At 52.2% G+C, this 230,686-nt stretch carries 210 protein-coding genes, 6 pseudogenes and 3 riboswitches (1 of these 219 cut by a window edge); of the genes and pseudogenes, 54 read left to right on the forward strand and 162 right to left on the reverse strand.

Annotated features, from left to right (window positions below; genetic code table 11):
* Nucleotides 1-92 precede the first annotated feature (92 nt).
* Complete coding sequence (locus ACL02P_RS06415) at nucleotides 93-611, forward strand: hypothetical protein (RefSeq protein ID WP_157273283.1); 519 nt, start codon at nucleotides 93-95, stop codon at nucleotides 609-611.
* A gap of 15 nt (nucleotides 612-626) precedes the next feature.
* Nucleotides 627-1,205, forward strand: coding sequence for a hypothetical protein (locus ACL02P_RS06420; protein ID WP_412836976.1), 579 nt, complete (start codon nucleotides 627-629; stop codon nucleotides 1,203-1,205).
* 118 nt (nucleotides 1,206-1,323) lie between these two features.
* Here ACL02P_RS06420 and ACL02P_RS06425 read toward each other — a convergent pair whose 3' ends face one another.
* The gene (locus ACL02P_RS06425) at nucleotides 1,324-2,517 is read right to left on the reverse strand and encodes a transposase (RefSeq protein WP_412836977.1); all 1,194 of its coding nucleotides are present in this window, start codon (nucleotides 2,515-2,517) and stop codon (nucleotides 1,324-1,326) included.
* Nucleotides 2,518-3,049: 532 nt separating this feature from the next.
* Here ACL02P_RS06425 and ACL02P_RS06430 point away from each other — a divergent pair.
* Nucleotides 3,050-3,430 (forward strand): annotated as a pseudogene (locus ACL02P_RS06430) (tyrosine-type recombinase/integrase); the annotation flags it as partial.
* A gap of 210 nt (nucleotides 3,431-3,640) precedes the next feature.
* Here the strand turns inward: ACL02P_RS06430 and ACL02P_RS06435 are convergent.
* Together ACL02P_RS06435 and ACL02P_RS06440 are read right to left on the reverse strand one after the other, a co-directional pair.
* Nucleotides 3,641-4,168, reverse strand: coding sequence for a GrpB family protein (locus ACL02P_RS06435; RefSeq protein ID WP_412836978.1), 528 nt, complete (start codon nucleotides 4,166-4,168; stop codon nucleotides 3,641-3,643).
* A 74-nt stretch (nucleotides 4,169-4,242) separates the two neighbouring features.
* Nucleotides 4,243-4,707: an NUDIX hydrolase gene (locus ACL02P_RS06440; protein WP_009223322.1), complete on the reverse strand. Its 465-nt coding sequence runs from the start codon at nucleotides 4,705-4,707 to the stop codon at nucleotides 4,243-4,245.
* 220 nt (nucleotides 4,708-4,927) lie between these two features.
* Here ACL02P_RS06440 and ACL02P_RS06445 point away from each other — a divergent pair, with 220 nt between their 5' ends.
* Nucleotides 4,928-5,035, forward strand: coding sequence for a hypothetical protein (locus ACL02P_RS06445; RefSeq protein WP_412837324.1), 108 nt, complete (start codon nucleotides 4,928-4,930; stop codon nucleotides 5,033-5,035).
* Here ACL02P_RS06445 and ACL02P_RS06450 read toward each other — a convergent pair.
* From ACL02P_RS06450 to ACL02P_RS06475, 6 genes and pseudogenes are all read right to left on the reverse strand, one after another.
* A complete protein-coding gene (locus tag ACL02P_RS06450; RefSeq protein ID WP_412836979.1) occupies nucleotides 5,013-5,771 on the reverse strand; it encodes a hypothetical protein in 759 nt (252 codons plus the stop codon). The two genes, ACL02P_RS06445 and ACL02P_RS06450, sit on opposite strands and share 23 nt — an antisense overlap.
* Entirely contained in the window at nucleotides 5,683-5,979 is a 297-nt protein-coding gene (locus ACL02P_RS06455) for an NAD(P)-binding domain-containing protein (protein WP_412836980.1), read from the reverse strand. The genes ACL02P_RS06450 and ACL02P_RS06455 overlap by 89 nt, the downstream gene beginning before the upstream one ends.
* Before the next feature lie 2 nt (nucleotides 5,980-5,981).
* Nucleotides 5,982-9,497, reverse strand: a complete 3,516-nt coding sequence (locus tag ACL02P_RS06460) for a glycoside hydrolase family 2 TIM barrel-domain containing protein (protein WP_412836981.1) — start codon at nucleotides 9,495-9,497, stop codon at nucleotides 5,982-5,984.
* A 33-nt stretch (nucleotides 9,498-9,530) separates the two neighbouring features.
* Nucleotides 9,531-10,976: pseudogene (locus ACL02P_RS06465) on the reverse strand (alpha-glucuronidase); the annotation flags it as partial.
* The gene (locus ACL02P_RS06470; RefSeq protein WP_412836982.1) at nucleotides 10,967-11,710 is read right to left on the reverse strand and encodes a hypothetical protein; all 744 of its coding nucleotides are present in this window, start codon (nucleotides 11,708-11,710) and stop codon (nucleotides 10,967-10,969) included. The gene ACL02P_RS06470 and the pseudogene ACL02P_RS06465, both read right to left, overlap by 10 nt.
* 162 nt (nucleotides 11,711-11,872) lie before the next feature.
* Nucleotides 11,873-12,184: a hypothetical protein gene (locus ACL02P_RS06475; protein WP_009223317.1), complete on the reverse strand. Its 312-nt coding sequence runs from the start codon at nucleotides 12,182-12,184 to the stop codon at nucleotides 11,873-11,875.
* Between the two features lie 204 nt (nucleotides 12,185-12,388).
* On the opposite strand from ACL02P_RS06475, the pseudogene ACL02P_RS06480 reads away from it, so the two are divergent.
* A pseudogene (locus ACL02P_RS06480) lies at nucleotides 12,389-12,574 on the forward strand (EcsC family protein); the annotation flags it as partial.
* A 37-nt stretch (nucleotides 12,575-12,611) separates the two neighbouring features.
* Here ACL02P_RS06480 and ACL02P_RS06485 read toward each other — a convergent pair.
* The 8 genes from ACL02P_RS06485 to ACL02P_RS06520 all read right to left on the reverse strand — a co-directional run bounded on the left by ACL02P_RS06485 (nucleotide 12,612) and on the right by ACL02P_RS06520 (nucleotide 23,516).
* Nucleotides 12,612-13,592 carry an aldo/keto reductase gene (locus tag ACL02P_RS06485; RefSeq protein WP_009223316.1) on the reverse strand — a complete coding sequence of 327 codons (981 nt, stop codon included), beginning with the start codon at nucleotides 13,590-13,592 and terminating at the stop codon, nucleotides 12,612-12,614.
* A gap of 103 nt (nucleotides 13,593-13,695) precedes the next feature.
* The gene (locus ACL02P_RS06490) at nucleotides 13,696-15,390 is read right to left on the reverse strand and encodes a M3 family oligoendopeptidase (protein WP_412836983.1); all 1,695 of its coding nucleotides are present in this window, start codon (nucleotides 15,388-15,390) and stop codon (nucleotides 13,696-13,698) included.
* A 400-nt stretch (nucleotides 15,391-15,790) separates the two neighbouring features.
* Nucleotides 15,791-16,081 carry a hypothetical protein gene (locus ACL02P_RS06495; RefSeq protein WP_412836984.1) on the reverse strand — a complete coding sequence of 97 codons (291 nt, stop codon included), beginning with the start codon at nucleotides 16,079-16,081 and terminating at the stop codon, nucleotides 15,791-15,793.
* A gap of 154 nt (nucleotides 16,082-16,235) precedes the next feature.
* Entirely contained in the window at nucleotides 16,236-17,321 is a 1,086-nt protein-coding gene (locus ACL02P_RS06500; RefSeq protein ID WP_339302141.1) for an ABC transporter substrate-binding protein, read from the reverse strand.
* 16 nt (nucleotides 17,322-17,337) lie between these two features.
* The gene (locus tag ACL02P_RS06505) at nucleotides 17,338-18,099 is read right to left on the reverse strand and encodes an ABC transporter ATP-binding protein (RefSeq protein ID WP_339302140.1); all 762 of its coding nucleotides are present in this window, start codon (nucleotides 18,097-18,099) and stop codon (nucleotides 17,338-17,340) included.
* A 3-nt stretch (nucleotides 18,100-18,102) separates the two neighbouring features.
* Complete coding sequence (locus ACL02P_RS06510; RefSeq protein WP_339302139.1) at nucleotides 18,103-19,194, reverse strand: iron ABC transporter permease; 1,092 nt, start codon at nucleotides 19,192-19,194, stop codon at nucleotides 18,103-18,105.
* A 129-nt stretch (nucleotides 19,195-19,323) separates the two neighbouring features.
* Nucleotides 19,324-20,802: an Lsa family ABC-F type ribosomal protection protein gene (locus ACL02P_RS06515; RefSeq protein WP_323076551.1), complete on the reverse strand. Its 1,479-nt coding sequence runs from the start codon at nucleotides 20,800-20,802 to the stop codon at nucleotides 19,324-19,326.
* 314 nt (nucleotides 20,803-21,116) lie between these two features.
* Nucleotides 21,117-23,516, reverse strand: coding sequence for a polyprenyl synthetase family protein (locus ACL02P_RS06520; protein ID WP_009223309.1), 2,400 nt, complete (start codon nucleotides 23,514-23,516; stop codon nucleotides 21,117-21,119).
* A gap of 149 nt (nucleotides 23,517-23,665) precedes the next feature.
* Between ACL02P_RS06520 and ACL02P_RS06525 the strand changes: the two genes are divergently transcribed.
* From ACL02P_RS06525 to ACL02P_RS06550, 6 genes are all read left to right on the forward strand, one after another.
* Entirely contained in the window at nucleotides 23,666-24,559 is an 894-nt protein-coding gene (locus ACL02P_RS06525) for a serine/threonine protein kinase (protein WP_412836985.1), read from the forward strand.
* A 31-nt stretch (nucleotides 24,560-24,590) separates the two neighbouring features.
* Complete coding sequence (locus ACL02P_RS06530; protein ID WP_412836986.1) at nucleotides 24,591-24,803, forward strand: hypothetical protein; 213 nt, start codon at nucleotides 24,591-24,593, stop codon at nucleotides 24,801-24,803.
* 142 nt (nucleotides 24,804-24,945) lie between these two features.
* Complete coding sequence (sleB, locus tag ACL02P_RS06535) at nucleotides 24,946-25,596, forward strand: spore cortex-lytic enzyme (RefSeq protein WP_036643830.1); 651 nt, start codon at nucleotides 24,946-24,948, stop codon at nucleotides 25,594-25,596.
* 169 nt (nucleotides 25,597-25,765) lie between these two features.
* Nucleotides 25,766-27,130, forward strand: a complete 1,365-nt coding sequence (locus ACL02P_RS06540) for an ISNCY family transposase (RefSeq protein ID WP_019007868.1) — start codon at nucleotides 25,766-25,768, stop codon at nucleotides 27,128-27,130.
* A 226-nt stretch (nucleotides 27,131-27,356) separates the two neighbouring features.
* The gene (locus tag ACL02P_RS06545) at nucleotides 27,357-28,823 is read left to right on the forward strand and encodes a 4-hydroxyphenylacetate 3-hydroxylase family protein (RefSeq protein ID WP_323076549.1); all 1,467 of its coding nucleotides are present in this window, start codon (nucleotides 27,357-27,359) and stop codon (nucleotides 28,821-28,823) included.
* Nucleotides 28,824-28,908: 85 nt separating this feature from the next.
* Nucleotides 28,909-29,301: a hypothetical protein gene (locus ACL02P_RS06550; RefSeq protein ID WP_036643827.1), complete on the forward strand. Its 393-nt coding sequence runs from the start codon at nucleotides 28,909-28,911 to the stop codon at nucleotides 29,299-29,301.
* A 129-nt stretch (nucleotides 29,302-29,430) separates the two neighbouring features.
* On the opposite strand, the gene ACL02P_RS06555 is transcribed toward ACL02P_RS06550, so the two are convergent.
* From ACL02P_RS06555 to ACL02P_RS06585, 7 genes are all read right to left on the reverse strand, one after another.
* Complete coding sequence (locus tag ACL02P_RS06555) at nucleotides 29,431-30,732, reverse strand: Nramp family divalent metal transporter (protein WP_412836987.1); 1,302 nt, start codon at nucleotides 30,730-30,732, stop codon at nucleotides 29,431-29,433.
* Nucleotides 30,733-30,922: 190 nt separating this feature from the next.
* Entirely contained in the window at nucleotides 30,923-32,527 is a 1,605-nt protein-coding gene (locus ACL02P_RS06560) for a DUF3502 domain-containing protein (RefSeq protein WP_009223303.1), read from the reverse strand.
* A gap of 39 nt (nucleotides 32,528-32,566) precedes the next feature.
* Nucleotides 32,567-33,478: a carbohydrate ABC transporter permease gene (locus ACL02P_RS06565; RefSeq protein ID WP_412836988.1), complete on the reverse strand. Its 912-nt coding sequence runs from the start codon at nucleotides 33,476-33,478 to the stop codon at nucleotides 32,567-32,569.
* A 12-nt stretch (nucleotides 33,479-33,490) separates the two neighbouring features.
* Nucleotides 33,491-34,414, reverse strand: a complete 924-nt coding sequence (locus ACL02P_RS06570; RefSeq protein WP_036644015.1) for an ABC transporter permease — start codon at nucleotides 34,412-34,414, stop codon at nucleotides 33,491-33,493.
* A 64-nt stretch (nucleotides 34,415-34,478) separates the two neighbouring features.
* On the reverse strand, nucleotides 34,479-37,277 hold the full coding sequence (locus ACL02P_RS06575; protein WP_412836989.1) for a beta-galactosidase: 2,799 nt from the start codon (nucleotides 37,275-37,277) through the stop codon (nucleotides 34,479-34,481).
* 326 nt (nucleotides 37,278-37,603) lie between these two features.
* Entirely contained in the window at nucleotides 37,604-38,650 is a 1,047-nt protein-coding gene (locus tag ACL02P_RS06580; protein ID WP_260071763.1) for a LacI family DNA-binding transcriptional regulator, read from the reverse strand.
* Nucleotides 38,651-38,807: 157 nt separating this feature from the next.
* Entirely contained in the window at nucleotides 38,808-38,972 is a 165-nt protein-coding gene (locus tag ACL02P_RS06585; RefSeq protein WP_198136140.1) for a hypothetical protein, read from the reverse strand.
* Nucleotides 38,973-39,353: 381 nt separating this feature from the next.
* Between ACL02P_RS06585 and ACL02P_RS06590 the strand changes: the two genes are divergently transcribed.
* The gene (locus ACL02P_RS06590; RefSeq protein WP_412836990.1) at nucleotides 39,354-41,408 is read left to right on the forward strand and encodes a GxGYxYP domain-containing protein; all 2,055 of its coding nucleotides are present in this window, start codon (nucleotides 39,354-39,356) and stop codon (nucleotides 41,406-41,408) included.
* A 70-nt stretch (nucleotides 41,409-41,478) separates the two neighbouring features.
* Here the strand turns inward: ACL02P_RS06590 and ACL02P_RS06595 are convergent, their stop codons facing one another.
* The 5 genes from ACL02P_RS06595 to bioB all read right to left on the reverse strand — a co-directional run bounded on the left by ACL02P_RS06595 (nucleotide 41,479) and on the right by bioB (nucleotide 47,044).
* Nucleotides 41,479-43,416 (reverse strand): ABC transporter permease, encoded by a 1,938-nt coding sequence (locus ACL02P_RS06595; RefSeq protein WP_412836991.1) that lies wholly within the window; start codon nucleotides 43,414-43,416, stop codon nucleotides 41,479-41,481.
* On the reverse strand, nucleotides 43,413-44,168 hold the full coding sequence (locus tag ACL02P_RS06600; protein ID WP_028537661.1) for an ABC transporter ATP-binding protein: 756 nt from the start codon (nucleotides 44,166-44,168) through the stop codon (nucleotides 43,413-43,415). The genes ACL02P_RS06595 and ACL02P_RS06600 overlap by 4 nt, the downstream gene beginning before the upstream one ends.
* Before the next feature lie 98 nt (nucleotides 44,169-44,266).
* Entirely contained in the window at nucleotides 44,267-45,274 is a 1,008-nt protein-coding gene (locus ACL02P_RS06605) for a sensor histidine kinase (RefSeq protein WP_412836992.1), read from the reverse strand.
* Nucleotides 45,271-45,963, reverse strand: coding sequence for a response regulator transcription factor (locus tag ACL02P_RS06610; RefSeq protein ID WP_036644006.1), 693 nt, complete (start codon nucleotides 45,961-45,963; stop codon nucleotides 45,271-45,273). The genes ACL02P_RS06605 and ACL02P_RS06610 overlap by 4 nt, the downstream gene beginning before the upstream one ends.
* A 76-nt stretch (nucleotides 45,964-46,039) precedes the next feature.
* Entirely contained in the window at nucleotides 46,040-47,044 is a 1,005-nt protein-coding gene (bioB, locus tag ACL02P_RS06615; RefSeq protein ID WP_412836993.1) for a biotin synthase BioB, read from the reverse strand.
* Between the two features lie 192 nt (nucleotides 47,045-47,236).
* Between bioB and ACL02P_RS06620 the strand changes: the two genes are divergently transcribed.
* Together ACL02P_RS06620 and ACL02P_RS06625 are read left to right on the forward strand one after the other, a co-directional pair.
* Nucleotides 47,237-48,427 (forward strand): M14 family metallopeptidase, encoded by a 1,191-nt coding sequence (locus tag ACL02P_RS06620; RefSeq protein ID WP_412836994.1) that lies wholly within the window; start codon nucleotides 47,237-47,239, stop codon nucleotides 48,425-48,427.
* Between the two features lie 129 nt (nucleotides 48,428-48,556).
* Nucleotides 48,557-49,732: a hypothetical protein gene (locus tag ACL02P_RS06625; RefSeq protein WP_009223290.1), complete on the forward strand. Its 1,176-nt coding sequence runs from the start codon at nucleotides 48,557-48,559 to the stop codon at nucleotides 49,730-49,732.
* Between the two features lie 231 nt (nucleotides 49,733-49,963).
* Here the strand turns inward: ACL02P_RS06625 and ACL02P_RS06630 are convergent, their stop codons facing one another.
* Nucleotides 49,964-51,208, reverse strand: coding sequence for an IS110 family transposase (locus ACL02P_RS06630; RefSeq protein ID WP_016312179.1), 1,245 nt, complete (start codon nucleotides 51,206-51,208; stop codon nucleotides 49,964-49,966).
* A 405-nt stretch (nucleotides 51,209-51,613) separates the two neighbouring features.
* On the opposite strand from ACL02P_RS06630, the gene ACL02P_RS06635 reads away from it, so the two are divergent.
* Together ACL02P_RS06635 and ACL02P_RS06640 are read left to right on the forward strand one after the other, a co-directional pair.
* The gene (locus ACL02P_RS06635) at nucleotides 51,614-52,516 is read left to right on the forward strand and encodes an aldo/keto reductase (protein WP_009223289.1); all 903 of its coding nucleotides are present in this window, start codon (nucleotides 51,614-51,616) and stop codon (nucleotides 52,514-52,516) included.
* Nucleotides 52,517-52,731: 215 nt separating this feature from the next.
* Entirely contained in the window at nucleotides 52,732-53,238 is a 507-nt protein-coding gene (locus ACL02P_RS06640; protein WP_009223288.1) for a DUF3231 family protein, read from the forward strand.
* Nucleotides 53,239-53,306: 68 nt separating this feature from the next.
* Here ACL02P_RS06640 and ACL02P_RS06645 read toward each other — a convergent pair whose 3' ends face one another.
* From ACL02P_RS06645 to ACL02P_RS06715, 15 genes are all read right to left on the reverse strand, one after another.
* On the reverse strand, nucleotides 53,307-53,720 hold the full coding sequence (locus tag ACL02P_RS06645) for a hemerythrin domain-containing protein (RefSeq protein ID WP_028539483.1): 414 nt from the start codon (nucleotides 53,718-53,720) through the stop codon (nucleotides 53,307-53,309).
* Between the two features lie 38 nt (nucleotides 53,721-53,758).
* Nucleotides 53,759-55,261, reverse strand: coding sequence for an MFS transporter (locus ACL02P_RS06650; protein ID WP_036700671.1), 1,503 nt, complete (start codon nucleotides 55,259-55,261; stop codon nucleotides 53,759-53,761).
* A 193-nt stretch (nucleotides 55,262-55,454) separates the two neighbouring features.
* A complete protein-coding gene (locus ACL02P_RS06655; RefSeq protein ID WP_028539481.1) occupies nucleotides 55,455-55,973 on the reverse strand; it encodes a hemerythrin domain-containing protein in 519 nt (172 codons plus the stop codon).
* Nucleotides 55,974-55,987: 14 nt separating this feature from the next.
* Complete coding sequence (locus tag ACL02P_RS06660) at nucleotides 55,988-56,638, reverse strand: response regulator (protein ID WP_412837325.1); 651 nt, start codon at nucleotides 56,636-56,638, stop codon at nucleotides 55,988-55,990.
* Between the two features lie 44 nt (nucleotides 56,639-56,682).
* A complete protein-coding gene (locus ACL02P_RS06665) occupies nucleotides 56,683-57,744 on the reverse strand; it encodes an ATP-binding protein (protein WP_009223283.1) in 1,062 nt (353 codons plus the stop codon).
* Nucleotides 57,741-58,199: a GAF domain-containing protein gene (locus ACL02P_RS06670; protein ID WP_009223282.1), complete on the reverse strand. Its 459-nt coding sequence runs from the start codon at nucleotides 58,197-58,199 to the stop codon at nucleotides 57,741-57,743. The genes ACL02P_RS06665 and ACL02P_RS06670 overlap by 4 nt, the downstream gene beginning before the upstream one ends.
* Nucleotides 58,200-58,225: 26 nt before the next feature.
* The gene (gene narI, locus ACL02P_RS06675; protein ID WP_412836995.1) at nucleotides 58,226-58,924 is read right to left on the reverse strand and encodes a respiratory nitrate reductase subunit gamma; all 699 of its coding nucleotides are present in this window, start codon (nucleotides 58,922-58,924) and stop codon (nucleotides 58,226-58,228) included.
* Nucleotides 58,911-59,486 (reverse strand): nitrate reductase molybdenum cofactor assembly chaperone, encoded by a 576-nt coding sequence (narJ, locus tag ACL02P_RS06680; RefSeq protein WP_009223280.1) that lies wholly within the window; start codon nucleotides 59,484-59,486, stop codon nucleotides 58,911-58,913. The genes narI and narJ overlap by 14 nt, the downstream gene beginning before the upstream one ends.
* Nucleotides 59,479-61,026 carry a nitrate reductase subunit beta gene (gene narH, locus ACL02P_RS06685; RefSeq protein ID WP_085170708.1) on the reverse strand — a complete coding sequence of 516 codons (1,548 nt, stop codon included), beginning with the start codon at nucleotides 61,024-61,026 and terminating at the stop codon, nucleotides 59,479-59,481. The genes narJ and narH overlap by 8 nt, the downstream gene beginning before the upstream one ends.
* Entirely contained in the window at nucleotides 61,016-64,693 is a 3,678-nt protein-coding gene (locus ACL02P_RS06690) for a nitrate reductase subunit alpha (protein WP_260069988.1), read from the reverse strand. The genes narH and ACL02P_RS06690 overlap by 11 nt, the downstream gene beginning before the upstream one ends.
* Nucleotides 64,694-64,888: 195 nt before the next feature.
* On the reverse strand, nucleotides 64,889-65,365 hold the full coding sequence (locus ACL02P_RS06695) for a GNAT family N-acetyltransferase (protein ID WP_260069987.1): 477 nt from the start codon (nucleotides 65,363-65,365) through the stop codon (nucleotides 64,889-64,891).
* An 18-nt stretch (nucleotides 65,366-65,383) separates the two neighbouring features.
* On the reverse strand, nucleotides 65,384-65,782 hold the full coding sequence (locus ACL02P_RS06700) for an NUDIX hydrolase (RefSeq protein ID WP_260069986.1): 399 nt from the start codon (nucleotides 65,780-65,782) through the stop codon (nucleotides 65,384-65,386).
* Nucleotides 65,783-65,807: 25 nt separating this feature from the next.
* Nucleotides 65,808-66,296, reverse strand: a complete 489-nt coding sequence (locus tag ACL02P_RS06705; protein WP_009223275.1) for a DMT family transporter — start codon at nucleotides 66,294-66,296, stop codon at nucleotides 65,808-65,810.
* 14 nt (nucleotides 66,297-66,310) lie between these two features.
* A complete protein-coding gene (locus ACL02P_RS06710) occupies nucleotides 66,311-67,009 on the reverse strand; it encodes a Crp/Fnr family transcriptional regulator (RefSeq protein ID WP_260069985.1) in 699 nt (232 codons plus the stop codon).
* Nucleotides 67,010-67,050: 41 nt separating this feature from the next.
* Nucleotides 67,051-67,476 carry a DMT family transporter gene (locus ACL02P_RS06715; protein WP_260069984.1) on the reverse strand — a complete coding sequence of 142 codons (426 nt, stop codon included), beginning with the start codon at nucleotides 67,474-67,476 and terminating at the stop codon, nucleotides 67,051-67,053.
* Nucleotides 67,477-67,626: 150 nt separating this feature from the next.
* Between ACL02P_RS06715 and ACL02P_RS06720 the strand changes: the two genes are divergently transcribed.
* Entirely contained in the window at nucleotides 67,627-68,187 is a 561-nt protein-coding gene (locus ACL02P_RS06720) for a GNAT family N-acetyltransferase (RefSeq protein WP_009223272.1), read from the forward strand.
* Between the two features lie 239 nt (nucleotides 68,188-68,426).
* On the opposite strand, the gene ACL02P_RS06725 is transcribed toward ACL02P_RS06720, so the two are convergent.
* The gene (locus ACL02P_RS06725; protein ID WP_009223271.1) at nucleotides 68,427-68,864 is read right to left on the reverse strand and encodes a MarR family winged helix-turn-helix transcriptional regulator; all 438 of its coding nucleotides are present in this window, start codon (nucleotides 68,862-68,864) and stop codon (nucleotides 68,427-68,429) included.
* A gap of 147 nt (nucleotides 68,865-69,011) precedes the next feature.
* On the opposite strand from ACL02P_RS06725, the gene ACL02P_RS06730 reads away from it, so the two are divergent.
* A complete protein-coding gene (locus ACL02P_RS06730) occupies nucleotides 69,012-70,502 on the forward strand; it encodes an MFS transporter (RefSeq protein ID WP_009223270.1) in 1,491 nt (496 codons plus the stop codon).
* A gap of 542 nt (nucleotides 70,503-71,044) precedes the next feature.
* Here the strand turns inward: ACL02P_RS06730 and ACL02P_RS06735 are convergent.
* The 18 genes from ACL02P_RS06735 to pxpB all read right to left on the reverse strand — a co-directional run bounded on the left by ACL02P_RS06735 (nucleotide 71,045) and on the right by pxpB (nucleotide 88,929).
* Entirely contained in the window at nucleotides 71,045-71,293 is a 249-nt protein-coding gene (locus tag ACL02P_RS06735) for a hypothetical protein (RefSeq protein WP_036643821.1), read from the reverse strand.
* 14 nt (nucleotides 71,294-71,307) lie between these two features.
* Complete coding sequence (locus ACL02P_RS06740) at nucleotides 71,308-71,781, reverse strand: hypothetical protein (protein ID WP_009223269.1); 474 nt, start codon at nucleotides 71,779-71,781, stop codon at nucleotides 71,308-71,310.
* Nucleotides 71,782-72,899: 1,118 nt separating this feature from the next.
* Nucleotides 72,900-73,190: a hypothetical protein gene (locus tag ACL02P_RS06745; RefSeq protein WP_260069981.1), complete on the reverse strand. Its 291-nt coding sequence runs from the start codon at nucleotides 73,188-73,190 to the stop codon at nucleotides 72,900-72,902.
* A 60-nt stretch (nucleotides 73,191-73,250) separates the two neighbouring features.
* Nucleotides 73,251-73,877: an NTP transferase domain-containing protein gene (locus tag ACL02P_RS06750; RefSeq protein WP_260069980.1), complete on the reverse strand. Its 627-nt coding sequence runs from the start codon at nucleotides 73,875-73,877 to the stop codon at nucleotides 73,251-73,253.
* On the reverse strand, nucleotides 73,870-75,057 hold the full coding sequence (locus ACL02P_RS06755) for an XdhC family protein (RefSeq protein WP_412836996.1): 1,188 nt from the start codon (nucleotides 75,055-75,057) through the stop codon (nucleotides 73,870-73,872). The genes ACL02P_RS06750 and ACL02P_RS06755 overlap by 8 nt, the downstream gene beginning before the upstream one ends.
* Nucleotides 75,058-75,104: 47 nt before the next feature.
* A complete protein-coding gene (locus ACL02P_RS06760) occupies nucleotides 75,105-77,420 on the reverse strand; it encodes a xanthine dehydrogenase family protein molybdopterin-binding subunit (RefSeq protein ID WP_339302133.1) in 2,316 nt (771 codons plus the stop codon).
* The gene (locus ACL02P_RS06765; protein ID WP_009223263.1) at nucleotides 77,417-77,914 is read right to left on the reverse strand and encodes a (2Fe-2S)-binding protein; all 498 of its coding nucleotides are present in this window, start codon (nucleotides 77,912-77,914) and stop codon (nucleotides 77,417-77,419) included. The genes ACL02P_RS06760 and ACL02P_RS06765 overlap by 4 nt, the downstream gene beginning before the upstream one ends.
* A 30-nt stretch (nucleotides 77,915-77,944) precedes the next feature.
* Nucleotides 77,945-78,904, reverse strand: a complete 960-nt coding sequence (locus ACL02P_RS06770) for a 4,5-dihydroxyphthalate decarboxylase (RefSeq protein ID WP_412836997.1) — start codon at nucleotides 78,902-78,904, stop codon at nucleotides 77,945-77,947.
* A 21-nt stretch (nucleotides 78,905-78,925) separates the two neighbouring features.
* On the reverse strand, nucleotides 78,926-79,774 hold the full coding sequence (locus ACL02P_RS06775) for an FAD binding domain-containing protein (protein ID WP_412836998.1): 849 nt from the start codon (nucleotides 79,772-79,774) through the stop codon (nucleotides 78,926-78,928).
* A gap of 34 nt (nucleotides 79,775-79,808) precedes the next feature.
* Complete coding sequence (locus tag ACL02P_RS06780) at nucleotides 79,809-80,120, reverse strand: 2Fe-2S iron-sulfur cluster-binding protein (protein ID WP_036643815.1); 312 nt, start codon at nucleotides 80,118-80,120, stop codon at nucleotides 79,809-79,811.
* Between the two features lie 63 nt (nucleotides 80,121-80,183).
* Nucleotides 80,184-81,884, reverse strand: a complete 1,701-nt coding sequence (locus ACL02P_RS06785) for an FAD-binding protein (protein ID WP_412836999.1) — start codon at nucleotides 81,882-81,884, stop codon at nucleotides 80,184-80,186.
* A gap of 23 nt (nucleotides 81,885-81,907) precedes the next feature.
* Nucleotides 81,908-82,690: a LamB/YcsF family protein gene (locus ACL02P_RS06790; RefSeq protein ID WP_260069977.1), complete on the reverse strand. Its 783-nt coding sequence runs from the start codon at nucleotides 82,688-82,690 to the stop codon at nucleotides 81,908-81,910.
* Between the two features lie 131 nt (nucleotides 82,691-82,821).
* Nucleotides 82,822-84,249 carry a UbiD family decarboxylase gene (locus ACL02P_RS06795; protein WP_009223257.1) on the reverse strand — a complete coding sequence of 476 codons (1,428 nt, stop codon included), beginning with the start codon at nucleotides 84,247-84,249 and terminating at the stop codon, nucleotides 82,822-82,824.
* A 98-nt stretch (nucleotides 84,250-84,347) separates the two neighbouring features.
* Nucleotides 84,348-85,388, reverse strand: coding sequence for an ABC transporter substrate-binding protein (locus ACL02P_RS06800; RefSeq protein WP_412837000.1), 1,041 nt, complete (start codon nucleotides 85,386-85,388; stop codon nucleotides 84,348-84,350).
* A 91-nt stretch (nucleotides 85,389-85,479) separates the two neighbouring features.
* Entirely contained in the window at nucleotides 85,480-86,286 is an 807-nt protein-coding gene (locus tag ACL02P_RS06805) for an ABC transporter permease (RefSeq protein ID WP_157273279.1), read from the reverse strand.
* Between the two features lie 19 nt (nucleotides 86,287-86,305).
* Nucleotides 86,306-87,085 carry an ABC transporter ATP-binding protein gene (locus ACL02P_RS06810; protein ID WP_009223254.1) on the reverse strand — a complete coding sequence of 260 codons (780 nt, stop codon included), beginning with the start codon at nucleotides 87,083-87,085 and terminating at the stop codon, nucleotides 86,306-86,308.
* 66 nt (nucleotides 87,086-87,151) lie between these two features.
* Complete coding sequence (locus ACL02P_RS06815; protein WP_260069976.1) at nucleotides 87,152-88,171, reverse strand: biotin-dependent carboxyltransferase family protein; 1,020 nt, start codon at nucleotides 88,169-88,171, stop codon at nucleotides 87,152-87,154.
* Nucleotides 88,168-88,929 (reverse strand): 5-oxoprolinase subunit PxpB, encoded by a 762-nt coding sequence (gene pxpB / locus ACL02P_RS06820; protein ID WP_009223252.1) that lies wholly within the window; start codon nucleotides 88,927-88,929, stop codon nucleotides 88,168-88,170. Before pxpB ends, ACL02P_RS06815 begins: the two co-directional genes overlap by 4 nt.
* A 308-nt stretch (nucleotides 88,930-89,237) precedes the next feature.
* On the opposite strand from pxpB, the gene ACL02P_RS06825 reads away from it, so the two are divergent.
* Nucleotides 89,238-90,029 (forward strand): IclR family transcriptional regulator, encoded by a 792-nt coding sequence (locus tag ACL02P_RS06825; RefSeq protein ID WP_412837001.1) that lies wholly within the window; start codon nucleotides 89,238-89,240, stop codon nucleotides 90,027-90,029.
* Nucleotides 90,030-90,096: 67 nt separating this feature from the next.
* Here ACL02P_RS06825 and ACL02P_RS06830 read toward each other — a convergent pair whose 3' ends face one another.
* From ACL02P_RS06830 to ACL02P_RS06860, 7 genes are all read right to left on the reverse strand, one after another.
* Nucleotides 90,097-91,149 (reverse strand): UDP-N-acetylmuramate dehydrogenase, encoded by a 1,053-nt coding sequence (locus ACL02P_RS06830; RefSeq protein WP_009223250.1) that lies wholly within the window; start codon nucleotides 91,147-91,149, stop codon nucleotides 90,097-90,099.
* 162 nt (nucleotides 91,150-91,311) lie between these two features.
* Nucleotides 91,312-92,034 carry a YebC/PmpR family DNA-binding transcriptional regulator gene (locus ACL02P_RS06835; protein WP_009223249.1) on the reverse strand — a complete coding sequence of 241 codons (723 nt, stop codon included), beginning with the start codon at nucleotides 92,032-92,034 and terminating at the stop codon, nucleotides 91,312-91,314.
* 153 nt (nucleotides 92,035-92,187) lie between these two features.
* Complete coding sequence (locus ACL02P_RS06840) at nucleotides 92,188-92,604, reverse strand: VOC family protein (RefSeq protein ID WP_260069974.1); 417 nt, start codon at nucleotides 92,602-92,604, stop codon at nucleotides 92,188-92,190.
* A 71-nt stretch (nucleotides 92,605-92,675) separates the two neighbouring features.
* Nucleotides 92,676-94,232, reverse strand: a complete 1,557-nt coding sequence (locus ACL02P_RS06845; RefSeq protein WP_009223247.1) for an ABC-F family ATP-binding cassette domain-containing protein — start codon at nucleotides 94,230-94,232, stop codon at nucleotides 92,676-92,678.
* Between the two features lie 174 nt (nucleotides 94,233-94,406).
* Nucleotides 94,407-95,396, reverse strand: a complete 990-nt coding sequence (gene mgrA, locus ACL02P_RS06850) for an L-glyceraldehyde 3-phosphate reductase (RefSeq protein WP_412837002.1) — start codon at nucleotides 95,394-95,396, stop codon at nucleotides 94,407-94,409.
* A gap of 81 nt (nucleotides 95,397-95,477) precedes the next feature.
* The gene (locus tag ACL02P_RS06855) at nucleotides 95,478-96,332 is read right to left on the reverse strand and encodes an AraC family ligand binding domain-containing protein (RefSeq protein ID WP_412837003.1); all 855 of its coding nucleotides are present in this window, start codon (nucleotides 96,330-96,332) and stop codon (nucleotides 95,478-95,480) included.
* A gap of 569 nt (nucleotides 96,333-96,901) precedes the next feature.
* Nucleotides 96,902-97,171: a hypothetical protein gene (locus ACL02P_RS06860; RefSeq protein WP_050769665.1), complete on the reverse strand. Its 270-nt coding sequence runs from the start codon at nucleotides 97,169-97,171 to the stop codon at nucleotides 96,902-96,904.
* 188 nt (nucleotides 97,172-97,359) lie between these two features.
* On the opposite strand from ACL02P_RS06860, the gene ACL02P_RS06865 reads away from it, so the two are divergent.
* Nucleotides 97,360-98,589, forward strand: a complete 1,230-nt coding sequence (locus ACL02P_RS06865; RefSeq protein WP_260069970.1) for an aminopeptidase — start codon at nucleotides 97,360-97,362, stop codon at nucleotides 98,587-98,589.
* A gap of 91 nt (nucleotides 98,590-98,680) precedes the next feature.
* On the opposite strand, the gene ACL02P_RS06870 is transcribed toward ACL02P_RS06865, so the two are convergent.
* The 12 genes from ACL02P_RS06870 to ACL02P_RS06925 all read right to left on the reverse strand — a co-directional run bounded on the left by ACL02P_RS06870 (nucleotide 98,681) and on the right by ACL02P_RS06925 (nucleotide 112,917).
* Nucleotides 98,681-99,445, reverse strand: a complete 765-nt coding sequence (locus ACL02P_RS06870) for a MerR family transcriptional regulator (protein WP_412837004.1) — start codon at nucleotides 99,443-99,445, stop codon at nucleotides 98,681-98,683.
* 73 nt (nucleotides 99,446-99,518) lie between these two features.
* Nucleotides 99,519-100,592 carry a Gfo/Idh/MocA family protein gene (locus tag ACL02P_RS06875; protein WP_009223241.1) on the reverse strand — a complete coding sequence of 358 codons (1,074 nt, stop codon included), beginning with the start codon at nucleotides 100,590-100,592 and terminating at the stop codon, nucleotides 99,519-99,521.
* Nucleotides 100,593-100,621: 29 nt separating this feature from the next.
* On the reverse strand, nucleotides 100,622-101,725 hold the full coding sequence (locus ACL02P_RS06880) for a Gfo/Idh/MocA family protein (RefSeq protein ID WP_412837005.1): 1,104 nt from the start codon (nucleotides 101,723-101,725) through the stop codon (nucleotides 100,622-100,624).
* Between the two features lie 21 nt (nucleotides 101,726-101,746).
* A complete protein-coding gene (locus ACL02P_RS06885; protein ID WP_412837006.1) occupies nucleotides 101,747-103,366 on the reverse strand; it encodes a response regulator in 1,620 nt (539 codons plus the stop codon).
* 65 nt (nucleotides 103,367-103,431) lie between these two features.
* Entirely contained in the window at nucleotides 103,432-105,234 is a 1,803-nt protein-coding gene (locus ACL02P_RS06890) for a sensor histidine kinase (protein WP_036643810.1), read from the reverse strand.
* Between the two features lie 96 nt (nucleotides 105,235-105,330).
* Nucleotides 105,331-106,173, reverse strand: coding sequence for a carbohydrate ABC transporter permease (locus ACL02P_RS06895; RefSeq protein ID WP_009223237.1), 843 nt, complete (start codon nucleotides 106,171-106,173; stop codon nucleotides 105,331-105,333).
* On the reverse strand, nucleotides 106,170-107,132 hold the full coding sequence (locus ACL02P_RS06900) for a carbohydrate ABC transporter permease (RefSeq protein WP_009223236.1): 963 nt from the start codon (nucleotides 107,130-107,132) through the stop codon (nucleotides 106,170-106,172). Before ACL02P_RS06900 ends, ACL02P_RS06895 begins: the two co-directional genes overlap by 4 nt.
* Nucleotides 107,133-107,245: 113 nt before the next feature.
* The gene (locus tag ACL02P_RS06905) at nucleotides 107,246-109,321 is read right to left on the reverse strand and encodes an alpha-glucuronidase family glycosyl hydrolase (protein ID WP_412837007.1); all 2,076 of its coding nucleotides are present in this window, start codon (nucleotides 109,319-109,321) and stop codon (nucleotides 107,246-107,248) included.
* A 14-nt stretch (nucleotides 109,322-109,335) separates the two neighbouring features.
* Nucleotides 109,336-110,112, reverse strand: coding sequence for a Nif3-like dinuclear metal center hexameric protein (locus tag ACL02P_RS06910; protein ID WP_412837008.1), 777 nt, complete (start codon nucleotides 110,110-110,112; stop codon nucleotides 109,336-109,338).
* A gap of 75 nt (nucleotides 110,113-110,187) precedes the next feature.
* Nucleotides 110,188-111,504, reverse strand: coding sequence for an ABC transporter substrate-binding protein (locus ACL02P_RS06915; protein ID WP_260069965.1), 1,317 nt, complete (start codon nucleotides 111,502-111,504; stop codon nucleotides 110,188-110,190).
* A gap of 144 nt (nucleotides 111,505-111,648) precedes the next feature.
* Nucleotides 111,649-112,590, reverse strand: a complete 942-nt coding sequence (gene glsA, locus ACL02P_RS06920) for a glutaminase A (RefSeq protein ID WP_009223232.1) — start codon at nucleotides 112,588-112,590, stop codon at nucleotides 111,649-111,651.
* Between the two features lie 36 nt (nucleotides 112,591-112,626).
* On the reverse strand, nucleotides 112,627-112,917 hold the full coding sequence (locus tag ACL02P_RS06925) for an alpha/beta-type small acid-soluble spore protein (RefSeq protein ID WP_412837009.1): 291 nt from the start codon (nucleotides 112,915-112,917) through the stop codon (nucleotides 112,627-112,629).
* Nucleotides 112,918-113,063: 146 nt separating this feature from the next.
* Here ACL02P_RS06925 and ACL02P_RS06930 point away from each other — a divergent pair, with 146 nt between their 5' ends.
* The gene (locus ACL02P_RS06930; RefSeq protein ID WP_009223230.1) at nucleotides 113,064-113,936 is read left to right on the forward strand and encodes a YitT family protein; all 873 of its coding nucleotides are present in this window, start codon (nucleotides 113,064-113,066) and stop codon (nucleotides 113,934-113,936) included.
* Nucleotides 113,937-113,939: 3 nt separating this feature from the next.
* Here the strand turns inward: ACL02P_RS06930 and ACL02P_RS06935 are convergent, their stop codons facing one another.
* Complete coding sequence (locus ACL02P_RS06935; RefSeq protein WP_260069964.1) at nucleotides 113,940-114,986, reverse strand: ABC transporter substrate-binding protein; 1,047 nt, start codon at nucleotides 114,984-114,986, stop codon at nucleotides 113,940-113,942.
* A 198-nt stretch (nucleotides 114,987-115,184) separates the two neighbouring features.
* Here ACL02P_RS06935 and ACL02P_RS06940 point away from each other — a divergent pair, with 198 nt between their 5' ends.
* Both ACL02P_RS06940 and ACL02P_RS06945 read left to right on the forward strand, forming a co-directional pair.
* Complete coding sequence (locus ACL02P_RS06940) at nucleotides 115,185-116,165, forward strand: FecCD family ABC transporter permease (RefSeq protein ID WP_009223228.1); 981 nt, start codon at nucleotides 115,185-115,187, stop codon at nucleotides 116,163-116,165.
* Nucleotides 116,165-117,214: a FecCD family ABC transporter permease gene (locus ACL02P_RS06945; protein WP_009223227.1), complete on the forward strand. Its 1,050-nt coding sequence runs from the start codon at nucleotides 116,165-116,167 to the stop codon at nucleotides 117,212-117,214. The genes ACL02P_RS06940 and ACL02P_RS06945 overlap by 1 nt, the downstream gene beginning before the upstream one ends.
* A 402-nt stretch (nucleotides 117,215-117,616) precedes the next feature.
* Here ACL02P_RS06945 and ACL02P_RS06950 read toward each other — a convergent pair whose 3' ends face one another.
* The 11 genes and pseudogenes from ACL02P_RS06950 to ACL02P_RS07000 form a co-directional block, all read right to left on the reverse strand.
* Complete coding sequence (locus ACL02P_RS06950; RefSeq protein ID WP_009223226.1) at nucleotides 117,617-118,402, reverse strand: ABC transporter permease; 786 nt, start codon at nucleotides 118,400-118,402, stop codon at nucleotides 117,617-117,619.
* Between the two features lie 7 nt (nucleotides 118,403-118,409).
* Nucleotides 118,410-119,213 carry an ABC transporter permease gene (locus ACL02P_RS06955; RefSeq protein ID WP_412837010.1) on the reverse strand — a complete coding sequence of 268 codons (804 nt, stop codon included), beginning with the start codon at nucleotides 119,211-119,213 and terminating at the stop codon, nucleotides 118,410-118,412.
* Nucleotides 119,206-120,264: an ATP-binding cassette domain-containing protein gene (locus ACL02P_RS06960; RefSeq protein WP_260069961.1), complete on the reverse strand. Its 1,059-nt coding sequence runs from the start codon at nucleotides 120,262-120,264 to the stop codon at nucleotides 119,206-119,208. Before ACL02P_RS06960 ends, ACL02P_RS06955 begins: the two co-directional genes overlap by 8 nt.
* A gap of 447 nt (nucleotides 120,265-120,711) precedes the next feature.
* Complete coding sequence (locus ACL02P_RS06965) at nucleotides 120,712-121,236, reverse strand: alpha/beta hydrolase (RefSeq protein ID WP_412837326.1); 525 nt, start codon at nucleotides 121,234-121,236, stop codon at nucleotides 120,712-120,714.
* Nucleotides 121,237-121,272: 36 nt separating this feature from the next.
* On the reverse strand, nucleotides 121,273-121,533 hold the full coding sequence (locus ACL02P_RS06970; protein WP_412837011.1) for a hypothetical protein: 261 nt from the start codon (nucleotides 121,531-121,533) through the stop codon (nucleotides 121,273-121,275).
* A 19-nt stretch (nucleotides 121,534-121,552) separates the two neighbouring features.
* A pseudogene (locus ACL02P_RS06975) lies at nucleotides 121,553-122,587 on the reverse strand (FecCD family ABC transporter permease).
* The gene (locus ACL02P_RS06980) at nucleotides 122,580-123,587 is read right to left on the reverse strand and encodes a FecCD family ABC transporter permease (protein ID WP_009223221.1); all 1,008 of its coding nucleotides are present in this window, start codon (nucleotides 123,585-123,587) and stop codon (nucleotides 122,580-122,582) included. Before ACL02P_RS06980 ends, ACL02P_RS06975 begins: the two are co-directional and overlap by 8 nt.
* A 3-nt stretch (nucleotides 123,588-123,590) precedes the next feature.
* On the reverse strand, nucleotides 123,591-124,613 hold the full coding sequence (locus ACL02P_RS06985) for an ABC transporter substrate-binding protein (protein WP_412837012.1): 1,023 nt from the start codon (nucleotides 124,611-124,613) through the stop codon (nucleotides 123,591-123,593).
* A gap of 107 nt (nucleotides 124,614-124,720) precedes the next feature.
* Entirely contained in the window at nucleotides 124,721-126,364 is a 1,644-nt protein-coding gene (locus ACL02P_RS06990; RefSeq protein ID WP_260069957.1) for a helix-turn-helix domain-containing protein, read from the reverse strand.
* Between the two features lie 54 nt (nucleotides 126,365-126,418).
* Entirely contained in the window at nucleotides 126,419-127,414 is a 996-nt protein-coding gene (locus ACL02P_RS06995; protein ID WP_260069956.1) for a glycerophosphodiester phosphodiesterase family protein, read from the reverse strand.
* 32 nt (nucleotides 127,415-127,446) lie between these two features.
* Entirely contained in the window at nucleotides 127,447-128,133 is a 687-nt protein-coding gene (locus tag ACL02P_RS07000; protein ID WP_009223217.1) for an FHA domain-containing protein, read from the reverse strand.
* Nucleotides 128,134-128,352: 219 nt separating this feature from the next.
* Between ACL02P_RS07000 and ACL02P_RS07005 the strand changes: the two genes are divergently transcribed.
* Complete coding sequence (locus ACL02P_RS07005; protein WP_412837013.1) at nucleotides 128,353-129,699, forward strand: ISLre2-like element ISTco1 family transposase; 1,347 nt, start codon at nucleotides 128,353-128,355, stop codon at nucleotides 129,697-129,699.
* Nucleotides 129,700-129,935: 236 nt separating this feature from the next.
* Nucleotides 129,936-133,271, forward strand: coding sequence for an SNF2 helicase associated domain-containing protein (locus tag ACL02P_RS07010; protein WP_412837014.1), 3,336 nt, complete (start codon nucleotides 129,936-129,938; stop codon nucleotides 133,269-133,271).
* A gap of 65 nt (nucleotides 133,272-133,336) precedes the next feature.
* Here the strand turns inward: ACL02P_RS07010 and ACL02P_RS07015 are convergent, their stop codons facing one another.
* Together ACL02P_RS07015 and ACL02P_RS07020 are read right to left on the reverse strand one after the other, a co-directional pair.
* Complete coding sequence (locus ACL02P_RS07015) at nucleotides 133,337-133,723, reverse strand: discoidin domain-containing protein (protein ID WP_397376579.1); 387 nt, start codon at nucleotides 133,721-133,723, stop codon at nucleotides 133,337-133,339.
* Between the two features lie 36 nt (nucleotides 133,724-133,759).
* Nucleotides 133,760-135,007, reverse strand: a pseudogene (locus ACL02P_RS07020) (glycosyl hydrolase family 8); the annotation flags it as partial.
* 214 nt (nucleotides 135,008-135,221) lie between these two features.
* Between ACL02P_RS07020 and ACL02P_RS07025 the strand changes: the two are divergent.
* On the forward strand, nucleotides 135,222-135,398 hold the full coding sequence (locus tag ACL02P_RS07025) for a hypothetical protein (RefSeq protein WP_198136138.1): 177 nt from the start codon (nucleotides 135,222-135,224) through the stop codon (nucleotides 135,396-135,398).
* Between the two features lie 152 nt (nucleotides 135,399-135,550).
* Nucleotides 135,551-136,408 carry an SDR family oxidoreductase gene (locus tag ACL02P_RS07030; protein ID WP_412837015.1) on the forward strand — a complete coding sequence of 286 codons (858 nt, stop codon included), beginning with the start codon at nucleotides 135,551-135,553 and terminating at the stop codon, nucleotides 136,406-136,408.
* Between the two features lie 8 nt (nucleotides 136,409-136,416).
* On the opposite strand, the gene ACL02P_RS07035 is transcribed toward ACL02P_RS07030, so the two are convergent.
* On the reverse strand, nucleotides 136,417-137,697 hold the full coding sequence (locus tag ACL02P_RS07035) for an MFS transporter (RefSeq protein WP_412837016.1): 1,281 nt from the start codon (nucleotides 137,695-137,697) through the stop codon (nucleotides 136,417-136,419).
* A gap of 26 nt (nucleotides 137,698-137,723) precedes the next feature.
* Nucleotides 137,724-138,182 (reverse strand): MarR family winged helix-turn-helix transcriptional regulator, encoded by a 459-nt coding sequence (locus ACL02P_RS07040; RefSeq protein ID WP_028538840.1) that lies wholly within the window; start codon nucleotides 138,180-138,182, stop codon nucleotides 137,724-137,726.
* A gap of 163 nt (nucleotides 138,183-138,345) precedes the next feature.
* On the opposite strand from ACL02P_RS07040, the gene ACL02P_RS07045 reads away from it, so the two are divergent.
* Nucleotides 138,346-139,122, forward strand: a complete 777-nt coding sequence (locus ACL02P_RS07045; RefSeq protein ID WP_412837017.1) for a YheC/YheD family protein — start codon at nucleotides 138,346-138,348, stop codon at nucleotides 139,120-139,122.
* Between the two features lie 63 nt (nucleotides 139,123-139,185).
* On the opposite strand, the gene ACL02P_RS07050 is transcribed toward ACL02P_RS07045, so the two are convergent.
* From ACL02P_RS07050 to ACL02P_RS07080, 7 genes are all read right to left on the reverse strand, one after another.
* On the reverse strand, nucleotides 139,186-140,259 hold the full coding sequence (locus ACL02P_RS07050) for a glycosyltransferase family 4 protein (RefSeq protein ID WP_412837018.1): 1,074 nt from the start codon (nucleotides 140,257-140,259) through the stop codon (nucleotides 139,186-139,188).
* Between the two features lie 82 nt (nucleotides 140,260-140,341).
* Nucleotides 140,342-140,758 carry a PaaI family thioesterase gene (locus ACL02P_RS07055; RefSeq protein WP_085279025.1) on the reverse strand — a complete coding sequence of 139 codons (417 nt, stop codon included), beginning with the start codon at nucleotides 140,756-140,758 and terminating at the stop codon, nucleotides 140,342-140,344.
* A gap of 74 nt (nucleotides 140,759-140,832) precedes the next feature.
* On the reverse strand, nucleotides 140,833-142,527 hold the full coding sequence (locus tag ACL02P_RS07060) for a long-chain-fatty-acid--CoA ligase (RefSeq protein ID WP_412837019.1): 1,695 nt from the start codon (nucleotides 142,525-142,527) through the stop codon (nucleotides 140,833-140,835).
* Between the two features lie 26 nt (nucleotides 142,528-142,553).
* Nucleotides 142,554-144,338: an acyl-CoA dehydrogenase family protein gene (locus ACL02P_RS07065; RefSeq protein ID WP_412837020.1), complete on the reverse strand. Its 1,785-nt coding sequence runs from the start codon at nucleotides 144,336-144,338 to the stop codon at nucleotides 142,554-142,556.
* A 27-nt stretch (nucleotides 144,339-144,365) separates the two neighbouring features.
* Nucleotides 144,366-145,547, reverse strand: coding sequence for an acetyl-CoA C-acyltransferase (locus ACL02P_RS07070; RefSeq protein WP_412837021.1), 1,182 nt, complete (start codon nucleotides 145,545-145,547; stop codon nucleotides 144,366-144,368).
* Nucleotides 145,548-145,569: 22 nt separating this feature from the next.
* Nucleotides 145,570-147,966, reverse strand: a complete 2,397-nt coding sequence (locus ACL02P_RS07075) for a 3-hydroxyacyl-CoA dehydrogenase/enoyl-CoA hydratase family protein (protein ID WP_412837022.1) — start codon at nucleotides 147,964-147,966, stop codon at nucleotides 145,570-145,572.
* 28 nt (nucleotides 147,967-147,994) lie between these two features.
* The gene (locus ACL02P_RS07080) at nucleotides 147,995-150,181 is read right to left on the reverse strand and encodes a (Fe-S)-binding protein (protein ID WP_412837023.1); all 2,187 of its coding nucleotides are present in this window, start codon (nucleotides 150,179-150,181) and stop codon (nucleotides 147,995-147,997) included.
* 362 nt (nucleotides 150,182-150,543) lie between these two features.
* On the opposite strand from ACL02P_RS07080, the gene ACL02P_RS07085 reads away from it, so the two are divergent.
* Nucleotides 150,544-151,128 (forward strand): TetR/AcrR family transcriptional regulator, encoded by a 585-nt coding sequence (locus ACL02P_RS07085; RefSeq protein WP_009223202.1) that lies wholly within the window; start codon nucleotides 150,544-150,546, stop codon nucleotides 151,126-151,128.
* Nucleotides 151,129-151,385: 257 nt separating this feature from the next.
* Here the strand turns inward: ACL02P_RS07085 and ACL02P_RS07090 are convergent, their stop codons facing one another.
* Nucleotides 151,386-152,507 carry an IS4 family transposase gene (locus tag ACL02P_RS07090; RefSeq protein WP_412836828.1) on the reverse strand — a complete coding sequence of 374 codons (1,122 nt, stop codon included), beginning with the start codon at nucleotides 152,505-152,507 and terminating at the stop codon, nucleotides 151,386-151,388.
* Nucleotides 152,508-152,934: 427 nt separating this feature from the next.
* Here ACL02P_RS07090 and ACL02P_RS07095 point away from each other — a divergent pair, with 427 nt between their 5' ends.
* A complete protein-coding gene (locus ACL02P_RS07095) occupies nucleotides 152,935-153,702 on the forward strand; it encodes an electron transfer flavoprotein subunit beta/FixA family protein (RefSeq protein ID WP_009223201.1) in 768 nt (255 codons plus the stop codon).
* Nucleotides 153,703-153,721: 19 nt separating this feature from the next.
* The gene (locus ACL02P_RS07100) at nucleotides 153,722-154,714 is read left to right on the forward strand and encodes an electron transfer flavoprotein subunit alpha/FixB family protein (RefSeq protein WP_323076510.1); all 993 of its coding nucleotides are present in this window, start codon (nucleotides 153,722-153,724) and stop codon (nucleotides 154,712-154,714) included.
* Between the two features lie 51 nt (nucleotides 154,715-154,765).
* Here the strand turns inward: ACL02P_RS07100 and ACL02P_RS07105 are convergent, their stop codons facing one another.
* Complete coding sequence (locus ACL02P_RS07105) at nucleotides 154,766-154,948, reverse strand: hypothetical protein (RefSeq protein ID WP_260069946.1); 183 nt, start codon at nucleotides 154,946-154,948, stop codon at nucleotides 154,766-154,768.
* 154 nt (nucleotides 154,949-155,102) lie between these two features.
* Between ACL02P_RS07105 and ACL02P_RS07110 the strand changes: the two genes are divergently transcribed.
* Nucleotides 155,103-156,905, forward strand: a complete 1,803-nt coding sequence (locus ACL02P_RS07110; RefSeq protein WP_412837024.1) for an ABC transporter substrate-binding protein — start codon at nucleotides 155,103-155,105, stop codon at nucleotides 156,903-156,905.
* Nucleotides 156,906-156,910: 5 nt separating this feature from the next.
* Here the strand turns inward: ACL02P_RS07110 and ACL02P_RS07115 are convergent, their stop codons facing one another.
* From ACL02P_RS07115 to ACL02P_RS07125, 3 genes are read right to left on the reverse strand one after another with little or no spacing between them, the layout of a single operon-like run.
* Nucleotides 156,911-157,276 (reverse strand): nitroreductase family protein, encoded by a 366-nt coding sequence (locus tag ACL02P_RS07115; protein ID WP_412837327.1) that lies wholly within the window; start codon nucleotides 157,274-157,276, stop codon nucleotides 156,911-156,913.
* Nucleotides 157,277-157,312: 36 nt separating this feature from the next.
* The gene (locus ACL02P_RS07120; protein WP_009223196.1) at nucleotides 157,313-157,630 is read right to left on the reverse strand and encodes a DMT family transporter; all 318 of its coding nucleotides are present in this window, start codon (nucleotides 157,628-157,630) and stop codon (nucleotides 157,313-157,315) included.
* Nucleotides 157,631-157,633: 3 nt separating this feature from the next.
* Nucleotides 157,634-157,975: a DMT family transporter gene (locus tag ACL02P_RS07125; RefSeq protein ID WP_009223195.1), complete on the reverse strand. Its 342-nt coding sequence runs from the start codon at nucleotides 157,973-157,975 to the stop codon at nucleotides 157,634-157,636.
* Between the two features lie 58 nt (nucleotides 157,976-158,033).
* A riboswitch (guanidine-I (ykkC/yxkD leader) is annotated at nucleotides 158,034-158,143 on the reverse strand.
* 180 nt (nucleotides 158,144-158,323) lie between these two features.
* Between ACL02P_RS07125 and namA the strand changes: the two genes are divergently transcribed.
* The 3 genes from namA to ACL02P_RS07140 all read left to right on the forward strand — a co-directional run bounded on the left by namA (nucleotide 158,324) and on the right by ACL02P_RS07140 (nucleotide 161,014).
* Nucleotides 158,324-159,334, forward strand: coding sequence for an NADPH dehydrogenase NamA (gene namA, locus ACL02P_RS07130; RefSeq protein ID WP_009223194.1), 1,011 nt, complete (start codon nucleotides 158,324-158,326; stop codon nucleotides 159,332-159,334).
* Nucleotides 159,335-159,500: 166 nt separating this feature from the next.
* The gene (locus ACL02P_RS07135) at nucleotides 159,501-160,181 is read left to right on the forward strand and encodes a futalosine hydrolase (RefSeq protein ID WP_260069942.1); all 681 of its coding nucleotides are present in this window, start codon (nucleotides 159,501-159,503) and stop codon (nucleotides 160,179-160,181) included.
* Entirely contained in the window at nucleotides 160,178-161,014 is an 837-nt protein-coding gene (locus tag ACL02P_RS07140; RefSeq protein ID WP_009223192.1) for a 1,4-dihydroxy-6-naphthoate synthase, read from the forward strand. Before ACL02P_RS07135 ends, ACL02P_RS07140 begins: the two co-directional genes overlap by 4 nt.
* Nucleotides 161,015-161,086: 72 nt before the next feature.
* Here the strand turns inward: ACL02P_RS07140 and ACL02P_RS07145 are convergent, their stop codons facing one another.
* The 3 genes from ACL02P_RS07145 to ACL02P_RS07155 form a co-directional block, all read right to left on the reverse strand.
* Nucleotides 161,087-161,971, reverse strand: a complete 885-nt coding sequence (locus ACL02P_RS07145) for a radical SAM/SPASM domain-containing protein (protein WP_009223191.1) — start codon at nucleotides 161,969-161,971, stop codon at nucleotides 161,087-161,089.
* Between the two features lie 56 nt (nucleotides 161,972-162,027).
* A complete protein-coding gene (fosB, locus tag ACL02P_RS07150; protein ID WP_009223190.1) occupies nucleotides 162,028-162,444 on the reverse strand; it encodes a metallothiol transferase FosB in 417 nt (138 codons plus the stop codon).
* Between the two features lie 88 nt (nucleotides 162,445-162,532).
* Nucleotides 162,533-163,264 (reverse strand): DUF4183 domain-containing protein, encoded by a 732-nt coding sequence (locus tag ACL02P_RS07155; protein ID WP_323076508.1) that lies wholly within the window; start codon nucleotides 163,262-163,264, stop codon nucleotides 162,533-162,535.
* A 213-nt stretch (nucleotides 163,265-163,477) separates the two neighbouring features.
* Here ACL02P_RS07155 and ACL02P_RS07160 point away from each other — a divergent pair, with 213 nt between their 5' ends.
* From ACL02P_RS07160 to ACL02P_RS07175, 4 genes are all read left to right on the forward strand, one after another.
* A complete protein-coding gene (locus tag ACL02P_RS07160) occupies nucleotides 163,478-163,891 on the forward strand; it encodes a DUF4183 domain-containing protein (protein WP_260069941.1) in 414 nt (137 codons plus the stop codon).
* Nucleotides 163,892-163,940: 49 nt separating this feature from the next.
* Nucleotides 163,941-164,002, forward strand: a riboswitch (Fluoride riboswitch).
* 42 nt (nucleotides 164,003-164,044) lie between these two features.
* Nucleotides 164,045-164,434 carry a fluoride efflux transporter CrcB gene (crcB, locus tag ACL02P_RS07165; RefSeq protein ID WP_412837025.1) on the forward strand — a complete coding sequence of 130 codons (390 nt, stop codon included), beginning with the start codon at nucleotides 164,045-164,047 and terminating at the stop codon, nucleotides 164,432-164,434.
* Entirely contained in the window at nucleotides 164,431-164,802 is a 372-nt protein-coding gene (gene crcB, locus ACL02P_RS07170; RefSeq protein ID WP_412837026.1) for a fluoride efflux transporter CrcB, read from the forward strand. Before crcB (ACL02P_RS07165) ends, crcB (ACL02P_RS07170) begins: the two co-directional genes overlap by 4 nt.
* 103 nt (nucleotides 164,803-164,905) lie before the next feature.
* The gene (locus ACL02P_RS07175) at nucleotides 164,906-166,009 is read left to right on the forward strand and encodes a hypothetical protein (protein ID WP_009223185.1); all 1,104 of its coding nucleotides are present in this window, start codon (nucleotides 164,906-164,908) and stop codon (nucleotides 166,007-166,009) included.
* Nucleotides 166,010-166,142: 133 nt separating this feature from the next.
* Here ACL02P_RS07175 and rpoD read toward each other — a convergent pair.
* Together rpoD and ACL02P_RS07185 are read right to left on the reverse strand one after the other, a co-directional pair.
* A pseudogene (gene rpoD / locus ACL02P_RS07180) lies at nucleotides 166,143-167,030 on the reverse strand (RNA polymerase sigma factor RpoD); the annotation flags it as partial.
* Between the two features lie 266 nt (nucleotides 167,031-167,296).
* On the reverse strand, nucleotides 167,297-167,935 hold the full coding sequence (locus ACL02P_RS07185) for a DsbA family oxidoreductase (protein WP_009223183.1): 639 nt from the start codon (nucleotides 167,933-167,935) through the stop codon (nucleotides 167,297-167,299).
* 200 nt (nucleotides 167,936-168,135) lie between these two features.
* Between ACL02P_RS07185 and ACL02P_RS07190 the strand changes: the two genes are divergently transcribed.
* Nucleotides 168,136-168,822 (forward strand): metal-dependent hydrolase, encoded by a 687-nt coding sequence (locus ACL02P_RS07190; RefSeq protein WP_260069939.1) that lies wholly within the window; start codon nucleotides 168,136-168,138, stop codon nucleotides 168,820-168,822.
* Nucleotides 168,823-168,875: 53 nt separating this feature from the next.
* Here ACL02P_RS07190 and ACL02P_RS07195 read toward each other — a convergent pair whose 3' ends face one another.
* The 6 genes from ACL02P_RS07195 to ACL02P_RS07220 form a co-directional block, all read right to left on the reverse strand.
* The gene (locus ACL02P_RS07195) at nucleotides 168,876-170,114 is read right to left on the reverse strand and encodes an MFS transporter (RefSeq protein ID WP_412837027.1); all 1,239 of its coding nucleotides are present in this window, start codon (nucleotides 170,112-170,114) and stop codon (nucleotides 168,876-168,878) included.
* Between the two features lie 64 nt (nucleotides 170,115-170,178).
* Complete coding sequence (locus tag ACL02P_RS07200) at nucleotides 170,179-170,787, reverse strand: TVP38/TMEM64 family protein (RefSeq protein WP_009223180.1); 609 nt, start codon at nucleotides 170,785-170,787, stop codon at nucleotides 170,179-170,181.
* A gap of 30 nt (nucleotides 170,788-170,817) precedes the next feature.
* Nucleotides 170,818-171,333 (reverse strand): N-acetyltransferase family protein, encoded by a 516-nt coding sequence (locus tag ACL02P_RS07205; protein ID WP_412837028.1) that lies wholly within the window; start codon nucleotides 171,331-171,333, stop codon nucleotides 170,818-170,820.
* Between the two features lie 10 nt (nucleotides 171,334-171,343).
* On the reverse strand, nucleotides 171,344-171,472 hold the full coding sequence (locus ACL02P_RS07210; RefSeq protein ID WP_323076504.1) for a hypothetical protein: 129 nt from the start codon (nucleotides 171,470-171,472) through the stop codon (nucleotides 171,344-171,346).
* Between the two features lie 11 nt (nucleotides 171,473-171,483).
* Nucleotides 171,484-171,786 (reverse strand): antibiotic biosynthesis monooxygenase family protein, encoded by a 303-nt coding sequence (locus tag ACL02P_RS07215; protein ID WP_009223178.1) that lies wholly within the window; start codon nucleotides 171,784-171,786, stop codon nucleotides 171,484-171,486.
* Complete coding sequence (locus tag ACL02P_RS07220; protein ID WP_412837029.1) at nucleotides 171,776-172,726, reverse strand: NAD(P)/FAD-dependent oxidoreductase; 951 nt, start codon at nucleotides 172,724-172,726, stop codon at nucleotides 171,776-171,778. The genes ACL02P_RS07215 and ACL02P_RS07220 overlap by 11 nt, the downstream gene beginning before the upstream one ends.
* A gap of 95 nt (nucleotides 172,727-172,821) precedes the next feature.
* Between ACL02P_RS07220 and ACL02P_RS07225 the strand changes: the two genes are divergently transcribed.
* Entirely contained in the window at nucleotides 172,822-173,196 is a 375-nt protein-coding gene (locus tag ACL02P_RS07225; RefSeq protein ID WP_009223176.1) for a DUF2512 family protein, read from the forward strand.
* A gap of 74 nt (nucleotides 173,197-173,270) precedes the next feature.
* On the opposite strand, the gene ACL02P_RS07230 is transcribed toward ACL02P_RS07225, so the two are convergent.
* The 25 genes from ACL02P_RS07230 to metE all read right to left on the reverse strand — a co-directional run bounded on the left by ACL02P_RS07230 (nucleotide 173,271) and on the right by metE (nucleotide 199,636).
* A complete protein-coding gene (locus tag ACL02P_RS07230) occupies nucleotides 173,271-174,068 on the reverse strand; it encodes an ABC transporter ATP-binding protein (RefSeq protein ID WP_009223175.1) in 798 nt (265 codons plus the stop codon).
* On the reverse strand, nucleotides 174,068-174,982 hold the full coding sequence (locus ACL02P_RS07235; RefSeq protein WP_009223174.1) for an ABC transporter permease: 915 nt from the start codon (nucleotides 174,980-174,982) through the stop codon (nucleotides 174,068-174,070). Before ACL02P_RS07235 ends, ACL02P_RS07230 begins: the two co-directional genes overlap by 1 nt.
* A gap of 38 nt (nucleotides 174,983-175,020) precedes the next feature.
* A complete protein-coding gene (locus ACL02P_RS07240; RefSeq protein WP_412837030.1) occupies nucleotides 175,021-176,100 on the reverse strand; it encodes an ABC transporter substrate-binding protein in 1,080 nt (359 codons plus the stop codon).
* A gap of 280 nt (nucleotides 176,101-176,380) precedes the next feature.
* On the reverse strand, nucleotides 176,381-176,887 hold the full coding sequence (locus ACL02P_RS07245) for a metallophosphoesterase family protein (RefSeq protein ID WP_009223172.1): 507 nt from the start codon (nucleotides 176,885-176,887) through the stop codon (nucleotides 176,381-176,383).
* A 5-nt stretch (nucleotides 176,888-176,892) separates the two neighbouring features.
* Nucleotides 176,893-177,834, reverse strand: coding sequence for a haloacid dehalogenase-like hydrolase (locus ACL02P_RS07250; protein ID WP_412837031.1), 942 nt, complete (start codon nucleotides 177,832-177,834; stop codon nucleotides 176,893-176,895).
* Between the two features lie 94 nt (nucleotides 177,835-177,928).
* Nucleotides 177,929-179,626, reverse strand: coding sequence for a glycoside hydrolase family 13 protein (locus ACL02P_RS07255; RefSeq protein ID WP_412837032.1), 1,698 nt, complete (start codon nucleotides 179,624-179,626; stop codon nucleotides 177,929-177,931).
* Between the two features lie 103 nt (nucleotides 179,627-179,729).
* Nucleotides 179,730-180,659 carry a hypothetical protein gene (locus tag ACL02P_RS07260; protein ID WP_009223169.1) on the reverse strand — a complete coding sequence of 310 codons (930 nt, stop codon included), beginning with the start codon at nucleotides 180,657-180,659 and terminating at the stop codon, nucleotides 179,730-179,732.
* Between the two features lie 91 nt (nucleotides 180,660-180,750).
* Entirely contained in the window at nucleotides 180,751-181,683 is a 933-nt protein-coding gene (locus ACL02P_RS07265) for a Gfo/Idh/MocA family protein (protein WP_412837033.1), read from the reverse strand.
* A 153-nt stretch (nucleotides 181,684-181,836) separates the two neighbouring features.
* Nucleotides 181,837-182,064, reverse strand: coding sequence for a hypothetical protein (locus tag ACL02P_RS07270; RefSeq protein ID WP_009223167.1), 228 nt, complete (start codon nucleotides 182,062-182,064; stop codon nucleotides 181,837-181,839).
* Entirely contained in the window at nucleotides 182,061-183,089 is a 1,029-nt protein-coding gene (locus ACL02P_RS07275) for a TIR domain-containing protein (RefSeq protein ID WP_412837034.1), read from the reverse strand. The genes ACL02P_RS07270 and ACL02P_RS07275 overlap by 4 nt, the downstream gene beginning before the upstream one ends.
* Nucleotides 183,090-183,125: 36 nt before the next feature.
* On the reverse strand, nucleotides 183,126-184,391 hold the full coding sequence (locus ACL02P_RS07280) for an MFS transporter (RefSeq protein WP_323076493.1): 1,266 nt from the start codon (nucleotides 184,389-184,391) through the stop codon (nucleotides 183,126-183,128).
* Nucleotides 184,392-184,529: 138 nt separating this feature from the next.
* A complete protein-coding gene (locus ACL02P_RS07285; protein ID WP_339302110.1) occupies nucleotides 184,530-185,279 on the reverse strand; it encodes a glucose 1-dehydrogenase in 750 nt (249 codons plus the stop codon).
* 10 nt (nucleotides 185,280-185,289) lie between these two features.
* Nucleotides 185,290-186,180 carry an NAD-dependent epimerase/dehydratase family protein gene (locus ACL02P_RS07290; RefSeq protein ID WP_009223156.1) on the reverse strand — a complete coding sequence of 297 codons (891 nt, stop codon included), beginning with the start codon at nucleotides 186,178-186,180 and terminating at the stop codon, nucleotides 185,290-185,292.
* 48 nt (nucleotides 186,181-186,228) lie between these two features.
* Nucleotides 186,229-186,627 carry a hypothetical protein gene (locus ACL02P_RS07295; protein WP_009223155.1) on the reverse strand — a complete coding sequence of 133 codons (399 nt, stop codon included), beginning with the start codon at nucleotides 186,625-186,627 and terminating at the stop codon, nucleotides 186,229-186,231.
* A 322-nt stretch (nucleotides 186,628-186,949) separates the two neighbouring features.
* A complete protein-coding gene (locus ACL02P_RS07300) occupies nucleotides 186,950-187,537 on the reverse strand; it encodes a nucleotidyltransferase family protein (protein ID WP_412837035.1) in 588 nt (195 codons plus the stop codon).
* Nucleotides 187,537-188,781, reverse strand: coding sequence for an MFS transporter (locus ACL02P_RS07305; RefSeq protein ID WP_412837036.1), 1,245 nt, complete (start codon nucleotides 188,779-188,781; stop codon nucleotides 187,537-187,539). The genes ACL02P_RS07300 and ACL02P_RS07305 overlap by 1 nt, the downstream gene beginning before the upstream one ends.
* 377 nt (nucleotides 188,782-189,158) lie before the next feature.
* Entirely contained in the window at nucleotides 189,159-189,650 is a 492-nt protein-coding gene (locus ACL02P_RS07310) for a sigma-70 family RNA polymerase sigma factor (RefSeq protein WP_009223152.1), read from the reverse strand.
* Between the two features lie 191 nt (nucleotides 189,651-189,841).
* Entirely contained in the window at nucleotides 189,842-190,933 is a 1,092-nt protein-coding gene (locus ACL02P_RS07315) for a sensor histidine kinase (protein WP_009223151.1), read from the reverse strand.
* Nucleotides 190,923-191,627, reverse strand: coding sequence for a response regulator transcription factor (locus ACL02P_RS07320; RefSeq protein ID WP_009223150.1), 705 nt, complete (start codon nucleotides 191,625-191,627; stop codon nucleotides 190,923-190,925). The genes ACL02P_RS07315 and ACL02P_RS07320 overlap by 11 nt, the downstream gene beginning before the upstream one ends.
* Nucleotides 191,628-191,732: 105 nt before the next feature.
* Nucleotides 191,733-192,767, reverse strand: coding sequence for a sensor histidine kinase (locus ACL02P_RS07325; RefSeq protein ID WP_232282199.1), 1,035 nt, complete (start codon nucleotides 192,765-192,767; stop codon nucleotides 191,733-191,735).
* A 26-nt stretch (nucleotides 192,768-192,793) separates the two neighbouring features.
* Nucleotides 192,794-193,474 (reverse strand): response regulator transcription factor, encoded by a 681-nt coding sequence (locus ACL02P_RS07330; RefSeq protein WP_009223148.1) that lies wholly within the window; start codon nucleotides 193,472-193,474, stop codon nucleotides 192,794-192,796.
* The gene (locus ACL02P_RS07335) at nucleotides 193,467-195,299 is read right to left on the reverse strand and encodes an ABC transporter ATP-binding protein (protein ID WP_009223147.1); all 1,833 of its coding nucleotides are present in this window, start codon (nucleotides 195,297-195,299) and stop codon (nucleotides 193,467-193,469) included. Before ACL02P_RS07335 ends, ACL02P_RS07330 begins: the two co-directional genes overlap by 8 nt.
* Nucleotides 195,300-195,412: 113 nt before the next feature.
* The gene (locus ACL02P_RS07340) at nucleotides 195,413-196,126 is read right to left on the reverse strand and encodes an MgtC/SapB family protein (RefSeq protein ID WP_009223146.1); all 714 of its coding nucleotides are present in this window, start codon (nucleotides 196,124-196,126) and stop codon (nucleotides 195,413-195,415) included.
* 436 nt (nucleotides 196,127-196,562) lie between these two features.
* On the reverse strand, nucleotides 196,563-197,189 hold the full coding sequence (locus ACL02P_RS07345; protein WP_009223145.1) for an FMN-dependent NADH-azoreductase: 627 nt from the start codon (nucleotides 197,187-197,189) through the stop codon (nucleotides 196,563-196,565).
* A gap of 140 nt (nucleotides 197,190-197,329) precedes the next feature.
* Nucleotides 197,330-199,636, reverse strand: a complete 2,307-nt coding sequence (gene metE / locus ACL02P_RS07350) for a 5-methyltetrahydropteroyltriglutamate--homocysteine S-methyltransferase (RefSeq protein WP_412837037.1) — start codon at nucleotides 199,634-199,636, stop codon at nucleotides 197,330-197,332.
* Nucleotides 199,637-199,778: 142 nt separating this feature from the next.
* Nucleotides 199,779-199,977, reverse strand: a riboswitch (cobalamin riboswitch).
* Nucleotides 199,978-200,196: 219 nt separating this feature from the next.
* Here metE and ACL02P_RS07355 point away from each other — a divergent pair.
* From ACL02P_RS07355 to ACL02P_RS07370, 4 genes are read left to right on the forward strand one after another with little or no spacing between them, the layout of a single operon-like run.
* Nucleotides 200,197-201,195, forward strand: coding sequence for a multicopper oxidase domain-containing protein (locus ACL02P_RS07355; protein ID WP_412837038.1), 999 nt, complete (start codon nucleotides 200,197-200,199; stop codon nucleotides 201,193-201,195).
* Nucleotides 201,196-201,239: 44 nt separating this feature from the next.
* A complete protein-coding gene (locus ACL02P_RS07360) occupies nucleotides 201,240-201,800 on the forward strand; it encodes a DUF2249 domain-containing protein (protein ID WP_260069924.1) in 561 nt (186 codons plus the stop codon).
* 13 nt (nucleotides 201,801-201,813) lie between these two features.
* The gene (locus ACL02P_RS07365) at nucleotides 201,814-203,055 is read left to right on the forward strand and encodes a hypothetical protein (RefSeq protein WP_339302105.1); all 1,242 of its coding nucleotides are present in this window, start codon (nucleotides 201,814-201,816) and stop codon (nucleotides 203,053-203,055) included.
* A 27-nt stretch (nucleotides 203,056-203,082) separates the two neighbouring features.
* On the forward strand, nucleotides 203,083-203,382 hold the full coding sequence (locus ACL02P_RS07370; protein ID WP_036643790.1) for a metal-sulfur cluster assembly factor: 300 nt from the start codon (nucleotides 203,083-203,085) through the stop codon (nucleotides 203,380-203,382).
* A 112-nt stretch (nucleotides 203,383-203,494) separates the two neighbouring features.
* On the opposite strand, the gene ACL02P_RS07375 is transcribed toward ACL02P_RS07370, so the two are convergent.
* From ACL02P_RS07375 to hrpB, 7 genes are all read right to left on the reverse strand, one after another.
* Nucleotides 203,495-203,881 carry a cupredoxin domain-containing protein gene (locus tag ACL02P_RS07375; RefSeq protein WP_260069922.1) on the reverse strand — a complete coding sequence of 129 codons (387 nt, stop codon included), beginning with the start codon at nucleotides 203,879-203,881 and terminating at the stop codon, nucleotides 203,495-203,497.
* Nucleotides 203,882-203,992: 111 nt separating this feature from the next.
* Nucleotides 203,993-204,640 carry a response regulator gene (locus ACL02P_RS07380; protein ID WP_260069921.1) on the reverse strand — a complete coding sequence of 216 codons (648 nt, stop codon included), beginning with the start codon at nucleotides 204,638-204,640 and terminating at the stop codon, nucleotides 203,993-203,995.
* Nucleotides 204,612-205,475, reverse strand: a complete 864-nt coding sequence (locus tag ACL02P_RS07385; protein WP_009223137.1) for a sensor histidine kinase — start codon at nucleotides 205,473-205,475, stop codon at nucleotides 204,612-204,614. Before ACL02P_RS07385 ends, ACL02P_RS07380 begins: the two co-directional genes overlap by 29 nt.
* A 166-nt stretch (nucleotides 205,476-205,641) precedes the next feature.
* Nucleotides 205,642-207,105 (reverse strand): N-acetylglucosamine-specific PTS transporter subunit IIBC, encoded by a 1,464-nt coding sequence (gene nagE, locus ACL02P_RS07390; protein WP_260069919.1) that lies wholly within the window; start codon nucleotides 207,103-207,105, stop codon nucleotides 205,642-205,644.
* Between the two features lie 32 nt (nucleotides 207,106-207,137).
* Nucleotides 207,138-207,635 (reverse strand): PTS glucose transporter subunit IIA, encoded by a 498-nt coding sequence (locus tag ACL02P_RS07395; RefSeq protein ID WP_009223135.1) that lies wholly within the window; start codon nucleotides 207,633-207,635, stop codon nucleotides 207,138-207,140.
* A 288-nt stretch (nucleotides 207,636-207,923) separates the two neighbouring features.
* Nucleotides 207,924-210,014, reverse strand: a complete 2,091-nt coding sequence (locus tag ACL02P_RS07400) for a glycosyl hydrolase family 18 protein (protein WP_412837039.1) — start codon at nucleotides 210,012-210,014, stop codon at nucleotides 207,924-207,926.
* 639 nt (nucleotides 210,015-210,653) lie between these two features.
* A complete protein-coding gene (gene hrpB, locus ACL02P_RS07405; RefSeq protein ID WP_412837040.1) occupies nucleotides 210,654-213,377 on the reverse strand; it encodes an ATP-dependent helicase HrpB in 2,724 nt (907 codons plus the stop codon).
* A gap of 79 nt (nucleotides 213,378-213,456) precedes the next feature.
* On the opposite strand from hrpB, the gene ACL02P_RS07410 reads away from it, so the two are divergent.
* Both ACL02P_RS07410 and gluQRS read left to right on the forward strand, forming a co-directional pair.
* Nucleotides 213,457-214,815 (forward strand): hemolysin family protein, encoded by a 1,359-nt coding sequence (locus ACL02P_RS07410; RefSeq protein ID WP_009223131.1) that lies wholly within the window; start codon nucleotides 213,457-213,459, stop codon nucleotides 214,813-214,815.
* A 99-nt stretch (nucleotides 214,816-214,914) separates the two neighbouring features.
* The gene (gluQRS, locus tag ACL02P_RS07415; RefSeq protein ID WP_009223130.1) at nucleotides 214,915-215,886 is read left to right on the forward strand and encodes a tRNA glutamyl-Q(34) synthetase GluQRS; all 972 of its coding nucleotides are present in this window, start codon (nucleotides 214,915-214,917) and stop codon (nucleotides 215,884-215,886) included.
* 4 nt (nucleotides 215,887-215,890) lie between these two features.
* On the opposite strand, the gene ACL02P_RS07420 is transcribed toward gluQRS, so the two are convergent.
* The 3 genes from ACL02P_RS07420 to ACL02P_RS07430 all read right to left on the reverse strand — a co-directional run bounded on the left by ACL02P_RS07420 (nucleotide 215,891) and on the right by ACL02P_RS07430 (nucleotide 218,196).
* Nucleotides 215,891-216,262: a DnaJ family domain-containing protein gene (locus tag ACL02P_RS07420; RefSeq protein ID WP_323076483.1), complete on the reverse strand. Its 372-nt coding sequence runs from the start codon at nucleotides 216,260-216,262 to the stop codon at nucleotides 215,891-215,893.
* A 162-nt stretch (nucleotides 216,263-216,424) separates the two neighbouring features.
* Nucleotides 216,425-217,234 carry an SDR family oxidoreductase gene (locus tag ACL02P_RS07425; protein ID WP_009223128.1) on the reverse strand — a complete coding sequence of 270 codons (810 nt, stop codon included), beginning with the start codon at nucleotides 217,232-217,234 and terminating at the stop codon, nucleotides 216,425-216,427.
* Nucleotides 217,235-217,377: 143 nt separating this feature from the next.
* Nucleotides 217,378-218,196 (reverse strand): hypothetical protein, encoded by an 819-nt coding sequence (locus tag ACL02P_RS07430; protein WP_036643785.1) that lies wholly within the window; start codon nucleotides 218,194-218,196, stop codon nucleotides 217,378-217,380.
* 272 nt (nucleotides 218,197-218,468) lie between these two features.
* Between ACL02P_RS07430 and ACL02P_RS07435 the strand changes: the two genes are divergently transcribed.
* Nucleotides 218,469-219,659 (forward strand): transposase, encoded by a 1,191-nt coding sequence (locus ACL02P_RS07435; protein ID WP_412837041.1) that lies wholly within the window; start codon nucleotides 218,469-218,471, stop codon nucleotides 219,657-219,659.
* A 340-nt stretch (nucleotides 219,660-219,999) separates the two neighbouring features.
* Complete coding sequence (locus ACL02P_RS07440) at nucleotides 220,000-220,239, forward strand: hypothetical protein (RefSeq protein WP_009223126.1); 240 nt, start codon at nucleotides 220,000-220,002, stop codon at nucleotides 220,237-220,239.
* Nucleotides 220,240-220,365: 126 nt separating this feature from the next.
* Here ACL02P_RS07440 and ACL02P_RS07445 read toward each other — a convergent pair whose 3' ends face one another.
* Complete coding sequence (locus ACL02P_RS07445; protein WP_036643950.1) at nucleotides 220,366-221,577, reverse strand: MFS transporter; 1,212 nt, start codon at nucleotides 221,575-221,577, stop codon at nucleotides 220,366-220,368.
* Between the two features lie 237 nt (nucleotides 221,578-221,814).
* On the opposite strand from ACL02P_RS07445, the gene ACL02P_RS07450 reads away from it, so the two are divergent.
* Nucleotides 221,815-222,600, forward strand: a complete 786-nt coding sequence (locus ACL02P_RS07450; RefSeq protein ID WP_412837042.1) for an alpha/beta hydrolase — start codon at nucleotides 221,815-221,817, stop codon at nucleotides 222,598-222,600.
* Nucleotides 222,601-222,956: 356 nt separating this feature from the next.
* On the opposite strand, the gene ACL02P_RS07455 is transcribed toward ACL02P_RS07450, so the two are convergent.
* Nucleotides 222,957-223,721 (reverse strand): HAD family hydrolase, encoded by a 765-nt coding sequence (locus tag ACL02P_RS07455; RefSeq protein WP_412837043.1) that lies wholly within the window; start codon nucleotides 223,719-223,721, stop codon nucleotides 222,957-222,959.
* Nucleotides 223,722-223,765: 44 nt separating this feature from the next.
* On the reverse strand, nucleotides 223,766-224,242 hold the full coding sequence (locus ACL02P_RS07460; RefSeq protein ID WP_412837044.1) for a DUF3939 domain-containing protein: 477 nt from the start codon (nucleotides 224,240-224,242) through the stop codon (nucleotides 223,766-223,768).
* 220 nt (nucleotides 224,243-224,462) lie between these two features.
* Here ACL02P_RS07460 and ACL02P_RS07465 point away from each other — a divergent pair, with 220 nt between their 5' ends.
* The 4 genes from ACL02P_RS07465 (at nucleotide 224,463) to ACL02P_RS07480 (ending at nucleotide 229,442) form a co-directional block, all read left to right on the forward strand.
* Nucleotides 224,463-225,455 carry a YpdA family putative bacillithiol disulfide reductase gene (locus ACL02P_RS07465; RefSeq protein ID WP_009223121.1) on the forward strand — a complete coding sequence of 331 codons (993 nt, stop codon included), beginning with the start codon at nucleotides 224,463-224,465 and terminating at the stop codon, nucleotides 225,453-225,455.
* 30 nt (nucleotides 225,456-225,485) lie between these two features.
* Complete coding sequence (locus ACL02P_RS07470) at nucleotides 225,486-225,938, forward strand: DUF441 domain-containing protein (RefSeq protein WP_009223120.1); 453 nt, start codon at nucleotides 225,486-225,488, stop codon at nucleotides 225,936-225,938.
* 237 nt (nucleotides 225,939-226,175) lie between these two features.
* Nucleotides 226,176-227,552, forward strand: a complete 1,377-nt coding sequence (locus tag ACL02P_RS07475; RefSeq protein ID WP_412836856.1) for an IS110 family transposase — start codon at nucleotides 226,176-226,178, stop codon at nucleotides 227,550-227,552.
* Between the two features lie 441 nt (nucleotides 227,553-227,993).
* Complete coding sequence (locus tag ACL02P_RS07480; RefSeq protein WP_009223158.1) at nucleotides 227,994-229,442, forward strand: IS5 family transposase; 1,449 nt, start codon at nucleotides 227,994-227,996, stop codon at nucleotides 229,440-229,442.
* A 366-nt stretch (nucleotides 229,443-229,808) separates the two neighbouring features.
* Here ACL02P_RS07480 and ACL02P_RS07485 read toward each other — a convergent pair whose 3' ends face one another.
* Together ACL02P_RS07485 and ACL02P_RS07490 are read right to left on the reverse strand one after the other, a co-directional pair.
* A complete protein-coding gene (locus tag ACL02P_RS07485; RefSeq protein WP_036643780.1) occupies nucleotides 229,809-230,471 on the reverse strand; it encodes a type I restriction-modification enzyme R subunit C-terminal domain-containing protein in 663 nt (220 codons plus the stop codon).
* Between the two features lie 186 nt (nucleotides 230,472-230,657).
* On the reverse strand, nucleotides 230,658-230,686 hold the 3' end of the coding sequence (locus ACL02P_RS07490; RefSeq protein WP_009223118.1) for an EamA family transporter. The gene runs 385 nt beyond the window's last position; only the last 29 of its 414 coding nucleotides appear in the window; the start codon falls outside the window, past its right edge; the stop codon is at nucleotides 230,658-230,660.

The raw sequence follows: 230,686 nt of genomic DNA on the forward strand, positions 1-230,686 counted from the left end.
AACCAGAATGGTTTGTCTATATTATTTGACTAATATAGCAATATATGGTATAAAAAGAGTAAAATATAAAAATTAAAAGTGGAGGAAATAGAATGGTGAAAAAAGTCGCTGGGTTACTTCTTGTTTTTTTGTTTTTAGTTCCAATTCATACTTTTGCGTTTAATCTCAATGAAAATACAGCGCAGGTTGAAGTTCCAGAAGACTTTGCATCACTTCCTGAAAGTATTACTGTCGAAGGTAATTATGTGTGTGCTGATGATACTGTGGATAATGTTGATGGGCAGTTCAAGCCACTTACAACTTGTTCTGGAGATGGAGGATATGCTCGTTTAGATTCAGTCTTTGGTGCGGGTGGGGCAGTCAGATGGGAGATAAATCCTCGTTTTTCCACAGCACATGTTTTTACAGGCTCTTTGACAATATCAAGATATCAAAATGGTGTTCCTGTATTTTACGATTCTATACGGATATCTTGCAGCGGCGTATTTGGTGAAGCGTGCGGCGATTACGTGGAATTGGGTTTACCAAGTGGCACTTATAGTGTTAGCATAAGTGGGACGGCAAGAGATGCTTCGGGGCTCTTTAGTGGATCGTGCCACCCTGTACTATAGGGATCAGTTTTTAACATGTCTATTTCTCGAAAATATCAACAATTGCAAATAAGTAACATATCCCCTATGGATATGAATTTTCTATTATACATCGAAAACATTTATGAGTGCTACTTTGGGAGAAAAGAGATTTTTCCAGGCAGATACTTAATTTTAGATCAACAAGAGTTGCTTGAACCAGAAAGTTTTATCGTTGCTTTAAAGGCTTGTTGGAATACGATTGTGAAGGAGTATGAACAGCAACAATTCATGGACAATCCTCTAGACACGCTTCATTTTAGAGATGACTATGCAAGTCTGTTTAGAAATGATTCCGTCTTCCACACAGCTGAAAGGGTATGGAACGCATTTACGTTGTGGTGGTGGCCTGATTACGGTATTAAAGCCTACATGGAGAAATTTACGGACCAATATATGCCAGAAGTTACAGAGCAGATTTATAGAGGGCTTTACGAGAAGAATATTCCAATTGCTAAAGGTAATTCCCTTTATATAATGTTACTATTCAAACAACCAATTCAAATCATCCCCAAGAGTTCAAACAAACTATTTTTCTCAACTATTGATAGGTTCTTATATGAGTGTTTTGCATAATTCCGTTTCAGAGAAGAAGCGATAGCATATTCACTGTCGTTAAGGGGTAATTTTCGAAAATGGTATTATATGGATGAAGAAAAGGGCAGACTTGCAGAATTTTAGAACAGCTCGTTTTTTAAGCGGCAGCCCGTTTTGAATGATGAGAAACGGCGAGCGCAGATGCAAGCAGAACAATGGCATTCAAATACTGGTGAGTTGTGACTTTCTGAATGCCCCGGACATGTGCGGCGTCTGCCGTCAAATAGGTTTTCAATCGGGAGTTGCAGCGTTCTACGCTGGTTCGTTCATTGTAAAGTTCCTTCCAACGCTTTGTATCCCGATGAGGGATGCTGTATCGCCGGAGATCATCCTTCGCATTTATTTTGACGACCATTCCATAGTTTGAAGACGAGCAGGCAGCCATGCCAAGCGGACAGTCGACTTTACCCGTGGCATGCGGGCAGCGAAATTTATGCATATCGCCGTCAACTCCCCAGTATGTCATCGCATAACCCATGGAACAGCACGGTGTTCCGTTCGAGGTCATGCCAGCAGGCGGTTCCTTCTCCCCCCGCAGATTAAGGGGAATGATGGCTTGTGCCTTGACGTTGCGGGCGGCCTCATAAACTTTCATTTGGTCGTAGCCCGCATCGAGTATGAAAAATCGTGTGCTCGTCCTGGACGCTGTTTTCTCGATCAGGCCCGGCGCCATTTCTCCATCATTGACATGCGCCGGCGTTACTTCCAAGGCGATCGGCAATTCACTTTTCGTATCGACCGCCAGATGAATTTTGTAACCAAACCATGTGATTTTATTGCCGAAGGAATCAATTTTTGCGCCCCAGTTCGCATTACCCGTTTGCTCGCTTTTGCGTTTGGGCTGCTTTTTCTCGTAAGCGCGGAGAGCGGCGCTGTCTATGGCGACGTTACTGCCTTCTATGATACCTTCCTGCTGACAGCGTGTGACCAAATCCTCAAAAAGCCGTTTTGCCAAGTCCTTTCTCGTCAGTTCTGAGAAAACTCGGCTTAATGTGGATATGGAAGGAGCTTCTCGATCCAGCGGAAGACCACACTGATAACGAAACCGGAGATCCGTATCCAAACGCTTATGCAACCCTGAAAAGGTACTTATTCCTTCAAGCGGCGCAGCCAAGAGTGCTCGTAGAATACCTTGTCTGCAGTATCCCTCAGCGCCTCGGGGTGAACGGCTTCTCAGTTCCTTGGCATACGGTCTCAGATCGAGAGAACTGAAGAAGATCGGCAATCTCTCCTTGGGTTGAATTTTTAAAAGTTCTTCGAAGGAAAACAGACATTCTTGGAGAATATACAAAGTGACTTCCTCCATCCTTGAGGTTTTTGGGTTTAGTCACTTGAAAACTTCTCCAAGTTGGGGTGAAGTCCCTTTTTTATGTCCGAAAATCCTTACGGCTCAAGGCCTCAGATTACTGCAAAACGCTCATATAAAAAGGATGAAATTGTCAGAGATATAGTTGATTTACTAAAGTAGATTCAGAAAATAGCCCTGTCAATCTTAACTGGTTGGTGGGGCTATTAAAATGCTCAAATATTCACTTTGGAATAACAGCAAAAGCAAACTGTAAAGAATCCGAAGCCTCGTCAGAAGCGAAAGAAGGCTCATTAAATATACTTGAGGGGGCTGTAATGATACGCGCAAAAGTTCGCTGCAGAAAATTTAATATTACGTAAAATAATAATTTGACGAATAAATAGATATGGATTATTCTAAAAACAGGAGGTGCGCGTTCAACATGGATAAAACCACGAAAGCTCATTATATGAGCCGAATTGATGAGAAATTAACGGATTTGCCTTGGTACGTGACCGAGTTCATCGATACGCGCAAACGCAAACTGTCATATTTTAGCGAACAAGCGAAGTTAGATCTGGAAAATTATATCAAAATTCGCGAAGCGCGGTATAAGCCGGAAAAATCAGAAACATATTTATTTATGGGTGCGCCGGTCGGACGTAAAGGCAAAAACCGGCGATTAACGCCAAGATCGATTGAGAAACTGATTGAGAAGTACGCAACGGCTTTTGGCAAACCCGCCTTGACCGTCCATGCATTACGCCATTCCTTCGCAACGCGTTATCACCAGGAGAATAACGACGTGCCGCGACTGAAAAATCAATTAGGCCATGCATCGATTCAAACCACGATGATTTACACGCACTTAACGGATGAAGAGATGCGTAAAGCCGTAAATAATATGGACAAGTAGGACCATAAGGAAACAAGACCGTTGGAAACAGTCAAAACAGTTCCTGCGGTCTTTTTTGTATGACTTTTTCACAAAACCCGTATTTTGTACATATGTATATAAGTTAAATAAAAGCCCTTTCCTTGTTAGGTTAAATCCGCTTCAATAACTTGGCGAGGAATCAAAACTCTCTGCAAGATTAGAGATTTAGAAGTCTCTCTCTCCTTTTAGTTACTGCTGCGTGTTGTTGAATTCTTCATTCGCTTGAGCAAGTATTTTTTGAATAAACGGTGCCTTGCACAACGTATATGATTGCCGGTCAGGACAGATCTCCGCCATTTCACGTTTTAAGTTCAAGTATTTAACGGCAACGTCGGGATACTTGACTAGATAGTCCCGGAAGAAAATAATGTTCTTCCATTCCTCACTTTCATATTCGTACACATGTAGATGATGTGTGCCGTTCCCCCATTCGCCCCTTCGAAAGAACATACGATTGGGGAAATCCTCTTTTGGTACGTATTCAAAGCCGATTTGGTTAAGTAGTGCGATCGCACAATCATCGATAATGGAAAGATGATCTACCGCCACCGCAATATCTATAATCGGCTTAGCCGCCATGCCAGGAATTGAAGTGCTACCTACATGTTCAATTCGCTTCACCTTATCACCGAGCAAAGCCAGAATGCGATTACGATCTTTCTCAAATTCCTGTGCCCAAAGGTCACTATAGTTACTGAGTGTGACTTTGTTTGTCATGAATATCACCTCTGTAAAAATAGGAATTACACGCGATAAGTGAGAAACTTACGGATGCCTATTTTATGGAATGATTACACATTATTTGACCGGTTTCTTCTCTTTAGCTCATTTACAACTGGCATTACGGGAGGACTAATTTCGGCAGGTATATCTTCAATATCAAAAAATCGGTATTCTCTGCTTTCATTATCAATGTTTATTTCTCCATAAAATTTATTGCTAGAGTAAACAATATCGACGATATATACTTCATCTCCATTAGGGTAAATATAGTGCAACTCTTTTCCTGAGAAAACACCAAAAATACTCAATTCTTCTACACTTAAACCGGTCTCCTCAAACAGTTCTCTTCGAACCGAATATTCAGTATTTTCACCTAGGTCAACAGCTCCGCCTGGAAAACACCAGCAACCATTATCACTTCTTCTTAGCATTAGAACTTGATTTAACTGATTAAATAAAATAATACTTGCACCGCATAATAGTAACGGTTCATGTCCAATTAATTTTCTCATTTTCTTAACGTACTCGGTCATTTTAAATCCCCTCTCCCCTCCGCTCTCATCAAAGAGATCGGTTGTAAAAATGAGATCATATTACAAGCCTAAGCCCAAGAAAATGAAGTCCTAGATCCATTGATTAGTAATGATACTATATAATAGAATTTGGATTACTTCAATGGAAAGGAAAGTGTTTAGATAATGATTAAATGATTATCGGGAATTCGACGAGGCTGATATTAAGCGAATCAAAACCATCCAAATTTATATAGAGCTTGGGTTGTCGACGAAGGAGATTCTTGAAATTTTGAAGTGCCATGATACTTATGTTGCTTACGATATCAATGAGTCCCGAAACCTATGACGATAAGCATGCGGAGATCGTCCATCAAATTCAAACGTTGGCTACGGTTCAACAGAAACTGGAACAACGTATTGATCAAATGAGAGCCCAGAAAAGGATGATGAGTATGGCGATCAGTTCTTCGGAGCAACTCCACTAACCTTGAAAGTCCATCGGTTCCGTAACCTTCCGCGACACTGCGGTTGATCAATTCTTGAATCGGTGTCATGAGCTCCGTACTAATGCCCTGTTCTTGGGACGCTTCAATTAAATTAACAAATCCCAGCTTATTGATATAAAGGCTGGATACGTTCGTTCGATGATCTCCCTCATCTACCGCCTGTGCCAGCCGGGGCAGCGATGTCGACATGGCTTGAAGCCAAGGAATCACAAGCTCCGTGAACGCCTCCGACTTGATCTGTTCCGAACGGGTCATGGCCGTGGCATGGAAGAAACCTGCGAACATTCCGTACATCGAGCTTAGCAGTGCCAAATCATAGAGAGGCGCCAAGCCCGGGTCTTCGCCAAGATATTTCACAGCTGCTAGCCCCTTGAGCGTTGGTTCGCAGGTTTGGAGAGCCTTTTCAGATCCACTATACAGCACAAGTGCTCCAGGAGTGCCGATCATCTGTGGGACAGCCATGATTCCGCCGTCCAGATCCAGATATTCAGCGCCCTGGTTGGCTACCCAAGCGGCGGTTTGTCGAGCTTGAGCCGGAGTGCCGTTGGTGAGATTTACGATCACTCGACCGGCCAATATATCGCCTTGTACGATTCCATATGGTCGTCGGATGACCTTCCTTCAGGAACGTTTGGGCAAGAGCTGAACCCATCATACCTAAGCCGATGACACTCACTGGCGGTTGGTTCGCTTTCGTTGTATTCCAATCCTTACTGACTTTCATCTCACTTTGCTCCTTTTCTTTCATTCGAATTTCTCGTCGCCTATATCCCCCAATAACCATTTTTACTTCACAAACTGAAACCAACTGAAATCAAAATTGCTGCCCGGCAAAAAGATAAACGTTACATCCTGAACGCCCGTCACGCGATTTAATGGGAATTCCTTGACCTCGTACCCGTCGGTTTGTGTAAATTCGATCAACTGCCGGTTTTCTTTGCCATTTGCTGTGAACTGCACATGGATCGTATTTTTATCGATGAGTGAATGACCGCAGATCAACAGCTTTGATGCGCCCTCTCCCTCGAAATCCAGCTGCTTCATTTCCAGTGATACATTATTTCCGATCCCTTCTACGTTGTTCCCTTCGATTCGGAAGCTGTCCCCATAGATATGATCACAATCCGCAGCCGCATTCCGTAGCAAAGCCCGATTTTGGCGTGTGAATGAGAACCCTTTGAGATGAATCTTCTGCTTCAGCACAAAGCAAATTGAAGTAATGCCGCGAAGGCGCTTATTCAAACGAAATGTTGCTTCCTGATACACGTTCCACCGCGTTTCCTTCTGGTAAATGACTTCTGCAATCTGTTCGCTGCCCTCTTCCCCAGGCATCCCCTCCCAGATTTGAATCAGGTAAGGCTCGCTGGTCAACGCAAAGATCGGCAGCGTGATTTCATCCGACCCCTGAAGCCCAAAATCAAGATTCCGGAAGCCGATCCGAGATTCCCCATCTCTGCTGGTAGCCACGCCTCTTTCATTGCCGTTTCCGATCTCCCCGAAGCTGTAATCGTACAGTCCCGCCGAGATAAAGCTATACGGATCTTTCTGCGCCTCGCCCAGCCCTGTTGCTTGAAACTCCAACTCGGAGATCAGCTTAATTTTGTCCGTACCGTTGCGGCTCGTACAACGCACACGGAAGCGCCCGTCCCCCAAAGCACGGAGTCTAGCCCGATGCCCATCCGCCTCGATTTGAGCAAGGTTAGATGGTATGCCCGCATCATTAACCACGCTCCATTCCACTTCCGTGTAGGAGGTATTCGCTGGGTAAAGCTTGGCTTCCAGTTGGATTTCAGGATGCTCGGCAGTCAGCTGTTGTCCGGATAACGAAAGAATCTCTATTTTTCGCACCGGAATTTCGTCCGAGGTTCCCATCACAATTGGCATCTCACGGTTTCCAAATTGGGCAGAAACACCTGTGAGTCCCTGATCTACCGACCGAGATTCAAGAGTAATGCTCTGACTCTCCATCCCTTTCGAGCTGACTTTCACGACAATCGTGCCTGGTGTTGTGTTTGCTGCCACGATGGCCATCGCTTTTCCGCTGAACAATCTCCGACTCGTGCCTTTGTAAGGATCATAGTCCGTGCTGTCTCCGTTATCCAATCCAATTAACCGCCCGGCTCCCGCGACTTCAACGGTTACTCGATTGTTCGCATTTCTCACGGGATTTGCATCTTCATCTTCCATTGAGATTTCAATGAACGCCAGGTCGGTTCCGTTGGCCAGTAGGAATGATTTATCGGATTTGAGCTTGATGCGTGCAGCATCTTTAAAGGACCTTTGTACATCCGTCGCTATTATTTCGCCCTGGTCATCGTAAGCGACCGCTTTAATTTCACCGGGCTGATAAGGGATTTTCCAGGTGGGGACAAGCTCAAGGCCATGCTGATGATCGATCGTAAAGCTTCCTTGAGAGATCCCGTTACAAAACAACTCGACTTTCGGTGCATTGGAGCAGGCACGGACATCAATCAATTGACCCGGATTAAAATCCCAGTACGGAAAGAGATGAACCATCGGCCGCTCCCTGTAGTTCGTCCATGCCGATTGATAAATGTAATAAGAATCTTTAGGAAAAGTCGCGGTATCCAGCTGACCGAAATAGGCGTTTTTCGTATGATAAGGGGTGGGTTCCCCGATATAATCAAACCCTGCCCACAGAAATTGTCCCAGAGAGAAAGGCGTGTCCCGTTCAGCCAAGATGCAAGCCTCCGCTGATTTTGCCCCCCAGCTGGTTGGGCTGTTACCTAATGCAGAGCATTGTTCATCGTCATCAGCCAGAATCGACTGCTCCAACGGGAAGTGATAAATCCCCCGGCTTTGCACCACCGAAGACGTCTCACTGCCATAAATGATCCAGTCCGGATGTTCGGCGTGATGGCGTTCATAGTATTTCTCCGCATAATTGTATCCGGCAACTTTCACGATATCCGCGCATTTCTGGGCATTTTCCCAAGGCATGTAGTTCGAGCCAATAGTCACCTTCCCGTTATGTTTAGGGTCGTGCCGATGCACTTCTTCCATCAGCATCCGGGTGATTTCTTGCCCTCTTTCATCCGCATGCGTGTCATAGATTTCATTCCCAATGCTCCACATCAGCAGGCTGGGGTGATTTCGGTCACGTCTGACCCAGCTCTCTACATCCCGTTGGGCCCATTCCTTAAAAAAACGGGAGTAGTCATACATCGTTTTCGATCGTTCCCACATGTCAAACGCTTCTGATACGACAAACAGTCCCATCTCAGCCGCAAGCTCCATCAACTCTGGGGCAGGCATATTGTGAGCGGTCCGGACAGCATTCACTCCCATCTCCTTCAACAGACGAAATCTGCGACGTAGCGCCTCTTTATTAAAGGCACTCCCCAATGCCCCAAGATCATGGTGCTCACAGACACCATTCAGCTTCATGGGAACTCCATTGATGAAGAGGCCCTTGTCTGGATCCATCTTCACTTCACGGAAACCAACGGATTGGGTCACCCTTTCAATAACTAAACGCTCTTCCTTCCCTGCGTTCTCCCCGGACGTTAGTAGGGACAGCTCCGTAACGAGCGTATACAACTGAGGTTCATTTGGGCTCCAAAGCCGAGGAGAAGTCAGCCTCAGGGTTTGAACGTTTTGCATCCCAGGATCAACTGCAGGAACTAGCGTTGCTGAAGATGTTTGTACGACATCCCCCTTGTGAAACAGACTGTGGGTGAGCACAAACTCTTGATGTCGGTCTGGATCGAGTCGCAGCTCCGTCTCGATTTCCATACGCCATTCCTGCTCTTCACGGCGGGTAGAAACATAGATCCCGTCCGTTACGATATAAGCGCTGCGGCTTCGGGTCTTCAGCCAAACACTACGGTAGATCCCCGCACCGGAGTACCACCTGCTGTTGGGACTTAAATGAACGATTTTAACCAATATTTCGTTTTCCCCAGGCACAAGCGCTTCAGTAATCTCATGTTCAAACGAGGAATAACCGTATTTCCATTCCCCGATCCGCTTCCCGTTCACATAGAGCGTCGAATCCATATACACGCCGTCAAAAGCGAGCGCAACCTCCTGTTCTTCCGTATTGCCGGAATAAACAAAGGTTTTACGGTACCAACCGATGCTGTTCTCATAAAGGTTAAGCGTGTTATAGATCAGCCAATCATGGGGCAAATCCACGGGTACAAAGGTGAGCCCCTGCAGCTCCGAACGATTAAGAGTCTCTTGAACCTCGGTTGCCATCGCCGCTTGTTGGACCGCGGAAGGATCCAGACTACTTTTGGCAAAAGTCCATCCATCATTAAATAGAATTTTTGAGTTCATCCCGTCTGCTCTCTTTCCCATTTATTCATGAAACTAATAAATCGCTCGCCCCTGCTCATCCGGAATTCCGGATTTACGATAAAAATACGTATTAATCTGATCCCGCCACTCCCGGGCATGTTCCGCTTGTTCTAGAAGACGACTTCGTCCGTTCTCAAACGCCTCTTCATCCATCTGCCCTTCCAGCGTCAACCATGCATCAAGGAAGTTTTGCGCCTGCTCAGCACCGGCGAAATGGGTGTCATAGATATGCTGAATCACCGTTTTGCCGGAATGCAGCTTGTGAGTATAAGGGACATGGTGAAAAAATAAAAGCAGTTCATCCGGGCACGTGTCCAGCGATTCATAGCGGCTCACATTCGGCTCATGATATTGGGCGGTATAGCCCGTGCCCGACTTCACGGTGCAGTCCACGCCAATGCCGTTCCGATCTGCAAAATGATACGTCCCCCACCTGGAGTATTCATATCCATCTACATTAGGTCCGTAATGGTGATTGGGGTTCACCATCCATCCTACACCAAGCGGGGCTGTATATTGTTCATAGGTTTGCCACGAGTTCATCAAGATGTTTAGTATGACTTCCGTCATTTTAAACCCGTTGCCAAACGTTAAAGCAATCCATTCTCGAGCGATCTGCTCTGCGGACAGGCTGGGATCCCAAATCAATCGCCCATACCCGTATAAATTGGCCTGAGCCAATACATGCCCTGTCCAATTCCAATCTTCGCCGATATTGGAAACCGCCGCCACACCACCTAACTTCCGTCCATAAAGCGAACCGGATACGATTTTGGCGACTTCGGAGCCTTCCCCTTGGGCATACGTATCAAACGCAAAGACTTCCTTCCATTGCGGAACCAAATAACAGACATGTCTGGCTTGACCCGTATATTCCTGGGTAATTTGCAGCTCCAGCATCTGGTTAGTATCCGGCATGGCACCAAACAGCGGCGATACCGGCTCTCGAACCTGAAAGTCCATCGGACCGTTTTTGATCTGCAAAATCACGTTGTCCTCAAACTGTCCGTCCAGCGGCTTAAAATGGTCATAAGCTGCTTTGGCCCGGTCGGTTGTACGGTCTCGCCAATCCTGGAAGCAGTTATAGACGAAGCAGCGCCAAATGACCAGGCCGCCATACGGCTTCAGCGCTTCGGCCAGCATATTGGCTCCGTCGACGTGATTCCGGCCATAGGTGAACGGACCAGGGCGGGACTCAGAATCGGCTTTGACCAGAAAACCACCGAAATCGGGAATGACCTCGTAAATGTCATCGGCTGCCTTTTTCCACCATGCGATCACGTCCTCGTCTAGCGGGTCGGCGGTTGGCAGATGTCCCACTACGATCGGACTGGCGAAGTTGATGCTGAGAAAGGTGGTGATCCCATATTTCCGAAAGATGTCCGCAATTCTCGCCACCTCGGCTAACATTGGCTGCTTGATTAACCATGATTCACGCTCATGCACATTCACATTGTTTCCCGCTCATTCAGCTTGTTATCCGGCTCTTCATACAGCAGATTCCCGCTGTCATCCACAACGATCTTCGATGCGTCTTCCGGGCTCTGCTGGGCATCGAAGAACTGTTTAAAAAGTCCGTCGTTTAACGAGATTTGCAAGATGCCGATGGAACGAGTGTAGCTGTTATTGTACATCTTGTGAAAATAACGGATCGCGGGCAGCACGTTTGGCGAATCCGACTTCTCGTATGCCCAAAGCCCCTTGTTAGGAGCAAGCCGCTGGACGTCTGCAGCCTGCGGTGAATCCGTAAATCTGGCGATATCCTGAACTTCAGGGGATAGAATCGGAAGATCTGGATTCGCTTTATACATGGTGATTTCGTCGATAAGCTGATTGGAAATGTAGGCAAAGGAAAAGGTGGGACTGATCTCCCGCTTGTACCTGTACGCCTCCGCCCAATCGGTTGCGCTGAATCCTCCCAAATACTCCGTCAGGCTGGTGTTGTTTTGAAAAAGAGCATACATCGCTTCGATTTTCGTCAGATCAACCTCCAAATTTCGGTATGCCTGCTCTAACATCTGTGATTTGCCGCTTTTCAAGTGATCCAGCTGATTATTGTACATTTGTCTATAAAAGATCAATCCAAATACGGCAAACGGAATACAGATCAGCAGGATATAGCCGATAAACAATTTGTGGACCAGGCGCAGGTTGCGCAGGCGTGCTGTAATCGGTTGCAAAATAGAGTTCATGAACTTCTCACCTTCGGCTTCCAATTTCATTATAAAAGTGCCTGAATTATACCGATACTTTCGATTTCTTATGTTTGACTCCTCATTTTTAAGGGCTCTTGTTTTTGGGCTATAAAAACAAAATAACCCGTGCACGCACGGGTTATAAATCATCACATTATCTCAAAGTAAAGTCACCTTTTGAAAAGTGTTATCCTTCATCGTTCTTACGACTCGAATATTCTTGATATTCGTGGGATGCCCGAGAACGGTTTTAAACACCCAATAGGGTTGTAAAGTTTCGATTTCGACTTCTTCCCCAAGCTCTGTTTTAATGAGTTGGATAAAGTCTCCCATATTTGGAGCTTGTCCGACTTCTTTAAAGAAGGAGATCTGCCGGAAGGTTCGCTCCCCAGATAATGAGGTGATTTCTAGGGTTGTGGAATATTTATCCTTTGACGTGATTTCATTGTCTTGTCCCTTGTGCTCTGCCATTTTACTTAATTCCCTCTCCACAAAATATTTATTATATGAATTATATCGACAGAGGGAAAAAATAAATTATCTCTTTCTTTCATTTCTTAAGATTTGTTCACACTTTTTTTATCTCTATTTTGATGTCACCGGCAAGATGCCTCCTGCAAAAGGAGAAAGGATAAGCCCGGCAGCCAAAACAGATGAGCAAATCTGGCAAACGCTCAAGAAGCGAACAAACTGTTTCGCCTTTATCAAAAAATCGCGGTTGCCGAAGGCGCAGGAACCGGAGCTGGCGGTCTTGTGTTGAATGCGGTGGATTTTCCGGCATTCATTGCGATTAAAATGAAGTTTCTGTTCGAATTGGCCCATGTCTACGGGTATGACACGAAGGTGTTTTCCGAACGCGTATCGCTTGCGTAAACTAAATGATCAGACGAGTTAACCCTCACTCCGCCCCTACCACTGGATGCGGTACGTATGGTTCTTCAAGATAGGCCATTTCCTCCGCGCTGAGTTTGACCGATAACGCCCCAACTGCATCTTCCAGATGCGATAGTTTTGTAGCGCCCACGATGGGTGCTGCGACCTGTTCCTTCTGCAACAGCCAAGCCAGCGCGATATGTACGCGAGGAACACCGCGTTTCTCCGCCACTTCTGCCACACGCTCGATAATAAAACGATCCGCCGCTGCGGTGGGATCGTACTTGGATTTTTGAATCGCATCGGTTTCCGAGCGATGGGTGGTGACCGATGCATCGCGAATCAAGCGGCCGGAAGCGAGCGGGCTATAAGGCGTTACGGCGATGTTTTGGTCTTTGCAGAGCGGCAGCATCTCCCTCTCCTCTTCCCGATAAATCAAGTTGTAGTGGTTTTGCATGGAAACAAACCGGGTCCATCCGTTCTTCTCAGCGACATACTGGGCCTTCTGGAATTGCCAGGCGTACATTGCAGAAGCACCTATATACCGGGCTTTCCCCGCTTTCACCACGTCGTGCAGCGCCTCCATCGTTTCCTCGATAGGCGTGTTGTAATCCCAACGATGGATGATATAAAGGTCCACGTAATCGGTCCCCAGCCGCTTCAGGCTCTTGTCAATTTCGCTCAATATCGCTTTCCGCGATAATCCGGCTCCGTTGGGACCGGGATGCATGCGTCCCCACACCTTGGTTGCAAGCACGATTTCGTCCCGGTTCGCGATCTCTTTAAGAATTCGTCCCGTGATCGCTTCGCTGGTCCCGGCTGCATAGACGTTGGCTGTATCAAAGAAGTTGATGCCCAGCTCAAGCGCTCTTTGAATGATTGGGCGGGCCTTATCCTCATTCAGCACCCAGGAATGCCATCCTGGTACCACTTCGCCAAAGCTCATGCAGCCGAGGCAAATTCGCGAGACGTCCAATCCGGTATTCCCTAGCTTCACATAATCCATCGTTCATTCCTCCATGCGATGAAGTCTGATCCTCTTTATTATCTCTCAAAGAAAAAGACGTCCGCAATTCAAATCTCTTGCAAACGTCTAATTCGGATGCGCTTTAGAGTACGGTGTCGTCCACCCCGTCCAGCCACGCTTCGATGCTTCCGATCACCGAAGTGACGCAGCCGTCTTCAAACGGTGAAATCAAGCCGGACGTTTGGACCAGCTCCGTGAAGGATTGGCTGCCGCCTTGCTGGCATAAGCGCAAGTAGTCGGCCCACGCCGCTTCGCGGTCTTCATGCATCTTCTTCCAGAACTGAAACGCGCAAATCTGTGCCAAGGTATAATCGATATAATAAAACGGCGAATTGAAGATATGCCCCTGTTTGTGCCAGTACCCGCCCCGTTCCAAATAGGCGTTATCCGCATAGTTCCGGTAAGGCACATACTTGCGTTCAATCTCCCGCCAAGCTTGCTTGCGTTCCGCCGGCGTCGCCTCCGGATGCTCATAGACGTAATGCTGGAATTCATCCACCGCCACGCCGTAAGGAATGAAGATGACTGCACTAGCTAAGTGATCAAAGCGGTATTTATCGGCCTGTTCTTCAAAGAACAAATCCATCCAAGGCCAGGTGAAAAATTCCATGCTCATCGAATGAATTTCACAGGCTTCCAGCGTCGGGAATTGATACTCCGGCACCTCGTAGCCCCGGCTTTCATACATTTGAAATGCATGCCCTGCTTCATGTGTCAGCACATCGATATCGCCGGACGTCCCGTTGAAATTTGAGAAAATAAACGGCGCCTTGTAATCGCTGATAAAGGTACAGTACCCGCCAGCCTGTTTACCTTGTTTGGACACGAGATCCATCAATCCATTTTCCGTCATGAAGGTGAAGAATTCATTCGTTTCCCGAGACAGCTCGCGATACATCTTCGCCCCGTTCTTCACAACCCAGTCGGGATCGCCTTTCGGCACCGCGTTTCCGGATTTGAAAGCAAAGCTCTCATCATAGTACAGCAGCTGGTCCACGCCGATCCGCTGCTTTTGCCGCTCCTTCAGCTTCGTGGTCACAGGCACAATATGCTTGAGAACCTGGCTTCGGAAGTTCGCTACCTTCTCGGCATCGTAATCCGTCCGCGACAGGCGGGCATAACCGAGCTCCACGAAGTTGCGGAATCCAAGCTTCTTGGCGATCTTGGTCCGCACTTGGACCAACTCGTCATAGATCCGGTCAAGCTCATCTTCATGCTCGGCCAAAAAACCGTACGCCGCTTCGGCCGCACGCTTGCGAACCCCCCGATCCGTCGATTGCTGGAACGGTATGAGCTGGGACAAGTTGCGTTCCTCGCCTTCAAACGGAATTTTTGCGGAGGCGATCAGCTTGGCGTATTCCGTGGTCAGTTTGTTTTCCCGCTGCAGATCCTCGATGACGTCCGGGCTAAACGTCTTTAACGACAGCTCGGCAAGCCGGAACAGCTGATGTCCCCATTTTTTCTCCAGCTGGCCGCGGAATTTCGAATGAACTAAAACCCGGTAGTAGTCTGTAATCGATTCCTGCACAACCGGGCCCACTTCATCATAGAAGTCCTGTTCCGCTTTATAAAACTCGTCGTTTGTATTGATCGTATGCCGGACGCTGGCGATCTCCTGCATTGTATCGAAGCCGCTTCTAAGTTGATTGATTTCCCGCATGATCCGGTCTTGCTCTTCATAAGAAACCGCACTTGTAAATGCCTGAAGAAGCTCCTTAAATCTCTGTTGGAAAGCTTGGACATCGGGCCGTTCATATCGGTATTCGCTAAATTTCATGGCATACACCTGCCTTTTCAAAGATTAGATAAATTTGGAATTAGAAAGAATACGAACATTATACTAAATCCTCTTTCGGGATCGCAATCACGACACGGTTTGCGAAAATAATGGATCAACGATTCTACGCGCTCGGAGGTTTTACCTTGGTCCACCAAGCATGGAGCCACTGTATTTTTCGTATGCTTTCTCAAAAATTCGTAATGGTGATTTCCGCTAACGATGATGTATCCTCCGTGCTTCCGGCTTTTGCGGACAACCATCAGATGCATGCAATCCTGCGCGGCCTTTCGAAGCGACTTGATTCGCTGGGTAAGTTGAACAGAGATGCCGGGTCTAAGCTTGTTAAGAGGGATATATTGCACCGTAAATCTCATGGAGCCACCCCTTTCCGATGAACTTAACTATATGTATATGCCTCATCTGCCCAGCTTGCATCCTTAGCCTGAAAAAAGCGGTTTGAGACTGATGACGCTCCCCTATTCTCCCTTCGAGGGATTCCACCGCCCTCCTCGATTCCTTTCAAAATAGCCGGGAAGCACCCAATAGCTTTCTTTGTCGTCATCATATAGGGGTCATTGAATCTTGGGTTGTACAGCGTCATATCAGTGTAGATCCAATCCAGGAGTTCTTTTATCATTGGCCTAAAAACTTCTGCATCGCTTTCTGGATCGAAATGTTGCTCGCCCAACCGATCGCTCGATTCGTTATGAAAACAATGCATGTCAAACAAGCTGCCAAAGCTGCCCAGTTAGATAACGTCGAGGCGTAGAAAGCTACAATAATTAACAAAAAACAAGGCAATCCGCTTTTGCGGTTTGCCTTGTTTTTTTATATCCCACCGTTTATTTAAACAAATCCGGATACATTTCTTTCGCCAACTGCTCCATCCCATCAATCGTGTTGTAGCCATAGCCAAACATATAGTTGTAGTCGACCGCGTAGATCTGTTTGTTCTTGATCGCCTTCATGCTGGATAATTTCGGATTGTTATAAAGCGCTTCTTTGAGCGTGTTGGGATCCGATCCGTCATAGGTTCTCCAATCCGGGACGATCAGGACGTCCGGGTCGGCCCCGATCAGCGATTCCACACTTACCTCGTCGCTGGTATTATTTTCGAAGACATTCTTAAGCTTCACCATATGGAACGCATCGTTAAAGAAGGTTTCAGCATGGGCGGCATAGACGCTGACTTCATTTGGATCGCTCATAAATAATAAAGCGAAGGTTTTTTCTTCGGTAATGCCCGCCAGTTTGGAGCTAATGACTTCTTGTCTTGCTTTTAATTCTTGAATAAATTCATTTGCCTTATCCTGCACATTAAAGATTTTCCCTAAATTCTCGATATCCTTGTAGACTGATTCATAGGTTCCTCCGGTAATCGAAGACTCTAAAACATAAGTTTTAATGCCCATATCATTTAATACGTCAACGGTGCCGACACCCCAATCGGCGTTCTCAAATAAACCGCCGCGCCCAAAGACCAGATCCGGATCCGTTCCAAGGGTAACTTCCTTCCCAACGTATCCATCGCTCAAAATGTTCAGTTTGTTGTATTCCTCTTCCACCGATGGATCCGGTGCACCGAAGTTTGCTCCGACCCCAACAATTTTATCGCCTAACCCTAAATGCAACAGCAATTCAGCGGCTGGTCTTGTATTCGCCATGATCCGTTCAGGCGCTTTGTCGAAGACTTGCTCTTTCTCTTCCCACACCGTACCGCCTTCCGCTTTCGCGTAGTTAACGATCGTTACGGGATACTGGCTGGTAGCTGCTTCTTGATTTTGAGCTTGGTTTTGAGTTTGATTTTCAGTTTGATTTTGCGCTGACGCCGAGCCGCTGCTTGTGCTTGTGCTCGTGTTTGCCCCTCCGCAAGCCGTTAATGTCAGCAGGAATGTTAAACTTAAGGCAAGCCATATTTTCTTCTTCATCCTTCGTTCTCCCCTTCTAAATTCCATATGCGAAGCTTAATCCGTTCGTAATCGGATTGATATATGTCTGGCATTTGATGTGATAAAGTGACTCGATAACTTCCGGTGTCAGAACTTCTTCCGGTCTTCCGTGTGCATAAACCTCGCCGTCCTTGATCGCATATAGGTAATCGCAATAATGGGCGGCCATTTCCAAGTCGTGAAGCGCTGCCAACACACCGATCTGCAGCGACTTCACACAGGTTAAGATCTCTAGCTGATAACGAATATCCAAGTGATTCGTAGGTTCATCCAAAATCATGAACTTGGGCTGTTGGGCAATGGTTCTCGCTAAAATAACCCTCTGCTTCTCGCCCCCGGACAAAGACAAATAACTGCGGTTTTTGTATTCGAGCAGATTCGTTCTTCTTAAGGCTTCCTCTACGATTTCATAATCCTCTTGCTTATCGGACTCCAGCAATTTTTTGTGGGGTGTCCGGCCCAACATCACCATTTGTTGCACCGTTAGATCAAAATGCATCTCATTAAATTGACCGACCACGCCTAATTGTTGCGACACCTTTTTTTCTGAAGTCTTTAATACATCCATATCATTCAGAAAAACGGTGCCGTTCTGCGGGACCAAGCTCTTGTAGATGCTTTTTAGCAACGTCGATTTTCCGCATCCATTGGGGCCGATCAGTCCAACAAACTGCTTGTTTTTGACGTGGATCGAAACATTTTTGACGATTTCTCTTTTTCCGATCTTGATCTCCAAGTGTTTCGCGGTCAATTCCATGCTTTAACCTCCGAAATTGTAGCCTTTTTTCACGATCATATAGATAAATAAGGGCGACCCAATCACCGAAGTAATGATCCCGATGGGTAATTCGACGTTATGGATGAGCGTTCTGGACAAAATGTCCGACCAGATCAGGAACAGTCCGCCTAGAAGCAGGGTTCCAGGCATCAATCGCTTGTGGTCTGCGCCAAATAGACCTCGGGCGATATGCGGGATGATCAGACCTACGAATCCGATCATCCCAGCGTAAGCCACCATCGTACCGGTAATTAGCGCGGTCAAGACCATGTACAATTTGCGAAAAATGCTTAAGTTAATCCCCAGGGTAATCGCGGATTCATCGCCTAACAGCATCGTGTTCAGCACGCGATGTTGAAATAGAAACAGCCCGCACCCTAGAATCACAATCACCGCCAGGATCGGTGTTTTGTCCCAACTGGAGGAAGCCAAACTGCCCATCGCCCAGAAGGTCACGGATTTAATTCCCTCTGCATCGTTGGCGAAATAGATGATCAAGCTGGAGAAGGAGCTGCACAAAGCGCCGAGGACAACCCCGGATAACACGAGCTTCACCGATGTTGCTTTGCCTCCAATGCTGGATAGAATCAGCACGGCGATCGACGCGATCATCGCGCCAACAAAGGCACCAAAAGCTACGCCGAACTGGGACAATAGCGCACCGCTTCCGAACCCGATCAGTATGGCGAAGGTGGCTCCAAGCGAAGCGCCGGACGAGATGCCAAGTATGTATGGATCCGCGAGCGGGTTTTGCACCACGGCCTGCATGACGGCTCCGCACAATGCGAGTCCCATGCCGATAAGAAGAGCAAAGATGACACGAGGCATCCTAACTTGCAGAATAATGTTCAGGTAGGATTGGTTATCGATATGCTCCAGCGACCCCCATCGACCGTGTGACAAGAAGTTCAGCATAATGGTTATCGCTTGTTTAAATGGAATATGGACTTGACCAATGGATACGGAATAAACCGCGGATACCCCAATCAGTACGATTAATAGGAGGATTAAGAGGTAATAGAGACTCCCCATTTTTTGATTCGCGGCTGTAGTATTCAGAATTTCACCTCCCATAAAACGATGATCATGATAATGAGAATCATTATCATAGATATGATAATAAGACATTGTTCATAAAATTACAATCCGAAATTTGAAAATTTTTTAAATAAAAAAACCGCGATGAACGCGGTTGAAAGTATGTTATAGTTGTACCTGTTTGGTCGCAATCCGCTCGCAAAACTCGCGATCATGCTCAACAAACAATATCGTAGGCTCATAGGTTAGCAGCAAATCTTCGATCTGCATACGCGAGATCACGTCAATGAAATTCAGCGGTTCGTCCCATACCAGCAAATGCGCTTTTTCGCAGAGGCTTTTCGCGATAAGCACCTTTTTCTTCTGGCCCCCGCTGTAATCCGCGATATCCTTCTCAAACTGCAATCTGGAGAAATCCAATTTCCGCAAAATCGCTTTAAACAAACTTTCATCAATGTCATGCTCTCTGGCAAAATCGGTTAAATTCCCATGCAGCCAAGAGGTTTGCTGAGACACATAAGAGATTTTCAATTGGCTCCCTTGACGTACCGTGCCGGTATAGCGGATATCCTCCCCGCAAAGCAGCTTCAGAATGCTTGACTTTCCCGAGCCGTTACGGCCCATCAGCACGATCCGGTCGCCTAGTTCGATCGTAAAGCTGATATCGCGGCACACCTGCTTCTCGCCGTAGTGGATCGAAACGCGGTCAAATTCGGCAAGCTGCGTTTTATGGTAAGGCAGCTGGGCGATTTTTAAGCTTTCTGAGGCTTCAATGTTCTTGAGCAGCTTCGACTTTTCCTCGATCGCGTTCTGTTGTCGTTGCTCGATCGATTTGGAGCGCTGCATCATCTTGGCCGCTTTATGACCGATGTAGCCCTTATCCACTTTGGAGCCGGAATTTCGTGTGCCGTTTTTCGTACTTTCCACCTTATGCGACCAGTTGCTCGTCCGCTTCGCCGCTTCCGACAGGCGTTTAATGTCTTTCTGCAGCCTTTCGTTTTCGGCTAACTCATAGTTGTCCTGGCGCCTTTTATTTTCCCACCAATCGGAGAAATTGCCCTTCTGAATCTCAATGTTTGTCTTGTTGATGGACAGGATGTGATCCACGCAGCGATCCAAAAAGGCGCGATCATGAGAAACCAGGATAAACCCGTTCTTGCGGTTTAAATAATCACCCACGAGCTCTCTGGCTTCCATGTCCAAATGGTTCGTTGGTTCATCGATCAGCAGGAAGTGATTCTCTTTCAGAAATAAGGCGGCAAGCATTACCTTGGTCTGCTCCCCGTTCGACAAAGACTCGAAAGGACGGTACAGCACATCATCGGACACCTGCAGTAAAGAAAGCTCACGCATGAGCTCCCACAACTCATAGACCGGAACAATTTCCTCTACAACATCCAGCGTATTCTTCTCCGGATGCTTGACCTCAAACGGGAAGTAATCGAAGCTGACATCCGCGGAAATTTGTCCGCTGTATTCGTATTTGCCGAGCAGCAAATTCAGGAAGGTCGTCTTCCCCCGTCCGTTCCGGCCGGTAAAGCCCAGCCTCCAATCGGTATCGATGCGAAAGCTCACATCCTCGAAAATGTTATCGTAACTGCCTTCATAGGCAAACGTTAGATGGTTCACATGAATTAATGACATGAACAACATCCCTCCTGCATAAAAAAATGGGCTGCAAGAAAGATACCTTTCCTGCAGCCCAAAAATATACAACAAATCCAACCCTGCCGGCGGGGATGGATTTAGAATATATACGATTGGAGTGAAAGGATGAAGTATCTTTCTTGCATAAGAAATAAACCATGCGATTCAAGCTCGCATTACGGTTCCATCTTCTTAGCAAGAAATATCCATCCGTTTCAGCTCCCTCATTTAAGATAGTCGTATTCTAACATACTGCTGACATGAGTGCAAGGCACACCACAGCAATTCAAATCGATCTTAGGATGACATGCTCAAGTTTCCCGGTTAATGATGTAGTGCAGTAAGTGTTTAAGAAAAACCGGAGGTTTCGGGAGCTCCATGAGCGCTTCCATCGCCAGGCAATAATGCTCCCACATCGCTTTGTTTGCCTCAGCCGTCCCCAGTACAGTCACATAGGTGGAACTGCCGTTTTCAATGTCCTTCCCCGTTGGTTTGCCGAGTAAACGCGGATCCCCTTCCCCATCCAGCAGATCGTCTTTGATTTGAAAAGCGATGCCAGTGTGATAAGCAAAATTCTTCAGAACGGCGATTTCCGTCTCGTTAGCCCGAGCCAAAATCGCCGGTGCTACCAAACAGGCTTCAAACGCAATTCCCGTCTTGTAGAAGCAAATCCGGTCGAGCTCCTCTACGGTTAACACCTTGCCTTTGGCGTTTAAGTCCATCGCTTGCCCCATGCAGATCTCCCCGGCCTTCCGGGATAAGTATTGCAGCAGCGCCAGCACGGACTCGTTGTCGAAGCCTTTCAAAGATGCCTGCTCTTCCACCGCCTTCTGGATCAGGAAAATTCCCGTAAGCTCGGCAATGGCGCTGTTATGCACTTCATGCAGCGTTGGCTTGCCACGGCGGGATGGAGAATTGTCTTGAGACGGTAAGTCATCAAAGATCAGAGAGGCGGTATGCATGTATTCGAGCGCCCGGAACAAAGGGGATAACGCAGCCGGATCCAGTCCGTATACCTGCACGCCCATCACCCATGCTAAGATCGGGCGGAGCCGCTTCCCGCTGCCTTCCAGACTGTAATTGGCCGTATCCACCAGGAGGGGATCTTCCGTAATCAAAGACGATGCTGTGCTTGTAATTGGCAATATCGCATCTACATGCTTTCGAGCGGTTTGGACAAGCTCAACAAATGCTTCTTGCTCTTGCCGATTCGCTCGCAACGCCATTAGCAACTGGTCCCGCAGCCATTTGTCGTAGAAATCTACATCCGCCGCACGACGAACCAGAAGCTGAATCAGATCCTCCAGCTCCGGATGACCGATCGAAAAAATCGCCAAGACTTCATGAAACCGCTCTACTCCAACCCGTCTTTGATATCGTTTGAGTCCATTGATGGCACGCGCTAAAATGATTTCACGGGTTTGGGGCTCCGAACGGTAGACATGGTGGATCAAATGCGAAATGACCGCCCAATACAATTCAAACGGATTGATCAAATCCGGTCGTTCATGCCGGTAGGTCAAATAATACGTATAAGGCGTGACCGCTCCTGCATCAAGGTCTGCGGCCATGTCCGCAAAGTCGTCAGCCAGCTGATTGTAGAGGCCGTAATAGAATACACGCTGGTCAAACCCCTCATCCTGGGGAGCAGAAATCACGGAACGAACGATCAGCCGCGACGAGGCGGATTTTAAAATAATGGGCAGGTATAACTCTTCATTGGTATAATGCGCATCATGTAATGTTTTGCAGCGATCGGCGTCCTGGGATTCAAAAAAGATATACGATTGCTCGAAAAATACGTCCTGCGTACCCGGATTCTGATAACCGCGGATAAATTCATACGCTTCCCGAAGCTCAGTATGGATATATCGAACCAGCTCTTGATGGCGGCCGCTCCACTCCCCAAGCTCGGGTACAATACCCGTTCGGATCGTCAAGCGAATCATACGGGAATATTGTTCCTGCTCTTCGGCATTTAAGGCTCCGGAATCCAGCAGGTCATCAATAAACGGGTAGGTCAGCCCGTAATAATATCCCAGTTTGATTGCCTCTCCGAGCCGGCGGGAACGCTCCGCAGAGCCTTTGTGGCCCTCCATTTCGTCCATGACGTGCATCACGACGCCCAAGATGATTTTGATGAGCTTGCGCTCGGCTTCCTCGGCATTCATTTCTGGCGGGAGATGGGACCTAACGCCCTTTAACCGCTCCATCACCCAAATCACCGCTTCCTCCACGCCCTCTCGCTGAGCCCAGCGATAGACGGAAGCTAAGCTGATCATCTCTTCCATGATTCCCGTTCCGACCGTTGCTTCATCCGGTGAGACGAGAGACTTCTTCAAACCGCCTGCCATGCGTTGGATCTTGGCACGGGTTCGGGGATCGGACAAATCCTGACCGAGATCCCGCAGATACATATAGGAAACGCTCCGCTCCAAATAATCGTCCAGCTTCCCTGCACGGGCCAGCCATGCGAGAAACCGGGAACCCTCCGATGAATCGGGCGGTTTGGCGCCGCGTCGCCAGATCGGGAGCAATTTCTGACGTGGAAGGTGCTTTTTTTTCCACCATATGAAATCATCGAGCAGTCTGGACACGTAGCTCTTCGAGCGGAGCTGTTCCTGCAACAAGTCCAAGTAACGTGCGGCTTTGCTTTCGGCCCGTTGATACCACCTATCCGCTTGTTCCGTGTTCGCCTTCATTATCGTCATCGTTGCATCCCTCGGCTTATTTTTGTCTTCTTCCAAGACCATTATCTTTTATAATAGTATAAACGACAGAACGTCAAAAACGTGCAATAGTCTGTATCCAACCTAGACTTAGGTCTAGGAATGATTTTATGGAAGGAGGGGACGCGGGCATGCGATTTCCAGCTTATATTCGGGAGTTTGTCGCAGCATGGCGGGATTACCGAGCAGATCCGAACACGCTGATCGGACAGCGTTATCTGATCCAGGACGTGATCGGCGAAGGCAGCTACGGAATCACCTATCTCGCCCTCGATCAGCTGGAGCATCGGCCGGTTGTCTTGAAGCAAGCCAGGCCCAGCAAAGGCGCATTGTCCGGGCAGCTGTTGGAGCAAGAAGCACGGATCCTGCAATCCTTAAATCACCCGCGGCTCCCCGTTTTTAAAGAATGGATTACGAATAAACGTCATTCCTTTTTGGTGATGTCCTTGGTGGAAGGATCAACGCTGGAGGATTTGATTTTTGAGCAAGGACAACGCTTTGGCGAAGCAGATAGTGCCCAAATCACCCTGCAGCTGCTGGAGCTGATCGGGTACATCCATCAGCAGGGATTCGTTCATCTTGATTTGCGAATGCCTAACATCCTGCTGCAGGAGGGACAACTCAGCCTAATCGATTTTGGGTTGGCCCGCGCGATGGGTGAACCACCGTTGTCACTGCTGGAAGTTAAGTCATTTCGTGGGTCCATCGGGTCAAGTCCATATGTGACTCGTTTACAGAGCCCGGCGGAGCCGCAATCGGATCTGGTGGATGTCGGCCATTTTATGCTGTTCTTGCTCTACTCTGCCTTTGAATCCTCTCGCTCCGCCACAAACTCTAAGGATCTAAGCTGGCAGGAAGAGCTGCCCCTCTCCCACTCCCTGATCGAAATCATTGAGCGGCTGCTCCAACTGCGCCAGCCCTTTGCGGACGCTTTAGAAGCTGCTAAGGCCATGCGCGTCTTTTTGTCCCAGGCGGCGGAACGTCCGTTTTCTTTTATGTCCAACAACGAATACAATAGAATGTAAGGATTTCATATCAGAAAGGTAGGGACATGACATGCTGAGAAGATTTCTGAATAAATTACTTCATTCCGCTACGCATAGCCATCGAAGGCATTACGTCAGCTCGGCTAGACATTACGGTAAGCGCTACAGCAGCAGCCACGGGTACACTCGGCCGATGATGGGACGCTCCTCCTCCGACTACAAGCACCGCCACGGCTACATGGGATCCGGTTATTACAAATCGAGAAGACATAGCTCCAGTTAGCCGGAAACCTGTCTCCCCCTCAACCTTTGAGGGGGATTTTTTTCTCACCCCTTCCCTGACTTCCCGCTGAATGCCAAAAGTTGTAGGTTGTCCCGCTCTACAGTCTTCCCTACAATGTTGTAGGGAAAGGAGGTCACCCAAAATGAACAAATTCCGAGGATTCCTTTTACTCTTTGTGATCGTGCTCTCGGTAGGCCTGTTGGGCGGAGCAGCGCCAACGCAGGCAGCCTCCGGGACGCTGAAGCTGGGCTCCACGAGCGGGGATGTCTGGGATCTTCAATACCGACTGAAGGCGCTGGGCATCTTCAATGAACAACTTACCGGATATTACGGGACAAAAACGCAACAAGCCGTGCGTACGTTCCAGTCGCGTTACGGGCTTCAGGTTGACGGTGTGGCTGGCCCCCAGACTTGGGCGGCGCTGAGAAAATATTCGCTAAATCAAAGCGAAATGGATCTGTTGGCCCGAGTGATTTATAGTGAAGCTCGAGGTGAGCCGTATACCGGACAAGTGGCGGTGGGTGCCGTCGTCATGAATCGGATTCAATCGTCTTTATTCCCTGATACAATCAACGGTGTCGTGTTTCAACCGGGCGCCTTTACTGCGGTCGATGACGGACAAATTTGGCTTACACCGGACCGCACGGCTTATCTAGCTGCACTGGATGCGGTCAGAGGTTGGGATCCGTCCTACGGTTCGCTTTATTATTTCAATCCAAAAACAGCGACAAGCAAATGGATTTGGTCGCGTCCGCAGAAGCTTCAAATCGGCAACCACATCTTCACTAGTTAGTTTCCCCTGAAAAAGTCAGGGTGTTTTGAGCATAATTAAAAGGAATTCAGCACCTCAAAATGGAAATTGTTATTGACGAGATAACAAAGTTCCACACCCCGAGGGAAGAATTCCTTTGCTATAGGAGTTCAACAGAAGCCCTCGGGAATCCTTCCAAGAGGTGAAGAAAATGTTGAAACTTCGAGACGAGCAATTGACCATCTGGGATGCCATTCTCCCGGAATCTGTTAGAAAGTTGCCGGTCGAGCTTGCAATCATAGATCAATTACTGGACGACGACCGTTTTCTTCAACCGTTTACTGAGTTGCACCCGAAAGGCAAGAAAAGCGGCCGTCCTACGCTTGCAATTGAAAAGTACATCCGTCTTATGGTCCTGAAGCATAAATACAATTTGGGCTACGAGTCACTCGTGAAGGAAGTCGGTGACAGCATCACATGGCGAATGTTCTGCCGGTTTGCCATCGACGAACCGATGCCCGACCCGTCTACGCTCATCTATGCCCGCAAACGCTACGGCGACAAGATCGTCGAAGACATCAATGCCGCACTCGTAAAGCAGTGTGAGGAAAAAGCCGTTCTGAAAACCCGCAAATTGCGCACGGATACGACGGTTGTGGAATCCGACATCCATCACCCGACAGACGCTACGCTGTTGCAAGATGGCGTAAAAGTCATCACTCGAACGATTCAGAAAATCCGGAAAGTCGCCTCCCACACTGTTCAAGGCTTTGAAGATCGTACGGCAGAAATCAAGGAAAAGATTCTGTCCATCGCGAAAGTTCTACGTCGCCGCACCCGTGAATCTTGGGAAGAAGTTGACCGGATCACTGGGAGCGTAATCGAAGTAGCCGAGAACGTTGTGAACAAGGCGCAAGCCGTTATCGAGAAACTGCAAGACAAGGGCAAAGCTGCTCTTCGACAAAGTAAAACCAAACTGACCGAGGCGGTCACGCTAACCGGCAAGTTGTTGGAACAAGCCAAACAGGTCGTTTCCGGCAATCGAATCATCGCAGATCGGATCGTCAGTTTCTTTGACCCGGAAGCAAGACCGATTAAGAAAGGTAAGCTGGCCAAAGGAACTGAGTTCGGCTACAAGGTGCGAATCGACGAGACGGAAAGCGGCTTTGTGACCGGCTACGCTGTCTACGAGGGGAACCCCTCGGATGATGAACTGCTCGTTCCCGCTGTACAGGCGCATATCAAGCAATTCGGCAAAGCGCCGCAAGCTGTAGCGACCGACCGCGGTTTCTCAAGCAAGAAGAACGAAACGGCCATTACCGAACTTGGTGTGAAGCGAGCTAGCTTGCCGCGAAAGGGCAAAAAAGGCATTGCCCGATCCGAGTACGAAAACGAATTATGGTTCAAAGACTTGCAGCGTTACCGTGCAGCTGGAGAAGCGAAGATTAGTCTTCTCAAGCGGAAGTACGGTTTGAACCGCAGCAGGTATCGGGGCTTTGTCGGCTCAAAATGCTGGGTCGGCTTCGGGATTCTGACCCACAACCTGCAAAGAGCGGCAAAAATGCTCCAAAACTAACATGGAAACCGATCATTAGGGAAAGTTCCCCCTCACAACCCAGCCAGCAACCCGAAACTATTTTTGAAAATCGACTTTTTCAGGAGCAACTAGTTAATGAATCAGAGCTGAAACAGGGTCTTGCGAATTTCGCAAGATCCTGTTCTTTTAAGAAGCACATTCCTAAATGCCCCTGCACTATATATAAAAACTGCACTTATTACAAGTAAAGGGGACAAAGAAGACGATGCCCATTAAAAACGGAAAACAGTACATCGAACGGATCAACCGCAAGCGCATCCGGTTATGGTACAACGGCGAACGCGTTAACGTTCCGTTATCCGAGCACCCTGCCTTTCGAGGTCTGATCCGGACGCAGGCCGCGATGTACGATAAGCAATGCGAGGATGACCTGCGGGACGTCATGACGTATGTGTCACCGACCACCGAGGAGCGCGTTGGCCTTTCATTTTTGCCGCCGACCACTCCCGAAGAGTTAGTTCGCAGAAGGAGGATGTCCGAGATTTGGGCCGGTTTGCATCATGGATTTCTCGGCCGTTCCCCCGACTATATGAACACCGCGTTGATGTCGTTTTATACCGCTGCCTCCATGATGGAGGCTGTCGCGCCGGAGTATGGACAGAATCTGCGTACGTATTACGAGTATTGTCGGGAAAATGACATCACGTTATCCCATGCCTTTGTTCAGCCGATGATCAGCAAAATGTCCGGACCGGTTGATCATGATGAATCCCTGGCCGCCAAGGTGGTAGAGATCCTTCCTGAGGGTCTTGTCGTAAGCGGTGCTTTTCTGATGGCGACCCAGGGACCCACCTGCGAGGAAATCCTCGTCCTCCCCACGCCTTCCTTTATGTTGGGAGACGGGAAGGTGAATCCCAGCGCATTCGCTTTTGCGGTACCAAATGATTTGGAGGGAATGACCTTTATTTGCCGAGAGAGCCACGCGTTTGATTCAAGTTATGATCACCCCCTCTCCAGCCGGTTTGAGGAAATGGACACGATGGTGATCTTTGATCGGGTTCTCGTTCCGCGGGATCGGGTATTTTTCTTCGGCGAAGAGGATTTGTGCGATCGGTTGTTTCATGAAGGGCACTTCCATGCATACGCCGGTCACCAGATCCTCACGCGGTACATTGCGAAGACTGAATTTTTCCTAGGGCTGCTGCAAGCGTTGGCCATGGAGCAGAATGCGGATGGCGAGCCCTCGTTCCTTCATTCAATCGCCAAAATCATGGCAATGCTGGAGAACCTGAAAGCATTGCGTATGGCGGCCGAGACCGGCGGAACCTTCACCGCATCCGGTTACTATGTTCCAGCGCTGGCACCGCTGACCGCCGCGGGTATCCAGTTTCCCGATCTGCATGAGGAAGCGCTGAAGATGATCCGTACGATTAGCGCCAGCCAACTGATCATGAACCCGTTTGGGGCAGACTTCAATTCGGAAAACCAAGCTTACCTCGATACCTATTTGCAGGGAATATCCAGTCTGGCAAAAGATCGCATCGCCCTCTTCAGGCTGGCCTGGGAGCTGGGCGGCAGCGCGTTTGGCGGCAGACAAAACCAGTTTGAACGCTTCTTCTTTGGGAATGGGAAGACGATCGCAAGCCGCATGTATGGCTGCTACGAAAGCCTGGAGCAATACAAGTCGCGAATTTACCAGTTTCTTGGCCTGAGTGAGAAGCACGAAAAATAAAACAATTTCCATGGCATTCGCCCAACCGCCCTCTCCGCATTTGCATATGATGATTGTGCCTATACATTGAAGGGAGCGATCACATATGGGATTTTTTCCATCGCCGGGACCCGGCGGAGGATTTCCGGGAGGGCCTGGCGTACCTGGTGGTCCAGGATTTCCAGGTGGTTTTCCAGGGGGAGGTCCTGGAGGATTCCCAGGTACTCCGGGAGGAGCACCGGGAGGCGTTCAGCCGCCAACCTCTCCACCACCACAATTTGTACCGCAAATGCAAGTCGGCACGTTTGCCATCGATCCGGGCGGAATTAGACGTTGCTTGTTCCGCAACACCTACGTTTGGCTGAACAATGGGGAGCAATTCTGGTTCTTCCCGGTATTCGTCGGGCGGAATTCGATTGCCGGATTCCGGTGGTTTGGTTTCTTCTGGGGATACTTCGGCATCGATTTGAATCGGATTCGCTCATTCACGTGCTTCTAAAGCAGACAGCGAAGGAGATAGCCCACAAACGGCTCTCTTTCGCTTTTGCTTTTCCCTAGCTTGTCCACTTGAAAAAAGGACCTCCATCCCGCACCAACGCGGAAATGGAAGTCCTCATTGTTACGTACCTCACCAGAGCATTTGAACGACCAGGAACAGGTTCAAGCTAACGACCAAAGCGGAGATCATCCACCCCAGCGTTGTGGTCACCCGATGATTCACGAGGCCGCCCATAATTTTGCGGTTCGAGGTGAACAAGATCAAAGGAATCAAGGCAAAGGCAATCCCAAACGACAACACCACTTGGCTCATGACCAGGGCATTCGTCGGGTTCACGCCCGACACGATGATCGCCAGCGGCGGAATGGTGGTAATCGCCCGCCGCACGTACAGGTTAATTCGTTTGTTGATGAACCCCTGCATCACCACATCCCCGGCCATCGTACCCACCGAAGAACTCGAGAGGCCGGCAATCAGCAGTCCCAGTCCGAAAGAAATGGCGGTGAACGGTCCGGCGATCGTTCCGAATTGTTGGAAGGCGACGTCCAGATCTTCAACCACTAGACCATTTTTGAAGAGCAGCCCTGCGGAGACAACGACCATCGCCATATTCACGGCCCCGGCAATCAACATCGCCAACACGATATCGATGAATTCCAGTTTAAAAATTTTCTTCTTCTCGGCCTCATTGCGTCCCACAATCCGGTTTTGTGTTAACGAGGAGTGCAGATAAATCGCGTGAGGCATTACGGTGGCCCCTAAGATACCCGCAGCCAGCAAGACGCTGTCCACTCCGTCAAAGCGAGGAGTCACTAAGCCTGCGCCAACGGCAGCAAAATCCGGATTCGCCGCAATCACTTGAAAGGCAAAGGCCAAAACAACGATCAGCACCATCGCGGCGATTCCCGCCTCCAGTGCGCGATATCCCCGACGCTGCAGCTCCAAGATCGCAAAGGAGCCAATCGCGGTGATCACGGCAGCGGGCAGCATCGGAATGCCAAATAGCAGATAGAGCCCTAACGCCGCCCCGATAAATTCGGCCAGATCCGTAGCGATAATGACCAACTCGCTCTGAATCCACAGGAAGATCGACACGCCCTTCGGAAATCGATCGTGAGCAACCTCGGGCAAATTCTTGCCAGTGGCGATCCCTAGTTTCGCCGATAACGACTGAATCAGCACCGCCATCAAATTCGAAGCGAAAATCACCCATAACAATAGATACCCGTACTTCGATCCTGCGGTGATGTTCGTTGCAAAATTACCGGGATCGATATAAGCAACCGCAGCGATAAACGCAGGTCCAAGAAACGGAAGAAGCCGTTTCAGACCTTTCGTTCTGCCGTCCAATGCGGCATGTACGGACGTTTTATGATCCAATCCATTGGATGTGACTGGAGTCGTTTGTTGCGCAATACTTTGTTCCATCATGAGAATCCCTCCCTTGCGCTTGCGCCCACTAAAGTTGTCTATATCCATTAAAGTTTCCTCAGTGCAACTTTATAGTTTTAGTATATGCCTCATTTTGAAAAATGTAAATCCATTTTCTTGCGAACTTGCAATCTCTCACAAAAAAACAGACCCGCGATTCGCGGGTCCGTTCTGTTTTTCCGTATAACGATTATTCACCGATCTGAACTTTATAAGCGTCCAACTGCTTTTGCAGCTCGGCCAACACTTTATCGTATCCGGCCTGCTTCAGCTTGTTGCGGAACTCTTCAACCGCCTTCGCCGGGTCTCCGGCTTTCCCCATCACGATGGCCGGACCAAGCTCTCCGGTTACCTGCGAGATCGCGGTCAATTCAGCTTCTACCGGCGTTTTATCAAATACGAAGCGACCGTATACATATGGCTTCTTGATCTTATCGTATTCCGCATACAACGTCTCTTCGATCTGATCCCAGGTCGTTTCGCTGGGAATTTCAAACTTGTCGACACGGCCGCCCCAGAAATCGGAATAAAAGCCGTCTCTTGCGTCATCATAACCTTCAGGACGTGCACGTTTGCCATCTTTGATCACGTATTGTACGCCTTCGATCCCATAGTTGATCAGATGATAAATCTCTTCATTATTGCGAATCAGATCATAGGCCATCAGCGCGCGTTCCGGGTTTTTGCTGTGCGCCCCTACAGATGTACCGCCATGAGTAATCGACAGCTCCATAAGGTTGGTGCCGCGCGTCCGGGAGAATGGGAACATTTGCAGCTCCGAACCAGGTTGTGCTTTATCCATTTCGACGCGAAGTCCAGAGAACGTCTGTGTATGATGCTGATCAAGCCCCGACAAGCCGGCTTTCAGCGCATCGCGGTTGTTGTTCTTGTTATTCAGGGCGTCTTCACGCCAGAAGCCTTGATCCGCCCATCTTTTCATCATCGTGGCATAATCCAAGAACACGTCCTCGAAGATTGGACTTACAGCAGTAAATCGCTCTTCATAGGATTTAGCCGTAAATACGGGCAAGAAACCGGTCGAAATTGGAAGCTCCAGCTCATCCGTATACGATTGAACAAATCCACCCCAGGTTTGCGTGCCTGACGCTGCGTCCCACGGAATCACATCCGGTTTGTTGTCCTTAATGTACTGCAAGTATTTCTCGATGCCCTCCCAATCCTTGATCGGTTCGGTAATCCCGGCCTCCTTCGCCCAATCGCCGCGGTAGAAGAAACCGTGATTGACCCACTGCGTGTAATCGTTCTCCGGAATCAGGACGATTTTGCCGTTGTATTTACTTTCTTCCCAATCCTCTTCCGGGATTGATTTCCACGTTTCCGGCGCGTATTTCGGCAGGAGTTCATCCAGATTCATGAAGGCGCCGCGCTGCGCATTCCCCCAGGTGTCGAGCCAGTCGGTTCCGATCGTAATCAGATCAATCGGTTCCCCAGAGGCTAACGCCAGATTGTATTTGGTCTGCCAATCCGCCCATTCGATCCATTTCCATTCCAGCTCGGCGTTGATTTTTTCCTTCATGATTTTGTTGACTTCTGCAAGCACCTTTTCGAACTGACCGTTCTTTGGCTTATCCCCCAAAACGAGATAACTGATCTTCACGAACTTGGATGTGTCGATTCCCGTGTCCGTCTCTTGACCGGTGTTCACCGAATTCACCCCATTGTTTGCCGCATCGCTGCCCGCCCCTTTGTTGTTTGAGCCGCCGCCGCAGGACGCCAGCAGCAACACCAGCAGGCTCACCATGACCCAAATTGACGCCTTCTTCCATCGAACCATTCACACAAACCTCCTTCATCTATTTGAAATTGTGAAGCCTTAGCCTTTGACAGCGCCAACCGTGATGCCTTTGATAAAATAGCGCTGCACAAACGGATAAAATAAAATCACCGGGCCCGTCGCCACGATAGCCGTCGCCATCTTCATCGATTCGAGCGGCACATCGCGCAGCTCCACGTTCGAAGCCGCGGCCGAATTTCGGATGAAGTCCGCGCTGGTGATGACGTTATACAGGAACAGCTGCAGCGGGCGGTACTTCATGTCCGGCGATAAGAACAACATGGAGTTGTACCATTCATTCCAATACCCCAGGGCGATAAACAAGCCGATCGTGGCCAAGACTGGTGTAGTCATAGGTAAGATTAGGCGGATAAAGATGGTGAAATCTCCGGCCCCGTCGATTTTGGCAGATTCCGTGATCGCGTGGGGAATGGAGCGAACGAAGCTTTTCATCATGATGATCAGGAATGGACTAAGCAGACCGGGCAGCAAGACGGCCAAGTAGTTATCCTTCAGGCCCAAATACTGTGTCACCAGCAGGTAAAACGGAACCAGCCCGCCACTGAACAAGGTCGTAAAGTAGATAAAGAAAGAGATGCGATTCCGGTAAGTAAAATCGGGCCGTTGCAGCGCATACCCCGTCATCGCCACCAAGAACAAACCCAGTGCGGTACCGCAGATTGTAATGCCGATGGTCACGAGATAGGAGCCAATGATGAGATCCGGATTTTCGAAGACGATTTTGTAAGCGAAGGTGCTGAATTCCCGGGGCCAGAAATTGAAGCCAAACCGTTTAATCGCCGCTTCCGACGTAAAGGATGTGCCAAGGACCAGCAGGAAGGGCAGCAAACAGCATAAGGCGAAGAAGCCGATAAACAGGTAGCCGACGATTTTGACGATAATGCCGCCTAGATCTGTGCGGATGCTTCGCGTTTCATGAGCGTCATCCATGCCTTGTACCTCCTAAAATAATGAGTTGTCGGGCGAAACCTTCTTGACCAGCCAGTTGGCGGTGATAACCACCACAAATCCAAAGACGGATTGATAGAGGCTGACGGCGCTCCCGATCGAGAAGTTGAAGTTGGTCATGAGGGCGCGGAACACATACGTTTCGATGATATCCGTCGTCGCGTACAGCGCGGTGTTGTTAGCTCCCACCAGGTTGAAGAATAAGCCGAAGTTCCCGCGCAATATCCCGCCAAGCGAAAACAGGAGCAAAATGATAAAGGTGGGCTTCAGCCAAGGGAGCACAATATAACGAATGCGCTGGAATGCGCCGGCCCCGTCGATTTCCGCCGCTTCGACAATTTCGTTATCCAGGCCCATAATGGCGGCGAAATATACGATCGATCCATACCCTGTCGATTGCCATAAGTACGTCAACACGATGATAAACGGCCAGATCGTGGCGTTCGAATACGTCTTCACCGGATCGAATCCCAGCGAAGTCAGGATGCTGTTGAGCAGACCGTAGTCGTAGCTCAGCACGTTGTAAGCGATCAGACCAATCAGGACCGCCGAAATAAAGTGCGGCAGGAACATCAAGGTTTGGGTTAGCTTTTTAAACCATTTGAGACGAAGTTCGTTCAGGAACACCGCAACGGTAATTTGCAAGACGTTCCCCAGCAGGATGAAGGCCAGATTATAAACCACCGTGTTAAAAGTCAGCCGCCACAAATCCCCCGTCATCACAAGGAATCGAAAGTTATCGAACCCCACGAACGGACTCTTAAAAATACCATCCGTGTAGTTGTACTTGATAAAAGCCAGATACAAGCCGGGCATCGGCAAATACGCGAAAATGATAAAGAAGATGATAGCCGGCAGACACATCAGCAACAGCGTTTTGTTGTTCCAAAACCGTTTGAACCACCCCTGCTGGCGCATCCGGTGAAGCTGCGGCCGCTGGCGTACCTTTGTTGGCGTCGTGATTTCCATAGGCCTCTCCCTTCTATACGGAAATAAACTCAAGCTTCTCTAAGCTGCCTGCAGCCTGTTCATCCACTGCCTCGAGAAAAATAGACAGCTGCGCTTGCCCCGCCTGAAACCATGGACCCGGCAAATAAAACGAGTCCGCGCTGCCGCCAGTCATCATCGGCCTTCCCGCACCTCCTGGCAGCCACAGCCTGCCGACGATCCGCTCCTCCATAAACACCGTAAGCTTTAATCCCGAGCCAGCGGCACGGACCCTCCAACCTTTGCCTTGTGCAGCGTTCGGAATTGGAGCGAATAACCATCCTGCCTCACCTGAGGTCAACGTCAGCGGCAATTCAAGCGGAATTGCAGCAACTTCATGCTCCGCTGCAGCCTTCAAATGAGCTTCCTCCGCCGCCTTGATCGTATACGCCGATGCTTCAACCCCTTCATAGACCAGCACTTGTCCGGCGCTTTGCCCCATCGTTCGTTCCAGGTAGACCTCAAGCTGCAGCTCCTGTCCTGGGGTGACATACGGCTTCAAATCGATAAAGGGGTCCAGCGGATGGATGGGACCGGCATCGATTCCGTTCACCCAAAGCCGCGCATGCCCTTGAAGGTTCCGAAAATGCAGCGTCCACGAATCCCCGCCAGCCCCAGGGATAAACGTTCTGCGGAAAAGATGCTGGGATAGATGATCCGCAGACAGCCAGCTTCCGAAGCTAACAACCGGCCATAATGCTTCGTCGATCTCTGTAAGAGTGCCTTGCCGCGAACGGTCGACCTTCGGATGCACGCGCCAGTTCGAGGTAATGTTGTGTACGGCGGTGATGGCCGTAATCCCTTTGATCCCTTTCAGGGAAGGCAAGCGAAGCGCTGGGAGCCGGATGTCATCGAAATTGCTGTGGCCCCAAATCTCCACACGCGCCTGAAGCTTCTTCACATCCGATCCGTTCACCGGAACAAACACGCTGGCTCCGCCGGGAGTAAAAGTGCCGAGGTACGCTCCTTCAGCATACAGCGAAACAACATCACTCGCTTGACGCACCAGAAATCCATGCAGCCGATGTTCAGCGGCGACCAGATTTGTCTCCGCCTCATACCAGGCGTATCCCCGGTAAACGCCGAGCCGTTCCAAAAATTCTGCCTCCGCCCCCTTCGTCTGTACCGTCGCAGCCTGGATTGGCGCCTTCCATCCCTCCCTCCCAACAAACCGCCAATCGGGTGCAGGCGTAGGGTCGGGGACATTCGAGACCGGTTGATCTGCGGTTAAGGTCACGGTCCCATCCAGGTGAATCGTTTCGGTCCGAAGCGCGTTGAGAAGGCTTGTGACAATAACCGTAAAGCGTCGCCCCTCCTTTAGTTCAAACCGACAAAACGCCGTCTCTGCTCCAGACAGTTGCAAGATAAACTGGCCTTCGCGATGGATGACCTGCATCCCCTCGGTAATCGGATCATGGGCAACTTCGACGGCTAAGGCAATCTCCCCGTTGTCCCCCTCCTTGTGAAACGCGAGAACCACTCCGTCCATCTGTTGTTCCACCATGTAAAGCTCCGCCGTAGAGGAAACAAGCTGTCCTGAAATTCCCCAGTTCGTTAGCGGCACTTTTGCCGGCAGCGCCAAGGATCTTGAAGCAGCTAAGGTCCATGTCCCGGTAGATGAAGCATGGCTGGCTTCCTCATTATGCAGGTGGATTTGCTTGAAGCGATCCTCACCGTTGGTCACAAAAATCAGCTCTCCACCGCCTTTCAAACGCAGCGCATACGGGCCAAACACTCCCTCCTTCTCGCCCGCAACAGACCATTTGCTCCCGGAATTCGGCTCAGATTCCGCAATCGCGCGGCCATAGGCACGAATGAACCTGGCGAGAAGCTTTGCTTCCTGCACTTCTTCACGGAGATGGCCTTCCGGCGAAATCATGCCTCCGAAATCATAATCCGAGGTCAAGTAAGCCAGCGGCCTTCCCCAGTTATTGATCGCATTGGTGAAGCCGAAATTGGTGCCAGACGCCTGCAGATAAGGACCCAGCAGCTTGGCTCCAGCTGACAGCAATCTGCGCAGCAGGTAATGGCTCCGGTTCGTCTCGGTAACGAGCAGCGGAAGTCCCTGCCTGTGAAGCACCTCCCGATAATGCAGCACCTTGCGCTCGAAATCGGGATCCCGGTCATCCGGATAGAAGTTGCAGGTCGGCACGATACCTTCCGTTAACCCGGACGCCTGCACCAGGCCGCCTTGGCCGGCACAAGCGATCAGCGGGACGGATAAGCCATGCGTTGCAGCCATGTCTCGCAGCGCAGCCATATATCCTGCCGGGTTGGAGCAGTCATAGAAGTCCAGTTCATTTTCAAGCTGAACGAAGATGACGCTGCCCCCACGCGTGACTTCATGACGATGAAGGATCGGCAGGATCTGCGCATACCACCGGGCCACATGCTGCAAGAACGCAGGGTCATTATCTCTAATCCGCAGAGCCGGCTCTTTGGCGTACAAATAGGCAGGCAAGCCGCCGCCGTCCCATTCAGAGCAAATATATGGTCCCGGGCGGGCGATCACCCATAATCCCGCTTCACTGGCGAGTCGCAGAAACGTATCTGCATCCCGCATCCCGGTAAAATCCCAGGTTCCTTCCTGGAGCTCATGAAAATTCCACGGGAAGTAGACATCGATGCAGTTGTAGCCTGCTTCTCTCACCTGCTGGAGCCGTTCCTGCCATAACTCGGGGGGAATCCGGAAATAAAAGAGCGAAGCACAAAGCAGAATCACGCTCTCCCCATGGATGTTGACAGCCTGGCCAGACAGACTTACAACGGATTCGGACTCGATACGCGTACTCATAGCGACCACTCCTAACGTCTGTATTATTAAACTTTAATGAATCCCATTTCATGAAACCCGTTACATTATGGTCAATAAAATTAGAGTGAAACGGGTTTCACTTTGGAGCGAACGAAATGTTCAGTTGTTGTGCCAAGTGTTGTTCAGATGAATGCTTCTCTTCGGAGTTGATGAAAGAAGTAAAATTTCGTTGTGTTTGTGGAGGGTGAAATAAAGAAGAATTTACCTGCGAGTAAAATGTAAGGGCTTTCTTGCAGTTATTCTAGCCCAGCCAGATTTAAGTTGTCAATCCCTTTTTGCCGGAAGCGGGTCCGAAGCTCCTAACGCTAGTTAAGAGCCGCAGTAGACTCGCGAATAACCAGCTCCGGCTTCAGCAAGGTCGTTTTGTTCACCTTCGACTTTGTGATCATTTGGTGCAGCACTTCCCCCGCAGTTCGGCCGAGCTCATGAGCATGCAGTGAAATGGTCGTCAGCTCCGGAATGCTATAGGAGGCAAACGGAGTATCATCATATCCGATAATCGAGAGGTCTTCGGGGACGCGCAGCCCAGCTTTGACGGCCGCCTTTAACACGCCGATCGCAACTAAATCGTTCAGACAAAAGATCGCCGTCGGGCGCTTAGGCAGCTCCAACAATTGATTCATAAACGTCATGCCGCTGGCGACGGAAAAACCTCCATGCAGCACCCACTCCTTGCGCACTTCAAGGCCCGCCTGAACCATCTTCTTCGTAAAAGCGTTCGTCCGCTGCTGCGTGTTGGACATCTGACGGAATCCGCCCACAATCGCGATGTCGCGGTGCCCGAGCTCAATCAAATGCTGGGCCGCCAGCTCCGCTCCATACCGTTCGTCTACGGCCACTCGATTCAGGCCCGATTTAGGGAGTCGACCGTTGACAAGTAGAACGGGCAGCCTTTTGCCGATCTCGGCTACCTCCTCAATCAGTTGCATGTCAGGTTTGGCCAAATCAACCCGCCCCCCCATCATGACGATCCCGTCCACCTGCTTCTCTGCGAGCGCATTCAAATATTGCGATTCCCGGACATATTGCTCCGCGCTGTCCACACTGGCTGAGACCGTGTCGCACAGAAAGTAAGTATACCCCTGCTTGCGCGCTTCCAGATCAAACCCGGACAACACTTCTGGAAAAAACGGATTTGTAATATCCGGGAGAATAATGCCGATCATCCCCGTTTCCTTCTTCGACAAGCTTCGAGCCAGCGCATTGGGTTGAAACTGGTATTTGTTGATCAGCTCGTTGATGCGTTCCCGGGTCTCCTTTTTCACAGGTGCGGTATTGTTAAGGACGCGTGAGACGGTAGCAACGGATACATTAGCTTCTTTGGCGATATCGTAGACTGTAATCGGTTTCATAATTTCACCTGCCCCAAAATTAGTAGCCCAGATTACCCCCAGTATATCAATATTTCCAGCATTTGAGAATAGAACAAGCAGATACCGCCGCTCCCCGCCCAGATCCTCTTTTCCATGACAAAACAGGCCCCCTCCTTTTAAAGAAAGCCTGTTTCCTTTAGGATCGCGTTTGATCTTGCTCCGGATTTCTCTCTTCGGACTCGAAGGAGGTCACATCCGTTTGCTCCGGCATAAAGCCGGTCCGGAGATGCGGGCTCGTATCTTCGTAGATCGTGCGCGGATCCCCATCCGTTTCGATGTTTTCGTGCTTTTGGTTTGGCATACTCATATCCCCTTTTCGCTGAATAGCGTCTCCTGCAGCTACAATTTTCATGCAATTTCGATCAAACAGAGAGACGATCGATCTGAAGTTAGGCTATCTATAGGATATATTTGCTATATTTAACGGTCGACGCTTTTGTTTTGCAAATTTGACTCTAGGTTTACAGTTACCCCTATAGAACGAAGTCGAGACATCGGTTAATAAATATGTTTCAATCGATCCCTGTGAAGTTTTGTCGAAGCTATTGAAATATACAATAGAATATATTAAATATAGCTTGTAAACCTTTCCAATCACATCCATAACCATCAGGAGGTGGTATATCGAACGATCGAATCGGACAAGTCTTTCGCAACTTATTCTAAGAAGAGAGGTGTCGAAATGATGTTGCGCAAATGGATCACGCTCGGTTTAGCACTAGTATGTACGTTAACCATGCCGTTAGGAGCCTCCGCAGACAGCTCGATTTCAGCGGAACTAAACAAGAAGAGCGGCATCGTTTGGCCGAAGAATCAGGAGCTCCCTACCTTCGCCAAAGCCAAGCGCTTGGATGTGGCTCAAGTGTACGACAAGCCAGGGGACATCGAGCTTCTGCTGACAACACTTCAAGGGATCGTCAACCGCAAGGAACCCCGAATTTACGTGCAGCAAAATGAGAAAGATCCTTGGTTAAACGATATTAAGGTGCCTTATCGGATTCACGAAAATCCACTGGACATCGTCAAGGCGTATGCCCGGGAGGTCAAAGGCGTAATCGTCTATGATCCGGCCGTGCCTGATTCGATTAATGTGGCGACGACGCTTGCCGGTTTGAAGGACGCTGTCGTAGCAAGCCCCGAACTGGCCCAAGAACTAACTGCGGCGCCTTATCGCTTGCGTGTCGTTGAGGACCTGCAAGGGAAGTTCAAAGATCGGATGGAGGCTTACACTTGGCAATACGAGCATTTATGGAGTCAAACGACAAAACGGATGCTGGTCGGTCTCAGTCCGAATACGTCCATCCCGCTCCCTCCGGATAATTTCGCATCATTCAAGACAATTCTTACGGAACCGGAGCAAATCCGTGATGCCAGCAACCGGAGAACGTATGAACTGGATTTGACCGAGTTCCTAGGCGGAGAGGCTGTCTACCTGCGGTTCCAGGATGCTTACACCCAGGACGGCTGGGGTCCTGCCGTTCATGAGATCAGCGTATCGGCAGACGGTGAGGAGATCCTTCGCTTTGAAACCGGCACGCCGGAAGAGGAACCGTATTTGTACGACCGGCACGGTTCCAAATTTTTGCCGGGTGCGGACCACCGGTTTGCCGACAACGGCAACTATTTCGTCTACGAATTTATTCCACCAGCGGGAACCCAGCATTTAACCGTTAGCGTCGAAATGTGGAATCAATTTAAAGTTTCCGCCAGCAAAGTGAAGCCGCTCTCCTCTGAAACGAAGGAGCCGTTCGGCTACCTCCGCGATTACGCGGTAGCCAACAAAGCGATGGTGTTCTGGCTTTCCAGCGGAGTACCTGAACAAAGGGCGTTGTTCGAACGGATTTTAGCGGATGTAGAACCAGGAACACCGTATTTGGGTTGGTTTGATAATGATGTGGAAGGCGAAATCGCTGGGGTTGACCTGACCTCTAGTTATGGTGTTTACGTCCTGCCTTCCGACTGGTTCCATAATATGACGGTCATGGCGGGGACGAAAGCGAAGCCGGCCAAGCCGAACAAGCCGGTAACTCCGAAGTTGAACAACAAGATCTACGTGACCTTCACGTTTGGTGAAGGCGATAACCTGCAGTACGATCAAAATCATATGCGCAATCTTTGGGAGGATCCTGCCCGCGGTCAAGTGCCGATGAACTGGTCAGCCAGCCCACTGCTCGTTGATGCAGCCCCTGCAATCCTAGACTATTACCAGTCCACTGCTACGGAGAACGACCTGCTGGTAGCCGGACCTTCCGGAGCCGGTTATTTCAGTCCGCAGGTTTGGCCGGAAGAGAGTTTTGCCCAGTTCATGAAGGATTCCTACCCGTATTTGAAGAAATCCGGCATGTCGTATCCTTTTGTCATCAACCGGCAAGACTCGCGAGACGTTCCACTCTCTGGCTCCAAAGCGGAAGCTTATGTGAAACAATTGAAAGTACCAGGTCTGTTCCTTGGCGGCGGCAGCGACAATTACGTTGAGATCGTCAACGGCAATTTACCCGTTTCATATTTCAAAGGCACGGCCACCGTCAGAGATGGAATTAACATTTTGAATGATGCGAAGGCTGCCTGGGACGGGAACTCGCCCATGTTCGTTTCTGTAGGGGTCAATGCTTGGAGCATGAGACCCTCGGACGTAGTAGCGATCACGGAAGCGTTGGGACCGGAATTTGAAGTTGTGTTAGCCGATACCTATTTTGCATTGATTCGGGAAGCTTACGGTCTTCCAAAGAAACTTTAACCACATAAAACAAGGCGGGAATCCTCCAATGAGGAGTTCCTGCCTTGTTTTTGCTTAAGTGCTCCCTGTATTATAACGATTCCTTGATAACTCGTTTATAGTAAAGAATCGACAACAGCCCAAAAATCGAATACAGCGCGGTATAAATCAGCATGACCAAGATCATCGGGGTCCATAGCTCCGTCCCGAACAAGAACCAGCCGGAGCGAACCGCAAAATAACTATGCGACAAACCTACAACCAACGGGATACCAAAGTTAAACAACTGCTTGTATTGAATGCCCTGGAGCAGGTTGCCCGGCGTGAATCCCAGCTTGCGTAAGATGGTGTAACTTGGCTTCTCTTCTTCCCCTTCGCCCATTTGCTTGAAATACAGGATACAGCCTGAAGTGATCAGGAAGGTTAATCCCAGGAAACCAACGATAAACATGATCAACCCCATGTTGCTTCTTTGTTCCATAATGATTCTGATTTGCGACAACGCGCCTGGTTTCTTGTCGAAGCCCAACTCGTGATAGATCCGGTCCGCTTGTTGCTTCGAGTCGGGATTCGCAATATCGATCCCATAATAGACCCGGTAGGAACTCTGAAGTTCCCGATTTATATCCTGCATCAGTTGCTCGAAGTCGGCATGATCAAGGATGACCGACGGCAAACCCGAGGAAAAATGGATCGATACAATCGCATCCTTCATCGTATCGATCACGGTCACTGGAATGGACTGCGAGTTCCCCTTTATCGTCATATCCCCTTTGGACCGCAAGCCCATGAACTGCTCCAACAAATTGCTTGAACCAGCCAACAGCGCTTCTTTGGGACCCAAATCCATCCCAGCAACCTCTTGTTCATCCACAACAGCCAGTGTCGTCAGTTGGCTATTCTGCCCGCTTAGCGCAGATCCAATGAGGTTGGAGAGGTCAGCTTCGGCGATCACCACTTGGCGCTGAGTCTCTCGCGTCTCGATTCCGGCAGACTTTAATGCCTGCTCGAAAGCGTCCACGTCCTTGGAATCTAACAGAGTGAAATGATGGGGTACGGTTTGCTGAGCGGTTTTTTCCGTTGAGTAATAAGAAATGTAGCTTAGCGACAACAAACCGATGGCCAAAGCCGACACCGTCGTGATGATGGTCAGCAGCAATGCGTTAGATTTCATGCGGAACATGATCGAGGAGAGGGACAGCACCTCATTTAACGAGAGATATCCCCCTTTCGCCTTACGAACCAGATTGAAAATAAAACTAACCGAACCTTTATAGAACAGGTACGTGCCGACGATCACCGAACCTAGGATCCGAATCATGGCGAGGAAGAGCTCCCGCATTTCCGTGTAGTCGCCGCTGAACAGATCCGCCGAAATCCGGTAACCATAAAGGATCAGCCCGATTCCCAGAATGCCGATGACAATTTCGGATAAGGGCATTTTACGATACACATTCTCCGTAGTGGATGTCGCTCGGAACAGCGACAAAATGCTTTGTCGTTTGATGAACGTGTAGTTCATCAGCATAATTAGCAGGTAGATCGCCGCAAAGACCTCGACGGTCTGTATCAGCGCCTGCGAGGAGAAGCGCAGCGTTGCCGCAGCCTCAAGTCCAATGATTTGGAACAAGATCATCAGCAGCAGCCGGGAGCAGGAAAATCCAACGAAGATGCCGATCAGCATAGAGCCGAAATACAGAATCAGGTTTTCGCTGCTGAGAATACGAAAGATCTTCCCTTTCGTTAACCCGATTAATTGAAAGAGACCAATCTCCTTACTTCGCCGCCTAATAAAGATGGTATTAGCATACAGCAAAAAGATGGTCACAATTACGATGAGCAGCACCGATGCGGCTTTTAATCCGGCGGCCCCTTTTACGGACCCCTTTATTTCGTCCAAAGCCGGGTCATATTGCAAGGTGACAAATGCGAAGTAAAGCGCCACGCTGAAAATTAAGGCGAACACGTACAAGTAGTAGTTTTTTAGATTTTTCTTGAGATTGCGGTAAATCAGATGGGTCAGACTCATTCCTGCACCCCGCCCAATACGCCCTGCGCTTTGATGATGTCGTTGAAGAACGACTGTCGCGACTCGTCGCCTTTATTCAGCTGCGAATAAATTTGTCCATCCTTGATAAACACGACGCGACTGGTGTAGCTTGCCGCCACCGGATCATGGGTGACCATAATAATCGTTGCCGCGATTTTCCGGTTGAGCTCGCTCAGCTTATTTAGCAAATCGGAAGCTGATTTCGAATCCAGTGCGCCCGTCGGCTCATCGGCAAAAATAATGCTCGGATCGTGGATAAACGCCCGTGCGGCGGAAGTCCGCTGCTTTTGTCCCCCCGATATTTCATTGGGATACTTGTCTTTAATTTCGTAAATGCCAAGCTCGGTGGCGATCTCCTGAAACTTCAGGTCCGCCTCCTTGCGGGAGACGTTCTTGATCGAGAGCGGCAGCAGCACGTTTTCTTTGACCGTTAACGTATCCAGCAAATTGTATTCCTGAAAAATAAAGCCGAGATGGGATTTGCGGAATTCGGCCAACTCCTTCTCCTTCAGCCCCGTGAACTCTTTGCCTTCAATTTTTATGCTGCCGAGACTGACTTTATCGATCGAAGAAAGCACGTTTAATAAGGTCGTCTTGCCGGAGCCGGACGCCCCCATAATGCTAACGAACTCACCCTTCTCTACATTCAGGTCAATCCCTTTCAACACTTCCTGGCGATTAAATTTGTTGCCATAACTTTTATGAATTTTGCTGGCTTCAAGTATAGCCATGATTAATCACTCCTTTATCCTGCCCTTATCTTACCTTACCCGGGAGGGACAATTCCTGCGATTTCCCGAACAAAACAAATGGGCATGTGACAATGTTGTCACATGCCCAGCATATGAACGTATGCATTACTTCTTGGGAAAAACAACGTAAAAGCGGTGCCCCCTCCGGGCTTCGAGTCGACCTTGATCCGGATTGACAGGGAATCCGCCGCTTTTTTCACCAAGTATAATCCCATGCCGGTAGCCGCATGATCCTCGTGGTTCCGCGTAGAGGTAAATCCTTTCTCGAAGATACGCGGCAGGTCCTTGGCATCGATCCCCCGCCCTTCGTCGCGGACGCTGAGCCAGGCCTGTCCTTCCGGCGAAATCCCTGATTCCACGCAGATATCGGAGGCTTCGCTATATTTCACCGCATTGGTTAGCAGCTGCCGAAGGATAAACGCCAGCCATTTTGCATCCGACAGCACCTCTTGGACAGGCAGATTGACGTCAAAGCCGATGCCTTTTTGCAAACACCACGCTCTTAGCTCCCGGATCTCTTGAACCAGCAGCGGCTCCAGCTTCACCTGTTCGATGTAGAGATCGTTCTCGATAAACGGAATCCGCTTCTGGTGCAGCTGGCGGTCCAGCAGCAGGTGGATGCGCAGCCACTCCAGGTGCAGCTGCTCTTTGAGCGGCTCGTCGCCCATCCGATCGATCATCAGCCGCATGGCGGTGAGCGGTGTTTTCACCTCATGAATCCAGGCCATTAGCTCGTCCTTCTCCTCTTCCAGCTGGGCGACGAGCTGCGATGTTTCCTTGCGGAACTTGTCCGTTTGCTCGCTTAACCGGTCCATGACGATTCCCTCCAGCGGGCTTTCCGGCGCAGCGATCACGCTCAAATCGTACGTGTCATCCCAGGCGGCCAGGCTTTGATAAAACCGGCTTTCCTTCGGATACCGAATCAGTAGAAATGCCCCAAATCCCAATATCGATAAGAAAACGATATACAGCATCGGCATAAACGGAATCGTCCGGTCGATGGCGGCGACGAAGAGGAGCAAGAGCTGCAGGCCGAAGACGAGCAAGATCCAGCTGAGGCGCTCACGCAAATATTTTCCGATCATAACACCTGAACCTCTTCGGTTGCCATATATCCTTGACCTACCTTTGTCTCGATATAAGCGTCCAGCCCGAGGTTCTCCAGCTTCTTGCGCAGCCGATTTACGTTGACCGTCAAAGTATTGTCGCTGACGAAATGCTCGTTATCCCATAAACTGCGGATCAGCTCCTCGCGGCTGACAATGCGATTCTTCTGCTCCACCAGCAGCTTGAGGATGAGCATCTCGTTTTTCGTTAACTCGATCGTCCCCTGCTCTGCCGTGACGGTGTTGCGCCCATATTCGATAGTCGCTCCGCGCCACGTCCGCAGCTCAACGCGTTCGGTATTATAATTGTAGACCCGGCGAAGCGTCGCCTGGATTTTAGCGATCAGCACTTCGAAATGGAACGGCTTCTGAACAAAATCATCCGCCCCTAGCTGCATAGACATCACCATATCGGCGGGATGGTCGCGGGAAGATAAGAAAATGATCGGCACGTTGGAACGGGCACGGATTTGTCGGCACCAATGAAACCCATCAAATTTGGGCAGCTGGATATCAATCAGAACCAGGTCCGGACGAACCGCCGTAAGCTCCTCCAGCACATTGCCGAAATCCCGAACGCCATGCACTCCATAAGACCATTGCTGCAGTCGTTCGCGGATTTCCTGAAATAAGGATGGATCGTCTTCGATTAACATGATTTGAAACAAGCAAATCACCACGTTATTAGGATTCTTTCCTTCATCCAGTTTACCGGATAACGTGACGTGGCGCTATCTTTCTATTTTATGAAACCGCAGTTTCTTCAATCTCAAAGCCTAGATCCTCAATCATTTGGTGATCCAAGGTGACATCCTGCCCCTTCGTCGTCATGTAGTCGCCTACAAAGATCGAATTGGCCGCATACAAGGATAGCGGTTGCAGCGTACGGAGACTGATCTCACGGCCGCCCGCCACGCGGATTTCCTTCGTTGGACAAATGAAACGGAACAACGCTAATACCTTCAGTGCTTTAAGCGCCGGTACCCGCTCCGAACGTTCGAGCGGTGTCCCCGGGATCGCATTCAGGAAGTTGATCGGAATCGAATCGGCATCCAATTCGCGCAATGCCAAGGCCATCTCCACGATTTCCTCATCGGATTCACCCATGCCGATAATCACGCCGGAACATGGAGACATACCATGCGCTCGTGCCGTTTTCACTGTTACCACGCGTTGATCGTAGGTATGAGTGGTAGTGATCGACGGATAGTTCGCCCGGCTCGTATTCAAATTGTGGTTGTAGCGGTGAACTCCGGCTTCACGGAGCTTCTCCGCCTGCTCCTCCCTGAGAATGCCGAGGCAAGCGCAAATTTTCAGCGGCATCGTTGCGCGGATTTCAGCAACTGCTTCCGCAACCTGCTCAAGTTCTTTATCGGTAGGCCCTCTGCCTGATGCCACGATGCAATAGGTCCCCGCTTTGCGCTGCAACGCTTCACGCGCTCCAGCGACCAACGTCTCCTTGTTAAGCAGCGGATATTTTGAAATGGGAGCCGTCGAGATCAAGGATTGCGAGCAGTACCCGCAATCTTCGGGGCAAAGCCCGCTTTTGGCATTGATGATCATGTTGAGCTTCACTTTATTGCCATAGTAATGCCGTCTCACTCGATAAGCCGCATCCATCAACGGCAGCAATTGATCTTGGCTGGCATGTAGTACAGACAACCCCTCTTCTAATGTTAGAACTTCACCACATAGAGCTTTTTTGGCGAAGGTGTCCCAGCTCTGTCCTTCCGTCTTGCCTTGGTTCATTCCTCATCCCAGCTTTCTATGTTTAAATGTTTTATTGTTAACCTTAACTTTGTTTTAGGTTAACAATATGACTTTATAAAGTCTACAGGAAAGCTTACTGATTGTGAAGCAGGAATCCTTTATTTTTTGCATGGAGCGTGCTTTCTCCTACATAGGGTGTTATAGGGCAAAAATGTGCAGGAGGGATAGGTTATGCGGGTACAAGTGCGTTCAGGGGATACGTTATGGTATTACAGTCAAATTTTCCAACTGCCGCTGCAGTTGATTGTGGATTCCAATCCAGGGATACAAGCGGAGAGCTTAAATGTGGGTCAGACCATCCATATCCCTGGTTTTGTCACCAGTGAATATAAGGTGAAAGCCGGGGATTCCATCTGGAAGCTGTCCAGAGACCGCGGGGTTCCTCTGGATGTGATTCTGCTGCTGAATCAATCGGTGAATCCAAACCATCTCACGATTGGCCAGCGGTTGCAGCTTCCGCTGCGGGTTACCTGGTTCGTAGTCGACATCCGTAAACCCTATGATTACGCCGCCTTGCGGGACGATTTAAACCGGTTGATGGACATTTATCCGTTTATCGCCTATCGGAATATCGGCAATTCGGTCATGAACAAACCGATCCCCGAACTGCGCATCGGCAAAGGCAGCAAACAAGTGCATGTTAACGGAGCTTTTCATGCAAATGAATGGATCACGACGCCGGTGTTGATCAAATTCCTGAACCAATATCTGCTTGCGCTAACGAATAACAGCACCATTCGCGGTCTGCACATGTGGCCTTATTACGAAGGAGCCACCCTCTCCATGGTGCCGATGGTGAACCCGGACGGCGTAGACCTGGTGATCCATGGATTGCCTGCCGAGGAACCTTACCGCAGCAATGTGCTGTCCTACAACGGCGGCAACACCGATTTTCAGGGATGGAAGGCCAATATCAATGGCGTAGATTTGAACGATCAGTTCCCGGCGTTATGGGAACGTGAGGTTGCCAGGAACCCAGTGGAGCGCGGTCCACGGGATTATCCAGGCACCGCCCCGCTGACCGAACCTGAAGCGATCGCCATGGCCAACCTGGTTCGGCAGAGCGATTTTGATCATGTCCTGGCCTTCCATACCCAAGGGGAGGAGATCTATTGGGGCTTTGAAAACCGCGAACCGGCGTATGCTGAGACGATCGTAAACGAGTTCGCCCGGGTCAGTGGCTACAAGCCGGTCCGGAACGTGGAAAGCTATGCCGGATTTAAGGATTGGTTCATCTATGAATTCCGGCGTCCCGGATTTACGATCGAACTCGGAACCGGCGTAAATCCGCTGCCGTTATCCCAATTCGACGAAATTTACGAGGAGAGCTTGGGGATCTTGCTGGCGAGCTTGTATATGTAAACGAAGATTATAATGTGTGCGTGCGGGACTTTCCTAATAAAGGAGCGTCCCGCGTTTTTTATCGCTAATGACCTATCTTTTAGATTCCGATATACGTTAAAGAAGATATTTCCAGAAAGGTAGGTTGTTATGAAAAAGATCTGTTCAATTCCTGTTTTTTTAGTTATTTTAGCATTCCTTAGTCAAGGAACCGTACACAGTCAATCTCCCGCAACCTTCGACTTGGAGGTCGACTCTTCTCCATTTCAAACTACTCCTTCCGACTTGCGCAAGCACCCTGCGGAGCTATTATTTCGTTGGGGAGCAAATCAGCATATTATTGATGGCTTTCCAGATGGAACTGTTAAGCCGGATCAGCTTGCAAGTGAAGCTGAATTTTTGAAAATGATGTTTCGGGGGTTTGGCCTTGCGATGCCGAGTGCTTCCTATAACGACGATTGGATGGACGGAGTATATCAGATGGCAAAAGTGTATCGATATCCGGCTGCAGGCGTCATTGATCCGAGTGCAAGAAAATCGCCAATTACACAAGGACAAGCCATTCAAATCATTGTTGCTGCACAAGGGCTTAATTTCCAGGAGTCGGACGCCTTCGCCTATGCTCTTTCTCGCAGTTGGCTTCCAGGACAGCCGACATCATTGTCTCAGTTCGATAAGGATCGCAAGCTGACAAGAACGGAAGCGCTTGAATTGTTACGTCATTTAACCGTCAACGGAATGATGAAGCTCGAAATGAGACCAGTTGAATTTTCTTCAAGAGAGGCACTCTCCGCAGAAGATTCTAGTGAAGTGAAATCGTTCCCTTCTTTTAGCTTGGTTAATCTACCGGCGGATGGGCTTACGGTTAAGATTGGTGATGACGTATTACGGCTAGGAGATACACGAACAAAGCTTGAGAAAACATTAGGGCAAACTAGCGAATCCGGGATCATGAATAAACAGATCTATCCCTTACTAACAGTTCATTTTAATGAAGAGAACAAAATGGATTATTGGTCCGTAGATCAATGGAACGTAGAAAGCACGGATGAATCCATCACCACAAGCTTGGGGATCAAGTTAGGCGTCAGCAATCTCTTCGACGTACTCGAAGCCTACGGTACAACGGGATATGCAGGACAAGGGATAGCCGACTATTTTTATATGCTCCAGGATGATGGTACATTTCAGGCTGTCCAAGCAAATTATATCTATGACCACAGGAATGAATGGAATAAGTTCTATCATCTAGCTTTCTTGATTGATCGCGATACATTAATGGTTACCCAGATGCTTGCAGGATGGCTTCCCTATTCCATGTATTGATAAATCAAATTTGTGAAGAAACGGGCATTTTTCATATAATAGAATAACCACGATAGTTGATAAGTCCAGCGGTATGATGTCAAGCTGTTGATTTAATCGAATTGGAAATTTCCCGTGCCTGTTGAGCGCGGAGTCACGAAAAAAGGGCGCATCAAACCAAACCCAGCCAAAAACCATGTCAGATACCAGATTTTTACTGGGAATTCGTGAAGGACTAAGGCAAAGGAGGCGTTAATCCTTGGCGCTATTCACCTTCCTTCGAGGCGTGTAGAGTTGGCCGCTGCGTAGCAGCACATCGACCAAACGCACGAGTTTTCTTGCCGTTAAGACGAGGGCGCGTTTGTGTTGATTCTTGGGCACTTCGTGATACTTCTTCCGGTAATATTCACCGAATTCTTCATCGCGCATCCTAACCGAGTTGGCAGCTTCAACGAGGTAGTAGCGCAGGAATCGGTTGCCGGATTTGATGCGGGCGGTGTCCTCCGCCTCGAAGACGCCGGACTGGTGCCTGCGCCACGTCAGACCCGCGTACTTGGCGACGGCGGCTTGATCCTTGAACCGTTCAATATCGCCGAGTTCGCCGAGCAGACCGGCTGCGTAGACTTTGCCGATGCCGGGCACTGACAGCAAGCACTGAGCGCCTTGAATGCCGTCGAGGACCCGCTCGATCGCTTTGTCGAGATCCTTGAGCTGCTTCTGGATGCTGCGGATGGATTCGATGGAGGTGCCGAGCACCAGGTCAATCGAATCCTCCACGACCTTGGACAGCCGATAGGAGGCGCGGGCAGCTTGCTGAATGCAGCGGGCGACCCGCTCGGGATCGGGGAAACGATTGCGTCCCTTGTCCCGCAGATAGTCGGCCAGATCGGCCACGTCCATCTCGGCGATGTCATCGAGGCTGAACTTCTCGGAGAGCATCTCCATGAGCGCATGGCCAAACACGGAGCTGTCGACCTCGGTTGTAAACGCATTGCACTTGTAGAACAGGTTCTGCAAGAAGTACTGCTTCTCGCGAGCCAAGTTATGGACCAAGTGGAAACGCATGCGCGTGAGGCGTTGAAGGGCGACATACTGCTCCTGCATGACGATGGTGGTCGTCAGGCGGCCGAAGCGCAGGCGATCCGCAATGACCCAGGCGTCGAGCCGGTCGGTCTTGTCCATATCCGCATAGGCTTCTCTGAACTTGCTGATGAGCTTGGGGTTCAAGGTGAACACCTTGGCCTTGCGCTCTCGAAGCGCTGGATCCTGATGCAGGTACATGGCAGGGTGCCAGCTGTAGACGGAAGTGGCTTCCAAGCCGATGTGAATCTCGGTGACGGCCAACTTGTTCGCTGCAGCGACGATTTGGTCACGCAAGTGCGAGGCGCCATTCAAATTGTTTTTGACGGTGAGTGTCTCAAGCTTGTCACCGTCAGCGTTCATGAAACACGCTTCGAGCTCTTGCGAGCTCACGTCAATACCGACAAAAAGCTTCAAGTGAAATTCCTCCTTTCGCTAGGGATTCAGGGAATGGACGCTCCGGGATGCCTCCGGCGCACGCGCAGATCTATCACCCTCGCGTATGAGGACACACTTCGGGCCATGAGCTGCCCCGGATCTGCTAAAACCGGGCATGGGATGCCGAAGGGAACAGCCAGCGGGTAAGAAGCTCAGACGCGTACCGGAGAAACAGACTTAAGGAGTAGACGATGCTACTGGAGGCAGAAGGATTTCCCCGAATGGACCCTACGTTCCATTGTCCAGAGGCATACCGGAAAGTCCAGTCCCTGATAGAATTTTCAAAGAACAAGCTGAAAATTTGGAGGCTGTTTTCCATCCCCCGGGGGGATGGAAATGAACCTAAAAGAGCTTTTTAAAGATACTATACGAGGAGTCTAGAAAATGAAAATGAACCGTTTAGGCAACTCCGAGCTGATTGTCAGTGAAATCGGGCTGGGATGCATGTCGCTAGGGACGGAAGAATCCAAAGCGATTGGCCTGATTCACGAGGCGTTGGACCGGGGCGTCAATTTTCTCGACACAGCTGATTTGTACGATGCCGGAACCAATGAAGAAATCGTCGGCAAGGCGATTAAGGGGCGCCGGGATCGCGTCATTCTGGCAACCAAAGTCGGAAATCGGCGGATTCCTGGACAAGACGGCTGGGTCTGGGATGCATCGAAATCGTATATCCTCTCGGCAGTGAAAGATAGCCTGCGCCGGCTCGGCACGGATTATATCGATTTGTACCAACTGCACGGCGGAACGATCGAGGATCCCATCGATGACACGATCGAAGCGTTTGAACAACTGAAGCGGGAAGGCGTCATCCGCGAGTATGGGATATCTTCCATTCGTCCGAATGTCATCCGGGAATATGTCTCTCGCTCGTCCATCGTCAGCGTCATGAATCAGTACAGTATCGTAGACCGGCGCGGCGAAGAAGAAGTGTTCCCCCTGCTGCAAGAGCATCAGATCAGCGTAATAGCTCGAGGGCCATTAGCCAGCGGTGCGCTGGCAGCGAACCGCGAACCCGCTAAAGGTGTGCTGGATTACGAGCTGGATGAACTCCGTGAACTGCGCCGCAAACTACAGGACCTGGAGACGCCGGAGCGCAACCTTACTCAGTTGGCTATCCGCTATTCCCTCGCCCATCCTGCGGTTGCCGTGGTCATTCCGGGAGCCAGCTCACGCGAGCAGCTGCTGCAAAATCTTGCTGCTGCAGAAGTTCCCGAATTAAGTACGAAAGAAGTTGAACTGATTCGCAGTTTAAGTAAAGCGAATCAATATACGTTGCACCGTTAATCTCAAAATAAGAGCAGGCCCTATAAGTGAACAGCATCCTCGCTAACTCGAGTTTAGTGACGGGAAGCCCTTCACCAAAGGGTCTGTTTTTTATGCGGCTTCTAATCATTTGTCACGGTTCCTTACTAGCCCCATAGTTTCGGCTTCATACAACACGACTTAAGGAGACATACTACTTGCGGTAAGCAAAATGACGAAGCAAAGGAGATTTCTTCATGGGTGTGTTAGACGGGAATCCGAAGCATGAGCCAATGCACTACGGCGAAATTTTCACGATATGGGAAAGTTCGATGGCAGCAAAAATGATGTTATCCTGCTACCAGCTGTTCACGTACCATGCGGGTGACAAAGATCTGAAAGAGATTCTAAAGGACCTGATGGATCAGGCTAAACTGGAGATTAAAGAACTGGACAAGCTGTTGACGGACAATGGGATCACCCCCTCCCCCATGTTGCCGGAACGACCGGAAACGAAGCTTGAGGATATTCCACCAGGAGCCAGATTTGCCGATGCAGAAATCGCCGCGAAAATCGCCATGGATACTGCAGCTTCTTTGGCCGGTTGCAGCGGAGCCATGGGGTTATCGATCCGAGAGGATATCGGCGCGTTGTTTGCAAAATACCACGCCACCAAAACCGCATTGGGGCTTAGAATCTTACGGATGAGCAAGGAAAAGGGCTGGCTGGTTCCTCCGCCTCTGCAACTCAAAAAACCAGAGTAATTCGTGTTTACAAGTCATGAAAAAAGCGATTAAACAGACCCGCTGCTTAATCGCTTTTTCCTATTTCATTAAAACAATAACCTTTCTTCTTCCCTGCTGTGGAGTTCATTAATCTCCAGCAAAGCATAAAGCTTGTGCAAAATAGCCTCGCTCCAACCAGAGGTCTCTCGCTGTTGGTGAATGCTGCGAACGACGATTCGCATCAGTTCATGATCGCGTTTTAATTGCACGACCGCCTCCTGGAGGTCTGGATTCTTCTCAGTTACTTCTTGATAGAAGCCGTCTTCTTCTGCATCCGCATGACTTAGAATCCGCGACTCCCAGTATCCCAACAATTCATTCGTTGCCTGCTCTGCCAACTCCAGATCTCCGCTGGCGTAGAAACCCGCAACTTCCTCCGTTTTCGACTTCGCCCCTGCCAAGCCGCCGTCATGAATGGCCTGATGAGCATGGAGTTGCCGCAGCGATGGACCAACCGGCATTGGACTCTCCCCCTATTCTCTGATGTAATCTGGATTCGTTACTTCTCCGCCTTTCCCTTTGGAAGCTCAGAGAACGTTCCGACATAGCGGATATCCTCACCGGTTTCGTCTTTAACCGTGCTGATATTTAGCCACTGTAAGTAGATCTCACCGTTTTTGCGCTTATTCCAAATCTCCCCCTGCCACATGCCAGTTTCTTTAATGCTCTTCCACATGCGGTCATAGAAATCCGGGGCTTGTCGATTCGCTCGCAGAATATTCGGCTTCTTCCCTAATGCTTCCTCTTCACTAAACCCGGTTACGGCAGTAAACGCCGGATTCACAGCCACAATGGTACCTTTCGGGTCAGTGACCAGAATCCCTTGCGCTGTATTGTTGAAGACTTCCGAAGACAAACTCAGCTTATCGGAATAAATCATCCAGAGTACGAGAATCAAGCTGGCTAAAGCGACCTGCGACAGCAGCATAAAACCGATGGAATACTGACCGGTTACCGAATGGATATAGGACAATAACAGCGGCGGGAAGAATCCGCCCAGGCCGCCCATCATGGACACGATCCCGTTGACGATCCCGGCCTGCTTATTGAAATATTGTGGAACCAACTTAAAGATGACACCATTTCCTGCACCGGCAACAATTGCGATTACCAGACAACCGATGGTGTACAAAGTGAATGTTGGTGAGAACGCCAGCACGATAGCCGCAAGCGTAAACCCGGAAAAGATGACGATCAACAGCATCAAAGCATTAAACCGATCCGCCAGCCAGCCGCCAACCGGACGCATAAAGGTCGCCAAAGCGATAAATCCGGCGGTACGCATCCCTGCATCCACCTTGGTAAGTTCAAAGTTCGTCACCAGGAAATTGGGCAAATAGACGGTAAACGCAACGAACGAACCAAACGTAATAAAGTACAACAGCGAGAACAACCAAAGCTTTTCATTCTTATAAACGCCTTTGATTTGTTCCATCATAGCCGTTTTCACCTTCGGCTCTTTACGGTCACCAAAGAAAAGATTTAGCGCTGCAAAAACAAGCAGAAGGATCAAGTACAGCTTGACCGTCGCCGACCAACCGATTTGCGTCGCGATGACCGGTGCGGAGAACGAAGTCACGGCCGTCCCGAGATTCCCGAGACCGTACACGCCGTTGACCAGACCATGACGCTCCTTCGGATAATATTTCGGCAGCGAAGTGACGCCTACGGAGAAGACGGCGCCGCCGATGCCGAGGAACAGCCCGCCGATGATCAAATCGACGTAAGAGTTCGCCTCACTAATGTAGAACACTGGAAACAACAGCAAAATGAAACTAATTAGAAAAACCAACCTTGCCCCGAAAATATTCGCGTAATACCCCAGCGGAATACGTAAAACGGAACCCAATACGACAGGAATAGCTGTTATGATCGCGACCTTATCGGCTGGGATCTGAATGTCCTCTCCCATAAAGGATACGAGGGACGAGATAATGACCCATACGGCAAAACCGACGATCAAATTGAGTGTTTGTAGCGGTAACTGAACTTTTTTTATCAAATCGATCACCTTTTCCAAAATGACTTCTGAATGACCATCGATTTCCCCACTCGTATTGTAGCTGATCCGCTTTGGGGGCCTGTATAGGGTTTTCCCCCGTTTGCCCAGGGAAACTCCCTATCCGCCCGGTTTGGTCACAAAAATGCCCATAACCATTGGATAATGATTATGGGCTGTACATTTTATTGGAAAACTATTCAACAATTAACGTGTAAAGTTCCTGATTCAACTGCTCTTGTTCCGCCGATCTCATGACCTGCCTGGTCATTGGAAATAAGACGGTTTCTTCCTTCACGAAATGCACCGTCAAAATTTCAAACGCTTCCCCTGCGTCTCGGCACAAAGCCTTCATTTCCTCCAGCGAATGCTCACTGTTGGCATGGTGAAGAAAATGATCGATATAAGCGAAGATCTCTTCATGCTCTTGTTCGATAGACACGAGAGGCCCTTGGTCATACCCAATATGTTGACCTAATCTCGGAAAAAAGTACGTTTCTTCTTTATGAAAATGCTTGCGCAAAGGCGCTTTAAACTCATGTAACAGCTCCTGAAGAAGCGCGAACTGCTGCGTCGCCTGATCCCCGGAGTAGCGGTCGTTTTGAAAGTCCAGTACAATCGCATGCCATTCGTTCATCAAACTAGCCAAATAACGGTGCTCGTTCTCTAGAATACGCATGGCGGGCGTTTCATTTAACAGTGTTCCTCGTTCCATGTCATAGGCCTCCATTAGAAATCCAGCAGCTTCTTCTTAATTGCGTATTCCACCAGCTCAGGTCTTGATTTCAAATTCAGCTTCTCCATAATTTTGGCTTTATGGGCCTCTACCGTTTTGACGGAGATGTGCAGCATTTCAGCGATTTCTTTATTTCCGTAGCCTTTGGCGACCAGCGGCAGAATCTCAACCTCACGGGTAGACGACAGCTGGTAAGGGTTGTTCTCATCGGCTTGCTGATCTTGGCTAACGAATTCTCGGACAAGGGAGGAGGCGAGCTTCGGATGGATATAAACCCCTCCTTGATGCACCATGCGAATGGCTGAGACGAGTTGCTCATCTGGCGAATTTTTTAAGACATACCCTCTGGCGCCTTTCTTAAGCACATGAAATAAATATTCCTCGTCATCGTGCATCGTGAGGATAATAATATTCGTTTCGGGAAAATCCTCATGGATTTTGGCCGTCGCGATCAAGCCGCTTTCGCCTGGAGGCATGCTGAGATCCATCAACAGGATGTCAGGCCGGTGTTTGGCTACCATTTTGTATGCTTCGATCCCGTCTGCGGCCGTCGCCACGACCTCCATATCCTCTTGAAAATTAATAATCATCGCAAAACCGCTTCGGACGACCGCATGATCATCCGCGATTACTACTTTCACGATCCATACCTCCCTATCCAAGCAAAATCCTTACGTTTGCAGCACCATTACGGGGTAACGGCAGCCAACGGAATCCGTAAATGAACGGTCGTTCCTTTCCCCCGCTGCGAAGTCACGGTGATTTCTCCGCCTACCAGCTCTGCCCGTTCTTTCATTCCATAAATGCCAAGTCCGGTTCCCTTCGGATCGTTTGCATTCACGTTAAATCCGCATCCCTGATCGGAAACGACAAGCTCCAGCGTATGCTCGGAAGCAAATAGACGGACGTCAATCTCGTCTACGTTGGCATATTTCAGCGCGTTCAGCACGGATTCCTGACATACCCGGTAGACGACCGTCTCAACCTCACTGTTAAAACGCTGACCGCCTAGCTCTGCCACAAAACGCACGACGACCCCGTAGTTCTTCTCAATCCATTTGAAATGCGAACGAAAAGCCGCATCCAGACCAAGATCGTCCAAGGAGGCTGGACGCAGCTCCACCGATAGATTGCGAATTTGCTCCAACAATCGGGTGAGCGAAGCCTCCGTTTGTTGGATTTTCTGCAAGGCTTCCTCTTGCACATTCAAATATTTCAACACCCGAAGATCCACCAGCGAGCTGATCAACTCTTGAGCGACACTATCGTGCAACTCGCGGGAGATCCGCTTGCGTTCATCCTCCTGAGCTTTAATAATGCTCTTCATCATAGTATTGCGGTTCAGCATTTGCTGCGTCATGATGGGATTCGTCAGATCGCGCAAGATCAGCACCCGAACCCCCGACTCTTGGTCCACCGTCTGAAAACTGGCCGAAAACGGGACGACGCCTTTCGTCTTGGTCTCCAAATAGAGCTGGAAGGAGCTAAAATCCTTCTTGGTGTTGGAAAGATAGCAATTGATACAGGACATCGGTTCATCTTCACTAGTATATCCACGGCACGAGAAGCAAAAAGCGTTGTGCTCGGTGTCTGCTGATTCCTCCAGCACCCGGCGATCCAGCAGCTTCTCGGCCTGAGGATTCATCGCCATAATCCGATGCTGTGCATCAAAGAAAATGATTGCATCGGAGCTTTGCTCATACTGCTTCTGCAGAAGCTCGATGGGTACGTTCAAGGATAACGGATTCATGGGATCAGCTCCTTGATCTCAAAATCCCCAAACTGGCCTTGCAGCCATTCATACAGCTGGAGCAAATCTTCCTGGGACATCCGCTGCTCTCCCCGGTAGCCCGCCAAGAGAACGCCTTCCACCCGATCCGCCAAATATAACGGGAGTGCAGCCAAGCTGGTTAATCGCTCCGAGAGCAAGATCGGAAAATTGTACAGCTCTTGCGGCTGAAGCACTTCGTCTACACGGGGAACCAGCATGGGGCTGCCGGTTTTGAACACGATGCCGGCAACCCCCTTACCCGACTGGAGAACGATCCGTTTGTAGCGGTTATTCAAATTGCCTGAAGCGTATTTCCAGGTAAGTACAAAGTCGTTGATCGCCGACTCCGCAAAGGCCAGCGACACAAAATCATACCCCATTTGCTCTCTTAATTGATCGATCATCACCTGATAGCAACCGGAGGTTGGTTTCATGAACTCGTCTCCCTAATCTCAAATCCTTAACGTCCCGCAGAATGCGAGCGATTCTTCCTATAAAGGATATAGCTTCTCCGGGCATAATTCAAGGGTATGCTCCACACATGAACGAGCCGGGTAAACGGCCACAAGGCAAAGATCAGGAACCCTGCCAAAATGTGGATTTGGAACGTGATCGGCACCTCTGCCATATAGCTGGCTTCCGGACGGAGGATCAGCAGGTTACGGAACCAAATGGATATCGTCTCCCGATAGTCAAAGTCCGGCTGTACGTTATTCGTCACCAGCGTAGAGTACATCCCCATAAAAATGATGAACAGCAGCAATCCATTGACGATCATATCCGACGCGGAGCTAAGCCGGCGCACATTTTTCATCGTCAACCGACGCATCGTCAGAATCAGCATTCCGGCAAATGTCACCACGCCAAAAAATCCACCGCCATACATCGCCCCGATATGATACAAATGTTCGTTGACGCCAATCGCGTTCATCCATTCCTTCGGAATACCTAGCCCGGCCACATGACCCAGAATGACCGGGATAATGCCGATATGAAACAGGAGGCTGCCGAGCATTAGCCGTTTTTTCTCGATGAACTCACTGGATTTGGCTGTCCAGTTAAACTGGTCGTAGCGGTAACGGAAGATATGTCCCACCACGAACGTGACCACGCATAGATAGGGAAAAATCACCCATAGAAATTGCTCAAACAGGCTCATGGACTTTCACCTCCTGCGACAAACACAGCTTAAACGTTTCCCGAAGGGCTTTGATTAATGGATAATAAGGGTTCCCCTTCGACTCCAGTGACTTCATTAATTGGTAAGTGCCGTCCTCCAAAATCGAGATTACCGTCTGCATCGCCATTAAGCCATGCGGATGATGGAGCCAATCGGCCGCATACAAAAACTCCAGCATCAGCGGCAGAAAATCCGGCAGCTCCCGGTCCACCATCTCCATGCCAAACATCTCGTAAACCAATTTAAGCGAGGTCAGCAGTTGTCCGCGGTCTTTAGAATCTTCATATTTGAAATACGTCATATACAGCGTTGACGACTTCTCAAAATCAAATGTATCGACGTAAAGCTCCTCGATCTCTTCCATGCTTCGTGCAAGCATCTGTTCCCGGTATTTCGACACCGGCTCCATGACGGAAGCAGGGAAAGCCTCTTCCCCACCTTCCTGAATGGAAGCGAACGTCTCCTTGTCGGGGTAAACGAGCTGCCCGGCAAAAAAGCCGAACAACTCGCGATGTGCATCCAGTTTCACCAGATCAATCACGCCAGATCCCCCCATAGAAGTTTTGTTCATACAGATCCCGTCCACTCTTGCCGGTGCTCGCCGGAATCGGAGTGGCAGGACCGCAGCCGTCACAATCCATGCCAAATCCGGCGGTGCCTTGGGCCCGGTACGGGTCCATGTACCCCTCCTTATGCGAGGTTGGAATGACGAACCGATCCTCATATTTCGCGATCGCCAGCAAACGGTACATTTCTTCAACCTGTTGTGCGGTCAGCCCCACGCGATCCAATCGTTTCTCGTCAAACGGCTGCTTGGAGAATTGTGCGCGTTGGTATTGGCGCATCATTGCCATCCGTTGCAGAGCGATTTTTACCGTTTCCGTGTCCCCAGCCGTCAGCAGATTCGCCAGGTATTGAATCGGCGTTCTCATTTCCTCAATTGCCGGGAAGATGAGATCCGGGTTCTGAATCGAATCCTTGCCTTCAAAATGGCTCATGATCGGGCTGAGCGGCGGTACGTACCACACCATTGGCAGCGTCCGGTATTCTGGATGCAGCGGGAAGGCCAGTTTATATTCGATGGCCAGCTTGTAGACCGGCGAATTTTGCGCCGCTTCGATCCATTCCTCAGAAAGTCCATCTTTGCGGGCTTGCTCGATGATTTTCGGATCATTTGGATCAAGGAACAGGCTTAGCTGAGCTTCGTACAAATCCTTCTCATCTAGGGTAGATGCCGCTTCTTGCACGCGATCCGCATCATACAACAGCACGCCGAGATAACGGATACGTCCGGTGCAGGTTTCGGAGCACACGGTTGGAAGTCCTGCTTCGATTCTTGGGAAGCAGAATGTGCATTTTTCCGCTTTGTTGGTTTTCCAGTTAAAGTAAACCTTCTTGTATGGGCAACCCGTCATGCAATAACGCCAGCCGCGGCAAGCTTCCTGGTCGACGAGGACGATGCCGTCCTCATCGCGTTTATAAATTGCGCCGGATGGACAGGAAGCCACGCAGCTTGGATTTAAGCAATGCTCGCATAGACGAGGCAAGTACATCATAAACGACTGTTCGAAGTTAAACTTGATGTCCTCTTCGATCTTCTCGATGTTTGGGTCCTTTGGTCCGGTGATATGGCCGCCGGCCAGATCGTCTTCCCAGTTCGGTCCCCAATCCAGGTCCATCGTGTCGCCGGTGACGGCGGATTTCGGACGGGCCACAGGCTGGTGCTTCTTCTCGCCCGAATTCGTCAGCTTCTCGTAATCATATGTCCAAGGCTCGTAGTAGTCTTTCATTTCCGGCATATCCGGGTTATAGAAAATTTTACCGAGCGCGATCTTGGACAGCTTGCTGCCGGATTTCAGCTCCAGCTTCCCGTTACGCAGCGTCCAGCCGCCTTTGTAATGCTCTTGGTCTTCCCACCGCTTCGGATAACCGATCCCCGGCTTCGTTTCAACGTTGTTAAACCACATATATTCGGCGCCTTCCCGGTTCGTCCAGGTGCTCTTACAGGTCACGCTGCAGGTATGACAGCCGATGCATTTGTCCAGGTTCATCACCATGGCGATTTGCGCTTTAATCTTCAAGCCAGTCAACCTCCTTCAGTTTGCGCACGGCAACGTACACATCACGCTGGTTGCCGATAGGTCCGTAATAGTTGAAACCATAGCTAAGCTGGGCATAGCCCCCAACGAGCTGCGTTGGCTTCAAATGGATTCGCGTCGGCGCATTATGGCTGCCGCCTCGCTCACCCGTAATTTCCGAACCAGGAACATTAATGTGTTTGTCTTGGGCGTGGTACATAAACATCGTACCCTTGGGCATCCGGTGGCTGACTACGGCTCTAGCCGTAACAACGCCATTGCGGTTATAGACCTCCAGCCAATCGTTATCGTTAATCTGATGCGCTTCGGCATCCTCATTGTTGATCCACACGGTAGGCCCGCCGCGGAACAGGGTCAGCATGTGCAGGTTATCCTGATAGGTGCTATGGATGTTCCATTTCCCGTGCGGTGTTAAGTAGCGCAGGACAAGTGCATCCTTGCCGCCCTCAACCTGTTTGTCCCGTGGACCAAACACCATCGGCGGAAGCGTTGGTTTGTAAACCGGCAGCGCCTCACCGAATTGCAGGAAGATCTGATGATCCAGATAAAAATGCTGGCGTCCCGTTAACGTCCGGAACGGCACCAACCGTTCAATATTCGTTGTAAACGGCGAATACCGGCGTCCTGATTTGTTCGAACCGCTGAATACCGGCGTCGGGATGACCTCGCGAGGCTGTGCGGTAATGTTCGCAAAGGTGATGCGTTCCGCCGCACGATCTGCAGAGATATCCTTCAACTCCACGCCGGTATCCTGTTCAGCCGATTCCCAAGCTCTCTGCGAAACTTTGCCGTTTGTTGCCGAGGACAGGTGCAGCACTGCATTGGCCGCTTGTCTTGCGGTACGCAGCTTCGGACGACCGTTTTTGATCGTATCATCGGTGTAAGCGCCGTTGATCTTTTTCAGTTCCTCGTATTCTTCCTTCACGGAGAAGCTGACCCCGTGCGCGCCCACCTTGCCAGATTCCAGGTTAGGTCCCAGCGTGATGTACTTGTCGTAGATCTTCGTGTAATCGCGCTCAACCACGCTAAAGCTAGGCATCGTTTTGCCAAGTACCGGTTTGACTTCACCGCGCTTCCAATCCTTCACTTCCCCATAAGGCTGGGAAATTTCAGCCATTGAGTCGTGACCCAGCGGAGAGGAAACTACGTCTTTGTATACGCCCGGCATATGTTCCTTCGCCATCTCAGACAAGACGCTGGCCAGCGACCGGTAAATATCCCAGTCCGTCCGCGATTCCCACAGCGGATCGATCGCCGGGTTAAACGGATGCACGAACGGGTGCATGTCGGTTGAGGACAGGTCGACCTTCTCATACCAAGTTGCGGCAGGCAGGACGATATCGGCATACATCGGGGTCGCTGTCATCCGGAAATCCAGTGCCACTAGCAGATCCAGCTTGCCTTCCACTTCATCACGCCAAACGATTTCCTCCGGCTTCTCCTCTTCGTTCGGACTGGATAACAACCCATTATGCGTGCCGAGCAGATGTTTCATGAAGAACTCTTGCCCTTTCGCCGAACTGGAGATCAGGTTCGACCGCCAGACAAACAGCGTACGCGGGAAGTTCTCCGGCGCATCCGGGTCTTCCACCGCAAACTTCGTTTCGCCTGACACCACTTGCTCATAAGCATGCTTGATGATGTCCGTATTATCGGTTTTGCCTTGAGCCGCCGCTTCTTCGGCGAACGATAGGCTGTTCTTATTAAACTGCGGGTACGATGGCAGCCAGCCCAGTCGGGCAGCCAGCACATTGTAGTCCGCTGGATGACGGTACGGAATCTCCCCGCCGGTTGGCGATTTCAGCGATTCCGCGCTCATCTCCTCGTATTTCCATTGGTCTGTAGCAAAATAGAAGAACGAGGTCGCGTTTTGCAGCCGCGGCGGTGCCTGCCAATCGCGGGCAAACGCGATTGTCGACCACCCTTCAATCGGCCGGCATTTCTCTTGCCCGACATAGTGGGCCCAGCCGCCGCCGTTCACGCCTTGGGATGCCGTCAACACAACCAGGTTCAGAATGGAGCGATAGATCGTATCGCTGTTGAACCAGTGGTTAATCCCGGCGCCCATGATGATCATCGAACGGCCGCCAGTATCCAGCGCGTTCTGCGCGAACTCGCGTGCGATTTGCACTACCAGCGATGCCTTCACACCGGTAATGCGCTCTTGCCATGCAGGCGTATAGTGCGATTCCGCATCATCGTACCCTTTGGCGGTATGGGTGCTGCCAGGGCGGTTCACGCCATATTGACTAAGCATCAAATCAAAGACAGTCGCAGCCAATCGGGTGCTGCCGTCTGCCAAAGTGACCGTTTTGGCCGGAATCGACCGAGTAAACGTGCCGTTGCCTGCCGCATCGAAGTAAGGGAAGACGATTTCTGTCCATTCTCCGCCGTGCGGTTCGACTGACAGCGCCGGTTCGATCCGGGTGCCGTCTTCCCGCTCCAGAATCAGATTCCACTTCACGTCCTTCTCCCAACGTTGGCCCATCGTTCCGTTCGGAACGATCAACTCTCCAGCCGCCTCGTCATAAATGACCGGCTTCCATTCGGCATGCTCCGTCGCCTGCCCCAGATCGCTGGCCCGCAGGAAACGTCCGGCCTTATATCCACCTTCATGCGGATCCAACAAAATGAGGAACGGCATGTCCGTGTATTGTTTGGCATAATTCAAGAACATCGGTTCTTGGCGCTTCACATAGAACTCGTCAAGGATGACATGGGTCATCGCTTGGGCAACCGCAGCGTCTGTACCCGGATGCGGCGCGAGCCAGTTATCGGCAAATTTGACGTTCTCCGCATGGTCCGGCGCTACGGACACCACCTTGGTTCCTTTGTAACGAACTTCGGTCATAAAGTGGGCATCCGGGGTCCGCGTGAGCGGCACATTGGAGCCCCACATGATCAAATATCCGGCGTTATACCAGTCGGATGATTCCGGTACATCGGTTTGCTCGCCCCAGATTTGCGGCGAAGCCGGCGGCAGGTCAGCGTACCAGTCGTAGAAGCTAAGCATTTCGCCGCCCAGCAATGAAATGAACCGCGCGCCCGATGCATAGCTGATCATCGACATCGCTGGAATCGGTGTAAATCCAGCAATCCGGTCAGGCCCATATTTTTTAATGGTATAAAGGATTTGTGCTGAAATCAGCTGGGACGCTTCTTCCCAGGTCACGCGCACATGTCCGCCTTTCCCGCGAGCTTGCTTATAGGATCTTGCAGCTTCCGGATTCTCCACGATGCTCGCCCAGGCTTGCACGGGATTCCCTTGAGACTTGGTCATCGCCTCGCGCCATAAGCGCAGCAGCTTCCCGCGCATATAAGGGTATTTCACCCGCAACGGGCTGTACTCGTACCACGAGAACGAGGCGCCCCGTGGGCAGCCGCGCGGTTCAAACTCGGGCATATCCGGTCCGCAGGACGGGTAATCAATCTGTTGATTTTCCCAGGTAATGATGCCGTTCTTCACGAACACCTTCCAGCTGCAAGAGCCGGTGCAGTTCACCCCGTGCGTCGTGCGCACAACTTTATCATGCGACCAGCGGCCGCGGTACATATTTTCCCATTCCCGGCTTTTCTCTTCGATCTTGGTCCATTTCCCCGAGATCGTTTCCGGCTTCTTAAAAAAGCTAAGTCCTGATCTTCGTTTCACGGAAGTGTTCACTCCTTCATCGCCCAAATGAATGCCTTTGATGGGGAATCAATGGTATTCGAGCTTCTGACTCCATTATGAAACGAATTTCACTTGCTTTCCCATCAGGGAAATCCCTCGGCTTGTCGGTGAACGCCCTATAACGACAAAAAAACGCCCAAATGGCGTTTTTTGAAGAACAAATTTCGGTATTCGTTAGGAATGAAGATCCATCATGTACCAGGCGTCACAGGCAAAATGCTCGGAGCCGGCTAGCGGAACTTCCAGCTTCCGGAAGCCATGCTTGCGGTAAAAACGGTTCGCCGCCTCCATCGTCTGCAGCGTTTCCAGATAACATTGCTTATAATGACGCTTGGCAAAGTCTAAGCAGGTCGCCAGCAACTGGGCTGCGATCCCGGTCCCGCGGATTTCTTGCCGCAAATACATTTTCTGCAGCTCGCACACCTCGCTGGAATCAGCAAACGGGGCAATCCCGGCCCCTCCGAGCACCCGGCCATCCTGCTCTACAACCCAGTAAGCTCTTCCCTCCGGCTCATAATAGCGGGAGAGCGCGCTAAGGCTCTCGTCTATCCACGCCAGCCCTTCCCGGTTCCCGCCGAACTCGATCAGGCAATCGCGGATCACGGCTTCAATCGCCGCATTGTCCTCCGCTTGCAAAGGTCTAATGATCATCTGGCGTCCTTCCTTCCGCTACAACAGATTCATCTCATGGAGCTTGCCGAAGATCATCCGACTGACCAGCGATGTCCGAACGCGCTCCTCATAGCTAAGCCAAGCCATTTCCTCGATCTCGGAAGCGGGTTGAGGCTCGCCTTCGACCTCCGCAAAGTAACAGGTCATCCGTACAAGTATCCCTTCCGGCTTGCCGTCAGCTTGCGCTTCAAACGTTGCAAAGTAGTTGATCGTCTCCGGCTTTACGGTCACGGATAACTCCTCTTGAATCTCTCGTTGCAAAGTTTCGTGATCGGACTCGCCTGGTTCTCTTTTGCCGCCTGGTATATAAAACAGCTCTTTCCCCTTCGAACGGACATTTAACATGCGACCATTCCGCAGGTGAATCCAGGCGATTTTATCGATGTTTCCCTCCATATTTTGACGCCCCCTAACTCCAAGCTTAATTCAAAGCTTCTCTCTTGCGAACGGAGCTTTCCTTCTCGCTCTCACTTCCCCCGCCCAGCTTAAACACGAAGATCCCGCCGACAATCACTAACACACCGATCAGTTGATTCAACGTAAACGGCATCTTCTGTAAGCCGAGCCAGCCTAGCGAATCAAACAACAAGGCAAACCCCAACTCCGAAGTCATAACGATGGCTACAGCATACGTTGGCCCCAACAGTTTGACGCCCTGTACCATGCAAGTCACGACGCCAACCCCAATCAAGCCGCTGAACCAAAACCATAGCGGCATCCCGGGTAATGACGTAAACATTCCTTTTCCTTCAACGATCAGGCCAATGACAAAGGAGGCGGCAAACCCCAGACCTAACACCAGCGTCGTCGTCGTCCAATTGCCAGTCTGTTCATTCACCTTCGTATTAAACACGTTTTGCATCCCCACCAACGCTCCGGCAGTCAATGCGAACAATATCCCTAACAGCACGTCTCTCCGTCCCCCTATTCGTAAATATTCCGGCTTGCCAGTTTGTGAAGCCCTTCCCGATCCTTCACCGTGATGCCCTCGCGGCTTCGCTCGATCAAACCTAGCGCCGCGAATTTCTGCAGCACCCGGTTCAAATGGCGATAGCTGGAACCGATCAAATTAGCCGCATCGGCCAAATCGGCGGTGCCGAGTTTCCCCTGAAACCGCGCATCCGCTTCGTCGAAAGATACAGACAAGAGATAACTCGCCAGGCGGATCTCCACCGGATACAGCAGATTAAAGCTCATCGAGCTGGATTTCATATAAAACTTCTTGGTGATTATGTCCAGTAAAAAATGCAACAGCGGCGAATGATCCGCACCGTATTTCCGCAGCCAACGGTACTCTACCCCGATCATGTGAACCGGGGACACAGCCTCAACGGTATTGATGATATCCCCGTCCCGAATGTATTCGACATCCCCAATGACCTCCAGCGGATTTTTAAAGGAAATGACCAGCGTACGGCCTTCCGGAGAGGTGTTATAAATTTTGATCTTCCCCCGAACCAGCACGTACATGGTATGCGATGGCTCGCCTTGCGTGCAAATCAGCTCTCCTTGGTCAAACCCGTGAAGCGTCAGATAAGGCAGCAACGCTTTGGGAAATACCTTCTGAAGTCCATACGATTCGATATAGTCATTTAGCAGGTCCGGGTCTGCCACTTCTTTCATATCCGTTCTCCTCCTTGAGGCTTGGGCCATTCACTCATCCGTTAAAATTTGAGAATAATCACTCCCGCAATCATCAAGCCGATTCCGATAAACTGCGGCAGCCGCATTTTTTGCTTCGGCACACCAAACCAACCTAGGCTATCAATCAGAAAGGTGATGCACAACTGGGCAATCAAAACCGCTGAGATCGTCAAAGTGACTCCAACCTGCTGGATCGCTGTGACGTTGCTAAAAATAATAATCGCCGCCCAGGCCCCGCCGCTGATATACAACGGCTTCACCTTCCGCAAGTCGGGAAGCCCCCCGTCACGGAGCATCAGCCAAATCAGCAAGGCCGCGACAAAGCCGGTACACTGAGTCAACGCCGCCGCCGGCCATGTGCCGATCTCGCCGCTGATTCTTGTATTCGCCACCCCTTGCAAGGTGATGAACGCCCCGGCCAAAAACGCAAACAACAAACCCCTCATCGTCTCTCTCCTCATTCTCGTTTTTCGCGATCCTTTATTTCAATACCTAATTAAAGGATATCTTCTGCCGTTTGGAAAGGACATATGTCCTGAATGCCGGAAGGATGGTTAAAATAGAAGGAAACCGGAGTCCAAAATGGAGGGCCCAAGATGCAATGGACATTCACAACCTTGAACAAATGGGATGACGCTTGGTGGGACAAACTGGAACCTATCTATCGCGAAGCATTTCCGCACGGTGCCAAGCCAACAAAAGTGCTTCGGAGCATGCTGGATCGCGGGATCGCCAGCTTGCACGCGGGGCTGTTAGACGGCGAAGCGGTGGCGATGGGCGTCACCGGCCTCAGCGGCAAGCAGGGCCGCAAGCGCTTGATCCTCGATTATATGGCCGTGCGTCAAGATGTAAGAGGTCAAGGATTTGGCCGCCAGTTCTTCGCGGATATCCGCGACTATGCCGTGCAGGAACACCACGCCGAGGCGATCATCATTGAGGCGGAAGCGGAGGACACGGAAACGAACCGGGAGCGCCTCCGTTTCTGGATCCATTGCGGATTTATTGCCACACCTTACGTCCACCAATATATCTGGGTTCCCGAGCCGTATCGGGCGCTGTATCTCCCGCTAAATGATCAATTCACTGTAACCGATGACGGTCGATCGCTGTTTCAGGACATTACTTCGTTCCATCATCGTTCATTTCGCGGGCAGTAATGGGAGTTCTTATCGAGCAATGGAATGGTGCAACTAACAGTAAAAACTACTGTTAATTTTCAACCAACCGCCTTAATTGTTCTAATTAGCTGGAAAAAGTACCGTTATTTTCGATAAAATCCGCTGTTTTCGAGCAGATCAGCCAAATTAAAGGTAGGATTTACTGTTAATTCCCCTCGGTGGCGTAAATCGCGAAAAATAACAGTACGATTTACTGTTAATCTTCATCATCGGCTGATTCACACATTCTCATCGCTATTCAGCTTGCTCTCGTAAATTTTCGTAAGTAAGGTCTCGAGTTGATTGGTTTCCTCCTCGCTTAACACAGCCGTCAATCGGCGGTTAAAATCCGCTAAAATTTGCCGAAGCGTGGGCTCGAAGGCTCTTCCCTTTTCCGTCGGATACCACAAGATCGATCGCCGATCGTGTTCGTTCACCCGCCGTTCTATGTAACCGGCCTCCTCCAGTTGTTTGACGGAGCGGGTCGTGGTCGCCTTGTCGAACTTGACCAGGTTCGTCAGCTGGTCCTGATTTAACCCGGGCGTCGCTAAGATCGCCAATAAATAGCTGTGGTTCCCGCCTCCGCCAATCCCATATGGCTTCAACAATGCGGTGACTTCCTTTTGGTTGATCCGTTGCAGATAGGAGATCAGTTTGCCAACGGAAGGGTAATTCATATCCCTGCACCTCTTTTGCGATTCTCATTTATGCAAATTTTAACTGAAATCAGTTGCGTTCGCAACTAAATTGGAGTACACTAGGATTGCTTAAAATAGTTGCGTTCGCAACAAAAAAGGCTGGAGAAGAGAGAGGTGTGAAACGATATGGATATGACGACTCAACGTTCTGACCTTCGCACAACTTCCTATCAGGATGATCCGGACATTCAACGAAAACGTTGGTTGATCCTGATTGTATTAAATTTATTTACATTTATGTCGACGCTGGACGGAAGCATCGTCAATATTGCCCTGCCAGTGATCTCTAAAGAATTGCATCTTACCGTTGCCCAAGCAGAATGGATCGTTTCCGCATATTTGATGATGACCTGCGCAGCTATTCTTTTCTTCGGCAAACTGGGAGACATCGTTGGTAAAATTAAGGTGTTCAAATGGGGCATGGTGATTTTTACTGTGGGCTCTCTGCTGTGCGGCTTCAGCCATAACCTGCCGCTGCTCGTTGGCTCACGGCTGCTGCAAGCGCTTGGCGCCTCGCTTACCATGGCCAACAGTCAGGGAATTGTCACCGACATCTTCCCGGCCGGAGAACGAGGCAAAGCGCTTGGGTTCACCGGGACCTTCGTCTCGCTGGGAAGCATCACGGGCCCGAGCCTTGGAGGTGTGATCGTGTCGGCCTTAGGCTGGGAATATATTTTCTGGGTGAATGTCCCTGTCGGCCTCATCGCGATTGTCATCGGCTGGAAGCTGCTCCCGGCGGACCGAACCAAGCTGAAGGTGAAAATCGATAAAGCGGGCAGCACGCTGTTCCCCATCTTTATTCTGGCATTGTTCAGCGGCTTACTGTTTGGTCAGCAGCTTGGCTATCAGGATATCCGCATTGTGAGTGCGCTCGTCCTGGCGGTCGCCGTGTTCCTCGTGTTTCTGTGGATCGAGACACGCAGCGAAGCGCCGATGCTTCAACTGACGTTATTCCGCAATCCGTTGTTCAGCTTAAGCATTCTGTCGGGATTCCTGGTGTTTGTCGCCAACTTCTGCTTTAATATCATCGCCCCATTTTATACGCAAAGCATCTTAAACCTCTCGCCTTCGCATGCCGGGTTTCTGATGATGCTGTTCCCGATCGTCATGGTCATCGTCGCGCCGCTCAGCGGTGCATTGTCCGATAAGATCGGCTCCGAGTTGCTGACGTTCGTCGGGTTGATCGTGATGGTGATCGCGCAAATCGGGCTAGCCCGTTTGCACGACAGCAGCTCTATCGCCCAGGTGGGGGTATGGATTGCGATGCTTGGCCTCGGCAACGGTTTGTTCCAGTCCCCCAACAACTCGCTCATCATGTCGAAGGTTCCGAAAACCCAGCTGGGCATCGCCGGCAGCATCAACTCACTCGTACGCAATATGGGTATGGTTGTCGGCATCACCGTCGCGACCACGACTTTATTCAGCGTCATGAGCAGTCGGGCGGGCCGCCGGGTCACCGGATTGGTGCCGGATCGTCCCGATCTGTTTCTATCCGGCATGCATGTGGTGTTCATGACGTCCGCTACCATCTGTTTCGTCGTCGCCATTTTGACCGGCTGGCGGTTTTGGTCAGCAAAACGAGCGCAAGGGCGAGAACGGGTGCGTTCTACGTACTAACAGGAAATCTAATCAACCAGTCACTGATTCTCTTCAGACGACTGGTTGTCTAATCTTGAAAAGTATTACGTTTCTCTTTACTTCGCGATCAAATATCGTATTGAGTTATTAGCCCTAGCTCGTCAACATAAGTAATCGTTGATTGCAAGGTAGTTAATTGAACTCGAATCCTACAATACTTATTGTCTTTTTTCCAAGCAAGAATAACTTCCTCATTGGATGAGTCAAGCACCTTCCCGGATCCATCCCACGTGCCAAAACTAGGTTCGATATCCAGATAAGTCAGCGGGGCAAAGCTTCGATCACCGGACGAAGGAAAAGCATTTCAGTGACTTAGAAGTGGAAAATCCCTCAATGAGAAGGTGCCGGTTTACACCGCAGGTGATGAAAGACTCCGTAGGGAATAGAGGAGGGAATGATGCGCGCCGAAGGGATTTAGGTTTTCGCCTACCTCCGAAGGATGGGACGCGTCATGGCCCCGAAGGGAGATACAAATTTTAAGAGAGTAAAACAAAAGCGCCCACATGAGTGAGCGCTTGTGACTATAGTTTAATCTTCTCGAATGACTGATTTCTCTTTTCTCTTTCCTTGAGGATCCATTCCGGCAGATCAAATGCGATCTCACCGCTTTTTGATTTTCGGATAAACTCCGACATTGCAGCTCGTGTTGCAGGCGTGTCAGGAGCGTTGGGGATAGTTTGCGGTCCGCCTAAATCACCAAGATCGCTTCGTTTAATTTTAATTTGACTAGAAGCAAGCAGCTTGTTGTACGGCCGTCTATTCCTCATCATGTTTATCACGTCCTTTAGTAATAGTATAACTCAATAATGGCTTTCATGATACCACCGTTTATGCCCATCATGCCTTGCGGTAAAAGAAAAGCACAAAAATGTTTATGATAATAAGACTGTAATTTTGTTTTTGGCGTCAGCGCTAAGAATCCATCGAAACCAAGTCGGTCGCTCTCCAGGGAAGCGAATGCCAATAAAAGCTTCATCACATTCAAATAAAAGCGCGGCGGGTTCGCATTGTACCGAGTAGGAAAGGCAGAATCCAGGAGCACTACATAAATGTGATCCTCACGAATCTCAAAAGAGATACCACCAATGATACTGCCATTATGGTCATCCACGAGTTTATAGACCTTCCTTTTTGAACTATGCAGTTCTTTTCGCCAATCAAACGTCCATTTCATTCGTCTCGTGTCGCTTAATGTAGCTGGTTCAATTCTCGCTTTACGAAAAGAACCATCACTACATTCTAACCACCAATCTGCCATACATAAACCTCCTTCCATTACAGTATAAAGGAGACGCCACATTGACGTCTCCTATTTGAGTAGCTATACTATAACCAGCATTTCGCTTATCCAAGTTTGGAAAGCAGAGATGCATAAACGGATATACTTGATCCAGATCGGAGAGAAGACTGTAGGTTCGTCAGTTGGGTAGCTGATTGAGCAATCTTCTTTTCTTCTCTGGATATCTCAGAGTAAATAATACTCATAATCATCCAATCCTTTCTGGCTATTAACAAAGCTTCGCTCCTTTCCAATCCAAAGTCTGTTCAAATTTTAAGAGGGCTCTCTGATAAGGAAGCCCTCTTTTTGATTTATATGGTTTCCTTGATGATCAAATACAACGTTACTTATTGATTCCCCGAATTGATATCAACAACCACTTTGCTTAAGGTCAAGACGGGCACATCAGAATCCGGAGTTAGGAAATCCCGTTGTTCCATCGGAAACCTATAAGCCGATCCGTAACTTCACTGCTCTGACAACTTTGAGTCAGGCCGCTGTAGTTTATAGCGCTTTCATCCTTTTCAGGAACATATGAGGTATATATTTTTCCGTTCGTGTCGATGAAGACAGCCACATCGACTTCACTAAATAATGACAAGTTAGTTGTCAGTCGAGATTCATTAATGACGTCATTGACACTTCGTTCAATCAGGGGATTACTAAAAATTCGACTTGATAGGAATGCCAAAATGCACAGCGGTATGAGGATTTAGCGGGATAAAAACGGTGAGCAGCTTGCTTTTAAACGACAATCCCCCAAACCAAATCCAGATACGCTGTTTCATGCTCAATTCACCTCTCTTTCCGAAACGCCTACCATAAGCGTACTATAATAAATGTATGTGTAATCCCACAGTAGCCCCCCTCCACCTCAGTTTTCAGCGTATGTACTTAACGGCTGTTCTTATATTGCCATAAAAAATACCCCTTAGAATTCATCGGAATAACCAGGGATTTTCCAATGTCTATTCTAAGGGGTGCACTTCATTAGATGATCCTGAAGGTGTTTTTAATTGTCTCACATTGCGGGGTCAGTCCCGTGAGAAAAACACCCTTATGGATCTTTTGCTTTTATAAAGAGGGATGGTACTATATTAGTCCTTCCACTCGAGTCCGTTCAGGATGCGATATTTCAATAAGGCAAGCAGGAAATCATCATAAAAATCTTTACGAACGATGATCCGGTATTGGCGCTCCTGATCCTGATTCAAGTAGAACAAGACATCCGTGTATACGTCATTATCCTCGAACTTTTTCTGCACTTCCCGCATGTTCGAGAACAGCGGTTCGTTCTGCAGGAAAGTCAACTCGAATTCTACGTCCTCTTCATTTACCGTTTCACGAATGCGGACTTGCTCCGGATCAAAGTGATAGATCAGCGGCATGTCCTGTCCCCCTCACGCAATAGATTGATGATCTAAGCGTATCGTGTCGCAGCAGCGAAGTCAAATTTTAGAAAAAGCTGACTCTCGGTATCTCGCATATTCCTCCGGTGTGTCGATATCGCGGGGGGCATTTCCCGAAATCTTCACCTCAACGATTTGCTCTCTGTATTGCTGCAGCAGCTCTTTGGCCCCAACGTCACCGTCCAGCTTAGTCAACTCAGGGAACAACGGCGCTGCAAACAATACGGGATGCGCCGGTCGATCATCATAACGCGCTTGCACAATCTCGGCTCCGGTTTGGATGAACACTTCCGTCACTTGCCGTATCGCATCCGGTGAGATCTCCGGCTGATCGCCCAAGATGATTTGAATCGCTGCAGGTGCATAACGCGCCTCTAGCTGCCGGACTCCAGCCGCCAGCGAGGCGCCAAGCCCCCGATTGGCCTGCGAGGTTGTCAGCCATTCCACCGGCACACTCTCCGTATCTTCTTGGCGAAGCGGTCCGCCTTCCGCGGTAATTACCGCCATCTGAACATTTCCTGCCACCAACACCTGGTGTATCGTTTGTTGCAGCAGATTTCCGCGCGGTGCTGGCAGCAGCAGCTTCGGCTCGCCCATACGCCTGGAAGCGCCGCCCGCGAGGATTAACGCCCATACATCTCCTGACCCAGCTCTGCGCTTAGACACGGCAGGACTCCGGAAAGGCAGGTTCGTCAAGAAATGATGGACTCGAAGTCGAAGCGTTCAATGAAGCGTCAGTTCCTCCCCCGCGGATGGCCCCTTTCCGATCACGCAGAAACCCGCCGGAGCGTCCATTTTTGATTGCGGTAATTTCTGCCAAGATACTCATCGCAATCTCTTCAGGGGTTTCCGCGCCAATGTCCAGCCCTACTGGCGAATAGAGTTTATCCAGCAGCGCAGGTTCGATCGCGCGTTCCGGCTCGCCAGGGTTCCGAATTGGCTCCAGAATCTTCTCCAACCGGTAGCGGGAGCCGACCAGGCCGACATATTGGACCTCCGGCGTGAGCATCTTGTGGACCGCCTCCCGGTCCAGCTCCAGGTTATGCGACATGACGACGACGTATTTGCCGCGGACATCGACCTGCTCAAACGCGAAGCGCGGGATAATCTGCAGCTCGTCCGCTGCAGGAAACCGCTCCCGCGTCGCTTTCCCCGTCGCATGGTACGCGACGGTCACCCGCCACTGCAGCCGGCGCGCCAGGCTGCAGAGCAAGCGCGCATCGTCGCCAACGCCGACGATGACCAGCTCCGGGCGCGGTGCGACCCGCTCCAGCAGCAGCTCCAGCTGCGCGCTGCCCTCGGTGCGTCGCACCAGCCCGGCCCGCCGGCCCGCGCCCAGCAGGCCGGCGGCTTCGGCCGCGCCGGCGAGCGTGCGGCGCGCGCCGGGCGGCACGGCGGCGGGATCGGAGGAACCGATCACCGTCGCCGCCACATACGGCTCGCGCGTCTCCACGCGCTGCCGCAGATCGCCGATGATCCGGTCCGCCGCGTCCGGCGCACAGACCGGATCAAACGGCTCGAGCCACACCGTGATCGCCCCGTTGCACCCGAGGCCGGTCCCCCACACCTCATCTTCCCCAATGCGGAAGTCGTATAGCAGCTTGCGCGGCTCCAAGGTGCGAAGCACCTCCTGGGCATGCTCGCGCAAGTCTTCCTCAATGCAGCCGCCGCTCAGAATGCCCGTCACCTCGCCATCCGCATGGATGAGGCAGCGGGCGCCTTCCCGGCGGTAGGCGGAGCCGTCCACATCCACAATCGTGGCAACAACGCAAGCCCGGCGCTCCGCCAGGCAGGCGTCCAATGCAAGAATGAGCTCCTCCATGTTCATGTCATCTCCCGTCTTCAATCTCGGGTCCGTCTATCTCAATCCTGGAACGGAACCCCCACCCTTTATTACGATTGCAGCGATTTCCACACGCGTTCTGCCGACAGCGGCAGCACATAACCGCGCCGTCCCGTTGCATTGGCGATCGCATTGGCAATGGCGCCCGGAACCGGATCCAGCGCCACTTCGCCCAGTGACTTCGCCCCAAACGGGCCGTGCGGATCGGCTTCCTGCACGAAATGAACCTGAACATCAGGCATATCTTTAGCTCCCGGCATGCGGTAGTCCATCATCGAAGGGTTCATGACTTTGCCTTCCTGTACGATCAAATCCTCCATCGTGACCCAGCCGATGCCTTGGGCGACGGCGCCCAGCACCTGACCTTTCGCCATCGTCTCGTGGATGATCGTGCCCGAATCGTGCACAGCCCAATACCCGACAACCTTCGTCCGGCCGGTGTCCGGATCCACCTCAACCTCGGCGACATGCGCCGCAAACGGATAGTTTGGCGAAGGATGTCCGAAATAACTGGCGTCCGGCAGCTCGGTATCCGGCACATAGGTTTCCTTAACAGTGAACTCCTCGCCAGCATGACGCGCCCGGAACCAATCAACGACATCGCTAAGCGAATACGTTTTTCCCTCGTGCTTCACGACGCCCGCCTCATATACCGCTCCTTCGCCAAGAGCCTGAACGGCCAATTGCTGAATTTCGCGGACCAGCGATTCCGCCGCCTTTTGCACCGCATTGCCGCCCATCACCGTACTGCGGGAAGCCAACGTACCGATGCCAAACGGATACCGCCCGGTATCCCCGGATCTGACCAAAATCCCGTCTTCCGGAATCCCGAGCACGTGGCTGGCGATGCGGGCGTAAGTCATTGACATCCCTTGACCTAACTCGATTTCGCCGGTTTCCACTTCAACGAATCCGCCTGGTTTGACGCGAATGACTGCCGTTGAGCCGTCAAACCGAGGATCGATCGCGCGGAAGCCCGAGACGTGGTTAGCCACCGCAAGGCCAAGGCCCCGGTAAGGCGGCAGTTCGTTTCTCCGCTCCCAACCGGACAGCTCCTTCACCTTCTCGATGCACGCTTCCAAATTACACGTATCGAGACGATATCCATGCAGCGTCGTGTCGCCGGCGTGGACGATATTTTTGAGACGCAGCTCGGCCGGATCCATTCCCAGCTCCAGCGCAATTTCGTCAATCACGCTTTCCACCGCGAATAGCATCTCCGCATTGCCGAACCCGCGCATACACGTCGTTGGACTATTGTTGGTGTACACCAGGTATCCCGTCGACTTCACATTGTGGAAATGATAGATGTTGTCCGGCCGGGTGCAGGCGGTGGCGATGACGTTGGGACTCCAATAGACGCGAGCACCCGCATCGGCATATACCGTCAGCTCTTTGTACACGAATTTCCCTTCCGCATCTGCCCCGATCTCAATGTCAAAGGTCAGCGGAACACGCGGATGGGCCGTAATCATATCTTCATACCGATCCAAAATGATCTTCACGTGCCGTCCCGTCGCCATTGCCAAGGCCGCCGCGATCACATGAACCTTCAGGACGTATTTAGCGCCAAAAGAACCCCCAATCGGCGGCACGATCATCCGCACCTTGTCTTCTGGCAAGCCAAAACCGGCAGCATACGCTTCCCGCGCCCGGTACGGAATGTGGGAAGGCGCCCAAATGGTGATGCCCTCCTCCTCCGACCAGTGTGCAATCGCCCCAACCGGCTCCAAATGTCCCTGATATATTCGGTTCGAAACGTAACGCCCGCCTTTCACGACGGCCGCCTTCCGCTTCCCTGCTTCCACATCGCCGCGCGCGACATCCACCTTCATCGGACGGTTCAGCTCCACGTCCTCGTGAATCTGCGGCGCTCCAGGAGCCATCGCCGCTTCGGGGTCAAACACGCCTTCCAAAGGCTCTAGCTCCACCTCGATCAGGGCCAATGCTTGCTCGGCTGCTTCTTTCGTCTCGGCTGCAACCGCAGCGATTTCATCGCCGATGAAGAGCACGCGATCGCGGGCGAGAATGTTCCAGTCTTTGAATTTGGTAGGCCCGTATTTATGGTTAGGCACGTCATCTGCCGTGATAACAGCATGAACGCCTTCCACTTGACGGGCTTTGTCCACGTTAATCCGTTTGATCCGCGCATGCGCCAGCGGGCTGCGGTAAATCGCGCCAACCAACTGCCCGGGAAAATTCATATCGTGCAGGTAACGGGTTTGCCCCTCCAGCTTGGACTTCAGATCCAACGGCTTTTGCTTTAACGTCGGATGGCCTTGCCGAGCTGATGGGTTCGGGTCAGCCGGGTTCATGACCTTGGCGTCTTGTGATTTGCTAGGTTGCTGCAGGCTGTTCTTCGTCATCGCACGGCTCCTTTCGAGGCCAGGACGTGCTCCGCCGCTTCAATGATGCCGCGATAGCCGGTACACCGGCACAGGTTGTTCTTCAGCGCCGCACCGATGTCACCGCCGAACAAGTCTGGATTTTGCAGCCAAGCCCAAGTCGACATCATCATCCCCGGGGTGCAAAAACCGCATTGTACGCCGCCGTACTCCTGCATCGCCTGCTCTAGCTCCCGGAATTCGGGATGCCGGGCTAAGCCTTCGATCGTTTCAACCGTTTGCCCTTGGGCGGAAGCCACCGGCACCAAGCAAGAAACGACCGGCTGGCCGTCCAGCAACACGGTGCAAGCCCCGCATTCGCCGGTGCGGCAGCCGATTTTTGTCCCCGTCAGGCCTTGTCCTTCACGGATCACGTCCGCCAGCGAAGCGGTCGGCTCTCCGTTCCAGGTCACGTCCTCGCCGTTAATGGTTAACGTCAAACTAGAGTTAGGGTTATGGTTATGTCCGCCGTTCATGAGGCAGCACCTTCTTCCTTTTGCAAATGCTTATGTGTCTTGGACGGAGGAATGGAACACTTCCTGCGGCGTGAAGCTGCGATCCAGCAAGCCGTCCTCCTGAAGATAGGAAATAAACGTCTCGATCTGCGGCCAGTTCGCAGCAACGCCATAAGGCCACATATCCCCGTTCATCAGCTTGGCCGATTGTTCAGCCGATTCCCAGACAAACGGATTGGAGGTTGCGTTGCGAATCGTCTCCAGCAGCTCGGTGATCCCTTCATCTTTGATCTCCCGCATCAGCTCGTACAACTGCTTCGGCAGTTCCGGAAATTGCTGAACGGTCTCCGCCTTCAGCGAAACCAAGTGCATAATCGGGAAAATCCCCGTACGCTGGTAATACTTCCGCTCGACGTTCCAGACGTCCGGGATTAACCGGCGCAGCACGCCGCCTTCGCCCGAAGCGGGGAACAACTTGGCCGGCGGGCGCCGAGCCGTCATGATCGCATCCACTTTGCCTTCAGCCAGCGCTTCAAAAATATCGCCTTCCACCAGCTTTGCCGGCGTCCCCACCGGCACCCGCTCTGGACGGAACGTATACCATTCCATCTCATCGGTGGCGATCCCCCATTCATGCCGGAACATGCCCCGGACCCATACGGCCGCCGTCATTTGAAACTCGGGAAATCCGAACCGCTTGCCTTTGAGTTCAGAAGGGTGAGTATACGGACTGTCCGAGCGGACATAAATCGCATTATGCCGGAATGACCGGGACAGAAATACCGGTATTGCCGTTAACCGCGTATCTCCTCCGCCTTTGGCAATCAGGTAGGAGGCCAACGAAAGCTCGGATACGTCATACGACGCCTGCGAAATTTGTTTAACAAAAATCTCCTCGATCGACTCCCGCTGCACGTCGAGCGCAAAGCCCGGCAGCGGTTTGGCGCCGCTGAGCAACTTTAAGGTGCGATCGCTCTCTGACATCGCGATCTTTAAGGTTGTCCCTGCCATGGTGATGCTCCTTTCCCCTCGTTACAGGCCGTTTGCGAGCAAAGCGTTCGCGGCCCGCTTGATATAAGTCCCGACTAAGGCGCGGCGATACTCCGCGCTGGCGCGCACATCCGTGATCGGCGAGCTATGCTGAACGTATAACGCGCTGAGCTCGTCCAGCTTAGCGGCAGTAAGTTCCCCGCTCCAGCGCTGCTCTTCCTCCGCGCTCAGCGTGAAAGGCTTGGGCGCGGCCGCACCAATCGCGGCAGTCCCCCACTCGATCTCGCTGCCCTTGCCTTGCAACAGCAAGGCGACGGAGACGATCGAGATGTCGGTGGCCGCGCGCTGATCGTGCCGCAGAAACACCTGCGGCACCTCGAGCACCCGGGCCGGGATGAACAGCGACGCGATCAGCTCGCGTTCGCGAAGCTGGGTCGCCTTCGGCCCGGTGATGAAGTCCGCGATCGGCACGCAGCGGGTGCCGTCCGCCCCGGCAAGCCGGACTTCCGCTCGGTAAGCGACGAGCGGAACGACCATATCGGCTGCCGGGGAGGCGTTCGCCACATTGCCGCCAAGCGATGCGCGGTTTTGGATCTGCCAGCCGCCGACGATACGGGCGGCTTGTTGCAGCGCGGGCACGACGCGAAACGTGTCGCTGCCCCAAATTTCGGCGGCCGTCACCGCGGCGCCGATTTCGAGACCCGCCTCGGTTCGGCGGGTCGCTTGCAGCTCCGGCACGCGCCGGATGTCGAGCCAGTCGGTATGCTCCGACTCGTACGATTTGCGCTGCGCGTTCACGAACAAATCGGTTCCCCCGCACACGATGCCGGGGTTCCGCTCCCGAAGCAACTCAAGCGCTTCGTCTAAACTGCGGGGCTGTAACCAGGCCATAATTGCCCCTCCTTCATGTGAATAATGGTCATGTCTACTCCAGCGCTGTCGCCAAATCCTTGATCCACGGACGGCCGGTCAGCGGTTCGATCTTAACCTCACTGCCTGGAACGGCACGGATGCTGCACAAGTAGCCAGGTTTGCCGTCCACAAACGCCGAGCATTCTTTGCAGGCGTTGGCGGAACGGCAGGAATACCGTACCGAAAAGGACGGGTCTACATGCTCCCGAATCCAAAAGATCGCATCCAGCAGGCTCATCCCGTCCCGGAACGGAACTTCGTATTTCTCCAAGGAAGCGCCGCTTTCCGCATCACCGCGAACTACGTTTAAAGTCACTGTTGCCATTGTTCCTTTTTCTCCCTTCATTCGGAACCGTCTTGCCGGCTCGCTTGATCTCATCCGTCTCCGTTAGCTGCCCGCCGGCAGCGGAACCTCGGATACACCCCATTCCCCTGCCTCATTCAAGACATAGCTGTAGCTGGACGGTTGGCTGAGCGTTTCATCGTAGTCCAACCGCACATGTGCGCCGCGCGTCTCCTTGCGTTCCAGTGCGCCCAGCACAATCGCTTCGCTGACCTTCAGCATGTTGGCGGCTTCCAGCTTCTCGAACAGGGACAGCGCAAACTTGCCCGGCTTCGCCAGCGAGATGCTGTCCAGCTCGCTGCGCAGTGCCTGCAGCTCCGTCAACGCTTCCTTCAAGCCGCTTTCCGTACGAAGCGGTCCGGCTCCCTTCCACATCACCTTCTGCAGCTTGCGTTTAAACGCTTGGAGCGATGCGGTATCCCGTTCAACCGGGACAGGGTGCCAATATTGCGTGAGCCGCTCCATCTCCCGCTCAAACGCTTGACGTACAGCAGCTTCATCCAGCGCATCGCTTTTCTCCCGTGCCGCGGTTTCGCCGGCGATACGGCCGGTGACCAGCGCTTCAGTGATGGCATTGCCAGATAAGCGGTTAGCGCCATGCATGCCATAAATCAGCTCGCCCGATGCCAGCAGCCCTGGCACCCGCGTGCGCATCGCTTCGTCCACGCGTACGCCGCCAAGCATAAAGTGCGCCATCGGCGCCACTTCCACCATATCTTTGGTCAAATCAACGCCTTGATTCCGCAAAATATCGATGACCGGACCAAACGCTTCCTTCAGCTTGTCCTCCGGCACCATCGTGAAGTCAAGATACGCCCCGCCGTGCGGCGTGCCGCGGCCAGCCTCCACCTCGCGGAAAATCGCCAGCGTCGTTTGGTCACGCGCAGCCGTGTATTTTCCGGCAACTTCCCCGTTGTATTTATCCATAAATTCTTCTTTTAAACCGTTCAGCAGACGGCCGCCCAGCTTATAGCGGAACGGATCCCACATGATCGGATCGATGCCAACGAGCGGCGGAAACAGGTGGGCGATCGGGAAGAACTGCACCATTTCCATATCGCGCACCTCGGCGCCCGCCTCGGCCGCCAGTACGAATCCGTCGCCGGTCATGTTCGCCGACGCACTGTTACGCTCAAAGACCTCCGTTAATCCGCCCGTGGCCAAAATGACCGATGAAGCGGCGATACTAATCGGACGGTACTCCTCCATCTCAAAGCCGATTGCACCAACGGCCCGCCCATTTTCGACGACAACTTTCGTGATCATCACGTTTTTGAGCCGCTGGATCTTCTCGTCCTTCCATATCGCCTTCTTTAAACCGGCTGCCGTAGCACCGCCCGTATTCAAAATGTCCACGTAGACGCAGCGGGCTTTGGAATGCCCCGGAGCAAACGCCTGCGAACGCTTGCCATCCGGCGTTCGGGCCCACTTAACGCCATAACCTTCCACTTCGAGGATTACTTCAGGTCCCCGTTCAACAACGGCGCGGACGATGTTCGGATCGGCCAAGCCCCGGCTTCCCTTCATCGTGTCCTCAAAATGAATTTCCGTGCTATCCTCTTCCGCTTCGCCCAAAGCCACGGCCACGGTCATCTGCGCCAAAATCGTCGCTCCGCCCCGGCTGATTAAGCTCTTGTCGGTCAAAATCACGCGGGCGCCTTCATCGGCCGCCGCTCGGGCCGCCATCAACCCGGCGGCGCCGGAGCCGACAACCAACACATCCGTCTGCAAATGCAATGGTTCCATCCTGTTGTCCCCTCCTTCTGCGCTTACGCTTGTTGCCCCAGCGTGATCCCTACCGATTGAACCGTAATCCCTGCGGCGGTTAATGAACTGCGGATTTTACCAGCGAATTCGACCGCATGAATGCCGTCACCATGAATACAAATCGTATCCGCTTGGATGTCCACATCGACGTTCTGCTGCGACATCACTTTGCCTTCGGCAACCATCCGAATGACCTGTTTCACCGATTGCTCCTCATCCGTAATCAGAGCGTCCGGCAAACGGCGCGAGGTGAGCGAACCGTCGGATTGGTAAGTCCGGTCGGAGAATACTTCGCTCGCTGTGCGCAACCCGGCTTTTTTCCCGGCTTTGATCAACTCGCTGCCAGCAAGACCAAACAGAATCAACTCCGGATCTACCTTATATACTGCTTCGGCGATCGCCTCCGCCAAACCGGCGTTCCGTGCCGCCATGTTATACAAGGAACCATGGGCTTTGACATGCTGCAGCTTGGCCCCTTGCGCGCGTACAAATCCCCACAGCGCACCAATCTGATACACCACGATGTCATAAGCCTCTTGCGGAGACAGGTCCATATCGCGACGGCCAAATCCAACCAAATCCTGCAGCCCAGGATGTGCTCCTAAAGCCACTCCATGATCCAATGCCAGCTTCACGGTCTGGCGCATCGTCGCCGGGTCGCCGGCATGGAAACCGCAAGCGATGTTCGCGGAGGTGACGAATTTCAACACCTCGTTGTCTCTGCCCAGCTTATAAGCGCCAAAGCTCTCGCCCATATCACAGTTCAAATCCACTACGTTATTCATGCTGATGCTCCTCTCGCAATTCATTAATAGGATTAATTCATGACATTAACTATGAAACACGCCAGCCTCAAACGGCAGAATGAACAACGGAAGCCAATTCCTCCGTTTTCTGCCGGTTGAGGCTACATGCTTTAGATTTGCCAGTTGTTTTTCTCTTCTGCGGACAGTTTGCGCAGCGAAGCCAGATCGGCCAGTTCCACCTGCTCCTTCGGAACCACGGCCCGTTTCGGAAAGACCACAGGCGGCGCAGGTTTGGTGGCGTCTACAATCACGGCGCTGGACATACGCGGCGTATTCTTGCCTTCGGCGTTGTACTCCCAGTTCGTCGGAAGCAAACCGCCGGGACCGTTCCAACGCGGGATGACCAGCAAATCGCGCTCCGCATCAAACCGCGTGCCAATCGCCCAAGCGACCTCTTCCCCGTTAAACACGTCGATGTCCTCGTCCACGACGACGATATGACGCAAATTCTCCGGCTCGGTGTTAAGCGCTGCAAAAGCCGCTTTTTTTACGTCCGCATCCTTTTCCTTCTGAATCGACAAATAACAGTTCATCCGGGCGTAGAAAGGAACGTTTACCGTCTTGAGACCCGGTACGATTTTCTTCACTGTATGATAAATGCTGCCGGAACGCGGCACTCCGCCCACAACCAAATGCTCTCGACCGGAAGCGACGATATCTTGGAAGATCGCATGATTCCGGTATGTAATGCGTTTGATGCGGATCGTAGGTACCGAACCTCCGCCGAGATAATGGCCCGGCCATTCGCCGAACGGCCCCTCGCTGTGATCGTTATCCGGCAAAATCTCGCCTTCCAGAATGATCTCGGCATGCGCCGGGACGAGCAGATCGGACGTGTCCGCTTGCACCAGCTCCAAGGGTTCGCCCATTAACGCGCCAGCCGCTTCATATTCGCCACCGATCCCTTGAACCCGGGAAACCGCTCCCATGATAAAGCCGGGATGGTGACCTAGTGCGATCGCAATCGGAGCCGGCTTGCCTTGTTTTTTGTACTTTTTATAAATCAATCCGCCGTGGTGCGCACCAAGGAACCACACGCCCATGTCGCGTTCGTTGAAGATTTGGTGACGATAGATCCCAGCATTAATCAGCCCGGAATCCGGGTCGCGGATAATCATCACACCTGCCGACAAGTATGGCCCGCCATCCATCTCGTTGTGCACGGGAATCGGCAGCTTGGACAGGTCAACGTCTGCTTCTTCAATCACGTTTTCCTTCACTTTGGCAGCAGTGCGGTCTACGACCACCGGTTCAATCGGTTGCTGCAATTTCTCGCCATATACCCGTGGAATGTCCTGGACCTCACATCCCAAGTAGAGGGCGACGCGCTCGTACGAGGTCAACAGGTTGGAAATGCACGCCATTTGCGCGCCCTTCACCTTGTTGAACAACAAGGCAGGGTATTCGCCTTTCTCCGCCAATGCCGCAGCATAGGCGGTAATGCCAAAACGCGGATCAACCTCCGTGTCGACAAGCTTGACGCTATTCACATCAAATTGCGTTAATTGCCCGAGATAGGTTCTTAAATCTTTGGCCATGAGCAGATCGCCTTCTTTCTGTATTATCGTCGGTCGTGAAATAAATCGGGCGAAAACACACGGTCATCCACGCGTTTTTCACCCGATCTTTATATGTCTTAAGGAAGTAACGAGAGGTCAACCGTATCTTCAAACGGGATTTCTTTATCGATGACGCCTGCCTCGATTTGTGTCCTCGTGACATTCTTCGCGCCTTCCTCAGTTACCTTAAGTCCTGCCGGCACTTTCGCCAGCTGATTTTTAACTGCCGTCTCCATGACGGCGGCTGGAATTTGGTCGAACTCTTGCAGCATTGCATCTACTGCGGAGGCCGGATCCTTCTGCACGCGCTCATTCACTTCATTGCTGACTTGAAGGAACCGCTTCATCGCATCCTGATTTTTCTCAACCCAATCCGTTTTCGCCATGACGGTAATTCCGGCAAAATCATACGGCGGATCGTACAGCACCCGGTAGTTCCCGGTAGCTAACATTTGCGAAATCGTAGGCTCGGACACCATACCGCCAGCAGCTTTGCCGCTTTCGATTGCGGCCAGCATCGTAGCGCCGCTGCCGCCATTGATGATTTGTACATCTTTGTCCGGGTCGATATTGGCCGCTTTCAAGCCTTCACGCAGCCCTGTGTCGGACAAGCTGCCTACCTTGGTTACAGCCAGCGTCGTTCCCTTCAAATCTTCCAGCTTCTGATACGGAGCATCATTCTTCACGACCAACGAATAACCAACGCCATTGTAAATTTCGCCGTAAGCTTTCACGCCAAGGCCGTTCTTTTGTTGTCTTAATACATGCTCATAAGAACCCAATACGATGTCCAAGCTACCGCCAACCAAGGCTTGTACCATGTCCGCGCCGGACGTGAAGCTTTGCTTCTCGATCGTAATTCCGGCTTTCTCGTAAGAGCCATCATTAATCCCAATTTGCGCGATAATCGGCGTCATGCCGCCGCCCACCAGACCTACGCGAATCTTGACGTTTTCCGTTTGAGTTGCATTGCTGTCTCCTTCGTTGGTTCCTGTTGCCGCATTGCCGGCGCCTCCGTTATTACCTGCAGGAGCCGCATTGTTGTTGTTTCCGCAGGCGCTGACCAAAGCCATCGTCAAAACGAGCAGCGTTGCCAGAAGCATTTTTGTTTTTTTCATGTGATTCCCCTCCTTGAATAATTGCTTTCTTTCTAAATTTATGGTTGCTCCACGTTTATTTCATGGGATGAAATAATTTGGAGTTCAGCCCTTAACGGTATTTCAGCAACCGCCGTTCGACCTGAACGATAATTTGTTCCAAAACAACGGCGATAATCATGATGAGGACAAGGCCTGTAAAAATACCTGTCGTATCCAGCATGTTGGACGAATACGTGATGTAATATCCAAGCCCTCGGTTGGAGCCAACCAACTCGGCGATCACGGACCCGATCAAAGCCATGCCGATATTCAGCCGCAAGCTGGTTAGAATCCAAACCGTAATCGATGGAAGCACGACCCAGCGAAGCTTATGCGTCCATTTCGCCTTAAACGTGCTCATCATATCCATCAAGTCTTTGTCGATGTTGCGTACACCTTCATAAGCATTGTAAAAAGCTACGAAAATAACCATCGCTACAACCATCAGAATCTTCGAGGTCATCCCGATCCCAAACCAAACGATAAAGAGCGGTGCCAGTGATACCCGGGGCAAGCTGTACAATGCCATGATGTACGGATACACCCATTTTTGAAAAATCCCACTGAACGCGAGCAGAATCCCCAGCAATGTACCTCCAAGCATCCCGATAATGAGACCTACGATGGATTCCTGCAGCGTAATGCTCATGTGGAACCATAGATCCCCGCTTGCGGTCATGTCGATAATCCGCTTAATAATCAGGGACGGCTTGCTCAGCCAAAAAGAATTAAACGCCGTACCCGATAGCAGCTCCCATAATCCGATAATGACGATAAATACGACCAATCTGCCAATCCATACGGTGGTGCTGCGATTCCCGCGTCCAGCCTTAGGGGAAGGAGAGCTTGCCGATGGTGCCGATGTTTTTGTTGCCATATTGATGATTCCTCCTCTCCTATTCCCCGTCAGACATTTGGGCCCAAATTTCTTTCTGCAGCTCCTTGAACTGGGGATCAAATCGGATGTCGTAAAATGGGCGCGGCCGCTGCAAGTTCACTTTAAACTCCGCTTTGATTCGTCCCGGCCGGGAGGTCATCACGATCACCCGGTCAGAAAGTGCAATCGCCTCTTCGATATCGTGGGTGATAAAGAGCACGCTTTTGCCGACATTTTCCCATAGCTGCAGGAATTCTTCCCCAATCTTCACCCGGGTTTGCGCATCGAGCGGTCCAAACGGCTCGTCCATCAAATAAATTTCGGGGTCGTAAGCGAAGGTCCGCGCCAGGGCTACCCGCTTGCGCATCCCGCCCGATAGCTCCTTCGGATGGTAACTGCTGAAGCCATCAAGTCCAACCATTTTCAACAACCGGTTCGCTTCTTCCAGTTGCTTGTCTTTCACGAGCCCTTTGATTTCTAAAGGTAGACGCACATTGTCGATGACGCTTTTCCACGGGAGCAACGCATCGTTTTGAAACACCATTCCGACCTGGCTTGGCACGCCCTGGATTTCCTGACCATCCAAAAAGGCATGGCCGCCGGCCGGCTTCAGTAACCCGGACACCACCTTCAGCAAGGTCGATTTTCCACAGCCGCTCGGACCTACAACAGATACGAACTCGCCGTCTTCCACCTTGAGCTGAACGTTCTCCAAGGCAACGGTGCGTTGGCCCTTGGATTCGTATTCAACGCGCAAATCCCGAATTTCGAGTTTTGGATGGCTTTTGTTCTCCATCATTCATTCCTCCATACTGAATTTTCCATTCCTGCCGGTCTGATTATGCATGCCGGTCCAAGTCCCTGATCAGAATTTGCGCCCCGAAACCTCCAGCTGATTTAGACCCTCTCGCAGCGTTTGGATTGAGAGTTCCCGCTCGATCATTTGCTGCTGTGCCTCTTCCAAAGTGATCTTCCGGAATCGCACCCGAGCCCCTAAGCTGGCCTGTGCTAGCAGCGGCAAATCTACACTCGCGACTTGCGCAATTTTAGGATATCCTCCGGTTGTTTGGCGATCCGCCATCAAAATGATTGGGTTCCCGTCAGGTGGTACCTGCACAGTTCCCACCGTCACGGCCGAGGAGATCATCTCTTTCGATTGCTCCAGCTTTAACTCCCGGCCTTTGAAACGGTAACCCATCCGGTCGGACTGCGGCAAAACCGCAAATTCCTCTTGCCATAAATCGTGACGGCTGGATTCTTGGAACAATTCGTATTCTTCTCCAGGAATCAGCTGCACGGTTGGATTTGCAGCATATTTCGGAAGCATCTGCGGAAAGACCGCCCATCGGCTGACCGCACCGCTATCCTTGCTCGCCTCTCTGGCGAGTAAACCAAGAAAATGGGAGCCAAGCGGACTGATTTCCCCCAGCGTCAACCGGTCGCCGGCTGCAAGCGCCCGGCCTTCATAACCGCCGATGCCTGCCCGCAAATAGGTCGAACGGCTGTTCATCTGAACCGGAACATCGATGCCGCCCCCCACCGCCAGGTATGCGCGGCAGCCTAGCTTAGCCGGACCGAAGGTCAGCGTACTTCCCTTAGGCGCCAGAACGGTTCTCCATAACGGAACGGGTACACCGTTCAGCTTAGGGGATAAATCACCTCCACAAAGCGAGATCAGCGTCGTTTGCTCGAAGTGGATTACGGGACCCAGCAGCGTAATTTCGAGCCCGGCCTCACCTTCCGCATTCCCAACCAGTAAGTTCGCAATGCGTAGGGCGAATGCATCCATGGCACCGCCAACGATCACACCATACTTCTGGACACCAAACCTTCCCAAATCCTGAACCGTGGTCAACAATCCGGGCTTTTCGATCAAGAGACTCATCGCTCCAACTCCTCCCATGCTTCAAATTGTTCACGGGTGATCGAGTAAAAGCGGACGATATCTCCCGCCTGCAGTAAGGTTGGCGGCATTTGCTGAGGCTTAAATAATTCGATTGGAGTTTTACCGATTAACTGCCAGCCGCCAGGAGTGTCTATCGGATAAACTCCCGTCTGATCTCCGGCAATCCCAACGGTTCCGGCCGGAATGGACAAGCGAGGTGTTTCCCGGCGCGGGGTGGCAATGAGTTTGGACATTCCTCCCAAATACGCGAAGCCAGGAGCAAAACCAAGCATATAAACCAGATAATCCGCGGATGTATGAATGTTGATCACATCTTGAGGTGTTAGTCCATTGCGGAAGGCTACCGTTTCTAGATCCGGGCCCCACTCTCCTCCATAGCAAACGGGAATTTCAATGATTCTGGCTGGTGATGCATTAACGTCTCGCAGTGTGTGAAGCAACTCGGTCACAAGCTCTTCAGCTAACTGGTATGGGGTCAGTGTGCGAGCCTGGTCCTCCTGCTTCTCAGCTTCTTCCAAGAGCTTCATAACGTCATAATATATGGTTACCGACGTAAAAGCCGGAACGGTCTCGATCATCCAAGGAAAAGGGTGATGCTCCAAATGTTCCGCCAACTGCCTTACCTTTACATGTGTACTTTTTTGAATTGAATCACCAAACGTCACAATCAACGCCGAATCTCCGAGTGGAGTGATGACGGGAAACTCAGCAGGTGACGGAGAAAAAGTCATGTCCATCCTCCCATCCGAATTTCGGACTCTCTATACCGATTTACGAATTTTTTTGCATAAGATCATTTTGTTAGTTAATTCTAGAAAAATCAAGATTTTTTCCGTTAAAGCGTTAATGACATAACAAGTTTTTAATACTGTTCCGAAATTCGGATCACATCATCCGAAAATCGAATGCCAATATATACGATCATTATAGTCGGGATTGGGTAAAAATCAAGCATTATTTTCCGTTAGCGTTTTTGGTTTTCAACAATCTTCCATTCGTTGTATACTAATACAGAATGAACTAGAGGCCATGCAGGAGGCATAACGTGCAAAAGAATACAAAACACAAGAACAAAACCGTGGTCAGGTCCATGGATCTGCTTCAGTTATTCCTGACCCACCCCAAGCTGAATATCAGTGAAATGGCCAAGTTATCAGGAATCCCTAAAACTTCAGTGCTGCGCATGATCGGATCATTGGAAGAAATGGGATTTTTAAAAAAAGATGCGGAAGGCTCTTATTCGCTAGGTCTACTCTTTCTTCAGTACGGCAATTTGGTAGCTGAGCGGTTAGACATTCGCCATATCGCCTTGCCGGTCATGCAGCAGTTACGCGATGAAATTCAGAATGCCATTCATCTCGTGCTGCGCGACGGGAACGAAAGCATTTATATCGAGAAGCTGGATACGGATCACCCCGTACGGCTATTCACCAAAATCGGACGGAAAGCCCCGCTGTATGCCGGCGCTTCATCCCGCATTATTTTAGCTTTTATGCCTGAGGCAGAACGCGAGGAGTATCTAGAGGCCACGGAACTGCATCCGATTGCCTCCGGCACGATCACCGACAAAGCGCAACTGCGTCAGATCCTGGAGCGTTCCCGTCAGGAAGGCTACAGCTTTAGCCGTTCTGAATTGGAGAACTACACGGCAGAGTTAAGCGCTCCAATCTTTGATCATACCGGGCAAATTATCGCAGCACTCAGCGCTGCAGGTTTGGAGGTCCAGTTTGAGGAAGAACGCATTCCTGAACTGGTCAAGGAAGTACAGCAAGCAGCCAACGAAATTTCTCGCAAATTAGGTTGTACCCAGCCCATACCGGTTGCGGTGAGCCAATAATTCATATTTGAAAAAGAACAAGCCCGTCCCGGCGACTGCCGGAGACGGGCTTTGAAGTAATGAACGTTTATTCATGTTGGAGTAAAGTGGCCTGACCTTCAATGATCACGACCTCCGGTTCAGGAACAAAACCATAATGCCGATCAAAGGCGTCCTGTACATGACGAATTAATTCAATGACATCCGCCGCGGTCGCCCCACCCACATTTTGAATCACATTGCCGTGAACGGGCGAAATCCGGGCATTGCCGCGCTGAACCCCTTTTAAGTTGAGACGGTCCGCTAGTGCACCAATCGGCTCGCCAACGGAATAGTTATTTTTGAACACCGATCCGCAGGAAGGATACGAGAAATGCATCTTCCCTACGCGGTCCTGAATGATTTTTCGCATCGGAGTTAGCTTAGGGTCTTTTTCCCCTGTCCCTTCCTTCGCCTCCAGCCATGTGATGAAGTGCGAAGCAAACTCCGGTAATCGATGAGATGGCAGTTTTCCTTCCTGAAGCGCAGCCAGCTCCGGGATCGACGTCAAAGCGGTAGCCTGAGTGGTTGAACTGAGCTTAAACTCAGCGCCAACGATGAACCAGCGGGTTCGATTGCGTTGGAACACCGATTGTTTATACCCAAATTCGCACGCCTCGCGGCTGATGGTTTGAATGGTGCCGGGCTGCCTACAATCGATATAATGAACATTGACCAACGTATCGCTGATATGACGGTCAAAATATTTGGCATTCATATAAATCCCACCGCCCACCGTTCCCGGCAGCAAAAAGGTAAAATCAAAATCAGCAATCCCCAATCCATATCCGATCACGGCCAACATCGACATCGGCACCCCAGCCGAGACGTAAAGCCGATCGCCCTCGAGCTTCACCTCAACCATTTCCCGAGTTGTCAGAAACAATGCATCGGGATCCGGCTGATCGGGAAACAGCAAATTGGATCCTCCGCCAAAAAAGATCGGTGATATGCCGCGGCGATACGCCAATTCCAGCAACTCTTGCAACTGCTCTACTGAATGAGGCGTTCCCACAAACCGGGCCTCTCCCCCGATTTCATAAGTCGAATAACGGGACAACGCCTGCTGCGTTCGCAGTCCAGCCAAATTCCAGCTTGTCATACAAAGCCCCTTCCTACCTGCTTCCTAAACAGTAATGTATATTATGTCGTTGGGCGATTTCAGTGTTAATAAATCGTTTCGTGTTTGACGAAAGACAACCAAAAACGGGCTGAAAGAAGAGTCCTTCTTATCAGCCCGTTGTTCATCGCCTCGTCCGAGGGCTTAATCCGAAAATTCCACATTGTGATAAACCTGCTGCACGTCCTCCAGATCCTCCAGCGCGTCGATCAACTTCTCGAACTGCGCTTCCACTTCCTTGCTCGGCAAAGTGACATAGTTTTGAGGCAGCATCGTCAGTTCCGCTACCGTAAACTCCGTAACCCCGGAGTTCTTGAGCGCTTCTTGAACGGCATGGAATTGATCGGGTTCGGCATATACGATCACCGACTCGTCCTCTTCGATGATATCCCGCACCTCAAGATCGGCTTCCATCAAGATTTCAAACACTTCATCAATCGATTTGCCTTCCATCCCGATGACGGCTGTTTCGTCAAACATATAAGAAACCGATCCGCTTACGCCCATGTTTCCGCCGTTCTTGTTAAATGCGGAGCGTACTTCTGGTGCAGTACGGTTTACGTTATTCGTTAATGTATCTACAATGACCATCGCGCCGTTAGGGCCAAAGCCTTCATAACGCAACTCTTGATATACTTCATCCGTAGCGCCCTTCGCCTTATCGAGAGCCCGGTCAATGATCGCTTTCGGTACATTGTACGTTTTCGCCCGTTCAAGAACGACCTTCAAAGCGCGGTTCGATTCCGGATCCGGCTCGCCTTTCTTGGCGGCAACATAAATCTCAACGCCGAACTTCGCGTAGATTCGACTAGTGTTCGCGTCTTTCGAAGCCTTTTTCTCTTTAATATTATTCCATTTGCGGCCCATACTCTTCCCACTTTCTTAATAATCTACCCAACTATTATAACCAACAACTTAGTTGGCGGCAATGAATGCTGTACGCTTAAATGGCTGTGGATGAACCCGCAAGATTGCAAAAATGCCCTATGTGATTCACATAGGGCATTGGATGATACTTCTTTATTCCGATGGCACAGCGCTTGAATCCATAAATACGATTTCCCAGAGATGGCTGTCAGGATCCTGGAAGCTCCAGGTATACATAAAACCATGGTCAACCGGATCGCTGTAAGGCTTCCCGCCCGAGGCGAGCGCTTTGTTCACGATTTCGTCCACTTGGTCACGGCTCTCGGCCGACAAGGCGACGATAACCTCCGATTGGCCCGTGGTATCCGGAATTTCTTTCTTCGTAAACGATTTGAAGTACTCCTCCGTCAGCAGCATGGCGAAAATATTCGGTCCAATCACCAAACAAGCCGCCTTCTCATCGGAAAATTGCGGGTTAAACTCAAAGCCAATAGATTGAAAGAAATTCATCGATCTCTGCAAATCTTTTACGGGAAGGTTTACAAAAATATTACTCAAGCTTACGGCCATCGGATCACCTCGATTTCAAATTTAAACCAATTATACCTGAGGCAACCCTAAATTGCTAGATTACGACTAAATTAGATCATCTTGGTCGTCCAAGATTCACAGTTCCACGTCTCCGTGACAACGTCGCGGTAAAATTCCGGTTCGTGGGAGATTAACAGAATACTGCCTTTGTAGGCTTTAAGCGCACGCTTCAACTCATCCTTGGCATCGACGTCCAAATGGTTTGTTGGTTCGTCGAGCACGAGCAAGTTCGTTTCTCGGTTAATTAGCTTGCACAGGCGTACCTTCGCTTTCTCGCCCCCGCTCAAGACGGCGATTTTGCTTTCGATATGCTTCGTCGTCAGGCCGCATTTCGCTAGAGCAGCACGAACCTCAAACTGCGTAAACGACGGGAACTCGTTCCAGATTTCCTCGATGCACGTATTGTAATTGGCATCCTTCATCTCCTGCTCAAAGTAGCCGATTTCCAGAAGGTCACCGAGATGCACTGAGCCGGAGATTGCCGGAATTTGTCCCAGGATGCTGCGAAGCAGCGTGGTTTTCCCGATACCGTTTGCGCCGACGAGGGCGATTTTTTGCCCGCGTTCCATTCTTAGATTCAGCGGCTTCGATAAAGGTGAGTCGTAACCGATAACCAGGTCCTTCGTTTCAAAAATCAACTTGCCAGATGTCCGAGCATCTTTGAAATTAAATTGCGGTTTCGGTTTTTCCTTCGCCAACTCGATAATTTCCATCTTGTCCAGCTTCTTCTGGCGAGACATCGCCATGTTCCGCGTTGCCACGCTCGCCTTGTTGCGTGCCACGAAGTCTTTGAGATCGGCGATCTCCTGTTGCTGGCGTTTGTATGCCGACTCTAACTGCTGTTTTTTTGCCTCATACACCTGCAAGAAGTTATCATAATCACCGACGTAACGGTTCAGCTCTTGATTTTCCATGTGGTAAATCAGGTTGATGACGCTATTCAGGAACGGGATATCGTGCGAAATGAGAATAAACGCGTTCTCATATTCTTGCAAATACCGCTTCAGCCATTCGATATGCTGCTCGTCCAAATAGTTGGTAGGTTCGTCTAGCAGCAGAATGTCTGGTTTCTCCAGTAAGAGCTTGGCCAACAATACCTTCGTCCGCTGACCCCCGCTGAGGTCGTTAACGTCTCTTTCGAGCCCGATATCCGTCAAGCCCAAGCCCCGAGCGGTTTCCTCAATCTTGGCATCGATGAGATAGAAATCCTGATTCGTGAGCGTGTCTTGAATCGTACCTACGTCCTCCAGCAGCTGCTCCAACTCTTCCGGCGACACATCCCCCATTTTGGCGTACATCTCGTTCATTTCCTGTTCCAAATCGAACAGATATTGAAACGCCCCGCGCAGTACGTCGCGGATCGTCATTCCTTTCTCCAGCACGGCATGCTGATCGAGATAGCCAACGCGTGTGCGTCTAGCCCACTCGATTTTGCCTTCGTCCGGCTGCAGCTTGCCCGTAATGATGTTCATGAACGTCGATTTACCTTCACCGTTGGCCCCCACTAAGCCAACATGCTCGCCTTTTAACAAGCGAAAGGATACATCGTTAAAAATAGCCCGGTCCCCAAATCCGTGACTCAGCCGCTCTACATTTAAAATACTCATGGAGATTTAACACCTTTTCTATATGAATTATGGTTAAAAACATTCGGATGGTTATCAAAGGGTACACTCGACCTATTATACTGGTTAAGCAGGGTAAAGCTCAATACGGCGGGGAAATTTAGTAGAAAAAAGCGCCGTCCCGAAAGTTCTTCGGGCGACGCCTGCGAAAATGATTTAAAAACCTAAAATTTCGTCGATCTTGCGCAACTCCTCTTGAGTAAACGACCGATTCGCCAATGCGCCAACCGCATCCTCGATTTGGCTGACTTTGCTGGCGCCGATCAGTGCGGATGTCACTCTACCGTCTCGCAGCACCCAGGCCAAGGCCATTTGCGAGAGCTTCTGCCCTCTTGCGGTGGCCAGTTCGTTCAGCTGCTTGACTTTGGCAATTCGCTCTTCGTTTACGTCCTCCGGACGAAGGAACACGCTAGGACCGGCAGCGCGGGAATCCGGGGCGATTCCGTTCAGGTAGCGGTCGGTCAGGATGCCTTTCTCCAGCGGGGAGAACACGATCGAGCCGATGCCTTCTTCCTCCAAGACATCCAGTAACCCTTCTTCGATCCAGCGGTTCATCATCGAATAGTTCGGCTGATGAATCACCGCCGGGGTGCCCAGCTGTTTTAAGATTCGGGACGCTTCGCGCGTCTCTTCCGGACGATAGTTGGACAACCCCACATACAGTGCTTTCCCTTGTCGTACGATGAGATCAAGCGCGGCCATCGTTTCTTCCAGAGGCGTGTCCGGATCGGGACGATGATGATAGAAAATATCCACATACTCCAGCCCCATTCGCTTCAGGCTTTGATCGAGGCTTGAGACCAGATATTTTTTGGATCCCCATTCCCCATACGGCCCCGGCCACATATAATATCCCGCTTTCGTCGAGATGATCAGCTCATCGCGATACGGACGCAGATCTTCACGCAGCACCCGTCCGAACGTTTCCTCGGCCGAGCCTGGCGGCGGTCCATAGTTGTTCGCTAAATCGAAATGGGTGATCCCGAGGTCGAAGGCTCTGCGCAACATGGCGCGCCCATTCTCGAGCACATCGATGCCCCCAAAATTATGCCATAGGCCCAGTGAAATGGCTGGAAGTTTCAACCCACTCTGGCCCGAACGGTGGTATGTCATCGTTTCGTATCGATTATCAGCTGCTTGATACATTAATGCTTGTCCCTCCTTCAGTCTATATATGTCCAATATAATGCACGGGGAGCGACTTACCTATATCAGCATGGATGATCTCTATGGCATAATGTCTGATTTTTGCCATTGCTCGCGGTAGTCGGAAGGCGAGGTGCCTACCGTTTTTTTGAACATTTTGGAGAACAATAAAGCATCCTGATAACCCACAGAACGCGCCACTTCCGCGATGGAATAATGACCGTTGCGCAGCAGGGCGCAGGCTTTCTCCATTCGATACTTCAGCAAGTATTGCTGAGGCGGCATTCCGGTAGCCCGCTTAAATAAAGACGATAAGTATTTCCGATCCAGACCGACGATCGCAGCCAGCTGGCCGACGCTCATTTCCTCACTATAATGACTGTGCAGAAAATCAAGGCAACGATGAATGTACGCATCCTTGGCTTGCGTCCTTGTCGAATCCGCATCCCCTGATGCAGGGACAAGCTCCACCAGCAGGGTCATAAACTCATACAGCAACGTTTGCAGGCGCAAATCGCTCGTCGTATTCGATTCCTCTGCTTCGTTAAGCAACTCATACAGTTGCGGCATCAAATGCGTATCCATGGGAAATACAGGCGATGCCGGGGTCAACCGGGTACGGCTTAAAATCTCCGCCACCTGTTCCCCGCTGAAGCCGATCCAGGAATACGTCCAAGGGTCCACCTCATCCGCTTGATAGAAGATGACCCGTTCAGGATAAGCAAGAAAAGCTTGCCCGCCGGTCAGCTCGAAGGTTTCTCCCTCAACTTTCACAATCCCTCGTCCTGAATGGATAAAGTGAATTTTGTAGATATCACGGACACCCGGGCCAAAGGAATGAAGCGGAGCGCACCGTTCTTTTCCCCAATAACACAAATACAAGTCCGGCGACTCGCGAAACGGCCGATCCGGATTATAATGAAAAATCGCTCCCATGATCCATCCCTCTTTACTCGCTTCAATTTCGGTAATCTAATCTATTTGAATTAGATTATATCATCGAGTTAGGTTGTATCTAGGACATGGGTTGTTTATAAGACATAGGCTGTTTCTAGTCATACGCTGTTTCTAGCACATACTTTGTTCGATTAGGTATAGTACGGCAATCACCATTAGTAAACATAATATTTATTACGTAAATTAAAATATGATCGCACGACCCCACTCGACTCAATTATTCACGCACTTACTCATCATATAACTGCAAAAATACAGTTTTTATAGGGGCAAATCGCCGTTGCCTCAGAAATTCCTGCAAAAGTGCAGGCTTTTTGCGCCAAATTCCCCCATCTGAGCAATATCGCGAAAAATAACTGTACTTTTGCAGGCTTTGCCCGCAAAATCGAGATATTCTCGAAAATACCTGCACTTTTACAGTTTTCCGCTTCGGGGATAAAACATCTATCGCTGGAGGGCGCCCCCCTCCCTTCATAACAACCAAAAAGCCGGTCCGTCCCCATCTTATCAGGGGTACACCACCGGCTTTTTTCCCATACACCAGTTCTTCAAGAATGTAATTGGTTTTCCACTTCCGCCAATGCCGCTTGGTCCTCGGCTAGATCCTCTTTGGCCCGCTCCATCGGCTCGGGATTCATCCGGCCGTCGGTTTGGGCGATGGCGTTTTCCGCTTTTTCGATCGCATTGCGGGCACCCTCCACCGTTTCTTCACGAGGATGCGATTGAGCTTGGGTTACTGCGCGATGCGCTTTTTTAACCGACTGCTGTGCAAGTGAAATCGGATTTTGAGATTGCATGCTGGAAAATGGATTTTCCATGTTCAGTTCCTCCTCAAGCAATGATGAGGTTAGGATGTGAAACTAAAGCTCAAATCATGCACAATCCATTGGATATCCGCGATGGAACCCCTGAGTTTTCCGGCTCTTTCTTTTTCACTCCCCTCCGGTTCGTGCTACAATAAGTTTTGTTTGGTTTGAAAAACTGTGCATACTGGAGGATTACATTGATGGAAGCTTTCGAGGTACTTCTTGAAAAATACGCCGAATTGGTCATCCGGGTCGGCGTGAATATCCAGCCCGGCCAAAACCTGATGCTGACAGCACCGCTGGAAACGGTGGACTTCACCCGCCTGCTGGTGGCCAAAGCCTACGACGCCGGAGCCAAATACGTCCACGTCGACTGGGAAGACGAGCAAATTACCCGCATCCGCTACGAGCATGCCACGGACGAATCCTTGTCCTACTATCCGCAGTGGCTCGCGGATATGGCGGAACAGTTCGGAGAGGAAGGCGGCGCGATCCTTCGGATTAAGGTACCGGATCCGGAGCTGTTCCGGGGCATCCCTTCAGCCAAGGTGTCTACCGCAGTCAAAGCGGCAGCGAAAGCGCGGGAGAAGCATTCCGCCCAAACACGCAATAACCGGATCACCTGGTCGCTGATCAAAGCACCAACGAAAGCTTGGGCAAACAAAGTGTTTGCCGATTTGCCCGAAGAACAGCGGATCCCGGCCATGTGGGAAGCCGTCTTTCAAATGAACCGCGTTGACCGCGTGGATCCGATAGCCGCCTGGCACGAGCATATCCAGCAGTTGAAAGAACGGCAAGGGCATATGAATGCCAAACGGTACAAAAAGCTGCATTACCGCGCACCGGGCACCGATCTCCAAGTCGAGTTACCCGAAGGCCATCTATGGCTGGGCGGGGGGGATTACAATGCGGCGGGGAACTATTTTGTCGCCAATATGCCGACGGAGGAAATCTATTCGATGCCGCACCGTACCGGGGTGAACGGGACCGTAGCCAGCACAATGCCGCTGAATTTGAACGGCCAACTTGTCGAAGGCTTAACGCTGACGTTCAAGGATGGTAAAGTCGTAAGTTTCGACGCCAAATCCGGACGGGAGCATATGGAAAACCTGCTCCAAACAGACGAGGGAGCCAATTATCTCGGTGAAATCGCCCTGGTGCCGCATGACTCGCCGATCTCAAGACTAAACCGGATCTTTTATAACACCGGGATTGACGAGAACGCATCTTGCCATTTCGCCTTGGGCAGCGCTTATCCGGTAAATATCGAAAACGGCGCCAAGCTAAGCAAAGAAGAGCTGCTCGCTAGAGGAGCCAACGTCAGTCTAACACATGTAGACTTTATGATCGGCTCCGCCGAGCTCAACATTGACGGCGAGCTGGCCGACGGGACGATCGAGCCGGTATTCCGCAACGGGAACTGGGCGTAAGGCGTAGGTCGTAGGGCGTAAACCTTAAACCACACCCTGCTCCAACAAAAAACAGCTCTCCTCCCCGACAAACGGAAAGGAGAGCTATTTCTTATGATTTCATCCCGGTATAGATTTGAATCGCATCCCGCAGGAACTCAGCCGCACCCGGCTGATCCTTGTCGTAATAAGTTTTAAAGCGCTCATCATCGACGTACATTTGCGCTAGCCCGGCATGGGCTTCCTTGCTGTAATCACTCCAGTAGAACGTCAACCACTGCTTGTGCAAATCTGCGGCCTTCTGCGCAAGTTCACCGGCGGGATCGCCCGTCTTGATGGCTTCGGCTAACGTGGCTTTTACTTCGTTCTCCAGCTGCGTCACCTTTTCGTATTCCTCTTTGGTCATATTCATCAGCTTCCGATTGGATTTCTCCACCGTGTCTACCCCATATTTTTCCCGGATCTCCCGGCCATATTTACGCTCGTTCTCCTCGATCAACTGCTTCTTGAAGCCTTCAAATTTTTCTTGATCTTGCATCGTGATTCTCCCTTCATGCGACGCGATCGTTTTTTCCACATTGGCGATTAATGCGTCGAGTTGCTTGCGTTTGTCAAGGAGTTGATTCCGATGTTCTTTCAGCGCGCGGGTACCGTCGAATCCGGGATCGGTGACGATGGACCGGATATCTTCCAAACTAAGGCCAAGTTCCCGATAGAATAAAATCTGCTGCAGCAGATCGACTTCCCGACGACCGTAAATGCGATATCCCGACGAGTTCGTTCTGGCCGGCTTCAGTAGTCCGATCTCATCGTAATAACGCAGCGTCCGGGTACTGACCCCTGCAAGATTCCCCAGCTTCTGAATGGTGTATTCCACAAGCTCACCTCCTGACAACACTCATGATAAACGTTAACGTAACGTGAAGGTCAAATCTTTTTTCAAGGAAAATTTAGGCCCAGCTCGGACGTGCAGCAACCACCGTTTCCCCAGTAAGCGCCGCCCGTTCAATCATCATTCCGAGATAATGATCCTGTGCAGCTTCCCACAATCCGTAAAACTCAGGCCCGCCTTGAACATACTCACCCATCTTCATCAGGCAGGTCGCAATCGCCAGCTCATCATCATATAATCTAGCCGGCGCAAACGGATTGGTATACAGCCACTGCTCCCCGCAGAGAATACCTTGCAGAAAATATCCCTCCTGGTTCTCCAGCTCGCCCTTATTCACCCGTTTCAGCTCCAGTTGCAGCGGGGTGGTATCTTCCTGCTGAATGAATACCCGCGAATCGAAGATTTCACCGCGTTCGCCGCGGACACAGCAATGATTGGAGCGAATCCAGGAGCGATGCTGATCGCGGGTAAAATCATAGATCCCCAACCGGTCGCCGAAATCAAGCCATGCCAGTTCTCGTAACGAAGGGACGAGCCGATCCTCCGTAGGCGGACCGCTGCGTGTTGGCCCCTGTACCCAACTTGATTCAAACCGCATGGCGCGAATCCGCACTTCCTCAAAAGAAACTCCCAGCAGCCGGCGAATCAGACTGACACCGTGGTATAAATGGGAGATAGAGACGGTTGCTTCGGTAATCCGCCCCAGCCGTCCCGTTTCGATCAACTTGAGTCTGGCCTGCTGGATCGGATGTAAATGATATTGCTCCGCCACCTGGATCTTTGCGCCGCTTTGCCCAAGCTTTGCATACAGCAGTTCGAGTCCCGCAAGGTCGGCTGCCGGCGGGGTTTCCGAGAGGACGGGAATCCCCGTTTCTGCGAGCTGCAGCAGGTAAGGCAGCATCTCCGAGCCGCTCACCGACAGAACCATAAAATCCTGCTGCTCTTGCTGAAGCAGGGCTCTCACCGAGCGGTACGTCCGCACGCCCCATTGCCGCTCCATCGCCAACGCCTTCGCTTCGTCGCGGACGACCAGGCCGCCGATTTGGAACCGATCCGGCATCGCCTTGGCAATCCGTAAATAATATTGGGCACGAAAGCCCGCTCCGCCGATGATGCTAAATGTGATGGCCATGCCAGATTCCCTCCTCCATGATCATAGACTCAAGCCTGTTGGTGAAACCGAGGTGCTCGGCCGATAATACTCTCCCGTGAATAATAGATCGAATCTTTGGACAACGGCAACGTAACCGGCTTCCCGGTTGCGGCAGATTCATATATCGCCATGATCAGCTCGATCGTGTTTCGCCCCTCGTTCCCGTCGATCAGCACCTGCCGAGAGCCCGTTTCAATGGCGCGCAGCACATCGTCAATTTGCCCGGCATGCCCGGTGTATGGCAGCGGTGCGACCTCCTCGGCTGCTCGTTGGATTTCCGCCTCCAGATCCGGATTCCGCCTCGGAAATCCGCCGTCCCCTTCCTCCGAGGCATACAACTGCCATGGAATTCCCACCTTAGCCCGCTCCCCCTGAAAAACAAGCCGTTGCTCTTCGCCATGATGAACGACGGAACTGGTCACTTGAGCTAAACCGCCGTCTGCATACTCCAAGACCGCGATGGACAAATCCTCGACCTGGGAATTCCGGTGCGAAGTATTGGCGGTGACCGCGTGGACTCTAGATGGCATCCCTCTAAGCCATATCAGCAGGTCCAGATGATGCACCGCGTGGTTCATGACGCAGCCTCCGCCTTCATTTTCCCATGTCCCCCGCCATTCCACATCGTAATAGCTGCGGCCGCGCCACCAATAGGAATTTGCTTCAGTGTGGACGATGCGGCCCGCTAAACCGGCATCGATCACCCGCTTCACCCGGCGAATCGGATCATAAAAGCGGTTTTGCCCCACGACGGACAAGAGCGCCAGGCCTTGAGCTGCTGCCTCCAGCATCCGATCACATTCGGACAGCGACGGGGCCATCGGCTTTTCCACCAGGACATGTTTGCCTGCCAGCAGAAAATCCGACGCAATGTCTGCATGGGTAGATGGCGGCGTACAAATCGATACTAAATCCACCGAATCTAAGTTCAACACTTCCTTGTAATCCGAATAGACCGCGCAATCCAGGGCAAAACGCTCTTTGAGCTGGTACGCCTTTCCTCCGCTCCGATCGACCAGCGCCGTGATCCGGCAACGGTCGCTAAAGCGGGCAAACGCCTCAAGATGGGTACTTGCAATCGACCCAGTGCCGATGATGGCGATGTTAATCATGATTTCTCTCTCCCCTGTGTCTTATTTGATCAGATCCGTTGGACTCATGCCGGTGATTTTTTTAAACAGTGTGCTGAAATAAGGCACGTTCTTATAGCCGACCTGTTCGGCCACCTCATAAACGAGCATATTGCGCTGCAGCAGCAGCTCGCGTGCTTTTTCGATCCGAACGCGGGTTAAATAGTTGTTGAACGTTTCGCCGGTTATGTTTTTGAAGATGATGGACAAATGGTTGCGGGAAATGTAAAGCTTCTCCGACAACTCCGCCAGCGTAATGTCCTCAGCATAATGCTCGTGAATATAACCGGTCATGTAATCCACCACCTGCCGGTGCTTGCTGTTCCCCCGCCATTGGCGGCTGCTGCAGATCAGCGTAATTTTATCCGACAACCATTCGGTGAGCTGCTCCAGACCGGTTAAGCCCACCAACTCCTTGGTGATCTGCTCTTCAGGTACAAGATCATTCAGCAGAACTCCCGTTTCATAGAGGCAATACGTAAATACCCCCCACAGCTCGCAGGCAAAAATCTGCACCGTTTCAGGGGTCATCGCCTTCTGCAGCTCCAGCCGGTTCATGTGATCGGCCACTAGCTTCTTAGCTTCGGCTTCCTGGGACGCCTTTAATGCAGAAGCCAATTCCACATAAAATTTCACTGAAAATAAACTCGCCGCTGCCGTTTTTCCGTCTTCTTCGTCCTGATAGGCATATAACGCATACGTAGAATCCCGCCGCCCCAACCTCATGTCGATGGCCCGGAACGCTTCCTCCGTTGAATCCGGGATGTGCTGCCATTGCGGCTTGACACCCCCAATTCCGACGCGGACGACCAGCTTGAGATAGCTTTTGATCGCATCGATCAGCTTTACGCCCAGCTCATGCAGCTTTCTCTCCAGCAATTGCTTTGGCTCATCCGGACGCGGGTGGACGATCAAGACAGCCCTTGTGCTGTGCAGCTCGGTATATTCCACGGTCCCGAACCTTTTGCGGGCCACCTCGCAGACAATATTGCTGATCGCAAAGCGGAACAGGTTCCAGTCCGACAATGAAAATTGGCCGACGCGCGCATCCCGGACGAGATCGATACCAATCGTCACGTGCCGATGATCCGTCCAATATCGATAAGGCTCCGGCAAACGCCCTGCCTCGCGGTACGAGCTGTCCAGCGTTCCGACGACCGCAGAGCGGACCCACTCCTTCTCGATGAACGGCTCATACAGACTCAGCTTCCGCTCCATATCGCCCTGCTTCCGGCGAATCTCTTCCTCCTTGGCCAACTCATCGATCACCTTACCCAGAATCGACTTCAGCGTTGGCATGCTGATCGGCTTGGAGACATAATCGCTGACATTAAAGCGCAGCGCTTGGCGTGCATGTTCGAAATCCGAATAGCCGCTAAAAATAATGACCTTGCCGTCATACCCTTCCTTCCGCAGCTGCTCAATCATATCAATGCCATTCATCGCCGGCATATAAATGTCCGTGATGACGATATCCGGATTCGTTTGCCGGACTACATCCAGCCCGTCCTTCCCGTTCTGGGCTTCCCCAACCCAGGTCGCCCCGAGTTGTTCCCACGGAATCGCCCGTTTCATCCCTTGCAGCACCTGGCGTTCATCATCAATGATGGCGATTTTCCACACCCTCAACTACCTCCTTGACTGTTCTCCTCCAAGATGTCTTAGATGTTCTGGCACGGACATGCGGCTCACGCGGCCGGTCCGGGTTCAAGCGGTTCAATGAACTGGGGCACCGGGGGCTCCAGCAGCTTCGGCAACGTAATCACGACACGGGTGCCTCCTTCTTCCCGTTGAGATAACTCCACGCCGTAAGCGCCTTCAAAGTAACCCGCGATCCGCTCCTTCACATTGCGGATGCCGTAGCCCCCCGTTCTCCGCTTGCGCTCGCGGGGCACGGCCTGCTGCAGTCCAGCGCCGTCGTCATCGATCGTAATCACGAGCCGGTCAGACTGCTCCTCCAGCGTGATCCACAACTTCCCTTGTGTACGACCGTTAAAACCGTGGACGATGGCATTCTCCACGAACGGCTGCAACGTCAGCTTCGGAATAAACAACTCCTGAACAGAGAACGGGGCATCGATCGTATATTCCAGTTCACCGCCGCCGCCGGCTTGCCAGCGAAGCTGTTGAATTTCCAGGTAACAGTGGATATGCTCCAGTTCCTCGCCAATGGTAATAAAGCTGTTGCCGTTGGATAAGCCAATCCGAAACATCCGGCCCATCAGCTCGAGAATCCGGCTAAGCTCGTCCTGCCCGGCCTCAATCGCCATCCAGTTCAACTGATCCAGCATATTATACAGAAAATGCGGATTGATATTGGCCTGCAACGCTTCGATTTCCGCTTTGCGCTGCTGCTCGTATCGCCGCCGCAGCGAGCGGTACAGCTCTTCAATCTGCTCCATCTGCTTGCGATAGCCGTCGAACAGATAACCAAACTCGTTCTCGTAATCGTTGGGCAAATCAACGGGATGCCCGCCGCTGCCTGTTTCGTCTCTATCGCCTACGAAATACTGCCGCATTGCGGTCACAAGCTGTTTGATTGGTTTTGTAAATTGGCGGCTTAAGTAAAGGGTCAACAGCAGGACAAACAAAATGGCGATGACCCCAATCACGCCGATAACCAAAGCCAGACGAAAGCCGCCGCTCGTAATTTCACTCCAAGGCGTGACTTCCACGAGCATCCAATGGGAATCCCGCATCTTGGAATACACCAGCAGCGAATCCCCCAGCTCTTTATTTCCCCGGATATGAACGTACCCGGATTGGTCGGTTTTCACATTGATCCATTGTGATAACTCGGCATGCTCAGGCACCAGCCCGGTTTTCAACGTCAGCTGCCCCAACGTGTCGATCATCATCCGGTTGGCCGGCGCAGAATGTCCGGCTAATAGTTGTTCAATCTCTTTCGCTTTGACATGGACGACGAGTACACCAAGGTATTTGTCTTCCTCGACGATTTTGCGCGCGAAGCTGAGCACCCGCACATTCCCTTGGAAGCTGGGTATTTCATGCTCACTAACCCAAGCGAAATCGTTCTTGTCGAGCGCCTCCGCCCAATCTTGCTTGGCCAGATCGCTCAAACCACGAAACTGGATATAGCTGTTGGCATCCCCGCGCAGCGGACGCTCCATATATAAGTCGATTCCTTGGATGATCGGAATCGAATAAGTCAGATTCGCTAAGGCGCGCTCCACGCTCACGGACCGGCGGTGCCGGTCGTATTCATCCTGCCGGTCGCGCAGGAACGTAATCAACTCGTTATCGCGGGACGTCGACAGCGAAATTTGCTCGATCATCACCAGCCGGGTGGTAATTTCATTATTCAGCTCGTCCAGCAGCAGCTGCTGATAATGGGAGCTGGTTTTGGCCAGCTCGTTGGATGAAATGCGATAGCTGGCCCAGGCGATACAGGCCAAGACGGCCACCATAAAGATGGAAAAACTGCGAAAAAACAAGCTGTCGATCCGAAATTTTTTAAACGGATTCGTCATACGCAAGGCTGCACTCCCTTCAGGTGTAAGGAAAAAACGGTAAAGCTGCGAAGATCGTTCACGCTTTACCGTAATATAATTGGCCATTCGCCACCCTTATCCCTTTATTCCGGTTGTGGCAATCCCTTCGACGAAGTATTTTTGCAAGAACATAAAGATCAAGGTAGCCGGAATGATGGAGACGAGTGACATTGCCAGCAGTTGTCCCCATTCCTGGGCCGACTGGGAATCGTTAATCATTCGCAGCGCCAGGCTGACCGTATACTTGTCTACCGAATTAAGATACAGCAGATGTCCGAGGAAATCGTCCCAGTTCCACAAGAAGCAGAAGATGGTGACGGTCACGATCGCCGGAACCATCAGCGGCATGACGATCCGGAAGTAGATGCCGAACCACGAACAGCCGTCGATTTTCGCCGATTCATCCAACTCCTTAGGAATGCCGCGCACGAACTGGATCAGCAGGAAGACGAAGAACGTCCCGCCCGCACCGCCCGCAAGCATATGTGGCACGATAAACGGCAAATACGTGTTCACCCATCCAAGCTGGTGGAACAAAGCGTATTGCGGAATGATCAGCACCTGCCCCGGCATCATTAAGGTAAGCATAAACAAGGAGAACCAGAGGTTTTTCAAAGGAAAATTCAATCTCCCGAACCCAAACGCAACGAGCGTGCTGGATACCAGCGTCGCTGCAATCACCGCCGCCTCCAAGGCGAAGGTGTTCAGGTAGAAGTCGGTGAAGGTGTGACCCGGCACCGAATTCCAGCCCTTAACGAAGTTGCTCCATTGAGGAACCGAAGGGAAAATATTCGGCGAAGCCAGCTCGCCGTTCGTCTTCAGCGACGCGCCGATCCACCACAGCACCGGATAGACCATGACCAAACTAAACAGAATCATAAAGAGGTGCCGGACCAGCGGCTTCCATTTAAAGGTCATCTGCCATTTCTCCCTTCAGGTTCCGTTTCGTAGAACACCCAATATTTCGAAGTTCCTGCAATGATCAACGTGGCAATCACAATCATCACCAGCATGATCCAGGCCAGTGCCGACGAATAACCAAGCTGGTACCGGCTAAACGCCCGCTCGTACAAATAAAGCGCATACACATACGTTGAATTCATCGGGCCGCCGTTCGTGATCACAAACGCTGACGTAAACATTTGGAACGCGTTGATGACGCCCATCACCAGGTTGAAGTACAATACCGGCGACAGCATCGGCAGCGTGATGTTGAAGAACTGGCGAAACTTTCCGGCGCCGTCCACAGCGGAAGCCTCATACAGATCACCCGGGATTTGCTTCAGCCCTGCCAGGAAGATGACCATCGACGAACCGAACTGCCAGACCGTGAGCAGCACGAGCGTACTTAACGCCGTATCGGGACTGGTGATCCAGCCTTTCCCCTCGAATCCAAACGCTCCGATAATTTTGTTAAAGATCCCGTCCACGCCAAAAATATTACGCCAGAGCAGCGATACAGCGATACTGCCACCGATCAGCGACGGGAAGTAAATCGCCGTGCGGTACAGCCCAATCCCCCGCACCGCCCGGTTCAACACCAAAGCGACAAGCAGCGCCGCGATCAGCTTCAGAGGAACCGAAGCCAAAACGTACAGGAACGTGACCTTGACCGAAGTCACGAATTTGGAGTCCGCCGTAAAGATCAGCTCGTAGTTTTTGGTCCCCACCCAGTTGATCGGTTCCAACAGCGTGTAGTCCGTAAACGAGTAGTACAGCGATAAAATCAGCGGATATGCGGTCAGCCCGAGAAACCCGAGCAGCCACGGTGAAATAAATAAATAGCCGGCCACCGGAGCATTCCATCGTTTGAGGAAGATCCGGCGCTTGTTGATGGCTGGCGCGTCTTTTAAGCCCAAGGCCGCGGAACTTTTCATGCTTGCTTCACCTCTGCAGTTTCTGAGTGCTTATAGCTCAAGTATAGGGCGGGCCCACGGCCGGTTGTAGAAGAGGAATCCTCGAAATCTTTTAAAATATCACGAAAAAAATCTTAATAAATCCGCCGCCCCTGCTGATCGGCAATTCCGCTTTTGCGATAGAAATACGTGTTGATTTGATCCCGCCATTCCTTGGCATGCTCCGCTTGCTCCGCCAATCGCTTGGCGACCTGCTGATGCAGCGGCTCTTCGATCAAGCCGGACAGACCAGCCCATAGCTCCACCAGCTTCTCGGCTCGTTCCACCCCTTCAAAATGGGTATCGTAAATATGCTGAATCACCGTCTTGCCGGATTGGAGCACGTGGGTGTACGGCACATGGTGGAAGAAGAGCAACAGCTCGTCGGGACAAGTCTCCAGCGTTTCGTATAAGCTTTGATTTGGCTCTACGTATTGCGAGGTATACCCCGTCCCCGTGGCTTTCGTCCGGTCAACACCGATCCCGTGGCAATCGGCAAAATGATACGTCCCCCACATCGAGTATTCATAGCCGTCGACGTTCGGGCCATAATGATGGTTCGGATTCACCATAAAGCCGATGCCCAGCGGAGCCGTGTAGCTTTCGTAAATGCTCCAGGAATCCATCAAAATACGAAGAATCACCTGGATGACCCGTTCGTCGCTCCCAAATACGAGCCGAATCCACTCCTCCGCAATCGCTTCGGAACTGAGGTCCGGATTCCAGGCCAGCCGCCCATAGCCATAAAGGTTCGCCTGTGCCAGCAGATGGCCGGTCCAGTTGGCGTCGTCCCCGATATTGGAAACCGCGGCGAACCCGCTGTAACGGGAACCATGCAGCGTACCGTCTACGATCCGTTTGACGGTTGAGCCCTCGCCCTTCAAATGGGTGTCGAAGTCCAGCACTTCTTTCCACTGGGGAACGAGGTAGCAGACATGGCGCTGCTGCCCGGTATATTCTTGCGTGATTTGGAACTCGATCATCTGGTTTGTCGCTGGCATCGCGCCCAGCAGCGGCGATACGGGCTCGCGCACTTGGAAGTCAATCGGACCGTTTTTGACCTGCAAAATCACGTTCTCTTTAAACCGTCCATCGAGCGGGACGAAATGATCGTAGGCGGCCCGTGCTCGATCCGTCTTGCGATCCCGCCAGTCCTGCTTGCAGTTGTAGACGAAGCAACGCCAAATCACAAGCCCGCCGTAAGGTTCCAGTGCCTCGGCCAGCATATTGGCGCCGTCAGCATGATCCCTGCCATACGTAAACGGCCCCGGCCGGTTCTCCGAGTCCGCCTTCACCAGGAACCCGCCAAAGTCCGGGATCGCCTGATAAATCTCGTCCGCGCGCTCCCGCCACCATGCCGCGACCTCCGGGTCAAGCGGATCGGCGGTGGATAAGCCGCCAATTTCCAGCGGAGCCGCGTAATTGATGCTAAGGAACAGCTTGATGCCGTAATTGCGGAAGATCTCGGCCACCTTCGCTACATCCGGCAAAAATGCCTTCGTAATCAGCCCGGTCTCGATCCGGTGCACATTGACGTTGTTGATGGAAATCGCATTGATGCCCGTCGAGGCCAACAGCCGCGCATAATCGGTAATGCGCTCCAGGTTCTGCGTAAACTGGTTATCTTCATAAAAAATCGAAGAACCGGCATAGCCGCGCTCAATACTTCCGTCCATGTTGTCCCAGTGATTCAGCATCCGCAGCCCATTCACCGGACGTTCCGAAATATTCAGCCCTTGCAGCGACTGTCCGCTCCCCAGGCGGCGCATCAAGTCAAACACGCCGTACAATAAACCGGAGGTACTTTCCGCGCCAATGGCGATCCGACCGGAGCCCGGTTCATGCCGCAGGGCATACCCTTCCCGACCCAGCTTCAAAGCGGCCTTCCCTTCCGAGAACACCGCATCCAGGATTGGACTATGCCCCAACAACCCCAGCACAAAACAAGGGGTATCCCCCGCACTCTCGATGATGGAAATCTCGCGCCCCAGCATTTGGGATAAGCCTCTCGACAGCTCCTGAGCCGCAGTATGCGCTGCCGCTTCATCGGTGCCTTCGACGACGATGCCGCCAAATCGATTTAACTCTGCCTGTCTCTCCCCCGGCTCAATACTCCGGTATCGAAGCCAGGCATCATACCCAACTTCCGTCATTGTGGTTGTTTTGTTCATGGAATCTCCCCCTGTCATATCCATTGAAATAACGTTTCATTTTCGATCACATGCACCGGAAGGGTCGGGAAAGCCACGCGGAGCTTGCCGGCTAACCGCCTCATTCCAGGCGCTTCGCTGGGACCGTGGCCAAGGAAAATCATCGCCTTCTCCCGGCCTTGATAAACGGCGTCCCGTACATACTCGGGCGCTTCCCATTCCGGGCCTTCGCCGGCGATGATCAAGTCGACCTCTCCCAGCAGCGGGATTGCCAGCTCGCCGCCGCCCCGGTAGCCAACCAGCACTCCGACCTTCCGACATCCCATATCCGGATTGCCCGTGAATCGGATAAACGGAAGATTCAGCTTCCGTTTCAACAAGCTGACCAAATCCTTAAGGGTCGCTGCTGGCAGATCTAACACTGCGGAAGCCGGGCGATATTCCCCTACTGCATCCTGCCAACCGAGCTCCTCGATCAACCCGGCCGTAATGCCGTCCGGCGTCTCTCGGTGAATGCCGTCATGATACCGATAAATCGCAAGGTCTATCTCCTTCAGTCGCTGCAGCTTATGCCGGGCAACGGGATCCTCTTCCAGCAACTTGTTCCCGTCCGGTCGATGGCTGTAAAATACCCCTTCATGCGAAATCAACAGGTTCGCTCCCAGCGAAGCCGCCTGCTCGATGGCTGCTTGCGTTGCCATAAACGTGACGGCGATTCCGCGCACTTGTGTCTCCGGCTTGCCGCAGACTAAACCGTCCACGGTAGGCTGGGCCGCTGTTAGCCGGTCCAGAACATCTTGGATGCGCAGCATCTATACCTCCCCCTTCCCTGGTAAAAATCAACCCGGAACGAGAATCCTGTTCCGGGCTGAAGTCGAATGTAAGTCTTATTCGTAAGCCATAGCTGCTTCTTTCAACTGCTTGTAGGCTTCTTCTGGAGTGATCTTGCCAAAGCTCAGCTGATCATGTACCAGAGGGAAGTCCTTATCGATATAGTTCGTCCAGCCCCCTGCACCGGCCGTCCAAGTTTGGCCGTCTTTCTCAGTAGCGCGGAGCAGCTCCATGCCTACCTTATCCACATCGCTCATGCTGGATTCCAGCGCTGCCGCGTTATCCTTGTTGACCGGCAAGCCCCGCGAGGTTTTCAGGATTTTCGAAGCTTCCGGATCATTGACGAACCAGTTGATAAACTCTACTGCCTCTGCCTTATGCTCGGAGTTGTCGGACACGGCCAGGTACATCGACGGCTTCAGCCAACCGCCGGCTTCCTCGGCTCGCGGCATCGTAACGAGCGCGTAAGCGCCTGGCTTGATGCTGTCCCATGCACCGTAGTTGTTGGAGAAGCTGTAACGGAACAAAATTTTTCCGGCAACCATCAGGTCCATTTGCGGATCGAACTCTTTGTCAGAGGAGTTGACGTCCGCCGGCGGTACTAACCCTTCGTTGCGCAGCTCTTCAAAATGCTTGGTCCATTCCAGGAAGGAAGCTTCATCGATGTTAAACTTCCCATCCTCCGTAATGACCGTTCCTTTGCCTTTACTATACTGATAAGCCGAGTACATGAAGTAGTTGGCTGCATAATCTTTTGTAAAATACTGACCGCTTGGCAGCTTGCCTTTCAGCTCCTTCGCCAGTGCGAAGAAATCATCCCAAGTCCAGCCGTTTTCCGGATTTTTGACGCCCAGCTTGTCCAGCGCGGCTTTATCATAAATCATCCCGAATGCCACCGAACCAAGAGGAACAGCGTATTGCGTTCCATCCAGTTGTCCGCCGGCTAACAGCTTCGGATCGATCTTCGATACGTCAACCCCATCCAGAGGAGCCAATTGCTTGCGGCTCGCCCAGTCCGGTGTCCAGCCTGGATCGAGTTGGATGATGTCCGGCGCATTTTTCGCCGCTGCCTGGGTTGACAGCTTGTCCAAGTAACCGTCCATCCCGGAGTATTCCGGTTCAAAGGTGACGTTCGGATGGTTTTTCGTGTACAAATCAAGGGCTGCCAAGGTGGCTTCATGCCGTTCCTGCGCCCCCCACCACATAATCCGCAGTTTCACCGGCTCACTGCCCGTGCTAGTTGCGGCATTGCCTTCCCCAGCCGCTCCTGCCGGTTTAGCTGCATTACCGTTCGTACCGCCGCCGCAGGCAGCCAGCGCCCCAACCATGGTAACCGCTACCAGCGTCGTCAGTAAACGCTTCCATTTAAACATTGATAACCCTCCCATTTAAATCGTAAATATCTGTTTACATCCTTTATAGTAACGACTCCAAACGGAAGTGGGTATGAGAGCAATGCACAATTTGTTTTAAAATTGCCCGAAAATGTTTATTCACCAAAGTCTGCCCTTTCCATATTAAAATAGGCTCCAATCCAACGTTTGCGACAGCCGTTCAATTAATTGCACGCCCGCAATGCTATTGCCTTTGGAATTGAGTGCGGGCCCGACCACACCAATCCCGTAACGTCCGGGCACAAGCGTCAAGATCCCGCCGGATACGCCGCTCTTCGCCGGAAGCCCAGCTTCGATGGCAAATTCCCCGGACCCGTTGTACATCCCGCAGGTGACCATAAACGTCTTGGCGATTTGCACATACCTTCTAGGTATCAGCGTCTTGCCCGTCAAGGGGTCCTTCCCGTCGAAGGCCAGGACCAGCGCCATCCGCGCTAAATCCGCGCAGCAGACCTTAATCGCGCAATGGCGGAAGTAGATGTCCAGCACCTCATCAACGCCGCAGCCCAACACTCCTTTATCCAGCAAAAAATAAGCGATTGATCGGTTCAAATGCGCCGTCTTCGATTCTGAAATGTATACTTGCATATCGTATTCCAGGTTGGGATTGCCGGCCAACTCGCGAAAGAAAGCCAAGATCCGCGCCGATTTCGCCTCCGCATTCTCCCCTTTAATCATGGAGGATACCACGATAGCGCCGGCATTAATTAACGGGTTAAACGGAATCGCCGGCTGCACCAACTCCAGCTTCATGATGGAGTTAAAGTGATCGCCGGTCGGTTCCATGCCTACCTTGGAAAATACCGCGGATTCCCCATGGTCCATGAGCGCCAGAATCAACGTGAACACCTTCGAAATGCTCTGCATCGTAAAACTGTCCTGGGCTTCGCCTGCGGAGATGGATCGCCCCTTGGCATCCAGGATATGAATCCCGAGCATATCCGGCTTCGCCTTTGACAGCTCAGGGATATACTCCGCAACCTTGCCTGCAGCGCTGGTTTCTCGGCACTCTTCCACCCACTTATCCAGGTGGAGCTTCAGTTGTTCCCATTCATTCACAGCCATGGTGAACCCTCCTGCATTTTTCTCTGGTAACCTATCTTACTGCTGATTGTTTAAGCGTTGTTTAGCCAAGCGGATCATTTCCTTGACCATCGCCCCGCCGATCACACCGCCAACCTTGCCGGCCTTCGCGGTCGTCAAATCACCGTTATCGCCTTCGCGGAGTGGAACTCCTAACGATTGGGCAACTTCATATTTCACGTCATCCGGCCGCTCTTGAGGTATATTGTATCCCTCATTCATCATGACTTCCGCCTTAAACCGGCTCAGGCGAAGCGCCGGGTCCGTCTCTTGACGGCCATTCCCGCCATTCCCTTTCGGTTGTACCATGGATATCCCCCGCTTTCAAGTGAGAATTATCCAATAAGATTCCCAGTAAGCGGTGAGATAAGTCATAGTCGGTTGATGTGATAAAAAAGATAATTTAAGCCGATAATCATATTTTATAAACGATATTTTTAAGGAAGGCATCAGTTATGAATTTGGACCAGTATCGTCCGATGATTGAAAAACCGCTTCGAGCATGCCTAAAGCCTACGCAGGAGATCGGCGTCATTCTGCTGTCCGCCGTACTTGTAGCAGTAGGGCTCAATTTGTTCCTGATTCCGCATAAACTATTGTCCGGGGGCGTCACAGGCCTTGCTTCCATCATCGTGTATTTGACGGGATGGAATATCTCGCTTGTCTACTTTTTGATTAATGTACCCTTGATAATATGGGGCTGGAAAGCGGTGGGACGCCGTTATATCGTGCTTAGCTGTATCTCTGTTGTCAGCACCACCTGGTTTATCTCCATCATCCCCGAGGTGAAAGTCACCCGAGATCCGATTCTAGCCGCGGTATTCGGCGGAATCATCTCTGCAGCGGGCATCGGATTTTCGCTGCGGGCCGGCGGCTCGACCGGCGGGTTTGATATTCTTGGATCCATCGTCACACGAAAAAAGGACGTCCCCATGGGGAACATCCTCTTTCTGCTTAACGGGCTCGTTATTCTAGCGCTTGGCTTTTTTCAAAGCTGGGATCTAGCCCTGTATTCAATGTTATCGACCTTCGTCAAAGGGAAAGTCGTCGATATGATCCATGTTGGTCATATCAAGGTCACCTGCTTCATCATTACGAAGCGTAAAGACGAGATGCTCTGCCAACTGCGCAAGCTGCATCACGGCATTACCTGCCTCAGTTCTGAAGGCGGGTATCACGAAGAGAAAAACTATACCTTAATGACCGTGACAACCCGATACGAACTAGCTGCCGTCCGGAAAGCTGTGGTTAGTACAGACCCTCACGCATTCATGAATGTGGTTCAATCCACGGAGATTGTCGGACGGTTCTCAAGGCCGGTTCAATAATCTTTACTTTTCAAGTTCATAAAATTTGTACAAGTCGTCCAGCATCAAATTGGCCGCTTTGATCCCGCCGGCGGTATTCCAGATCGCGTCGTCAACTTTGTAGGCTTTGCCGTTCTTGACGGCGCTTAGGTTCTTCCATAACGGATCGTTTGTCCAATCTTGCTCGGTTTGGCTCGCATTTCCGTCGCCGGTTTCGTAAGTGAAGTAGAAAATTCGGTCGGCCTCTACCTCAGGCAGCCGTTCTTTGGTGATTTCATCCACAAACGTATCTTTGGCGTTCAGAGTCATGGCGTTTCTGGCAATACCCAGCTGTTCAAAAATAATCCCCGAGAACGTGTTCGTATGGTAAACGCGGGTTTTCCCATCCATAAAGCGAACGACGGATACGGTTTCGTTCAATTTATCTCCGGCTTTAGCCTTAAAGTCTTGAATCCGTGCGTCGAATTCAGCCAGCAGCTCATTCCCTTTATCGGTGAGTCCCAACGCTTCCGCATACAATTTGAAATTGCTCATCCAATTGCCGCGCAAATCCTCGGACATCACAGTAGGTGCAATCGCCTGCAGTTGTTCATATACCTTCTCCTGGCGCATCTTGTTCCCGATAATGAGGTCAGGCTTCAAGCCAGCGATCAGCTCAAGGTTCGGCTGGCTTTCCTCACCAACCACCGTTACACCCTCCATCTCGTCCTGAATATGCGGGTACCACGGATCCCCCAGCCAGGAGCGCACAGCGCCAACCGGCTTGATTCCCAGCGCCAACAGCGCTTCCGTACCTTCGTTCGTCAAAACCACAACTTTTTGCGGGGTGCCTGTGATTTCCGTTTCCCCCATCGCATGTTTAACGACCCGTTTGTCATCCGTCGTGTTATTCGTGCTGTTGCCTCCCGCTTGGTTCTCGGCTGCCGCACTGTTCTTGGTATCGGTATTGCCGGACGATCCTTGCGTATTACTATTCCCGCATCCCGCAACGACAAGCGCCAGCGCCATCACTGCGAAAGCCCATAAGGCAATGCGCCTGCGGTTCGTTTTTTTAGTATGAGTATTGTTCATTGTTCGTTCTCCCCTTTAGAAAATATGGCGTTCTAATTAAGTGATAATGATTATCATCTTCATGAATATAAGACATCCCTCTTTGGTTTGTCAATACAATTAAGAATGATTATCAGCCTCATTGACAGACTCTTCCCTATCTTCTAAGATTTAATGGTCATTATTATTTTTGATCTAGAAAGTGGGTAATCTAGTCCGATGAAAGGTTTAGGCTTGTTGATTTGCGCATTGGTATTAGCCGCTGCCGTCATATGCAGTATCAGCTTCGGCGTGACGGACATCCCATTTTCTACCGTCTGGGAATCATTTGTCCATCCGAACGGAAGCAATGAGCACTTGCTCGTTCAGACGGCTCGCGTACCTCGCGCTTTCATCGCTGCTGCCGTTGGTGCCTGCCTCGCCGTTGCGGGCGCATTGATGCAGGTCATTACCCGCAACCCCATCGCTTCGCCCAGCACGCTGGGCGTGAATTCCGGAGCGGCTTTCTTTATTATCCTGGCTTCGGGTTGGCTTGGCTTATCGGGAATACAAGCCTTAACCTGGGTCGCACTAATCGGAGCTGCCCTTAGCGGAGCGGTGGTGTTTCTTCTCGGAAGCCTGGGACGGGACGGAATGACGCCCATCAAGATTACGTTGGCAGGAGCTTCGATGGCAGCGTTTTTTTACTCGTTGACTCAAGGGCTTATGCTCTCCGACGGTAAAATGTTCGATCAGGTGCTCGTCTGGCTGGTAGGATCCGTGACTGGGCGCGGGACGGAGCAGCTTCTAAACGTACTTCCTTATATGGGGATTGGCATGGTTCTTGCCCTCTTGCTCGCTGGACAACTTAACGTGTTAGCTATGGGAGAAACCGTCGCGCAAGGGCTTGGCCAACGCACGGGCTTAATTAAAGCATTAGCTGCAGCAGCCGTCATCTTGCTTGCCGGGGGCTCTGTTGCCGTGGCTGGCCCCATCGCATTTGTTGGCATTATCATCCCGCATATCATCCGCCATTTTGTAGGGGCGGATCATCGTTGGATTTTGCCCTATTGCGCCTTGACGGGTGCCATCCTGCTCGTATCAGCTGACATCGGCTCCAGATACATCGCCATGCCAAAGGAAATTCCGGTTGGCGTAATGACCGCAATCTTGGGCGTTCCGTTCTTCGTATACATCGCTAGAAGAGGGGTGAAGAACTGATGGCCAAATCCAACAAAGCTGCATCGCTCCCTGTTCCTTCGTCTCTCCTGGCCAAAAAAAGGAGAATCCTGTGGATCTGCCTGCTCCTTGCTCTCCTATGTATCGGAATGATGATCATCAGCGTAGGGGTCAGCAGCCAATATCTCCCGCCGATGACCGTCTTGAAGGCCATATTTGGCATGGCTGAACCGGGAGAACAAGTGATTGTCGTGAATCTCCGTCTGCCGAGAATTTTTATTGCCGTGCTGGTTGGCGCTTCCCTGGCCGTAGCCGGTGCAATCCTGCAAGGCGTGATCCGCAATCCGCTTGCTTCCCCCGATGTTGCGGGAATAACTGAGGGAGCTTCGCTTGGCGCGATTTTGTTTATCTATGTGTTTCAGGGCACGATCTCGATCCATTGGATGCCGCTTGCATCAATTCTTGGCGCTTTCTTCATTACTGCGCTCTTATATGTATTGGCTTGGAAAAAAGGGGCCTCCCCGTTGCGAATCATCCTCATCGGGATCGGGGTATCTGCCGCGATCAAGTCGTTGTCGTTTATGCTGATCATCTCCGGACCGATGCAGCTGGCGAATCAGTCGCTCACGTTTATGACCGGCAGCATTTATGGCGTCTCCTGGGATAACGATGTGCTGACGCTGCTGCCTTGGACGGCCGTGCTGCTCGTTCTAACTTGGCTGCAAGCCCGCCAAGTCAACATTCAAGCGTTGGGCGACGACATCGCCACCAGCGTAGGCTCCCGCGTCCAGCTGCAGCGCCTGTTGCTGATCGTGCTCAGCGTTTCGCTGGCAGGATCTGCAGTGGCGATTGGCGGGGCCATCTCCTTTATCGGGCTGATGGCACCGCATATGGCCCGCAGGCTGACCGGGCCGTCCTTCTCCGGCGTGCTCCCGGTCAGCGCGCTGCTCGGCGCATTGATCCTGCTCGTAGCGGATCTGATCGCGCGTACGGCTTTTTTGCCGCGGGACGTGCCAGCCGGCGTGTTGACCGCCGCTATTGGTGCACCGTTCTTTATGGTGTTGCTGTATAAGAACCGGAACCGGTTCTAAATACGAGCAGGTTGCGTGTACTAGCAACCCGCATGTACTGCAACTTACGTAGACTAGCAACTCACGTATACTAGCAAATCGCGTGTAGTCACAGCCAGGGTGTACTAGTAACTCGTATGTACTTGCAGCCCCGGTGAACAAGTAACCCGCGTATACTATCAGCCCTTGTGCGCTTCCGGCCCTCTTTCTTAGCGGCCAACTGCAAAAGTGCATTTAAAAACGCGCTAAACCCACGGTTTGGCGCGAGTGAGATGCAAAAGTGCATTTGAAAAAGGAGATTTACCGCAAATCCGCTTCAAATACCGAAATTGAACTGCACTTTTGCATTTGAATCGGATAAAGAGAATGAACAAAAGCCGGTGCACCCCTCTCAGGGACGCCGGCTTTATTCATATCTAAGGTTTACGATCCAGCCCCACGGTACCGCTTGACACCGCAGTTCCAAGCGGTCAGGCCGATCGCCAGAAAGACGAGGCCTACCAGCGGGGTTAACCAAGCCATCCGCCACATCTCCTCGCGTTCCAGGAACAACGAAGCCGGATAGACGCCAACGAAGGCAAACGGCAATATCCAGGTCAGCAGCACTTGAATTGCGCGGTTGTAAATCGTCACCGGGTAGCGCCCGTACCCCTGCACGTTGTACATCAACGGCAAGATACCAGTCGGCGCATCCGAATAAAACGACAGGGACGTCAACGTCGTGTAGATCCCCGTATAAATTGCAACTGCGCTAATCGTAAACAGCAGCAACACTGGGATCGTCCACCACTCGAAGCTGAGCCCCAACTGCCCGCCGCTGATCAGCATGATGATGCACCCGATGATCGAGCCGACGAGCGCTGGCGGATCAACGTTTTCCAGGAAGATCTGGAACAGATTATACGCCGGACGCGTCATGATCCGGTCCATCTCCCCCTTCACGATATACCGCTCACTGAAGTTCCACAGGTTAACGAAGCAGCTAAACACGCCAAACGGCACCATAAAGAAGCCGTAAACGAACACCACTTCACTCTCGCTCCAGCCGCCCAGGCTGTTGGTGTGCATAAAGATCACAAAGATAAAGATCAGGTTCGTCGCCTGAAACAACAGGTCAGAAATGACCTCCACCCAAAAGTCGGCGCGGTAGGTCATGCGGGTTTTCATGTAATTTTTCAAGTATTCGCCCATGAGGCCTAAGTAGTACATGCTTCCCTTAACCTCCTTGCACGAACAGGCGTTTCCGCGAAGCACGGTACAGCCCAATCATCGGAATGAGCAAAGTGAAAAACCAGACCACCTGAATGCCAAGCACGTTCCAAATCGAAGCGCCTTGAATCCGACCGGTAAAGACCGAACCCGGTAAATAGGTGATCGCCTGAAATGGCAGAAACGACATGATGCCGCCGAGCCAGGACGGGAACAGACTGATCGGAATGATCAGGCCCGAGAACAAATCAACAACCACCCGTTTCATGCGCATAAACCCTTCGTTATTTTCCACGAAAAAAGACATCAGTCCCGTAATCACGTTCAGCTGCGAATTGATCAGGAAGCTGAAGAACAGCATCACCAGGAACCCTGCCCAAGCGCTCAACTCGGTTGGCAGCTTGACCTGGAACAGCAGCATCGCAATCGCCATGCCGGGGATCATCAACATGATGAAGCGGAACATTCCTTCGCCGAAGCCCTGCATCATTTTGACGATAAGGTAGTTATAAGGGCGGATAAATTGAATCGCAATGCTTCCATCTCGAATATCCGTGGAGATTTCACGATCCAGGTTGTTAAAATAAAACGCCCGGGCCATCCAGGAAACGGCCAGGTAGGTCGTCATCTGCGAGGCGGTAAAGCCGCCAAGCTCGCCCCCGTCGCCGTAAATCGCATTCCACGTAAAATAATAAACCCCAATATTCAGCGAATAGATCAGAATGCCTGAATAGTAGTTCACCCGATACGCCAGCATCGTCAAAAATCGGATGCGGATAAAATCGAGGTACGCCCCCCACTGGTTAGACATGGATAACCGCACCTTCTTTGCTCTCCGCCTCCGCTTCAGAGTCCGCCGGTTTATCCGCCGAGCCGGATTGATAAATGCTGCGGACGATTTCGTCGGTGTTGGTTTCGATGATTTTGATGTCGGTGATGTCCGCTTGGCCAACCACTTGACCCAATACCTCAGAGACACCGATATCCCGTGGAATCCAAACCTTGGCGTTCAGGTCGTTCTCCGCCGTCCAGATGACAGGAAGCGTCCCCGTCCAGCTCCGCAGCTGGTCCAGCTTGGTGGCCGTTCCAAACTGGAACAGTACCTCCTTGCCCGTACCCCAGCGGTCCTTCAGCTCTTCTAAGCCGCCGTCGTAAATGATCCGGCCGTCGTCGAGCATAATGACGCGGGAGCAGAGCGCCTCGATGTCCTGCAGGTCATGTGTCGTCAGCAGGATCGTTGTCCCGTGGTCGCGGTTCATATCCTTAAGGAAATCGCGAATCTCCGATTTGACGACGATGTCAAGACCAATCGTCGGCTCGTCCAGGAAGACGATGGACGGGTTGTGCAGCAACGCTGCGACCAGCTCACAGCGCATCCGTTGGCCTAGGCTGAGCTTACGTACCGGGCGGTTCAGCAGATCCTGCAGCTGAAGGCGTTCCACCAGCTCGTCTAGCCGTTTCTTGTAATCGGCCTGCGGCACCCGATAAACCTTGCGCAGCAGCTCAAACGACTCGATGACACCGATATCCCACCAAAGCTGGCTGCGCTGCCCAAAGACGACGCCGATATGCTGCACGAACTTCTCGCGCTCGGCGTATGGCACAAAGCCGCCAACCTTCAAATAACCCGATGTCGGCACCAAAATACCCGTGAGCATTTTGATGGTGGTCGATTTTCCGGCCCCGTTTTCCCCGATATATCCGCAGATCTCTCCCTCTGGAATCTGAAACGAAATATCTTTCACGGCGGCCACTTCGTTGTATTCCCGCTTAAATAAATCGAGAAAGGCCCCTTTGAGGCCTTCGCGGTTTTTCTGCACCTTATATGTCTTGCGCAAATCGCGCACTTCAATGGCAGCCATGGTATCCCTCGCTTTGTTGATTCAATTTTGAGTCCGCTAAAGATTATATAGTAACTTCCAACAAAGCACCACCCCTAAGGTGCGTGCGTGTGAAGTCCAGAAAGGCGACCGACCGCACCTATGCCTGAAGCGGCTTCTCACATTATCCCTTTGGGTCAGAGAGCAACAGAAACACCAAACGCAAATTACTGATGTTTTTGCTCCCTTAACGAAAGGGATAATCCTGCAAAAAAGCGGGAAAAGGCCCTAGTTATCTGGGCGCCACACGTTGATCTATAGATCAACGCGGTAACCGACGCACATAGCGATCACCATGGTGAGAATGATCGGAATCAATACCATCGCAATATAGGATAAAATCAAACGCTTCTAAACGAATTCTAAAAAAAATAAAAAAGCCGGCCCAACGTCTATGGAAAGACATCAAGCCGGCCAAGAAGCCAGGATTTATATCGGTTTCAGGATGTTTCGTATGACCCGAGTGATAAAGGGGAAGATCACCGACAGATGCGTTTCTTCCTCGTAAAGGTAGAATTCCGAGTTCATGTCGGATCTGCTGTTCCTCAGGAGTTCGGATAAAGCCTTCGCATCTTGGATCATATGCGGCTTTTCCAAACTACCCACCCCTAAGAATATCGTTAAAGGTGATTTCTCTTCGGGTTTGGTAAGCTCTCGATCGGTTAACCAACGTTTCGCGACCGGGAGTAAATAATGATTTTTCCACCAAATCGATGGACTGCCCGCTGCATAAACCTGAAAAGCGTCAGGCTTCATAAACAGGGTGTATAACGCAAACCACCCTCCCAACGAATGGCCAAACAAGGTTTGGCGTTGCTGATTAATCGGCACCTCTCGTTCGATCGCGGGTTTCAACTCTTCTTCAATAAACTTCAGAAAATGCTCTGCCCCGCCGGTCTCCGGCCAAGGCGCATCAATCTTCCGCTCGGGGAGCTCATCAGCTGCCGCCTGGATCGTATAGTCATAGAAGCGGCGTTCCGTTGCAAACGGTTATTCCCCCTCATAGCCAATGCCAACCACGACGGTGGTCTCCAGCCGATGCGGCCCCCGCGAATGCATTCGCACCGCTTCCGTCATCGCCCCGAAGCACGCGTTGGCGTCCAGCATGTAAATCACCGGAAAGCCGCCTTCTGGCACCTCCGTATCCGGCTTCCACATCATGATCCGATAGTCGCGGCCGAAGCGGCTTGTCATCGTCCATTGTTCGGCACCGGGAATGCCAAACGGCTGCTTTTTGCCCACCTGATTCATCCGGTTGCTCCTCCTCCAGTTAGGCTTTTGCTCTTTTTGCCCGATACAGCAGCATTACGAAATAAGGAACCCCGATCACCGAAATCACAATCCCTACAGGTAATTCCGCCGGGGCAAATACGATGCGTCCCAGAAAATCACCCAGCAGCACCATCACCATGCCGATCCCGCCGCATACCGGAACAAGATAACGGTAGTGAAGACCAACCAAACGCCGGGCGATATGCGGAGCAATCAGGCCAACAAAGCCGATGCTGCCGGACACGGATACGCAGGCGCTGATAATCCCGACACAGCAGATCAACAGCCATTGCCTTTGCGTATTCACGCGAACGCCAAGTCCAACAACGCTGGTTTCATGAAGCTGCATGATGTCGAGTACGGCCGCCTTGCGCCAGATGACCGGAATGAGCACGAGCAGTCAAGGCAAAATCCCCAATACCTGTTCCCAATTGGCTCCATAAATGCTTCCCGACAACCAAACGGTGGCCATCTCAAAATCCTGCGGGTTCATTTTCAGCGAAATGTACATCGTTAACGCACCAAAGCCCGAGCCAAGCGCAATCCCCACCAGAATCAAACGCCCGGGATCGAGCGAACCGTGATGCCTAGCAAACATATATAACAGCCACACCGCGGCAAATCCGCCCAGCCAACCAAACATCGGCATCGATAAAAAGGACCAGATGCCCGTTCCCTTCACCGTCCCCTGGGTCAGGAACATAAACAGAACCACGGCTGAACCCGCAGCGGCATGAATGCCCAAAATTCCCGGATCGGCAAGTCCGTTACGTGTTATCCCCTGCAGAACCGCTCCGGCTACGCCTAACCCGCAGCCGACCAAGGCAGCGATCACGATGCGCGGCAGCCGGAAATCGAAGACAACCAGGTCATGATCCCACTGCGGATCGATGCGGAGCAGCGTCTTGACGATATCACGGACGGAGAGGTCAAAGGTGCCGTTCGTGAGGCTGATGTAAATGCAGGCTAGCGCCAGGATCAAGCAGCCGAGGAGCACCAGCCAAAACCGCGAAGCTTCGCTTCTTCTATTCACTTCGGCCCCCTCCTCTCGTCTTGATCAAGTACAGGAAGTAGGGCACGCCAAACAACGCGGTGACTACGCCGATCGGTACCTCGAACGGAGGGTTCAGGAATCGGCTGATCAGATCGCACCAGCCCAGAAACAACGCGCCAAGCAGCGCCGATAAAGGAACGATCCGCCGATAATCCGGCCCGACAAGAAACCGCGTAATATGCGGCAAAATTAACCCGACAAACGCAATCTTTCCAGCGATCGCCACGGAAATGCCGGTCATGATGACAACACTGAGCATCGTCAACGACTTGATCAGCTTCACGTTCATTCCCAGCTCGGCTGCGATTTCCTCCCCAAGCGACAGCGCCGTCATCGGCCGGGCCATAAATAACGCCAGGATGAGTCCGGCGGCCGCGAACGGGATCGCGAGCTGGATCATGTCCGGCGAAATGCCGTGCAGCCGGGCGTTGTACCAGAAGCTGATATTTTGTGACACTTGATAGTAGCTTGCCAAAGCTTGGGATAAACCGCCGAGAAATGTCCCCATCACCGTGCCAAGCACTGCCATCATCACGGGGGAGGAGCCGCCCGGCAGCAGCCGGGAGATCCCAAAGACCAGTACCCCGCCCAGAGCAGAGCCCGCCAGCGAATAGCCCACCATCGCCATATTGCTGGCGCCCGGCAAGAACGCCATACATAACGTAATGGCAAATACCGAGCCGTCGGATATCCCCATGATGGACGGCGATGCCAGCGGGTTGCGGGTCATCCCCTGCATCAGTGCACCGGAAGCGGCCAGCAGCCCTCCGATCAGCAACGCCCCAATTGCCCTTGGAATCCGCGAAGTACGGATGATCTGATGGTCGACGTTCCCTTCATCGAAGTGGACAAGCGCCTCCCAGGCGGTCTCATAGCGGATCGGCTTCGTGCCGTGCAGTACGGAGATGATCACAGTCACTACCATCAGCGCAAGCGCCAATCCGCTAAAGGTCCAAGTCTTCCATTTGAAGCTGCGCATGGTCTATTCGGAAAGACGTTCCAGCGCTGCTTTCAGGAACTCGATGCGGCTCCACGCCGGTCCGCCTTCCGACAACGGATCGATGACGTTTACGTATACCTTATCGTTTTTCACCGCGGCAACGTTTTTAACGATCGGGTTGCTCAGGAACTCATCCAATGCGGTTGCCGTTTCCTTGTTCTCGTCTGCAGCAAATTGAATAAACAATTGGTCCGGATTGATCGTCGCCAGCTGTTCGATCGTGATTTCCTCCTGGGCTTTCGCCGCACTCACCTCGGCTGGTACTTTCAGACCTAGATCTCCGTAGAGGATCGGATTGAAAAATACGCTTTCCGGATAAATGAACAGCTTCCCTGTCCGGATACGAATTGCCATCACGGTTTGATCGCCAAGTTTTTCTGTTAGCGTGGCTTTTGCCCCTTCGAGATCGCTCTTATATTGCTGGATCGCTTGTTCGGCAGCTTCCTGTTTCCCCGTCACTTCTGCCAGCAGACGCAAATTATCTTCCCAATCCACAGCCTGATGGGAGACTAAGATCGTCGGAGCGATTTTGACCAGCTGCTCCTGAACATCCTCCGGGAATTTCGTCGAACCGAGAATCAGATCCGGCTTCAGCTGCAAAATCGTTTCAAAGTTCGGCTGCGTTTTCTCCCCGATGGACTCCGCCCCGTCTGTAATCGCAGCAAACCGTTCCGGGAACGCGCCGCTGTAGGTGATCGCACCAACCGGATGTACATCCAGCACCAATGCGTCCTCCATCGCTTCCATCGCGCCGGTGATCACGATCCGCTCAACGTTCGCAGGAACCTCATAACTCTTGCCCAAATATTGAATCGTCCGCGTTCCTTGTGCAGCTTGGTCCGTCCCGCCGGCATTGGATCCGGCGGCAGCGTTCGCTTCCGTCGCGGTCGTTGGATTGGCTTCACTCGTACCGTTGGCCGAGCTCCCTTCTTTTTCTCCACCACAAGCCGTTAAGGCCAATGTCAGCAAAAGGACGGCGCCTGTTGCCCAAATCTGTTTTTTCATTTCTCTTTACCCCTTTCGTCTATTCGACAAATCAACGTTGATAATGATTATCATTATCGAGTATAAAAAAGAGGCCTAAAATAGGCCATGGACAAAATTCCGAACAATTATGGATTTTCTTCCGGAAACAGCTCGGTGAACTGATCCAGCATCCGAAGATGCGCGTGGGCGGAATACTCAAGCCAAGGATCAGACGACAACAGCTTGACCCGCCGCCGTTGAACGGCCCGGATCGCTTGCCAGCTAGGATTCACTTGCAGCCTCCCCCACGCCTCAAGCGTTTCACTGTCCTGTCGAATCATCATCAGGAGATAACCGGGATCGATGCGGCCCAGCTCCTCCAGAGTGATCGGACAGTTGTAACAAGGCGTGTCGCACACATAACCGGGGGCCAGTCCCAGGTCATCAAACAGAAGGCCGGCCATGCCGCGATTACAGTGGAGAAATAACCGATCCTCTTTCATACGAACAATGACCAGCGTTTCTTGGCGCAGTGATTGAGGCAGCCGCTCCTTGACCTGCTCCAGCCGAAATTCGTACGCTCTGAGCCATTGATTGGCTTGCCAGGACTCATTTATCTCCTCCGCCACCTGCATCAATAGCTCGCGCCATTCCGTCTGCGAAGCGGCTAGGATCTGAACCGGGGCCATTTGTTCTAACGCCCGCTGCTCCTCCTCCGAGATCGAGTCCACTGCCAGGATCAAATCGATCGGAGCCTGCCGCAGCCGTTCTAGGTTCTCGCGCCAATCTTCGTTGTAGCGGTATGCGCTGATGTGCAGCGGTATGTCGCTGCGGAATTCACGGTAATAATACTCTGTCCATTTAGGATGCATCGCTGCGGCATACGGCATGAATCCCAGCGGAGTAAGAAAACCAAGTACCGAGGGACTGTAAGCCGCCAGCTTGCGGCGTCGGCTCCTCATATAAACGGACGGCGATACGCCGATCTCCTGCTTAAACTTGCGGCTGAAGTAGAACTCGTCCGCATACCCGGTTTGATGGGCAATCTCGCGCAGCTTTGCAGAAGCGGTGGCCATCAGCTGTTTGGCTCGCTGCATTCTTTTCTCGGTGACATATTCGATGGGGCTCTTCCCGTATTTCTTCTTGTACATTTCGGCAAAATACTTCGGGCTCAACTCCGCCACCCGGGCCAGCTGCTCAATCGTAACCGGCTCGTTGTAGTGCTGATCGATGTACCGCTTCGCCGCCTCCAACGCTTCGCCTGCATGATAAGGCTTGGTGCGACTGTTCCGGTACAAATAATAAAGCATCTCCTGCAGGTCAATCTGACTGCGGAAATGCCCCATGGGCTCCCCGTGCTGCCAGGCACGGCAAGCGCTCTCGGCCATAACGGCCAATTTGCCGGGCGTATGGACCCGTAATTTTCCATGATACGGCAGCAAGGCATCCAGCTGGCCATCTTCTTTGCCTCCATCTTCTTCACCTACAGAATTCGAGTCGGCATAGGCGTCGAAATAGAACGCGATTAACTCGCCATCCTCGCTTAGATCGACGGTGCCGAAGGTTTGGCCGGGCACGCAAACGTAAGCGCTGCCGTTCTCCAGCTCGACTGTCTCTTGATCGACCATCAACCGGCCTTCCCCGCAGGCCGCCACGATTAACGCGAAGGACAATGCCAGCTGCTGGCGCATGGTCTTGTCTCCTGTTCCCGATACCGCCTCAACGGAACGAAGCCGGATCCATACTTGATCCAGCTTCCGCAGCTTCATTTCTTGGGGATCTAGATTCATTATCCTTCATCTTCCTTTATCAATATCCTGCTATCAGTATATTGATAATCGTTCTCAATCGTCAATCCCAGTTTGTACCGCCTTGGCGATTCGGTCGATTCGGTTCGTCCAGATCCAGCCGCTGTATCCTGCCGGCAGGCGCTTCACGTCTTCTAATGTATCGAAGCCGCTGGAGAAGTCGCTGCCGTCCCCGCCAACGATAACGACGCGGGTATTCGCTCGTTCCATACGACTCAGGAATTTATCCGGCCAGCCCCACAGCCAAGGCGCGATTTTCTCAGGGATGTGCAGCTCGGTGTTCCGGCAAACATCGGGGATGTATCCTGTCCAGCCGGAAGCTTCATACGAGAGCAGACATTGCTTTAACGTTGCCTTGGACATGACCCGCATATCCGGCAGCAGTTCCTTTAAGACCGCTATGGGCTGATCGCCGCCATAAACGGTTAACAAGTCCCGCTCCTCCTTCTTTAACGTAGAAAGGTAGGCCGCGAGCTGCTTCCCTTCCTCGGGGTCGTCACTTTTGATGTGCAATAGCAGCGCCTTGCCGGGAAAATGCTCCACCACCTCAGGCAACGACGGCATCAGCCCAACCCCTTTGCCGCGAAACGGATACGTTTTGCCTTGATCGGCGGTATATCCGTATCCGATATCCAACATTTTAAGCTCCGCCATCGTATAATCTTTCGTTGTGCCCTCCGCATTGGTACGGCAATCCAACGTCCAATCATGGAACACGGCAAACTGCCCGTCCTTGGTTGGCTTCAGATCCAGTTCCACCATATCCGCGCCCGCTGCAAACGCCGCTTCCATGGATGGCAAGGTGTTCTCCAGAAACTCGTGCTCCGGTTCATAGATCCGTTCGGCCGTGCACGTGTCGTTCTCGATCCCCTCCATCGGGAACGTTTGCGCTAGCCCGCGATGCGCCAGCAGCTTAGGTTCCCCGCCATGAGCTGCGGTCAAATGCGGCGTATTGTTCAAGTAAATAAAGGCAATAAGGACAAGCAATATCCAAAACGTTCTGCTTCTAAAAATCTTCCTGATCTTGCGCAAGCCGGTCCCCCCGATCCTTCCCCATCCTGTTCCTATTCTTTCTCTAAAATATATCCGCTTCCCCGGATCGCATTGATCTGGAATGTGTCGCGTCCATACTTTTTGCGAATCCGATAAATTAACGTCGTTAATTCATCGATCGTCACATCCGGCAGCCCGTCGGGGCCGGGATTGCGGTCGTACCACACCGTCTGCTTAATCTCACGGATCGTCACCAGACGGTTCGCGTGCTCATGGAGCAGCTGCAGCAGCAAATATTCCTTTTCCGACATCGAAATTTTGACGCCGTTCACAATGCATTCCCGTTTCTCCCAATGAATCGTAACCGGTCCTTCAGTCTCCTCTGGGTGCGTCGAGTCATTTACGGGCTCAAACTCCAGCGTTTGTTCTCCGGGCGAATAGGAGAAATGCAGTACGCTGGTGCCCCGCGCCAGCTTCAGGATATCGTTCGTTTCAAGTACATAAGGGGCATGCGGGATCATCCGCACCCCGTTCAGTTCCGTGCCATGACGGCTCCCCAGATCGTAGGCGACCGCACGGTCCCCTTCTTTCCGAATCATTAAATGCTTGCGGGATATAAAGATGTTCGTAAAGGCCATATCCGGAAAACTCTCGGAAGACGTCCGCCCGATTTCCGTCGTCTCTTGATCCAGGTAGATGCAAGTTCCAGGACGAAACGGGTCCCCGCGAAGAATATAAATACAGGCAAAGGTATCCATACCTAAGCTCCCTCCATTTTCTATACCATCATCATCTTATCTTAAGGGACGTCCCAAGAATATAGCAACCGCAGTGATATTATCCTCACAGCAAGCTGATATCAGATAGTGTAAAATCTCTGTGGGTGTAGGAATTGGAAAAAGCGGATATAGAAAAAGAGCTTCTCCCTTGGTAAAGTGATGTTTGACGCACAACACACCAAGAAGGAGGAAGCTCCTGTGAGCCACTTTACCACAATAATGCCGACGATGAAAGAGATTGAGCAATGGATTTTCCGGAAAATGCAGGAGGAATTCGCTCGTGCGATGAAGCAGGTACTGGAGGCGCTGGATCAGCAGATCCTGGAGGAACGGGACCGAGAGCGTTATCGAGTAAAGGACGAGCGTGAAACAAGCGTCAACACAGTGTTCGGGAATGTGCGCTTTAAGCGGAGATTGTACTGTGACCGTAGAAGCGGCAAACACGTGTATCTGCTGGATCAGCTGTTGCAATTCGAAGGGCGCGGGAAAGTCAGTCCGCATTTGGAAGAGACAGCAATCGCATTCGCAAGCCAAGGACCGTCGTACCGGGACAGCGCAAAGCGGCTGGAGCAGCTTTTGGGCTACAATGTGCTGAGCCACCAAGCGATCAGGGAAAAACTGATGGAGCGTGCGCAACAGCCGATGCCAGCGGTGAAACGGCGCGCTGCCCGCGTGCTGTTCGTGGAAGTGGATGGGCTGTACACGAAGCTGCAGCGGAGCAAAAAGCGCGGGATGGAGAACGCAATTGCAGTCGTACACGAAGGCTGGGAGAAGAACGGCAAGCGGGTACAGCTGAAGAACAAACAGCATTACCTGCATACGAGCGGCGGCGACTTCTGGGAAGGGTTCGGGGACTTTCTGGTGGAGCGTTACGAAATCGACGAGAACACGTGGCTTGTGGTGAACGGAGACGGCGCGGCGTGGATCGGGGAATGTACATCCTACTTTCACCAATGTCTGTACATGCTGGACCGCTTTCATGTGGCGCGTGATTTGAAACGCTTTGTCGGTCATTTGCCGCAGGTGTGGGAGACCGTGAGACGGTCTTTGGCCAAACAGGATGCAGCCGCGCTTATGGCGGTCCTGGAAGGCGTGTCGGAGCAAGAGATAGCGGAAGAGAACCGGAAGGATTGGAAGCCGTATAAAAGATTTCTAAAGCGGCATGAGAAGCATTTGGACGACTACCGAAAAACACTCCAGGCGAAGGGGATCGACACAAGCGGCATGCGCCCGATGGGAAGCGCGGAATCGCAGATGCGTATATTCGCCAAGCGGACGAAGCGTGGCGGGTACAGTTGGAGTGAGCGAGGCGTCAGGGCGATGCTGAGGACGATGATGAGGATTCAAGAAGCGGGCACGGTGGTAAGAACGGTTGAAGGACAAGCGAGTAAGCAGGCAACGCCGCAGCAGTCGATAAACATGCGGCAATTGCTCAAGAACGTGACGCAACCGGTCAAGGGTTGTATCGCTGGAATGATTCGCATGCTGCAAGGACCGAAGCAAAGCAGCACAACGGGTATGGCACTCAAAGCACTTCGCGGATAACGGCAAAAAATTCTGACAAATCACTTGTGTTTGATGAAAGAACGAAGCAAAGCGCTTACAAGGAAGAGGTTCCTTCGGGGTTCGCGTTCCAGGCATCTTAAATGACTGCCCACGCTAGCTTGACACTGACCTGATATCAACGCTCGTTTTTCAATGGTCGATTTTCTGTTATCATAGGGGGAGAACAAAAGGCGAACACCTGACGAACGGAATTTATACGAGAAAGGAATCCATGCATGAGTTTTCAGTTAACGGAGCGCGTCATTAAATTGTTATGCGGCCGAATCGCTTACGAGCGTGGAGAAGCGTATTACCGGACCGGGAAAGTGGCTTTTCTCCGGATGGACCACGGCTCCCGTGTCTATGAAGCCGCAGTGTCCGGGACCGGCCACTATCATGTGTCGCTGCAGATCGATGAACACGGCGACGTGCATGCGGAATGCAACTGTCCTGCCTTCTACTCCTATAACAACTATTGCAAGCATATCGCCGCCGTCTTGCTGGGTGTTCATGATATGCTGCAGGGCGGTAAGGCGCCGGTTCGTCCGTTTCCGTCTCTGTTGCGGCAGCAGGATGACATTCTAAATTCGGTGGACGACGATCGCAATGGATCCTATAGCCTGGTCCAGCGTAGACAATCACAATCTGGAGACATCCCTTCCCGCGATATCTGGATCGCACGCGATATGATGCGCTTGTTTGAAGAGAACACCCCGCCGCCGCTGCGAACCGGACTGAGGTTCGATCAACGGATGCCGCTGGAGGTGGAATTTACGCTCCATCCGGTGCTGTACGGCTATCGCAAGTACCTGTTCGGACTGGAGCTGAAGATTGGCGAGAAGCGCCTGTATATCGTCAAGAACATTCGGGATTTTCTCGATAAAATCTCACGCGGCGAGCCGTACAGCTTCACCAAACATTTCAACTATGACCCGGAACGTTACTCCTTTCGGTCGGAGGATGAAGCGATCTTACAGGAGCTGGCGGAGATCCGGCGCAATGAGCAGATGTTTCACGAGAGCCTGGGAGGATACTCATTGAAATCAAACGGAATTTCCGATCGGCTGTTGCCGGTGCCGCCCGTCTTTTGGGATGGGCTGCTGCCGCTGCTCTCCCAAGCGCCGCTCGTGCAACTGGAGCAGGATAGCCGCATTTGGCCAGGGCTTGAAGTGACGGACGGGCCGCTGCCGTTAAGCTTCAATCTCGGTCAAGCCGGGGACGAGAGCTATCAGTTTTCCGCCCAGGGCCTGGATGACGTTCTTGTGATGGACGCCTATGGCATCATTTTGTCGGAAGGTAAGCTGATCCGTCTCTCCCCCGCGCAAACTCGCCGGCTCGCTGAATTAAAACATATGATGATCACCGCGCGGAAGCAGCATATCCTGATCTCTCCTGAACAGATCGAGCCCTTCGTTGAGCGGGTACTGCCCGGGTTGACGAAGTTCGGAACCATCCATGTCGAGGAGAAGGTCGCTAGCCGCATGGTACGGACCCAACTGAAAGCCCGGCTGTACCTCGATCGGGTCAAGGACCGGCTTCTGGCGGGCTTGGAATTCCAATACGGAGATATCATATTTAACCCCTTGGATGAACATGGACCCAAGCGGGGAACTGATTTGATATTGCTGCGCGATACCGAGAAGGAGCGGCAGATTTTGAATCTGATGGAATCCGGCTACATGATCCGGACAGAAAGCGCTTATTTCCTCGATGACGAAGAGGCAGAATACGAATTCCTGTATCATGTCGTCCCAGAGCTTGAGAAGCTCGTGGACATCTATGCCACCTCAGCGGTCAAAACCCGGCTGATCACCGACCTTAGGCCGCCGAAAATTTCCGTGGAGCTGGACGAGCGTACAGATTGGCTGGAGTTTCGCTTCAGCATGAACGGGATCGGCGAATCGGAAATCCGCGGCTTGCTTCAAGCGTTGGAGGAGAAACGCAAGTACTTCCGGCTGCCAAACGGAGCGTTGATGCCGCTCGAAAGCGAGGAGTTCCAGGAAATCGTCAACTTCCTGAACGAATTTGGCTTGCGCCAAAGCGATATCCGTGGACCGGAATTCCGTTTGCCGGTCATTCGCGGATTGCATATCCAGGAAGACCGTGGACAAGGTCCGGTGAAGCTGGGCAAGGCGTACCGCGAGCTGCTACATAACCTGCAGCATCCCGGCAATCTGGACTTTCCGGTACCGCCGCAGCTATCCGACGTGCTTCGCGACTACCAGGTTTACGGTTATCAGTGGCTCAAGACGCTGGCCTACTATCGCTTCGGCGGCATTCTTGCCGATGATATGGGGCTTGGAAAGACGCTGCAAAGCATCGCTTTTCTCATATCGGTGCTGCCGGAGATTGCCGAGTCTGGACAGCCTGCGCTGATCGTCTGCCCCGCTTCCCTGGTGTACAACTGGCGTAACGAACTGACGAAATTCGCACCTAATCTCAAAGCCGTCATTGCGGATGGAAGTAAAGCCGAACGGGTACGGACGCTGCGCGAGGCGTCGCAAGCGGACGTGGTCATCACCTCCTATCCACTGCTGCGCCGCGATATTGAGCAGTTCGCTGAACTGTCGTTCCATACACTCATTTTGGACGAGGCTCAAAGCTTCAAAAATCACGCCAGCCAAACGGCCCAAGCCGTGAAAATCCTGCAAGCCAAGTACCGTTTCGCCTTAACTGGCACCCCGGTGGAGAACTCGCTGGAAGAGTTATGGTCGATCTTCAGCGCCGTATTCCCGGAGTTATTCCCTAGCCGCCAGGCGTTTAACGATCTATCCCGGGAGACGGTGGCCAAACGCATCCGCCCTTTCGTCCTGCGCCGTCTGAAAACCGACGTGTTGAAGGAGCTTCCGGAAAAAATCGAGTCCCTGCAACCCTCGGAGCTGCTTCCGGAACAGAAGAAGCTGTACCTTGCCTACCTGGCCAAGCTGCAGCAGGAAACGCTCAAACATTTGGATGCGGATACCTTCGGGCAGAACCGCATCCGCATACTGGCCGGGTTAACCCGGCTGCGCCAGCTTTGCTGCCATCCGGCCTTGTTCGTTGACGGCTATGACGGCGGTTCGGCCAAATTTGACCAGCTGATGGAAATGATCGAGGAATGCCAAAGTGCCAGCAAACGCGTGCTGATCTTCTCCCAATTTACGGAGATGCTCGGATTGATTGGCCGGGAGCTGGGCTACCGGGGGCTGCCTTTCTTTTATCTCGACGGGAAAACGCCGGCCGCCGAACGGGTAGAGCTGTGCTCCCGCTTTAACGACGGGGAACGCGATTTGTTCCTCATCTCGCTGAAGGCCGGAGGCACTGGCCTGAACCTAACGGGGGCAGATACTGTCATTCTCTATGATTTATGGTGGAATCCCGCGGTCGAGCAGCAGGCGGCGGACCGGGCTTATCGAATCGGGCAGAAGAATATCGTTCATGTCATTCGCATGGTTGCACAAGGCACTGTGGAAGACAAAATGTACGAGCTGCAGCAGAAGAAAAAACATCTCGTCGAAGAGGTGCTTAAGCCCGGACAAGAAGCCATATCTGCGCTTACCGAGCAAGAAATTCGCGAAATCTTGATGATCTAACCTGCAACTAAAAAAGGGATCGGAGGCGCCGAATCACTTCGGCATTTCCGGTCCCCTTCTTCATCTCATTGACCCGTGACTTCAAACTCGTAAAGTGAATACCCGTAAGGCGTCCCCCGCTCGATGCCATACATGCGGACATATCTCGCTGGCTGCGGTGAGAGCGGGATTTCGTCGAGTCCACCATCGCCGCTTGAGTTCGAATACACCTCTTGCCAATGCTCTGGCGACCCGTTGTCCGTGGAGATCTCGATCTTGTAGCGCTTGGCGTATGCGGCCTCCCACCGCAGCTTGACGCCGGTGATTTGATGTACGGAACCCAGATCAACGTAAATCCATTCCGGGTCGGTACCTTCGCGGCTGGCCCATCGCGTCATCTGGTTGCCATCCACAGCTTTGTCCGGTTCAAACCCAACGCCTTCAATCGTGCTGGATACCGCTGTTTTATTCAGAGCTAGATTAGGCGCTTCCGGTACGGTTGCACCGCCGGGCTTCCACCAATTCCCCGATAGGAACAGCAAGTTCAGCAAATTGTAGCTGTCGCTGAAGTAGTCCTCTTTCTTATTCTTCATCCAGTCCCAGCCCGCATTCACCCATGCTTGATTACTGGAATTTGCTGTCCCCGCCGAGATGAATGGGGCGACAAATACCGCGGTGGCATAATTTCCGATCGCCGTACCGTCCAGCTTGTAGCCGTTTTTGATATTCGCGGGTGAACCGCCGGTTTTGTTCTTCATCCAGTTCACCATTTGATCGGCCAGCGCTTTCGCTCTTGTATCGCCGTATAACGCATAATCCATCACAATACGCAGCGGCACGCGGCTTGCATTATAGTAATATTGATTAGTCTCTTTGAACTCTTCCAGATACCACTCTGGCGCAGGTCTTGGCGGGTTGCCCACCACGAAGTCGGAGATCAGTCCGGTATTTGGTGAATACATTGTGGTAAACTGTTGATACACATCGTACAGATTATCAATGACATGAATCCAAGTCTCATCCCCCGTGACCTCGCAAAAAGCGCGCAAATGGCTGAGCATCCAGTCCGAAGGGCGTGTATTCAGCGCATCTTTACCGTCCCAATCGCCCAGATTGAGCCGATAGCCAGTCGTAACGTAGCTGGCTTTGATGCCGTCGGTAATCATTTTTTTCGCTTCCTGCAGGTAATTGATTTCCCCGCCCGAACCCCACTGGTTATGAGCTAAAATCAACGAATATGCGATATCCAAATCACCGTCGGTTGCCGAGCCAAAGTGCCCCTGAGCTGCTTTGCTGTCCGCCACAACCCAGCCCATCAAATTCGGGTTGCCGCTGCTCTTATACGCGCGTGCCGTTTTGAACAACCCGTCATAGATCGTCTTGGCGTTCGGATCATATCCGGCCATCAGCACCGTGATGATCATGCCGTAGCCTTGGCCTTCGGAAGAACCCAGCGCGGTAAATCCGTCGGGATCCCCCGTGATATTTCCCTTCACATAATAACCGCCCGGCAACGAGGTCAAATTATTCCTAAGGTAGGTCGCTTTCCAATAATCGTAATATGCCGCCACGGCCTGATTCATCGCCGCTTGGGTGACATGGCTTGGCTTGATTACTCCCGGATAGCTGACCTGCTGCGGGAACGGCTTCAGTTCGCCAGCGGCAGCAACGGGAGCGGCCGGTGCGATGGCCCCAAACGAGGTGGCTATGAATAAACACAGCAAAACTAGACAAACCTTATGAAGCTTCATCATCATTCCTCCTCAAAGCGAAAGTAGAAAACCTGTCTTTCGTTAAGCGATCTCGGAATTGCACCTAATGAAACGCAAGGATGTCCTAATTCCTATTTTATTCCAGCTCTCTCTAAATATAAACTAAATTCTACGGGTCTGAAACATGAAAACACGGGGATCGGGATACCCTATGGAAGGTAATGACTACTACCGAGAGAATGACTTAAGGAGGATCAGTATGGAACATCAGAATCAACAAGCCCGCGATGAGGCCAAACTGCGCAACAAATTAAATGAACAAGGGGATTCGTTGGCCGAGAAAAAGAAGATTGAGAATGGAGTCGACATCGAGCCGGAGGCCGATGAATGGGTGGCCAAACCGGTGCCGTTCACTGATACGGATTCCACGAAATAACCTTCCTCTTTCGTTGATCCATCCGCAGGGCTCCTTATGGGGCCGCTGCGGATATTTTATTGTCCATCAGCGTTCCCAGGCTACAGGATAATGAACCTTAAGCGCGAATATCATGATACAGAGGTTGATTTGAAATCCGGGAGCGTGAATAGATGGAAGCGTTCGCAAAAGATTTATTGAAGGATAAGGTCATCCTGATCACCGGTGGCGGTACGGGGTTAGGACGGGCCATGGCCAGTCGGTTTTTGCAGCTCGGCGCTAAGGTCGCCATCTGCGGTCGACGTGAAGACGTATTGGAAAAAGCTGCTGAAGAACTATCCTCCGCTGACGGCAGTGAGGTATTCCCGCAGCGCTGTGATGTTCGCGATCCCGGGCAAGTCCATAACTGCGTAGATGCCGTTTGGCGTCATTTCGGACGGATCGATGTGCTTGTCAACAACGCTGCCGGCAATTTTATCAGCCCGACAGAACGTCTGTCTCCCAATGCCGTCAATGCGGTGCTGGGCATCGTGCTGCACGGTACATTTTACATGACATTAGAGGTAGGAAAACATTGGATTGAACAGCGGTTGCCCGGAACGATGCTGAACATTGTCACGACCTACGCTTCGACCGGATCGGGATACGTCGTTCCCTCCGCCGCGGCCAAGGCTGGCGTTCTCGCTCTGACCCGCTCATTAGCCGTCGAGTGGGCACCTCACGGGATCCGTCAGGTGGCGATCGCTCCCGGGCCGTTTCCAACGGAAGGTGCCTGGTCCCGCCTCTCCCCTACACCGGAGCTGGAGGCAAAAATGCTGGGACGCGTGCCACTCGGGAGAACCGGCCGCCCCGAAGAGCTGGCGGACTTAGCCGCCTTCCTCGTCTCGGATGCCGCCGGCTATATCAACGGTGAGGTGGTCACGATTGACGGCGGTGAATGGCTGCGCGGGGCCGGACAATTTAACGATCTTGCCGAGGTGACGGAAGAACAGTGGGATCGCTTGTCCGAGTTAACGCGCAAAGGGAAATAGCCGCTGCCTTAGTTCGTACTGCTTGCTTTCGCCTCAGAGGCGGAACCCGCAGCGCGATCTGCCGGATAATTCTTCGTGGAAAACCGCTTATTCACCAAAAAATGCGACGCAACGTAAACGACCAGGAACAACCCCATGACCCCGGCTGAATAACGGTACATCACCGCATAATCCGTGGCAGATGCGATAGCCCCTAGAATGATTGCACCAATGGCGACGCCAAAATCCGTAGTATTAAAAAACATGCTGTTCGCTACTCCATATTGCTCCGGTGTGCTGGTTCGCAGCATCCAAGCCTGCAGCGTGGGCTGGGTCGCCCCGAAGCCAAGTCCGTACAGCAGCGCCGAAACAATCAGCATCGGCAACGACTGGGTGAACGACAAGACAACCATGCTCGCGACAACAAGCAGCGCAGCCGGGATCAAGACGGCCACATGGCCCTTCGCATCAAAGATCCTGCCGGAGATCGGACGAATGATGACCACCGTGGCCGCATTAAACAAGAAAAATAACCCCACTTGTTCCAAGTGGATAAATTCGCCGAAGAGAGCGATAAAGCTTAACAGACCGCTGTAGGTGATCGATAATAACATATTTAGAAATGCTGGCAACAAAAATTTACGGTTAAACGACGTACGACGTTCCAGGGCCGGGGCGCTGGCTCTCGGCGTCGTTTTCTTCTCGCTTGCTTTCATCTCTTGATTATGGTTTCTTGGCAATGCTCGGGTAATTAGCAACAACGGGATCACCACCAGAACAGCCAATGCCCCCGTCAAGGTCAATGTGCCAAAACCGTACTTCTGCAGCATATTTAAACCGATCATTGGGCCGATCGACATCGCCAAGCTGCTGGACAACCCATAATACCCAATGCCTTCCCCCATTCGAGTTGGCGGAATGATCCGTGATGCCAACGTTGGCAAAATGGTGCTGCCAATCCCAAAACCAACACCGTACCCGGCCCGTAACAGCATCAATCCTTCAACCGAACCCGCCCAATGATTGAATTCAGTCATAAGTGCTGCGATGATTAAGCCAGTGAACAGCAGAACGTTAGGTGAAAACTTCCGCAGCATCGCTGCTGTGAGGAAACGAGCCAAGATCGCGGATACCGCAAAAACGCTGGTCACGAGACTGACCTCTAAATCACTGGCGGCAAGGTCATTTTTGGCATAAGATGAAAGTGAAGACAACAACATTTGCAAATTCAAAAATAACAAAAAAGCAGAGATCGTTAATGATATAAACGATCTCGTCCATAATCGGTCTGATTCCTTGTGTAAATTCATTTCTTCGCCTCTAATCTACTTAGTTGTCAACCTTTGTTTTGCGATTCTTCACCAAGCTGAAGATGGATGCGCTGGAGCAGCTCCACGAGCTTCTCGTATTCCTCCGCATCCATGAGCTGCTTCACCTCTTCATTTACGCCCCGTTCAATCGGCAACGTTTCGCAGATCAGTTCTCTTCCCCGCTCGGTTGCAAATACGACAAACGATCTTCGATCCCGCTCCCCCGCTTGCTTGCGAACGAGTCCTTTGCTTTCCAGCAAGTCGATAATTCGAGTAATCGTTGGCTTGTCCTTTCCGGTTCGATCCGCAATCTCTTTCTGGATCAAGCCATCCGAATTATAGATCTTATGAAGTACGGACCATTGCTCAGTAGTAATGTCATAATCCTTCAATCGATGCTGCAGTAATGCTGTGATTTTGCGGTAAGCCATCCCCATGATATATCCGATGGCCAGCTCGTGCTGAGAGTGGTCCCTTCTCACCATATGTCACACCTTGCTTTAATAGTTGTCTTGACAATTATATGCCAACGAACTAATTCAGGTCAATCATCTGTCTATTTTCAGGGCGGGTAGGTGATCATCTTTCCCTTTTCCAGTGCGGACGAATACATTACCATAAAAAACATCTCGAAGGGGAACCGCGATCATGAAAACTGCTCGTCACCCGCGTCATATCACAAGCAAGCTGAAAAAAAATGAAGCGTTGATGAAAAGCAAGACGCTGCGGAGCTATCTCCCTGAAACCCGCCGATTTACTAAAGAGAATTTGCATAGTATGCTGCTGAGATACCATATGGTCTACGTTAAGCCAGTGAACGGCACATGGGGAAAAGGCGTCATGCGGGTTGAATATAAACCTTACTCCAGACACGGGATCTACCAACACCAGCTTGACAAGAAGGTGTGGACCCATCATTCAGTGGATGAACTCTATCACTCGATTCGAAAACATAAGCTGAAAGGTCGTTATCTCGTTCAGCAAGGCATTGAGCTGCTCAAATATGATCAGCGGCGCTTCGACCTGCGTGTCATGGTGCAACGTACCCCGCAGAAGGTTTGGAAGACAACCGGCATAATTGGCAGACTGGCCCACCCGAAGAAGATTGTCACCAACTATCATAATGATGGGAAGCTTATGCCGGTAGAGAAGCTGCTTTCCCCCTATTTGAAGGGATCGCGGCTCAAGTCTTATACCAATATACTGGAGGGCTTTGGGGAGGACATTGCCAATCACTTAAAGAAGAGCTTCCCCGGGCTGCGCGAAATCGGTGTCGATGTGGCGCTTGACCAGAAGATGCGGCCTTGGATTCTTGAAGTGAACACTTCGCCGGATCCGTTCATCTTCCGGAAACTGAAGGATAAGAGTATCTTCCGCACCATCATGAAATATGCTCGTGCTTATGGCAAATACAAGCGGAAATAAAAAAAAAGCGGACGAAGGCCATGCCACAGGGCATCCTATCGTCCGTTTTTGGTAGGATAAGGTTTATGAACCAAACTGCCGATAGATTCCCATCAGCTTCTTGGCCGTTTGCTTCCATCCGAACTTCTCTACAGCGTCCTTCCGCGCTTGTCTGGACATTCGAACGGTCAGCTCCCGATCCCGTGCCAGCTTCAGAATCCACTTCGCATGCTCTTCAGAGTTGCGGTAGGCATCGACGAGGTAACCATTCGAACCGTGTTTGACGATCTCCCCAATCCCGCCAATATTGGATGCGACGACGGGAAGACCCGATGCCATCGCTTCCACATTCACCAGACCAAACGCTTCATGCTCCTGTGACGGACACGCAAACAGATCGGCCTGCTGGAACTTGCGATGAATGGAACGATGCGGAACTTTGCCGGTAAATGTGACAGGCACTCCCTTCGCCCTGGCTAAACGCTTGAGTTCTCTTAAATATCCGGGTTTACCGCCGCCAACTACGGTTAAGCTAACCGGCCCATATTCCTTGCGCACACGGCTGATCGCCCGGATCAGAACCGGAACCCCTTTGCGTGGAATGACCCGCCCCGCGAACAAGACGCGGAATGTTCCAGAGTGCCCTGCTCCGCTTGCCGGGCTAAACCGAGCGGTGTCTACACCAAGATGCACCTTGCGCAGTTTCCCCGCATGCCGTGGGAAGCGCGCGGCTAAATTCGCTTTCAGCGAATCGCTGTTGGCAATAATCAGGTCGGCTCGGCTCAGACTTTCGTTCACTTTGGTGGTGGGTTTCACAAACGTCAGCGAATGCAGGAACAACGTGACGGGAGTATGGGGAAACGCCGCCTTGATTTTGGCCATATAATGCGGACGATTATCGACTTGAATCAGGTCATACCGTCTCCCTTTCAAGTAATGCAAAACGGAGGCAATATACTTACTGGAGCTTCCGCTGCTCACCCGGACGATCGTTAAGTTCCCCATCCGGCTGACGCGGGGCAAGTTTCGGGCCTTTCTGCTGATCAGCGTAACGCGATGATTCACGGCCAATTGCTTGGCGATGGCCAGCATGCTGATCTCCACGGAGCCGTTCCCGGGAACCGGGATCTGCTCGGGCGCCACCATCAAAATATTCATAGGCTCCTCCTAACACATATGTCCTTGCGTTTATTCACCATATGCGTTAGGAGGACTTCCTGCGCAGGTATCCACCTAAACGTCAGGTCACGCGGAACGTTCCTGTTCCAAATGCGCAGATTTCACCTTGATCCAGCCGTGCATACGCCATCGTGGTCACCGATTTACGCGATATGTGAACCAGTTCAGCAGTCACAGTGATCGATCCCTTCACGGCTTTGGTGACGTAATTTAAGTTTAAGTTCGTTGTCACCACACTGGCTTCCGGTTTGGCAATCATCGCCAGCAGTCCCATCGCCGAATCGATCAACGTCGCATGAACCCCCCCGTGGACGATGCCGATCAAGTTCAAATGATGCGGCTGAATCTGAAGGCGCATCACAACCCGCTGCTCATTCGCTTCAACCACTTCACAGCCGAGATAATCCACAAACGAGCCAATCGCCGCTTGATTCCACAACGCTAAACGTTGCTGCAGCTCTTCTGAATCCGCTTTCATTTCAGATAACCTCCGTTCATCCCGTTCGCTGCCAAAAAGCCCTGATTCTGCCTCGGATTTAAGCACACCAACGGTTACTTCTCTTTCGTTTGAGCCGGATTCTGACGCTCCGCTTCTTCTTCCACGAGCTTGCGGCGCAGCACTTTACCGGCCAATGTTTTCGGGAGACTATCCCGAAATTCGTAAACCTTCGGCACCTTATAAGCAGCGAGCTTCTCCTTGCACCAGCGTTTGATGCCCTCCTCGTCCGGTACTGCCCCTTCTTTCAGAACGATATAAGCTTTGACCGTCTCGCCGCGATATCGGTCGAAGATACCGGCCACAATTGCCTCTTCCACGTCCGGATGCTCGAACAACACCTCTTCGACCTCCCGCGGATAAATGTTATATCCTCCGGCAATGATCAAATCTTTGCGCCGATCTAAAATGTAGAAGAATCCGTCTTCATCCATCCGCCCCAAATCTCCGGTGAGCAGCCACCCGTCACGCAGCGTCTTGTACGTTTCTTCCGGGCGGTTCCAGTATCCCCGCATCACTTGAGGGCCCCGTACGGCCAGCTCGCCGACTTCACCAACCGGCACCTCCTCCAGCGTATCGGGCTGCACGATCATCGCATCGGTATCAGGAAATGGGATGCCGATTGATCCGGTTTTCCGCATCCCCCAGATGTTATTGGCATGCGTGACCGGGGAGGCTTCGGTTAATCCATAGCCCTCGATCAGCTTGCCGCCGGTGATTTCCTCAAACCGGGTTTGGACCTCAAGCGGCAACGGAGCCGCACCGCTGACGCAGACATTAATCGAAGATAAATCGTACCCCGCTACGTCCTTGTGATTAATAATCGCAACGTACATCGTTGGCGCGCCGGGAAATACGGTCGGTTTCTTGAGATGGATCGTCTGCAGCACCTGATTAATTTCAAAACGAGGCATCAGCAGCAGAGTCCCACCTAAAGAAACCGATTGATTTAACAGCACCGTCATGCCAAACACATGGAAAAAAGGGAGCGCCGCCAAATACTTCTCCTTCGCCGGCCTAGCACGGTAAAACCAGAGCTGGTTTTGAATCGTATTGGCCACCAGATTCATGTGCGTCAGCATGACCCCTTTGGCAAAGCCCGTGGTCCCGCCGGTGTATTGCAATAACGCTAAATCCTGTTCAGAATCCACTTCCACATGGCAGGGCTCAGAGCTGCCGCTGACAAGAAAGGCCGGAAAGGCGATTAAGCGATCATTATAGTTTAAATGAGCCAGCATGCCGTCTTTTTTGGCTTTGATCGGATACAGCATGTTTTTGGGGAAAGGCAAATAGTCCTTAATCGATGTTGCGATGATATATTCCATCGGATGCAGCTTTGTCGCTGTCCTTACCCGCTCCACGAGCGGGTCTAACGTCACCATCACGCGTGCGCCCGCATCGGTGAGCTGATGCTCCAGCTCCCTGGGCATATAAAGCGGATTCGTCATGACGGCGATTCCGCCCATGAGCAGTGTCCCGTAATAGGCGATCACCGCCTGCGGGCAATTCGGCAGCATAATAGCCACCCGGTCCCCCTTGCGAATGCCCAGCTTTCGCAGGGCATTCGCAAATTGGTACGACTGTTTCAGCAGAGTACGGTAATTGATCTTTTTTCCCATGAACTCCAGAGCTGTCACTTCGGGGAAACGAGCAGCGGAAACTTCTAAAAAGTGGGCGAGATTTTGCTTCGGATAATCATAGGTCGGTGGTACTTCAGCAGGGTAGAACTTCAGCCAAGGTTTACTCGACATACGCCTTGCCTCCCAACCTCGCAATTTTACAAAACGTATTTCTCCGCCCGGATCACCTCGGCGGCGATTTGCCGTTTTAATGACAGCGTATTCAGGGCTGACCGCTTTGTCAATTTTTTCAGGATGGAGAGTTGCGTGCGCAGCATATCCCCTGTCTCCATATAACTTAGCGTTTCCTTCGCCAAAGCTTCGATCTTGCCAAATTCCTCTTGAATGAACACCTTCGTCATAGCGATATAGAGTGCTGCCTTGTCTTCACCAGCTTGCGCAATGCGCTTCTTCGTGCGGAGCAACGCGCTTTCCATGGCATAGATGGCGATCATCATATCCGCCAAATGACTGAGCACTTCCTGCTCCCGCTCCAGCTTGAGCTGATATTTTTGCACCGCTTGGGCACCCACCATCAGGAAAATCTTCTTGGCCATGGACAGCAGGTAGGCCTCCTCCTCCAACGTGCCTTCGAAGGTGCGGCTTGGGATCGGCTCCATCAGCTCCGCTTGCAGCTTTTGCGCCGCCTGCAGCAGGGGGAGCTCGCCCTTCATCGCCCGTTTAACCAGCGCGCCGGGAATCAGAAGACGATTAATTTCATTGGTGCCTTCAAAAATCCGGTTGATCCGCGAGTCGCGATAAATCCGCTCAATTCGATATTCCTGTGTAAACCCGTAGCCGCCATGGATTTGCACGCCTTCGTCCGCAACGAAATCCAGCACCTCCGAGCCAAACACTTTGTTGATGGAGCATTCCAGTTGGTATTCGGCGATTTGCTTCGCCGATTGGTAGCCCACGTCCGCGCTGCTGTAATCGACATCGGCTAATCCGACGTCAAACAGGCCGGCTGTACGATAGACCATACTTTCCAGCACGAACGTACGCGTATTCATCTCCGCCAGCTTTTTGCCGCTGAGCGGGAAGGACGAGATCTTTTGCCCGAATTGGGTACGTTCATTGGCGTATTTTGCCGCATATTCGATTGCATCCTTGGAGGAACCAAGACATCCTGCCGCCAATTTGAAGCGTCCGATATTCAGGATGTTGAAGGCGATCAAGTGGCCTTTGCCCACTTCCCACAGCAGATTTTCGACCGGCACTTTCACGTCTTCAAGGATCAGAGGGCAGGTGGAGGAGCCTTTGATGCCCATCTTCTTCTCCTCCGGTCCGATGCTCACCCCTTCCATGCTCCGTTCAACGATAAACGTGCTGAAATCGGTGCCGTTCACCTTGGCGTACACAATGAAAATATCCGCAAAGCCGGCGTTCGTAATAAATTGTTTCGTCCCGTTTAACACATAATGCGTCCCATCCTCCGACAACACCGCGGTCGTCTTGGCCCCCAGCGCATCGGAGCCCGAGGAAGGTTCGGTCAAGCAATACGCCGCGAGTAGTTCCCCTGTCGCCAGCTTCGGCAAGTATTTGCGCTTCTGGGCATCGGTTCCGAAAAACACGATGGGCAGCGTCCCGATGCCGACATGAGCTCCGGCTGAGAGGGCAAATGAGGAAGCTTTCGTCAGCTTTTCGCTGATTAACGTTGTGCTGACTTTGTCTAGCCCCATGCCGCCGTAAGCCTCCGGCACGTCAGCGCCGAGCAGCCCTACTTCGCCCGCTTTGCGCAGCAAATCGGCGGTCAGCTCATAGTTCAAATGCTCGATCTCTTCGTCCCGCGGTAGGATTTCCGATCGGACGAATTCCTCCGTCGTCTCGCCGATCATGCGATGCTCCTCGCTGAAATCCTCCGGGGTCACAACCTGACGGTAATCTACATCGGTAATGACAAAGCTTCCGCCTACGATTTTTTCCTTCGTTTCGTTGCTCATGCGATCCTCTCCTTCATTCAAATGGATTCAAGGGTGAACTTCAAAAACGCCGGCCGCGCCCATACCGCCGCCAATACACATCGACACGACACCGTACCTGCCGCCCCGTCGGTGCAGTTCGTGAATCAGGGAGATCGACAGCTTCGTCCCGGTGCAGCCCAGCGGATGTCCGAGGGCAATCGCGCCGCCATTGACGTTCACTTTGTTCTCATCCAGACCCAACTGGCGAATCACGTGTATGCATTGAGAGGCGAATGCTTCGTTGATCTCAAACAGATCCACATCGTCCAGCGTGATCCCTGCAGCCGCCAGCGCCTTCGGAATCGCCTTGACCGGACCTACGCCCATCAACTCCGGCTCCACGCCGGCCACCGCAAACGCGCGGAACGTTGCCAGCGGTTGAAGCCCTAACGCATCGGCCTTCTCCCGGCTCATGACAACGACCGCTGCCGCCCCATCGTTCATCGGCGAGGAGTTCCCTGCGGTCACGGTTCCCCCTTGCTTAAAGCTGGGTTTCAGCTTCGCTAAAGCTTCAAGGGTCGTATCGCTGCGGACACTTTCGTCAGTGTCAAACACAAAGCGCTTCACTTTGACCTTCCCGCGCTCATCCAAGCTGCGCAGCTCCGCCTCAAACGGGACGATCTCCTCCTTGAACTTGCCTTCGGCGATGGCTTGAGCGGCTTTCTGATGCGATGCCAAAGCGAACCGGTCCTGATCTTCCCGGGAGATGCCAAAACGTTCGGCAACGCGTTCCGCCGTATGGCCCATCGCGATGTAGACCTCCGGCATTTCAGCGACGATCCGCGGGTTCGGCGACACCTTGAACCCGGTCATTGGCACATGGCCCATGCTTTCCACGCCGCCGGCGATCAACACATCGGCCTGACCCAGCATGATCCGCTCCGCCGCAAAGGCAATCGCCTGCAAACCCGAAGAACAGAAGCGATTGATGGTAATGGCAGGCACCGTCACCGGAAACCCGGCGTAGAGCGCCATGATGCGTGCAAAGTTAAGCCCCTGCTCCCCCTCCGGCATGGCGCAGCCAATGATGATGTCCTCAACATCCCCTTTGCTCAGACCGGGTGCACGCTCAATCGCGGCTTCCAGCACGATTTTGCCTAAATCATCGGCGCGGGTTTGGACCAGACTGCCTTTCTTGGCTCTGCCCACTGCGGTTCGGGCCGCGGATACAATCACAGCTTCCTTCATCTGAACTCATCCTCCCCTTCGTTTAGTTCCGTAGCGGTTTGCCTTTGCTCAGCATGTGCTGCATGCGTTGCTGCGTCTTGGGTTCGCCGCATAAGCTCAGGAACGCCTCACGCTCCAGATCGAGCATATATTGCTCGGTCACCAGCGTCCCGGCGGGCACGTCGCCTCCAGCGAGCACATGGGCGAGCTTGTTGGCGATCAGCAGATCGTGATCGCTGATATAACCGCCTTCGTGCATGCCGAGTGCGCCAAGCTGCAGAACCGCTTTGCCTTCGGAGCCAACGACGCGGAACTTCGTCTCGGGAATCGGCTCATATCCGCTTCCCGCCAGCTTCAAGACGGCCTGCTTCGCTTCGTAAATCAACTGATCGGGATTTAACACCACCCGATCGGTGGACTTCAACAGCCCCAGCCGTTTGGCGTCATGACCGCTGCTGGATACGGTAGCCGTCCCAACCGTTTGGAAGTAGTGGTTGATGTATGGCTGCAAATCAGCCTCAGCCAACATTGCCTGCTGGCTGGCTCGCAATGCCAATTCCTTGCAGCCACCGCCCGCCGGGATCAGGCCAACGCCCACCTCGACGAGTCCGTAATACGTTTCAGCGGCGGCGATGACCTGATCTGCCGGCATGCACGCCTCCACACCGCCGCCCAGCGTCATGCGGTGCGGCGCCGCAATGACCGGCTTTTCAAACCGTTTCAGCCGGTACATCGTGTTCTGGAACAGACGAATAATGTCGTCGATTTCATCCCATTCCTCGTCCTGTGCCTCCATGAGCAGCAACATCAGGTTGGCGCCAACGCAAAAATTGCGGCCCTGGTTGGCAATGACCAGCCCTTCGAAGTTGTCCCGCACCTCATCCATGCTCTGCAAGATCATCTGCAAAATATCCGCGCCGATCGCATTGTTCGGTGAATGGAACTCCAAGCAAGCTACGCCGTCGCCAAGGTCGATCAGGCTGGCGCCGCTGTTGCTGCGCACCACTCGATTCTGCGCCTTCAAGTCGCGAAGCGAGATCTGTTCCGGCGGCAGCGCTACTGGCGCGTATCCTCCAACTGCGGCTTGGAATAGAGAGCCACCGTCTTTTTTGTAGAACGAGGTATTTCCCTCAGCAATCCAGTCCTTGACCCAGGCCGGTACCGTCAGCCCTTCCGCCTCCATCTTCTCAACGGTACGCACCAGGCCGATGGCATCCCACGTTTCAAACGGCCCCAGTTCCCAGTTAAAGCCCCATTTCATCGCTTCATCGATTTCGCGGATGTTATCCGCAATTTCACCCAGCTTGGCGGCGGAATAAATCAGCACCTGCTTCAGTACATCCCATGCCAGCTGGGAGTAGCGGTCTTGCGTGCCAAGCAGCGCCTTCGTTTTGGCGGCCGCCCCTTTCGCCAGCTTGGCGGCTTCCAAGGAAGCGGACGTCACTTTGCGCTGCGGTGCGTACTCCATTGTCTGCAGGTTTAAGGACAGAATTTCGCTGCCCTTCTCCCCTTTGATTTTGCGGTAAAAGCCCTGCCCGCTTTTCTCGCCGAGCCAGCCTCGCGATACCATGTCCTTCAGCGATGACGGAGCGGCAAACACCTGCTTCTCCGCTTCATCCGATACGTTCGCATATACGTTGTCGGCCACATGCAGGAACGTGTCTAGGCCGACCAGATCCAAGGTGCGGAAGGTGGCGCTTTTCGGTCGGCCCATCGCCGGGCCGGTCACCGCATCCACCTCTTCGACGGTGTACCCCTTCTCCGCCATCTCGCGTAGCGTCACGAGCAGGCCATAGGTGCCGATTCGGTTGGCGATGAAATTTGGCGTATCTTTGGCCAGAACGACCGTTTTGCCCAGCTTTTGCTCGCAGAAGCGGCTTAAGCCTTGAACCAGCTCCGGATCGGTCGTTTGCCCCGGGATGATCTCCAGCAGCTTCATATACCGCGGCGGATTAAAGAAATGTGTGCCGAGAAAATGTCTCCCGAATTCCTCGGACCGCCCTTCCGCCATCGCGTTGATCGAGATCCCCGACGTATTGGAACTGACGATCGTCCCCGGCTTCCAGTGGCGCTCTACCTGGGCGAGCAGTTGCTGCTTGATGGCGAGGTTTTCGACGACGACCTCGATCACCCAATCCACGTCAGCAATCAGGTGCAAATGATCCTCCAGATTGCCGGGTGTGATTCGCTCCGCGAAAGCGTTGTCATATAACGGCGCGGGTTTCGTCTTGGACAGCCCGGCGATCGCCGACGTCGCTAAGCGATTGCGCACGAACGGATGGTCGAGCGTCAGCCCAGCGGCCATCTCCGCGTCGCTTAACCGTTGCGGGACGATGTCGAGCAGCAGGCAGGAGATGCCCGCATTCGCCAGTTGGGCAGCGATGCCGGAGCCCATGATACCAGAGCCGATAACGGCTGCTTTTCGGATCGGTTTGTTCATTTGATCTACCTCCTATGACCTTAAAAATTCATTGAGATAATGCGGGGACCGGATCCGCCGCCTGCTCGCCGAACACGGACAACGCCAAAATTTCGGCAATGTCCCGCGCCTTTACCTGGTCTTCCACTTCCTTAAGCTTGGTGCCGTCTTCCAGCATCGTCAGGCAATACGGGCAGGCGCTGCTGATCATGCTTGGATGTACCTCCAACGCTTGCTCGGTGCGGGCCAAGTTGATCCGTTTGCCGGCGGTTTCCTCCATCCACATCAGCCCGCCGCCGGCGCCACAGCACATCCCGTTCTCCCGGGAGCGGGCCATCTCAACCAGCTCCACGCCGGGCACGGCCCGCAGGACCTCGCGCGGCGCATCATAGACACCGTTATACCGCCCAAGATAACAAGAATCGTGATAGGTAACCCGTTCGTTGACCTGGTGGGTCGGCTTCAACCGTCCCTCACGGATCAGCTGCTCCAGTAGCTGTGTATGGTGCTGTACTTCCACCCCCTCCAGACCGAATTCGGGATATTCGTTTTTCAACGTATTAAATGTATGCGGGCAAGCGGTAACGATTTTGCGCACCCCATACCGTTGGAACGTTGCAATGTTTTCATGGCATAGCTGTTGGAACAAGAACTCATTGCCCATCCGGCGCGGCGTATCCCCGGAATTGCGCTCCTCGTTGCCAAGGATCGCGAAGTTAACGCCCGCTTCGTGTAACAGCCGGACAAACGCCCGCGTGACTTTGCGGCTGCGCAGATCATAAGAGCCCATCGAGCCAACGAAATACAAATACTCAAAGGACGGATTATCCTTCACCGTCGGCACAGGAATACCCTCCAGCTCGCCGGTCCAGGCTGCGCGGTCGTTGCGGCTGATCCCCCAGGGATTGCCTTGCCGCTCGATGTTCTGCATCGCCCGTTGGCCTTCCGCAGGAACGCTGCCCTGCATCAGGACAAGATGACGGCGCAGGTCCACAATTTTATCGACGTGCTCGTTCCCCACCGGACATTGATCCTCGCAATTCCGGCAAGTCGTGCAGGCCCAAATTTCTTCTTCGGTCATGACGTCGCCGATTAGTTCAAGATCGGTTGCCGCTTTACCTTGGGCAGCCGGTTGCCAAGCCGCCTTTTGCCAATCCAGCGTCGGGCGGATGTCGGTGATGCCCGATGCGCGGCCCCAGTCCGGTGCCGCATGCGCCGCACCTGCTGCCACCGCGTGGACGCCGTCAGAGCCAAACACATTCGCCGGCACCCACGGCGATTTGCCTGTAACGGCGGCGCCTTTCTCGGTGAGATGATCGCGCAGCTTCGTGATCAGATGCATCGGCGACAGCGTTTTGCCGGTGCTTGCCGCCGGGCAGACGCTGGTGCAGCGACCGCATTCCACGCAGGCGTAGAAGTCGAGCATTTGCTTTTGCGTGAAATCCTCGATGCAGCCCACCCCGAAGCTTTCGGCTTCTTCGTCTTCAAGATCCAGGCTCTGCAGTTTGCCATGCGGTTCCCGGCGGCGCAGCCAGATGTTAATAGGTGCAGTGATGAGATGGAAGTGCTTCGATTGAGGGATGTATACGAGAAAAGAAAGCAGGATCAATAAATGCAGCCACCAAAACACGTAAAAAACAGCTTCCGCGGCGGCCGCAGGCAGCCAGGCGAATCCGGCGGCGATGGCTGACGAGACCGGGGCGTACCATGAAAACTCCAGCCCCATCCATACACGTTCGAAGCCTAACGACAAGAGCACGGAAACCATCAAGGCATAGATGAAAATCACAACGATGCCAGGTTTCCAACCCTTTTTTAATCGCGGCAGCTTCTCGATATAACGGCGGTATGCGGCGTACCCCATCGCGATGAGAATCGCGAGCGCGGTAAACTCTTGGAACCAGCCGAACAGCTCGTATGCAGGCAACGGCAGATGACCGCCTCGCGACAGCCCTTTGACGATCAGATCAATCGCCCCAAACTGCAACACGATAAACCCGTAAAACACAACAACGTGCATCAACCCGCTTTTGCGATCCTTCATCAGCTTCTTCTGCCCGAGCACTTGCGACCAGAATTCGCCTTGGGCTCCCCCGTGCCTAGCACGGAAGTCGAACGGCCGGCCAAGCCGCAGATACAGGTAACGACGGACTACAGCCTGATAGAAAACGAATATGGCATATCCCGTAACGGCGGCAAACAGCAAAGCGTTTAGCGTAAGCCAAAACGTAACCATGAATATGCGTCCCTCCTTCGAACAATTCTTTTTGTGGAAAGAGATCGCTGATCGATAAAGTGTGTCAATGTGTGCGGGAATGCTGGTTCTGGCAGGACTAAGGGGTTCATTGATTTCACAACAGTCATAGCCGAAATGGAGATAAAGCTGAATTACTGGGGTCAAAGTGTTAATGAGTGATGAGTTCCTAGCACGATTGAGGTTGGCCCTCGTACAAGTCAACAGGGTAAACGTTTACAACATGGAGTTAAATGAAAATCTTAAGGAACGTCCCTTGACAATCGGTGAGTTCTTCCCCTAAGATTAAGAAAATGAATGACGGTTCATTCAGTTGTTTTAAATTTTAGCATTGAGGTGGCTCGATGACAAGTAGGAAACAGGAAAAATTTGAAATGATCTTGGATGCAGCGGAAAAAGTCATTGCGGAGAACGGGTTCCACGGCTCCCAGGTCTCAAAAATCGCAAAAGAGGCTGGAGTCGCAGACGGCACAATTTATTTATATTTCAAAAATAAAGAGGATATCCTGATCTCCCTCTTCCAGGATCGGCTGGGCAAGCTTGTTGATCTGTTCCATCAGAACATCCGTGAAACGAGCACAGCCGAAGAAGCGCTGCGTAAAGTGTGCGAAATTCACTTCACCCATCTGGAGCAGAACGTAAATTTTGCGTACGTGACGCAAATCGAGCTGCGGCAAAGCTCCCTCGAACTGCGCAAGGCAATCGGCCTTGCGGTGAAGCCCTACATCACGCTCATCGAGCATATCTTGAAGAGAGGGATTGAGGAAGGCTCGTTTCGCACCAACCTGGACACCAAGCTATCCCGTCAGTTGATCTTTGGAGCCTTGGACGAGGTCGTGACCTCCTGGCTGATCTCTGGTATGAAGTACTCTCTATCCGCTCAAGTGGAGAACACGGTAGACTTTTTCCTGCGTGCGATGAAGAAGTGAGCCCTTATTTCTGAGCAACACCCCACCTATCGGCTCTGCGCTAACGCTTGTGATCGACCTTATCAGAGGCAAAATCGGAATCTGCCACTAGCGTTGCATTAAGACTTCTTTCTGCTTTGATTCAGACAAATACAGAACAACGATATAGTATATATAAACCATATTAGTATATATTTTACAGACACACTTTGCTTAAATTTGAAAAAGTTTAGAGGGGATTAAACCCGCACGTTACCCATTTTTTAAAATTTAAGTATTTAGTTCAATACTTCTACAATGATTCGTGGCTTCATCGATTTGTTCGCCTGCTTGGGGGGCCGACCGTTTCGCTTCGTTCGTCCTTTTGAACTCCGTGTGGGCTTTTTGAATAAGGCTTCATGCAGCCTAGTCCATGACCGATCGGCATAGAGTCGAATCAATCGAAGTAACTGCCAAACGGTTTGCTTGCACTCTAGCTTCAGGCGTAGCAACAGGCACAGAGCATAGGATATCAACGCGATATACATCTGGTTCCAGATGGCTTCTGCGGTGTACCCATGAGGCTTCACTAAACGGAGGTGTTGCTTAATCCATTTAAAGAATAGCTCGATTTGCCAACGATGCCGATATACATCTGCAATTTGGTGCACGGATAAATCCATGCGACTTGTCACAAGGCGATATAAACGACCTTGCTGATCCTGAAACTCAATGAGTCGCAACTTCATTTGCTGCCCTGGCAGAGTTACATCCGCATCCCGAATGAAATCTCCCCGCTTGGGAAGAGCCCGTTCCTTGAGGATCGTCAATCGGGTATTATCCTTAACCCGAGCCACAAACTTCATCCCTTGGTCCACCCAGGCTTGAAAATGCTTGTGCACCTGATAGCCCCGGTCCATCACATAGGTCACTTCTTTATCGACCGTAAAGTTTGGGGCAACTTCGTGGTCTGCGACATCTTTGGTTGAGGCGATGATTTTATCTGGAACCATCGTCTTCGCGTCGACGACTAGAAGTGAAGTGTGCATTTTCACGCCGTGATTGGATGCAGAGCAGTAAGCCCATTTGGAAAGAATCGCTGGCAAGGTGATTTGAGTAGAATCCATGATCGCGAGCTTTCCGATCTTAGTCGTGATTCCTGGCTTATTCTCCGTTAGTTGTTGGATTTGTCTCGTTACTTGCATGAAAAGCAGGTGAAGGTTCTCTAGGGGAAGCTTCTTCATTTTCCGCGAGAGTTGGGATGGGCTTATGCTTTCAAGTCCACCAAGTATCGCTTGAAAGTCTTCATTGGCTTCAAGATGCTCGGACATTTCAGCATAAGACTCTCGTTGCTGTAACTGGGCTTCAATGAACAGCAGTAGGGAAGAACCGACAAAAAGCTTGCGAGCACGATAATCCAAAACGCTATCTCGGGAAGAATTAATATTTAACATTTGTAGACATTGACATATGACACTTAAATTTGTACTGTTATCCATAGAAATCTCCTTTTGTTGAGAGGTTGATGGATAACCTTTGGATCAACTCAACATTAGGGGATTTCTTTATTTTTGTACATGAAAACCAGCCTATAATTTGCAAATTTAGTAAATTGTTGATTTGAAATATCGTTTGAAAAGTTAATGCAACGCGAGTGGGAATCTGCATCATATAACGCTTGTCACAGCGCTTATTTGCTGGTTTTTGAGGAATATCCCCCTCAAATCGTGCCATTAGCGTTACTGATCAGCGTTAGAAGTGAAATTCACTCCTTGTCGCCCAAATAAGTGCGCTGGCAAGCGTTAGCATGAACTTGAGGCAGAACATTCTTGAAAGGAGTTGGCCCGCATGCATGTCGTTGTAATCCTGAAACAAACCTTCGATACGGAGGAAAAAATCGTCATCACCGATGGTAAGATTGGTGAGGACGGCGTTAAGTTCGTCATTAACCCTTACGACGAATATGCGGTTGAGGAAGCGCTGCGCCTGAAGGAAGCCCATGGCGGCACGGTGACGGTCGTGTCGGCAGGGCCGGAAAGAGCGGCCGAAGCGCTGCGCACCGCCCTGGCGATGGGCGCTGATGAAGCGGTACGGATCGCCACAGAGACGATCGATACGGACGAATACGGCATCTCCCGCCTGCTCGCCGCCTACCTGCAAACGCTGAACTATGACCTTATCCTGGGCGGCAACTTCTCCGTGGACAACGGAGCCGGTCAAGTCGCCGTGCGGCTTGCCAAGCTGCTCTCGCTCCCCCACGTCTCGTCGATTACGAAGCTGACCGTAAACGGAGATCGGGCAACCGCCGTACGGGATGCGGAAGGCGACGCTGAAACATTGGAGGTGGCGTTACCCGCTGTTTTCACGGCCCAGCAAGGCTTAAACGAACCACGCTATCCGTCGCTCCCCGGAATTATGAGAGCAAAGAAGAAACCGTTCCGCGAATTGGCCCTCTCCGATCTTGGACTGAACGAAACCGACATCGCCCCCAAAACACGACGGCTTGGCCTCTCCCTGCCGCCGGCCCGCCAAGCTGGCAAGCTGCTCGCCGGTGCACCTAGCGAACAGGCAGCGGAATTGGTTCGACTGCTGCGCTCTGAAGCGAAAGTCATTTAACCCGAAGGAGGCGTTAATCATGAGCAAAACGTACGTGGTGATCGTCGAAACGAAGGATGGTAAGCTTCGCCAAGTCTCTTTGGAAGCGCTTCACGTCGCGAATGCGCTGCAGGGCGAAAGCGACCGGCTTGCGGCGGTGCTGCTGGGTCATCAGCTGGATGATGCCGCAGCCGAGCTGAGCCGTCATGTGGAGGGCCAGGTGCTGGTCTTGGATCATGCCGAACTCCATGCTTATCAGCCGGAGCTGGCCTTTGAAGCGATACTGCAAGCCCTGGCCGTGCTGCCGGACGAACCGAGACTCATCCTGCTTGGACATACAGCCATCGGCCGCGATCTCGCACCTCAGCTGGCTGCCTGGCTTGATTGCGGGCAAATTTCTGACGTTACCGCCCTCACCAAGGACGGCGACAGTGTTGTATTTACGCGTCCAATTTATGCCGGGAAAGCCTTTGAGCAAAAAGAACTGGCAGACGGCAGCGGCATCGTGACCATCCGTCCAAACAACTTCCCCCCCGCAGCCCCAGCCGCTGCCTCAGGGACGCTCGTTCCGTTGGAGTTTACCCCGCCTGCAACGCTGCACACGATCCTCAAGGATGTGGTGCGCAAAGTGTCCGGCAAGGTCGATCTCACCGAAGCGAAGATCGTCGTATCCGGAGGACGCGGCGTGAAAAGTGCCGACGGCTTTAAAGTGCTGGAAGAACTGGCGGACACCCTCGGCGGCGCCGTCGGCGCTTCGCGCGGTGCGTGTGATGCCGGGTACTGCGACTATGCGCTGCAAATCGGCCAAACCGGAAAGGTCGTCACACCGGAAATTTATATCGCCTGCGGGATTAGCGGCGCGATTCAGCATCTGGCCGGCATGAGCCAATCGCGGATCATCATTGCCATTAACAAAGACCCTGAAGCGCCGATCTTCAAGGTAGCCGACTACGGCATCGTTGGCGATCTGTTCGAAATCGTTCCCTTGTTAACCGAGCAATTTAAAGAAGTCCTCGCTGAACAGACCTCCTAATATAAAAAAAATGCCTGCATCACGTGATGCGGGCATTTTCCTCGTAAGGAATCAATAAAACATATTCAGGATCGACCGCAGTACCTTACCCATGCCGTTCGCTCTTTTCCGTTTTTTCACCGATCGCTTGGGAACGGTCATCCCTTCAAAGCAGTTAGGGTTGCCGGGTCTTTTTAACAACTGATGGAATTCCTTAATCTCCCGTTCTCTCACGTAAAAATCTTGATAATTCATGGGATAACCTCCTTGCTTCCGGGGCTGGTAACGACCGCCCCTCTGCTTATTTCCATTATCTGCTTCAAAAGCAGGAAGAAAAAGAGTATACTATTCCAAAGTCATTTCCCCTTTTGCGTTTGCAAGGAGGACGGGGGCATGGAGGTGTGTGATCGTGTTAACCGCAGAGCGTTATTTGGCGCTGCTGAATCATTATGCGGAGGGAAGCGGCGATTCGGCAGAGCCTCGCGAAGTTGAGGTCGCGCTGGAGGATTTAACGAAGCTGTTTCATTGTACGGAGCGGAACGCCAAGCTGGTGATCCGCAAGCTGCAGGAGGAAGGTCTGATCGACTGGTCGCCGGGCCGAGGGCGCGGGCATCGTTCCCGTTTGGTATTTCGGGTGAACCGGGAAAATTTCTTGATCGACCTGGCCCAAAGGCTAGCGGAAAAAGGGGAATACCGCTTGGCCTTCGAATTCCTTCATCAGTACGAAGGCGATATCCATGCGCGGGAACGGTTCATTCAGTGGCTGAATGACCAGTTTGGAGCGGAACGACAGCTCGCCGCAGGTCAAAGCTGCCGGGACATCTTCCGCCTGCCGGTGTATAAAGCTCCGCTTACGTTAGATCCGGCCAAGCTGATTTACGACTTGGATTCCCATCTCGTTCGGCAAATCTTCGATCGGCTGGTGCAATACGATCAGACGAAGGGTCAAGTGACCGGCATGATCGCCCATCATTGGGATCATGATGAGACCGGTACGGCGTGGACGTTCCATTTGCGTAAAGGCGTGCGTTTTCATCATGGAAAAGAGCTCACCGCCGAGGACGTCGTTTTCACCTTTTCTCGGCTGCGGGAAGTCTCAACCAACCGCTGGTTGGTGTCGAGCGTAGACCGGATCGAGGCGCTGGATGCGCGAACCGTTGTGTTCCAGTTGCATCAACCAAATTGGCTGCTCCCCCGCCTGTTCTGCTCCTCATGTGCTTCCATCCTTCCTGCCGATTTACTCAGTAAGGACGAAACGGCATTTTGGCAGTTTCCAAGCGGCACTGGCCCGTTCCGGCTTACCCATTGGAGCTTGAACCGGATGGAGCTTGAGGTACATGCGGGTTATTTTCTCGGTCGACCTTATTTGGACGGCGTTACCCTGGTCTTTCTGCCCGACGATATTCCGAATTCCTCCAAGTTGAGATGGGAGCAACTAATCGTCAACGATTCACGGGTTCCCGCCCAAGCCGGGGACGATTGGAATCGAATCCAGACCTTAAGACGGGGCTGCAGCTTAATTTCCTGGAATCGTAACCGACTTGGACCGCAGCAATCGCTGGCGTTTCGGCAGGCGATTAACCTGGTGATTGACCGCCCTGGGTTGATCCGAACTACGGGGAAATCCGGATATCCGGCACGCAGCTTCCAGCCAACCGAGGAAACCACGCTGGGGGTTCATCGGCACGATCCGGCCGCCGCAAGGCAACTGCTGGAGGAAATAGGTTATATCGGCGAGCCGATCCGGTTGGCAGCCCATTATCTCGATAGAGAGGAAGCCGAATGGATCAAACTCCAATGCGATACGATCGGAATTCCGGTTGAGGTTGTGAATTATGAAAAAGGTGATATGGCAAGAACGGCTGCCCTGGAAGCCGATGCCGTCCTGTTATGCCTCGTCTTCGCCGAGGATGAGGTGTGCGAGTTGGAAAGCTTCTTGCAGGAAGACAGCTACATCCGTTTGCATATGCCGCCGGAATTAAGCCGCTGGGTGTTCGGCATGGTGGATGAAGTTTTTGCGTCCAGAAGTCCGGAGAAACGGCGGGTGTTGCTGCAGCAAATCGAAAATCGCCTGCAGGATGAAGCGCAGGTTACTTTTCTTGTGCACAGCATGTTGAACACGTATGTCCACCCTTCCATCCGCGGTGTTGCGATCAACAACCTCGGCTGGATGGACTTTAAGGACATCTGGCTGACCTCCACAGCGGGGTGAGTCCCCTAAAAAAAGCGTCTGGCTGTTGAGCCAAACGCTTTTTGTATTAATTGAACCTTCATTCGGTTGTCAATCGGCCCAAACTCCTTGTCGCCAGCCGGAGCCTCAATGTTGCCAAACGGCATTTGCGCAATTAGCTTCCAGCTTTCCGGTACGCCCCATTCCTTCCGCATTTCCTCGTCGATTAAAGGGTTATAATGCTGGATCGAAGCGCCTACGCCTTCGTCCGACAGGGCTGTCCAAACGACATATTGTAACATGCCGTTTTGCTGCGCCCAAACCGGGAAGTTCTCGGCGTATAAGGCAAACTGCTTCTGCAACCCTTCGATCACCATCTGTGTGAATGGAACCTCCCTTAATATGCCCCCAATAGACGTAAATCCAACCCATCCCGAAGCAGCTTCCGTTTACTCGCTGATGAGCTTTAAACCCACGGCTGCGCCTAAAATAAAGGCAATAAACAGCAGCCTCCGCCACTCGCGGGATTCGCCATAGAGCAGCATCCCGGCGATCGCGCTTCCCGCTGTACCGATTCCCGTCCACACCGCATACGCCGTCCCCATGGAAATGGTTCGCATCGCCAAGGTCAGAAACAGGAAGCTGAGCAAAAAACCGCCGGCCATCCAGGCATACGCACCTAGGCTCTTACGGGTGTTGATTTTGTTAATCCCGATCACGCCCAGCACCTCGCCAAATCCGGCAAAAACAAGCAGTATCCAATCCATCGGTTAAGCTCCCCCTTCCGTCTGCTTCTCTCCATCGGTCACCAGCTTCAAGCCGATAACGCCGACCAGCAACAGCAAAATGAGCAGCAGCTTAGCCCAGCGGAACGGTTCCCCAAACAACGCCATCTCCGCGATCACCGTACCTGCCGTGCCGATGCCCGTGAATACGGCATAGACCGTGCCAATCGGAAGCCGCCGTCCGGATAAGATCAGTAAGTACATGCTCATCACGATACAAACGGCCGTCGCTCCCCAGCCGAGCGCATCCCCGGCGTGCTTCAAGCCGATCACCCATCCAATCTCAAATAAGCCGGCAACGCCGACCCACCCCCAATCACGTTTCATGCTGCATGACCCACTCCTTTATGCAAAAAATAAAACCCGAAAGATATCAACAAACGATATCTCCCGGGCTTTTGTCCCTCCGTGTCCACGACATGATAAAGTGCCGCGCGTTCCCTCTTGGACCAGTCCGGCCGGTGTATCCGCCGCGGAACCCTAGGGAACAATTCGATAGCTATCTTAACCGATTCCTGCTGCAGGGTCAAGAAGTACCGATAATTTTAAGTATACAAAACTATACTATAGAACAATTTTGTGCGTACTTGTAAGTTGTAATCCGATCGACTAACATGGATATTGACTGAGGTTTATTCCATAACATTCTAAAAGCAAGAGAAGGAGTGATAGAGAATGAGCGCCCAACTATTTACCCCGTATACGATCAAACAGGTTACGTTTAAAAACCGGATCGTCATGTCCCCCATGTGCCAATATTCTTCCCACAACCGAGACGGAAAAGTCGAGGATTGGCACCGGGTTCACTACGCGTCCCGCGCCGTTGGCGGCGTTGGCTTGATCCTTGTCGAAGCGACGGCCGTCTTACCAGAAGGACGGATTTCGTATCGAGATCTTGGCATCTGGAGCGATGAACACATCTCCGGATTGAAGGAGCTCGTTGACCTTGTGCATCGTAACGGCGCCAAAATTGGGATTCAACTCGCCCATGCTGGACGGAAAGCGGAGCTCGAGGAAACGATTCTAGCGCCGTCTGCCATTCCGTTTCCGGAGAAAAAAACGCCTAAGGCCGCGGATGCCGAGGATATCCGGCGGATTGTGGAAGGTTTCCGCGACGGGGCACGCCGCGCGAAGGAGGCCGGTTTTGACGTCATTGAGATCCATGGGGCCCATGGGTATTTGCTGAACGAATTCCTTTCTCCGGTGACCAACCATCGGGAAGACGAATACGGCGGAAACGCCGATAACCGTTACCGGTTGTTGAGCGAAGTGATCGAGGCAGTAAATTCGGTTTGGTCCGGTCCGCTGTTCGTCCGGATCTCGGCGAATGAATACGATCCGCAGGGCAATTCGCTGGAGCAATATATCAACTATGCCCGCCGAATGAAAGCGCAAGGCGTGGATCTGATTGACTGCAGCTCTGGCGGGTTGGTTCCGGCACAAATTCAAACGTTCCCGGGATATCAAGTGAACCTGGCGGAACAAATCCGCCGCCAAGCTGAGGTTGCCACCGGTGCCGTTGGTTTAATCACGGACCCTTCCCATGCGGAAGAAATTCTCGGCAACGGGCGGGCAGATCTGGTGCTGTTAGGCCGCGAGCTGCTTCGCAACCCTTATTGGGCGTACGAGGCTGCCAAAGCCCTGAACACGACGTTAGAGCGCCCGGTTCAATACCAAAGAGCTTAAAACGGACCAGTGTTGGAGGCCCGTTTTCGCGATTGGCGAAGGCGGGTCTTTTTGCTTGGCATTGGCCTGGCTGGTTATGATCAAAACCTGACTTGGTTTTCCCGAAGCAGAGTTTTATAATTTGAAGAGTGAATTTGTCCACGGACCAAGGAGTTGTTCTTGATAGATGCTAAATCGTCCTCATCCCCAAATTTTGATCATGACGGCGGTAGAAGCCGAACAGCAGGCCGTCCTGCGCGGACTCGCCGGCTATGAAGGCACTGATGTGCAGCTGGCGGGAGTTGGCCCGGCGTCGGCGGCAGCGGCGACAGCGGCCGCGCTGGCTCGCGCCGGCCAAACCGCCGGCGGCCCGTACAGCCTCGTCCTCAGCGCCGGGATCGGCGGCGGATTCACCGAGGTCGCCGGCGTTGGCTCGCTGGTCGTCGCGAGCGAAATTATCGCCGCCGACCTCGGTGCGGAGACGCCGGACGGCTTCGCCAGCGTGGACGAGCTGGGCTTCGGCTCGCCCCGAATCGCCGTGGCGGACGAGCTGGCGGCTCGCTGGGCTGCGGCGCTGCGGGAGGCCGGGCTGCCGGTCCACCACGGCCCGATCCTGACGTTATCCACCGTCACAGGGACGGCGGAAACGGCACGCCGGCTTGCCCAGCGTTACCCCGGCGCTGGCGCCGAAGCGATGGAAGGCTTTGGCGTGGCCGAAGCCGCCCGCCAGTTCGGCGTTCCCGTGCTGGAACTGCGCGCCATCTCTAACGCCGTAGGTCCAAGGCAACGGGAACTGTGGAAAATCGGCGATGCTCTGCAAGCTTTAGAGCAAGCTTGTGCTAAACTACCGGAGGTGCTGCAATCATGAAAATCGCTTTTTCGCCTTGTCCTAACGATACCTTTGTGTTCCACGCCTGGGTCCACGGGTTAATCCCGGGAGCTCCTGAGCTCGATGTCACCTATGCGGATATTGATATTACGAACGGTTGGGCGGCTTCCGGCACCGGACCTGAGGTGCTGAAAATTTCCTACGCGGCTCTCCCTTGGGTGCTGGACGAGTACGCACTGCTCCCGTGCGGCGGAGCGCTGGGCCGCGGCTGCGGGCCGCTCGTATTAACGGCGAAGGCATGCTCGCCTTCCGACCTGTCGGGCCGCCGCGTTGCGGTTCCAAGCGAACGATCCACCGCGTACCTGCTGTTTCGGCTCTGGGCAGCAAAGCATGTTCCCGGCGGCGTCGGCGAGATCGTCGTCATGCCGTTCGACGAGATTATGCCCGCCGTTCAACGCGGCGAATTGGATGCGGGTCTGGTGATCCATGAAGCACGTTTTACTTATCAAAATTACGGACTGCACCTGCTTCAAGACCTGGGCAACTGGTGGGAATCCGATACGGGCTTGCCGATTCCCCTCGGTGCAATCATCGCCCGCCGGTCGCTGGATCTGGCCGCAATTGCCCGCTGGACACGGGAATCCGTGGAATACGCCTGGGCGCATCCGGAATCTTCGGCGAAGTATGTGATGAGCCATGCGCAGGAAATGTCGCCCGAGGTGCAGAAAGCGCATATCGGACTGTACGTGAACCAATATACAGCGGATTTAGGTGAGGACGGCTACGCGGCCATCCGCGGTTTGCTGGACCGGGCGGCCGCCGAAGGCTTGGTGCCGAAGATCGATCCGGCCAAGCTGAATGCCAGCTGGTGAGTGTAAAGAATCCATCAAAAAACAAAGAAGGAGCCGAATCTCGACTCCTTCTTTCTTTTGTTGGGTGCAACTTTACGCCCCTCCCCCAAACCGTTTGCGATACCCGCACTTCCTGCATAGCTCCTCGACGGCTTCGCGCCGGGAGAAGCCTTCGTACAAGCGGTTCGCCCGCTCTCCTTCCACAATCTCCGAAAATGGCGTTTGATACACATTCCCAAGATTGATGATCCCTTCCCCATCCAGACAGCAAGGAATAACCGTGCCGTCCACGAGAATTCCGGCCTGGTTGCGCAGCGCATGGCAGAAGCCTTTGCCATCGTCCTCCGGAGCCCGCAAATCCGGCCAATCGAATTCGTAATCTTGGTTCAAGTAAATCCGCTCGGCTAATTTAACCCCGCTTCCGGGTGTGACCTTCTCCTCGATCCGATAATCTAGGTTGAATTCTTGCTCAATGATGGCAAGCGTCTCCCGGTTACGCATCCGTTGCAGGTTCGTCTCGTTATCCTGGGTCAAATTCCACAGGCGGAACGAAACGATCAAATCGGACGCAGCTACTGCCTCACGGACGAAGGACAACACGTTCCGCAAATACCCTTCCCGGTCGGTCGAACCTTCATGTCCGTCGAAGCTGTGCAACGAAAAATTCATCTGCCGCAGCGCCGGCTTGCCGAGCAGCTTATGACGCACCTTGGGGAGCAGCGTGCCGTTCGTGGTGATGTTGACCTTAAACCCTTTTTCGTGGCTAATGTCAAGCAACTGGTCGATCTTGGGGTGCAGCAGTGGCTCGCCTTTGACATGAAAATAAATATAGTCCGTATGCGGCTTGATGTCGTCCAGAATCTTGCGGAAGTCCTCAACTTTGATAAACTGCGCCTGGCGATGGGTCGGCGGACAGAAGCTGCAGGCCAGGTTGCAGATGCTGGTCGTTTCGATATAAAACTTTTTGAATTTTTTCATGGTGACCTACTTCATTTAAATTTTAGTTACTGTCTTATTCTATCAATGAATCGCGGTTAATAAAAGATCATGTGGTCTTTGTCCGCTTTATAGTAATCCAGTCGGTCTTGTAACGTTCCGGTATGGAATTCGAACATATGCCCGTCCGGGTCCAGAAAATAAATCGACTTTTTGTCGCGCTGATCTCTTTCACGCCCTGGCAGCACTTCAACGTTTAATTCCCGGAGCCGGTTCTGAAAGGCCTCGAAATCCCCCTCATCGATCGAAAAAGCGATATGCGTATATGTACGATGCTGCTTGTCCCGCGGAATGTCTTCCTGATTTAAGGCGATCCACAGCCCGTTCAGGTCGAAATAGGCAAGCTTATGTCCTTTCACCAGGGGAGTCGCTCCAAAGACCTGCTCATAGAACGCCATGGATCGATCCAAATCCGATACGGAGAAACAGAAATGATTAATGCCATTAATTTTCATACCAATCCTCCTACTCTATCAAACAGACCGTGACAAGGCCCTGCCCCCTGCCACGACGAATTTTCATGCTGCTTCGCATTTTCCTAGTTCAGGACGTGGCTTTGGCGGTGATTCGCACGTTTTCCACTATAATCGGCGTGCCTGCCCCTATCATATCCTGCCCCAGCAACAACGTCAAAGACTCCGGCTCCAGTACAAACAATCTGCCTTCCTGCAGCATGCCATTGATAAATAAGTTGGTATAGGACCCTCCACCGATCCCGGCAAAAACCGCAGGCGTTTCCCCCTCGTCATCCGTAAATTGATTGGCAGGGATGTGAACGGTCCCGGTCAAATCGGCAAGCGGCGCAAAAAAGTAACGGAAAACTGTAGAGGTAACCCGAATATCGCCTGCAGGCAGTCCTGGTGGTCCGGGCTTTCCCCGCTCGCCTTGTGGACCTGTTAGCCCCATTGGCCCGGCTGCTCCTGGCTCGCCCTGCGGCCCTGGCGGTCCCATCGGACCGGCACTTCCCGGAGCGCCCTGCGGTCCTGCGGGTCCCAACGCTCCAGTTGCTCCCCGCATTTCGGCCAGATCCTCCGCAACTCCACCAGGAAACGGCATAAGATTCTTCGCGCGTACCAAGCGCTCATACTGCCGAAGTAACCGGCGGTAGCGGTGCAGGAGCCGTGACGCTCGCAGATAACGAAGCCGCAGTGCATGCACGACCCGCTTCCGGCGCCGCTGACGCGAGCATGCCTGGCAGTGCTTTACCTTATGGGCTTGATACCGCCGTTTGTTCATGCGCGTTGCCTTTTTGCGCGCACCTCTTGCCGCTCCCATTCACCGCTTCCCCCTGGCCAGATGGCTCTTCAACTCTTACTTACCTATCCTATGAATAACCCGTCTTTGGCGCTTGGGCAATTGGCTTCCCCCGTCGTCCAAAAAATCCATATTCAACGGAGGTTGTCAGCCCTGTCACTTAACAAAGTTGCATCATTATATATGATGTATCGGACACTCTCGATACCCTCAAAGATTAGGAGGTGATGATAGATGCCTGTAATTAAACCCGTATTTACGGCAGTAGCATCGGCTCCAGTCGCCTCTGGAGGTGAAGTTACAACCGTAGTAACGCCGACAGTCACCCGTTACTTCGCCACGTTAACAGCCGACATGATCGGCGCTACCGAAACGACCATTCCTGCCGCCAGCTTCGTCGACGATGCCGACGCACCGATCACGGAACTGCCTGAGCTCACCGGTACCGATTATTTCAACGTTTACATTAACGGCGTACTTCAACAATCCTCGTTGTCAACGCTGACCACGGCCAGCCTCGTGCTCGACACCGTGGATTTGATCGCAGGTGTTCCCGTTCAGATTGAAGTGGGCAGCTTCAGCAACGTCGTTTCCACAATTACAACCCCGCCAACGATTTCGGCGCCCACCATTACGATTATCACGTAATCTGTATTGACGAGTTGTCCCCTCATAGCATAAAATGTTGCCAATGACAACGCAATAAGGCGATGGAGTTCGCCTAAACCGCTCGTTTGAGCTGATGACTCCTACCAGACTCTCTGGTAGGAGTCTGTCTATTTTTTCAGGAGGTAGAGCACATTGAACATCCTTGCATTAATTGTGGGTGGCTTACTCGGAACCCTGCTCCGGTACGGACTGTCCCTCTGGATTCCAAACATCGGAGCTTTTCCACTTTCGATCCTGCTCATCAACTGGGCCGGTTGCTTATTTCTCGGCTGGTTGTTTACCGTCGCTGCCCTGCGAAAGATCCATCCCAGTATACGCATCGGGGCAGGTACGGGATTTGCCGGTGCATTTACGACGTTCTCCACCTTCACGGTCCAGACCGTTGATGCGATACATACCGGACATCTGGCTGCGGCAGTCGCCTATCTGTTGACCAGCTTGATCGGCGGTCTTCTGATGGCTTGGGCTGGAGTCCGCTTAGGTCAAAAACAACAGGCTCCTAAGGCAGGGGACTCCGCATGATCGGCATCGTGGGACTTGGCGGGATTCTCGGCACGCTCCTTCGTTACTATTTAGGACAATGGATCTCATCCCAAACCGCCACTCGCGGCTCGCAATTTCCTTGGGGAACGTGGGTAATCAATCTCAGCGGCAGCCTCCTGCTTGGCGTCCTAGCCGGACTCCACACACGGCAGGCTATCCCTGACTGGGGCTGGTTGATGCTGGGGACTGGATTTTGCGGTGCCTACACGACGTTCTCCACCTTTGGATATGAAACGATCACCTTAATTAACAAGGGGCAAAAACAAAAGGCGGCCGTATATGTGCTGACCTCGGCTTTGCTCGGCGCGGCTTGCGCATGGTTGGGAAGCTGGCTTGTCTCAACTTAACGATCCTACATTACAAAGGCATCGGCCCGTATAACGATCAAGCGTCCCGGCGCCAGCATATAATGCAGCAAATCCGCGAATATGCGAGAAAAGGTGATATCTATTGGCCAGTTTTCGTAGAGCTTATTTGCTGAAACAGCGCATTGCCGGGAAGATGCTGAAGATGAAGGGAGTCCATGGCGTTGGCGTCGGCTTGCGGGACCCGAAACGCCCCAAACGCGGCGCAGCGATCATCGTATATGCCGATCCCCTGACCACAGCCGCTGCCGCCAAACAAAACAAGTCAACCCGCACCACAGCATTACCTCGTTATCTAAAGCCTCGGGCTGGCGTGCCGTTTCGTATCGTCCGTTCCCCTAGGTTCTGCAAACGGGCCGGTAATGGGAACGGCGGCAGGTTCACGCGCCGAATTCGCCCGGTTATGGCCGGCTACAGCGTTGGCACATCGGACTCCTCCGGCACGGTTGGTTTGATCGTCAGCGGAGATGCTTCCGGATGCCAACGCTTGATCCTTAGCAACAACCACGTCCTCGTCGATAATAATACCCGGCGATTCTCTGCCACGCTGCAACCGGGAGGTGCTGATGGAGGGACTATCGCTAAGGACCGCATCGGTCAGCTGGACCGTTTCGTCAAGCTGAGCCGGAAACGGGCAAATTATATCGACGCAGCTACCGCCAAACCTTTGAGACGTTCTTTGCTGAAGCCAGCCTATGCTGTCTTTGGGATCGTCCCGGGCCATGTGCGATCCTATAAAATCGGTGATCGACTTAAGAAGGTGGGTCGCACGACAGGGGTTGTAACCGGTACGGTGGAATCAATCCATACCGATGTGCAGGTCGATTACGGGGATTACGGCAATTTAGGGATGATTACCTTCAAGAACCAAAGCGTGATCCGTGGCAAACGCCCCGTTTCCTTGGAAGGCGATTCCGGCTCGGTGTGGCTGACGAGGAAAGGCAATCTTGCGACTGCGGTGAATTTTGCCGGATCCGAAAACGGATTGCTGTCCATCTCCTATCCCATTGAATGGTTTATGCAGGTGTTTGGCGCGCGGGTAGCAAAGCCCGGTTCAGGGCGGCTGCTTCGATCCGGGCGGGGCAACAGTAAGAAATTTATGTGCATCCGGCCGTTGCCGGCGAAGCTGGTCCAATCCCTCCGTCCGATTACGGCGTCTCCCCGCCCGCTCCGTCGGAGGACCACATAAGAAAAACGTCTATCGACGTACATTCAAAGTAGACAGACCGCGTTTAGAGGAAATTTTTCTTGCGATATCAGGATGCCAATCCTGATATCTTTAAAAAAAGCTCCCTAAGGGAACCCTTAGGGAGCTTACCATGTTATTCCATAAAATCTTTCAGCCGCTTGCTGCGGCTTGGATGCCGAAGTTTGCGCAGCGCTTTGGCTTCGATCTGGCGAATCCGTTCGCGCGTAACACCAAACTCCTTGCCAACCTCTTCCAATGTCCGCGTCCGGCCGTCATCCATGCCAAAACGCAGCCGAAGGACATTTTCCTCACGCTCGGTCAGTGTATCCAACACTTCTTCCAGCTGCTCCTTCAATAATTCATAGGCCGCAGCTTCTGCCGGAGCCGGAGCATCGTGATCTTCGATAAAATCGCCGAGGTTCGAATCGTTCTCTTCCCCGATCGGCGTTTCTAACGATACCGGTTCCTGAGCGATTTTCATAATCTCCCGCACCTTATCCGGCGTCAAATCCATCTCCTTCGCAATCTCCTCCGGAGTCGGCTCGCGTCCGATCTCCTGAAGCAGCTGCCGGGAGACACGGATCAGTTTATTAATGGTTTCCACCATATGCACCGGTATTCGGATCGTTCGGGCTTGGTCTGCTATCGCACGGGTAATCGCTTGACGAATCCACCAGGTGGCGTAAGTACTGAACTTGAACCCTTTCGAATAATCGAACTTCTCCACCGCTTTGATCAGGCCCATATTGCCCTCTTGAATCAGGTCCAGGAAAACCATCCCGCGCCCAACATAACGACGGGCAATGCTGACCACCAATCTGAGATTCGCTTCAGCCAATCGGCGCTTCGCTTCCTCATCCCCGTTCTCGATGCGCTGCGCAAGCTCGATTTCCTCCTCTGCGGATAACAGAGGCACGCGCCCGATTTCCTTCAGATACATTCTGACCGGGTCATCGATTTTAATTCCTGGCGGTAACGTCAGATCATCGGTGTAATCCAATTCATTATTCTTCAAGTCCTCTGTCATCTTCCAGACCCCCACCCTAAAAATTAAATGCGAAAACCACTCTATATCTCTAAAACCGTAAATCCATTTGACAAATGATTGATTTTATGCTATTATTGAGGAGATTATTGCGTGAGTTTTTTGTGATTGGCTATCCGTCATTTTACCACAGTTCATTAGTTTATACAACAATTAATTTATTTTTTTATTTTGTTCGCAGAACGAGACGCTGATCCTTAGGGATCAGCGTTTTTTGCATTTTCTTATTTTCTAAATCGATATTAAGACCGATCTTCCCATGCTCGTAACAATGCCCCTTGAAAAATTTCCAACGGCTGTGCCCCCGACACCGCATACTTACCGCGCAGCACAAAGAACGGTACGCCGCGAATCCCAAGTCTTCTTGCTTCGTTCTCATCCTCGCGGACAGCGTCGGCATACGTATTTTGCTCCAGCACTTCCCGGACGGCTGTGCCTTCCAAGCCAACCTCTTCCGCCAAACGAACCAGTGTTTCCCGGTCCCCGATATGCAGCGAATCCGTAAAATAAGCCCGGAACAACCGCTCCGTCATCTCCTTCGCCTTGCCCTGCTCTCCGGCATAATGCGCTAATCGATGAGCATCAAACGTATTTGTAGGAATGATCGTATCAAAGTTATACGTTAACCCTTCCGTTTGAGCCTGCTGCGCAACATTGCGGTTTGATTCCTGCGCCTGCTCCAGGCTGAGGCCGTATTTCACCGCTAACAATTCATGGATGCTCGACTCCGTATCCTTAGGGGCACCCGGATCCAGTTCAAAGCTGCGGTAAACGATTTCGATCTCATCCCGATGACCAAATAATTCCAACGCCCTTTCCAGGCGACGCTTGCCGATGTAGCAAAACGGACAGCCAAAGTCCGACCACACTTCGATTTTCACATCAATCTCCTCCTTTTTTTGCGCAAGGTCCTTACTGGATCAGACCTCATTCGCGAGCCTGCTCAAGCCGCCCCATCCCAATCACAATCATATGGGATTTCCTTGCGTTTATGCAGCACCGCCTCCCGCAAGATGTGACTTGCTTGTCCAAGGCAGCTATAATAAACGAGAAGGATATATTTCCACATGAGGTGATTGCTATGAAAGTTACTTATTTGGGACATTCCTGCATCCTGGTGGACACAGGGAAGCATCGTTTGATCATCGATCCATTTCTCACCGGGAATCCGGCGGCCGCAGCCTCAGCCGATGACATTCAAGTCGATTACGTGCTTCTGACCCATGGTCATTCCGATCACATCGCAGATGCGGAAAGCATCGCCCGGCGAAACAACGCGCCGATTATCGCCATTGTCGAGCTGGCCGATTATTTTGCTGGCAGCGGACTGCAAACGGTCGGCATGAACCTTGGCGGCTCCCGCACGTTCCCGTTCGGTAAATTAAAATGGGTGCCTGCGCTGCACAGCTCGTCCGTCAACCAAAACGGCGTAAATGTATATCTTGGCGTGGCGGCAGGGATCCTGCTCGATATTGACGGAACAACCATATATCATGCCGGAGATACCGCCCTGTTCAGCGATATGAAATTGGTCAGCTCCCGGAGCCCGGTCGATCTCGCATTCCTGCCGATTGGAGACCATTTTACCATGGGACCGGAGGATGCTCTGACCGCAGCTGAATGGATTGGTGCCAAGCACGTTGTCCCTGTGCATTACAATACGTTTGATGCAATCGCCCAGGACGGGGAACGATTTGTCGCAGATCTCGCACGTATCGGCATTACAGGTCATGCCTTGAAGCCGGGCGATTCTCTGGACAACTTCTAATTAAACGGATGAACAGCAAAATTGTTGCGGATCTGCAGCAATTTTGCTGTTTTTTAATCCGCCAGCTCCTTCCCCCGCGTCTCGGTCCCCAGCCAAAACACCGCCAGTGCCCCAATGACGATTGTTACGAAGAACATCCAGAAGATTCCCCCGATGGCGACGTGGCGAGCGACCAGCATGCCGACCAAGTACGGAGCGATGATACCGCCGATCCGTCCAAAGGAAGCGGCCAAGCCGACTCCGGTCGAACGCACCCGCGTCGGGTACAATTCCGGGGTATAAGCGTACATGCCGCCCCATGCCCCAAGATTAAAGAAGGATAAGCAAATCCCAGCGGTAATCAGCATTCCCTCACTAGTCGCATTTCCAAACCAGGCCGCGCTGGCTGCGGTGAGCAGCAAATACAGCACCAGCACAAATTTACGCCCAAACTTCTCAATGAAATAAGCGGCCGTGAAGTATCCCGGTAATTGTGCCAGTGTCATGATCAGCACGTATTCAAAGCTTTTGACCAGACTGAAGCCTTTCAGCACCATCACCGAAGGCAGCCACAGAAACATGCCGTAATACGAAAAGACGACGGTAAACCACAAAATCCAAAGCATCACAGTCGAACGACGGTGCGGGGAAGCCCAAACGGACTTAAACCTATCGCTGAAGGAAGGCCCTCGTCCTTGATGATGACCCGTCTGCGCTTTAAATCGGGCCGGCTCCTGGATTGATTTGCGCAAGTACAGCGCATATAACGCAGGTATGGCACCGATGATAAAAGCGGCCTGCCATCCGTAATCCGGGATGACGAAATACGAGATCAACGCCGAAGCGATCCATCCGGCAGCCCAGAAGCTCTCCAGCAGCACGACGGATCTTCCGCGTTCCTGTACCGACACCGATTCGGATACCAGTGTGGAAGCGACCGGCAGCTCCCCGCCAAGTCCAAAGCCGGCAATAAAGCGAAGCAAACAAAGCATGGCAAAGCTAGTAGCGGCAGCTGACAAACCGCTGGCGATGGAGAAAATCAACAGCGTCCACAGGAGCACGGATTTGCGGCCAAACTTGTCCGCCATATAACCGGCAATCGCTGCGCCAAACGCCATCCCTACGGAGTTGATCGCCGTAAAGAAGCCGGTCTGCTGCGGCGTTAAGCTCCATTCCACCGCAAGGGCAGCAGCGATAAACGAAATGATCCCGACGTCCATGGCATCAAACATCCAGCTGAGCCCGGCGCTGAGCAGCAGCTTCCGCCGTGCTGCCGCGGGTTTTCCTGATAAAGCCTGTTCCTGAGTATTCAAACAACTCGCCCCCTATCCAATCTTATTCTCTCTGTAGCTTATCCCGGAAAGCGGTCGATCCATGCTAAGGTCTCATGCCTTCTTTCGTCTTGGATAGGAACCGGTTGCGTATGACAAAGGCGACGCCCAGCACAAGCAAAAATAGGGCGTAGGAGAGAATCAACTCCTGAAGATTCACCCCCGGAAACACAATCGATGCGCTTAAGATCCCGAACAGCCAAATGCTTGACAGATTCCCAACCAGGTTGGACCAGACATAAGAACGGAGCTTTAAATTCGAAACCGCCGACATAAACGAAATGAGATTGTTTGGCATAATCGGAATCGTGCGGAGAAAGATCACTGCCCACACCCCATAGCGGTCCAGCCCTTTTTGCCATTTTTCGTATTTTTGCAGCTTAGCCAACCACCTGCGGTTAAACCAATCAGCAAAAAAATATCTGCACATCAGGTAAACAACCATCCCTGCCGCCGTACCGGCAATCCAACTGGCTAATAAACCGTTCGCAATCCCCAGCAGGGAGAGATGCAACATCACGATCGTGGCAAACGGAAAAAAACCAAAAACTCCCTGCACAACGGCGAGTGGGATCGTAAAAAGCAGGATGGAGTACCCGCCTAACTGAGTCGTCTCCAAAAACCAGTCCGTGATTTCCTTAACCCATTCGTTCAAATGATTTGATCCCCATTCCCCAAAAGCATATTAAGCCTCAACAACCCGTTTCCCCAAAATAACGAGATCCCGTTCCACGCCGTCTAAATTGGCCACGCGGGGCAAATGCGCCCAACGCTCGAAGCCGAATTTACTAAGGAGCTTAAGGCTCGGCTCGTTATGACCAAACACAAACCCAAGCAGCGTATGGACACCAATCTCAGGGCAAATCGCAAAGGATCGATTTAACAAGATCCCTCCGATTCCGCGGGAACGGTAGGCTTCTGTGATATAAATACTGATCTCGGCCGTGCCGTTATAGGCCGGTCGCCCATAGAAGGACTGAAAGCTGAGCCAGGCGATGACCTTCCCCCCGGATTTCATAACCAAAAGCGGCCGGAAATCGGGCGAATGCTCATCAAACCACTTCCGTCTGGCGTCAACGGTCACCGGCTCCAAATCGGCGGTAACCATGCGTCCAGCGATCGTTTCATTGTAAATCGCCACGATCGCCGGCAAGTCCTCAAGCGTTGCATCTTCAATGATATAGTCGAAATGTTCCGTCATATGTACATGCTCACAGTCCTTGAATAATTTTGTTATACATAGCTCTGCCTTCACCTGCTGTGGCTGTTCCTCGAGCACCTTCAGAATATCGATAAATCGCCGTCCCGAATTCAAGCTGCCGCCAAATGATTTCTTCCATTCTCTTTCCTCCTACTCCGTTTCATGCTTGATTTGCACGTAGTGTTCCACGGTAGGCATGGGATCGTAGAATGGATGAAGCAGCGCTTTCCATTCCTCATATTCCGGAGATTGACGGAAACCTACCTCATGTGCGGAAATGGATTGCCAACGCACGAGCAGAATATATTTATTCTCCGTCTCTACGCATTTATGGAGCTCATGTCCAAGATAACCGGACGCCCGGCTGATGATTTTGGAAGCCTTCCGGAAGTGGCTTTCGAAATCATTAATCATTCCGGGCTTCACTTGCAGCTGAGCTACTTCAAGAATCATCCTCTGCATCCCCTCCGTTCAACTGATTATAGCACGGACTTAATGCTTTATGAATCCAAATTGCGGAAATTGAGCCTTCCCCCATGGCCACGCTAACCTGTTCCGCATGAAGTCCTAGATCCCCAGCCACCCACACGCCGGGGACGTTCGTCTGCTTTGTGCGGGGGTTGGCCTCCACATGACGGTTCTCGGAAATGCGTACGCCAAGTTGAGCGGCTAATCCAGAATGAACCTCATTGCCGCCAAACGCAATAAATCCCCGTTCTGCTGTAAAGCTCCGGCCATCCTGTAATTTCACGCTGCGGATAAAGCCTTCGGATTGTTGGACTTCGGCGATGGCCCCTTCCTCGTAGCGAATCCCCTGTTCCTCCATTTGCTTCAGGAGCGACGCAGCGACAGGTGTCTGTTCATGATTAATATAGGTTAAATCGCGGGTCCGCTGGATGAGCAGCAGCGCCATCTTGGCACCGGTGTCCCCTGCCCCCATTAATACCGTTTTCCGCCCCTCAATTTCGTACCCATCACAATCCGGACAGACATAGACGCTTAGCCCAAGCGTTGGAACCAAACCGGGGACATCGGGATAACGGTCCAGCACACCGGTCGCCAGCAGCAGGGTTCGACCTGAATACGTTTGGCCGCTTAATGTTTTTACCTGAAATCCCTCATCCCGTTTCTTCGCTTCGGTTACTGTGTCTTGCACAAACTTTACGCCATAAGACGCCGCTTGCCGTCTCCCCCGACTGCGCAGTTCTTCCCCGGAAATACCTTCCGGGAACCCCAGCAGGTTATGATATTGCCGGCATAACGTGGATCTTCCATAACCCGCGTCAATAACCAGTACGTTGTGGACCGAGTACCGGCCTAGCTGAATAGCGGCTTGTAATCCGGCAATACCGCCGCCAATGATCATGCAATCGTAGTTTGTGGTTTGAGTCATGTTGTTGTCCCGCTTTCCGTAGCTATTGATTGACATCGTTAATTTGGTGTATAGCCGCTTTCCCGTTAGGAGAAATTAGAGCGTAAAACAAGGAGGTGAAAGGGTTGGACAAGTTTCTCGTCAAATTACTTGGAAATGGAATTATCGTCATCGTCATGGTAATGCTCTTAAGCAACGCCTCATTCATCTCAGCGCTGCTGACAGCCTTAGCGTTGTCTATTCTAGCCTATTTATTCGGGGATCTTTTCATCCTTCCGCGAACGAACAATGGGATCGCAACCGTTGTAGATGCGTTTCTCGTCTTTATCTTCCTGTGGGCGATTTCCGCCAACGCGGAATGGACGTTATCTCTTGGCGAAATCCTTGCCATTACCATTGTGATGGGCGTATTTGAATGGTTCTTGCACGCTTGGATGCTGCGCGACGGCATCCGCAGGGACAGCAGCGTACGAGTGCGCGATGCTCGTTAAAAGACAACAAAGAGCGCGAGTACAAGGGAATCCTCCCTTTGCACTCGCGCTTTGTGTACAGGTATAGTTGCAATTTAACTGCCCAGCATCACGCGATCATCGGACAGCTTGTGGCCGCTGATGCGTTCGAATTCGCCTAGCAGCCGTTCGATCGTTAACTCGCGTTTATTCGTTTCATCCACATCAAGGATGATCCGCCCGCCATCCATCATGATGAGGCGGTTACCCAACCGGATCGCTTGCTCCATGTTGTGGGTGACCATCAACGTGGTCAGCTTCAATTCGCTGACGATCTCCTGCGTAAGCTTCGTCACCAGCTCAGCACGGGCTGGGTCCAGTGCAGCAGTATGCTCGTCTAGGAGCAACACCTGCGGCTCGGTAAACGTTGCCATCAGCAGGCTGAGCGCCTGGCGTTCCCCGCCCGACAATGTACCGACCTTGGCGCGCAGCCGGTTCTCCAATCCAATGCCCAGCCTGCGCAGCTGCTCCTGGAACATCGCCCGGCGCTTCGCGTTCACCCCCAGCGCAAGGCCACGCGCCTTCCCGCGAGAGTAAGCCATCGCCAGGTTCTCCTCGATGGTCATATGCGGTGCAGTACCGGCCATCGGGTCCTGAAACACACGGCCAATCCACTTGCTGCGTCGATGCTCTGGAAGATGGCTGATGTCGACGCCGCCAAGGCGAACCTCGCCAGCATCCGGCTTGATGACGCCGGAGATCATATTCATCAGCGTGGATTTCCCCGCACCGTTGCTGCCGATGACCGTTACGAAATCGCCTTTGCGCAGATGCAGATTGACGTCAATCAGCGCGATCTTCTCATCCGGCGTGCCGGGGTGAAAGAGCTTCGATACCTGGGTTAACTTCAGCATTAGAACCCACCCCCTACGCTCTTTTGCCCGGCGGTTTGTGTAATTTCACCGGCGCGCCGGCGAGCTACCGCTTTCTGCTTCATGTTTCTTTGTGCGGTCGGAAGCACCAATGCGATGATCACGATAACTGCCGTAATCAGCTTCAAATCCGTTTGCTCCAGCCATTCGATCCGCAGCGCTAGCGCTACAACCACTCGATAAACGATGGACCCGAGAACCGCTGCCAGCGTTGCCCAGAATACCGTACGCGCCCCGAAGATGGCCTCCCCGATAATCACCGAAGCCAGCCCGATCACGATCATCCCGATCCCCGACGAAATGTCGGCGAAACCGGACTGTTGAGCGATGAGCGCCCCGGACAAAGCCACTAGCCCGTTGGACAAACTGAGCCCGAGAATAATTGTGTTATCCGTATTGGCACCAAAACTGCGGATCATCCGTTTATTGTCGCCAGTGGCCCGCAGGGCCAAGCCAAGCTCCGTACGAAAGAACAAATCCAGCAGCAGCTTAATGGCGATAACAACGATCGGCATGAACACCAGCGGCGAAACCGAGCTGAACAGCGTTGTCTCCCCCAGCAAGCCTACATTAGGTTTGCCCATGATCCGCATATTGATGGAATACAATGCAATCATCATTAATATCCCGGAGAGCAGTCCGTTAATCCGTCCTTTGGTATGAATGATGCCGGTGATCGCACCGGCAGCCAAGCCGCCCAAAAAAGCAACGACCGTAGCAATCCAGGGAGAGCTTCCCCCTGCGATCATGACCGCAGCGATCGCACCGCCGGTCGTAAAGCTCCCGTCCACCGTCAGGTCCGGAAAGTCGAGAATTCGGAACGTAATATATACGCCGAGCGCCATAAGCGCATACAGCAGGCCGGATTCCAGCGCCCCCAGCAGCGAGTTCAACATGATGAGTACCTCCTCAAGAAATTAGGAGCGTGTGCTGCCTATTTGATCAGATTGTTTTCCTTATCTGTAATTTGAGCCTTCATGGCATCGGTCACTTCGATCCCTTGCTCGGCTGCCGCTTTCAGGTTCATGATCAAGTCGAGCTTATCCGGCACCGTCACTTTCAGGTCACCGACCTTTTTGCCGTTCTTCAGCACGTCGACTGCCATTTGTCCCACTTGGTACCCGTGGTCATAATATTTGAACCCAATCGTTGCAAAAGCCCCCTTCTCGACCGTATCCCGGTCACTCGAGAAGAAAGGAAGGTCGTTATCGTTGGCTACCTGGATCACGGTGCTGACGGCTTCAACGACCATGTTATCGAGCGTAATGTACAGCGCATCTACCCGACCAACCAGCGATTCGGCCGCTTGTTTAACTTCCGATGTATTGGTTACCGAGGCTTTCACCAATTTGATACCGTGGGCTTCCAATGCTTTCTCTGCATGGTTTGCCATAACGACGGCATTCGGTTCCCCTTGGTTGATCACCAATCCAACGGATTTGACATCCTTGAAGTGCTCAGCGATGAAGTCCATCAGCTTCGTAATCGCTTCCGGGTTCGTATCCGAAGCCCCGGAGATGTTCCCACCTGGATGATCCAAATTGTCCACCAATTTGGCATCAACCGGATCAGTAACAGCCGCGAACAGGATCGGGGAGTTCTTCACCTGCTGCGCTACAGCTTGTGCAGGCGGCGTAGCGATCGCGAGCACCAGATCATATTTCTCGCCGGCGATTTTTTGCGCGATGGTCGTATTGTTCGTTTGGTCCCCCTGCGCATTGTTGTAATCAAGCTCCAAGTTTTCCCCTTCTACAATGCCTGCGTCCTTCAAAGCGTCCAGGAAGCCCTCCCGCGTTGCATCCAAGGAAGGATGCTCCACGATTTGCGAAATCGCGATTTTATACGTTTTCTTATCGGAATCCGATGTATTCCCCGCACCCGCGGAATTTTCCGTTCCGGTTCCCCCGGCATTCCCCCCGTTTGCGGCATTTCCGTTGCCGCCATTGTTGCCGCAAGCAACAACGCCGACCAGCAGCAGCGACAAGGCGAGAATCATCCCAAGCTTCTTCTTCATGTTTTTGTTTCCCCTTTCTCTCTCATGAAATTAATGACCCTGCAGTGCCCCTGCAGTAAAGCATAATCTGATTAACGCTTTTGTTGATGAAAGGATTAAAGCGTCCGTGGACAAGGATTCGTCCAACATGGACACGAAGTATGATTTCTATATTAAATGGTGGTCAATTATACGTCAATACAGGTTAAGGGACTTCTGCCTCAAGATAGGTATAAAAAAGAGCCATCCAAAGCAAAACCGAAAATCGGCCTCGCATTGGTAGCTCCACATGTTCTTGGATCTACTTTTTGGCATCTAAATAAATATGTTGCGCCTGGATCGCTTGGGGAGTGATCTCAAGCACGCCAAAGCTGTATTTGGGTTCCCGCCGTTTGTCGGTAGGCGACCCGGGATTAAACCACAAGACGCCACCGCTTTTCGCAAGGTAAGGCTTGTGCGAGTGGCCAAACAGCACGGCGTCTACCGGTTGGCCAGCAAAGACGCGCTCCGCATTGTTCTTAGCCCCGTGCCCGCCGCCGGGGAGATGGCCGTGCGTCAGTCCGATCCGTCTGCCGCCCAGCTCGAGAATTTTATGCCAACCAAACTTACGGATAATGTCGTTTGGGTCATTGTTTCCTGCCACACCCTCAACCGGCGCTATCGTTTTTAACTGCTCATATACCTCCATCGTCACCCAATCCCCCAGGTGGAGAATCATGTCGCAGGTGCGGAAGGTTTGCCGCAGCTTCGCGGGCAGTTCCACTCCGCGGCGCGGGATATGCGTATCCGATATGACTCCGATCCGCATAGGCGTTACCTCAACGGCGAAGCGGCCATACGCACATAGGTGTGCCGCCGCCCGCGGATGGCGATTGATACCGCTTGGATATTTTCTGGGATGGCCATGCCCGCGAAACCGGCATCCCCGATGTGTACAATGTCGGCGCCGGCACGTTTGGCGCTGAGAGCAATCTCTCGCACCGTCGATTCGTCCGCGCCTTCCTGACTTGTGCCGATCGCCGCCAAAACCAAGGCCCCCCGCGCCTTGACTTCCGCAATGACCCGGGCCAGCTCCTCCTCGCGCACGCCCGGAACGGTCCCCGGAGCTGGCAGCAGCACGACGTCCGCGCCGGCTTCAACGAACTTGATCGCAGCCTCGCCGTCCAGCACGCTGCCGCGAGTACCAGCGCCATGCATTTTGCCAGCGATGATCAAACCGCCGAATTCCCGTTTTGCCACATGGATCGCGTGCAGGATGCGTTCATGGGTCACTCCGGTTTTCGGGTTGCCTGTCAGGCATACGAAATCCACGCCAAGCCGCTTGGCTTCGGCCAAGCTCTGAGCGGTTGCCTGCCGTCCTTCGGGCAGCTCGTGAAGCCCTTCAACCGCATCGGCCGACGCGTCGACCGGCTCTAAATTGATGCCGACTGGCAGTCCCGTTAATCGTTGCAGCTCCGCGATCGGATTTCGCGCGCTCGGCCCGGGCTCCCCACTGCCGCGATCCGGCGCAAACAAATCCCGCGGCTCTATGCCGCGAATCTGCGGGTGAAACACGTCAAAGACGTTCAGCAGGATCATGTCCGCGCCAAAAGCTTTGGCAAGCTCCGCATTGGTGATCTCGGGCAGCAGCGGCTGGGACGTAACCACCGTTTCCGCCATCACCGTTCGCCCTTCCGCTGCCAAAATTGCTCCCCTTAGAGCTTCGCGATCCATGTGGCGAAAATCCGAAGCCCGGCAGTCCAATATCCGTTTCATGGGCTACCCCTCCATTCGTTCCAAGTTCTGCACAATTGCTATATCTCCAGTGTAGCACGTCGAAATGCTGCAGGCCATCCGATATCCCCTTGAATCAATATCGTTTCAAATAAACCCTTGCTTCATAGGGGCGCAGCGGTAAGTTCAATACATCCTCGTGCTCCCGTGGAGCGTAGTTGGAGATTAACAGTTCGATGTCCTTCGGCTCCACTGCCTCAGAAGGCCATTCGAATACCGGCTCCTCGGAACTAAAATTCAGGATCACCAACAAACAGCTCGTTTCCAACCTCCGGGTAAACGCATATATCTGCGGATGATCGGGGAGCAGCAGCTCGTATTCGCCGTAGACGATCACGGCATGTTCTTTTCTTAAGCGAATCAGCTTTTTGTAGTAATGGTAGATTGAATCGGGGTTACGGATCGCTTCCTCGACATTAATCCGATCGTGATTGGGATTCACCCGGATCCAGGCGGATTCGGCAGTGGTAAACCCGGCTTGCGGTCCGGCATCCCATTGCATGGGGGTACGGGCGTTATCCCGGCTTTTTAGATGAATCGCCCGCAGGATGTCCGCCTCCGGAACACCGTTTCTTCGCTGCTCCTCATAGTAGTTGAGCGTCTCCACGTCACGATAATCGTCAATTGAATCAAAGACCGCGTTCGTCATGCCGATTTCCTCGCCTTGATAAATGTACGGCGTCCCTTCCAGCATATGAAGGAAGGTCCCCAGCATTTTAGCGGACGGAATGCGGTAAGGTTCCTGATCGCTCCCAAAACGGGAAACCGAGCGCGGCTGGTCATGGTTGCACAAATAATTGGCGTTCCACCCCCGCCCGTGCAGCACAGTCTGCCAGCGAGTGATGACTTCCTTTAAGTCCGTCAGCTTCCACGGAACGACGTCCCATTTGCCGCTGCCCGCAGAGCCCGCATCCAGAAACATATGCTCGAACTGAAACGTCATATTCAGCTCACGACGGTCATCGCCAACATAATTCAACGCCTGCTCCGGACCTAGCCCCGACGTTTCGCCTACGGTCATAATGTCATAGTAATACAACACGTTATCGTACAAGTTTTGCAGAAGTGTATGTACATCGTCCAGGTTCGAAAATAGCTCGTAAGCCCGAACCGTCGGTCTCTGCTCCGGATTGTCTGCATCCGGCAGTCCTTTCGCCTTGGCGATATGCGCAATGGCATCGAACCGGAAGCCGTCCACGCCTTTTTGAAGCCACCACTTGACCATGTCATGCAGCTCGCGGATGACGGACGGATTTTCCCAGTTCAAGTCAGGCTGATGCTTGGAATACAAATGTAAGTAATATTCATCGGTACGCTCGTCATACTCCCAAACCGAACCGCTGAAATACGACTCCCAGTTGTTCGGCGGGCCGCCGTTTTTACCCTTTCGCCAGATGTAATAATCCCGCTTCGGATTATCCTTGGACTTCCGAGATTCCAAGAACCAGGGATGCTCGTCCGAAGTGTGATTCAGCACCAGATCCATCATTAGCTTCATTCCGCGCGCGTGCAACGCTTCCAACAGCTCATCGAAGTCCTCCATCGTGCCAAATGCGGGATCGATCTTATAATAATCGCTAATATCATAGCCGTTATCATGCCCAGGCGATTGATAGATCGGACAGATCCAAACGACGTCGACCCCAAGATCTTGCAAATAATCCAGCTTGGACAGGATCCCGCGCAGGTCACCCACCCCGTTCCCATTCGAATCCTTGAAGCTGATCGGATAGATTTGGTACACGACGCTTTCCTTCCACCAAGTCCGCTTCATGTCCGACTCCCTTTCTCGTTTTTCCTTTAGCTATTTGCATCGAACCAGTTTTGTATTACGAAAAAAGCCCGGGAACCCAAAAGTTCCCGAGCCTTGTCATCTGCTAAGCATAATGCTCCACCGCTTGCACGTATTTCCGATGCGTTTCGGCCCGCTCCGATTCCAGCTTATGTTTGGCTGTTTCCAGCTCGCGTTGCACGTCGCTTACCGCCGTAAGTTGGTTTTGGACTTGATCTAAGCTGACGTTGATTCGCCCCTGCACTAGCCAATCCGAGATAAAATCGTCAAAGAAATAGTCGGAAAATTTCAGCAATCCGCCGATCTCCAGATGCGTCGAAATGTCCGCTCCGATGTCACGGAGTTCCCGCTGAAAACGTTGCAAACTTTGCCGCGCCGCCATTAGATGGCTCATCGCCTCATCAATCCGCGAGTGCTTAATATGTGTCGACAACATTCCGCCGCCCAGCATATCGTACACCCCCCAATTTTTCGCAGAACGCAGATCTTCCTCGGCTGCGCTTAAATCGTGAAGGGCGGATTGTCCGGCCTGCAGCGCTTCGTCCACCTCTTTCAGCTGCACGGTGAGGACCGCTTCGCGTTCGGCCAGCTCCCGCAGCTCTCCGTCTTCCTCCAGGATCTTCCGCTCTTTGGCTTGAAAAATCCGCTCATATTCGTTCTTCCAAGAACCCAGCTCGAGCAGTCTGCGCTCAATATCCGCAATTTGCCGCTCCATATCGCGAACCGCAGCTTCGGCGGCATCATACCTCATCTTGGCTTCCAGCACTTCCCGCTGCTCCCGATCCAGCTTCTCGGCTTTGTTGCCAAGCACGGTAGCCAATAAGTTTGACAGCGACATCGTCGACAGCTTGCGAACATCTTCTTCCTCTGCAGCCAGCTGCTTCTGCCAACGGTTCCGTTCTTCTTGCAGGCCGGTCAACTCCTGCTGGAGATTTTTGAGACGCTGTTGCCATTTCTCCTGATTCCGGGCTTTCTCTTTGAGTTCTGCCATACGAGCGTTAAGATCCTCGAACAACCTTGGTTCCTCCCTTTACCGCCGGAACGGTTGTCCTGTCCGGCCTACGTAGTTTCGCTATCCTGTTCTACGTTAGTCGAGACCGAAAGTTTCAAAGCGGCCGTTCCCAAGCCACAGCGCCGTTCGCCTCAGCGCTCTTCACAATCTCCTCGCACAGCTGATGGGTTTCCAGCGAATCTTGCAGCGAGATGGCCGGTTCCCCTCCTTCGCGAACACAGCGGATAAAATGATCGATGATCTGCACAAACCCCCGCCGGTACAACACCGGATCCCAGTCCTTAAAGGTCAATCGTTTCGCTTCACCGCCGGCAAAATGCTCCGTCGTGTTCAGTCCGTCCACCCGCCATTTCTGGCCGGGGCTCATCACCTCCAGGATTTCATCGTTGGCCCCCGAATCGCGGTTCATGATGCCGATGCAGGTAAAGCCGTCACCTTCCAACTGGAGCGTGACATGGTACAGCTTCCCCTCCTGCACTCGAGTCGAGACGTGAACGTTCCGGACTTCACCCGGTGCCAAAAACCGCAGCGTATCCACCACATGGATATAATCGTCCAACACGAAGCGGCGAGCATAGTCGGGCGATGGGGTGCGGTTTTTCTGCAACAGCACGAGCCGGCGGTCCGGCTGTTCCTTCAGGGCCGCGTTCATCGGGGCGAACCGGCGGTTAAACCCCGTCATGAGTAACACGCCTTTCTGTTCCGCAAGCTCACTCAGTCTTTTGGACTCCTCGTAATGGTAAGCGATCGGCTTATCCACGTAGACGTGGATACCGTTCTCAATCAGTTGCTCCACAATCGCCGGATGGGACTCCGTCGCCGAATGGACGAATGCAGCATCCACGCCGGATTTCACCAGCTCGTCCACGCTGCTCACCGTTTCCGGGATGCGGTATTTTGCTGCCAGCTTAGACAGCGTCTCCTGATTTCGTGTACTCAAGACGAGTTCGATGTCCTCCCTCGCCGTAATCACTGGCAAATACGCTTTTTGCGCGATATCGCCGAGTCCAATGATTCCGATACGCATCCTTTTTGCCTCCTGAGCATAACTTCATGATTTCGTTAGAGTGAAATGGTCAACATTTCCTTTCATTTTGGCATAGGGAAAGGAAGATGTAAATTTGCTGCAGCAAAAAAGAAAACCCCCATGCTGATCATGGGGGTCTGCTCGGCTGATCGATTAAACGAAGGAAGGTTTTGTACGGTCTACGTCACCCGTGAGTACCTTCACATATTCCTTATCTCCGCCTTCGACGGACGGTCCAATATAGAGAATGCCTTTGGAACGGCTGGCTTGCAGCTTGCGTCCTTTTGCCGTCTTGGCATCCATCATCGCTGGGGACAGACGCTTGGAAGCCTTGGAAACCGGGGCAGCGCCTTGCTTCAGCTTCAAGTTACCTCGCTTCATATCGAATCCCCTCCAAGGATATAATCAATGGTTCGTAAGAGTTCATTATTATCGGATACAATGATGCCTAACTGCTCGTCGGTCAAGTGATGCCTGCCGGAAAAATGAACCGACAGCACATGCTCTCTACCTAAAGGATAGCATAGGATGTATACCTGTTCAACTTCAAGCCGGTTAAAGAAAGCCCATTTTGCGGTTAAATACGCATCTAACACGTAGATCGGCTGCTGGCCGGACTCCACTCGCTCTTGGTTCTCCTGAAAGGTGAAAAATCGGCCTTTCCCTACGTTGCCGCCGACTTGCCCAATCCCCTCATCTCCCTGTACCTTCCAAAGCGCAGCACCGGTAACCAGATACCCCGGAGGAGGAAGAATCGACGTCCGAATCGCCTCGCTTAAACCGTTGTAACGATCCTGTTCATCGGGGACGGTTATATTTTTATTATAGGTCCAAAAAAGATGAAGGATCCGGCGTTTGCGCTCCAGCTCCATTTCCATTCTTGCGATTTCAACGTGGGGATCACGGTACACACCTTCGGCCAGGATCGCTTTAATCAGTGAACGGCAGGCAACGGCAACCGCAGCCTCCTCATTCCCATCCGTTCGCACCTCATATCTCAGTAACGTCAAGCCTTGAAGGTCGGATAAGAGATGATATTCTGAAACGTTCTCCCCTTGGATCAGATCATCCCTCTCTCTGATCTCCTGCGGGATGATGGCAAATACTCGCCTTCGCCCGAGTCTCCCCCAAAACAACCCCATCTCAAAAAGCGTGTTGTCCCGGGTGATAAACACAAACTTCCCCCGATGCAAAGCAACATCATCCGGTGCGAAGATGAAAACTCCAAAATCATTCCTTCGAAGTTGCTTCTCCAGCGATTCCATCGTGTAATCATTGCCTTCAAATGCGCCGGCATACCATGGAGTTACCTGGGCATATCGGTTGATCTGAGCGTGGATCCCGTTCGCGATATCCATCGCTTCCCGTGAGGATCCAATAAAGACGTTCGGCTTGGTCACATCCACAACTCCACAGCTCCTTGAAAAACGAATCATCTTTTCCTAATTATACCATCCCGATTCGTTTTGTGCAGGTTGATGGAATAACTGACGATGTCGTACACCGATGAAGACCGAAAGTAGGCTCCATCCCCCCGCCAGCAAGTAAACGTAGACAATTCCTACCCCCTCCGCGACGAAACTCATGAGCAGCAGAGATATCCCAAACAGGAAATTCTGCAACGCGGCTTGGGCTGACAGCACTTTGGGCAACTGATCCGGATCGGCGCTGCGTTGCGTATACGTTTGGCGGGCAACTCCGACTAGTTCGGCAAACGGACCTATCAAGAGCACAATACCCAGCGTCAAAACAGCGGAAGTGTTTAGCGCAAAGGCAAAGGTCAAGACGGCATATCCAAGCATACCGATCCATAGCGCAGGGTACAACCGATACTCCAGCTTGTTTACCAGAGCTACAATCAATATTCCGCCTAATACGGCCCCGGCAAAATAACCGGCGTTGATATACCCCCACCACGATTCATCCCGGTGTAAAATATCGCGCACAAACACAAGCAAAAATGCCCCCGACCATACCGAACTGCCTAACAGTTCCGTCATCTCCATGCAGGTTAATGCGCGCAATCTTGGCAATCGCAATAGGGTGATCCACCCCTCTTTTAACGTTTCCCAATGAGAGATGACCCGTTTGGATCCCCTATCTCCATATGCTGCCATAGATGTTGCATTTCGAGGTTCCCCTCCGATCGGATCTACGATTCGGGTCGTAGCCAACATGGCGATTCCGTAAGCTCCAGCAACCGCAACAAGAACCGGAAACGAACCAAACTTCGCCACAACCACACCGCTGAGTGCCCACCCTGCAAACTGGATGATTTGATCCGTCGCCGCGATCATACTATTCGCTTTCAGCAAAGTATCGTCCTGAACCAACCTGGGAATCAACGCGTTCCTCGCCGGTGTCGTCCATCCGTCGAGGAAGGAAATCACCAAGATTATTCCATACAGAATGCCCGGGGCAGTTCCGCCAACCCATGGGGAGACATATAATGCGAGCAACGAAAACAACAGAAACTGACCGCCTTGCGATATCGATAATATTGTGGTCAGTCGAAATCTGGCAATCACCAAGGGAGCCAGCAAGCTGCTGATCAACTGGGAGCTTACCCGAATAAAAGGAACTAATGTCGCAAAGATGATGGATCCAGTCTGATCCAGTACCAGCGTAATAAAAGCGACAATATACAGGACGTCCGCCATGTTGGACAAGGTCTGCGAACTCCATAACCAAAAAAAGGACCGTTTCATCCCCGTATCACTCCTTTGTTCCAAACCAAATAACCCGGAAACCCCGGGGTCAAAAAAAGGTTAGGTTCAAGAGTGAAGGATCAAATCGGTCCCATGCTTAAGCTCCTTATATAATGTTGATTCATCTTTGCTCACGTCTTAAGGCTCGTAAATCATCTTCCGCGTCATTCCGCCGTCAACCACCAAATGCGCGCCGGTCACAAATGTATTGTCCGGGTGAGTCAAGTAAAGACAAGCCCGGGCGATATCCTCCGGAGTTCCAACGCGTCCTGCCGGATGCTGCTTGTGATCGATCTCGCGCAGAGCGCCGTAATCCCCGGTTTCAATCCACCCCGGACTGATGCAGTTCACGCGGATGCCATCCGGGCCAAGCGATACAGCTAACGCATGCGTAAGCGACACAATCGCTCCTTTGGAGGCGGCGTACGCCTCCGAACCGGGCTCAGACATGAGCGAACGCGTGGAGGAGATGTTCACGATGGCTCCGCCCCGGCCGCTTCCCTTCACACGTTTGGCCATCTCACGGGAAGCTAGAAACGTACTGCGCACGTTGGTATTCAGCACATCGTCCCATTCCTCTACCGTAAGCTCGTAGGTGGATTTAAACCGCGATACTCCCGCATTGTTGATCAAAATATCAATCCGCCCCAACTCACGCTCGGCCGTTTCCATTAAGCGAACGATATCAGCCTCCTGGCGCACATCACAAGGCACGAATAGGGCTCGGCCCCCGGCCTGGCGAATTGCCTCCGCCGCCGATTTGCCGGTTTCCTCATTGAGCTCCGCCAGTACGACGGACGCGCCTTCCCGGGCGTAAGCTTCAGCCACACCGCGGCCGATGCCTTGCCCCGCTCCCGTTACAATCACAGTCCTATTTGCAAAAGACATGTCTCGAAACTCACCCCTTCTGTCCGCTTTCCGCGATGTGACAGATTAACCCCGACAGCCAATCGTCCAGCGCTTCGAAACGATATCCCGCCTCATGCGCTTTAGTATTGTCCATCACCCACGAGCTTGGGATGCCAAATGGAGATCGATGCTCCTGAGCCGTTTCGCGTTCGATCAACGCTGTTTTGCCGGTGATGGATTCAATGAGGCGGATGATTTCTCCAATGGTAATTTCCCCATCGGAACAAGCATTAATCGGCCCGGTCAGTTCGGATTCCCCCAGCCAGGCCAGAAACTTCGCCGTTTCCGCCGAAGTGATAAACGAGATCGCCGCGTCCGGGTTCGGTACGCCAATCGGCAACCCCTGCTGAACATGCTCGACATGAAAATGCAACCGCCGTGTATAATCATCCGGCCCTAATACAATTGGAATCCGCAAGGCGCTCACCGGAAAATCTGCCTGTTGGAAGAATGCCGCTTCAGCCAACCGTTTTCCTTCCCCATAATCAAACGCCTGCTTATCGCCAAGCTTCAGTTCATAATGATAGGGATCAAAATCAGCTTCGGTTAAAGGCGATTTACCCAACTTGTAGACGGATAAGGTGGAGGTCAAAATATATTTCCCGACGCGCTCCTTGAATGCCCGCACCGCGGCAAGCGCTTCGTTAGGCGAAAAACAGATGTTATCGTACACCAGATCCCAAGGTCCAGCCTCAGCCGCCGCTTGCAACGATTTCTCATCTGTACGGTCCAGCCGCAGCTGCGTAACTGGAGAATCAAACTGGACCTCCGTTTGTCCCCGGGTCGCAACCGTTATCTCGTGCAAGCCCGAACTTGCCAGCAGGTTAACCAATCTTTTGCCAAAATAACGAGAGCCGCCAAGCACTAAAATCTTTGCCATTTCTTCTTCCTCCTCCATCGCCGGATATTGAGTCACCTTCTAACGAGCTTAACGCGTCGCAAACGTACTTTTGATCAAAGATAAAGCGCTTAGCATCCCAAAGAAAAACAGTTGCGGATCTCGCACGATCTCGAAATAACCTACGATATAAATCTGTTTCACATAAATTGTAATAATCGGATAGATCAGCAACAGGAAGCTCGGTACAAATACGAAAGCAAACAGCGGCCGATGGAACTTCCGCCGGTTTGGAAAGCCGTTCAGGAAGCTTAAATACAATCCAAATGCTAACCCGTACACGATTTTGCCGATCAAGCCGTAATCGATTTTACCCAGCGTTTGCGTCTTGTTGTTCATCATGTCGATAAACTGATGCCCGTAATACATCAGCACCAGCGCTCCCAGCATCCAGATAAAATAATAAAAATACCCTTTTGAGCTCTTCATGTATCCTACTCTCCCTATGTATGGATCAAAACCAATAATAATCAAATTTTATCATGAAACGCAGGGAGAAGCAGGAAGTTTTGTTGCCGGAAGGGATTGCATAAAAACCTAACGGACCTCAGAGTCCTTATTTCGTTGATTTTGTGCTTGTAAAAAATCTAACGGACCTCAATGACGTTATTAGCCCTTGGTTTGCCTTGAAAGGAGCAAATTCCAGGATATAAGGTCTCTGGAGTCCGTTAATTATCGATTTTAAGCGTTTGGACTCAAAATAACGTCATCTGAGTCCGTTATCTGTTAGGTCTTGGCGATACCCCCTCGTTCAATGAGGCAGCCGCAGCCCCTCCTCCCCCTCGACCAGCTTTAGCAGCGGCCAGCGTCTGAGCCAATCTTTGCCGTTGACCCACTTCCGGAACACGTCGTGATCGTGAAAATACGGACCCTGCCGAACTTGAAGTGACAGGAGATCGTCCAGCCCAAAGGGCGCGATCAGCTCGACCTCCCCCGCAGCGTTCAAGCGTGCGCCAACGGCTGTCGCTGTTTCCGGCCAATGGCGCATGGCATCCTCGACGGAGCGGTAAGGGGCCGTCCCATTACGTAAATGCATGCGCGCCTGATTTTTCACCGACCAATTTAGCCGAGGATTTCGTTCGCGCAGCCGTGCATCATAAACTTTCTCCGCCTCTTCATCCAGACACGCCGGATCATAATACAGCACGTCCACATCGTGCAGCGGCGTCCGTTCGGCATAGCCATGAAGCACGTCCCAGACAAAGTTGCGGATATAACCGGCGGCAATGCAGCCCTGAGGCAACCTCAGCTCAGCAACGAGCTGCAGATCGGCCATTATCTCCGGCTGACGACGGATCGCCTCGCGCAAATCGGCTGCACCTGCAATCGTTGGCATCATCAACTCCCCGCCTCCTGCTCTTTTAATGCTTCATCCTTTGGCAGCAGGACGGTGAGCAGACCGATCAACGGCAGCAAGGAGCATACCTGCATAATGAACAGAATGCCTGCCTGATCGGCAAAGTTCCCCAACACGGCGGAACCTAAGCCGCCAAGTCCAAAGGACAAGCCGAAGAACAGGCCGGAGATCAGCCCTACCTTTCCCGGCAGCAGCTCCTGCGCATACACAACGATAATCGAAAAAGCCGAGGACATGATCAGGCCGGCAATGACGACAAGTACACCTGACCAGAACAGGTTAGCGTAAGGCAGTAGCATCGAAAACGGCGCCGTTCCAAGAATAGATACCCATATGATGTTGCGCCGACCATAGCGGTCCGCGATCGGCCCGCCAAAAAACGTACCCACCGCCGAAGCCGCCAAAAAGGCGAAAATATACCATTGTGCCGTATCTTTAGCAACGCCGTAATGGTCCATAAGGAAAAACGAATAAAACGTCGAGATGCTGATCGAGTAGACGTTTTTGGAGAATAACAACAGCACCAGCACGGTGATGGCCAGTATGATCTTGCCCCGGCTGAGGCGGCTCTTTGGCCGAGCGGCTCCGCCCGCGGCTGCCGAACCTGTTGTACGCGGCTTACGCGGTTTCAGATCCTGCCCGCTGTACCATTTTGCCACGAAAAACTGGATGACGATCGCCGCCACTGCCGCCAAAGCAAACCAAGCGACGCTGGTCTGACCCAAAGGGATAAAGATCAAAGCGGACATGATTGGACCTAACGAAGCCCCGATATTCCCGCCGACCTGAAAAATCGACTGCGCCAGCCCGCGTCTCGTACCTGCAGCCAAATAAGCAACGCGCGACGACTCCGGGTGGAACACCGACGAGCCCAGCCCGATAGAGGTCACCGCCAGCAGAATAAAAGGATAGCTGGGGGCAAAGGCTAGCATGACGATGCCCGCCAGCGTAAAGCAAACTCCGAGCGGCAGGATGTAAGGCCGAGGCCGAACATCGGAGTACAAACCGACCAAAGGCTGGAACACGGAGGCCGTCATGTTCATGGCAAATGAGATCCAGCCGATTTGGCCATAGGATAACAACAGTGATTCGCGCAGCACCGGGAATAAGGCCGGGATCGCCGATTGCATCGTGTCGTTTAATAAATGCACCGTGCTGATCGCAAAAAGAATCGGATAGACCGTGAATGCAGGGTTAGCCGTTTTGACGGCGGTTGACTGGTTCATCTTGACCTCACATTTTTATCTGATATAGGATGGTTTGCTTCATTTACTTTGGAACGTTTTTATCCGGATCCGACCCAAAACGTTGGTTGCGGTTTAACCCATCGATCGCCTGAATCTATGCCTTTCAGTAACTCATGCTCCAGCAAATGACCTTGGCCCAGCGGCGAGGCTTCCAGATGAAACGCAGTCTTGCAGATGATATGGCAACTTCGACATGGGTTTCGTCCTCCTTCAGTTCAGGTGATTTCTGGTAATATCCTACATCAAGTAAACCGAATTGAACAGAGAACAAACCAAAAAGACTGCCCAAAGGCAGCCTCAAAGGTGAAAATTTCATATTTAGATAGTTAAGTATGATTAAGTATAAGTATATAAGATCAGGCTGTTTCTCTAGACCGGCGCAGCTTTTGTCTGGCGCGATACAACACGATTTTGAAATGGGATAACGAGATGCCCATCAAATCCGCCGACTCCTGATAAGAGAAGCCCTGTACGTCATACAGCAGCACCGCATGTTGTTGATTGGGCTGCAAAAAAGCCAGCTGCGCGTATAGTTCCCGGCGGTTTTCCTCGCCAAGCACGGATTTCTCCGGTGTATCGTCACTCGGATAACGGTGGAAAAATTCATTTTCGTACGAGGACGACCGGCTTTCCTTCCGCAGCAAGTCGATATAAGCGTTATGGGCGACGCGAAGAAGCCAGGCCTTGGCCCTTTTCCCCTCTGCTTCGTGCAGGTGCATCAGCGCCCGGCAAAACGTCTCCTGCATCAAATCCTCAGCGATATGCGAGTTACGGCACATACTATACAAATATCGAAAAACGTCATTTTTATATTCGCGGTAAAGCAAATCCATAGAACGAGTCTTCATGATTGATTCCTCACTTTCTCCCGGCTTTCAGAGCAAGGCTGTCTTTATATCTCCGCCATACTTGGTCCATTATGCCGAATAGAGTTTGCGTCCCGACTAAGAAATTGTTAAGTTTTCCTTAAGAATTTACTGCGTTTTCCTTAAACAAAAAGACGCCATCTGGCGTCATCATGCGAATTCTAGTTGATAGTTCATGCACCGTCCCGGCGTAACCGCACCGTAAACGCGGTACGATACTCGTTGCTGTCCGCTGAGATTGTGCCATGATGCAAATCGACGATATGCTTGGCGATCGCGAGGCCAATGCCGGAGCCCCCCGTCTGGGAAGCGCGCGACTTCTCCACACGGTAGAACCGGTCAAACAGATGCGGCAAGTCGACGGTCGGGATCGGATCGCCGTAATTCACAACCTCTGTGATGATTTCATCGCCTTCCTGCCAGCCGCGAATATCCAAATACTTGCCATCGTGGCCATACCGGATCGCATTGGTCATCAGGTTCTCGTAGACTCTGCGAAGCTTGTCCCCATCCGCCTGAACGTACAGCGGCCCATGCAGGTACAGCCGGCATTCCATGCCGTTCTCCTGCAACTGCCAGCCGAAATGGGCAGCCATTTGATGGAGCATCTCCGCCAGATTAATCCGCCTGAACTCCAGCTTCATCTCCTTATTCTGCATACGCGTATATTCGAACAAGTCCTGCAGCAGCTGCTTTAATCGAAGCGACTCCTCGTAGGCCATGCTGACATAATAACGCAGCTCAACCTCATCGCGGTAACGGTCCTCTTCGATAAGTCCCAAATAACCGGTAATCGAGGTAAGCGGGGTGCGCAAATCATGGGATACGTTGGTGATCAGCTCATTTTTCGTCTGCTCCGCCCGTCGCTCGTCCTCGATGGATGTGACCAACCGATCGATCATCCGGTTGATATCGGTCGCGAGCTGTCCAAGCTGCCCGACGTTCTGCACAGGGATTTTCCGTACGGAGCCGGCTTCGATTTTATGGACCTCTTCGATCAGCTGCTCCAAGTATCGCTTCTCTTGACGGCGGAGGCTGCGGCGGTAAAAATATAACGAAAACAGCATAAGAATCGGCACGCCGGTTAAATAATACGCTTCCGGGAAACCGATATTTCGGTTAATCCACATCACCACATTGTACACCGTCATACTCGGGAAGGTGAGGAAAAACAACCGCGCCAGCAAAATAAGCAGAAACAGCGAAATGAGTGAAGTGACGACGGTCCAGAACAACCAGGCAACAAAACGCAGGCTAGCTTTCAAGTTTGTAGCCGACCCCCCATACGGTACGAATCAGCTTCTCCCCATCCATTTCCTTCTCCAGCTTATCACGGAGGCGGCTGATATGCACGGTTACAGAATTGCTGCTGTCCAAATATTTGTCCTTCCAGATCAGCTCGAAGATCTCTTCAGAACCAAACACCCGCCCGGGATGGCTGGCTAACAAATGCAAAATGCCAAATTCGATAGGCGTCAGCTTCAGCGGGTTGCCGTCTACGGTCGCCGTGTGCGTTTCTTTGTCGATCGCCAGCGAGGCGATCTTGATGATATGATCCTGCGATGACTGCGTTGAGCTTGGCGGCTGTGCTGTATAGGAGGAGCGGCGAAGCAGCGATTTGACGCGGGCGACGAGCTCCAGCGGATTAAACGGCTTCACCATGTAATCGTCCGCTCCGGTCATCAGCCCGGTAATCTTGTCCATATCGCCGTCCTTGGCGCTAAGCATTAAGATCGGCGTGGTCTTCGATTCACGGATCTTCATACAGACAGATATTCCGTCGAGCCCGGGGAGCATCACGTCAAGGATCACCAAATCAACCTCATCCTGCTCGGTGATCTCCAGCGCCCGCAAGCCGTCCTCCGCCTTCAGGACATGATAGCCTTCATTCATCAGATATATTTCGATCAGTTTTGCGATTTTTTCGTCATCATCGACAATTAAAATACGTTTACTCATTCATCCAATCATCCTTTATTTGAGCTGGTTAGACACGAGCACACAATACCATCATACCATGTCTGTTGCCTCCAAATCCAAATAAAAGGTTACAATTTCCACCGATTATGGTTTCCAGCGGAAAGGGATGAACACGTTAAAGCTTGAGCCCTTGCCAGGCTCGGAAGTCACCGTAATCTCACCTTGATGGATGTCCACGATTTTTTTGACGATCGACAGTCCCAGCCCGCTGCCCCCATCGCTGCGCGTGCGGGATTTGTCCGCTTTATAAAAGCGCTCAAAAATATGAACCAAATCCTGCTCGAACATACCGATCCCGTTGTCTGCCACCGTCACAACCGCCCGTTCCCCTTCAGACGTGAGGGAAACTCGAATTTCCCCGCCTTCCGGCGTAAACTTGATACTGTTATGAAGCAGATTCATCCAGACCTGGCTAAGCAGATCCTCGGCGCCCTCCACCTCCAACGCTGAAACTTCCATCTGTATTTGAATGTTCTTGGCGAGCCACTGAGGTTCACAAGCCAATACTACGTTTTGCAGTTGGCGATCAAGCCGAAACCGGTTCGTTTGCAGCGAGGCACGGTCCGTCTCCAGAGCGGAGAGCTTCAACAAATTGTCGCTCATCTGCGCCAAACGGCGGCTTTCCGATTCGATGATCTCCAGGTAATGGTTCCGTTTCTCTGGAGATAAGTCCGGTCTGCGCAAAGCTCTGGCAAAGCCGCGGATCGAGGTCAGCGGCGATTGGATTTCGTGCGACACGTTGGAGATGAAGTCTTGTCGCATCGTTTCCATTTGTCCCAAAGCTCCGGCCATTTCGTTAATGCTGTTAACGATGGTTTCAAACTCTCGCATCCGTTCGAATCCGACGATCCGAACCGAGAAATCCCCTTGGGAGATCCGGCGAATCGCGTCTATCACGATGTTCAGGCTTCTCAGTTGACGGGGCCGGAACATCGCGGAGATCAGAAGCACGACCAAGAAAAATAAGATGACTCCGAAAATGACATTCAGCAGATCGATGACATAAGCAGAAAAAGGAGGCTCCCATTTTCGGTAAACCGCTGCGGTTACCCAGCGCGCCAAAGACCAAGTCGTACCAAAACAGGCGAGGATGACAAGGATCTGGCCGATTCGGAGCAATATCTCTCCTGCTCTCCTCCAGAAGGTCAACGTTCACACACCTCCAAACGATACCCGAGACCGCGGATCGTACGAATCTTAAATCCAAACGTTTCCTCGGGAAACCGTTCGCGCAATCGATTAATATGCACATCTAGCGTGCGTTCATTTCCTTCAAAATCGTATCCCCAGATTTCCTCAATAAGCTGCTCCCGGGTGAGGGTTCGCCCTGCATAACTGCCAAGCTTGAACAGCAGCTCGAACTCCTTAAGCGGCAGCGTAATGCTGCTTTCGCCGCTTTCAACTTCAAAAGTTTTGCGGTTCATTCGCAGCGCGCCAATCGTCACGGTTTGGGAGATCGACACCTGATAGCGCTTGAGCAGCGCCTTCACCCGTGCGACGAGCTCGGCCGGTTCGAACGGTTTGACGAGATAATCATCCGTGCCCAGCTCGAAGCCCTTAACCACCTGCCGAGTCTCCCCCTTCGCCGTCAGCATGAGCAGCGGCATATCATAGTAGCGGCGCAGCTCACGGCAGAGGTCCCAGCCGTCCATCTCCGGCATCATGATGTCCAAAATCACCATGTCGACCTTCTCCGATTCCACCAGAGCGAGCGCCTTGCGTCCATTCTCGGCTTCCATCACCTGATCGATGCCCGCTTCCTCCAGGAACAGGCGAACCAGCTCGCGGATATGCTGATCGTCGTCAACTACGAGAATTTTAGCCATGTTGCATCTCTTCCTCCTCGTTTTCGAGCGGTTCCGACTCTTCTCGGCTTGCGGCGATTTGCAGCTGCTGCGAGGCGAACTCGCGATACATGGCGTGCTGACGCAAGAGCTGCTCATGTGTGCCTCGGCCCGTAACCTTCCCTTTTTCGATAAAAATCAGCTGATCCGCCCCAATGACGGTGGAGAGACGGTGGGCGATGACAATCGTCGTCCGGCCTTTCATGAGGTTATTTAGCGCCTTCTGGACGACGATTTCCGAGCGGCTGTCCAGGCTCGAGGTCGCTTCGTCCAGCATGAGGATTTTCGGATCGCGCAACAGGGCCCGTGCAATCGCGATCCGCTGCCGCTGCCCGCCGGACAGCTTAACCCCGCGCTCGCCGACATCGGTATCGAACCCGTTCGGCAGTTCGGCGATAAAGCCGTCAGCATAAGCCATCTCCGCCGCCCGCTGCAGCTCCGCTTCGCTGACTTCGCGCTCGATGCCGTAGCACAGATTCTCACGGATGGTTCCGGCGATAATCGGGCTTTCCTGCGAGACGTACCCAATCATCCCACGCCAGGAGCGAAGCGAAAACGAATCGATGGGGTCATCTCCCAGTCGGATACTGCCCTGCTGCGGCACGTAAAACCGCTCCAGCAAGGAAAATAACGTCGTTTTGCCGCCGCCGCTTGGGCCAACGACCGCCGTTACCGTCCCCGGCTCCATCGTAAAGGAAACGTCCTGCAACACCGGCTCGTCCGGTTTGTACCCGAAGGTAACCCCGTCCACGATTAACGGCTGATCCGCCTTCGTAATCTCCTGACCTTGGCCAAAAGGCTCCTCCTCGGCATCCAGCGTTTGGAGAATCCGTTCCGTAGCGCCTTTGGCTTTCTGAAGTTGGGTGAAAAACGTCGTCAACTGCGTCATCGGCATGACGATCTGAACGAGGTACAGAATAAACGCCACCAGTTCCCCGGCGGACAACCCGCCGCCCGCCACCTGCATCCCGCCGTAGCCAATTACCACGACGAGCAGCATCATCATGACAAAGGCCATAAACGGGCTAATCCATGCCATGACTTTGCCCTCCCGCACGCCGAAGGAGAGCAGTCTGCCAATCGCTTGGCTGCCGCTTTCATATTCCTTCCGCTCCGCGTTCGATGCTTTGACCAGGCGGATTTCGGACAACACCTGGCTTAAGGCCGCTGTAAAAGATGCGGTCTCGTCCTGCATGGCCAGCGAAATTTTATACATCGTCCGGCCCAGCGGTACAAGAATCAAAGCGGCAAGCGGGATCACCGCGAACATCACCAGGGTCATTTTCCAGTTCAAGTAAAATAGAACGGCCACCGCACCCAGAATCGAGATGATTCCGCTGATAAAGCCGGAGACCTGTTCGGAGATCAACGTTTTGATGATCCCGGTGTCATTGGTCATTCGGCTGACCGACTCCCCGGTCCGATTGTTGTCGAAGTAAGATACCGGCAAGCAGAGCAGTTTCTTCCATAAACGATCCCGCAGGCCAGCAACCATGCGCTGACCGGTATAATTCAGCAGGAAGATCGATAGTCCCGAAGCGACGGACATCCCGACAAATGCGGCGCCGATCCACACGATCTGCGAACCGCTGATGGAAGACAACGAAAAGCCGTCAACAAGATTCTTCGTGAACATCGGAATCACGAGGCTGACCAACGTTGACAGCAAGCTGAGGACGATCGCGACGGCAAACAGCGGCAGCGGCGGCTTCGTTTCCCGCAGCAGGCGGAAAAACGCCTTTGAGCTTCCACCACTTGTGCTCACTTGACGATCGGTATCTTTAAAATTGAAGTTATTCCTTGGCATGTGTTTCTCTTCCCTTCCATCTCTATCTGAAACAAGACGAGCCGGAAATACCGGCTCTAGGAAAAAGACTACATTCGGAATTTAAACTGAAGTTAAACAAAATAAAACCTTAACTAGAGATTCTCCACTTCCACGCTGATGACATGGTTAATCTTCCGGAGAAAATGGTACAGCTCCGTCGTATACTCCTTCTCCGATGCGGTAATCACCATATCGATCCGCTGGCGTCCTTCCTCCAAGTCTTTGATTTTCAGCCGCCGAATCCGGTGCTTGTTCACTTTCGTTCCTTGTTCTGGATCACCGCTGCATTCGATGATACGAATCAGTTCGGTTACGTTGCCGTGATCCTCCATGACGATTTTGATGGAGACATCGCGCTGATTCAGCTTATAGGGTCCAATCCATTTAATGATATAGGGTACGACATTCACGGAAATGATCAACAGAACCACCGTTAATGCAGCAGCCAGATAAAACCCGGTTCCGATTGCGATCCCAATCCCGGACGCTGCCCAGATCATCGCCGCAGAGGTAAGGCCGGAGATCCCCTCATTGCTTCGGCGAAGTATCGCCCCTGCCCCCAGGAAACCGATCCCGCTGACGATTTGCGCAGCTAGCCGCATCGGATCCATGTTCGGATGATCCGGTCCGGCGAATTTGGCAAACGCCTCGATCGACACGATCGTAACCAAGCAGCTGGCAATACAAATAACCATACTCGTCTTGATTCCCAGCGGTTTCTGCTTTAATTGCCGGTCGATACCGATAAATAACCCGAACAATAGAGCTAGGCCAAGCTTTACAACCATTTCCATTTCGTTGTTCATGATCGCAACTCCTTCAAGTATATAAGGTGAGTATAATTGTATTCGGCACTTTGGTGCAAATCGAACATACCCGCCCAGAAGATAAAAAAGAGACCCGGCTAACGGATGGATCTGCCCCTGTCAGCAAGAGTTTCTTGGACTTACTACTTCACAAGTTCAGAAAAGATATCGTCAGGGTTCGCTTCAGAATGAGAGTGCACAAATTGATCATATGATCCCTCAAAAGTGAACCTCCCCTGGTTCAGTAGATGAATCTTACAATCCACTTTCTGAAAATCATGCAGCGTATGGCTTGATAGTTAGAGGGATAATTTTCTAATATTGTTAGATTTTCTGTTAGACTCATTTTATTTTTTCCCTGCTTCGTTGGTCAAGAAGAAAAAAGCCTGAAACGTATTTAAACGGCTCAGGCTTCTGAAATTGCATATCAGATAAATTAGAATCTTGCAGCCAGCTCGGCAGCGCGTTTTACGCCATCTTGAATAATTTCTTCGGCGCGGTCTTGGAATTGATTATGCCCCTCGACCACAACGGCTTCCGGATCGTTAATGCCCCAGAAGGCCAAGGTGTTCTTTACATAGTTCAGAGACATTTCCAGCGCACTCATTGGACCTTCGGAATAAACGCCGCCGCGCGCTTGCAGCAACGCTACTTTCTTGCCGCCGACCAGGCCAACCGGACCTTGCTCGGTGTACTTAAACGTTTTACCAGCTTGGTTCAAGTAGAACAGGTAGGTCAACAGCTGTGCCGGAATCGTGAAGTTCCACAACGGGAACGCAAATACAACTTTATCCGCATTCAAAAATTGCTCCAGATAACCATTGGCCAAGTCAGCAGCTTTTTGCTCTTCTGGCGTTGTCGGGATCCCATTATTGACTTTGAACAGCCCGTTTAGCATATCCAAATCATAATAAGGCAGGTTCAACTCGAACAGGTTCAACTCGGTGATTTCATCATTAGGATGAGTTTCTTTGTAAGTTTGCAGGAAGCTTTCATACAACTTTACAGTAGCAGATTGCTCTGCTGGGCGATTATTGGCTTTGACAAATAAAACTTTAGACATCTGTGGTTTCCCTCCAACTCTTTATCTTTACTTTCTTTTTTCTAGTTACTCTATATTATCTTGTAACTGATTTAACAATGGTAATGATAAAGGCTAACTACCACTTTGTCAATTACAGATTCAAAAAAATCAAACTTCCTTCACTGCCGTGTTGCCTGCGTTCCACGTCCAAATTTGCTGCGAACCTGCTCTGCTGCCGCCGTCATTTGCCGCAGCGCTGCGACCGTTTCGTGTTGTCCTCTCGTTTTCAAGCCGCAATCAGGGTTCACCCAGAAAAGTTCCGGGTCCAAAACTTGGAGCGCCCGCTCGATCAACCGTGCCATCTCCTCCGCAGACGGGACGCGCGGGCTATGAATGTCGTAAACCCCCAGCCCAATTCCAAGCGGATACGTATGCTTCTCAAAACTCTGGATCAGCTCGCCGTGGCTGCGCGACGTTTCGATCGAGATCACATCGGCATCCAGCGCACGGATCTCCTCCAAGATATCGTCAAATTCGCAGTAGCACATATGCGTATGAATCTGCGTCGTATCCCGGACCGATGAGGTCGTCACGCGGAACGCCTTCACCGCCCACTTCAAATAGTTCGCCCAGTCCTTCTGCTTGAGCGGCAGCCCTTCGCGCAGCGCAGGCTCGTCCACTTGGATCATCTCGATCCCCGCTTCCTCCAACGCCTCGACTTCCCTTCGCAGAGCCAGAGCAATTTGATAAGCCACCTGCTCCCGGGACAGGTCGCTGCGAACAAAGGACCAGTTTAGGATGGTGATCGGTCCCGTTAACATCCCTTTCACCGGTTTGTTCGTCAAGCTCTGGGCATAGGCCGTTTCCTTAACGGTCATTGGCCCCGCAAATTCGACGTCTCCATAAATGATCGGCGGTTTTACGCAGCGCGTGCCGTAGGACTGTACCCAGCCTCCTTGCGTAAACGCAAATCCCGGAAGCTTCTCTCCGAAAAATTCCACCATATCGGTGCGCTCGAATTCACCGTGCACCAATACGTCGAGCCCGATCTCCTCCTGGAGCTCAACCCATTTGCGGATTTCCGCTAGAATGAACGCCTCGTACTTCTCTGGGCTCCACTCACCTTTACGCCATTTCTGCCGGGCGGCCCGAACCTCGGCGGTTTGCGGGAAACTGCCGATCGTGGTTGTAGGCAGGAACGGCAGCTGCCACTTCGCCTGCTGCTTACGCCGCCGTTCGGCGAATGCGCTGGCGCGCTCGGCCGGAGCCGCTGCAGTCTGCGCTGCTTCTTCCCGCACCGAAGCAAGGCTGCGGGCCGGATCTGCGGCAAGTACAGCCAAGGCGCGACGATTCTCGGCGAACTGCACCGGCTCTGGTTCTTCCCCATTTGCCGCCCTGCTTAAGCTCACCAACTCCTCCAGCTTCTGCTCGGCAAAGGCCAACGCATCGCGCAATACCGGATTAAGCCGCTCCTCCCCTGCAGCAGATACCGGGACATGCAGCAAGCTGCAGGAAGGCTGCACGATCACATCCGGCGCTCCGGACTGGAGCGAAATCGTCTTCACCAGGCTAAGCGCCTCATCTAAATCCGTACGCCAAATGTTCCGCCCGTCAATCAGTCCCGCTCCTATCGTCTTGCCAGCGGGAAAGCCGTAACGCCGGAGCGCTTCCAGGTTACCGTCCCGGCCGTGTACGAAATCCAACCCCAAGCCGTGCACCGGCAGTTCAATCAGATCTTCGTATCGTTCAACCGCATCAAAGTAGGTTTGCAGCATCAGCCGCAGTCCCGGAACCTCCTGCGCGATCGCCTGGTAGATCAAGCGAAGCCGGTGTACGTCCTCCTCACTTAAAGAGACAACGATAGCCGGTTCGTCGATTTGCACCCAATCTGCGCCCGCCGCCTTCAGCTCGCGCAGCACCTGTACGTATAGCGGCAGCAGCTTGCGGGTCCAAGTCTCGACTTCCCCCGCCGTTTCCCCCTTGGACAGCTTCAGCAAAGTAAACAGCCCAAGCAGTACAGGCCTTCCGTTGATCCCGAGCTCCTGTTTCGCTTCCAGATAAGCCGCCAGCGGCCGATTGACGGTCAACTTGGGATCTCGGTTCCCAAGCTCAGGCACGATATAATGGTAGTTCGTATTAAACCATTTGGTCATCTCACTGGCGGTCGCTTGGTCGTCGCCTCTTGCGATGGCGTAATACAGATCAAGCGATACTTGGTCACCGTTCCATACGAAGCGCTCCGGTACTAGGCCAAACATCGTCGCTGTATCAAGGACGTGATCGTAATACGTAAAATCGCCCACCGGGATGACATCAAGTCCCCGATCCCGCTGCAGACGCAGGTTGTTCAAGCGAATCTCTTTTAATCGAGCATGGAGCTCCGGCTCCGTGATTTTTCCTGCCCAATAAGCCTCGATCTGCTTCTTCCATTCCCGTTGTCCTCCGATTCTGGGATACCCCAGATTTCCGCTAACAAAGTTCCCCATATTCATTGCCTCCCATTGGTAAGTTCAAAACGCGCCAATCCGTAAAGCACAAAAAAGGTCCTCGATAGCATGGCTAAAGAGGACCTTCGATCCGTTGTTCGATGGCTTGCAACTTTAACACCTCCCTATCTCCCGTAGGTACAGCAGTGCTGTCGAAATAGGCAGGTCTCCTGGCTTCGGCATCATCGCCGGATGTGACCTTCCCAATGATTACATCACCAGTGGCATCTCACACATCCGACTCCTCCGTTACAGTGGCGGGACCGCGCCGGCATTGCACCGGACTTCCCTTTTAAGCTCCGGCCAATCTTGGCCGGAACACCTATTTCCGCTATATTCGGTTGGAATATACCTACCATCTTACTTCATCTGCCCCGCGAATACAATATCAAACAGATCGGAATTAACTTATTTATGCAATGAGAATGGGAATCAAATGACAACATTTTCGACAACTTTCATGTGATACCTATCACAATGCGGTCTTCGGACCCATCGTACGATGAAGGTACATCAAGGAGTTATTGCTTAACCATTTCAGATAGAAAGAGGAATGACCGATGAAATCGCGGAACATCCCGAAGCATCTATTGCTTAGTTTGTGCTGTCTGGTCATGATTGCCGCAGCATGGTTTGCGTTCCCATCGGAGACACCCCAGGTCAGTGATACCGTCCTGCAAGAGGAAGAACAGCATCTCCATCCACCGCCAGTTGAGCCAATCATTCAACGGGAAGGCCATACCGTCCGCATTGAAATGACCGCGCAGCAAGCGGATATCGAGATTTCCGAAGGCGTCACTTATCCCGCCTGGACATTTAACGGTACCGCCCCCGGGCCGGTGTTGCGCGTGAAGCAAGGCGATCAGCTGGAGTTTACCTTAAAAAACCTAGATCCAGATATGCCGCATTCGATGGATTTCCATGCGGTCCATGCCGCTCCAAGCGAGAAGTTCGTTGAAGTGATGCCTAACGAGCACGGCACGTTTACTTATCCCGCCAACACGCCAGGCGTGTTCATGTACCATTGCGGAGCAAGTCCGGTACTGCTGCATGTAGCCAATGGGATGTATGGGATGATCATCGTTGAACCGAAGGACGGATACCCTACGGACTCGGATATCGACCGAGAATATACGATCGTCCAAAGCGAGTGGTATGCGGCAAATGATTTGGATGCTTTTCAACAAGGTGATCCGGAGTATGTTGTGTTCAACGGCGATGATTTTACGTTAAAAGAACACCCCTTGCTCGCCAAAGTCGGCGACAAGGTTCGGCTGTACGTCATCAATGCGGGACCAAATCATGTTTCTTCGTTCCATGTGGTTGGGACGACCTTTGATCGCGTCTATCTGGACGGGAATCCAAGCAATCAGCTGTACGGCATGCAAACGGTGTTGCTTCCGGCCGGCGGCGGCGCAGTCGTTGAGTTTACCGTCATGGAAGAAGGCGATTATCTGATTTTGACCCATCAGCTGGGTGATGCTAACCTCGGAGCTACGGCGATCCTGCGCGTAAGCCAGGACGGGACAGATCATGGAGAACCGGTGATGAGCCATTAATGAAATACCATTTTCACGCAAATTCATAAACGAGGTGACGTTGGATGAATCGACAAGACGCCAGAATTGTAGAGCTGGACGTTCGAGAGCAACTACGGAACAAACTGGAGCCGTTCCAGCTCATCATGGATACTGTCAAAAAGCTGGAAAAAGACGATCTCTTCGTGCTTCACGCCCCCTTCAAGCCGACCCCTTTGCTCAAGCTTCTGAAAATGAAGGGACTCGTCGGCAAAGCGGTGATGCTAGACAAAGAGCATTGGATCACGACATTTGTCCATAAGAAAAACAAGGCATGGCTCGAAGAGGAAAACGAATCCGTACCAGTTGAAGCAACCGCAGAGATTGCTCCGGCATCAACGGGTGGATCCGGCGAATCTGCCGCCAGCCCTAACATCATCACGCTGGACAACCGTGGTCTGGAACCGCCGCAACCGATGGTTCGAACGCTGGCAGCCTTGGATCGCTGCAAATCAGGTGATGAGGTGCATATTCACAACGACCGGGTACCGGTATTTCTTATCGAGGAATTAAACAGCTTGGGCTGCACCTATACGGTGGAAGAACAACCGGATGGGACGGCCAAAGTCCAAATTCGCAAACCTTAAGGAGGTGAACCTGATGCCGGCCATGTCCCGCCTGCCCTTTCTCTTTATCGTCACCGGAATCTTCGGATTCGTCCTGTTTCACGCCACCTCCCTGATGTCACTCACAGGCTGGATCGGCGATGATATCCGCGGCCCGGCCGGCTGGTTCCAGGTGCACCTGTTTGTGCTGGGCTGGGCAACCATGCTGGCGATGGGTGCCGTCTACCAGCTGATCAACGTTATTTTGCAGTCGAAGATCTACAGCGAACGTCTCGGGTATGTGCATTATACACTTTTTACGATTGGTCTGTTTGGTCTGCTATTTGGCTTCATTCAAGGCGACACGTATTGGATTGGCGGCTTTGCCACACTCGCATTCTCTGGAGTTGTCCTGTTCGTTTGGAACCTGGCCGCCACATTGCTGCGGGCCGAAACGTGGAACGCGATCACCATTAGCACTGCCTGCGCGGTGTTTTACCTGCTGCTCACCGGGTTATCCGGGATGGCGATGGGGATCAATTTTGCGACCGGTCTTTACAACGATTTGCACGAAAACCTATTTGGTACGCATATCTGGCTGGGGACGCTAGGCTGGTTTGGTCTGTTGATCACCGGGTTCAGCTACAAGCTGTTGCCGATGTTTTATTTGTCCCATAACTATCCAACCCGGCTGGAATATGTCGTCTTAGGGGTATGGAACGCAGGGGTTCTGCTAGGCGCGACTTCCTTTCTGTTTGGTTTGCCAACAGGCTTCAAAATTGCCGCGCTGCACCTGATTGTTGTTGCCGTCCTTTGTTATAACGTTCATCTGTTGCAAATCCGCAGCAAACGGCATAAACGCAGCCCGGGGGCAGGCATTGAATGGACAGTCACCGGAAGCCAAATCTTTGCCGCCTTTGCGGTCATGTTTGCGGTTCGGGCACTGGTGTCACCAGGGCAACTGCTGGAAACTCAAACTGTTCTTACAGCCGGCTTTGTTTACTTAAGCTACTGGGTGTCGTTCACGGTGCTTGGATACGTGTCCAAAATCGTACCGTTCCTGTGGTGGACCTACAAATACGGCAAGCAAGCCGGACGCCCGGGAACGCCGGTACTGGCCGACCTGCTGGACGAGCGGAAAGTGAATCTCGGGTTAACCTTGATTCTCTGTGCGAATTTGACCGTCCTCATCGGCATCGTGACCGGCTCATCGATCGTTATTGCCATCGGAGGCGCCGTATTATCCATCGTTTCGGTGGCTTATATCGCTTTGATCGCAATGGTGTTTGCTCATTAACGACAATGCAAATGGAGGTTAGTGGCCATGAATAAAATTGAACAAATCCGTGAATGCCTGCGTGAGGTTTATGATCCCGAGCTGGGCGTAAATATCGTTGATCTAGGGCTGGTATACGACATTCGGGAAGAAGATGATCATGTCTACATTCAGATGACTTTAACAACGCCGGGCTGCCCGATGCATGATACGATTGTTGGCGGTGTTCGTTGGGTTCTTAACGATCAACTTGGAATCCAAAACCCGGTCATCGACGTCGTCTGGGAGCCGCGCTGGTCGCCGGAGCAGATGTCGGAGGCAGCCAAGGAGCAGTTGGGGTATTTTTGAGGTTGTGATGCAACGGGATAATCACGTAAGGGATGCCACACGCATGCAGAAATACAGCTCTCCTTATCAAAAAAAGCTGGCGACTTCATCTGCTGGATGAGCCGTCAGCTTTTTATTTTACGATCAAGATGCCTTTCATTTCCTTGTGGTTCTTGCCGCAGGAGATGTTGCAGGAGTACTCAAAGGTTCCGGCTTGGTCAGCCGTAAACGTAATCGTTTTGCCTCCGCGGACTTCTTTGTTGTATCCTTTGATTTTCAACGAATGCATCCCCTGCGTATTTTTGAGCGTAATCTGCACCGTATTGCCCCGTTTGACCTTGATTTCCGTCAAGTCGTATCCCGATGAGCTGGCATGAACGGTAAACGACTTCACCGGTCCTGTTGTTTCCGCCGCCGGCTCAGATTCGCCAATATAGCGCCCTGGGGCGTCGGCACATGCCGATAGCAGAAGCATCCCGGCCGCGAGCAAACAGGCAACAGCACCCAAACGTTGATTCATCAGCTTCTCTCCCCTTCTTGAACTAAGAGCTACTCTCAGTTTAGAACGGGAAGGCTTCACGCTTTGTGATTTCCGTCACAACTTCGACATTTGTCCCTGCAGCCATTGAAATCACCCTCGCGGGTCGATCCACCCTTGCTCCAGCGCATAACGCGTGAGTTGTACCCGGTTTTCCAAATGCAGCTTTTGCAAAATGTTTTTAAGATGGTTTTTTACCGTCTGATCGGAAATGTGCAACACCCCGGCAATCTCCCGATTGGTCATGCCCTGCGCAACCCAGCCAAGGATCTCCCGTTCGCGGGCAGTTAGCGGAGGTTGTTCACCGCTTGTCCGCCTGTTCACCGGAAACTCCTGCAAAATCCGCAAAGCCAGCTCACTGGATAATGGCGCTTCATCGCTGGCGATCGCCCTTAAATATTCCAACCAAGTTCCGGGCTCCAAGTTTTTGAGCAGGTATCCCTGGGCGCCTTGCTTCAGCGCTTCAAACAGATGAGCGGCGTCATCCGATACCGTAATGAGCACGATCTTCACATAAGGGTAGCGCAGCTTGATCTCGCGGGTCGTTTCCAAGCCGTCCTTGCCCGGCATGCGGATATCCATCAAGATCAAATCCGGCATCCACCGCTCCGTCTGGGCAATGGCCTCGTCGCCATTTTCCGCGTAAGCCACGATTTCAAAGGAATCATCCTCGGCTAATATCTCCCCGATCGCTTCCCGGGCATGAGGATGATCATCCACGACCAACACGCGAACCTTCATCTGAACCGCCTCCTCCCCGAATTTGAATCGTCGTCTCTCCTGGCTGGGACGCAACCGTCAGCTCCCAGCCCATCTCGTTCGTCCGCTCTCGCATGATCTGCAGGCCGTAGCGGCCTGGTCTCGCCGCACCCTCCTGCGCAAAGCCGCACCCGTGATCTGTGATCGTGACGGTGAAATCCTGCGCATCTCCCGATGCCGAGATCTCGATGGCTTGTACGCCCGCATGCTTGGCTGCGTTAATCACCGCTTCCCGCAGGCAGGACACCAGCTCCATCTTCGCCTTCGCCGGCCAGCCCGCTTCCTCCAGCTGCCAGTCCAAATGCAAAGTGAGCTGCTGTTCAACAGCGATTCGACGGACGATTGCCGACATGGAGGCTTCATCCGCTTCGCCTTCCCGAGAGTCTGGCGGAATCCGCAGATCGGAAATCGCCTCCCGCACATACCGGTTCACTTCATGGATCGATTTGCGCAGCCCGTTCCAATCATACGAACTACCTGCCGCCTGCTGCTGCCGTTCTGCCCGGTCCACCTTGACGGAGAGAAGGAACAAAGATTGCGCGATCCCATCATGCAGCTCACGAGCCAGCTGCTCCCGCTGCTCCAAACGGGCCTTCAGCGCCCGCTCCCGCTGCAATTCCTCCTGCATGCGTTCCAAGTTCGAAAACCAGCGATATTGCAATGTAATACTCACCGCAAACAAAATGACCGGCGTCAACACATTCCCTAGCTCCATCGACACAAACGGCATGAGAAATTGGTGGCGTACCACCTCCCACACCCCGACCACCAGTGTTGGAACAATCAGGATCAACCATTTCGTAAATTTATAGGACATCGTCAAACTCCTTAAGCCGTTTTCCTTCGACTTAACTTTACATAACCCGAGATTGGACTGGCAAGCGTTAGACAAAAAAATTGAATCCTTTCGTTAGATAAAGCCGTAAAATAAAAAAGCAAGGCGGAACTGCCATTCCGCCCTGCGATGCAATACGTGCGTTACCTTACAGCATCTTTTTGATGTCATCCTTGATCGCTTCGGATTGCGGTCCGAACACGACTTGGACAGCGCCTTTGCCGAGTCTCATGACGCCCGATGCGCCCAACTGCTTCAATGCGGCATCGTTCACCTGTTTATCGTCCTTGACGACGAGGCGAAGGCGGGTAATGCACGCATCCACGGACTCAATATTTTCCGGTCCGCCGATGCTGGCCAGGATTTTGGCCGAACGGTTGTCACTAGCCCCCGAAATCACACCTTCGCTAGCCTCTTTCGACTCCATTTCAAACTCGTTTGGATCGTCAGAACGTCCCGGCGTTTTCAGGTTAAAGGCTTGAATGATTACCCGGAAGAGCACATAGTAAATGACGAAGAATACGAGACCGACCGGAATAAGTACCCAAGCGTTCGTGGACAGCTTCATGTTAACCAGATAATCGATTAACCCTGCTGAGAAGCCAAAGCCCAGTTTCACATCAAGTGCATACATGACGTAGCCGGCAATCCCTGTAAGAATCGCGTGAACGACATAAAGCAATGGCGCCACGAACATAAAGGAGAATTCAAGCGGTTCTGTAATCCCGGTCAAGAACGCGGCAAGTGCTGACCCGATAAAGATCGAAGCAACCACTTTCCGTTTTTCTTTCTTTGCCGTATGAATAAAAGCTAAAGCTGCGCCCGGCAGAGCGAACATCATGATCGGGAAGAAGCCGGTCATAAACATACCCGCCGTTTTGTCTCCGGCGAAGAAACGGGACAAGTCACCGTGAACAACTTCACCCGCTGCATTCGTAAAGTCACCGATTTGGAACCAAGCAATCGTGTTGATGACATGGTGCAAACCGATTGGAATCAAGAGACGGTTGGCGATACCGAATACCAGAGATCCGATTCCACCCAAACTTACGACCCATTCGCCAAAATTACTAATTACATCTTGAATTGGGCTCCAAATCATCCCGATCAGAACGGCAAGTACCATTGTGCTTGCTGCGGTAATAATCGGAACAAAACGTTTGCCGGCAAAGAAGCCAAGCCATTCCGGCAATTTAATATTATGATACTTCTTATACAGATAAGAAGACCAAGCGCCGGCGAAGATCCCACCGAGCACGCCCATATTCAGCACCGTGTCATCGGCAATCCATGGGAACGCTGCAGGGACAACTTCCAAGACTTTAATTAATACTTGATAGGCGATAAGAGCGGATAATGCGGCTACTGCATCGCCGGCAAATCCGATGGCGACCCCCACTGCGAAAATAAGTGCCAGATTCCCAAAGATCGCACCCGCTCCTGCGTTCAGAAACGGGGCGAAATAGGTGTTCAGGAAGCCGCCTACCGCCGATCCAAGATGGAGATCTTTCTCATAGTTGAGCAGGCCGAAACTTTGCAAGATACTTGCTGCCGGCAGTGTCGCTACAGGAAGCATTAGCGACTTTCCTAGCTTTTGTAATTTAGCTAGCATGCACAAACCATCCTTTCCTTACTTCTTGTATTTTATTGTAAAACCGCCTTTAAAATGACGCTGCTGCCTGCCGTCACAGGACCGGTGATGGGTTCTACGCTGCTCGTCACTTCTCCGGCGTTTGTTACTATAATTGGCGAAATCACCGGATAACCAGCTTCGCGAATGGCTGCCAGATCAAATTCGATTAGCAGCTGACCTGCTTTGACTTTGTCCCCCACGGAGACATGGGCAGTAAAGCCCTCGCCTTTGAGCGACACGGTATTGATTCCGAGATGAAATAGAAACTGCAATCCGGACGAATGCTCCATCATCACGGCATGGTTACTTTTGATGACATGAACGACTTTGCCGTCAAACGGCGCAACCAGACGTCCTTCGCTGGGTTCAACAGCGATCCCCGGACCCATATGGCCCCCTGCGAACGCTTCATCTGGAACTTGAGCTAACGGTACAGCCTCCCCGGTTAGCGGCGAGAGGATCTCCAGCACTTTACTCTCCGTATTTTTCTTTCTCCATTTTGAAAACATATGGCTCTCCTCCTAATTCTGATTACCTATATTCTGGCATCTTTAAGAAATCAATATGCCCTACTCTCGGATATTGGGAGATACAGGCGAAAAAAAGAGCCAAGAAAAGAAGCCTATTGTTTATCTAGGTCTGCTTTCCTTGGCTCATGCCCATTCTGAATCAATGGTAACACGCCAAAAGTCATTCAATTGTCGGTCGGTTATGTGACTATAATAATTCAAGCTCTCGCTAGCGTCAATAGAAAAATGAAAGCGCACACAAGATGTTAATTATTTAAATTTTTATCCTTATAGAGCCTGAAATAACGCGGGTACCTTATCCGGTTCCCAGCCAGGCAGCGACGTGTGGGCTTGAATTACTTTATAGGTTACACCGTTATACGTTACGAGCTGATTCACAGTATACGACGTATAAGGTGCCCAAGCTGTCGCCCCCGTCCCTGCCGAATCTGTGGTGACCGTCACCGCATTGCTTGCAGGCGAGAGATTACCGGCGGCGTCTTTCGCTTTCACGGTAAACGTATAGGAAGTAGATGGCGAAAGTCCGTTAATCGTAGCCGTTGTCCCCGTCACCGTCGCAACGAGTTGACTACCGTTGTATACCTCATATCCAGTCACGCCGACATTATCGGTCGATGCGCTCCAGCTCAGGCTGACGCTGGTCGAGGTTTTGGCCGTCACCGTAACGTTGCCCGGCGGGGTGGGAGCGATTGTGTCGCCCGGGTCGGTTCCAGGCTCGGTCGTGACCGTCAGCGGAGCGCTGGCCGGTGAGACATTGCCCGCAGCATCCCGTGCAACCACCGTAAAAGTATACGTCGTTGCGGGGGCAAGACCGCTGATCGTCGCCGTCGTCCCGGTTACGCTGGCCGCTTGCGTTCCGTTCCGGAAGACGTTGTATCCAACAACGCCGACATTATCAGAAGAAGGCTGCCAGGTTAACGTGACAGAGTTCGCCGTTTTGGAGGTGACCTTTACACCGGTAGGGGTAGACGGAGCCACCGTATCTCCCGGCGGCGTTACGCCTCCGCTCAGATCGTTGTTCAGCTTGGTGAGCAGCGTTTTGTTGCGGTCACCGCTCAGTTCCCAGAACATGGCGCCGGCAAGACCACGGCTCTTGATATAATCGGTTTTGAAGCCGATGGATTGTGGATCGTCATAAGAGATAAACCGCCGTACCGAAGGATTATACAGGTACGGCACCTTGGCCGTATCGTTCCAATAGCGGCTATACCCGTTCTTATTGATATAATTCGCTTCCAGGTCGTAGTAATCAAAAGAACCAGCCTCCCAAGTTCCGACGGAAGACGCTCCGCTGGCGCTTTGGTATTGCCCGTTGCCGGCGTTGTTTACGCCATCCCAACCGCGACCGTAGAATGGAATGCCAAGCACCAATTTATTGGCGGGAACACCGGCATTTAAGTGGCCTTGCACTGCGGCGTCGGCATTAAAGACCGAGGCGCTGGGCACGCCGGCGTTGCCTGCGGCCGGATCGTAGTACAGCGGTGCATTATGGGCCGTAATTTGCTGCCATCCGCCGTTAAAATCATAAGTCATAATATTAATCCAGTCGACGATGGATGCGATATTGCCGAGCTCCGTATTGCTAACGAAGGAAGGCGAAGCTCCGGAAGCGATCGTCAGCAAATATCTTTTGCCATCCACCGTTCCGGCTGCATCCAGCTTATTCCGGATCTCCTGGAGCAGCTTCGTATAGTTCTGCTTATCCTCCGGACGATAGCTATTCCCGGGCAATCCACCGGCAACCGGATACTCCCAGTCCAAATCGATGCCGTCGAAATTGAACTTCCGCAGGAAGTCAACGGCCGAGTTGGCGAACGTTTCGCGCGTGACTTGGCTGGCAGCCACATCGCTGAATCGGTTGGACCAGGTCCACCCGCCCACCGATATAATCGTCTTCAAGTGCGGATTCGCCTGTTTAAGTTTATTTAGCTGATGAATATTGCCTGCGTACGGTTGATCCCAGGTGTCGCCGGGAAATAGCTTGCCGGTATCGATCCAAGGATCGCCCAAGACGATCGTGCCGTTGGGCACGTTAATCGTTTGGCCCTTCTCGTCCTGCGTCGGCCAGGTCACAGGGTTCGGCCCGGCCGGATCCGGATTGCCGTGACGGCCGTCCCAGGCGATATCGGCGAAGGCATAATTGATATGGGTGATTTTGGAGGCATCGATATCATAGACATTAAAATTGCGGTCATAAGCCCCCCAGGATGGGTAATAGGCAACGATTTTGTAAGGATCGGCAGCCTCAGCGGCTTTCGGTTGGAGCAGGCCGCCCGGCAGCAGCAGAGATAAAGCCAGACAGGTCAGAGTAAACAGCTTCCACTTCTTGGCGAAGCTTCGGGTTCTTATCGATTGCATCACTTAAATCCCTCTCTTTCAATCGAAATTGAATTGGAATAAAGCTAGCAGCAAGAACTCTGGCTGTAAGATCCACAAAACGGACCAACGTCACAAATCTTCCGTGCTCGTCAGCAAATCTCCTTTCCTTATGGAACTAACCGATGGACTCCTCGCTTGTCCTCTGTCCGCCGCAGCCGATCACCTCCGCAAATTCAGATCTCATTTCATTCCTTGTAAGCCCTCAAAGCCAATCCCGGCGCCTATAGGATTTCTCTGAAGTGTTTACAAAACTATTAAATCATAATAGATATGGTGATAAAAGGATAAATTTCTATTATTTAATCGAACATCGGCTATAAAGCGCAATAAAAACGCGACAATCTGAGAAGATCGCCGCGTCTTAAGAATGATATATGCACGCTGGTTCGGTCGATATATTCGATTTTTCATACACATTTTGTGGCAAAACGTTGAAATTGGGAAATCTATATGATTTTTCATATAAAAATGTGGCTTTCGGCTCCCCGCAGCCCGAATCTATATGAAATTTCATATATAACTGGCAAAAATGGCCCCCTGTCCGCTGAATGTATTCGATTTTTCGCATACAATCACGTGCAAGCCCGGATCTAGCCGTCCGTTTACTTCCAAACTAAACTAACGTTGTCCATCCGGCCTTACTTTTCGGGTCGCGGTGGCCTGAAGCGGATCGTCCGGCCAGTAATGCTTCGGGTAACGGCCTTTCAGGTCTTTTTTGACCTCAAAATAAGTGTGTTGCCAAAAGCTGCGCAGGTCCGACGTGACCTGAACCGGCCGGCGGGCGGGCGACAGCAAATGCAGCGTAATTGGAACCCGTCCAAACCCGATCCGCGGCGTTTCCATCATGCCAAACACTTCCTGCAAGCGTACTGCCGCATAAGGGGCTTGGGGGCCGTCGTAGTGAATTTGAATTTTGGAGCCGCTGGGGACAAGCAGGTGCGTTGGCGCTTCGGCGTTTAACTCCTGCTGCTGCGGCCAAGTCAGAAGGCCCTCCAGTATGTTGTATAAGGACAGCGCCTGCAGATCCGCCCGCTTACGCACGCCGGACAAATACGGTGCCAGCCATTCCTCGGCGGTTGCGGCTAGCGTCTCATCCGATACATCCGGCCAGTCAGGATTTAGGCGGTGCAAAAACATCAGCCGCTCCTGCAGCTTCCGCGCCTTCTCCGTCCACGGCAAGATGGCGACGCCTTTGGCGGCAACGGCCTCGAGCAAGGCTTGTGTGATCTGCTCTGGACTCGGCGACGGGTCCGGCTGCTCCCGCAGAACGATCGCGCCAAACGTCCGGCGGATTCTCGCCCGCACCGTTCCCGAAGCGTCATCCCATTCCGCGCTTCGCTCCTCGGTAATCCCCTCCGCATGATGGCGGTACACGTCCTCTTCCTCCAGCGGGGCCGCCAGCAAAATACGTCCTTCTGCTCCTTCGTCGTCAACCTCGGCAATCGCCAGGAACGCGGATTGGCCTAGGGAATCCTTGCGGAGCAACTGCGCCCCCCGCCCGTTCCGCATCAAATACCGCCCATCCGGGCGGCGGAACGCGATCCGATCCGGATAAGCGAAGGAGACCAGCAAGCCGCAGCAGCGGTCCAGATCCGTTGGAACGGAGGCTGCCGGCACGGGAGCTGTCGGCGGCGTTGGATCGGCCAGCTCGGCACCGGCCGCTGCTTCGCCGTCCGGCGGCTCGAAATCGGGGTCGTCTCCGGCATCCGGGACGACCCACTCGCCGAGCTCGGCGGACACATCGGGCGCGCCGGGCGGCACAGCCTCAGCAAGCGGCTCCAGCTCAGCGAGCCGCTGCTCCCACTGGCGGGCGAGCGCAGCGATGCGCCGCAGCCCGTCGGGCCCGGGCTCCTGTGCTGCGGCGGCGGCTGCCAGGCCGCCCCTGCCCCGGGAGCCCGGGGCCTCGGCCGCGCGTCCGGACGCGGCCAGCACCAGCGCCAGCCGGCCGCGCAAATCCGCGTCGCGCCCGGCTGGCCCACGCAGCAGGTCGCGCTCTTCGAGCAGCGCGGCCAGCGCGCATGCCGGCGCGCCGAGCCCCAGCTCGCGCGCCCGCAGGAGCATGTGCGCGAGGCGCGGGTGCAGCCCGAGCGCGGCCATGCGGCGGCCGTGGGCGGTGATGCGCCCGGCCGCGTCCAAGGCGTCCAGCTGGCGCAGCAGCTGGACCGCCTGCGCGTACGGCGCCGGCGGCGGCGCGTCGAGCCACGCCAGCTCGTCTGGCGCGGCGGCGCCCCACGCCGCCAGCTCCAGCGCGAGCGGCGCGAGGTCCGCCTCGAGCATCTCCGGCGCCGTCCGCGCGGGAAGCAGGCGGTCCTCCGCCTCGCTCCAGAGGCGGTAGCACACGCCGGGCGCCGTTCGCCCGGCGCGGCCCCGCCGCTGGTCGGCGGAGTCGCGGGCCGCCCGCACCGTCACGAGCCGGCTCATGCCGGTGCGCGGCGAGAACAGCGACGTGCGGCGGAGGCCGCTGTCGATCACCACGGTCACGCCGTCCACGGTCAGGCTCGACTCGGCGATCGACGTCGCCAGCACGACCTTGCGCTGTCCCGCCGGCGCGGGCTCAATCGCCCGCCGCTGCTCCGCTTGCGGCATCGCGCCGTACAGCGGCGCCAACATTACACCCGCCGGCAGCCCGCCCTCCGCCAGCAGCGACTCGGTACGGCGGATTTCCCGCGCTCCCGGCAGGAACACGAGCACGCTGCCGTCATGCTCCACAAGGGCCCGGCGAACCGCACGGTCCACCTTGCGTTCCAGCGGCTCGTTTGGAGCTCCCGGCGCATATACCGTCTCCACCGGGAACATGCGTCCCCGGCTTTGCACAACCGGTGCGCCGTCCAGCATCTCCGCGATCGGCCGGGCGTCCAGCGTCGCCGACATGACGAGCAGCCGCAGGTCGTCGCGGAGCAGCTGGCGGCTTTGCCAAGCCAAGGCCAAGCCAAGGTCAGCATGCAGGCTGCGCTCATGAAATTCGTCGAAGATGACCAGACCCGTCCCGAGCAAGGCCGGGTCCTGCTGCAGCATTCGCGTTAAAATCCCTTCGGTGACGACTGTAATCCGCGTTTTGGCCGACACCCGGCTGTCGCCTCGCATGCGGTAGCCCACCGTCTCACCAACCGCTTCACCTAGCTGGGACGCCATATATACAGCGGCAGCCCGAGCCGCTAACCGGCGCGGCTCCAGCAGCAAAATCCGCTGTCCCCTAAGCCATGGTTCGCTAAGGAGCGACAGCGGAGCACGCGTCGTTTTGCCCGCCCCGGGCTCCGCCAGCAGCACGGCGGTTCCCGTTTGGTCAAGCGCTTTTTGCAGCTCAGGGATTACTTCATCAATAGGCAAAGGAAACTTTGTCATGATTCTCTCCTTACGGGTTACACTATGAAAACATTTTACCATACGGTTCTAAGAAACGAAGGGATCGGAGGAAAAACGATTGTTGAAGCTGCTCGTCCTTTTACTGCTTATCGTCTTCACCGCATTGTTCGTCATCATTGAAGCGTCGCTGCGTTCATTGCACCCGCGGACCATCGAAGCTTGGGCGCGGGAAGGCCGTCGTGGGGCCTCCGCCCTCCGCGCCCTGTCGCAACGGATCGACCAGGCGTTGTCGGCCTGCCAACTGGCCATTACGGTGAACTCGCTGACCCTGGGTTGGCTGGGCCAGCCGGCTGTCCGCAGCCTGCTCGCCCCGTTATTTGTTCGCCTGCCCTTATCGGATTCCGTAGAAACTTTTTTCTCTTTTCTCATCGCGTTCGTGTCGATTACCTATTTGCATGTGGTGCTTGGCGGATTAGTCCCGCAGGTGCTGGCTGCTCAACGGGGCGAAGCCATCATCTTGGCGTTTGCCCGGCCGCTCCTGGCATTCAGTACCCTGCTGTCCCCGTTCCTCTGGCTGCTCAACCGTTCCTCCGGCCGCATCGTCGCATGGCTAGGCCTTAAACCTGCTGCGGACTGGGACGACGCGCACAGCGAGGAGGAACTGCGAATATTGCTGAGGGAAAGCCTGGCCAACGGCCGGATTAACAAAAGCGAGTACCGCTTCATGAACCGGATTTTCGCCTTTGATGATCTGCTCGCCAAAGATATCATGGTTCCGAGAACCGATATGGTCTGCTTGGATGCGGCCAAGTCGCGCGAGGAAAACTTGCGGATCATTCGCCGGGAGCAATACACGAGATTTCCCGTCATCCGTGGAAATAAAGATAATATTATCGGGGTCATTAATACAAAAGCGTTGTTCCTGGCCCCCGAAAATCAGGCGGATGTCCCTTTGGCTTCCCTGGTCCGGCCTGTGATGACCGTCTCGGAGAACATCCCCCTTCCGGCGCTGCTGACCAAGATGCAGAAGGAACGTTCGCATATTGCTGTGCTGATCGACGAATACGGCGGTACGAGCGGGATGGTGACGATAGAGGATATACTGGAGGAAATCGTCGGCGACATCCGCGACGAATTCGATGCGGAGGAAGAGCAGGAAATTACCGAGGTCGCGGCGAATCACCTCATAGTTGACGGCAAAGTTTCGGTGTCGTTGATCAACGAATTGCTGGACGCCGATTTGAAGGAAGATGACGCGGATACAATCGGCGGCTGGATCTATGGGCATAACCTGGACATCGAAGAAGGAACCCAGCTGGTCTATGGGGACTTGCAGTTTACAGTCCTCGAGCGCGAAGACACCCGGATACGGAAAATTGAAATCAAAAGGCTGGACATGCCCCTCATGGACAGCGCGTATACATCAGAGGGTGAAGACGAAGCCCGGAACGCCCAAGGCCCCGAAGCAGGCTTGTAATGCTCGTTCCGACGTCGTCCTCGTCCACATTCATCAAATGGGACATTCGGACAACTCTACAAAAAGTGAACAAGTGAACAATCGAGGAAGTGAAGCATCATGAAACGCGGACGATTTGCACCTACACCATCCGGCGACATGCATCTAGGCAACGCCAAAATCGCGCTGCTCTCTTGGCTGCAAATGCGCGCAGCCGGAGGAATCTTCGTGCTGCGCATTGAAGATATCGACACCCAACGCTCCAAGCCGGCGATCACGGAACGGATTCTCGCCGACCTTCGTTGGCTGGGGCTGGACTGGGATGAAGGACCAGGCGCTTCGGATGCGTCCGGTCCTTACCTGCAAAGCCAGCGGACCGAGCTTTATGAGGAGGCGCTGGCCAAGCTGGACGCGGCCGGCCGGCTGTACCCTTGCTTCTGCAGCCGGGCGGAGCTGCTCGCGGTGGCCGGGGCGCCGCACGGCTTGTCCTCGGAAGGGGCGCCTTATCCCGGAACCTGCCGCGGCTTAAGCCCGGAGGAGCAGCAGCGCCGAGCGCAACACAAAGATCCGTCACTCCGATTTGCGATTGGCCCGGAGGAAATTCGCTTCGTCGACGGCATCGCCGGGCCGCAGGTTTTCCCGCCGGGCAGCGGCGGGGATTTTGTCGTGCGCCGGGCCGACCATATGTATTCCTATCAACTGGCGGTGACCGTAGACGATGCCTTGATGGGGATCACCGATGTACTGCGCGGTGACGATTTGCTCGACTCCACGCCCCGCCAGCTCCACCTCTATGCAGCGTTAGGCTTGACGCCGCCTAAGTTCGCCCATGCCCCGCTCATCCTCGGAGAGGACGGACGGCGGTTGGCCAAACGGCATGGCGACTTAGGGCTCCCCGCGCTGCGCGCCGCCGGTACGAAGCCGGAGACGGTCATCGGCTGGCTGGCCTACATCAGCGGCTTGATCGACCGCCCTGAAGCTGTAACGGCCAAAGAGTTGATCCCCGGCTTCCGGCTGGACCGGATCTCGCGAGAGCCGTTTCTGTTAACCGAAGCGATGATACGGAAGCTGATGCCTGACACCCCAATTTGACTTCCTATTCCAGCTTCCGGCGGATTGCATCTTCATACTGCCGGAACGCCGGATTCGTTGATAGACCGCGCTCGCTCATTAGCATATTCAGCCTCAGCTCCTGCTCCGTCAGCCGCTTCTTCAAAGCCTGCCTCTCCGGCTCGTCCTCACAAGCGGCAAGCAGGTCGGTAAGCCGAACCATCTCCTGCTGCAGCTGAATTTCTTCGGGAACGTAACCCGCATTTTTCATCAGCTTATAGGCCATCCGCAAATCCTCCGGAACCCCGGATAAATCCTCCACCTTCAGCGGCTTGCCCTTCCCGGGCAAATGATCAAACTCCCCGCGGGCCATCGCTTCTGCAATCTTCTGTTCCGCTAACCAGGACAGCATATCCATCCCTCCTCAAGCGTTTCCTTCCTGTATCATACCACAGCCGCCATCGGAATCATCTCCGCAGATGCCATGCCCCGAAAGTTTATACTTTCTGAATCTTAAAAAAACGCCTCCGCGATTGCGAAAGCGTTAAACTCTAGGATCGTTTCTCCATCAGGTGAAACGTTATAACAGCGACTCCGCCCCATCGATGACAATTCGGGCTCCGGTAATGTGGATGGACTCGTCCGAAGCCAAAAAGGCGACGAGATCCGCGACGTTCTCCGGTTGACCCGGGCCGTCCGCTAAGGGCTGCGAGCCCTTTGGATATTTTACCGGAATGACGATCTCCTGCAGCTCCTTGCTCTTCTCCGTTGATGTATCGATATTGGTGGCGATGGCGCCGGGACTGATGGCATTAACGCGAATTTTGAATTGGGCCAGCTCCAGCGCCAGCATTTTCGCGAAAGCAACTTGTCCCGCTTTCGTCGTACTATAAGCCGACATCCCAAAGCCGGAAAATTTATCATTGCCGTTTATCGAACTGGTAATGATAATACTGCCGCCGCCCCGTTGCTTTAAGTAGGGAACCGTATATTTCACGGTCAGGAACGTACCCGTCAGATTGATGCTCAGTGTCTTCTCCCAATCCTCGAAGCTTAAATCCTCGACTGGCGCCAGCTTGCCGTTGACGCCTGCATTGGCGAAGACGATATCGATGCCGCCAAAATGCTCGGCAGCTTCGCGTACCGCCTGTTCGACCCGCGCCGGGTCCGCCACGTCGACATCATACGCGCGGGCCGCACCCTCGCGCATGGCATTGATTTCCCGCGCTGCCTGCTCCGTGCGCTCATCCAACAGATCGAACAGCGCGACCCCCGCCCCCTCGCTGGCCAGCTTCACCGCAGCCGCCTTGCCGATCCCGGAACCGGCTCCGGTGATGATCGCCGTTTTGCCCCGAAACCGTTCGCGGTTCGTCGTCTGATTGCTTGTCATGACTTCACACTCCTGAAGATGAAATGGGTTCATTGGTGAAACTTTTTACCTGCCTCTATCCAGATTGCCCATTTCGGAGTGTTTTTTAGTCAGGGATGGCTGGTTTATACCATGAAAAAAACTTGGGTTTCCTTAGGTCCCACTCACTCAGCGTTATGCGGCTTACGGAACCACTTCAGCAAAATCTTCTGAAATTGCTGGCGGGGCGTGGGCGTCGCAATCATCCAATCCTCTTCGTCCTTCGCGCTGCAACGGATCAACCAGTTCAACTGCGGGTTGTTCATAAACTGCATCTGCTGGATCTCCCAGCGTCCGCCGCAGTTCGCATAGAACCGGATATCCCCATGCGCGAGCGGAGATTTCATACATTTTGCTAAGGCGATACTGCCTTCTTCATCGTTCGTCATGTCAGCCAGGAGGGTGGCCAAGCGGTTAAGTTCCAGCTCCCGGGCCTGGCTCAGTGCTGCGTCAAATTGTTTTCTTGACATCATCAAGGCGGGAAGCTCCCCCGGCGTGCGCGAGTTCCACTTCATCCGACCGGCTAACAAAACGCTTAGTTGTTTCCCTTCGGTAATTCGTTCGACGAATAAGCGGTTGATTTTCCCGGGCAGCCGTCTGAATCGGATAATCTGATTGCCGGTGATATGCAGATATTCCTCAGAAGTTTGCTTTCCGCAAGTATAGGTTAGCCAGCAAGCCTTGACGGCCGCCGATGCGGCGGTCAGGTCGTCTAGGACGTGCTGCGGCAAGCTGATCCGAGCTCCTTGCACCGTCTCCGACACCTCTTCCTTGCTTTTCAACGTCTCACGCGTGTCTTCGGCATCCGAATCTAGCATCGCCTGCAAAAAAACGTGAAAGGGATGCTCTGGATCCTGCCACGTTTGAATTCCTAACCACTCTATCAAAGTTAGCCATTCTTTCGCTTGAAGCACCACATTTTCCTTGCGGGAGGAATCTGTCATCAATTTCTTCCACCTCCTACAGATTGGGTCTCGCTTCCGATGCAGTAATCATACCACTATTCAATTTCCCTGTGCTCGGAATTTTTTACCAATCTATTACAATGTACCCATAAAAATAGGAGGTGAAGCACAATTTTTTAAAGATGGAGCGTTTTGCAGTAATCTGAGGCCTTGATCTATAAGGATTTCCGGGTATAAAAAAGGGACTTCACCCCAACTTGGAGAAGTTTTCAAGTGACCTAACAAGAAAACCCAAAGGGAGTGAAGTCACAATGTATATTCTCCAAGAAAGCTTGTTTTCCTTCGAGGAATTGCTCGCCATGCAATCAAAAGATCGATTGCCGATCTTTTTTGGCTCGCTCGATCTAAGACCCTATGCCAAAGAGTTGAGAAGCCACTCACCCCGAGGCGCTGAAGGGCATTGCAGACAGGGCATTTTACGTGCGCTTCTGGCCGCCCCCCTTGAAGGCATCGATACCTTTACGACTTTGCATCATCGGTTGAGCACGGACCTTCGGTTTCGCTACCAGTGCGGGCTTTCGCTTGATCGGGAAGCTCCATCCATCTCCACACTCAGCCGCGTGTTTGCCGACATCACGAAAAAAGAACTGGCCAAGCTGCTGTTTGAGGATCTGATTGCCCACCTGAGGAAAGAAGGTATTCTGGACGGCAGCCACGTGGCGATTGACAGCACCGCCATCTGTGCTTACGAGAGAAAGCAACCCAAGCGAAAGAGCGAACAGACCGGCAATGCCAATTGGGGAGCGAAACTCGATTCGTTCGGCAACAAGATCACCTGGTTTGGGTACAAACTCCATCTAGCTGTCGATACGAAAAGCGAATTGCCGCTTGCCCTGGACGTTACGCCTGCGCACGTCAATGACGGAGATCGGGCGCAAAGCCTGATGGAACAAGCCGCATCCAGAGCCGCTCCGAGGTTTTTCATGCTGGACGCAGGCTATGATCAGTTGAAGGTTTACGAGGCCGCGCAAATCGTCAAGGCTCAAGCCATTATTCCGCTCAACCTCAGGCGCGAGAAGGAACCGCCAGCCAGCATGCTGTCCAATGGGACGCCATGCTGTTCCATGGGCTATGCCATGACGTACTGGGGAGCGGACGGCGACATCCTGAAGTTTCGCTGTCCGCACGCAACCGGCAAAGTCGACTGTCCACTCGGCATGGCCGCTTGCTCGTCCTCAAATTATGGTATGGTCGTCAAAGTGGACGTGAAGGAAGACCTTAGACGGTACTGTAATCCACATCGAGACACCAAACGCTGGAAGGCACTTTACAATGAGCGTACGAGCGTTGAGCGCTGCAATGCGCGGCTAAAGAGCCACTTGACAGCAGATGCCCTGCATGTGCGTGGGATCGAGAAAGTGACGACTCACCTATATCTGAACGCCATTGTTTTACTTGCATCTGCAATAGCCACATCTCGTTCAGCAAAAGCGGTCGCTTAAAAACGAGCGATTTCAAAAATTCTGCAGGTCTGCCTATTTTCTTATCCAATAAATTCCAACAGCCATACAATACAAGAACTCAGCAGATAAACGACCTGCTGCCGGTCGAAAATCCGCTATAACGCTAACTCCGATTCGGAATTATGCAAAAGTCTCAAGATGCTGAAACTTTTTAATCCGCCTATCCGTAATATTGATGTAAGCGTGCAAAACCGAGACTTCCGTCCTGTTTCGTTCGCTGTCATTAAACATTTATCGAAATATCATGTTTTTTTAATCTTTTCTTAAGTTTTTCGATCTACAATGTTTAATATGAAACCACTGTATAGAGGTGATTCTAATGAAAATCCTGATCAACTTCCAAAATAATCTGGTTCCGGTTTATTTCAACGTCGATAGCAAGCAACCTGTGCAGCGTACATTGAAGCTGCTGACGAGCGCGCTCGAGTACAAATACTATAACGGCAAGCAAGCTTTGAAGAAGTGCTTGAACTCCTTAATCAGCATTGAAATCGAAGGTTCCGAAGCGATTCTCCACAGTAAGAGCGAATTTGATTCTCTTGCGCTTTCACTCTATTAATCTAGTATTAGTTGCGATGACCGTTTTGTAGAAAAAAGGCTCCGTACCTCAGCATCACGCTGATGGCACGGAGCTTTTTTTCAAATCGATATCCATCTTACGTTCCGTTTCGTTCCGGCTACCCTCTCAATTTCGAACTTCGCTTTCGTTCAAGCGGCGGTTTCCAAAGAGGGACTTGAACCGGAGTGTCATTGCCGTTACTGCTAGGATTGACCCGTTCAGGACAAACACCACCGGGATAGAGATCCATGACCCGAGCGCCCCGCCGGCAATCGGTCCGAACATATTGCCAAGCTGGCTGGCGGACTGGTTCAAGCTGAAGGCGCGGCCGCGGAATTCCGGTTTAGTCGACTGTACGATCAAAGCGTTTAACGCCGGGAACACGGCGGCGAAGAACAAGCCGTACACAAAGCGCAGAATTCCGAACCCAACCAACGAATGAAAGAAATGCTGCAAAATGTTGCCAACCCCGCCACCAATCAATCCGATCATCAACGTGTTGTGGTAGCCGATCCTCTCCCCAATTTTGCCCCAGAACGGTGCGGCGATGATCGTGGAGATACCTACCGCCGAGAAAATAATGCCCGAGCTAAGCGAAGCGTCGGAAGCCGAAGCGCCCAGATCCAGCACATACAGCGAAAGCAGCGGCTCAAGCACCATCACGGAAGAGGTGACGATCAGCACGACAAGCAGCTTGCCCATCAACGGTCGGTTAGCTGACGCCTCCTTGAGATCATCCAGCACATGCGAACGCTCCCGGTTACGATCGAAGTTCTGCTCCTTCACGAAGATCAAGGCTATCAGTGCTGAGATCAACACGACGGCACCCGACGCCAGAAACGCCTCCCGATAACCGATAAACTTGCTGAGGGAACCGCCCACCAAAGGTCCGATAATACCTCCGGCCGCTCCAGCTGTCGACATGACTCCCAGCGAATATCCGACATGCTTCTCTGGCGTATTGGTTGCAACCAACGCAATCGCGGAAGGCACATACCCGGCCAAGAGCCCGGACAAAATGCGGACGGCGATCAGCTGATAAGGATCCCGGACGAAGAAGTAAAGGATATACACCGCACTAAGCGCAAAGCCGGATCGCAGCAGCATCGGCTTCCGGCCGTACTTATCCGATAATGAGCCCCAATAGGGAGAGATCAACGCGCCGGCCAAAAACGTCACCCCAAATGCAATCCCCGACCAGAGGGTGAGATGCTTCGTTACTCCAAGATCATGAGCAATAAACAGAGACATGAATGGAATGACCATGGAATACGCGGTGCTGCAAAAAAAAACGCCAAGCCACAGCACGTACAGATTTCTTTTCCAGGGGAAATTCACTTCATCCACCCCCAGCATTGTTACTTGCCAACCCTGGAACTAACCCGTTTTTTTATTCTAGCACAATTCGTTGACAACTGTTCGAAAGATTTCGAATTTTAGATTTCGAGGTCAAGATGTTCGAGATATAATGGAAGTTGGATGATCTGTTTAGTAAAAATAATCCATGCCCGTTTCGGTAAGCGCTTACTTGCTGTTTGCACCGAGATGGCATGGAGCCAAAGGAGCTTGAGCATTATGGCACTATTTCAATGTCGTTTTTTCTCCGAAGTATTAGGGCTGAGCACCTCCATGACCGTCATCCTGCCGGAACCTGCGCAATCGCAAATCGGGATGTCCGCACCGGCGATCGCCGGACCTTATCCAACCCTCTATCTGCTGCACGGCATGTCCGACGACGACTCGATCTGGCTGCGCCGCACCTCGATTGAACGTTATGTTTCGGGTATGGGTCTGGCCGTAGTGATGCCTCAGGTTGATTTGAGCTTCTATGCGGATATGGCGTACGGCAACAACTATTGGACGTTCGTCAGCGAGGAGCTGCCTCGCCTTTGCCGGTCGTTCTTCCCATTGTCCGATCGACGCGAGGACACCTTCGTTGCCGGGTTGTCGATGGGCGGCTACGGCGCCTTCAAGCTGGCGTTGCGCAAGCCCGAGACGTTCGCTGCTGCTGCCAGCTTATCGGGGGCGCTTGATATCGCGAACAGCCGGCATGGGCTGTCGCCGCTGTTCCAGCGGATCTTCGGAGAATCCGGGCCTAAGGGCACGGACAACGATCTGCTGGCACTGCTGGACCCGCTCGCCAAGGCCATGCAGGAAGGAAAGCCGGTTCCTCAGCTGTACCAATGCTGCGGCACGGAAGATTTCCTGTACGAGGATAACCAAACGTTCCGCGATGCTTGCACCCGCGCCGGTCTGCCTCTCACCTATGAGGAAGGACCCGGTTCCCACGAGTGGGGCTATTGGGATGCGAAGATTCAGGACGTGTTGAAATGGCTGCCGCTTCAACCGAAAGAAGCTTAATCTTACAAGTACACTTAGCCGGCTGGGAGCTTCCTCTCGGCCGGCTAGGTTTTTGTCCGCATTTATGAATTCAAACTGCAGGCAGCCGCTCATTTCAGCCCAGCCTTCTCCCCGCTCGGTTGCCACGCGATATTTGTGGCCATGATCCGCGATGATCCGCCCCGGTGAGACATGCTCTAAACCCATTTCGCGAAAAGCGTTCTCCCGCTCCGGGTTCCATCCGAGTTCATATAAATTCAATCCCAATTCCTCCTATACGATCAAAATGGTTCAACCCTGTTCCAACTTCCCTTCCCGTCTCCTTAGCCGCAAAAAAAGACGCGGGATCCTCGCATCCCGCGTCTCGGCAAGCTTTGTCAATCCATTTTTGTCCCGCATAGCTTCTGGGTATATTGGTCCAACAGCGCCGGGACTTCCTTCAGCTCGTGAATCGTCCGCCACGGTGTGCCGCCTTCCAGCGTCTCGTCCCACTCATGCTTGCGCTTCAGCCAAATGCCGCGGATCCCCACCTGAGCGGCTCCCCAAATATCGTTGCGAGGATGATCGCCAACGATCACCGTCTCCTGCGCTTGAACACCAAGCCGATCCAATGCCAGTTGATAGATCCGAGGATCGGGCTTCTGGATGTCCACGTCCCCGGATACGATGATCGCATCGAAGAACGGCCGCAGGTGGATCAAATCGATTTTTTCATGCTGTCTGTGGCTGTGTCCGTTCGTGACGATCCCCAGCCGAAGCTGCTGATCACGGCAATACCGCAGAGTATCCTCCGCATAGTCCATCGCCTTCGCATAGGTCATATAATGTCGGTTGTAATAGGCTTTCACTTCCTCCAAGCTCGTCTCTTGACGCCAAGGCAACCAATCCAACAGCTCCTGAAAAAAGCCCTCCTTCGGCCGATATCCATCGTTATCCCGTTCAATCATCTCAGCGATCAACGCTCCCCGCTGCGTCTCGTCTATTGGCACCAGGCACTCCTGTACTAATTGAGAGGCGAAACTGCGGAACATGTGATCGCGATCCATTAACGTATTATCAAGGTCAAACAGTACGGCTTTTAGCTGCAAACTTTTTCCCCACTTTCCCCAGTTGTCTCTCTCTATTGTAAAACAGTCTGTCAAATCAAAAGCGCACCTCCGGCTCACCGGAAAATGCGCTTTCCGCGTTATATCACTTGTTTGGGGCGATGGGTCAACAACATCTCTTGATCTGTCACGTACAGCGGAAACGGCGGCATCTCCTTCAAATAATGCTCCCGCATCAGCAGACGATAATCGACCTCCAACTGGCGAGAGTCCTCCAGCACCGGCAGCTTGCCTTGGTCCTCCACGTAATGATCCACCGCAACCTGCACCATGTCTAGATAATAAGGGATGTCACGCTCTTCTTCCGGAAATATTTCATAGGTTTCCCTCGACAAGTAAAAACGTTGGTCCGTCATTCCGCCCAAATATCGCGACAGGCGTTTCATATCCAGACTTCCGTCCGGCAGCAGCAGCGACAACCGGTTGATCCCTTCCGGCATGTCGGCTTCATAACGCAGCACCGCGCGTCGAACCTCATCCAACGTAACCTTGATGGCTGTAGGAACCGTTACCTGTTTTACCTGTTTGGGCTTGCGTTTTTTAAACCAGGACAGCATGTTCGGCACCTCCTTCACTTTCTAAACCAAGGTAACCGCTTACACTATTAGTGTACTCCAAATCTCCTGCTTTGAACCCCCGAAGCCAAAGATTTCATAGGATTGCCACATCCTTCCCCTGGAAAATCCGCAGCGGATGGTTGGCAATTCTCCGTCATTTGCGGTAGGATGGAATTGTTTTGAAAATTCGTTTGAACTCAATGTCTATGAGGAGGTTCTCATGCTGGATGTGATCATCATCGGAGCAGGGCCTTGCGGTCTATCGGCAGCCATCGAATGCCAGCGTCGCGGACTGCAGGTGCTTGTTCTAGAGAAACATTGCCTTGTCCATTCCATCTATTCTTATCCTACGTATATGCAGTTTTTCAGTACCGCTGAGCTGCTAGAAATCGGAGATGTACCGTTTGCTTCGGCGAACGACAAACCTTACCGCCATGAAGCGCTAGCCTACTACCGCAAGGTCAGCGATCATTATAACGTCCCGGTATCGGCCTATGAAGAAGCCACCGAAGTGGTGCGGCAGCCGGACGGCACGTTTGTGGTTCGTTCGGTGAAACGCGGCGGTGAGCAGGCGGAATACCAGGCCCGTTATGTCATCATCTCGACAGGTTATTTCGATCACCCCAATATTTTAGGAATTCCGGGAGAAAATACCGACAAGGTGACGCATTACTTCCAAGAGGCGCATCCGTACACCGGTACGAAAGTGACGATTATCGGCGGTAGCAACTCCGCAGTGGATGCCGCGCTGGAGCTGGTGCGTGTGAACGCCGAGGTTACTGTCGTGTATCGCGGAGAGGACTTGTCCGCGAACATCAAGCCTTGGGTACGGCCGCTGTTCGAAAGTGCGGTCAACAAAGGAAAGGTCGCTTTGCGCCTGAAATCCCGGGTCATCGAAATCCTGCCTGACCGCGTGATCATCGAAGGTGCTGACGGTAAAACGTCCGAACTGGCAAACGATTTTGTCTTGGCGTTAACCGGGTTCCGCCCTGATCGCAAGCTGTTGTTCTCCGCCGGAGTTGAAATGACCGGTGACATGGAGAAGCCGGTGTTTAATCCGGAGACGATGGAAACGAACGTGCCCGGTCTATACGTTGCCGGGGTTATCGCTTCCGGACGTAACGCCAACGAGGTGTTCATCGAAACCGGTCGCGGCCACGGGAAGCTGATCGCAGAGCATATCGTAGGGTCGAGAACTTCGAGCAACGTATAAATTATCGATATTCACCGCAGGAGGTGGATCATGCAACAAATTGACGTGACAGCCTTGCTGCTGTTGTTGTTAGCCGCGCTGGGCATTTTCAGCAGCAACATGCCCATTACCGTGGCGATGATTGTCTTGCTGCTGCTTCGCGTGCTGCATCTGCACTATACCTTCCCTTGGCTGGAGAAATACGGCTTGACGCTGGGCATCATCATCCTCACCATCGGCGTGATGACGCCGGTCGCCAGCGGCAAAATCTCCATCCAGACGCTATGGGCTTCCTTCTTCCATTGGAAGTCCCTGCTCGCCATCGGCGTCGGCATGCTTGTCGCCTGGCTCGGCGGTCGCGGCGCGACCTTGATGGGCAATCAGCCGACTGTCGTCGCCGGCCTATTGATAGGCACCGTGCTGGGCGTCGCCTTCTTCCGCGGCGTCCCTGTCGGCCCGCTGATCGCCGCCGGCATTTTGTCGCTGGTGATCGGGAAGCTGTGAGGCTCAGCATTAAGCTGCAGTAAGAAAAACGCCTATCGACGTACATTCAAAGTAGACAGACCGCGTTTAGCGGAAGTTTTTCTTGCGATATCAGGATGCCAATGCCCCGAAGTTTATACTTTCTGGCGTGTAATATAATCAAAATATAAAGAGGAAATCCCCAGCGACTATCGAAGAAAGAAGCACCTGACAGGGAAGCTTCAATCTTACCTACCAACCACAGGAGGTTAAAGTCGCATGGGGAAATCCTCGCACATTCAAGGCCGTAAGGGAACTAAGTTCAGTCAACAGCTAAGGGGCGTTAACCTGGAGCAAGTCCTCATCGTTGCAATCGATGCGGCCAAGCTCCACCAAAAAGCCTTAATATGCAATTATTTCGGCGACATCATTGAAAAACCCTTCTTTTTCTCAGCGAATAATTCTGGTATGGAGCTGCTTTGCAAGAAGATTAATCAAGCGGTTACAGCCACAGAGGCTGTTCGCTTGTTCCTGGGTATTGAGGCAACAGGCCATTACTATGAAGACATCGTCCGCGAGATGGCGAAACGAGGGTACCACGTTCAGATCTTGAATCCGTATACCACCTTCGAGGAACGCGCCGGCGCACTGAATTGGTGCAAAACAGATGATCTTGATCTTGTGGCCATCGCCCATGCCATCAAAAGCAACAAAGCCACTGAAAACCAGCTTTTGAATGGCGTGCAGCGTCAGCTCCATGTCTTGACTCGAGCACGGCGCTCAGAGACACGGAAGCGTGCTTCCTTGCGTACAGAGATTCGAGCACTTATGGACCTCATCTGGCGCGAGTACCAAGGATATGCAGATTATTCAGCCGGTAGAGCTCGAAAAATCAAAGTATTCAGTGACTTCTGGGGGAAAGCCTCGCTCTTCTTCATGGAGCATTATCCACACCCCGCTGCTGTCCTGAAACTAGGGGAGACCGGGCTACGGAAGCTCTCGATTCAGCATAATCTCAAATTGCGAAACACCACCATCCAGAAGCTCTTGCACGTCGCTGAACAAGCGTTATCGAGAAACTTACAGGAACTTCGGCCTGAGCTTATGTTACTGAAAATGAAGCTACGTGACTTACGAACATTTGATGCCAAAATTAATGTTTTGGAACAAGAGATCGAGAACCTTCTCCTTCAGACAGACGGACGACTGCTTCTTACCGTCCCGGGCTTAGGAGTGACTACCGCGGCTGAGCTTTATGCTGAAATCGGCGATGTATCTCAGTACTCGAACGCAAACCAGTTAATTAAGAAAGCTGGCACAAACCCCATTGTTAAGCAAACAGGTGGCGGCAAAGGCTCCTACCGCAAGATTTCCAAACAGGGAAACGATCACCTTCGTTATGCGGTATATCTAGCAGGTAAGAGTCTCTGCATGCATAATAAGGACCTTAAGCCTTTCTATGATCGTCTGAAGGAAAAAGGAAAACATGAACGAGCCATCTTTGTTGCAATGGGTAATAAGATGCTCAAAGTCGCTTTCGCCATGCTGCGAGACCGTTTACCGTTTCAATCGCAGTGCTCTGATTATCACATCCTTGATGAGGTCAATAAGAAGTTGAACTTCAATTGCGTTATGCCGACACTAGCAGCGGCCTAACTAAGCAAGATCTTGGAACCGGTCTTTCTGGGACTGAGGGAAGATCGGATCACTTTCTTGGAGACCTTGGATCTCGTATGTCAGCTTTATCCACCTCGCCCTGTGAATGCGAATTGTACGTTAGCGTATACTCTGCACTCAGCCAGATTGCATCGCAGGATTGAAAAAACGAGGCTATTTCCTTTCAAGTCCGAGAAAGGCCGGTTTCAAGCATCGCTTCTCTGTCAGTTGCTAACTTTTTTGAAAATCTGGGGGGTTAGGTGTGTTTGGGTTACCCAGAAACCTAAAAATTCTACTTGACATAGTACGCTGATATCTTAAAAAAGGCTGAATTCTAAACAATACGTTTAGAAGTCCGGTGAAAAAGTCCGCGTAAGCAGGCCTTTATCACGGGTTTGTCGAATTTATATCGTAACACGATGATCGAAAGAGTGATTGAACATGAAAGCCTATAAGTCATCGGCTATCCAGCCTCAGATGTTCCAATTTGTGGATATGGATGAACTCGTACCGAAAAAGCACATCCTGCGCCAACTGAACGAAGCGCTTGATTTTTCCATCGTCCATGATTGGGTGGCGCCGCTGTATACGGAACGTACCGGACGCCCGGCGGCTGACCCGGAGCGGATGGTTCGACTCATGCTGCTTTCGTATTTGTTCAACCATTCCGAACGGGAATTGTATCAACTGTTGCCCATGCATGGGGGCTACTTGTGGTTTTGCGGACTGGATTTCGAATCCGTCTTGCGCCCGGATCCATCCAGGCCGTCCCTGCCGGATCGGACGACCTTGGTGAAGACCCGGAAATTGTGGCGAAAACACGGTATTTTCGACACGCTCATGAAACATGTCGTCGATCAGTGCATCGCCGCCGGACTGGTCCAACCCGATGTAGATGCGGGAGTCGACGGTTCCCAAGTACGCGCCAACGCTTCTATCCACAGCTTGAAAGAAATCACTCTGGCCCCTGTGGAGTCGATTGAAGACTACCTGGCTCGCATGGCCCGGCAAGACGAGCAACCCGAAGGTGACGCCGCTGATTCCGATGATGACAGACGGCCGCCCGCACCGCCCACGCGAACAGAACGGCGTCTGGAAGACGAAGCGACACATGAAGATTTTCATGGCAAAACGTTCTCGAACAAGACCCACCGCAGCGTGACGGACCCGGATGCTCGCTTGTACAAAAAGAGCAACGGTCAGGAAGCGCATTTGCGGTATTTGGTGCATCATGTGACGGATGTCAAATCCGGCGTCATTCTGGCTACGCAAGCGAGCATCGCGTCCGGAACGGCTGAGCGCGAGACGAGCTTGCAGCAGCTGGCCGCGATCCGTTTTGCCCATCCGCAAATCCGGATTCGCACGCTTTCTGCCGATAAAGCCTACGGTACGACAGATTATCTGCGATCGCTGTTCGAGCAAGGGATTATTCCTCTGGTTTCGCTTCGCAACCTGGCACTGGAAGATGTACCGACTTGGAAACGCCAAACGAACGATCCGGAGAAACAACGCAAGCGTCTGGCCAAAATCCGAGAAATCCAAATCCGCAACAAAGCCAAACAAATTCAGCTCAAGGGTTCTTACCGTCATCTGCAAAAGTTACGGACGCGGTGCGAGCATGTGTTTGCCGAAAGCAAAGTCGCGCATGGCCTGGGTCGCGCGCGGAGCCGCGGCCTGGATTGCATGCAGGAGCAGGCACTGCTCACGGCAATCGTTCAAAATCTGAAAAAACTATGCCGGTTTAAGAAGAAACGACCTCAAACCGGTATTTCGGCATGTCCAAAACCGAAATCCGTGATGATGGAGGTGGTGTCGGACCTGCTCATTTCGGTGTTGGTTGGGTTGTTTTCCTCTTTTTTCATGCCGAAGAGACGGATACAACTGACTTAAATCACCGGACTTTTAGAGTTCAGCCTTTTTGCATGCTCGTGGGCGCGGGCGGGCCCTGGGTCCTTGGGTTCGCGGGTCTGCGGGTCCGCCGGTACGTGGGTACACGGTTCCGCGAGTCCGTTGGTTCGTCGCTCCGTCGGTCCACGGCGCTCTAACGGAACCATATGACCTTATTCCGCCATTTCCCCGCGATTTCCCATCCTAACGGAACCAGAAGGCGTTATTAGCGCATATTGGGTATCATTTGAGGCGCTTTGGTGCAAATAACGTCCGTACGTTCCGTTAGAACGGGAATAGACCTCTTGGGACTAAAATAAGGTCTTTCAGTTCCGTTACGTGCTCCGGCAGCGAGCGCGAAATCCTCCCTTAATCTCCCGAAACGATCTGCACCGCATTCTCCTTGATCTGATTCACCACATCCACAAGCTTCTTTTGTTTACTTCCATCAAACAGCTTGATAAAGCTCTGCGGCTTATCAAACGGCGGTTTGGTCAGTTCTGCTACATTATCGATATAACCGTTCTGCACGATATAATCGATCACTTTTTTCACAAACACGATTTGCGCTTGCGTCAAGGATTGGTCATTAATAAACTCGGAAAACGCCTGATTGGCTGCCTCTACTTCCAATTTGGCTACTTTTCGTACAAGCAATCCAAACGGTGTATCCTTGAATTCCCGTTTATAATCTTCGGCGGTTCCCAGCTCCCCGGTGAATACTTTCTCCAGGCTCTCATAGTCCAGCGCCGTCAGCGGGATATTATTCCGTAACTTATAGATCGCCACATTGTCGCGGTTCAACTCGATATAACGGTTGACCTTGAGCTTGTAATCCTCAAAATCATACGCCGCGTACATCGCCTTCCCTTCCTGAACCATCAATACCTCATCCGCCAGGTTCGTATCGATCGGGTTACGCTTTCCACCTTCATCAACGGTATACTTGATCAGATCCCGGAGCTCTACACGAACCTTTTCGAAGGTCAACAGATCGGCATCCTGCCAAAACTCCTCCGTTAGTTCTATCATAGCAGAAAAAAACATCCTAATTAGAGTGATTTGATCACTTTTTGACCGCGATTCCCCAAAATGTCCCCATATGTAAGTGAGTGAGTTAATTAATCTTCCATTGGTCCAATTTACATATATATCAGCAGTAATAAATGCCTTCGTAACATTATTGGCAAGTACATTACGGTACTGATGACTCCCCTCTTACAAAACCATAACCAGCGTACCAATCG

This window comes from Paenibacillus sp. MB22_1 (assembly GCF_047200555.1).
Classification (GTDB): domain Bacteria; phylum Bacillota; class Bacilli; order Paenibacillales; family Paenibacillaceae; genus Fontibacillus; species Fontibacillus phoenicis.

What these genes read in the sequence shown, in the direction of transcription:
- ACL02P_RS06415 (WP_157273283.1), top strand. Translation starts at nt 93, where the DNA reads ATGGTGAAAAAAGTCGCTGGGTTACTTCTTGTTTTTTTGTTTTTAGTT.
- ACL02P_RS06420 (WP_412836976.1), top strand. Translation starts at nt 627, where the DNA reads ATGTCTATTTCTCGAAAATATCAACAATTGCAAATAAGTAACATATCC.
- ACL02P_RS06435 (WP_412836978.1), bottom strand. Translation starts at nt 4,168, where the DNA reads ATGACAAACAAAGTCACACTCAGTAACTATAGTGACCTTTGGGCACAG.
- ACL02P_RS06440 (WP_009223322.1), bottom strand. Translation starts at nt 4,707, where the DNA reads ATGACCGAGTACGTTAAGAAAATGAGAAAATTAATTGGACATGAACCG.
- ACL02P_RS06455 (WP_412836980.1), bottom strand. Translation starts at nt 5,979, where the DNA reads ATGGTTATTGGGGGATATAGGCGACGAGAAATTCGAATGAAAGAAAAG.
- ACL02P_RS06460 (WP_412836981.1), bottom strand. Translation starts at nt 9,497, where the DNA reads ATGAACTCAAAAATTCTATTTAATGATGGATGGACTTTTGCCAAAAGT.
- ACL02P_RS06470 (WP_412836982.1), bottom strand. Translation starts at nt 11,710, where the DNA reads ATGAACTCTATTTTGCAACCGATTACAGCACGCCTGCGCAACCTGCGC.
- ACL02P_RS06475 (WP_009223317.1), bottom strand. Translation starts at nt 12,184, where the DNA reads ATGGCAGAGCACAAGGGACAAGACAATGAAATCACGTCAAAGGATAAA.
- ACL02P_RS06485 (WP_009223316.1), bottom strand. Translation starts at nt 13,592, where the DNA reads ATGGATTATGTGAAGCTAGGGAATACCGGATTGGACGTCTCGCGAATT.
- ACL02P_RS06490 (WP_412836983.1), bottom strand. Translation starts at nt 15,390, where the DNA reads ATGAAATTTAGCGAATACCGATATGAACGGCCCGATGTCCAAGCTTTC.
- ACL02P_RS06500 (WP_339302141.1), bottom strand. Translation starts at nt 17,321, where the DNA reads ATGAAGAAGAAAATATGGCTTGCCTTAAGTTTAACATTCCTGCTGACA.
- ACL02P_RS06505 (WP_339302140.1), bottom strand. Translation starts at nt 18,099, where the DNA reads ATGGAATTGACCGCGAAACACTTGGAGATCAAGATCGGAAAAAGAGAA.
- ACL02P_RS06510 (WP_339302139.1), bottom strand. Translation starts at nt 19,194, where the DNA reads ATGGGAGGTGAAATTCTGAATACTACAGCCGCGAATCAAAAAATGGGG.
- ACL02P_RS06515 (WP_323076551.1), bottom strand. Translation starts at nt 20,802, where the DNA reads ATGTCATTAATTCATGTGAACCATCTAACGTTTGCCTATGAAGGCAGT.
- ACL02P_RS06520 (WP_009223309.1), bottom strand. Translation starts at nt 23,516, where the DNA reads ATGACGATAATGAAGGCGAACACGGAACAAGCGGATAGGTGGTATCAA.
- ACL02P_RS06525 (WP_412836985.1), top strand. Translation starts at nt 23,666, where the DNA reads ATGCGATTTCCAGCTTATATTCGGGAGTTTGTCGCAGCATGGCGGGAT.
- ACL02P_RS06530 (WP_412836986.1), top strand. Translation starts at nt 24,591, where the DNA reads ATGCTGAGAAGATTTCTGAATAAATTACTTCATTCCGCTACGCATAGC.
- sleB (WP_036643830.1), top strand. Translation starts at nt 24,946, where the DNA reads ATGAACAAATTCCGAGGATTCCTTTTACTCTTTGTGATCGTGCTCTCG.
- ACL02P_RS06540 (WP_019007868.1), top strand. Translation starts at nt 25,766, where the DNA reads ATGTTGAAACTTCGAGACGAGCAATTGACCATCTGGGATGCCATTCTC.
- ACL02P_RS06545 (WP_323076549.1), top strand. Translation starts at nt 27,357, where the DNA reads ATGCCCATTAAAAACGGAAAACAGTACATCGAACGGATCAACCGCAAG.
- ACL02P_RS06550 (WP_036643827.1), top strand. Translation starts at nt 28,909, where the DNA reads ATGGGATTTTTTCCATCGCCGGGACCCGGCGGAGGATTTCCGGGAGGG.
- ACL02P_RS06555 (WP_412836987.1), bottom strand. Translation starts at nt 30,732, where the DNA reads ATGATGGAACAAAGTATTGCGCAACAAACGACTCCAGTCACATCCAAT.
- ACL02P_RS06560 (WP_009223303.1), bottom strand. Translation starts at nt 32,527, where the DNA reads ATGGTTCGATGGAAGAAGGCGTCAATTTGGGTCATGGTGAGCCTGCTG.
- ACL02P_RS06565 (WP_412836988.1), bottom strand. Translation starts at nt 33,478, where the DNA reads ATGGATGACGCTCATGAAACGCGAAGCATCCGCACAGATCTAGGCGGC.
- ACL02P_RS06570 (WP_036644015.1), bottom strand. Translation starts at nt 34,414, where the DNA reads ATGCGCCAGCAGGGGTGGTTCAAACGGTTTTGGAACAACAAAACGCTG.
- ACL02P_RS06575 (WP_412836989.1), bottom strand. Translation starts at nt 37,277, where the DNA reads ATGAGTACGCGTATCGAGTCCGAATCCGTTGTAAGTCTGTCTGGCCAG.
- ACL02P_RS06580 (WP_260071763.1), bottom strand. Translation starts at nt 38,650, where the DNA reads ATGAAACCGATTACAGTCTACGATATCGCCAAAGAAGCTAATGTATCC.
- ACL02P_RS06585 (WP_198136140.1), bottom strand. Translation starts at nt 38,972, where the DNA reads ATGCCAAACCAAAAGCACGAAAACATCGAAACGGATGGGGATCCGCGC.
- ACL02P_RS06590 (WP_412836990.1), top strand. Translation starts at nt 39,354, where the DNA reads ATGATGTTGCGCAAATGGATCACGCTCGGTTTAGCACTAGTATGTACG.
- ACL02P_RS06595 (WP_412836991.1), bottom strand. Translation starts at nt 43,416, where the DNA reads ATGAGTCTGACCCATCTGATTTACCGCAATCTCAAGAAAAATCTAAAA.
- ACL02P_RS06600 (WP_028537661.1), bottom strand. Translation starts at nt 44,168, where the DNA reads ATGGCTATACTTGAAGCCAGCAAAATTCATAAAAGTTATGGCAACAAA.
- ACL02P_RS06605 (WP_412836992.1), bottom strand. Translation starts at nt 45,274, where the DNA reads ATGATCGGAAAATATTTGCGTGAGCGCCTCAGCTGGATCTTGCTCGTC.
- bioB (WP_412836993.1), bottom strand. Translation starts at nt 47,044, where the DNA reads ATGAACCAAGGCAAGACGGAAGGACAGAGCTGGGACACCTTCGCCAAA.
- ACL02P_RS06620 (WP_412836994.1), top strand. Translation starts at nt 47,237, where the DNA reads ATGCGGGTACAAGTGCGTTCAGGGGATACGTTATGGTATTACAGTCAA.
- ACL02P_RS06625 (WP_009223290.1), top strand. Translation starts at nt 48,557, where the DNA reads ATGAAAAAGATCTGTTCAATTCCTGTTTTTTTAGTTATTTTAGCATTC.
- ACL02P_RS06635 (WP_009223289.1), top strand. Translation starts at nt 51,614, where the DNA reads ATGAAAATGAACCGTTTAGGCAACTCCGAGCTGATTGTCAGTGAAATC.
- ACL02P_RS06640 (WP_009223288.1), top strand. Translation starts at nt 52,732, where the DNA reads ATGGGTGTGTTAGACGGGAATCCGAAGCATGAGCCAATGCACTACGGC.
- ACL02P_RS06645 (WP_028539483.1), bottom strand. Translation starts at nt 53,720, where the DNA reads ATGCCGGTTGGTCCATCGCTGCGGCAACTCCATGCTCATCAGGCCATT.
- ACL02P_RS06655 (WP_028539481.1), bottom strand. Translation starts at nt 55,973, where the DNA reads ATGGAACGAGGAACACTGTTAAATGAAACGCCCGCCATGCGTATTCTA.
- ACL02P_RS06665 (WP_009223283.1), bottom strand. Translation starts at nt 57,744, where the DNA reads ATGAATCCGTTATCCTTGAACGTACCCATCGAGCTTCTGCAGAAGCAG.
- ACL02P_RS06670 (WP_009223282.1), bottom strand. Translation starts at nt 58,199, where the DNA reads ATGAAACCAACCTCCGGTTGCTATCAGGTGATGATCGATCAATTAAGA.
- narI (WP_412836995.1), bottom strand. Translation starts at nt 58,924, where the DNA reads ATGAGCCTGTTTGAGCAATTTCTATGGGTGATTTTTCCCTATCTATGC.
- ACL02P_RS06695 (WP_260069987.1), bottom strand. Translation starts at nt 65,365, where the DNA reads ATGATCATTAGACCTTTGCAAGCGGAGGACAATGCGGCGATTGAAGCC.
- ACL02P_RS06700 (WP_260069986.1), bottom strand. Translation starts at nt 65,782, where the DNA reads ATGGAGGGAAACATCGATAAAATCGCCTGGATTCACCTGCGGAATGGT.
- ACL02P_RS06710 (WP_260069985.1), bottom strand. Translation starts at nt 67,009, where the DNA reads ATGAAAGAAGTGGCAGACCCGGACCTGCTAAATGACTATATCGAATCG.
- ACL02P_RS06715 (WP_260069984.1), bottom strand. Translation starts at nt 67,476, where the DNA reads ATGAGGGGTTTGTTGTTTGCGTTTTTGGCCGGGGCGTTCATCACCTTG.
- ACL02P_RS06720 (WP_009223272.1), top strand. Translation starts at nt 67,627, where the DNA reads ATGCAATGGACATTCACAACCTTGAACAAATGGGATGACGCTTGGTGG.
- ACL02P_RS06725 (WP_009223271.1), bottom strand. Translation starts at nt 68,864, where the DNA reads ATGAATTACCCTTCCGTTGGCAAACTGATCTCCTATCTGCAACGGATC.
- ACL02P_RS06730 (WP_009223270.1), top strand. Translation starts at nt 69,012, where the DNA reads ATGGATATGACGACTCAACGTTCTGACCTTCGCACAACTTCCTATCAG.
- ACL02P_RS06735 (WP_036643821.1), bottom strand. Translation starts at nt 71,293, where the DNA reads ATGATGAGGAATAGACGGCCGTACAACAAGCTGCTTGCTTCTAGTCAA.
- ACL02P_RS06740 (WP_009223269.1), bottom strand. Translation starts at nt 71,781, where the DNA reads ATGGCAGATTGGTGGTTAGAATGTAGTGATGGTTCTTTTCGTAAAGCG.
- ACL02P_RS06745 (WP_260069981.1), bottom strand. Translation starts at nt 73,190, where the DNA reads ATGCCGCTGATCTATCACTTTGATCCGGAGCAAGTCCGCATTCGTGAA.
- ACL02P_RS06760 (WP_339302133.1), bottom strand. Translation starts at nt 77,420, where the DNA reads ATGACGAAGAACAGCCTGCAGCAACCTAGCAAATCACAAGACGCCAAG.
- ACL02P_RS06765 (WP_009223263.1), bottom strand. Translation starts at nt 77,914, where the DNA reads ATGAACGGCGGACATAACCATAACCCTAACTCTAGTTTGACGTTAACC.
- ACL02P_RS06770 (WP_412836997.1), bottom strand. Translation starts at nt 78,904, where the DNA reads ATGGCAGGGACAACCTTAAAGATCGCGATGTCAGAGAGCGATCGCACC.
- ACL02P_RS06775 (WP_412836998.1), bottom strand. Translation starts at nt 79,774, where the DNA reads ATGGCCTGGTTACAGCCCCGCAGTTTAGACGAAGCGCTTGAGTTGCTT.
- ACL02P_RS06780 (WP_036643815.1), bottom strand. Translation starts at nt 80,120, where the DNA reads ATGGCAACAGTGACTTTAAACGTAGTTCGCGGTGATGCGGAAAGCGGC.
- ACL02P_RS06785 (WP_412836999.1), bottom strand. Translation starts at nt 81,884, where the DNA reads ATGGAACCATTGCATTTGCAGACGGATGTGTTGGTTGTCGGCTCCGGC.
- ACL02P_RS06790 (WP_260069977.1), bottom strand. Translation starts at nt 82,690, where the DNA reads ATGAATAACGTAGTGGATTTGAACTGTGATATGGGCGAGAGCTTTGGC.
- ACL02P_RS06795 (WP_009223257.1), bottom strand. Translation starts at nt 84,249, where the DNA reads ATGGCCAAAGATTTAAGAACCTATCTCGGGCAATTAACGCAATTTGAT.
- ACL02P_RS06800 (WP_412837000.1), bottom strand. Translation starts at nt 85,388, where the DNA reads ATGAAAAAAACAAAAATGCTTCTGGCAACGCTGCTCGTTTTGACGATG.
- ACL02P_RS06805 (WP_157273279.1), bottom strand. Translation starts at nt 86,286, where the DNA reads ATGGCAACAAAAACATCGGCACCATCGGCAAGCTCTCCTTCCCCTAAG.
- ACL02P_RS06810 (WP_009223254.1), bottom strand. Translation starts at nt 87,085, where the DNA reads ATGATGGAGAACAAAAGCCATCCAAAACTCGAAATTCGGGATTTGCGC.
- ACL02P_RS06815 (WP_260069976.1), bottom strand. Translation starts at nt 88,171, where the DNA reads ATGAGTCTCTTGATCGAAAAGCCCGGATTGTTGACCACGGTTCAGGAT.
- pxpB (WP_009223252.1), bottom strand. Translation starts at nt 88,929, where the DNA reads ATGGACATGACTTTTTCTCCGTCACCTGCTGAGTTTCCCGTCATCACT.
- ACL02P_RS06830 (WP_009223250.1), bottom strand. Translation starts at nt 91,149, where the DNA reads ATGACAAGCTGGAATTTGGCTGGACTGCGAACGCAGCAGGCGTTGTCC.
- ACL02P_RS06835 (WP_009223249.1), bottom strand. Translation starts at nt 92,034, where the DNA reads ATGGGCCGCAAATGGAATAATATTAAAGAGAAAAAGGCTTCGAAAGAC.
- ACL02P_RS06840 (WP_260069974.1), bottom strand. Translation starts at nt 92,604, where the DNA reads ATGGCCGTAAGCTTGAGTAATATTTTTGTAAACCTTCCCGTAAAAGAT.
- ACL02P_RS06845 (WP_009223247.1), bottom strand. Translation starts at nt 94,232, where the DNA reads ATGAGTATTTTAAATGTAGAGCGGCTGAGTCACGGATTTGGGGACCGG.
- mgrA (WP_412837002.1), bottom strand. Translation starts at nt 95,396, where the DNA reads ATGTATCAAGCAGCTGATAATCGATACGAAACGATGACATACCACCGT.
- ACL02P_RS06855 (WP_412837003.1), bottom strand. Translation starts at nt 96,332, where the DNA reads ATGGGAGCGATTTTTCATTATAATCCGGATCGGCCGTTTCGCGAGTCG.
- ACL02P_RS06860 (WP_050769665.1), bottom strand. Translation starts at nt 97,171, where the DNA reads ATGGAAAATCCATTTTCCAGCATGCAATCTCAAAATCCGATTTCACTT.
- ACL02P_RS06865 (WP_260069970.1), top strand. Translation starts at nt 97,360, where the DNA reads ATGGAAGCTTTCGAGGTACTTCTTGAAAAATACGCCGAATTGGTCATC.
- ACL02P_RS06875 (WP_009223241.1), bottom strand. Translation starts at nt 100,592, where the DNA reads ATGGCCATCACATTTAGCATCATCGGCGGAGCGGGCTTTCGTGCCCAA.
- ACL02P_RS06880 (WP_412837005.1), bottom strand. Translation starts at nt 101,725, where the DNA reads ATGATTAACATCGCCATCATCGGCACTGGGTCGATTGCAAGTACCCAT.
- ACL02P_RS06890 (WP_036643810.1), bottom strand. Translation starts at nt 105,234, where the DNA reads ATGACGAATCCGTTTAAAAAATTTCGGATCGACAGCTTGTTTTTTCGC.
- ACL02P_RS06895 (WP_009223237.1), bottom strand. Translation starts at nt 106,173, where the DNA reads ATGACCTTTAAATGGAAGCCGCTGGTCCGGCACCTCTTTATGATTCTG.
- ACL02P_RS06900 (WP_009223236.1), bottom strand. Translation starts at nt 107,132, where the DNA reads ATGAAAAGTTCCGCGGCCTTGGGCTTAAAAGACGCGCCAGCCATCAAC.
- ACL02P_RS06905 (WP_412837007.1), bottom strand. Translation starts at nt 109,321, where the DNA reads ATGAACAAAACAACCACAATGACGGAAGTTGGGTATGATGCCTGGCTT.
- ACL02P_RS06910 (WP_412837008.1), bottom strand. Translation starts at nt 110,112, where the DNA reads ATGCTGCGCATCCAAGATGTTCTGGACCGGCTAACAGCGGCCCAGCCT.
- ACL02P_RS06915 (WP_260069965.1), bottom strand. Translation starts at nt 111,504, where the DNA reads ATGTTTAAATGGAAGCGTTTACTGACGACGCTGGTAGCGGTTACCATG.
- glsA (WP_009223232.1), bottom strand. Translation starts at nt 112,590, where the DNA reads ATGGCTGTGAATGAATGGGAACAACTGAAGCTCCACCTGGATAAGTGG.
- ACL02P_RS06925 (WP_412837009.1), bottom strand. Translation starts at nt 112,917, where the DNA reads ATGGTACAACCGAAAGGGAATGGCGGGAATGGCCGTCAAGAGACGGAC.
- ACL02P_RS06930 (WP_009223230.1), top strand. Translation starts at nt 113,064, where the DNA reads ATGAATTTGGACCAGTATCGTCCGATGATTGAAAAACCGCTTCGAGCA.
- ACL02P_RS06935 (WP_260069964.1), bottom strand. Translation starts at nt 114,986, where the DNA reads ATGAACAATACTCATACTAAAAAAACGAACCGCAGGCGCATTGCCTTA.
- ACL02P_RS06940 (WP_009223228.1), top strand. Translation starts at nt 115,185, where the DNA reads ATGAAAGGTTTAGGCTTGTTGATTTGCGCATTGGTATTAGCCGCTGCC.
- ACL02P_RS06945 (WP_009223227.1), top strand. Translation starts at nt 116,165, where the DNA reads ATGGCCAAATCCAACAAAGCTGCATCGCTCCCTGTTCCTTCGTCTCTC.
- ACL02P_RS06950 (WP_009223226.1), bottom strand. Translation starts at nt 118,402, where the DNA reads ATGTACTACTTAGGCCTCATGGGCGAATACTTGAAAAATTACATGAAA.
- ACL02P_RS06955 (WP_412837010.1), bottom strand. Translation starts at nt 119,213, where the DNA reads ATGTCTAACCAGTGGGGGGCGTACCTCGATTTTATCCGCATCCGATTT.
- ACL02P_RS06960 (WP_260069961.1), bottom strand. Translation starts at nt 120,264, where the DNA reads ATGGCTGCCATTGAAGTGCGCGATTTGCGCAAGACATATAAGGTGCAG.
- ACL02P_RS06970 (WP_412837011.1), bottom strand. Translation starts at nt 121,533, where the DNA reads ATGAATCAGGTGGGCAAAAAGCAGCCGTTTGGCATTCCCGGTGCCGAA.
- ACL02P_RS06980 (WP_009223221.1), bottom strand. Translation starts at nt 123,587, where the DNA reads ATGCGCAGCTTCAAATGGAAGACTTGGACCTTTAGCGGATTGGCGCTT.
- ACL02P_RS06985 (WP_412837012.1), bottom strand. Translation starts at nt 124,613, where the DNA reads ATGAAAAAACAGATTTGGGCAACAGGCGCCGTCCTTTTGCTGACATTG.
- ACL02P_RS06990 (WP_260069957.1), bottom strand. Translation starts at nt 126,364, where the DNA reads ATGAATCTAGATCCCCAAGAAATGAAGCTGCGGAAGCTGGATCAAGTA.
- ACL02P_RS07000 (WP_009223217.1), bottom strand. Translation starts at nt 128,133, where the DNA reads ATGGATACCTTTGCCTGTATTTATATTCTTCGCGGGGACCCGTTTCGT.
- ACL02P_RS07010 (WP_412837014.1), top strand. Translation starts at nt 129,936, where the DNA reads ATGAGTTTTCAGTTAACGGAGCGCGTCATTAAATTGTTATGCGGCCGA.
- ACL02P_RS07025 (WP_198136138.1), top strand. Translation starts at nt 135,222, where the DNA reads ATGGAACATCAGAATCAACAAGCCCGCGATGAGGCCAAACTGCGCAAC.
- ACL02P_RS07030 (WP_412837015.1), top strand. Translation starts at nt 135,551, where the DNA reads ATGGAAGCGTTCGCAAAAGATTTATTGAAGGATAAGGTCATCCTGATC.
- ACL02P_RS07035 (WP_412837016.1), bottom strand. Translation starts at nt 137,697, where the DNA reads ATGAATTTACACAAGGAATCAGACCGATTATGGACGAGATCGTTTATA.
- ACL02P_RS07040 (WP_028538840.1), bottom strand. Translation starts at nt 138,182, where the DNA reads ATGGTGAGAAGGGACCACTCTCAGCACGAGCTGGCCATCGGATATATC.
- ACL02P_RS07045 (WP_412837017.1), top strand. Translation starts at nt 138,346, where the DNA reads ATGAAAACTGCTCGTCACCCGCGTCATATCACAAGCAAGCTGAAAAAA.
- ACL02P_RS07050 (WP_412837018.1), bottom strand. Translation starts at nt 140,259, where the DNA reads ATGAATATTTTGATGGTGGCGCCCGAGCAGATCCCGGTTCCCGGGAAC.
- ACL02P_RS07055 (WP_085279025.1), bottom strand. Translation starts at nt 140,758, where the DNA reads ATGAAAGCGGATTCAGAAGAGCTGCAGCAACGTTTAGCGTTGTGGAAT.
- ACL02P_RS07060 (WP_412837019.1), bottom strand. Translation starts at nt 142,527, where the DNA reads ATGTCGAGTAAACCTTGGCTGAAGTTCTACCCTGCTGAAGTACCACCG.
- ACL02P_RS07065 (WP_412837020.1), bottom strand. Translation starts at nt 144,338, where the DNA reads ATGAGCAACGAAACGAAGGAAAAAATCGTAGGCGGAAGCTTTGTCATT.
- ACL02P_RS07070 (WP_412837021.1), bottom strand. Translation starts at nt 145,547, where the DNA reads ATGAAGGAAGCTGTGATTGTATCCGCGGCCCGAACCGCAGTGGGCAGA.
- ACL02P_RS07075 (WP_412837022.1), bottom strand. Translation starts at nt 147,966, where the DNA reads ATGAACAAACCGATCCGAAAAGCAGCCGTTATCGGCTCTGGTATCATG.
- ACL02P_RS07080 (WP_412837023.1), bottom strand. Translation starts at nt 150,181, where the DNA reads ATGGTTACGTTTTGGCTTACGCTAAACGCTTTGCTGTTTGCCGCCGTT.
- ACL02P_RS07085 (WP_009223202.1), top strand. Translation starts at nt 150,544, where the DNA reads ATGACAAGTAGGAAACAGGAAAAATTTGAAATGATCTTGGATGCAGCG.
- ACL02P_RS07095 (WP_009223201.1), top strand. Translation starts at nt 152,935, where the DNA reads ATGCATGTCGTTGTAATCCTGAAACAAACCTTCGATACGGAGGAAAAA.
- ACL02P_RS07100 (WP_323076510.1), top strand. Translation starts at nt 153,722, where the DNA reads ATGAGCAAAACGTACGTGGTGATCGTCGAAACGAAGGATGGTAAGCTT.
- ACL02P_RS07105 (WP_260069946.1), bottom strand. Translation starts at nt 154,948, where the DNA reads ATGAATTATCAAGATTTTTACGTGAGAGAACGGGAGATTAAGGAATTC.
- ACL02P_RS07120 (WP_009223196.1), bottom strand. Translation starts at nt 157,630, where the DNA reads ATGGATTGGATACTGCTTGTTTTTGCCGGATTTGGCGAGGTGCTGGGC.
- ACL02P_RS07125 (WP_009223195.1), bottom strand. Translation starts at nt 157,975, where the DNA reads ATGAAACGTGATTGGGGGTGGGTCGGCGTTGCCGGCTTATTTGAGATT.
- namA (WP_009223194.1), top strand. Translation starts at nt 158,324, where the DNA reads ATGAGCGCCCAACTATTTACCCCGTATACGATCAAACAGGTTACGTTT.
- ACL02P_RS07135 (WP_260069942.1), top strand. Translation starts at nt 159,501, where the DNA reads ATGCTAAATCGTCCTCATCCCCAAATTTTGATCATGACGGCGGTAGAA.
- ACL02P_RS07140 (WP_009223192.1), top strand. Translation starts at nt 160,178, where the DNA reads ATGAAAATCGCTTTTTCGCCTTGTCCTAACGATACCTTTGTGTTCCAC.
- ACL02P_RS07145 (WP_009223191.1), bottom strand. Translation starts at nt 161,971, where the DNA reads ATGAAAAAATTCAAAAAGTTTTATATCGAAACGACCAGCATCTGCAAC.
- fosB (WP_009223190.1), bottom strand. Translation starts at nt 162,444, where the DNA reads ATGAAAATTAATGGCATTAATCATTTCTGTTTCTCCGTATCGGATTTG.
- ACL02P_RS07155 (WP_323076508.1), bottom strand. Translation starts at nt 163,264, where the DNA reads ATGGGAGCGGCAAGAGGTGCGCGCAAAAAGGCAACGCGCATGAACAAA.
- ACL02P_RS07160 (WP_260069941.1), top strand. Translation starts at nt 163,478, where the DNA reads ATGCCTGTAATTAAACCCGTATTTACGGCAGTAGCATCGGCTCCAGTC.
- crcB (WP_412837026.1), top strand. Translation starts at nt 164,431, where the DNA reads ATGATCGGCATCGTGGGACTTGGCGGGATTCTCGGCACGCTCCTTCGT.
- ACL02P_RS07190 (WP_260069939.1), top strand. Translation starts at nt 168,136, where the DNA reads ATGAAAGTTACTTATTTGGGACATTCCTGCATCCTGGTGGACACAGGG.
- ACL02P_RS07205 (WP_412837028.1), bottom strand. Translation starts at nt 171,333, where the DNA reads ATGACGGAACATTTCGACTATATCATTGAAGATGCAACGCTTGAGGAC.
- ACL02P_RS07210 (WP_323076504.1), bottom strand. Translation starts at nt 171,472, where the DNA reads ATGGAAGAAATCATTTGGCGGCAGCTTGAATTCGGGACGGCGATTTAT.
- ACL02P_RS07215 (WP_009223178.1), bottom strand. Translation starts at nt 171,786, where the DNA reads ATGATTCTTGAAGTAGCTCAGCTGCAAGTGAAGCCCGGAATGATTAAT.
- ACL02P_RS07220 (WP_412837029.1), bottom strand. Translation starts at nt 172,726, where the DNA reads ATGACTCAAACCACAAACTACGATTGCATGATCATTGGCGGCGGTATT.
- ACL02P_RS07230 (WP_009223175.1), bottom strand. Translation starts at nt 174,068, where the DNA reads ATGCTGAAGTTAACCCAGGTATCGAAGCTCTTTCACCCCGGCACGCCG.
- ACL02P_RS07235 (WP_009223174.1), bottom strand. Translation starts at nt 174,982, where the DNA reads ATGTTGAACTCGCTGCTGGGGGCGCTGGAATCCGGCCTGCTGTATGCG.
- ACL02P_RS07240 (WP_412837030.1), bottom strand. Translation starts at nt 176,100, where the DNA reads ATGAAGAAGAAGCTTGGGATGATTCTCGCCTTGTCGCTGCTGCTGGTC.
- ACL02P_RS07245 (WP_009223172.1), bottom strand. Translation starts at nt 176,887, where the DNA reads ATGCGGATCGGAGTCATATCGGATACGCATATCCCGCGCCGCGGAGTG.
- ACL02P_RS07250 (WP_412837031.1), bottom strand. Translation starts at nt 177,834, where the DNA reads ATGAAACGGATATTGGACTGCCGGGCTTCGGATTTTCGCCACATGGAT.
- ACL02P_RS07255 (WP_412837032.1), bottom strand. Translation starts at nt 179,626, where the DNA reads ATGAAGCGGACTTGGTGGAAGGAAAGCGTCGTGTACCAAATCTATCCG.
- ACL02P_RS07265 (WP_412837033.1), bottom strand. Translation starts at nt 181,683, where the DNA reads ATGCGTATCGGAATCATTGGACTCGGCGATATCGCGCAAAAAGCGTAT.
- ACL02P_RS07270 (WP_009223167.1), bottom strand. Translation starts at nt 182,064, where the DNA reads ATGAAGCGAGGTAACTTGAAGCTGAAGCAAGGCGCTGCCCCGGTTTCC.
- ACL02P_RS07280 (WP_323076493.1), bottom strand. Translation starts at nt 184,391, where the DNA reads ATGAAACGGTCCTTTTTTTGGTTATGGAGTTCGCAGACCTTGTCCAAC.
- ACL02P_RS07285 (WP_339302110.1), bottom strand. Translation starts at nt 185,279, where the DNA reads ATGTCTTTTGCAAATAGGACTGTGATTGTAACGGGAGCGGGGCAAGGC.
- ACL02P_RS07290 (WP_009223156.1), bottom strand. Translation starts at nt 186,180, where the DNA reads ATGGCAAAGATTTTAGTGCTTGGCGGCTCTCGTTATTTTGGCAAAAGA.
- ACL02P_RS07295 (WP_009223155.1), bottom strand. Translation starts at nt 186,627, where the DNA reads ATGAAGAGCTCAAAAGGGTATTTTTATTATTTTATCTGGATGCTGGGA.
- ACL02P_RS07300 (WP_412837035.1), bottom strand. Translation starts at nt 187,537, where the DNA reads ATGATGCCAACGATTGCAGGTGCAGCCGATTTGCGCGAGGCGATCCGT.
- ACL02P_RS07305 (WP_412837036.1), bottom strand. Translation starts at nt 188,781, where the DNA reads ATGAACCAGTCAACCGCCGTCAAAACGGCTAACCCTGCATTCACGGTC.
- ACL02P_RS07310 (WP_009223152.1), bottom strand. Translation starts at nt 189,650, where the DNA reads ATGAAGACTCGTTCTATGGATTTGCTTTACCGCGAATATAAAAATGAC.
- ACL02P_RS07320 (WP_009223150.1), bottom strand. Translation starts at nt 191,627, where the DNA reads ATGAGTAAACGTATTTTAATTGTCGATGATGACGAAAAAATCGCAAAA.
- ACL02P_RS07330 (WP_009223148.1), bottom strand. Translation starts at nt 193,474, where the DNA reads ATGGCTAAAATTCTCGTAGTTGACGACGATCAGCATATCCGCGAGCTG.
- ACL02P_RS07335 (WP_009223147.1), bottom strand. Translation starts at nt 195,299, where the DNA reads ATGCCAAGGAATAACTTCAATTTTAAAGATACCGATCGTCAAGTGAGC.
- ACL02P_RS07340 (WP_009223146.1), bottom strand. Translation starts at nt 196,126, where the DNA reads ATGAACAACGAAATGGAAATGGTTGTAAAGCTTGGCCTAGCTCTATTG.
- ACL02P_RS07345 (WP_009223145.1), bottom strand. Translation starts at nt 197,189, where the DNA reads ATGTCTAAAGTTTTATTTGTCAAAGCCAATAATCGCCCAGCAGAGCAA.
- metE (WP_412837037.1), bottom strand. Translation starts at nt 199,636, where the DNA reads ATGGGGAACTTTGTTAGCGGAAATCTGGGGTATCCCAGAATCGGAGGA.
- ACL02P_RS07355 (WP_412837038.1), top strand. Translation starts at nt 200,197, where the DNA reads ATGAAATCGCGGAACATCCCGAAGCATCTATTGCTTAGTTTGTGCTGT.
- ACL02P_RS07360 (WP_260069924.1), top strand. Translation starts at nt 201,240, where the DNA reads ATGAATCGACAAGACGCCAGAATTGTAGAGCTGGACGTTCGAGAGCAA.
- ACL02P_RS07365 (WP_339302105.1), top strand. Translation starts at nt 201,814, where the DNA reads ATGCCGGCCATGTCCCGCCTGCCCTTTCTCTTTATCGTCACCGGAATC.
- ACL02P_RS07370 (WP_036643790.1), top strand. Translation starts at nt 203,083, where the DNA reads ATGAATAAAATTGAACAAATCCGTGAATGCCTGCGTGAGGTTTATGAT.
- ACL02P_RS07375 (WP_260069922.1), bottom strand. Translation starts at nt 203,881, where the DNA reads ATGAATCAACGTTTGGGTGCTGTTGCCTGTTTGCTCGCGGCCGGGATG.
- ACL02P_RS07380 (WP_260069921.1), bottom strand. Translation starts at nt 204,640, where the DNA reads ATGAAGGTTCGCGTGTTGGTCGTGGATGATCATCCTCATGCCCGGGAA.
- ACL02P_RS07385 (WP_009223137.1), bottom strand. Translation starts at nt 205,475, where the DNA reads ATGTCCTATAAATTTACGAAATGGTTGATCCTGATTGTTCCAACACTG.
- nagE (WP_260069919.1), bottom strand. Translation starts at nt 207,105, where the DNA reads ATGCTAGCTAAATTACAAAAGCTAGGAAAGTCGCTAATGCTTCCTGTA.
- ACL02P_RS07395 (WP_009223135.1), bottom strand. Translation starts at nt 207,635, where the DNA reads ATGTTTTCAAAATGGAGAAAGAAAAATACGGAGAGTAAAGTGCTGGAG.
- ACL02P_RS07400 (WP_412837039.1), bottom strand. Translation starts at nt 210,014, where the DNA reads ATGCAATCGATAAGAACCCGAAGCTTCGCCAAGAAGTGGAAGCTGTTT.
- hrpB (WP_412837040.1), bottom strand. Translation starts at nt 213,377, where the DNA reads ATGACAAAGTTTCCTTTGCCTATTGATGAAGTAATCCCTGAGCTGCAA.
- gluQRS (WP_009223130.1), top strand. Translation starts at nt 214,915, where the DNA reads ATGAAACGCGGACGATTTGCACCTACACCATCCGGCGACATGCATCTA.
- ACL02P_RS07420 (WP_323076483.1), bottom strand. Translation starts at nt 216,262, where the DNA reads ATGGATATGCTGTCCTGGTTAGCGGAACAGAAGATTGCAGAAGCGATG.
- ACL02P_RS07425 (WP_009223128.1), bottom strand. Translation starts at nt 217,234, where the DNA reads ATGACAAGCAATCAGACGACGAACCGCGAACGGTTTCGGGGCAAAACG.
- ACL02P_RS07430 (WP_036643785.1), bottom strand. Translation starts at nt 218,196, where the DNA reads ATGACAGATTCCTCCCGCAAGGAAAATGTGGTGCTTCAAGCGAAAGAA.
- ACL02P_RS07435 (WP_412837041.1), top strand. Translation starts at nt 218,469, where the DNA reads ATGTATATTCTCCAAGAAAGCTTGTTTTCCTTCGAGGAATTGCTCGCC.
- ACL02P_RS07440 (WP_009223126.1), top strand. Translation starts at nt 220,000, where the DNA reads ATGAAAATCCTGATCAACTTCCAAAATAATCTGGTTCCGGTTTATTTC.
- ACL02P_RS07450 (WP_412837042.1), top strand. Translation starts at nt 221,815, where the DNA reads ATGGCACTATTTCAATGTCGTTTTTTCTCCGAAGTATTAGGGCTGAGC.
- ACL02P_RS07460 (WP_412837044.1), bottom strand. Translation starts at nt 224,242, where the DNA reads ATGCTGTCCTGGTTTAAAAAACGCAAGCCCAAACAGGTAAAACAGGTA.
- ACL02P_RS07465 (WP_009223121.1), top strand. Translation starts at nt 224,463, where the DNA reads ATGCTGGATGTGATCATCATCGGAGCAGGGCCTTGCGGTCTATCGGCA.
- ACL02P_RS07470 (WP_009223120.1), top strand. Translation starts at nt 225,486, where the DNA reads ATGCAACAAATTGACGTGACAGCCTTGCTGCTGTTGTTGTTAGCCGCG.
- ACL02P_RS07475 (WP_412836856.1), top strand. Translation starts at nt 226,176, where the DNA reads ATGGGGAAATCCTCGCACATTCAAGGCCGTAAGGGAACTAAGTTCAGT.
- ACL02P_RS07480 (WP_009223158.1), top strand. Translation starts at nt 227,994, where the DNA reads ATGAAAGCCTATAAGTCATCGGCTATCCAGCCTCAGATGTTCCAATTT.
- ACL02P_RS07485 (WP_036643780.1), bottom strand. Translation starts at nt 230,471, where the DNA reads ATGATAGAACTAACGGAGGAGTTTTGGCAGGATGCCGATCTGTTGACC.